Below are 230,686 nucleotides of genomic sequence, written 5' to 3' on the forward strand. Positions count from 1 at the left end.
CTTCGCCCATCAGCAACTGGGGAAAGCCGGAAGATTTTACCAAAGGAGATAATCACTACTGGGGCGTATGGCATGGTATGGAATGGTTTGAAGCATTTAATACACATGTGCCACGGTTTATGAGCGAATATGGTTTCCAGTCCTTCCCGTCTATGGAAACGATCCGCACATTTGCTGAGAAAGAAGACTATGATATCTTTTCCAATGTGATGCAGGCCCACCAGAAAAGTCCGGCTAAAGGAAATACGGCCATCAAAACGTACATGCTGCATTACTATCGTGAGCCGAAAGACTTTCCCTCTTTTGTTTATCTCAGCCAGGTATTACAGGCAGAAGGCATGAAAGTAGCCATAGAAGCCCATCGCAGGGCTATGCCTTATTGCATGGGCACCCTCTACTGGCAGCTGAATGACTGCTGGCCGGGCGCTTCCTGGTCGGGACGGGATTACAACGGCCGCTGGAAAGCGCTGCAGTATTATGTAAAAGACGCATTCAGGCCACGGCTGGTATCCAGCGTTATCGAAAACGGACAGTTGTGTACCTACCTCGTAACAGATGAATACGAAGGTAAAGCCGACCTGTTGATGAAAGCAGTAGATCTGAATGGTAAGGTGATCTGGCAAAAAGAATTAACGGATATCTCTGTAAAGGCAAATACCAGTGAAAAACTACACGCCATCGATACCGCTGCAGTTTTACAGGGAAATAACCCGGCAAGGGTAATATTCTATGCGCAACTGCGAATAGACAGTAAGGATATGGAGCGGAATATCTTTTACTTTGCTCCGGCGAAGGATATGAACCTGGAAGTACCGCACCTGGATGTGGTAACCAGCAAGGTAGCCAAAGATAAAGGCATTGTTTATATCCGCGTGAAAACAGACAAGCTGGCAAGAAATGTTTACCTGTCGCTGGACAAGGCCACTGCAACCGATCATTTTGAAGACAACTACTTCGATCTGTTGCCGGGAGAAACCCGGACCATCCGGTTGCAGACAGGTCAGCTGCCCGAATTGATCCACCAGGCATTGAAAGTAACTACTTTAGTATCGTCTTATAAAAACTAACAATGAAAAAGAAATACCTGATCTTATTGGGATTTGCGTTGCTGGGCTTTAATGGCCTCCATGCACAGAATGAAGAACCACCTTATGTACCTGAAACAGATCAGGCGGTGGTAAAGAAGCTGGACGAATGGCAGGACTGGAAATTTGGGATGATCATGCACTGGGGCCCCTATTCCCAATGGGGCGTGGTGGAATCCTGGAGCATTTGCCCGGAAGATGAAGGCTGGACACAGCGTAAGCCGGCAGGTGTTCCGTATTACGATTACCTGAAAAAGTACGAGGCGCTGGGGAAAACGTTTAACCCCGTTCACTTTAATCCCGAAAAATGGGCGAAAGCCGCAAAGGACGCAGGGATGAAGTACCTGGTGTTTACTACCAAGCACCACGATGGCTTCTGTATGTTTGATACCAAACAAACCGATTACAAGATAACCGCCGCTGATGGCGCTTTCAGCAAGAACCCGCGCGCCAACCTGGCGAAGGAAGTATTCCAGGCTTTCCGTGAGGAAGGTATACATGCCGGGGCTTACTTTTCCAAGCCCGACTGGCACACCGAATACTACTGGTGGAGCTACTTCCCGCCAAAAGACCGTAACCCGAACTATGACCTGAAGAAATATCCGGAAAGATGGAACCAGTTCAAACAATACACCTATAACCAGATTGAAGAGCTGATGACCGGTTACGGTAAACTGGATATCCTCTGGCTGGACGGCGGCTGGGTGCGCCCGTTGAAGCAACAAACAAAAGAATCGCTCTCCTGGAGTCAAACCGCTCCGCAGGATCAGGATATAGATATGGGTAAAATTGCCACGATGGCCCGCAGTCACCAACCCGGACTGATTGTAGTGGATCGCAGTGTGCACGGCCCTTACGAAAACTACCGCACCCCTGAACAGCAGATTCCCGACAAGCCGCTCAGCTATCCCTGGGAAACCTGCATGACGATGGGCAGCTCGTGGTCGTATGTACCGGACGATAAATACAAATCCGTAAATGTGCTGATCCATAACCTGGTGGATATCGTGGCCAAAGGCGGCAACTACCTGCTGAATGTGGCTCCCGGCCCCGATGGCGAGCTGCATAACGATGCCTACACCACCATGAAGCATATCGGTGAATGGATTCATATTAACGGGGACGCTATTTATGGCACCCGTGCGGTAGCCCCTTACAAAGACGGGAAAGTGTGTTTCACCCGTAAAAAAGACGGCAGCGTATATGCGATCTATCTGTTGGATCAGAATGAGAAATTGCCCGCAGTAATTTCATTTAAAGGATTAACGCCGGTTAAAGGCGCCCGTTTACAGGTGTTGGGAACCAATAATAAGCTGGTGTGGAAAACTACAGCCGCCGGAGTGGAAGTGCAGATCCCTGTATCTATCCGTGATAAAGGATTCCAGCATGCAATAGCTATCAAAATGCCGGCTGTTGAAAAACTGTGATTATAGTGTGAATCAATGTGAATTAGTGTTGATAAATAAAAAAAAGAGATGGACGCTTACCCGCGGTCATCTCTTTTTTGTTTTATAGTCGAACTGATCACAAATGGTAGCTATATGAACAGAAACCCAAAAGTCTTGCTAGTTGACGATGATAAGGCATTCGGCGGTATCGTCAAACAGCACCTGGAGCAGGCCGGCTACAGTGTGGAGCATTGTTTCGACGGCGTGGATGCCTGGAACCTTTATTCAAGGTCCAAGTATGACATTTGTCTTATCGACATCGTTCTTCCAAAAATGAATGGATTTGAACTGGCGAAGGAAATCCGGAATGTTACGATGCTGACGCCCATCTTTTTCCTGTCGGCGGAAAAGACGGAGGAAACGGACCGCATCAACGGATTTCAGCTGGGAGGGGATGGCTACCTCGTAAAGCCATTCAGTTTTGAGGAACTGGTAAAAAGAATGAAGGTAATCCTGAAGTGGACCCGCCCCAACAGAACAGAGCTGCTGGTAGGGCACACGGTAGCCAATTACACCTTTCATTACCGGAAACTCAAAATCTTTGAAACCAGCAGCAAACTGGCCAAAGGAAGAATTTCTCCCATTGAGGCAAAAATGCTGCGTTATTTCCTCAGCCGGCCAAATATCATCGTACAAAAAGACGAGGTGCTGCTGCGGGTTTGGGGAAAAGAAGATTTTTACGCAAGTCGCAGTATGGACGTTTTTATTGGCCGTGTGCGCCGGTTACTCAAACTGGTGCCCCGCATAGAGCTGGAAACCGTGTATAACGTAGGCCTCCGGCTGAATGTGCCGGAAGATATCCTGCCGGTGAAGATCACCGTACCTCTCCACTGATTACATTTTCTTTCCCGCCGAATAATCAACCTGCCCACCCTTTCCGGTTTTATAGCCGGCAAAGGGTGGGTGTTTTTTGTCTAAACCTGCTTTTTTCTTTCAGATTATATTAAATCGTAACTTTATTCTAATGGAAACAGTGGTTGTACAAAAATATAATTTAGACGAAGAGCAGGAAAAGAAGGAAATCGTTCGGCATTACCGTGCTTTATTAAGGGCATTGAAGCCCCGTTTGAAAAAAGGCGACAGGGAGCTGGTACGTACTGCTTTTGAAATGGCAGCAGATGCACACAAGGAAATGCGGCGTAAATCCGGGGAGCCTTATATATTGCATCCGCTGGCAGTGGCGCAGATTTGCGTGGAAGAAATCGGTCTTGGCGTACGTTCCGCCATATGTGCCCTGCTCCACGATACCGTGGAGGATACCGAAGTAACACTGGAAGATGTGTCCCGCGAGTTCGGGAATGAGATCGCTCATATCGTAGACGGTCTCACAAAAATATCTACCGTAATAGACTCCAGTACCAGCACCGCACAGGCAGAAAACTTCAAGAAAATATTACTGACGCTGGCAGATGACCCCCGGGTTATCCTTATCAAGCTGGCAGACAGGCTGCACAATATGCGTACGCTCGATAGCATGAGCCGCGAAAAACAGCTGAAAATAGCTTCTGAAACCGTATTCATTTATGCGCCTCTGGCCCACCGCCTCGGATTATACAATATCAAATCCGAAATGGAAGATCTGGCCATGAAATATACGGAGCAGCAAACCTACCGGGAAATAGCCAGGCGTCTCAAAGAAACCAAACGGGAACGCACCCGCTATATCAATGAGTTTATCAAACCTATCAAGGAAGTGCTGCAGGAAGAAGGATTTGAATTCGAGATCTATGGCCGCCCGAAATCAATCCATTCCATCCATAACAAGATCAAAACAAAAGGCGTTGCCTTTGAAGAAGTATATGACCTTTTTGCCATCCGTATCATCCTGGATTCCCCGATAGATAAGGAAAAGGCAGATTGCTGGAAGGTGTATTCCATTATCACCGACTTTTACCATCCCAGCCCGGAAAGGACACGCGACTGGCTCAGTAACCCCAAATCCAACGGGTATGAGGCGTTGCACGTAACCGTAATGGGCCCCAGCGGTAAATGGGTGGAAGTGCAGATCCGCTCCAAACGCATGAACGATTATGCGGAAAAAGGCGTGGCCGCCCACTGGCGCTACAAGGAAGGCAGCAATGCCTCCGCCCAGCAGGAATCTAAATTTGATCAGTGGTTCACCCAGATCCGGGAAATCCTGAACAACCCGGATTCCAATACGCTCGACTTCCTCGCCGATTTTAAGAGTAACCTCTTTACAGAAGAAATTTATGTGTATACTCCTAAAGGGGATCTGAAAATATTGCCGGTAAACTCTACTGCGCTCGACTTTGCGTACTCCATCCACAGTGCGGTGGGGAACAAATGTATCGGCGCTAAAGTGAATTACAAACTGGTGCCCCTGAGCCATAAATTGCGCAGTGGCGACCAGGTAGAGATCATTACCTCCAATAAACAAAAGCCTTCGGAAGACTGGCTGAACTTTGTGCTTACCGCCAAAGCCAAATCCAAGATCAAGGATGCGCTGAAGGAAGAAAAGCGGAAAGTGGCGATGGACGGGAAGGCCGCACTGGAGCGTAAGCTGTCGCACATGAATATTTCTTTCAGTCAGCATAATATCAATGAACTGGTACAGTTCTATAAACAACCGTCCCCATTGGACTTATATTACCAGGTGGCGGTCCGCAACATCGATCTGAAAGAACTGAAACAGTTTTCTGTACTGGGCGATAAACTGGAACCCCCAAAACCGGTAAAGGTACCGGAACACGTACCGGAAGAACATGTAAAACATCAGCTGCCTTCCAAGAAAGATGCAGAACTGATCATTTTCGGAGAAAGCTCCGACAAGATTGCCTATAAACTGGCTAACTGCTGCCGCCCGATCCCGGGAGATGACGTATTTGGCTTTATTACCGCCAGTGAAGGGTTGAAGATACACCGTACCAACTGCCCCAATGCTGCGCAGCTGCTGGCTAACTATGGTCACCGCGTAGTAAAGACCAAGTGGGTGAAGAACCGCGAAATTTCCTTCCTCACAGGCTTACGCATTATCGGGATGGATGATGTGGGCGTGATCCATAAAATTACGAACATTATTTCCGGTGAATTGAAGATTAATATCTCCGCCCTCAGCATTGAGTCAAAAGAAGGCTTATTTGAGGGGTTGATCAAAGTATATGTCCACGACAAGGAAGAACTGGACGAGCTCGTGGATAGGCTTAAAACGCTCGATGGAATACAATCTATCCAGCGCCTCGAAGAATCTTAAAGTAAAAAATACAAACAGCAAATAAAGAAGGGCGGGTAAAAGGGAAGATTTCAGAAGATCTTGATGAAATCTTCCCTTTTACCCGCAATTCCGGTGTGTAATTAGTAATTTGTTTGTAATTCTTAATATTCGCCTTAATTTTGCGACTTCTTTTAAAGCAACAAACCTCCGATATTTAATTAAATCATTATGGTAGACGTTTTGTTAGGCCTGCAATGGGGCGACGAAGGCAAGGGTAAGATTGTGGACTATTTTGCCGGCAGGTACGACGTGATTGCCCGTTTCCAGGGTGGACCAAACGCTGGTCACACCTTGTATGTAAACGGTCAGAAAGTAGTATTGCGCACCATTCCATCCGGTGTATTTCATGATAAGACCATCAACCTGATCGGTAACGGCGTGGTGCTCGATCCTGTAGCTTTCAAAAAAGAAAGTGAAGATATTTCAGCCCTGGGAGTAGATCTGACAAAAAATCTGTTTATTGCTGAAAAAACCCATATCATTGTTCCTACACACCGCGCGCTGGACAAAGCGTCTGAAATAGCGAAAGGAAATGATAAAATTGGCTCTACTTTAAAAGGTATCGGACCTGCCTACATGGATAAAACCGGCAGAAATGGTTTGCGCGTAGGCGATGTTTTATCTCCCGATTTTAAAACACTGTACGAAAAACTGAAGCAGAAACATCTGCAGCTGTTGTGTCAGTATGATATAAATGAATTTTCAGAAGATATTGCCAACTGGGAAGCTGAGTTCTTTGAAGCCATTCCTTTCCTGCAGAAAATGAACGTGGTAAGCGGCGAATATTTCCTGAATGAGAAACTGAAAGCCGGTAAAAAAGTATTGGCTGAAGGCGCCCAGGGAAGTATGCTGGACGTGGATTTTGGTACTTATCCTTTTGTTACTTCTTCCAATACCATCTCTGCCGGCGTATGTACCGGTTTAGGTATTGCCCCGCAGTGGATCAAAGAAGTGATTGGTGTTACCAAAGCCTATTGCACCCGCGTTGGTAGCGGTCCTTTCCCTACCGAACTGCATGATGCCACCGGCGAAAAGCTGCGTTCCGCAGGTCACGAATTTGGTGCGGTAACCGGCCGTCCACGCCGTTGCGGCTGGATTGACCTGGTAGCACTGAACTATACCTGCATGCTGAGCGGCGTTACCCAACTGGTAATGACAAAAAGCGACGTGCTCGACGAATTCGACGAAGTTCTCGCCTGCACCGCCTACGAAATTGACGGAAAACAAACAAAGCAACTGCCCTTCCAGATTAACGGTCTGGACATTAAACCAGTCTGGGAAACATTTAAAGGATGGAGCGATAAAACTTCTACCTGCCAGCAGTTCAACGAGTTACCAACGGAGATGAAAGCATTTGTTACAGCAGTAGACTCGTATCTGGGCGTTCCCGTGAAATACGTTTCCAACGGACCCGGACGCGATCAGATCCTTGAAAAGTAGAACCAAAAAGTAAGGAAAAAAAACAGCAAAAAAAATTTGGCGAATAAAAAAAACTATTAAAACTTTACGGCAAAGAAATAAGGTAACCTATTATGAAATCAAAATCTGATAAAGAGAAAGAGACCAAAAAAACTACTTCTCCTAAGACTGCAAAAGACGCTCCCAAAGCTGCGGCCAAGCCTAAGAAAGAGGTGGATGATGATGAGGAGGAGGAAGATGATGAAGATGTGAAACCTTCCAAATCTGCCCCAAAGAAATCAGATAAGTCTGCATCCAAATCAAAACGTAAAGATGATGATGAGGAGGATGAAGACGATGCAGATGAGGAAGATGATGTGGATGATGCCTGGGAAAAAGGAGAAGATGATGATTATGATCCTGATTTTGAAGAATTTGACATGCCTAAGTCGAAAGGTAAACGCGGCCGTCCCAGCACTGGCAGCAAAAAAGCCGATGATGACGACGACCTGGGTATCGATGATGAATTCAAAGACATGGATCTGTTCAACGATCGTTTTGATGATGACGATGATGATTTTTAAGCACTAAAACACGATTGTTATCAGGATATTCCACACTTTTCCGGTTGATAATCAGAAAATATTTAAGCAACAAATGTTGGATTGGGGAAACCAGTTCAACATTTGTTGTTTTTTAGACAATAATAATTATGATTCTCCCTGGCATCAGTATGAAGCCATACTCGCTGCAGATGCGCTGCATACCCTCGAAGTAAACGCCGGAAACGCTTTCCCCGCCTTACAGCAATTTCATCAAACGCACGCCGGCTGGCTCTTTGGCCACCTCGCCTACGATCTGAAAAATGAAACGGTACCCGGGCTTCAATCACAACACCTCGATGGTATCGGGTTCCCCGATATGCACTTCTTTGTGCCCCGCGTAATCATACAACTGCAAAAAGAACAGGTACATATCGGCGGAGAAGCTTTCAGCAAAGAAGACGCACAGGAGATCCTGACAGCCGTTTTGCACATGCCCGCAGATACAACCCCCGTGGTTATTTCCCCCGTGCAGCCATTGCAAAGCCGCCTGGATCATCAACGCTATATTGCCGCAGTGAAAAGCCTGCAACAGCACATCCTGCAGGGCGACTGCTATGAAGTGAATTTCTGCCGCGAAAACTTCATGGAAAATATCAGCATACATCCACCGGCTTTATTTACCCGGTTGAATGCCCTGTCACCATCGCCTTTTGCCACCTATTACCGCCTGCATCACCGTTACCTCGCCTGCTCCAGCCCGGAACGCTTCATACAAAAGAAAGGTAATACCGTTATCTCCCAGCCGATAAAAGGCACCAGCCGAAAAGATGCAGATCCGGAAACAGACCGGCAACTGCAGCAGGAATTACTGAACAGCGCCAAAGAACGCGCGGAAAATGTAATGGTGGTAGATCTTGTACGTAACGATTTATCCCATACCGCATTGCAGGGTACCGTGGAAGTAACAGAGCTTTTTGGCATCTACTCCTTTGCGCATGTGCATCACATGATCTCTACTGTTTCTGCACAGCTGTCTCCTGAAACACCCTTCACGGAAGTATTGCGTAGTGCCTTCCCGATGGGGTCTATGACAGGCGCGCCAAAAATAAGGGTGATGCAACTCATTGAACAATATGAGCAAACCCGCCGCGGACTTTACTCAGGAGCCGTTGGATATATTACGCCGGGAGGTGATTTCGATTTTAATGTAGTGATCCGCAGTATGCTATACAATGCAGAGAACCGCTATCTCTCTTTTCAGACCGGATCAGCCATCACTTTTTACAGTGATCCCGAAAAAGAATGGGAAGAGTGCCTGCTGAAAGCCGCCGCTATGGAAAAAACCGTTATCGGCTAAACAGCTGCTCCATCGCCTCGTTGATGGTAGGATAAGAATACTGGAAACCGGTTCGTTGTATTTTGTCGGCAGAAGCCTTTACACTTTTCAATACTTCCACACTCATTTCCCCCAATGCCAGTTTCAGGGCAAAAGTAGGTACATAGGTAGTCATAAAGCTGCCGCCTTTCGCCTGCCGGGCCATGCTCAGTATCAGTTCACGGTTAGTAACAGGGTTGGGAGCCACGGCATTGTAGACGCCTTCCAGTTTGTCGTTCACAATGGCATTGAAGTACAGGCGTACAATATCATGAATATGTATCCAGGGAACAAACTGTTCGCCTGATCCGAGCACCGTGGCAAATCCAAACCGCAGCGGTTTGTAGAATTCCTTTAAAGCGCCGCCATCCGGACTTAGCACAATCCCGGTCCGGAAAATCACCAGCTTTTTATCGAGTGTAGTTACTTTGGAAATGCTTTGTTCCCAGGCAAGGGTAGTGGTAGCCAGGTAGTCGGTGCCAGGAGGGTCTGTTTCGGTGAATACATGATCTGTAAACTCGCCGTAGTACCCCGTTGCCGAAGCGCTGATCACCTTCTTTACCTTATTGGGGAAGTTTTTCAGGGCGTTGAAAATTAAATCACTGCTTTTGGTGCGACTATCAATAATCTCCTGTTTACGTGTGGCTGTCCAGCGTTTCCCGCCCACATTGGCGCCCGCCAGGTGCACTATATAGTCCGCCTGTTGAACGGCTTCTTTATCTATGGTTTGCGTTTCCACGTTCCAGTGGGCATATGTTACATCCTTAATGCTGCGTTTATCGGGGCGTCTGCTGAGGATAATCACCTTGTAGCCGCGCTCCAGCAGCAGCCGGGTTAATGCCGTCCCTATGAGTCCTGTTCCACCGGTTATAATAACGGTCTCCATTCAATAATAGCTGCTTTTTTAAAATAATTTATTAAAAATACACAATAAATCGGGCCTTTTGGAATTTATGTAAAAGCAGGGCTTACCGGCTTTAAATTGACAACTTAATTTCTGAATTTTAATGTAAGTTTGAAAATGGCACATACAAATGGGCCATCTGCATTATCACAAAAATATCTGAAATCTATATTACCGCATGCATACGCTATACCGCCTACAATTATTATTGTTGCTGCTTTTCGCCGGCACAGCAGCAATGGCACAGAAAATAACCTATTCTGAACCGGAGAAAGATGATTACAAAAGCACCGAATTTGAAATCATTGGTAAGGTAGCAGGGAATATACTGGTGTATAAAACAGACCGCGGCGACTTTGTAGTGTCTGTATATGATAATGCGATGCAGCTGAAAGAAAGGGTTAAACTGGACTTCCTGCCCCGTAAGGTGATCAGCATGGACTTTGTGGCCTATCCTGATAAGGTGCTGATGATCTACCAGTTTCAACGCAAGGATGCGGTGTACAGCTTCTGTGCCACTATGTCGCCGGAAGCTAAGTTTGCAGACGCGCCTGTCCTGATCGATTCTACCCGCATCGGCATCTACTCTAAAGAGAACAAGGTATATTCTGTTGAAGTATCGGAAGATAAGAACCGCATCATGGTATATAAGATCAACCAGGATAACGAAAACAACAACGTGTTTTATACCTTCCTGTACGACAGTGCCATGAGCCTGGTGAATAACAGCCGCCTGTCCATGCCCATGCAGAAGAAGCAGTTCCTCAGCAACTTTAACCTCACCAATACCGGCGATCTGATCTTTAATAAACTGGAACGCACCTCCAACCGCGACTATGTGGTGAGCGGCAGCATGGTAGTGAAACGTTCGCTGGTAGATAGCTTTGAAACTTCCACAATGGCCTTCAAAGCACAATTGCTGGATGAGGTAAAGATGAAGCTTGATAACAATAAGCAAACGGCCCTGGTCACTGCTTTTTATTATAAACAGAAAAGAGGAAATGTAGAAGGCTTATATCTGTATAAATACGATTACGCCAACCATAAAGCGGTGTACGAGAAATCGCAGGTATTCCCCGACGACCTGAAAGCGAATGCCCGTGGCGAATCAAGCACCAGCGCTGCCTTTAACGATTACTTCATCCGTAAGGTAATTAATACCAGCAACGGTGGGTTCCTGCTCACCGCGGAATCTTTCTCCACTTCTTCCCGCTACCAGCCCTGGAACCGGTGGAACTATATGTATGGCAGCCCTTACGGCGGCATGTACGCCCCTTACTACTATTCTCCTTATTCTTCCATGTACTACAATCCTTACTACTGGAACAATTCACAGGGACTGCGATATCATTATGATAATGTAGCGGTACTGTCGTTCGACGATGAGGGAAATATGCAATGGAATAACTTTGTACATAAGAGCCAGTATGATGATAACGCCGACCTGTACCTGTCTTACCTGATGGTAAATGTGGGCAGCGAATTACGTTTTCTGTATAATGAACTGGACAGAAGGAATTATATGTTAACAGATGTAAGTCTGGCCCCGGGAGGTAAAGTGAACCGCATGCCTACGCTGCGTAACCTGGATAAGGGTTTCACCTGGATGCCCCGGTATGGCAAACAAATCAGTGGCCGCACCGTGGTGATACCATGCATTTACAGGAATTATATTTGCTTTGCTAAAATTGACTTTTAATCACACCTTTGCACTGTGATAAGATTTTTCCGCTCAGGCAATCCGCTAACGGTATTGCTGTTGTTAATATACACGCTGGTTGTTAAGTTTTACTATCTGATTCACCCATCTACCTACATGGCAGACGGATCGGAGGGGCTTTTGTATCACCTGCTGGTGAAATGGATGCATACGTTTACCGGCGGCAGTCCGCTGGTATTTACGTCAATGGCCGTGCTACTGCTGTTTTTGCAATCACTGCTTTTTACCCGTATCATCAATCACCACCGGTTATTTCCGCGGCCTACTTACCTGCCGGCCATGTGTTACCTGCTGTTTACATCCATGCTGCAAAGCTGGAATGTATTTTCGCCGGCCCTTATCGTGAACCTCATTATGCTGTGGGTATTTACCAGCATAACGGAGTTGTATACACGTACTTCCGCCCGTGATGTGGTGTTTAATATCGGGTTTGCCCTGGGGATAAGCGGACTCTTTTACTTTCCCTCTGTTATATTTTGTTCTTTGCTGCTGGCCAGTATGCTCATTATGCGTGCTTTCCGGCTGGCGGAGTGGATCATTGCCCTGCTGGGCCTGATCTGTCCATTATACCTGATGGGTACCTACCTGTTCCTCACCGGTCAGATGACCCTGCTCTGGAAAATCCCTAATATGGGAGCCTCCCTGCCCATGATCACTGATTATAAGGTATGGGGAGCCATGATCGCATGTTTGCTCTTTTTTGTGATCGGATGGCTGCTGTTGCAGCGCCCGCTTAAAAAAATGCTGATACAGGGCCGTAAAATATGGGCGGCATTAATCATATATGTACTGGTAGCCATGATGGTACCGTTCTTTAATATTCACTTTTCAGCAGCCTACTGGGTGCTGGCAGTTTTGCCGATCTCCATGTTTGCCGGTAACGTATTCTGGTCGGTTACCAACGACACTTTTGCCAACATTATCCACTTCATTGCATTGGCATATGTCGTCGTTATGCAATATTTCAGCTGATTTCCCCATTTTAAGGGCCTGATTACCAGTAATTTGTTAAATCAGGACAAACGGCAATGGAAAATTGCGAACGGCGAAGTAATTTTGTCCTTTCCCATTAGTTTTGTCATTCGTGAAAATGGTGGCAAAAACGTAGGGAAAAACGTTTTTTAAAAGCATTATTTACACATAAACACAAAATATTTTCAGATGAAATTTGGCGTTGTCACCTTTCCCGGTTCTAATTGTGATCATGATATGATTGATTCCCTGCGTAATGACCTGGGACAGGAAGTTATAGAACTGTGGCATAAGGATAAAGACCTGAGCGCATTCAGCACAGAAGATTGTATCGTATTACCGGGCGGTTTTTCCTTTGGCGACTACCTGCGTTGCGGCGCTATTGCGAAGTTTAGTCCGATGATGCAGAGTGTGATTGAATTTGCCAATAAAGGCGGCCGTGTCATCGGTGTTTGCAATGGTTTCCAGGTATTATGCGAAGCAGGTTTGCTGCCGGGTGTATTATTACAGAACCAGCACCAGCAGTTCATCTGCAAAAATGTATACCTGAAAAGCGAAAATACCACTGCATCCCTCACCAAAGATGTAGCCGGCAGACCATTAATGATTCCGATCGCACACGGAGAAGGCCGTTACTATGCTGATGAGGCTACCCTGGATGAACTGTTTAAGAACAACCAGGTGTTATTCCGCTACTGCGATGAGTTTGGCAACATTATTGAATCTGCTAACGATAACGGCGCCATCCGTAACATAGCAGGCATCTGTAACAAAGCAAAAAATGTTTTTGGAATGATGCCTCACCCGGAAAGGGCTACCAGCCTTGCCCTGGGTAATACAGACGGGCAGCTGATTTTACAAAGTCTGATCAATAACAACTAGATAGATTAAAATCAACCAACCAATTAAAAAGAAAAGCATGAAAAAATTATTAACAGCACTGGCTTTATTCGCCTTGCCCATTTTGGCAAGTGCACAGATAGAGAATCCGGTAAAATGGAGCTTTACGGCGAAGAAGGTGAATGCCACTACCTACGAAGTACACGCTACTGCCACTATCGATGCCGGATGGCATCTGTACGCACAGGAAGCAGGAGAAGGTCCGGTAGCTACCTCGTTTAAGTTTACTAAAAACCCACTGGCCGCTTCTGTAGGTAAAGTGGAAGAAATAGGTAAACTGCATAAGTCATTCGACAAAAACTTTAACTCAGAACTGAAATTCTACGAAAACTCTGTAGACTTCGTACAAAAAGTAACGGTAAAAGGTAAAGCCGCTACCAAAGTAAAAGGCACTGTAGAGTTTATGGTGTGCGATGACCACCAGTGTTTACCACCGAAAGAAGTGGAATTTGCAGTAAGTGTTGGAGGAAAATAAATTGAATCCGGTAACTGATAACAATACTCGCAAAACGAGTTCCTCAACAGGAACTCGTTTCTTGTTTTCTCAGATTTATATTATTTAAAGCCTATTGACTATATGAAGCATTTGCTTTCATTTCTAATACCTGTCTTTGCCCTGTTTGCACTTAATGCAAACGCGCAGGACGCAAGCCCGAAGCCTGTTAAATGGCAGTTTTCTGCAGAAAAGAAAAGTGACCAGGAATATGTGCTGCATCTGAAGGGCGCTATAGAAAAAGGCTGGCTGCTTTTTTCCACCACAATGGGAAACGATGATCCTAATACCAGGGTAGTACTGGATAGCAGCGTAAAAGCTACTATTACAGGTATTACAGAAAATGGTAAACTGGAAAACCGTAAAGAACCGTTATTCGATAACCTCGAGATCAAATATTTTGAGAACGAAGTGGAACTGGTAGCGGCAGTAAAAGCCACCGGACCCGTTTCCAAACTTTCCGGCACCATTACTTACATGGTACTGAAAGGAGAAGACGCGGTACCGGAAGAAGCTACTTTCGAAGTGCCTGTGGGAGATCCTGCTGCCGCGAAAGCAGGCGGCGCTGATACTACTGGTGCAGCTGCTGTAAAAGGCGGCGTGGCGGACGATGATGCGTCTAACAAATCTTTGTGGTGGATCTTTATCGCCAGCTTTGGTGGTGGATTCATTGCGCTGATCACGCCCTGCGTATTTTCCATGATTCCCATCACAGTAAGCTTCTTCACCAAGCGTAGCCAAACAAGGGCGCAGGGTATCAGGAATGCATTTACCTATTCCCTGTCTATCATCGTTATCTATACGCTGCTGGGCTTCCTGATCACCAAAATATTTGGTGCAAGTGCGCTGAACTCGCTGGCCAGCAATGGTATCGCCAACATGATCTTCTTTGTGATTTTCCTGTTGTTCGGGTTCTCGTTCCTGGGCGCTTTTGAAATCAGCTTACCCAGCTCCTGGGCCAACGTGTCCGACTCTAAAGCGGGCATGGGCAGTATGGCGGGTATTTTCTTCATGGCGCTTACCCTGGCCATCGTGTCTTTCTCCTGCACCGGTCCTATTTTAGGGAACCTGCTGGTACTGGCTGCGAAAGGAGGGAACTCCGGCCCGCTGGTAGGGATGTTCGGTTTCTCGCTGGCACTGGCTATACCATTCTCCTTATTTGCGCTGTTTCCGAGTTTGCTGAATAAGATCGGCAAATCCGGCGGCTGGCTGAATGCGGTGAAGGTTACGCTGGGCTTCCTGGAACTGGCGCTGGCGCTGAAGTTCCTGTCTAATGTAGATATGGCTTATCACTGGAATCTGCTGGACCGGGAAATATTCCTCGCCCTGTGGATTGCCATCTTTGCGTTGCTCACGATGTACCTGATTGGTAAGCTGAAACTGAGCCACGACAGCGATGTGCCTTTCCTCACGGTAACCCGCCTCTGTTTTGCGATTGCGGCGTTTACATTCACGGTGTATATGGTGCCTGGTATGTGGGGCGCCCCGCTGAAAGGAATCAGTGGATTCCTGCCGCATGAAGGCTCCCAGGACTTTAATCTCAATAAATCGCTGGTAAATATACAGGCAGCATTGGAAAGTGGCGAAGGTGGCGGTACAGGCGGCGGCAACAATGCCAATACCGTAAAACCTAAAAAGCTGGTAGATATTCTTCATTCTGAAATCCCCGGTGTGGAACACGTTTTCTTTGATTATGAAGAAGCGCTGGCAGCAGCCAAAGTGGCTAACAAGCCATTGATGATTGACTTTACGGGGCATACGTGCGTAAACTGCCGTAAGTTTGAAAAGTCGGTATTATCCAACCCGGCGGTGATGAAGATCCTGCGCAACGATTTTATCGTAGCCTCTTTATACACCGATGAAAAGACCAGGCTGTCCGATGAGGAAAGGTATGAGTCTAAAACTTCCGGGTTGAATGTAAAGGATGTTGGGTTAAAGAACCAGGATATCCAGATCACCAAGTTTAACCGTAACTCCCAGCCATACTACATTCCGGTAGACCTGGAAGGTAACGCGCTGCTGAACATTGGTTATGGCTATGATCCAAAAGAAAATGTAGACGCCTTCGTAAAGTATCTCGAAGATGCAAAAGCGGAGTTTGCAAAACGTCACGCGAAATAAGTAAAGTGTTATAAAAAAGAAAGGCCGTTTGTATCGTACAAACGGCCTTTCTTTTTTTATCGCTTAAATCAGAATGCGTAGCCGATTAATTCCGCACCGCTGACCTTCTCCTGCTGGCCGGTGGTAAGGTTTTTCACGCTCACCAGGTTTTCCTGCAGTTCAGATTCTCCGAGGATAATTACATAAGGAATCGCCCTTTTATCTGCATACTTCATTTGTTTATCCATCTTGGCCGGTTCATGGAATAATTCCGCGGCAACGCCCTGCTGACGCAATTGCATCATGTAGCTGAAAGCTGCGCGGGAACTGGCTTCTCCGAGGTTCAGGAATAATACTTTGGTAGATTGCTGTGCCGTTTGCGGGAATAGTTTCAGTTCTTCCAGCACGTCATAAATACGGTCAACACCAAAGGAGATCCCTACGCCGGAAATGCCTGGCAGGCCAAAGAGCCCGGTGAGGTCATCATATCTGCCACCACCGCCAATGCTGCCCATTTTCACGGTAGCAGGGGCTTTTACTTCCACGATCATACCGGTGTAGTAGTTAAGTCCGCGTGCAAGCGTCACATCAATGATGGGAGTGGTATTGAAGGTAGCATAGCCCGAGTTGAGCACAAACGACAATTCTTCAATGCCTTTTAACGCCGTGGAAGAAGATTGCAGGAGTGTTTTCAGCTGTGCCAGTTTTTCTTCGCTGCTTCCGTCGATAGCCAGGAACTTTTCGATGGTATCAATATCAGTACCGGTTAAACCACGTTCCTGTAATTCTTTTCTTACGCCGTCTGCACCAATTTTATCAAGTTTATCTATGGAGATTGTAATATCAGTGAGTAATTCGGTTTTGCCGATCACTTCAGCGAGGCCGAATAATATTTTACGGTTATTGATGCGCAATTCATAACCCTGCAGGCCCAGTTTGGTTAGCACGGTATCGTATATCAGCAGTAATTCTACTTCATTAAGTAAGGAATTACTGCCTACCACATCGGCATCGCATTGATAGAACTCGCGGTAGCGGCCTTTCTGCGGTCTGTCTGCGCGCCATACGGGTTGCATCTGGAAGCGTTTAAAGGGAAGTGCCAGTTCATGCTGGTTCATTACCACGTAGCGTGCGAAGGGAATGGTCAGGTCGTAACGCAGTGCTTTTTCGGTAATGGCGGAAACGAGTTCTTTATTGTCTTTAGCCTGATGGGCTTCACCATAGATCTCTCCGTTGTTCAGTACTTTGAACATCAGTTTATCTCCTTCCTCTCCGTACTTCCCGGTGAGGGTGGATAAGTTCTCCATCGCGGGAGTTTCCAGTGGCTGGAAACCGAATACCTCAAAGGTTTCGCGGATGGTCTGGAAAATATAATTACGTTTTCTCACTACCACCGGGCCAAAATCACGGGTGCCTTTAGGAATACCGGGCTTTATCATCTCTAAAAAATATTAAAAGTTTTATGGTTGCTGGTCTGCGATGTTTTCGCATGCCTCGTAGATCATTTTATAAACAGGTGCAAACAGGGCGTCATCAAACCAGGGATCTGGAACGTCCTGCTGATCCGGCAGCAGGAAGGCTACTTTTGCTTTATCCGGGTTGTTACGGGCTTTGCGTAACACATCGGCATAATTATTCCTGTCCATAACATAGATGCGGTCAAAGGTATCAAAATCGGCGGTCTGGAACTGCCTGCCCCGTAATCCGGTGATATCCACACCGTTTTTCCGGGCTTCCTTTATGGAGCGGTGATCCGGTGAGTGGCCTACATGCCAGTTGCCGGTGCCGGCAGAATCAATTTCCCAGTCCAGTCCCCTTGTTGCTGCCAGGTGCCTCATAATCCCTTCTGCAAGGGGGGAGCGGCAAATATTACCCAGGCAAACCATCAATATCTTCATGCAGATGAATATTTGAATATCAGGCCGCAAACCTACAAGATATTATGGAAATGTGCGTGTATTTGCATCTTTTAACAGGAATTAGAAGAAAAAAGCGGGGATTTTTGAGTTATAAAGAAGTATTTGCCGCAAATTATAATAAGCAGTAAATGATCATATTTTAAATCAAAAAATAACAACATGTTGAAAAAATGCCTCAAATTGCGGCTGGACAAGCAAAAGAGTGCGGTTTTAAGTCAGTTTTTTAACATTCCTCTAAAATTCTCTATACCCGATTAAAAAATTATTTTTTGTATAATTGTAATTCGCAACATGGAAACACACGAAGAACAAACAAGCAGACGGCAGGAAAACAGGTATCGGCCAATGGGTGAGCTGATCAGGGGAATATTCTTTATCCTCTTTGGTTTGTTCGCAATTTTTGCGGAAAAACTCGGATTCGGAGAATTCAGAATATCGCCGCAGATGATGAGTATTGTTGGTGCGGTTTTAATAGTCTACGGCCTCTTTAGGGTTTATAACGGAGTGAGAAAACTTTTTTTTAACAGGAACTAAAGAGGTGTGATATGTTTTTCAGTTTAGAAAGAATGAATGCTGTATATTTAACAGCTATTACATTGATGATGGCCGCTTGCGGGCAGAATCCCAATGCGAAAAAATTAGATACAGCTACAGAAGGCACCATCCATATAAGTGTGGATGAGACATATAAGCCGCTGATAGATTCGGAAATAAAGGTTTTTCAATCGCTGTATCCAAAAGCACATATCATCCCTACCTATAAACCGGAGGCTGATTGCTTTAAAGATCTTTTAAATGATAGTGCCCGTTTGGTAATCGTTACCCGCGATTTCAACCAGCAGGAACGCGATTACTTCAAGCAAATCAAAATTACGCCTAACAGCCTTTTACTTGCCTGGGACGCTCTTGCGCTGGTGGTAAATAAAGATAATCCTGATTCTGTACTGAATATGGAACAGGTACGTGGGATCATGGATGGCACCAATAAAGACAGGAAGTGGCAACTGGTGTTTGATAATGCCAACTCAAGCACCGTGCGGTATATCATGGATTCTATCAATAAGGGGAAACCTCTGCCAACAAATACGATGGCTGCGAAAACAAACCCGGAGGTGGTGGACTACGTGACAAAAAACAAAGACGCGATTGGTGTTATAGGTGTTAGCTGGATCTCCGATCCGAACGATTCATTGTCTATGGCTTTTACACGCGAGGTGTCTGTAGTAAGACTAAGAGCAGACAATGGTTCAGAATTTGTTAAGCCATACCAGGCCTATATTGGTATTGGCACCTATCCGTTAAAACGCGGCTTCTTCTATTGCCTGAAAGAACCATATCATGGACTTGGCAGTGGATTTGCAACCTTTCTCGGTAGTTATGAGGGACAGCTCGTTATGAAGCAGTTCCGTTTATTCCCGGCGAGATTGAATGTAGTATTCAGGGAAGCCAACCTTAAGTAGAAGAAAAACACAACTAAAACTAAAAAACCAGATTGCATGAACAAACGGAAAAGTTTAATCGTAGCATTGCTTTGCGCCGCCTCAAGCGGTGTGATGGCCCAATCTGTGGAGGACGGACTTAAAGACCTGTATTATGGTAAGTACCTGTCTGCCAAGCAGAATTTAGAGAAAGTGATCGCAGCAAAGCCTACGGAAGACAAAGCGTATTATTACCTCGGTATAGCCCAACTCGGAATGGATGATGCTGCAGGTGCTGCTGCTACCTTCCAGAAAGGCTTACAGGCAGTGCCCACATCTGCTTTACTACAGGCTGGTATGGGCCGTATTGATCTGATCAATGGTAACGCCGCTGCCGCTAAACAGAAATTTGATGCCGCCAGCGCTGCCACACAAGGCCGCGATGGAGATGTTGCCCGTGCCATTGCCGACGCAAACAGCGAAATCAAAGGTGGCGACCGCGCTTATGCCCTCACCGTAATGGAAAAACTCCTGAACAACGAAGGCCGTAAGAGAAAAGAACAATATACGCCTGTTGCAGCCGACTATATTGAGCTGGGAGATGCTTACCGTTTCCTCGGTGGTGAAAATGGTGGTAAAGCCATCACCACTTATGAAAAAGCATTGGAGCTTGATCCTAACAACGCTGAAGCAGTAATGAAACAGGGTTTGGTAAACTACAACGCCCGACTGAAGGCAGAAGCAGTGGCCGACTACACTAAGGCGACCAATATGGATCCTAACTATGGTCCCGCTTTCTACGAACTGTTCAACTTCTATATCACACCTAAAAAAGATCAGTTATCCTGGGATAACGCCGCTACTTACCTGGAAAAATACATGGCTGTAGCAGATCCGGCAGATAAAACCAAGACCCAGTACCTGTCTGCTTACATCTCTTTCTTCAAGAAAGATTATGATAACGCCATCAGCAAAGGTCAGGCTACTTTAGCAGGCGCTAATGAATTCTACCAGAATAAACTGAACCTGCTTATCGGTGATGCTTACCTGCAGAAAGGTGATTCCCTGAATGCACAAAAAGTAATGGACGAGTATGCCGCGAAAGTTGGCGACGCCAAACTGGACTCTAACGACTACAAACTGTTGAGCACCATTTATATGCGTTTGAAATCCAGCGATTCTGCTACCCAGAGCCAATACAACACCAAAGCACTGGCTTACCTGGAAAAATATGCAGGTTCTATCACTGCTAAAGATCCGGAAACGTATATCCAGATTGCAGATCAGCTGAAAGCAGCCAGAAACTACACTGCTGCTGCAGATTGGTATGCAAAAGCGAACGAATTATCGCTCGCCAATAAAATACAACTGCAGGCGATCGATTACTTCAACGTAGGTATTAACTACTACTACGGTGCAGTAAATGTTAAGCCTTTCGATACTACTTTGCTGGCTAAAGCGGATTCTGCTTTCCAGAAGGTAATTGAGGCAAAACCTGAACTGGGTACCGGTTACTACTGGAGAGGCCAGAGCAATTTTGCTAAAGATCCACAGGCCCAGGCTGGTGTTGCAAAGCCTTTCTATGACAAATACATAGAAATTTCTGAAGTAGATCCTGCTAAAAACAGGGGTACCCTGATCAATGCTTATACTTATGAGCTGTTGTACTACTACTTTAAGGAAGATAAAGCCAATGTAAAAGTATATGCCGATAAACTGTCTGCATTAGATCCGAATAACACAGCTGTTAAACAGATCAACGAAAACATGGCTGCCCGCGAAAAACCAGCCACTAAACCAGCTGCAAAGCAAGGTCAGAACAAGAAATAAGCATTAATTGCGTATAAAACTAAAAACCTCCTGTACCCGCAGGAGGTTTTTTAGTTTCCGGTTGGTGAAAAAAGATAATATTTTAAATCCTAATAGATTTGATATTTGGTCAACTTACAGTATTTTTGCGCATTCGGACACTGTTTTTATCGGGAAGCTTATGTATACAGAAACTGTATTTTTGTCAGCAACGACTACTCCTTTTAGCTATTTCCCTATAGTACTGCAATTAATTGCTGCTTTAGGTTTCGTTGGGATCACGATGTTAGCTACTCACTTTTTAGGTCCTAAACGCAAAACCAGCGATAAGCTTATTAACTTTGAAAGTGGTATCGAGCAAAAGGGCAATGCCCGGCAGCCGGTGGCCATCAAGTACTTTCTGACCGCTATTCTTTTCGTGTTATTTGATGTGGAAGTAATCTTTTTCTATCCTTATGCGGTTAATTTCAGGGAACTGGGCTGGGAAGGCTTTACCGCCGTGCTGATGTTTGTGGGCTTCTTTTTGTGTGGATTTATCTACATCACAAAGAAGGGTGCATTGAAATGGGAAGATTAATTAACTCTTTAAATTAAAACCAATGGCTCGTCCGGTTCAATATAATAACAAGGTGAAGATGGTGGAAATCCCCGAGGGATATTCCGGTGAAGGATTTTATGCCACCTCTTTTGACAAGGTAATAGGCCTGGCGCGTAAAAACTCCATCTGGCCTTTACCATTTGCTACCTCCTGCTGTGGAATCGAATTCATGGCCACAATGGCAGCTACCTACGATATGGCCCGTTTCGGGGCAGAACGTATGGCCTTTACGCCACGCCAGTGCGATTTACTCATGGTAATGGGTACCATTTCCAAAAAAATGGGACCAATTGTACGCCAGGTATACCTGCAAATGGCAGAACCACGCTGGGTAATGGCGGTAGGCGCCTGCGCTTCCAGCGGTGGTATATTTGATACTTACTCTGTATTACAAGGGATCGACCAGGTGATTCCGGTAGATGTATATGTGCCGGGATGCCCTCCAAGACCGGAAGGTATCATCGATGGGTTCATGAAAATACAGGCCCTGGTAGGCCAGGAAAGTCTCCGCCGCCGTAACTCCGACAGGTATAGAGAACTGATGGAGTCTTACGGTATCAAGTAAGGAGAGGGGAATGGTTAATTGTAAATCGTAAATTTCAAATTGTTAATGTCTTTAACAAACGAACGCATACAGCAACGCCTGACGGAGAAGTTTGGAGATGTGCTAACCGGCTTTGAAGAGCCGTTTGGGCTGCTAACCCTCACCGCACAGAAAGATTATAACCTGAAAGTAATGCAATTCCTGTTTGATGATGAGGAATTGCGTTTTCGTTTTTTAACGGATATCACAGCAGTGCATTATCCCGACAGGAAAAACGAAGAACTGGCAGTAGTATATCACCTGCACAACCTGCAGGATAACATCAGGCTCCGTCTGAAAGTATTCACACCCGTAGCCAAACCGGACGTGTTTACAGCTACCCAGCTGTACGCATCCGCCAACTGGATGGAACGTGAAACTTACGACTTCTACGGGATCAACTTTGTAGGACATCCTAACCTGATCCGTGTGCTGAATGTGGACGAAATGACCTATTTCCCTATGAGAAAGGAATTTCCGCTGGAAGACTCCATGCGTATTGATAAAGATGATGAAATGTTTGGAAGGGGAGGAAATCTTTAATACAACGAGGTTATGTTAGATCAGAAACAACATATAAAACTGCCGGAAGGCTCTATTGAAAAAGATACGACCACGCTCAACCTGGGTCCTACTCACCCGGCTACGCACGGCGTATTTCAGAACATTCTGGAAATCGATGGCGAACGCATTGTGAGCGCTGTTTCTACCGTAGGGTATATCCACCGCGCGTTTGAAAAGATCGCAGAACGCCGTCCGTATTACCAGATCACACCACTGACAGACCGTTTGAACTACTGTTCTGCCCCTATTAACAATATGGGCTGGTTACTGACCGTAGAAAAGCTCCTGGGCATTGAAACGCCTAAAAGAGTGGATTACCTGCGCGTTATTATCATGGAGCTGGCACGTATTGCAGATCACCTGATTTGTAGCTCCGTAATGGGAGTAGATACCGGCGCATTAACCGGCTTCGTTTACGTGATGACCTACCGTGAACTGATATACGAAATATATGAAGAGATCTGCGGTTCCCGGTTGACCACCAACATTGGTCGTATCGGCGGCTTTGAAAGAAATTTCACGCCCGCAGCTTTCGCAAAAATAGAACGCTTCCTGAACGAATATCCTGCTGTGCTGAAGGAATTTGAAACCCTGCTTACCCGTAACCGTATCTTCATGGAACGTACACAGGGCGTAGGTGCTATTACAGCAGAGAGAGCGCTCAGCTACGGTTTCACCGGTCCAAACCTGCGTGCAGCAGGCGTGGATTACGACGTACGCGTGGCCAATCCTTACAGCTCTTACCAGGATTTCGACTTCTCCATACCGGTAGGTACTACCGGTGACAGCTACGACCGTTTCCAGGTACGTAATGCCGAAATGTGGGAAAGTCTCAGCATCATCCGCCAGGCGATGGATAAAGTGAAAAGCCTGCCGGCAGATGTATTCCACGCAGATGTACCTGCTTATTACCTGCCTGAAAAACAGGATGTTTATACAAAAATGGAAGCGCTCATCTATCACTTTAAAATTGTGATGGGAGAAGCAGACATGCTTCCCGGTGAAGTGTACAACGCAGTAGAAGGCGCCAATGGCGAACTTGGTTTTTACCTGATCAGCGATGGTGGCCGTAGTCCTTACAGGCTGCACTTCCGTCGTCCATGCTTCATTTACTACCAGGCATATGCCGAACTGGTACAGGGTTCCATGCTGAGCGATGCGATCGTTTGTATGAGTAGCCTGAACCTGATTGCAGGTGAACTGGATGCATAGTAGTGCGCTATTGAATATTTCGAAGATTAAAGCTGAATAAAATAATGGCTGTGGTTCAATTTTCTGAAGAGAAACTGAATAAAGTAAAAGAAATCATTGCACGCTACCCGGAAGGGAAGCAGAAAAGTGCGTTGATACCGGTGTTGCACCTGGCTCAGGAAGCATTTGGTGGATGGCTGAGTGCAGAAACAATGGACTACGTTGCAACTTTACTGCAACTGCAATCAATTGAAGTGTACGAGGTAGCTACTTTCTATAGCATGTTTAACCTGAAACCAGTGGGTACCTATTTATTTGAGGTGTGCCAAACAGGTCCGTGCATGGTAAGTGGTTCTGATCAGATCATTGATTACATTAAAAATAAGCTGGGTATCGGCGTAGGTGAAACTACCGCCGACGGGTTGTTTACCCTTAAAACGGTAGAGTGCCTCGGCGCCTGCGGTTATGCCCCCATGATGCAGTTGGGTAAACATTACCGGGAACACCTTACACCAGCCAAAGTAGATGAAATCATTGCAGAATGCAGATCTAAAGCAAACGCCAACTGATGCATCCAAAAAATAACCTGATTATGCGTTTAAAGGAAATGTATCAGCGCCACAAATTACAGGTAGTGGAAGCAATACTGCTGATGGCGTTACTCACCGCATTGTGGCGGATCGATAACTGGTTTGTTTCCGTTATCTGTGGCGTAAGCGCAGGACTCCTGTTTTACAGGCTGGCAGAACGCATTTCGCAACACGGCATACGTAAGGCATAAAAGATATACACAAATCTGATAATGGCGCCGGGAATACCGGTTACATTACACCATAAGGAAGACAATGGGACGCAAATTACTGTTAGATAAAGCACATATTGAAGGCATCCGGTACTATGACACCTACCGGAGCAATGGCGGTTATGCTGCAGCTGAAAAAGCGCTGAAAACCCTGGGGCCGGACGGCGTACTGGACGAAGTGAAGAAGAGCGGCCTGAGAGGCCGTGGTGGTGCGGGTTTCCCCACCGGCCTGAAATGGAGTTTCATCGCTAAACCGGAAGGCGTTCCGCGCTACCTGGTTTGTAATGCCGATGAGTCGGAGCCAGGTACGTTCAAAGACCGCTACCTCATGGAATTCATCCCCCACCTCCTCATTGAAGGATTACTGATCTCCAGCTTTGCTCTCGGCGCCAACAGTTGCTACATCTACATCCGCGGTGAATACGCCTGGATTCCGGACATCCTGGAACAGGCCATCGCAGAAGCAAAAAACAAAGGCTGGCTGGGTAAAAATATCCAGGGTACCGGTTTCGATCTCGAAATATATGTACAACGCGGTGCAGGCGCCTATATCTGCGGTGAAGAAACTGCCCTGATAGAATCCCTGGAAGGCAAACGCGGTAATCCACGCATCAAACCGCCATTCCCGGCGGTAAAAGGATTATGGCAATCGCCCACCGTAGTAAATAACGTGGAAACACTCGCTGCAGTAGTGCCTATTATCAACATCGGCGGCGACGAATACATTAAATATGGCACCGGCAAATCCACCGGCACCAAACTCATCTCTGCCTGCGGTAATATCAACAAACCCGGCGTTTATGAAATAGAAATGAATATCTCCGTAGAAGAATTCATCTACTCTGATGAATACTGCGGTGGTATCAAAAATAACAAGCGCCTGAAAGCCTGTATCCCCGGCGGTTCATCCGTTCCGGTGTTACCGGCCAACCTGCTGCTGAAAACAGCAAAAGGCGAAACCCGTATGATGACCTATGAAAGCCTGGCTGATGGCGGCTTTGCAACAGGCTCTATGCTGGGTTCCGGCGGATTTATTGTAATGGACGAAGACCAGTGTATTGTGCGCAATACCCTTACCTTCGCACGCTTCTACCACCACGAAAGCTGTGGTCAGTGCAGCCCTTGCCGCGAAGGCACCGGCTGGATGAAGAAAGTACTGCAGAACATCGAGCATGGTAAAGGCAAAATGAGCGACATCGATTTACTGTGGGATATTCAACGTAAAATTGAAGGGAACACGATCTGCCCGCTCGGCGATGCAGCAGCATGGCCGGTAGCAGCAGCGATCCGCCACTTCCGCGATGAATTTGAATGGCATGTGGCAAATCCTGAAGAATCACAGACCCGTAACTTTGGGTTGGCTCATTACGCAGACCCATTGCCGGCGCCAATACCAGCCGCTGTATAACGGGTAGGCATATACTGAAATAAGAAATCAATATATAAATAAACGTTGCTCCCCGCGAGCACAAAAGATATTAAGATGGCGGAGGAAATAAAATTATTTAAGGTTAAAATCGATAACATCTCTGTAGAGGTGGAACCCGGTACAACCATACTGAATGCGGCCCGGAAGATAGGAGGAGAGGTAGTGCCGCCGGCCATGTGTTACTATTCCAAACTGCAGGGCAGCGGTGGTAAATGCCGTACCTGCCTGGTAAAAGTATCAAAAGGTTCCGATGCCGATCCGCGCCCGATGCCTAAACTGGTGGCCAGCTGCCGTACTACTGTAATGGATGGTATGGAAGTAGCCAATATCACTTCCCCGGAAGTACTGGACGCACGTAAAGGAGTAGTGGAATTCCTGTTGCTCAATCACCCGCTGGATTGCCCGGTATGTGATCAGGCCGGGGAATGCCACCTGCAGGATCTGAGTTACGAACACGGCGCCGACAGCACACGCTACGAATTTAAACGCAGAACCTTTGATAAAGTAGATCTCGGTGATCATATCAAACTGCACATGACGCGCTGCATCCTTTGCTACCGCTGCGTGTACACTGCCGATCAGCTCACCGAAAAACGCGAACATGGTATCCTGGGCCGTGGCGATGCTTCTGAAATCAGCACCTACATCTCCCAGTCGCTCGATAATGACTTCATCGGCAACGTCATCGACGTTTGCCCGGTAGGCGCCTTAACCGATCAAACCTTCCGGTTCAAAAACCGTGTATGGTTCCTGAAACCGGTAGATGCACACCGCGATTGCGAAAATCCAAAATGCTGCGGTAAAACCGTACTGTGGATGCGCGGTGATGAAGTATTCCGCGTAACGGCCCGTAAAGATAAATACGGCGAAGTGGAAGCCTTTATCTGCGATACCTGCCGCTTTGATAAAAAAGAAGCAAAAGACTGGATCATTGAAGGTCCGCGCAAAATAGAACGTAACAGCGTTATTTCCCAGGGTCATTACGTGAATACCGTAAAACCTAAAGATCCGCTGGTAGATGTATTGGACGGAAGACAACCCAAACTGTTGTTTGACATCCACTCTGAAAGCAAGGTAAACAGACCGGATATTGATCTGTCGAAGATCAACGGCCCTGCTCACTCTGATGATTTTAAGAAGTAACAATCGTAATTACGTGTAAGTATGACCTTATTAAGCATAGATTGGTTTTTTATAATTGAAAAAGTACTCCTGATATCAGGGGTACTGGTACTTTCATTGGTAGTGGCCATGTATTCTACCTGGGGTGAAAGGAAGGTGGCAGCCTGGATCCAGGACCGTTTAGGGCCAAACCGCGCCGGTTTTATGGGATTGCTGCAACCGCTGGCAGATGGTGGAAAGCTCTTCTTCAAAGAAGAAATTATTCCTACCAATGCCAACCGCTTTCTCTTCGTGCTGGGACCTTCCATCGCCATGTTAGTGGCCTGTATGACCAGCGCCGTTATCCCCTGGGGCGATACCCTGGTAATTGCCGGCCGTCCTGTTTCCCTGCAGATAGCAGATGTAAACATCGGTATACTCTTCATCTTCGGCGTAGTGAGCATGGGTGTTTACGGTATTATGATCGGCGGCTGGGCTTCCAACAACAAATACTCTTTGCTGGCGTCTGTACGTGCCGCTTCGCAGATCATCTCCTACGAACTGCCAATGGGACTGGCACTGATCGCATTGCTGATGCTGACCGGCTCCCTGAGCTTAAAGGATATCGTGGAACAACAGCGTCATGGCTTATGGAATGTGGTGTATCAGCCATTAGGCTTCTTCATCTTCCTGGTATGCGCTTTTGCAGAATGTAACCGCGCTCCCTTCGATTTACCGGAAGCAGAAAATGAACTGAACGGTGGTTATCACCTGGAGTATTCTTCCATGAAACTGGGTTTCTTCCTGTTTGCGGAATATATCAACATGTTTATCAGTTCCGCCCTCATTGCTACCATGTACTTCGGTGGGTATGCCTTCCCTTATATGGATAAGCTGGGACTGGAGCCAAACATGGTCACCATCCTCGGATTTGTGGCCCTGTTCCTCAAAACACTGTTTTTCATTTTCTTCTTTATGTGGGTACGCTGGACCGTTCCGAGATTCCGTTACGATCAGCTGATGCGCCTGGGCTGGAAGATTATGATTCCGCTGGCACTGGTAAATATGCTGATCACCGGAGCACTGGTATTGGCACGTCAACATTAAAAATTATCTGATTAAATACACACACAACGTGTGGATTAAATAAAGCATTCATTATGCAAGCATTAACTAACAGGGCAAAAGCAGTAGACCGCCGGCCGATGACATTCGCCGAGAAGATGTACATCCCTGCTATTGCCAAAGGCATGGGGATCACTTTTAAGCATCTTTTTCAGAAGAAAGCTACAGTTAGTTTTCCTGAAAAAACACGTGATTTCAGCCCCGTATTCCGTGGATTACATGTACTGAACCGGGATGAAGAAGGCCGTGAAAGATGTACTGCCTGCGGATTGTGCGCAGTTGCCTGTCCTGCTGAAGCCATTACAATGGAAGCAGCGGAAAGGAAAGAGGGAGAAGAAAACCTGTACAGGGAAGAAAAATATGCAGCGAAATATGAGATCAACATGCTCCGTTGCATTTTCTGTGGTTTTTGTGAAGAAGCTTGTCCGAAAGATGCGGTGTATATGTCTGAAACTTTTGCTCCTGCAAACTATCAGCGTAAAGGCTTCATCTACGGAAAAGATGATCTGCTGATTCCTCATCCGAAAGAAGGCAAATAATATTATTCACAGCGCACATTTAGCTAAAAATACAATAGTCAAACATAGCAGAGATGGGAATGAGTATACAACAAATAATTTTCATGGTGCTGTCGGTCGTGGCGCTGGTATCAGCGTTGGGCGTGGTATTGAGTAAAAACCCTGTGACGAGCGTGTTGTGCCTGATCGTAACATTCTTTACCATAGCAGGGCACTATATTATGATGAATGCCCAGTTCCTGGCAGTAGTGCATATCATTGTATATGCAGGCGCTATCATGGTATTGTTCCTGTACGTGCTGATGCTCATGAATCTGAATGCTGATCTGGAACCGCAGAAACGCAACTGGCTGAAATATGCCGGGGCTATCAGCGGGGGCGCTTTACTGGTAGTATTGGTAGCAGCATTACGCGATGCCAGCATGCCGGCATTGAGTACCAATGCTACTGATATCGGGTTAATCAAAAACCTCGGTATGGTCCTGTTCAAACAATATGTGGTGCCGTTTGAAGTGAGCAGTATCCTGTTCCTCAGCGCAATGATCGGCGCCGTAGTAATTGGTAAAAAAGAATAGCAATACGGATTGCTCATCGTGATTCGTAATTCCTAACCCGTAATTTATTTTATGCCTGTTCAATATTACATATTCCTGAGTATCGCCTTGTTTTGCATAGGTGTGATGGGTGTACTGATGCGCAGAAATGCGATTATTATTTTTATGTGCATAGAGCTGATGCTGAATGCAGTAAACCTGTTGATGGTGTCATTTTCCAAAATGTGGGCAGATGCAGGCAGGGTAGATGCCGGTTCTGCACAACTCTTTGTATTTTTTATTATGGTGGTAGCGGCTGCGGAAGTAGCAGTAGGACTGGCTATAATTACTATGGTCTACAGAAATACACACTCAGTAGATATTAACATTCTTAACAGGCTGAAAAATTAATAATTCTGCTTTCTTAATTATTAAATTTTTCGACGTCGTAAATAGAATTGATAAATGATTAATCTAGTTTGGCTGGTACCATTTTTACCATTATTGGGTTTCCTGGTGAATGGGTTGGGACGCAGATTTTTATCCAAGTCCCTGGTAGGATTTGTTGGCAGTGGCGCAGTACTGGCGTCCTTTGTGATTAGCTTATTAATATTCCTGGAAGTTAAAGCCCCGGGATTTTCTGCTCAAACAGTACGCCTGTTTGATTTCATATCTGTAGGTTCCCTGCAGATTCCTTTCGCTTTCCAGGTAGATCAGTTGAGTGCTTTGTTCCTGCTGGTGATCACCGGCGTGGGTACCCTGATCCATATCTACTCTACTTCTTACATGCACGGCGAGAGCGATGAGAGCTTCGCAAGATATTTCGCTTATCTCAACCTCTTCGTGTTTTCCATGTTGATACTGGTGCTGGGCGCCAACTACGTGATGATGTTCATTGGCTGGGAAGGTGTTGGTCTTTGTTCTTATCTCCTCATCGGTTTCTGGTTTAAAAATACCAGCTATAACAATGCTGCTAAAAAAGCATTCGTGATGAACCGCATCGGTGACCTCGGTTTCCTGATCGCTATCTTCTTCATGATCCTGCAGTTTGGAACGGTTACTTTCCCGGAAGTATTTGCCAAAGCGGCGCCGCTGGGAATGAACAATAGCGTGATTACCGCTATTGCCATGCTGATGTTTATAGGTGCAATGGGTAAGTCTGCACAGATTCCTTTATACACCTGGTTGCCGGATGCGATGGCAGGTCCTACTCCGGTATCTGCCCTGATCCACGCGGCCACGATGGTTACCGCCGGTATCTATATGATTGCCCGCAGTAACGTGATCTATACACTGGCGCCGCATATCCAAACGGTGATTGCCATCATAGGACTGGCTACTGCCCTGTTTGCAGCTTCCATTGCCTTAAAGCAAAACGATATTAAAAAAGTACTGGCTTATTCAACCGTGAGCCAGTTAGGTTATATGTTCCTCGCCCTGGGCGTAGGCGCTTACGGAGCGGCCGTGTTTCATGTAATGACACACGCCTTCTTCAAAGCCCTCCTGTTCCTCGGTTCCGGTTCCGTAATCCATGCAATGGGTGGCGAACAGGATATCAGGAAGATGGGTGGCCTCAAAAAATTCATGCCTACCACTGCGTGGACATTCCTGGTAGGATGCCTGGCGATTGCGGGTATTCCCGGTTTCTCCGGCTTCTTCTCCAAAGATGAGATCCTGGCGCAGGCATTTGCCAACAACCCGGTATTATATGTACTGGGCCTGGTTGGCGCGCTGATGACCGCCTTCTATATGTTCCGTTTATACTACATCACTTTTACCGGTAAATTCCGTGGCACACACGAACAGGAACACCACCTGCATGAAAGCCCTTCTGCGATCACCATTCCATTGGTTATCCTGGCAGTACTTTCCGTGATTGGTGGTTACGTTGGTTTACCGGAAGTGTTTGGAACGAAGAACATGCTGGCCGAATACCTGGCGCCGGTGTTTGCACCTTCTGCACCTTTCGCAGTGGAACACCACCTGTCGCACAATACAGAATGGCTGCTGATGGGTGTGAGTAGTGTGCTGGTGATTGTATTTATCCTGCTGGCGCGTCAGAAATTTACGAAGTTTGAAGATGCGGGTACAGAAAGTACTGGTTTGACAAAAGTGCTTGAAAACAAATGGTATATAGATGAGCTGTATGATACTATTATCGTAAAACCATTGTATGAATTGTCCCGTTTCTTCCGTGATACGGTGGAAAAGGCGGGTATCGACAAGCTGGTGAACGGTGTAGGCCGTGGTGTACAATGGGGAGGTCAGCAGATCCGCCTGGTACAAAACGGACAGGTAGGTTTCTACATCTTTGCGATGGTCATCGGTATGATCGTATTATTTGTGATCGGATTCTTATTATAAACCAATAGCAGAAGTTACAAGCGCAGATAAATTATGTTGACAGTTTTATTAATATTGATTCCTTTCATAGCGGGCCTTATTGCATTTGGTCTGAAGGGGTCCGGGCCAAAAGTGCTGGGCATGATCTCATCGCTGGCAACGGTGGTGTTAGCAATTGGATCGTGGTGCCGCTTTCGTACTGCTCCAGACAGCCTTAACTTTGTTGCCAACTGGATTCCGCAGCTGGGAAGTCAATTCCGTGTTGGATTAGATGGAATGGGTGTGATGCTTTGCTTACTTACAGCGATTGCTTCCCTGCTTGTTTTCATTACTATTTATAGCCGCAACTACGAAAAGGCAAATGCTTTTTATGGTCTGATGTTATTATCGCAGGCTGGCTTAACCGGTGTATTTACCGCTTTCGACGCCCTGCAGTTTTACATATTCTGGGAACTGGCCCTGATACCTGTTTACTTCCTCTGCTCTTTATGGGGTGGTGAAAAACGGATCGCCGTTACCTTTAAATTCTTTGTGTACACGTTCCTGGGTTCGTTGTTAATGCTGGTAGGTATTATCTATATCTACTTTCAAACACCGGATCATTCCTTCAGCTGGGCTTCCTTTACAAGTGCAGCGCTGAATCCGGATGATCAGAAATGGCTGTTCTGGCTGTTCTTTGTGGCTTTCGCCATTAAGATGCCGGTATTTCCGTTTCACACCTGGCAGCCCGATACTTATGAGCAGTCGCCCACCCCTGTTACCATGATCCTTTCCGGGGTGATGGTGAAAATGGGTTTATTTGGTGTGATCCGCTGGTTGCTGCCGGTAGTACCACAGGGCGCTGCTATGTGGTCTGATGTGGCCATTGTATTGTGCATCATCGGTATTATCTATGCTTCCTGCATTGCGATGGTACAGAATGATCTGAAACGACTGATTGCTTACTCCTCTATTGCCCACATCGGTTTGATGTGCGCTGCTATTTTCGCCAACAACGAACAAAGCCTGCAGGGGGTAATGGTACAGATGTTTAACCACGGTATCAATATCATTGGTTTGTGGATCATCGTGGAAGTAATTCAAAACCGTTTAGGGATCAAAAACCTGGACCAGATGGGTGGTATGGCACAGAAGGCCCCACGCATGGCTATTTTCCTCGTTATTATCAGTTTGGCAAACATCGGTTTACCACTGACCAATGGTTTCATTGGTGAGTTCCTGATGTTCAGCGGATTGTTCCAATATAATCACTGGTTTATGGCATTTGCCGGATTAGGTATCATCCTTTCTGCTGTATATACCCTGGGTATGATTCAGAAGGTGATATTTGGCGAGGGAAATGAATTAACCGAAACTACTACAGATCTGCAGCCGGGTGAAACACTGGCTTTAAGCCTGGTGGTGATCATGATCATCGTGTTGGGCGTTTATCCCAAACCTATGCTGGATCTGGTGAGCGGCACATCTGAAGTGGTAAGTAAATTATTCTGATCTTCAGCCAAAAGCTGAATACCGGAATGGAAAAATTTGTAACGGGGTTTTGTAACGCAAAAATATGAATGCACTAATTTCTACTGCTTTATCGGGCGTTGTACTGATGTTTGTTGGTTTATTTGTACGCAATAAGCAGCATATTAAATTTTTTGCCATCGCGGCCATCCTCATAGCATTTATTGCTAATCTGGCGCAATATCCGTCTGTAGAGCAAGGCGGGTATATCATGTATGGCATGATTGAAGTAACCAAATTTGGTGTGTTATTCAATGCGGTAGCATTGGGCGCCACCTTGTTATATTTCCTGTTATCAGGCAGTGAGTTTGAAAAGGTAGGAGAGCATGTAGCTGATTATTTCGCCCTGATATTCTTTATCCTGGCGGGTATTTCGCTGGCTACTTCTTTCAGCAACCTGCTGATGTTGTTCCTGGCTATTGAAATCATGTCTATTCCGCAGTATATTCTTGCGGGCGCGGATAAGAAAAGCCTGAAAAGTAATGAAGCATCCCTGAAGTATTTCCTGATGGGATCTTTCTCTACCGGTATCCTGCTCATGGGTATTACCCTGATCTATGGCGCCGCCGGCACCTTTGATATCTCGGCGTTAGGGCTTGGCGCGGAAAGCGTGCATCCGTTAGCGTTATGCGGCATCATCCTGATGGTATTTGCCTTGTCTTTTAAAGTATCTGCGGTACCGTTCCACTTCTGGACACCGGACGTATACGATGGTTCCCCCACTGTATTCACTTCTTTTATGTCCACAGTAGTGAAAGCGGGCGGATTTGTGGCTTTCCTGCGGATGTTCCATACCAGCTTTGCCGGTGGCAGCATCAGCGAACACTGGACACTGATCCTTTCTATTATTACAGCAGCTACCCTGATACTTGGTAACTTCAGCGCGGTTTTCCAGCAGAGTGTAAAACGGATGCTGGCCTACTCCAGTATTGCGCAGGCGGGCTTTATGTTGTTTGCCGTAGTGGCGATGAATAACATGGGCACACAGGGAATTATCCTGTACTCCGCTGCTTACAGCATTGCCACCATCGGGGTATTTGCCGTACTGATGAAGCTGAAAGATTATACTTTTGAAGGATTCAACGGCCTGGCCCGCAAGGAGCCTTTGTTGGCCGCTGCGGTAGCCATATTCCTGTTTTCCCTGGCCGGTATTCCCATTACGGCCGGTTTCTTTGCAAAATACTTTGTTTTATCTGCGGCTATCGAACATGGTCATATTTTATGGCTGGTAATCATAGCAGTATTGTGTGCTGCCATCAGCGTATACTATTACTTCCGCGTGATCATTGCCATGTATTTCAAACAGGGCGAACCGGAAGTAGAACCCGTTTCAGGTGGTTTTAAAGCTGCCCTGATCCTGGCTGTTGCGCTGGTACTGGTATTGGGCCTGTTCCCGAACCTCTTGTTATGCTGGATGTAAAAGCTGTTAGCTTATAAAATACAGGGAGAAGACCGAAGCGATTTACATGATCCGCTTCGGTCTTCTCCTTTATACTGATCGCCGTTCATCCCAAATTGAATGGATTAAATAGCTATATTACATTAACTTTATAGGTAACCCGTCATTATGCAATCAAGAGATATTTTTTCCCTGGCATACCGTTCTGTAACCAGCAACAAGTTGCGCACAGGTCTTACTGTGTCTATCATTGCTTTGGGTATTACGGTACTGGTAGGTATTCTTACGGCAATCGACAGTATGAAGAGCAGTATCTACAGCAGCTTCGCAAGTATGGGCGCCAACAGTTTCTCTATCCGTAACCGGGGGATGCAGGTGCATATCGGCGATGATGGAAATAAAGCTTCGAAGGGGAACAAGCATGTAAAGAAGGTAAAAAAATCCAACAGCAATAAAATTATCCGTTACCAGGAAGCAGTGGCTTTCCGCGACCGTTACCATTTCCCGGCTGTTGTGAGCGTATCTTTCCAGGCCACCGGTATTGCCACAGTATACAAAGATGATAAGAAAACGAATCCAAATGTACAGGTGATTGGGGGAGATGAACACTACCTGCAGATTTCCAATTATGAGATTTCACAGGGAAGGGATTTTAACCAGCTGGATGTACAGTCCGGCAGAAATGTGGCTATTCTTGGTATTGATGTGGCGGAGAAACTATTTGGCAAGCAGCTCAAAAGTATAGTGAACAGTACGATCCGGGTGGGAGATATCCGGTACCGGGTAGTGGGGGTGCTGGCATCAAAAGGCAGCAGTAAAATGATGAGCGCCGATAATGTGGTGATTACCACGGTGAATAATACCCGCAGGGTGTTTAACCGGCCCAATGCCAGTTACCAGATAGCTGTAGCCGTGAAAGATATTAAACAGATGGATGCTGCGCAGGGAGAGGCCACAGGGCTGTTTCGTGTTATACGCGGACTGAATATCAATGAAGAAGATAATTTTGAGATCAGCAAGAGCGATAGTATTGCAGAGATGCTTTTTTCCAGTTTGGGTAAAGTAAACCTATTTGCTATTGTTATTGCCTTTATTACGCTTTTTGGTTCTGCCATTGGGCTGATGAATATTATGCTGGTATCTGTAGCGGAACGGACCCGCGAAATAGGCGTTACCAAAGCATTGGGGGCCACCAGTCATGTAGTGCGTACCCAGTTCCTGTATGAATCCATTATTATCAGTGTAATGGGCGGACTGATAGGAGTAATTATGGGAATGCTCCTGGGAAATATTGTTTCTGTATTACTGAAGTCTGCTTTCATTGTACCGTGGATCTGGATCATCATTGGGGTAACTATCTGTGCTGCAGTAGGGCTCGTTTCCGGTTTATATCCTGCCTATAAGGCTTCTAAATTAGATCCTATTATAGCCTTGAGATACGAATAATATTTTATTATCTTGTTGTTTTCCATGTTCATGTAAAACAACAGCTGTATGCCCTTATTAATTGTTATTGCGGCCATCCTTTTGCTGGTAATGCTGGTCACCTGGTGGCGTTTAAATACTTTCCTCTCTTTCCTTATAGTGTCTTTGCTGATGGGACTGGCGTTGCATATGAACGTAACAGACATCACGCAGTCTATTCAAACAGGTATTGGCAAAACGTTAGGGTCCCTGATTGTGATCATTGTTTTCGGCAGCATGCTTGGAAAGCTGGTGGCGGAGAGCGGAGCCGGCCAAAAAATCGCCGGAGGTTTAATGAACCTGTTCGGGCCAAAGTATGTACAATGGTCGTTGATGCTCACTGGCTTTATAGTGGGTATTCCCTTGTTTTATAATATCGGGTTTGTGTTGATGGTACCCCTGATCTTTACGGTGGCGGCGCGTACAAAGTTGCCGGTAGTATATCTCGGTATTCCTATGTTGGCGTCTTTATCTGTAACGCATGGGTACCTGCCGCCGCATCCTTCTCCAACTGCATTGATACAGCAGTTTCATGCCAATATGGGGCTTACGTTGCTATATGGTATTATGGTAGCTATTCCGGCTATTGTGCTGGCGGGGCCGGTATTTTCGCGTTTCCTGAAACACTACACAAATCCTCCGGGAAAAATGTTTGTGGCGCCGCCGATCCCGGAAGAGCAGTTGCCGGGTATGTTTGTGAGTCTCTTTGCAGCGTTGTTACCTGTATTTTTACTGGCGGTGACGGCTTTGGTGAAGCTATGGGTGCCTGAAGATACTTTCCTTTTCAGACTGGCCACCTGGCTGGGAGAGCCGCTGATTGTGATGTTGCTGGCGGTATTAAACGGGATGTATTTATTAGGACTGAAACGAGGGATGCCCGCAAAAAAAGTGATGGTGGTGATGGACGACGCCGTGCGCGATGTCGCTGTTATTATCCTGGTAATAGGAGGCTCCGGTGCGCTTACACAGTTACTGCACGACAGCAAGGTTAGCAGTTACATTGCTGCCACGCTTGAGAATATGCACCTGCATCCGTTAGTGCTGGCGTGGGGTATTGCGGCTATCATCAGGGTGTGTATAGGATCTGCCACTGTAGCCGGACTTACCACCGCAGGAATTGTTGCACCTATGATTGCTGCTTCCGGTGTAAATGCCAACCTGATGGTACTGGCTACCGGCGCAGGCAGCCTGATGTTTTCTCACGTGAATGACGCCGGTTTCTGGATGTTCAAGGAATACTTTAACTTGTCTGTAAAAGACACTATTAAAACCTGGTCGGTAATGGAAACTATTGTATCTGTAACAGGGTTGGTCGGGTGTTTGATCTTAAGTTTGTTTGTATAACGTTAAAGGGTATACGTAATTACAATATTGATTTAAAAAGTATCCGCATGGAATGGTATCAGCTTACAAATGCTGCGCAGATTGATTCTCCGGCGATTGTTATTTATAAAGACAGGATAAAGGATAATATCTCCTTGTTAAAAACAATGATTGATGATATACAACGGTTACGCCCACACGTAAAAACGAGTAAAATCGCTGAAGTAATACAGCTGATTATGGAGGCGGGAATAACTCGTTTTAAATTTGCCACCATTGCGGAAGGTGAGATGCTGGGAATGGTGAATGCGGAAGACGCTTTGATGGCTTATCAGCCTGTTGGCCCGAAGATAGTGCGTTTGCTGGAGCTGGTGCAGAAGTACCCGCACACGGCCTTTTCATGTGTTACAGATAATGCAGATGCCGCACTGGCTATCAGTGCTGTTTTCGCTGCGCACGGGCGCCGGCTGCCGGTATATGTGGATCTTAATGTAGGGATGAACCGCACCGGTATTAAGCCGGGACAAGCGGCACTGGAGTTATACCAATACCTCAACACGCTGCCGGGAGTAGTGCCGGTAGGATTACACGCATACGATGGTCACCTGCATGATACGAATATGGCTATACGAAAAGATCGTTGTGATGCAGCATATGTTCCTGTTGCTGCGCTGGCCGCGGCCATAATCAGCAGCGGTCTTCCTCAGCCGGAAATTGTTGCAGGCGGCACCCCTACTTTCCCGGTGCATGCGGGAAGGGAAGGCGTTACCTGCAGTCCGGGTACTTTCATATTCTGGGATGCGGGATACGCCGCCAATCTGCCGGAGCAGCCGTTTAAATGGGCTGCGCTGGTGATCAGCCGGGTGATTTCTGTTATTGATGAACAGCATATTTGTATTGATCTGGGACATAAATCAGTAGCAGCAGAGAATCCCCAGCCGCGGGTACAATTCCTGAATGCACCGGCGGCGGAACCGGTATCGCAGAGTGAAGAACACCTGGTATTGAAGGTGACGGATGCTGCGGAGTATCCCGTAGGCACGGTATTGTATGGTGTGCCAAAACATATTTGTCCTACGGTGGCGTTGTATGAAAAAGCTTATGTGGCAGAGCGGAATGCAGTGATCGCCAACTGGCGTATTGTAGCGCGCGACCGGCAGATTATCATCTAAAGAAGATAAAAGCAAGAAAGCTATTTAAGTGATTGAAACCATTCACTTAAATAGCTTTCTTGTTTATTGGCAGCTCAGTAATATAATTGCGATAAAACATTGGTATCGTCGAACGACTTAGGCTTTAACCCCAGGAACTCTGTGTATTGTGTGAGTGTCAGCAAAGGTTTCAGCCTGGCATGCAACCCATTTTGCATACTGTTCATTTTGGTAGTATAAGCTTTCAGATTGCTTTGTTGCAGCGGCTGGATATTGACTTTTTGCCGTAAGTAATTAGTCACAATATTGAGCAGCTTAGGTTTTTGCGCTTCAGTCAGGATCAGCGATTTATCCAGTTTGCTGACGATTGAACTGGCCGTTCCTTCTATGTTCATGGTAGGCGCCTGAAATCCCGTATTAACTGGTGAAGGTGCGGCAAAAGTGGTATAGCAACAGGCGAGTGCCATTAATAAACCAGCGGTGAACAGTTTTTTCATGAAGCGTGGATTTGATGTTCTATATCTCACTAAATATACTAAATACTGTTATTGCATTACCATTTTTACGTAGCGTATTTGTGTATTTCCTTCCTCGTCGATTGTAATGTATTCAGATAGAATGGTTTTGTTATTAATCCAATGCACCATGCCGGGACCCCAGTCGTCAAGACTGGCTTCTCCTACTGCTTTTATTTCGTTACCATTTACGGAAAACAGTTGAAATCCATTAGGATCAAAAGCTGCTACCAGGTCCATCGAGGCCGTGATGATATATTTTTTATCCGGTGAAACAGCCGGGGCAGACCAGGTTACCATAGAATCGCCGTTCAGGATATTTACCAGCTCAAAGGCGCTGCCTTCATAATAGGTAACAAAAAATCCTTTTCTTTTAATGGCGGGGTAACTGCCGGCATAGGTATAGCCGATATAATCTTCGCCGTCGTTGTTGTTATTAGCCATGATCCTTTGCTTTCCGTTTTCCAGCCGGATGGTCAGTTTATTACCTTCCCTTTTTACCAGGCTGTCTTTTGCCAGCACATCTGCTTCGCTGGAATCTGTGGGAGCAAGCGGGAATTTATCAAAATCTGCTTTTTCGATAAAGTATACAAAGAAAGTTTTATTACCCAGCAGAACAGTGTCGTCGGGAGTTTTATTAATGGCGGGTGGTGTGGAATCGTTGGCAGCGGTGTTGGTGTTATCTGCTGTTTTGTTCTTGCAGCTCAATATCATTATTGAGCATGCACACAGCAGAAGCCATAACTTATTCATCATCTTTTGTCGCATTTAAGTGTACAAATGTAAGTAATTAGAACTTTGGAAGAGGCTCAGCGGGTGAGTCTTTCTCCATCTGCTTTTGTCAGTGTAAAAAAGAAAAGATACCCGGTAAGGGCGCCGCTTAAAAAGCCAGCCAGGTGTGCTGCGTTATCTACGCCCTGTGAAACCGCGGCGGCAATCACATTTAATGCTATAAATAAGCCGATATAAGCCAGAAACGCTTTTCTTATCTCCGTTGGAAAGAGGGGAGTAGTGAGTAGCGCCAGGAATACACCGTAAATACCAAATATAGCACCGGAAGCGCCTACACCTACTGCGCCTTTATGATACCAGATGCTGACATAGTCGGATATTAATCCTGTGATCACATAGGCAAGGCCATAACGGAAACTACGCAATACCGGTTCAAGGAAAATGCCTCCAATAAATAGTCCCAGCATATTTGTGAAAAGATGACCAATTCCTGCATGGAGGAACATGCTGCTAAACAATCGCCAGTACTGATGTTGCTCTATGGTCAGTGACCAGTAGTTGGCGCCGGCATGCAGCAGGTGGGTTCCATCTCCCCACCATATATTCATTCCTGTTAGTGCGGTGTAAACAAATACGAGTACGTTTATGCCGATCAACACCAGGGTAACCGGCATCGTCTTTAATCGGTCTGTGATTTTCATCTCCTAAAAGTTAATGAAAAATCCCCAATTAAGCGTTATTCGTATTGATATTCAAGTGCAAAATGGTTATCGCTTCCCAGTTTGGTGAATCCCTCGCTGTGTAAATGTACCCATGCGCCCGCCGGATATTGCCTGCCACCGTTGAAGTAGTAGGCATATTGAACAGTGGTAGAGCGCTCGTATTCAAGTGAACGCTGCTGGCAGCGTGTTTTCTCTTTTTCGGTGATCTTGATAAGAAAGGGATTACGTGCATTCAGGTGTAAAAAGGCATCTGACAAATCGCCCTGTGGAGAAAGCGCAACTACCGGCGCTACAGCATGACAGAGCAGCAACTGATTGGCCAGGGGATGCAGGGGATTGATGGAATCCTCACATTCGTACTTTGTAGTTCTTAAAGTAACTAATGTATCTTCTTTTTGGCCTGAGAAGCTATCTATACAAATATCTTTTCTTACAGGATGCGTTGCATCATAATTCCAGCTGATTGCCTGCGTGGAATCGGAATATTTCATGGCAGCGGGTAACCCGTTCTTCCAGCGTACATTGGCAACGCGGAGGAGGCGCTCCTTTGCATCAAAGTATTGTACGGTGGCGATGTTGCCATCCTTATCCCAGGAAGTAACTTTGGCGCGCTCCTTTATTGCTGTGATGTTATTTTCCCGGTTGGATAGCACCATCCCGGTGATCCGGTGGGAATGATCATAGGAGAAAGTACTGATGCTGGTGTCGTTTAATTGCAGGTGATGTACCAGTTCAGCCAGGTTGCCCTGTTGATCATACCGGAAGGTATATTGGGGCATGCTATCGCCCTGGATGCTGATGGCGGTTAGCCTGGGGAGTCCGGGTCTGTGATTCCTCGTACTGCAGGCTGAGGCGGTGATAATGATGATAAAGAAAAGGGTAATATTTTTCATACTCATGGCGGAATATTGGTATGAAAATACTAATAAGATTTGAGTTTTTCGGCGGTGGATTTACTGAGGTTGCGGAAGCAGGAGATGATATGGTCCTTCATAATATTTTTTGAATGGAGAATGATGGAGCAGTGGATATCTATTTCTGATGTAGCGATAGACTCGTTATATTTTTCCAGAAAACTGATCTTTTGTTGCTGGTACCAGTGCTCAAACATCCTCATTCTGGCTGTTCCCCTGCTGTCTGCGCTATCGCAGACAAAGAACAAGATTTTGTCCTGCTTTTCATTAAAGAGATTAAGAATGTGATGGGTAATTGTAAAGCGGATTTTTATGTCGGCACGCGATTTAGAGCGGGGAGCGCTAATCCTGTCAAATCCGAATGTCATTACATCATCGGAAAATTCCGGGTAATCCTGAAAATAGCACATGCCATCCCCAAAATATACATTATAAACAACCTCTTGATCAGTTGTAAATTGATATAACCCGACTTTTAATTCTGTGAGTTTATAAGGGCTGAACAAACTTAATACCTTTAGATTTTAATTCAGATAAATCACGACCGTTCGTAATGTAATCATGAATCAATTTCTTATCCGCTATCATCTTCTTCAGAATAGTGATGACCTTAGGATCAGGTGTTGATATGTGTTTTTCTGGTTTCATTGTGGTTACATTACAAATATAACCAAATCTACCAACAACTCAATTGCCATTCGTTAATGAAACACAAATGCAATCATATTGATGCAAAAAAAATCCCGGGCTGAACCAGCCCGGGACTTTCTTCTTTCCAAACAAGTTGGAATATTACTCAGCTACTACTTCAAATTCCAGTTCGGTTTCGTTGCCTTTACCGAAATCGAGGCGAGCTTTGTAGGTACCCAGTTCTTTAACATCATCCAGGATGTGGATGCGGCGACGGTCAATTTCATAACCTTTCTGTTCTTTAATTGCACGGGCAATCTGAACACCGGTTACGCTACCGAAGATCTTACCGGAAGTACCGGTTTTAGCGCCAATTTTAACAGGAGAAGCTTTCAACACTTCTACTACTTTCGCAATTTCAGCCAGCAGTTTCTCTTCTTTCACTTTCTGCACTTTCAGGCGTTCCTGAAGCTGCTTCATGTTAGAAGGGCTTGCTTCTACCGCAAATTTCTGAGGAATCAGGAAATTCCTGGCGTAACCATTTTTTACGCTAACCAGTTCATTCTTCTGACCCAGGTTATCTACGTCTTGTATTAAGATAATTTGCATAACTTCTTACTTTAAAAGGTCAGTAACATAAGGCAATAAAGCCATTTGACGAGCTTTCTTAATAGCCTGGGCTACTTTACGCTGAAATTTCAGGGAGTTACCCGTAATACGACGTGGCAACATCTTGCCCTGGTCGTTCAAAAATTTCTTCAAAAACTCCGCGTCTTTGTAATCTACGTACTTGATGCCCAACTTCTTGAAACGGCAGTATTTCTTCTGACGTTTCTCGGTTTTTACGGCCGTTAAGTACTTGATTTCTTGTTTCGGTTTAACTGCCATAGTTTTAAGCTTCAGTGGTTTTAGATTCAGCATTTACGCCATGTCTTTTGCGACCGTTGTAAGTAACAGCGTGCTTGTCCAGCGCAGTAATCATGTGACGTAATACATTTTCATCGCGATTCAGCTGGATTTTCAGCTTCTCATTGAGGTCGGATGGCGCATTGTATTCCAGAACAACATACATTCCTGTAGTCTTCTTCCGGATAGGATACGCCAGTGATCTTAATCCCCAGGGATTTTCGTGCGTGATTTCTCCGCCGTTATCTTTAATGATATCAGCGAATTTCTTTTGGGCGGCTTTGTAGTCGTCCTCAGAAAGCACAGGGGTAAAGATCACCATCAATTCGTAGTTCATAATTCCCTGTTTTAAATGGTTTAATTAAAAAATTAGGACCGCAAAGATACTGAACTATTCCTTATTTCCACGCATGAAGGCCCGATTTCCCTAAATATCTTGCCTTTTATAGAGAATAATGCGTAATTGACTGATAACCAAATTTAAAAAGCCGCCCCGGTTACCGGGGCGGCGTCTCGTTTGCATGGTTTTTTCAAAAAAGATCACTGATTAATAAGAATCTTGGTCACCTGCACCAGCTCACCCGATTGTACCCTCAGGAAATATATGCCCGCCGGCAGCTGATCGATAGCTATTGTTCTGTAGTTCCGCCCTTTGATTAAGGCCGTTCTGCCCTGGTAACGAACACGACCCTGTACGTCCATCAGCTCAATATTCGCATCACCACTGCGCGGCCAATCCAGCCAATACTGCAACTGGCGCCCGAATATGCACCACAACAGCTTCCGCCAGAAGTCTTTATCCGTTACTAAAACCATCTTAACCGGACTGTATCTTATACTGCTGTCCAGCCCCACGGTTTTTAACCGGTAGGCGGAAAATCCAGGCCAGGGCTGCTCGTCATAGGAAATATAATCAGATCCCTCAGCCGTACTGCCATGAGCGGCCACGGTATCCACTGCCTCATATGTCCGGAGGTTGCGGGAACGCTCTATCACAAACCTGCTGCTGTTGATTTCATAAGGCGTATGCCAGCTAACCAGCACTTTACCGCCATCAGCCCGGGCATCAAAGTCTTCTACCGGTAGCGGGTTACCTAAAATGTGCAGGTTATACCGGCTCAATACGGGGTAATGATCCGTGGTAGTGGTGCCATAACTGCTTACCAGCCCGGCTACCTGGGTTTGTATCCGTGCAGATGCCGGCAAATAAGCAACACCCACCTCATTAGAACTGATCACATTATCGATCACCGATGAATAACTGACCGTGGAACGCTGACCGGATAAACTTAACGGCAGGGTCAACGGCCGGTAATTGATACTGTCGCGGATGAAGTCAATATATGAAGTGGTGGTATCCGGCAATAACTCTGTTGTAATAGTTTTAGAAAGATCATCATTAAAATCTCCCAGCATAATAATATTGCTGTACGGATATTGGAGGTCCAGTGTGTCTTTCAACTCTTTCAAACCATCTTTGCGCCGGTTCCAGGAAGCAATCTTTTCAGGCTTGGTACCTGTATTGGCCTTTGCATGCAGCAATATGAACCGGATCCGCGCAGAGTCATTTTCCAGTTTTGCGGTAGCCTCCATTTCATAAGGGAACCTGCCGGACGACCAGTTATAATACGCATTGCTGCTGCCTCCCTGTCTTAATATGCCGTAAGTACCGATTTTGCGGATCACTGCCGTTTTGTACACAAAAGCCAGCTTTTGCGCCGATACATAATCAACATCAGTGGTACTATCTGCATAAGAGCCAAAGTCAGATAACACATAGCTATAACCCGGCAACTGGCTTACCACCGCACGGAAACGGGCAGTATCCACCACTTCTGCCAGCGCAAAAATATCTGCATCCAGTTTTTTAAGGATGGTGGTTACATTGGCCTGCTGTAAACTGTCATTGGCAGGGTTTTGAGCCGGGCTGCCAAACCATTCTATATTCCAGTTCACCACTTTTAACGACCGCAGTGAAGTGCCGCTGAGAGCAATAGAACAGCCTGGGAAACCGGGAGAACTGAATGTAAGATTACCGCTGTAAGGCTGATCAGCAGCCGTGGGAGCGAACTTTACAAATATTTCCTGCGGACCCGCAGCCAATGCTGCTGCAGTGAAAGTTACCTGGTTGCTGTAAGTACTGCTATCACCAGATACCTTGAAACCTGCTGGGGCATTGATCTTCAGATCTCCTGTAAAATCATTGGCCCAGAAACCAACACGCTGAGCTTCCGATGTTTGCCCGGATTTTACATAGTCAAAATCAATGGCGGCCGGACTGCTGTTCAATGTTGGCGCCGGCGCCGCGGTGGTATCTGTCAGCCTGAAATCATCAATCGTCCAGCGTGAAGCCTGAACGGCAGGACCGGATGTATACACAAAAGCAATATAAACGCCTGTTTGCTTATAAGCGGCGAGGTTTATACCGGAAGATAAGGTCCATACATCACTGCCGGTTTCAGGAAAACGGCCATTCAGTGTAGTCCAGGTAGCATTGCGTGGATCACCGTTGCCGGTGTAGTTGGTGGAAATACGCAGACTAAGTGCTGGTCCGGCAAATGCAGTACGGCTGCTGAATTGTAACAGCGGGAATTGCAGGCCGGTCAGGTCAAACGAAGGAGATATCAGCCAGTCTTCATTTTCAACAGCCCCGCCGCTGTAGCCATTTATCTGTACACCATTGCTGTTTTGCTGCCCGAAATTGGTACATCCCCACAGCTGCGCGCCGGTTACACTGTATTGTGTAAAGCCTCCGCTTAACTGGTTGCTGCCTATTGGCGTACAGTTGTTGAAGTTATAGTTCAGTTCCTGGCTACCGGTAGTAAAATTCCACTGGGTGGTATCTGCAATACCTGCAAAGTTATTATCTGACAGATCCTTTACTATTCCGCTATCCAGCGTAATGTAATAATGACTGTTTGGTTGCAGGATTTGCTTCAGGGTAAGTACATTGTTATTAATAATGATAGCGTTACCGGTTACAGGAAAACTATCCGTTAACCCACTGTTACTGTTATGCAACCTGATATACCCGTTGCCTGCTTTTATGTTTTCGCTGAAAATAATTTCGGGAGATGTAACAGGCGATACATCCGCCGCTGCGTTAACCGGTGTCAGAATGCTGATTACCGGCGGAGTGGTATCCCTGCCACTTCCGGATGCGGCTATGTTATCAATAGCAAATCCCGGCCTGGAACCAGCACCGCTGATCTGGCGGTTTACCCACCGCAGTTGTACTACCGCCTGGTTATTGCAATCCGGCGGCAGTGTTATCGACATATTCACCAGGTGTTGTGGTAAAGTGATACCTGAACCGGTTTGTTGAATAGTGTCGTTCTGATAAGCAGTTTCACTGATACTGGTAAAGGTACCGGTAATGCCTATACGATATTGTACTATAACTTCATTAATCCTGGTATTGGAGTTACCATTATAAGGATTCCTGATCGTCATGGCATCATAGCTAAAATGTACATTTTGTTGTCCGCTGGTACTGATGGATAGCACCAGTGCATTGTCGGCGCTGCCGCTGTTCAGGAAGCCCAGTTTGCCGGCATAGTTATAAACACCATTGGCAGTGGACGACGCGCTGCCGCCACTTATCAGTGGCTTGTCAGAAGCAGGAGCGACTGTATTAAAACTGCCGGAAGGAGCGCCGCTGAGCAACCATCCCTGCCATCCTGCCGGGTACACCACAGCAGACGACGGCAGTGCATCAAAATTTTGTTCATAAGGCAATGGCTGCGGTACCGGATTTGTTTGTGCGCTTACGCTACCACAAACAAAAGAGACAATAAATAATAAAGTGAGTAGAGGTCTTTCCATAGTATTATTTGAAAAATTGGGGAATCAGATTTCGGTGCAATAAATCTACTGAATAAACCGTTTCGCCGGATTTTTTAATATGATTATTTTGTTAATTTGAAAGGAGTGTAATATGGGTTTATTTTGTCATTCGTTTTAGATACTTCTTCCTCTGCCCTTTTTTCCGGGTTAAATACGATGGTGGATAAGCTTAGGTAGCGTATATTCACAGCCTCAATATTTATATTTTATATTTTTTTAACTTGTGTCTTGTCATCTTGTCAGCCTAAACCCTGCTGGCACACACTTTGAAAAAGTTTACAAAAAAAATCAGATAACCAATGCAAAAAGGTGCAATACGTGTTCAGACAGAGAACATATTTCCAATTATCAAGAAGTTCCTGTATTCAGATCATGAAATTTTTATCCGCGAACTGGTGAGTAATGCCGTGGATGCTACCCAGAAATTGAAAACCCTGTCCAGTGTGGGAGAGTTTAAAGGAGAACTGGGAGATATTGCTATTGATGTGAGAGTTGATAAGGAAAAGAAAACCATCACCATTGCAGATCATGGTATCGGTATGACTGCAGAAGAAGTGGATAAATATATTAACCAGGTAGCCTTTTCTGGTGCAGAAGAATTTCTTAAGAAATATAAAGGACAGGAAAATGGTACCAATATTATTGGTCATTTTGGTCTGGGCTTTTATTCTTCCTTTATGGTAAGCAGCCAGGTGGAAATCTTCTCAAAATCGTGGAAAGAAGAAGCTTCCGCTGTGCGTTGGGAATGTGACGGAAGCCCTGAGTATGAACTGGAAGAAATCAGCAAGGCAGACAGGGGAACCGAAATTGTAATGCACATCAACGAGGAAAGCGAAGAATTCCTGGAAGATGGACGCATCCGCACCATTCTCGAAAAATTCTGTAAATTCCTGCCTGTTCCGGTAACCTTTGAAGGCACACAGATTAACAACACCAATCCCGCCTGGACAAAGAAACCAAGCGAGTTGACTACCGAAGATTACCAGAATTTCTACAAAGAATTATATCCATTTGCAGAACCTCCCTTATTCTGGATTCACCTGAATGTAGATTATCCTTTTAATCTTACCGGTATCCTTTATTTCCCGAAGATCAACAAGAGCTATGAGATGCAGAAAGACAAAATCAATCTGTATTCCAACCAGGTATATGTAACAGATGAAGTGAAAGACATTGTTCCGGAATTCCTGATGTTGCTGCATGGCGTGATCGATAGCCCGGATATTCCGCTGAATGTTAGCCGCAGCTATCTGCAGGGTGATCCTAATGTAAAAAAGATCAATGCTCACATCACCAAAAAAGTAGCGGATAAACTGGACGAAATATTCCGTAACGACCGCGCTTCCTTTGAAGATAAATGGGATTCCATCGGGCTGTTTGTGAAGTACGGCATGATGACCGACGACAAGTTCATGGAAAAAGCCAACAAATTCCTGATAATGGAAGATGTGGAAGGTGGTAAATTTTATACACAGGAAGAATACCGCACAGCTGCCGCTGCCCTGCAAACCAATAAGGAGCAGAAACTGGTGATATTATATGCGACCAACCCGGTGCAGCAGGACAGCTATGTGCAGGCCGCAAAAAATAAAGGCTTCCTGGTGGTAAAGATGGAAACGATGGTGGATGCCGCATTCATCAACAACATGGAAATCAAATGGGATAACGTTTCCTTTACCCGTGTGGATGCAGATATTGCCGATAACCTGATTGATAAAGAGGAAAATACCACAACAGTATTATCTGAAGAACAGGAAGGTACGTTGAAAGAACTCTTTGGCGCCCAGGTAACACAACCTAATATCAAAGTAGAAATGAAAGGGCTCAGCGCAGAAGCGCAACCGGTAATTGTAACCCGTCCGGAGCTGATGCGTCGTATGAAAGACATGGCAGCAATGGGCGGCGGTGGAATGAGCTGGTATGCGAGTATGCCTGATGAAATAAATATGACCATCAACGCCAACCATCCGGTGTACACGCAAATTCTTAAGGAAGGAGATAACGCATTGCAACAGAAGCAGATAAAGAATCTGGCGGACCTGGCGCTGTTGTCCCAGAACCTGTTAACAGGCGCGGATCTTACGGCATTTGTGAACAGAAGTGTGGAGCTGATGGGCGAAAAAAAATAATAACACTACACAATAAATAAAATGACGGTGTTTATTCTTTTAGTCTTTTATTTGCAAAAACCGGAATAGAAGAACTGAAGCGAAAAATATTGTAAAACCTGTCCCCCGGCAATATGCAGGGGGACTTTTAGTTTGTAGTAGTTATATGAAAAAAAGAGCAATTAAAATTTTGTGCCATGTCTTTGTGCTGAGTACCCTCGCATTTTTTTCCTGTTCAAAAACAGAAACAGCTAACCCTGTACAAACGAATCCCCCCGGAGACACCGTGCCGGTAACGCCGCCACCGGGAGATACATTTCCTCCGCAACAAACGGGTATTACCACTCAGAAAATAGATACCAAAGGAGGTAATATCAGCAATTATGTGCTTTATATCCCGGATGGATATAACGAGAAGAAAGACTACAAATGGCCGATTGTGATATTTCTTCATGGAGTAGGTGAAATGGGGAATAATATTGATGTAATAAAGAACGTAGGACTGGTAAAAGTGGCAGCGGGGAAACCATTTGTAATAATAGCGCCGCAATGCCTGAGTGGATGGTGGAATCCGCAGTATCTCGATATACTATATAAAGAAGTGATCAGCAAATATCATGTAGATCCAAAGAGGGTATATCTTACCGGTTTGAGCATGGGTGGTTATGGAACCTGGGACTGGAGTTCTGCACATCCAGAAAAATTTGCTGCCATTGTTCCTATCAGCGGCGGAGGAGATGTAAACCGCATGAAGAATCTGAAAACCATGCCTGTATGGGTTTTTCATTCAGCAGATGATCCTACCGTAAATGTAGAGAATTCACGTGTCCTGGTAAAGGAATTGAGAGCGTTGGGCAATAATGTGCAATATACAGAGTATCCCAACGGTGGCCATGATGCCTGGACAAGGGCTTACGCGAACCAGGATGTATATACCTGGCTGCTGAAGCAACATTTATAATCGTTTTATAAAAACTATTGGACTGCCGCAGTTCTGATATCAATTACTTTCAGCTGGAGGGAGGTTTGGCCGTTCCATTCATTTTCATCCAGGGTAAATACCATATCGAAGGGCTTCTTGTCTGCTATCAGCGGGAATTTCTCCGCCATGTAAAAGCCAATTCCGGACATAGTGGGACCATATCTCCCCTGTTTCACAGAGAATTTAATGTGGTCATCTTTTACAATCTTCGAATAACCGTTGTCAACAAGATTTTTGGCAAGAAAAACTGGTCGCAGGTTGTCCGGTCCAAGGGGTTCAAATTGCCGCAGAATATTATAAAATGCAGCCGTGATTTCCGTGAAATGGATTTCGGTATCTATTACTATTTCCGGTACCAGCTGATCCGGGTGGATGGTGCGTGCTACCACTTCTTCAAAGCGTTCCTGGAATGCCTTTACATTTTCTGTTTTCATTGTCATCCCCGCTGCATAAAAATGACCTCCGTAATTTTCGAGAAGATCCTTACACTGGTGGATGGCTTCATATACATTGAATCCCATTACGGAGCGGGCGGAGCCGGCTACTTTATCATTCGACTGCGTAAGGATGATGGTAGGACGGTAGTAATATTTATCGATTAGCCGGGAAGCAACAATACCAACCACTCCTTTATGCCAGTGGGCCTGGTAAAGTACGGTCGATTTTCTTCGGGCAATATCCACATCATTTTGGAGCAGCACAATGGCTTCCTGGGTAATGGTACTGTCGATTTCTTTTCTGTCGAAATTGTCGGCGTGCAGCACGGCTGCGATGGCAGCGGCTTTTTCCACATCATTTTCGATGAAGAGGTTCACTGCTTTGCGGGCGTCGTCCATCCTGCCAGCAGCGTTTACCCGTGGGGCAATCACAAATACGAGGTTGGCAATGGTTAGTTTTTCCTTTAGCGCGCTGAGCGTGATCAGCGCTTTGATACCCGGCAGCGGATCTTCATTCACTTTTATAAGACCATGAAAGGCCAGTATTCTGTTTTCGCCGGTCATCGGAACGATGTCGGCTGCAATACTGGTAGCCACCAGGTCCAGGAATTTATTGGCTTCCGAATGGGGAAGACCCCGTTTTTGAGCAAAGGCGCAAATTAGTTTGTACCCAATCCCGCAGCCGCTCAGTTCTTTATAAGGATAGGGGCAGTCGTGCTGTTTGGGATTCAGGATCGCCACAGCAGGAGGCAGTATCGCATCCGGCAAATGATGGTCACAGATTATAAAGTCGATACCCCATTCTTTTGCGGTCGTTATATGTTCGATAGACTTGATGCCGCAGTCGAGTGCAATGATCAGGCTAAAATCATTATCCCTGGCATATTCAATGCCCTGCATGGAAATGCCGTAGCCTTCGCGGTAGCGGTGGGGGATGTAAAATTCAATATTAGTGTAAAGTTTTTGCAGAAAAGCGTACACCGTCGCCACCGCGGTAGTGCCGTCTACGTCATAATCTCCGTAGATCAGTATTTTTTCATGCTGAAAAAAAGCCAGTTCAATCCTGGAAATGGCCTTGTCCATGTCCTTCATTTTCCAGGGATCGTGCAGGTCTTCCAGTGTAGGGCGAAAAAATTGCCGGGCAGCCTCATAGTTGGTTACATTGCGTTGTACCAGTAACCGGCATAACAGCGGATGTATGCGTAATGATGACTGTAGTAACTGTTCCTGATTTGGTTGATATGCCTTTACTGTCCAGCGTTTTTGCATTATTATATTTTAAAGGCTTAAGCTTTTCGCTTCTTCCGCATATTACATTATTTTTTATTCTTACTAAAATGTTCTGTCGGTTGTGAATCGCACCAGGGATTCTAACCCGTTCCTGACAGCGTTTTCAGGGAATTTATTCAGGATGGTAAGGGCTTCATCCCGGTATTCAAACATTTTTTGCCGGGTATAGTCAATGCCACCGGATGCTTTTACAAGCCGGATGACTTCTTCTACGCGGTCTTTTTCTGTATTATGGTTTTTAACTATGTTAATAATCTTTCTTCTTATTTCAGTGGAAGCATGTTCCAGGGTATAGATAAGCGGAAGGGTCATTTTTTTCTCGCGGATGTCGATGCCGGTTGGCTTACCGATTTTGGCGGAGCCATAGTCGAAGAGGTCATCTTTAATTTGAAAGGCGATGCCTACTTTCTCGCCGAAAAGGCGCATTTGTTCGGTAGTATGATCGTCGTTGCTGCTGCTCCATGCACCGGCGGCGCAGGCGGAGGCCAGTAATGAAGCGGTTTTGCGGCGGATAATTTCAAAATAAATATCTTCCTTGATATTCAGCTTACGTGTTTTTTCGATCTGCAGCAGTTCTCCTTCACTCATTTCTTTAACAGCTTCTGATAATATCTGTAAAGTTCGGAAATCATTATTGTTAAGGGACAGCAGTAGTCCTTTTGAAAGGAGATAGTCGCCTACCAGTACAGCTATTTTATTTTTCCAGAGGGCATTAATAGAAAACAACCCACGGCGTTCGTTGGCATCATCCACCACATCGTCGTGCACCAGGGTGGCGGTATGCAGCAGTTCTACCAGTGCGGCTGCCCGGTATGTACTTTCCTGGATATTGTCACTGAAAAGTTTTGCGGATAATAAAACAAACATGGGCCTGATCTGCTTTCCCTTGCGCTTCACAATATAATGCATGATCCTGTCCAGTAACGGCACATGACTTTTTACTGAATCTGCGAACTTACTTTCAAAATCCTGTAATTCTTTACCTATCAGGTGTTTAATATCGTCCATGTATTAAATAAAAAAGGATTGCTAAGCTAGCTTTTATAAATCACATTTTAACATTTTGGCCTTTAATTTGTATATGGAGTATAACATTCCTTTAACACGAGTTAAGGAATCCTTTAACACAAGGTATACAGATCTTTAACTTAACTGGAATTAAGGTATATAAATACTTTCATTTAAGCTCTAATTTTGAGGGACTTATCAATGAAAATAATATTGCAAGAAAAATTTGTATATTCATTTATGATATTTACCTTTGCTAGGTAAAAAACGGGTTATTAGTAAATTTTTAACAGTTTTTAATAAAAAAAACAATTATGGCAAGCAAAAAGTACTTATTACTGGCAGGCGCTGTGGGTTTACTATCAGCATCTACTAGTTTTGCACAGGTTCAACCAACCGGCTACGATGCTCTGGATAGCTCCAAAGTGTCTAGCAAGCGTATGGTACAACAAAATAACTTCACGAACCACCAATCAAATTTCCCGGCTAAACCGAGAGATATGTGGGAACTGGGTTTTAGTGGTGGTTTACACCTGATCAGCGGAACCGTTCCTCCTCAACCAGGTTTTGGTGGTGGTGTTTCCCTGAGAAAAGCATTGGGACATACTTTCTCCCTGAGAGCTGAGTACATCGGTTCCATTGATAAGGGTCAGGACTACAAACTGCGCCCTAATTCACCAGCAGGTGGTATCAATCCTTGGGCAAAAACAGCCGCTTTAAATGGTGGTATGATTGTTCCTAACTACAAATCCCAGAACCATCAGTTGTCTTTGGACGTGATTGCTTCTTTGAGCAACATCCTGTTCTACAGAGCAGAACCTAAAGTTAACTGGTATTTACTGGCTGGTTACTCTATTGTAATGGCTGACGTTGACGTTGATGCATTGGATGCTAACGGCAATGGTTATGACTATTCCGGTATTAACTTTGGTGCAAAACGCAGTGATATCAGAAAACAGATCAAAGATCTGAGAGATGATAAATACGAGCAAAATGCTCCTTCTCAGGGTAACAGGGTTTCCATCGGTCGTAACGATGACAACCAGTTACTCCGTCATGCGCTGGATCTCGGTACTGGTGTAGCGTTTAAAGTTTCTAAACGTTTCAACATCGGTATTGAAGAAAAAATCACTATGCCATTTGACGCATACCTGGATGGATATGCAGTTCCTGGTTCCGGTGGTTCTTCCAAAGATTTCTACTCTTACACAAGCGTACGTCTGAACTTCAACCTGGGTAACCCAGCTAAACGTGTACAGCCATTATGGTGGATCAACCCACTGGAATACGCTTACAGCGAGCTGAGCAGCCCACGTCACATGAAGCTTCCAGCTCCGGTTCTGCCTGATGCTGATGGCGATGGCGTAACTGACCAGTTCGATCGCGAACCTAACACCCCAGCAGGTGCACCAGTGGATGTTCACGGTGTTGCTAAAGATACTGATGGTGACGGTGTTCCTGATTACAAAGACAAACAACTGATCACTCCTACTTACTGCCAGCCAGTTGATGCTGATGGTGTTGGTAAATGCCCAGATCCAGAATGCTGCAAAAACCGTCCTGAAGTAACTTGTGCTTCTCTGGTTCTGCCTAGCGTTTCTTTCAAAGGCAGCTCTACCAAAGTTGGTAACGATCAGGAAGCTATCCTGGCTTCTGTTGCAGCTACCCTGAAATCTAACCCTTCCTGCAACGTACTGGTTACCGGTCACGCAGGTGCTAAAGGTAAGAAAGGTGGTGTTGACCTGAGCAGCCGTCGTGTTGATTCAGTAATCGACTACCTGGCTGACAAACAAGGTATCGACCGCGGTCGTTTCATCAAACAAAACACTCCTGGTGAGTCTGGCACTGTTGATTTAGCTCCTGCTAACTAATCAGTATCACTCATTAAGATGATAACTTAAAAAAAGTCCTCTCCCGTTCATTCGGGAGAGGACTTTTTTTTGAAGCAAACACTCCTGTACGAAATATTGTTGAAGTGTCAATTATTACCCCTAATTTTGGAGGCTTTTTTAATAAACTTATTATTACGTGGGAATTAACATCAACAGGGTATCCCTGGCAGGCCTGGTAGTAGCTCTTGGTATTATCTATGGCGATATCGGAACATCTCCACTCTATGTTTTCAAAGCCATCGTAGGAGGAAACCCCATCAGCGACCTACTGGTGATCGGAGGTATTTCCTGTATCATCTGGACACTAACTCTTCAAACTACCGTTAAATACGTTATTCTCACCCTCCGGGCAGATAATAAAGGGGAAGGTGGGATCTTTTCACTCTATGCACTCGTAAGACGCCACGCCAGATGGACTGTAATTTTTGGTATGATCGGCGGCGCCGCCCTGCTTGCAGATGGTATCATCACCCCACCCATCACTGTTACCTCTGCCATCGAAGGTCTCAGGACCCTGGAAGTCTTTAAGGACCTGGGCCAGATGACTATCGTGAAAATAGTACTCACCATTATTACAGGGCTCTTTGTTATGCAACAGTTCGGTACCGTTTCTATCGGCCGGATGTTTGGACCCATCATGGTGCTGTGGTTTTCTATGCTGGGCATCCTCGGTATTTCACATATAGCGGATGATTTGAGCATTTTCAAAGCCTTTAGTCCCCATTATGCCATTGAGCTCTTAACTACTTATCCTAAGGGATTCCTGATCCTGGGAGCTGTATTCCTTTGTACTACAGGTGCGGAAGCCCTGTATTCTGACCTCGGCCACTGCGGTAAAGGCAATATCCGGGTGTCCTGGATCTTTGTTAAATCCTGTCTTATTCTGAACTACCTGGGACAAGGCGCCTGGCTGCTCACACAAAAAGGTCAGATTCTGCCCAAAGATCAGAACCCGTTCTTTACCATTATGCCGGAATGGTTCATCATCTTCGGCGTATTAATTGCCACACTGGCTTCCGTAATTGCCAGCCAGGCACTGATATCCGGTTCCTTTACCCTCATCGCAGAAGCCATGCGGCTCAACCTGTGGCCCAAAATGCGGGTAAATTATCCCACAGAAGAAAGGGGACAGCTCTATATCCCCGGCATCAATACCATGCTGTTTGTGGGTTGCGTTTCCATTGTACTGATCTTCCAGGAATCGTCGAATATGGAAGCGGCCTATGGCTTATCCATCACCATCTGTATGCTCATGACCTCCTGCCTCTTTGCCTTTTACCTTTATACAAAGCGGGTATGGGTAGGCTGGATACTGCTATATCTCATTGTTTATTTTACCATAGAATTCTCGTTCCTCTTCGCCAACGTGATTAAGTTCATGCACGGCGGTTATGTAACAGTTATTGTGGCCGGCGCGCTCTTCCTTGTGATGATTGTATGGTTCAAATCGCGTAAGATCAAGAACCGTTACGTGGAATTTGTGCGACTGGAAGATTATCTGCCTATCATCCAGGAACTGAGCAATGACACCTCCATTCCCAAATACGCCACCCACCTGGTGTATATGAGCAGTGCCGATAATCCGAAAGAAATAGAACATAAGATCATCTATTCAATTCTTAATAAAAAACCCAAACGGGCAGATATATACTGGTTTGTACACGTGGACGTGGTAGATGAACCTTACCTGAGTGAATACTCTGTGCAAACGATCATTCCAAACGAAGTGATACGTGTGGAATTCCGCCTCGGCTTCAAAGTGGAACAACGCATTAACCTTATGTTCAGAATGGTAGTGGAAGATATGGTTCGTAACAAGGAAGTGAATATTACCAGCCGCTATGAATCGCTGAGTAAGAATAACGTGGTAGGCGACTTCCAGTTCATTGTTATGGAGAAATTCCTGTCGCACGACAATGATCTGCCTTTATATGAAAGAATGGTGATGAAGATGTATTTCTTCCTGAAAAAGATCAGTTTATCGGAAGAAAGGGGCTTTGGACTGGATTCCAGCTATGTAACCATCGAGAAATATCCACTGGTGGTAGCACCGGTCACCAACCTGCAGCTGAAGCGGATCGTACATTGATATAAATCTTTAACAAGAAAAGCCGGATCATACACGATCCGGCTTTTCTGTTTTATATAACCGGTCATCCTCTTAAAAAGAAAAATCCACTTTTTTTATAGATATTGAGGTTTCCGGACAACAGTGATGAGTGAACAAATCACGTTATTCCAATAACTGAAAACGCTAAATTTTAGTATGGTGAACAAATTTTTTGGCGTGCTGGTAATGCTGGCACTGCAACAAAACGTATGGGCGCAAATATCTCCTGCCGCCGGCTACAGGGACCTGCCCGATCCCAAACCCGTTAATAAAGCTTCCTGGGCGGCTGTTAATGACACCAGGCTTCACGTTGCATTCGGTACTACAGATACCCGTTATGAAAAAAGAAATGCGCCTGATAACAACGGTTTAATGCCTGCCTGGGAAACGAAAGCCTGGAAAGGTGAAAAGGTTCATACACAACTGGTGATATGGTCTGCCGCTGCACAGCCTGAAGTAAGTATCCAGGCGTCCGCATTACAGGATGGTAAAGGCAACAAAATTGCTGCTTCAGCAGTGACTACCGGTTTTGTGAGATATGTACTCACAGATGGTTTGAATAAAGACGGTGGTGGCTGCGGGTACCGTAATCCGAAAGATTTTGACTCTTCGCTTGTGGCAGATGGTATTGATATCATCAATAAAAGCACCATTGCCGCCGGTACTACTCAACCGGTATGGCTGAGCGTCCAGGTGCCGGCGAATACACCAGCCGGTACCTATAAAGGATCGGTGAGTGTAAAATCCGGTGCAACAACAGTGGAGATGCCTTTTGAAGTAACTGTGCTGAATCATACCCTGCCTGCTCCGAAAGATTGGCAATTTCACCTTGATCTGTGGCAAAGTCCTTATGCAATAGCGCGCGTATACGGCGTGAAACCCTGGAGTAATGCACACTTCGAAGCCATGAAGCCTTATATGAAAATGCTGGCAAATGCAGGTCAGAAAGTGATCACGGCCACTATTATTTATGACCCCTGGAACAGCCAGACACAGGACATCTACGGCACAATGGTAAAGTGGACAAAGAAGAAAAATGGCAGCTGGACATATGACTACAGCATCTTTGATAAATGGGTGCAGTTTATGATGGACCAGGGCATCCGGAAGGAAATCAACTGCTACAGCATGATTCCCTGGAACCTGAAGTTTTATTATTATGATGAAGCAGCTGCAAAAGATACTTTCATTGTTGCCAAGCCGGGCTCTGCAGAATATACAAAACACTGGCAGCCTATGCTGACTGATTTTGTAAAACACCTGAAGGCAAAAGGATGGTTTAATATTACCGCTATCGCTATGGATGAAAGACCAATGGAAGACATGCTGCAAACCCTGAAAGTAATCCGTAGTGCGAGTAGCGACTTCAAATTATCCCTGGCAGGCAGCTATCACGAACCACTGGCCAATGAAATACACGACTACTGTATTGCACTGAGAGAAGCTTTCCCGGCAAACATCATGAAAGCCCGTTTAGAGAAAGGGTTACCGACTACTTTTTACACCTGCTGCACAGAAGGATTCCCGAATACCTTTACTTTTTCGCCGCCGGCAGAATCAGCCTTTATGGGCTGGCATGCTGCGAACAAAGGATATAACGGGTATTTGCGCTGGGCCTTCAACTGCTGGGTAGCTGATCCGTTGCATGATTCACGTTTCCGTACCTGGTCGGCAGGAGATACCTATTTCGTATATCCGGGACCGAGATCTTCTATCCGTTATGAGAGATTGATAGAAGGTATACAGGATTATGAAAAGATAAGAATACTGCGGGAAGCATTTGCAAAAAACGGTAATGCCGCGGGCCTGAGTAAGCTGGACAATTTATTAAAGCCGTTCGAGGAAGAAACGCTGAAAACCACGCCGGCAGCGCAAATACTGAATGCGGCCAAACAAGGATTGAACGAGTTCTGATTGAACAATGGCATCATAAAAAAATCCTCCGGGGAACCGGAGGATTTTTTTTAACACAACTAAAAAACAATCAAATGTGTTCATCAATCGGGCTTTTTCCCATCTAAAAAGGTATTGATCGTATTGATTTCTGTATGATTATTTGGCCCCTGATCACCGCTCACCGTGTAGTTGGAGTAGAAGTGTTCAGCAGAGCCCGCACCATTATCCAGGTTCACATTTCTCCGCAGGTAAGCAGGTACGTTTTCCAGTTCCGCGTTATTGTCCATGTTTTTCACATTGAAACTGATGCTGCGTAATTTGGCTACTCTTTCTGCCTGTTTGCGTTTTTGTTCTTCCAGGTCTTCGTAAGCCTGTTGCATAGGCACTTCCGGAGGAGCAGGAGGTACGTTTGCTGCACTTTCTTCTTCCTCTTTGTATACCATTTTCATTTCGGGAGCAGGGGTACCTGGTTCCACGTAAATATGTGCAGGTCTGTTTAAATATCCTCCGGCCGCATTACCTGTTTGCGGCTGAATGATATTTACACCAGGCTGTTGTGTATGTGCAGGCGGTACCTGCTGAACAGGTTGCGGCACTGGCTGTTGCTGCATTTGCTGCAACTGTTGCTGTTGCGCCTGTTGAATTTGTTGTTGTATCTGCTGCGGGTCAGGTTGTTGTGGCTGTGCAGGTGGTACCTGTTGTATGTTCAGCACATAGTTCTGACGCGCAGGAGCAATAGGCGCCTGTTGTTGTGGTTGTGGCGGTGTGTAAGCCATTACGGGCTCAGGATGACTTACTACAGGTTCCATCAGACGTGGGGCCATCAGGTCTTGTGGCTCCTGGAATAAGGTGCCCTGTGCCTGTTGTCCACTCATCTTTTTTTCATCACCATCTTTACCTAACTGCATTACAATTTTAGGTTCTGCGCGTTCCGGGTTGGAAGGGGTGATTTTCTGCTGTGTAATGGGTTTCTGTTCAAAACCGGTAGCAATGATGGTTACACCCAGTTGCCTGTCCAGTGTTTGATCGTAGCCCACACCGAGGATCACGTCGCAATCCTCACCGGCCTGGCTTTGTACATATGCCTGGATGATATCCATTTCATCGAGGGTATGTTCAAATTCACCTTCAGAAGAAGAGATATTGATGAGGATCCATTTAGCGCCACGTATATCGTTGTCGTTCAGCAGCGGTGAAGTTAATGCATCTTCGATAGCTCTTTGTGCACGGTTTTCGCCTTCAGCCAGTGCAGCGCCGAGGATAGCCACGCCACCGTTACGCATAACGGTACAAACGTCGGCAAAATCCACGTTGATCTGACCGGTAGAATTGATTACATCGGTAATACATTTGGCGGCGGTAGCCAGCACGTTATCTGCTTTTTCGAAGGCAGCTTTGAACTTCAGATCGCCGAATTTCTGACGTAATTTATCATTGGAGATAATCAGCAGGGTATCTACATACTCTTTCAGGCGGCTAACGCCTTCATCAGCCTGCAACATTCTCTTTTTTCCTTCGTAAGAAAAGGGAGTGGTAACAATACCGACGGTCAGGATACCAAGTTCCTTACATATCCGGGCGATGATAGGAGCGCCACCTGTTCCGGTGCCACCACCCATACCGGCAGTAATGAAGGCCATTTTGGTATTTACCTCCAGTATTTTTTTGATTTCTTCAAAGGATTCTTCCGTCGCCTGTTTCCCGATCTCAGGATTTGCACCGGCGCCAAGTCCCTGTGTCAGGTGCGGGCCCAACTGTATTTTATTGGGAACAGGGCTATTGGCAATAGCTTGTGCATCGGTATTGCAAATAATGAAATTTACCCCTTCAATGCGCTGGCTATACATATGATTCACCGCATTACTTCCACCGCCACCGATACCGATGACTTTGATGATAGAAGATTTTTCCTTAGGAAGATCAAAATGTATCATGACTCTATACTTTTATGGGTTAGTACGAATAATTAATAATGAACTATTAAGAATTAAGTGCGTATATGCTTGTATGTTATTACTATGGTTCATTTGTCCTGTCATTATTAATTATCGTTCTTAATTCTTATTATATTAAACGTTTGCTTTTTGCAACAATTGCGCCATTTAACTTTTAAAGTTTTGCATCTTCTTCTTCTGTGAACATATCAATGATTTTTGTTTTCATTTTGTCCAGGAAGTTTTTCAATGAGGCGTTTCTTTCTTTTGCTTTCCGGTCCTGTATTTCCTGACTGCTGGGGGATTCTTCTTCTATCCAGTCTTCGGTTGGAGCCACCGACTGAGCAGCCTGTTCTTTGGCCAGATAGCTGGTATTAATTTTTACATAGTTTTCTTCCAATGCTTTACGATCGTTTTCAAAATCGTTGTAACCTTTCAGGATCAGGCCCACGCAGGTAGCATACATAGGTTTGGTTAATTCATCTATGTGGCCGCTTGCGAGGTGCTCGTTGGGGAATCCTATACGGGCGCTTGCACCGGTGGTGTATTCTGTCAGCTGTATGAGGTGTTTCAGCTGAGATCCGCCACCAGTAAGGATGATGCCGCCATTCAGCATTTTATTATCCATACCGATCTGCTTGAGATGATATACCACAAAATCGAGTATTTCACTCATGCGCGCCTGGATGATGTGTGCCAGGTTCTTCACGGAGATCTCTTTGGGGCTCTGACCTCTTAATCCGGGGATCGTGATATAGGCATTTGTTTTGGCTTCATCCGCCAGGGCATAACCGAACTGTACTTTCATCTGTTCCGCCTGTGTTTTCAATACACCCAGGCCGTTCTTGATGTCGTTGGTAATGTTTTCACCGCCGTACGGAATAACGGCCGTGTGTTTCAATATACCTTCATAAAATACAGCCAGGTCGGTGGTACCACCGCCAATATCCACAATAGCTACACCTGCTTCAAAATCCATATCGCACATTACCGCTGCAGCAGAAGCCAGTGGCTGGAGTACCAGGTCGCGTATTTTGAGACCGGATTTTTCCACGCTGCGGTTAATGTTACGGATGGCGTTTTTGTCGCCGGTAATAATATGGAAGTTTGCACCCACCTTTACCCCGGACATACCGATCGGGTAAGTGATGTTCTGCAGACTGTCCACGATATATTGCTGCGGAATCACATCGATGATCTGATCACTCGCGGGAATAACTGTTTTGTACTGATCGTTGATCAGCTGGTCAATATCTTTCTGGGATATTTCCGCATCAGTGTCATTGCGTACAATATCTCCACGGGTTTGCAAACTTTTTATATGATGACCGGCTATACCAACATATACTTCGTTAATTTCCAGGTTGGGGTTGGACGCATAACAATTTTCGAGTGCTTGCCTGATAGCTTTAATGGTCTGGTCAATGTTCAGCACCATACCGTGCTGTACACCAAACGATGTAGCTTTTCCGAATCCCAGGATTTCCAGTTTCCCGTATTCATTCTTCCGTCCTGCAATGGCAGCAATCTTCGTAGTACCAATGTCGAGTCCTACAATGATGGGAGCTTCCTGATTCATGGCGTTTTTTGTTTTTTTGATGTGTTAACAGATTTATTCCCTGGCTTATACACTGCTTTAGGTTGTTGTTTGGCCGGCGCAGCTGCTTTTCCTTTCTTCACCTTTTCTTTCTGCGGTTTAGCCTTTTCTTTCGCTGCGTGTACCGGTTTAGCCACCGGTTTGGCAGGTTCGGTATGTACCGGCTTTACTATTGCCGGTGCTGCCGTTGTTGAATCTTCGCTGTCCGCTATCGGCGGTTCATCTGCATCGGCCAGTTTCAAACTATCCGTTTTGATCACTGGTTGCAATGGAACAACGCCATCCTTGCGGGTACACACCACTTCGTTTTCAAATGCGATGTTGATGCGTGTATAATTATTCCAGCCTACTTTGTTCAATCCTTCCTTATAAAAAGCCAGCAGTTTGGTGAATTTTTTTTCTATGTCTATACCTTCTCCGAATGCAATCACCTGGTCACCCAGTTTTGGTATGAACTCAAACCTGCGATCGTCCGTGATTATGAGTTGCTCTACCTGTGCCATCCAGAAAGGATCATTACCAATGTAAATACCCATATCCACGATCTGCGCTGCCAACAGGCTGTCGGGTCTCTGCAGCTTTTCTGCATCCGTGGGAAAGCCTGTAAACACGGGTACTCTGGCTGCATAACGACTGGATACCGGTATATGTTCGCCGGCGCTATCCAGGTAAAAACTGTTTCCTGAAAAAGTAAATATCCTCGCCACCGGCTCGCGTTGTATTACTTTGATGTTCAGCTGCTGGCCGTTATCAAAATAGATCTCCGCATTTTTTACCCAGGGATCCTGGTCTACAATGGACTCCAGCTCTGCTATATTGATATCGGCAATACTTTTACCGATCGGGTTCAGATTTTTATCTTTCGTGATCAAAGATTTTATATCCTTTGATTCAATAAAAAAGTTATCATCTTTCCCTTCAAATTTTACCTGTATACTTTTACATTTACCGGCATCCTTATCCTGTATAGCCGCCACCAGCAATACTACAAAGCCTGTAAGCACCATTCCCCAGAGAACGGCGACACCCAGTCGTTTTAATATGGTGGTAGTTTTAGACAAGCTTTTTATTTTTAATGTTGTGTTATTTTGTTTTTAAGAAGATGAGCCACCGGTTCTTTTAACTGGTCGATATCTCCTGCCCCGGCCGTGATTAATAATGGTACATCCTGTTTGCCCAGGTATTCCACTACTTCTTCTTTCGGTAAAATCTTTACGGGTACTGTTATTTTATCTGCAATCATTTCACTGGTAACTCCTGCTATCGGCAGCTCGCGCGCCGGATAGATAGGAAGCAGTATCACCTCGTCTGCCAGGGAAAGGCTTTCTGCAAAGCCATCCGCGAGGTCACGCGTGCGGGTGAATAAGTGCGGCTGGAAAATAACGGTGCATTTTTTCCCGGGAAACAATGCTTTTGCACTGGTGATCAATGCGCGCAATTCTTCCGGATGGTGTGCATAATCATCGATGTATACCTGTTGATCTGTTTTTACCACATATTCAAATCTCCGTTTGATCCCTTTGAAACTGGCAATGGCAGCACGGATTTTACCGGTATCTATTCCCAGCAGATGTGCTACCGTGATAGCAGCAACTGCGTTTTCCACGTTGTGCATACCGCCAATGTGCATCACGATATTATCGATCATCCAGTTCTGCTGCTTTACATCAAACTCGTATCCGCCGTTGATCATGCGGATGTTGGCGGCGTAAGCGTTGGCGGCATCGTTTTGTAAACTGTACAACAACTTGTTTGTTGCATTGAGTTCTTTGTTGCGATGCAGGCCGAACCTGGCAATCAGCGTGCCATTTGGTTTAATATTGTGTGTGTACTGAATAAAAGCATCTTCCATTGCTTCCGGCGTGCCGTAAATATCCAGGTGATCTGCATCCATAGCAGTCAGCACCGCGATATCCGGACTTAATTTCAGGAAAGAGCGGTCATATTCGTCTGCTTCAATTACTGCTACCGTCTTATCGCTGCTCCAGAAATTTTTATTATAATTCACGCTGATGCCTCCCAGAAAAGCGTTACAGCCGTAACCACTGTCAGTGAGCAGGTGAGCGATCATGGTGGAAACGGTGGTTTTACCATGTGTGCCTGCTACGGTGATGGCAAACAGGGAACGTGTAATTTCCTGCAGCACATCACTGCGCTTTACTACTTCATAACCATTGTTGCGCAACCACTGCAACTCTGTATGGGTAGCCGGAATTGCCGGCGTATACACCACCAGGTTAGCGGTTTTGTCGATTAAGTTAATATCGTCTGTATAATGGATTTGCATACCTTCTGCTTCCAGCTGCTTTGTGAGCGCTGTGGAGGTACGGTCATAACCGCCTACCTGCACGCCTTTCTCATTGAAGAAGCGTGCAATGGCGCTCATGCCAATACCACCGATACCGATGAAATAAACCCTTTGTATGTTGTTCAAATCCATATATTCTTCTAAAAATCTCTTCTAAATAATTCCTAAAACCTGGTTGGCAATAGTAACATCCGCATGTGGATTACCCAGTTTGCCGATATTGCTTTCCAGTTGTTCCATCAGCGCTTTGTTCTGCAAAAGGCTGAACAGCACAGTGCCCAGTTGTGATTGTACCTGGCCATCTGTAATGATCAGGCCCGCCTGTTTGTTTACCAGGTTCATGGCGTTAGACGTTTGATGATCTTCTGCCGCGAACGGGTAAGGCACAAATATCACCGGCTTTTTCACAACACACAATTCCGCAATCGCCAGTGCGCCGGCCCTTGATAATACTACATCTGCTGCTTTGTAGGCAAAGTCCATCACGTTGATGAAATCGTATACTTTAATATGCGATCCATACGGTGCTGCAGCAGCTTTCGCTGTTTCATAATAAGGCTTCCCTGTTTGCCAGATCAGCTGTATATCCTTGTCCACTATTTCTTTTAACAGTGGTTGTAATCCTTCATTAATGGATTTAGCTCCCAAACTGCCTCCTACGGCGAAAATGGTTTGCTTTGCCGTACTCAGTCCAAAATGCTGCAAGGCATCTTCCCGTGTTACGGCCGACTGGGAAATGCTGTTCCTCACAGGATTGCCGGTCATTACCAGTTTCTCTGACGGAAAAAATTTTTCCATACCATCGTATGCCACACAGATCTTTTTCGCTTTCCTGCCCAGTATTTTATTCGTTTTTCCCGCAAAGGAATTTTGTTCCTGTATCAGGGTAGGTATACCGTTTTTCTGCGCCCTGTTTAGCATCGGAAAACTCGCATACCCGCCTACACCCACTACCACATCAGGCTGAAAGCTTTGCAGGATGGCCTTTGCACGACGCAGGCTTTTCCATATTTTAAACGGCAGCAGGATATTTTTGAAAATATTACTGCGATTAAAACCGGCTATTTCCAATCCTTCGATCGGATAACCAGCCTGCGGTACTTTCTCCATTTCCATTTTTCCGGTGGCGCCCACAAAAAGGATGTTGATGTCCGGCTCTATTTTTTTCAACGCGTTTGCGATCGCTATCGCCGGGAAGATGTGTCCCCCGGTACCGCCGCCTGCTATGATCACTTTGCGTTGCATGTTCTGTTCCTGATTACAATTATTGTTATAAATACGTATTAAGCGACTGCAGCGTTTTCCGATTGCGCAATAACTCTTTCCAAACGCTTTTTTTCTGCCTGTTTACCTTCCATTTCTTCCACATTCCGCGATACACTTAATATAATACCGATGGCCATACTGGTAAATAACACGGAGGAACCACCCATACTTACCAAAGGAAGCGGCAGCCCTGTAACCGGGAACAGCTGTACGTTTACCGCCATATTGGTTAATGCCTGTATTACCAGTGTTACACTGAGTCCTACTGCCAGGAATGCGCCGAAAGCATAAGGACATCTTTTATAGATCCGGATACTTCTCAGTAATAAAATCATATAAGCTGCCAGTATCAGGAAGGCGCCAAACATGCCATATTCTTCTATGATAGTGGCATAGATATAATCGGAATAGGCGTGTGGCAGGAAGTTACGTTGTGTACTGTTGCCGGGTCCTTTTCCCAGAATACCACCACCTGCAATGGCGATGTTGGCCTGTTGTACCTGGTAAGGCGTTTCTGTATGATCACCGTGAATGAAGTTGTCGATACGTTTTTCCCATGTTTTTGTACGCATCTCCATGCCGGTTAATTTGGCTATTCCGAAGAGCAGCACTACCATTACAGCTCCCACAGCTACCATTGACGCCAGGAACCTGATGGGCACCCTGCCTATAAAGCAAAGGAGCATGCAGCTGGCGCCCAGTAAAAGGGCGGTACTCATATTGGCAGGCATGATCAGTGCGCAGATGATGCCAACCGGTATAATGATGGGCAGAAATCCTTTTTTGAAATCATTGATCAGGTTCTGCCGTCTCGATAACTGCCTGCTTACATACATGAATATGGCGAGTTTAGCCACATCGGATGTTTGAAAGGTGAGGTTAATGATCGGCAGCTTGATCCACCTGCTGGCTTCATTGATATTGGAACCAAAGGCCAGTGTGTACATCAGCAATGGTATGGATACCAGGAATCCTATTTGTGCTACGCGGGAATAAATAGTATAGTTCACGCGGTGCGCAAAATAGATGATCACCAGGCCCATCACCAGTACCGTAAGCTGCTTCAGGAGATAGTACTCCGTGTGGCCGCCTCTTTCGCGGTAGGCAAGTGAGCCGGTAGCGCTATATACAGCAAGCAGGCTTACCAGCGATAGAAAAAGTACTACCGTCCAGATAACCTTATCGCCTTTTGTTCTATAGAGCAATCCCATCATTAACTGCGTTTTGCTTTCATTTGTTTTTTTAGATGTAACCCTTTATTCTGTTAATCAACACCTGTTTACAGTGCTTTTACTTCTTCCTTAAACTTCCTGCCACGGTCTTCATAATTTTTAAAGAGGTCGAAGCTGGCGCATGCGGGCGACAATAAAACGATGTCTCCTTTTGCGGCCTGTTTAAATGCCTCCTGTACTGCGTCGTGCATACTGGTGGTGTTGATCATCACCGGTGTGTCTTTTGATAACGCAGCAAAGATGGGGGTGTTGTCCACGCCCATACAAATAATTGCTTTTACCTTTTCTTTCACGAGATCACGGATGGCATCGTAGTCGTTGCCTTTATCCACGCCGCCCATGATCAGTACAATGGGCTTGTCAAAACTTTCCAGTGCAAACCAAACGGAGTTTACATTGGTGGCTTTGCTATCGTTAATAAAATCCACGCCTCTAACCGTGGTCACGTATTCCATGCGGTGTTCGAGGCTTTCGAACGACGCAAGGCTTTCGCGGATCTTTTCATTTCTTATATCCATGGTCCTGCCTGCAATTGCTGCTGCCATTGAATTATACAGATTGTGTTTTCCCTTTAATGACAGGTCATACATTGACATGATAACCGGTTCTCCGTTGACATCTATGTGCAACTGGTCGTTGGCAATAGAGCCGCCTTCTTTCAGTGGTTTCATGATGGTAAAAGGTATTGATGCTGAATAAATGGGTTGCTGCGCTAAATGTCGCATGATCTCAGGATCATCCATGCAGTAGATGAAGTAGTCTTCAGCTGTCTGGTTCATGGCAATTCTGAATTTGGAGGCTACGTAATTTTCCATGTTATAATCGTAGCGGTCCAGGTGATCAGGCGTAATGTTCAGCAGGATGGCCACATTGGGTTTGAAGTCCTTAATGTCATCCAGCTGGAAGCTGCTGATTTCAATCACATAATACTCCGCCGGTGCGGTTGCCACCTGCCTGGCATAGCTCACTCCAATATTGCCTACCATCGCCACATCCAAACCTGCGTTTTTAAAGATGTGATAGATGAGGGCCGTAGTGGTACTTTTGCCGTTGCTGCCGGTGATGGCAATGATCTTTTTACCTGTCGAGAAACGGTAGGCCAGCTCTATTTCAGAAATCACAGGTATGCCTTTTTCGCGTACCTTTTTCATCAGTTCCGATTTCTCAGGAATACCGGGGCTTTTAACGATTTCGTTTGCATCCAGTATGATATCCCAGGAATGATGCCCTTCTTCAAAAGAGATCTGGTTTACCGCCAGTTCCTGTTTATAATTATCTTTTATTATTCCTCCGTCAGATACAAATACATCATACCCTTGCTGTTTTCCCAGCAAAGCCGCACCTATTCCGCTTTCTCCTGCTCCTAATATGACGAGTTTATATTTCATTTCGTTTAGTCTCCTTAGTTAGTTTTATCTCATTTTCAATGTTGCAATGGCTACTACCACACACATAATAGTTACGATCCAGAAACGTACTGATATTTTACTTTCGTGATAACCAATCTTCTGATAATGGTGATGCAGCGGCGACATTTTCAGAATGCGTCTGCCTTCGCCATACTTCTTTTTAGTGTATTTGAAGTAAGATACCTGTAACATCACCGACAGCAATTCCACCAGGAATACACCGCAGAAGATAGGTATCAGTAATTCTTTCCGCACAATAATCGCCAGTGAAGCAATGATACCACCCAACGCAAGACTACCGGTATCGCCCATGAAAACCTGCGCCGGATAAGCATTGTACCAGAGGAAGCCGATACATCCACCCACAAAGGCAGCAATGAAAATAGACAGTTCCCCGAGATTCGGGATATACATAATGTTCAGGTATTCTGCAAACTGGATGTTACCGGATACATAGGCAAAGATGCCGAGCCCTATCCCAATGATGCCAGAAACGCCCGTTGCCAGCCCATCTAAGCCATCTGTAAGATTAGCGCCATTGGATACGGCCGTAATAATAAAGATGACCACCAGTATATAGAGTACGAACGTATACTTTTCTGCGCCCGGAATCCAGGAGATCAGTTTGGAATAATTGAACTCATGATTTTTTACAAACGGAATAGTGGTGATGGGTGTTTTAACATCCACAAAACGGTGTCCATCACGGGTTACACGCTCCGGGTGATTAGTTACCTGTTTTTCATAAGGCGCCAGTTTTTTTGCCCCCATTACTTCACGGGATACCACCACATCTGTATTGAAATAAAGTGTACAGCCAACAATCAAACCAAGTCCAACCTGTCCCATGATCTTGAAACGTCCTGCCAGTCCTTCTTTATTCTTTTTAAATACTTTGATATAATCATCCACGAAACCGATCAGTCCTAACCATACGGTAGATAACAGGATCAGCCAGATATATACATTAGCCAGCTGTGCAAAGAGTAAAGTGGGAATTACGATGGCAGATAAGATAATCAGTCCACCCATCGTTGGGGTTCCTTTTTTGGTATTTTCTCCCTGAAGGCCCAGTTCACGGATAGTTTCGCCGATTTGTTTTTTCTGGAGAAATTTAATAATCCTTTTACCGAACAGCAAAGAAATAACCAGCGACAGCAGTAATGCCATCGTTACACGGAAAGTGATATACTGAAACATACCACCGCCGATGACGCTGATCTTAAATTCTGTTTTCAGGTAATTTAAAAAATAATATAACATATGTTTTAGTCGTAACCCGCCCTCCGCTGTCCGGGGAGTACAGGCTTTTAAGTCATTGGATTATTAAGTATCTGTCTTCAGTTTTAGTTTATTTCTCCAGGATCTTCATCAGGTCCAGCAGCACTTCTTTATCATCGAAGTGATGTTTAACGCCTTTTATTTCCTGGTATTTTTCATGTCCTTTACCTGCCACCAGGATGATGTCTTCCCGGTTGGCGAGCGACAGCGCCGTTTTAATGGCTTCTTTCCTGTCGGTAATGGAAATAACTTTCTTTTTAAGGTGAACAGGAACGCCTGCTTCCATTTCCCGGATAATTTCCGCCGGATCTTCCGAGCGGGGATTATCAGAGGTAAGGATCACGCGATCGCTGTTTTCTACTGCTACATCTCCCATCACCGGGCGTTTGGTGGTATCCCTGTCGCCGCCGCAGCCTACTACTGTGATCACCTGTTCATTGCCTTTACGCAGGTTTTTGATGGTAGCCAGTACATTTTTCAATGCGTCTGGCGTATGTGCGTAATCAACTATAGCGATGATCTGTTCTTTATCGGAAATGATATAATCAAATCTGCCTTCTGCGCCGGAGGTATCACTGAGTGCCTGTAATGTTTTGGCTTTATCTATACCCAGCAATACTGCTGCGCCGTAAACTGCCAGCAGGTTGTAGGCGTTAAATTCACCGATCAGCCGGAAATGCACTTCTGTATCTCCTACAAGCATCACCAGTCCGGTGAGATTGTTTTCCAGGATCTTTCCTTTGAAATCTGCCAGTGTGCGCAGGCTGTACGTTGCTTTTTTAGCTTTCGTATTCTGCAGCATTACTGTTCCTCTTTTGTCGTCCAGGTTAGTGAGCGCAAAAGCGGAGGAGGGCAGGTTGTCAAAGAATGATTTCTTTACCCGGATATATTCATCAAAAGTTTTGTGATAATCCAGGTGGTCATGGGTGATATTACTGAAGATGCCTCCCGCGAATTTTAGCCCGGCAATACGTTGCTGGTGAATAGCGTGGGAGCTTACTTCCATAAACACATACAGGCAGCCGTCTTCCACCATCTGCGCCAGCAGGGCGTTCAGGTTAATGGGATCGGGCGTGGTATGTGTGGCTGGTATAACGGTATCGCCTATCTGATTTTGTACGGTGGATAATAATCCACAGTGATATCCCAGTTTGGTAAACAACCGGAACAGCAGGGTAGCGATGGTTGTTTTTCCGTTGGTACCGGTAACGCCTATCAGTTGTATTTTATGAGAGGGGTTATCATAGAAGTTGCCTGCCATGATACCGCTGCTGACAGCGCTGTTGCTTACCTGTACATAGCAAACATTTTCTGCCAGTTGTCCGGGTAAGGTTTCACAGATCACTGCTGCGGCGCCCAACGCAATTGCTTTTTCAATGTACACGTGTCCGTCTGTGTGTACGCCTTTCACTGCAATGAAAGCATCTCCGGATCCGATGGACCTGGAATCGGTGGCGAGTGCATGAATGGCAATATCTGTATTACCATGCACCGCCAGGATGCTTACATTATACAATATGTCTTGCAGCGTCTTCATCTAGCTCAGTTCTATTACGATTGTTTGTTCGTTTCCAATTTTAGTTCCGCCGGGGAGTGATTGCATTTTCACTTTACCGGCGCCTTTTATCACTACCCGTAATCCGGCATTTTCGAGCAGGTACAGGGCGTCTTTAAGGCCCATTCCGGTAACATCGGGCACTGCGCCTTTTGTTTGTGCTACCTGCTGGAAGGCAATTTTGCGGTCTGTTACTTTAGCGCTTACCCAGCTGTTGTTAGCGGGGGCGTTGCCAATGGGCAGCTGCAGTTTTCCCAGGATTTGTTTCCATTCACTGCCTTTGCCATTTTTCAGTGACAGCAGGGTATCCAGTTGCATGGTTGCCTGCATGGGTTTTTGTCTTTCTACCGCGATGGCATATAATTTATCTGCCACCTCTCTAAACACAGGACCCGCAACGCCTGCACCGTAAAAGTGCAATGCATGCGGTTTATTTTTTATTACCACCACGCAGGTGTACTGCGGATCATTTGCCGGAAAATAGCCGGCGAATGACGACTGGTAGATTTTATCTGCATACCCGCGGTTGCCGTTGGCTACGAGCGCGGTACCGGTTTTGCCTGCAAAGGTGTAAAACTGGCTGCGCAGCTTTTTAGCGGTACCATCTATCGGCACACCTTCCAGCATGGCCTGTACCTGTTTCAGCGTGCCTTGTGAGCAGATGCTGTCCAGCAATACGGTAGGCTCAAACTGTTTTACTACCTGGCCATATTCCTGTATGGAGTTGACGAGGTAGGGTTTCATCATTTTACCGTTGTTAGCCACTGCATTGTACAGCATGCACGTTTGCAGCGGGCTGATAAGCACTTCATATCCGAATGCCATCCAGGGCAGGGATGTGGCGCTCCATGTTTTGGAAGCGGTGGTTTTAATAACCGGTCTTCCTTCGCCTATGAGGTCTATACCGGAAAACTGGTCGAGCCTTAATCTTTTCAGATGGCCCACGAATTTATTAGGTTGCCGGTTATAGAACTGGTAGGCCAGTTTTGCCATACCCACATTTGAACTAAGTTCAAATGCGTGTTTGATGGTTACGTTTTGCGGGCCGGGGTGAGGTTCAGAATCGAATACGGTTCTGCGGCCTACCTGCCAGCGGCCACCATCCATGTTTACCATAGAGTTCATGGTGGCGTATTTATCTTCCAGCACTGCGATTACGGTGGCCAGTTTAAAGGTGGAACCGGGTTCCCCTACCTGCAGTGCGTAGTTCATATCTTCCCAGTAACCGTTGCCATCGGGTTGTTTGCCGAGGTTGGCGATTGCTTTTATTTTACCTGTTTTCACTTCCATGAGAATGCAGGTGCCATGATCGGCTTCATTCTGCACCATCATGTTCATGAGGGCTGTTTCCACGATATCCTGCATGTTTACATCGATGGTGGTCACTACATCACGTCCGTTTTCGGGTTCAATATCGTAACCGTCTACGGGTACATAGGTACCTCCTGCGATGCGGCGCATCAGTCTTTTACCGGTAACGCCTTTCAGGTATTCGTTGTAGGTTCTTTCGAGACCAACGCTTTGTGAATTTTCGCGTGCCAGTCCGATGGTTCTGTTGGCGAGCAGTTTAAAGGGGTTGATGCGCTTACTTTTGGATTCGGCGATCATGCCGCCTTTGTTTTTGCCGAGGCGAAACATCGGGTAGCTGCGTAATTCCTGGTATTGATTAAAGGGTACGTCTCTTTTAAGTAAAAAGTAACGGTCCTTTGATTTATATCCTTCCTGTAACTGTTGTTTCCAGGCGGCTTTGCTGCGGTCGGTGAACAGTTGGGAGAGACGGTAAGACAGTGAGTCTACGTTTTCCTTGAACACCAGGCCGTTTTTATCCCGGAGGCCGTCCGCTGCAAAGTCTATCCGGATGTCGAAATACGGGATGGAGGTCGACAGCATCCTGCCTTCCTCCGAGTAGATAGTACCTCTTTCTGCGTCCAGTGCCACGTAACCGGTGTGCAGGCTATCGGCCATACCGCGCCAGTAGTTGCCCTGTACGTTCTGGATATAGAATACTTTCACCAGGATGGCGACGCTGAACAGCGCCATGCCGATGAGGCACAGATACACTCTCCACAATATGTCCTTTTTTACATCCACGATGTTGTATTAGCATTTTAGTTTTTAGCCTTTAGCTGTCAGTTATTTACCCGGAGGCAGATAGCTGACGGCTAAAGGCTGATAACTTATAAGAAGATACCTGACACTGGCTGCATTTATAATTGAGATGCTTGCCATTGACTTGATTTACCAGCATCCCCGACCTGAGTTATGGGGCAGGCGGGCAGTGTCAGGCATCAATATTAAATTCATTTTTCTGTTTCCTTTTTCAGCACAATCTTTTGTGGAGGGGAGCTGAGTTGTTTAAGGCCCAGCGGCTCTACAGACTTGCTGACTTCACTCATTTTGCTTCGAAACATGAGCTCACTTTTCACGTTGATGTACTCCCACTTCAGCTCTTTAATTTCTTTGCCTAGTTTGTTAATGCGCCGGATTTTTTTTTCAGCGAGGTGACTGTTGGCGATATAGATTAAAGCCAGGAGGGAAAGGAAACCGATAAAGGGCATGTTTTGCACCAACGCTCTGTAGTTGATGCGCAAACGCCATTCTTTACGTTGCTCCGGGAGAAGGGTATTTTCTTCGGCCGGTTCTTCCTGGATTTTATCTAAGTCGTCTCCCACGCTCTATGTCTTTTTAAAAATTGACAATATAAACCTGAACGCAATTCAAAACGGGTGTGTATAGGATAGGGTAGGATGTGGTGGGCGGTTTACAGCCGCGTCACGCTTGTTTTTCGGCCACCCGCAGTTTTGCACTTCTGGATCTTCCATTAAGTTTCAATTCTGCATCACTGGCGGTAACCGGTTTTTTTGTGATTAATCTGAACAATTTAGGGGGTGTTTCTTTTGCAAACGGATCTTCCGGTGCTTCTTCAAAACTTCCAGTCTTCATAAAATTTTTCACCATCCTGTCTTCCAGCGAGTGGAAGGTGATGACGGCGAGTCTTCCTCCTGGTTTCAGCACATTGGCAGCTTGTTCCAGTAAATCTTTCAAAGCGCCCAGTTCATCGTTAACGGCTATACGCAATGCCTGGAAAACCTGTGCCAGGTATTTTTGCGGATTACCTTTTACGATGGGCTGGATCACGGATTTGAATTCCGTGATGGTGCGCATGGGGTGTGTTTTGCGCTGCTTTACAATTGTTTGGGCGAGGGTTTTCGCGTTGGTTACTTCTCCGTATTCCTGGAAAATCAGTTGTAACCTTGCTTCTCCCCATGTTGCCAGCAATTGGGCGGCAGTAAATTCGGTTCTTGTATCCATCCGCATATCCAGGTCGCCATCAAAGCGGATGCTGAATCCTCTTTCTGCTGTATCGAACTGGTGCGATGAAACGCCCAGATCCGCCAGCAGCCCGTCTACCTGGTCTGCTTTATGTAATTTCAGAAAGCGTTGCAGATGACGGAAGTTTTGTTGTACAAAAGTGACACGTTCGTCTATAATCCTGTTTCGGTAAGCATCTTCATCCTGATCAAATACTATCAGCCGTCCTTTTTCACCCAGTTTCTCCAGTATGGCTCTTGAATGTCCTCCGCCTCCAAACGTAGCGTCTACATAGATCCCATCGGGATTTATCTGTAACAGCTCCGTCGTTTCCTGCAGCAGAACGGGTAAATGATATTGTTGTTCGCCCATATGCTCCCCTCTTTAAATTGATATGTTGTTATCTCCTCCTCCCATTACCTGTTGTGCCAGATCACTGAACGCTCCTGGTGAGAAATTTTCAAAGAACTCCTGGTATTTACCTTTATCCCAGATCTCGATTTTATTGGATGCTGCTGCCAGCACAATATCTTTTTCCAGATTGGCGTACGACAGCAGGTTTTTCGGTACCAGCAGTCTTCCTGCACTGTCTAACTCCAGAATAGTGGCCCCGTTTAAGAAGTACCGCCTGAATTCCCTTACTTTTGGATCAAAGTCATTCAACTTGCTGATACGCTCGAAAATAGGCTGCCATTCGTTCATGGGATACAGGGACAAGCATTTTTCAAACCCTCGGTTAATCACAAACTGTCCTCCGGCCCCGTCTGTTAACTGCTTTTTAAACCCGGCAGGTAACAGAAAGCGTCCTTTTGCGTCCAGCGTCGATTCATATTCACCGAGAAATCCTGTCATACCATGGGGCAAAGTCCTTGAAAATCCTTTTTCAACACAAAATAACACTTTTTCCCACTTTTTAACGAAAAAATACTTTATAAATTTTTTCCACAGATGCAAGCGCCTGCATCATAGCCCTTTTGCCATCATTTATGCACCTTTAAGGTGTATTAAATAATAATACGTGTTGATAACGTGTTAATAACTGTGAATTATATGTTCATATCTTACAGATGCCCACGGGGTGAGACATTCCCGAATGGGATAGCGGGTGGGAAAATGGCATGGAGAAATGCTTATGCGTGATTTTTATTTATAATCTGAGGCTTTTTTTGACGCTTTTTGTCTCTCAAAATCCAATTTTCCACATCCGGGTGGGAAAAATGTCAGCAACCCCAACGGTGGTGGAAAACTCCCCTTTCGGCGATTTAATTCCCTCTTTTGCAAAATTTTAACAGCAATCAAAATCTCTCTGCCTTACATTTACATTTAATTCTTAATTTTGCCACTCTTTTATGCGGAAATTTTTATTGTACATCAGTGTTCTTGCGGTTATCGTATCTACCTCCTGTAACAACCAGTTACGGAGAATAGAAAAAAGCAACAACTTTGAAAAGAAGTTGGATTACGCCAACCAGCTGTTCCAGAAGAAAAAATACAATACGGCAATAACACTCTACACCGACCTGGTTCAGGTGTACAAGGGAACGGAGAAGTTTGAGCCCATGTATTACAATTTCGCATATTGCTCTTACTACGTTAAGGACTACGTTCAGGCAGCATTCCAGTTCAAAAATTACCTGGACCTGTTCCCGAACAGCCCCAGGGCGGTAGAAATAGATTATATGCAGGCATACTGCTACTATAAGCAGTCGCCAAAGGTATCACTGGATCAAACCAATACCATGAAGGCCATTGCCGCTATGCAAACCTTCATTAATAACTACCCTACCGCAGATAAAGTGTCGGAAGCCAATCTCGTAATCGAATTGTGCAGACGCAAGCTGGAAAAGAAAGAATTCTCCAGCGCAGAATTATATTATAACCTGGGCTTCTTCAAAGCCGCCGGTATTGCCTTCAAAAACCTGATGCGCAACTACCCCGACTCTGATAAAAGCGACAGTTACAAAGTAATGGCCATCAGATCTTACTATAATTATGCTAAAAACAGTATCCCGGAGAGACAAAAAGAGCGCTACGCAACGGTTCTCGACGAATACCTGGACTTCGCGGATCACTACCCGAACAGCAAATTAAAGCCAGATGCCGAAAAATTTTATACCTTAGCACAAAACAACATAAAAACACTGGATAATGAGCAAATTAAAGCGAAGTCTAACCAGTAGCCTTAATCCCTGGGTAGAAACCAAAAACACTACCGATATTAAGAACAGAACTGGTAATTTATATGAGTCTATTGCCGTAATAGCCAAACGCGCCAATCAGATCAATATTTCCGTGAAAGAGGAGCTCCATTCCAAACTGGAAGAGTTTGCCAGTCATACTGACAATCTCGAAGAAGTGCACGAGAACAAGGAGCAGATTGAGATTTCCCGTTTTTATGAAAGACTGGCAAATCCGGCCATCCAGGCTACCCAGGAGTTCCTGGACAGCAAAATTTATTTCCGCAAGAACGACGACGATTTGTTTAGCTAATCCGCCACACATTATTTTGTGAGGTGCGTGATTGCGAAAAATAAAAATATTAATTTCATGGCGGCAGAATGATTTCTGCCGCTTTTGTTTTTATATATGGCCGACGCTATCAAAATGCTACAAGGAAAAAAGATCCTGCTCGGAGTGAGCGGCAGCATCGCTGCCTATAAGGCGGCTACCCTCATACGCCTGCTGGTAAAGGAAGGAGCCGAAGTGAAAGTGGTCATGACCACCGCTGCCGCCGGCTTTATTACCCCCCTTACCCTGGCTACCCTCTCTAAAAATGAGGTTCCCCTGAATATCAGTGATCACAACAGCTGGAATAATCACGTGATGCTGGGTCGCTGGGCAGATGTAATGCTCATCGCACCCGCTTCTGCCAATACCCTCGCTAAAATGGCCCTGGGGTTGTGCGACAACCTCCTGCTGGCAGTATACCTCTCCGCCGCCTGCCCGGTACTCTTTGCCCCGGCAATGGATGAAGACATGTGGCATCACCCGGCCACCCGCAGCAATGTGGATAAACTCATCTCCTTTGGTCACCAACAGATCCCGGTGGAATCCGGAGAACTGGCAAGTGGCCTCTACGGAGAAGGCCGCATGGCAGAACCGGAACAGATATTAACCTTCCTGCAACAGCATTTCCGGCAGAAAAACGAAAAAAAGGCACTGAACGGCGCCACTGCCATCGTTACAGCTGGTCCTACCATCGAACATATCGACCCGGTTCGTTACATCAGTAACCACTCCAGTGGCAAAATGGGAATCGCCATTGCGGAAGCACTGGCGGATGCCGGCGCCAATGTACAGCTGGTACTCGGCCCCACCTCCCAGAAAACAACCCATCCCGGTATCACCGTTACTCATGTGCAAACCGCCCAGGAAATGTTTGATGCCGTAACCACCCGCTACCCCGGCGCCGGGATAGTAGTGGCCGCCGCCGCCGTTGCAGACTACCGCCCGGCAAATGTGGCCGGCAAAAAGATCAAAAAAGGAGAAGCACAGCTGCATATCGATCTTGAAAAAACACCCGATATACTCCGCTCATTGGGCGATAACAAAAGTCCACAGCAGCTGCTGGTAGGATTCTCCCTGGAAACAAACAACGAAAAAGAATATGCGCTGAAAAAACTGCGCGAAAAAAACCTGGACCTGATTGTCATGAATTCACTGGCAGATACAGGAGCTGGCTTTAACTTTGATACCAATAAAGTAACCCTGTTTGACAAAAACGGGAATGAACACAGTTTCCCTCTCAAATCCAAACAGGCCGTGGCCCAGGATATTGTTTCCGCTATAATCGAATTGCAACATGCATAATCGTTTCCCGTTGTTCCTGCTGCTCGCAGGCGCCTTCTTACTATGTTGCTCCCCTGTCGTTAAAGCCCAGGAAATAAGGGCCAACGTGTCTGTCGTTGCCCAACAGGTACAGGGGGTGGACAAAAAAATATTTACTACCCTGCAGAATTCTATCCGGGATTTTCTCAATAACCGGCATTGGGCAAACGATGCCTTTACACCAGCTGAACGGATAGAATGTAACTTTTTGCTGAATATCACCGGTACTTCCGGGAACGACAGCTATAAGGCGTCCCTGACCATACAGGCCACCAGGCCGGTATACAACAGCAGTTATGTAACCAGCCTGCTGAATATCCAGGATCCCAACGTAGTGTTCCGGTATGTGGAATTTCAACAGCTGGAATTCAGCGATACCAGGGTGGTGGGAAATGATCCGCTGAACTCTAACTTAACCGCTATCCTGGCCTATTATGTTAATATCATCCTCGGACTTGATTATGACTCCTTTTCCCCAAGAGGCGGAGATGTATATTTTAAGAAAGCACTTAATATTGTAAATAATGCGCCGGATGGAAAGGAGATCTCCGGATGGAAGGCTTTTGAAGGAAACCGTAACCGATACTGGTTACAGGATAATCTTCTCAACGCAAAATTCCTCCGGTTTCATGATGTGATGTACCAGTATCACCGGCAGGGACTGGACCTGATGTATGACGATGTAATAAAAGGCCGTGCAGCCATCCTGAACTGCCTGAACATGCTTTATGCCATCCACCAGGACATCCCCAATTCCATGCTGATGCAAACATTTTTCCTTTCCAAAGGAGAGGAGTTATTGAAAATATTCTCCCGTGCCACGCCACAGGAGAAAAGCCGTGCAGCGGAGCTGCTTTCCCAGATGGATGTGCCCAATGCACAGAAGTATCAACAGATGAAGTAACAGCTATGATGAATATGATGATGAAATACGCCTCCCTGGCTTTGTTAGCGGTATTTTTGATCGCCTGTGCCAACAGTGATCAGGTGCCGCGTAAATATATTTCAAAGGAACGTATGACAGGTATCCTGGTAGATATGTCTATTGCAGATGCCTACAGCAATGAACAACAAATGCAGGTTACTTATACACCCAATTTTGATTCCCTCAGACAGGAAAAAGTAAAGATCTATTACAAACAGATACTGGACCTGCATAAAGTAAGCGTTAAAGAATTTATGGAAAGCTACCGGTATTATGAAAGTCATCCCAACAGGCTGAAGGAAGTTTTTCAAATGGTACAAACAGATATTGCTTCGAGGAAACAGCGGTTGCCCAATCCGATTGATGAAAATGCGCCGCTCCGGTTTCGTATGAAAAGCATTTTCCCTTATGCAGACAGCGTGCTATTGCTGCCGAAGACCGATACAATCCGGCCTTTTATCAAGCGGCAGCCCTAATCTATAAAACACCAAAACATGAACAAAGTAGTAGCAAATGCCGACGAAGCCATACAAGATATCCGGGACGGAGCGGTACTGATGCTGGGAGGGTTTGGTTTGTGTGGAATTCCGGAAAATTGTATTACCGCCCTGGTAAAAAAAGGAGTGAAAGATCTTACCTGTATTTCCAATAATGCAGGCGTAGATGATTTTGGTCTTGGCCTGTTGCTGAAAACCAGGCAGATCAGAAAAATGATGTCTTCCTACGTAGGTGAAAATGCAGAATTTGAAAGACAACTGCTGGCCGGAGAACTGGAGGTAGACCTCATTCCCCAGGGAACACTGGCCACACGTATCCAGATGGCAGGCATGGGGATTCCTGCTTTTTTTACGCCCGCCGGTTATGGAACAGAGATCGCTGAAGGGAAAGAAGTGCGGGTGTTTGATGGCAAGCCTCACCTGATGGAACTGGCGCTGCACGCCGATTACGCTATCGTAAAAGCCTGGAAAGGAGATACGCTGGGAAACCTCGTTTTCCGTAAAACCACCCGGAATTTCAGTACCTCAATGGCCCGGGCAGGACAAATCACCATTGCTGAAGTAGAGGAACTGGTGCAACCCGGAGAACTGGACCCCGACCAGATACATGTGCCGGGTATTTATGTGCGCCGCATCTTCAGGGGCGGCAACTATGAAAAACGGATCGAACGCAGAACGGTAAAGATCTAGTTCATCCAATTCTCCACACTTCAAATCTGATATTTTATGCCTCTCGATAAATATGGTATTGCCAAAAGAATTGCGCAGGAACTGCAGGACGGTATGTATGTAAACCTCGGTATTGGTATTCCTACGCTGGTATCCAATTATATCCCTGCCGGAATTTCTATTATGCTGCAGTCCGAAAACGGGATACTCGGTATGGGACCGTATCCTGCCGCGGATGATGTTGATGCTGATCTGATCAATGCCGGAAAGGAAACCGTTACCCTGCTGCCCGGTGGCAGCTTCTTTGATTCAGCGGAAAGCTTTGGTATGATCCGCGCCGGTAAGGTAGACCTTACTGTACTGGGCGCGATGGAAGTATCCGATACCGGTGATATCGCCAACTGGAAAATTCCCGGGAAAATGGTGAAAGGCATGGGCGGCGCAATGGACCTGGTAGCTTCTGCAAGGAACATCATTGTGGCCATGATGCATACCAATCCCAAAGGAGAAAGTAAATTGCTGCCGGCATGTACATTACCACTTACCGGCGTTAACTGTGTAAAGAAAATTGTTACGGAACTCGCCGTGCTGGACGTAACTCCCGAAGGATTCAAGCTTCTCGAACGTGCGCCTGGTATTACTGTAGAAGAGATCCGCTCTAAAACTGCCGGAAAACTGATCATTGACGGTGATATTCCGGAGATGAAAATTTAACAGGAACATTTAATAACAATGCTGATTACTCGGTGAGCCTGCCAACTACCACCTTGCAACTGGATGGCGACTATCATATCCATCATGCGTTTTACGTAAATGCAAACATACAGCTGCCTTTTTGGAGGATTGCAACGGCATAAATAATACTTAGCCTTTATAGAGATTTAGATATTTTGTTTTTGGAATACATACATCACTGAAACAAAATGTCTAAATCTCTAAACTTAAAAATCCCTAAATAATTGCTACCTTTCAATTTGCTAAAATAGTTCGAGGTGCAAGTTGGATTTCTTTGTTATAACGGTAAATATATTCCTGCGGCCGACCCGATTTTTACGGCAGATAATCGATCTTTCAGATACGGGGATGGCTTTTTTGAAACCCTGAAAGTATACCAGGGACAAGTATTGCTGGCTGACCTGCACTTTGAACGAATGCTTGCCAGTTTACACCTGCTGCACTTTGATATCCCCACGCATTTTACCAAAGCATATTTTGTTAAGCAGATACTGGAACTCTGCAGTAAGAATAACATATCCCAGATGGCCCGTGTACGTCTGGCTATCTTCCGCTCGGATGGCGGTTTGTATGATCCAATCAATAACTTACCGAACTACATTATCCAATGCTGGGAATTAAGCAGAACGGTACTGGAGTTAAATGATAACGGACTGGTAACAGACATCTTCCCGGATGTAAAAAAAAGCTGTGATAAATTATCCGCTATTAAATCAAACAACTGCCTGCCCTATGTGATGGCAGCCATGTATGCCAAGCAGCACCGGCTAAACGAAGCTATTTTACTCAACCCCTATGGAAGAGTGGCCGATAGCACCATTGCCAATGTATTCATTGTGCGGGATAAAGTACTTTATACGCCGCCACTGTCTGAAGGCGGCGTGTGTGGCGTAATGCGCAAGTATTTGCTGAAAACAGAACTACCATTCAAAATAGAAGAAAAACCACTGAATATAGAAGACCTCGAAAATGCGGATGAAATATTTTTAACCAATGCCATCTATGGTATCCGTTGGGTGGGCCTCTTCCGCGACAGCAGCTATGGTAACGCTACTGCTGCTATTTTACACGAGGTATTACATGAAAGCATGCTGTAAAAATCACCTGCTGAAATGGAAGAAACAATCAGTTTATGCTGGTTCCGCCGTGATCTGCGGCTGGACGACCAGGCCGCTTTCTACTATGCTTTACGTGCCGGTAACCCGGTAGTGCCGGTATTTGTTTTTGATACACATATACTCAACGACCTGGAAGATAAACAGGATCGCAGGCTTACCTTTATTCATGAGGCGCTGGAAGAAATGCAGACGCAACTGCAACAGCTGGGTTCCTCAATGGATATTTTTTATGGTACACCGGAAGCCGCTTTCGCGCACTGGACCAGCAAATACAAGGTAGCTGATGTATACGCCAATCATGATTATGAACCCTATGCGAAAAGCAGGGATGCTGCAATAGCAAAGCAACTTAGCAAACGCGGGATTTCCTTTTATAGTTACAAAGACCAGGTGATACTGGAAAAAAATGAAGTACTGAAAGATAACGGTGAACCATATACGATATTTACACCTTACAGCAGGAAATGGTATGATACCCTCACCTTTTTTCATCTAAAACCTTATCCCTGCAAAAAATATTATCGGCATCTCTTTAAACAACCACCTGTAAAAATTCCTTCCTTAAAAGATATGGGGTTTGCAACCGGCGAAGAGCATTTTCCCGCAAAGAACCTGGAAGAAACATTGGTTAAACACTACGATGAAACCCGCGATTTTCCTGCCGTAAATGGTACTTCAAAATCAGGGATCCATCTGCGTTTTGGTACGGTAAGCATTCGCGCACTAATGCAGCAGGCCATGCGGCTCAATGCTACCTTTGCAAAAGAATTGATCTGGCGGGAGTTTTACCAGATGATCCTCTGGCATTTTCCATATGTGGTAGGAAATTCTTTTAAGAAGGAATATGATAAAATAGTTTGGCGTAATAATGAAGAAGAATTTGAAAAATGGTGTAAAGGCCAAACAGGTTACCCGATAGTAGATGCTGGTATGCGGGAGCTGAACGCTACCGGTTTTATGCATAACCGGGTACGTATGATCACTGCCAGTTTTTTAGCCAAACATTTGTTGATCGATTGGCGTTGGGGAGAAGCTTATTTTGCAGCTAAACTATTGGACTATGATCTTGCTGCAAATAATGGCGGCTGGCAATGGGCCGCAGGTTCAGGGTGTGATGCTGCGCCTTATTTCCGGGTATTTAATCCTGCGCTGCAAACGCAGAAGTTTGATAAAGACCTGAAGTATATCCGTAAATGGGTACCGGAGTTTGAAGGATTTGAATATGTGAAACCGATTGTGTCGCATGAGGAAGCGCGTAAACGTGCATTGGAAGTATATGGAAAAGCGTTGAAAAAATAGCATAAAAAGCAGTGAAGATTTGCTTCACTGCTTTTTATGGTTGCAGTATTTAGTGGTTAAACACTTCTTTCAACTTAACATCCAGTGCCTCATCTGTTATTTCATTGTAGCTCCGGCATTCGTAAAAACGGAAGAACGGGAAATCGGCTGCTTTACGGACGGATTTTTTCTGCCGCTTCCATCAGCGCTACCACAGCGGCTTTTCCTTCCTTGCCCAGGTCTAAACTGAAATCATTTACATACAGGTCAATATGTTGGCGCATCACGGATTCATCCATTTCCTGCGCGTGTGATTTCACATAGTCAGATAGCTGGGGGTAAGTGGTGTAGCTGTTCTGCAGGCTTTTATGGATCAGGGAATCGAGTTGTGCGCGGGTAGCTTCCGGTACATCTTTACGGATAAAGATGCCTCCCAGTGGAATAGGATTACCGGTGGTTTGTTCCCAGTATTCGCCCATATCCATCAGTTTTACGAGGCCTTTGAGCTGGTAAGTGAAACGGTTTTCGTGAATGATCACGCCGGCATCCACATCGCCGTTCAGCACTGCGTTTTCAATTTCTGAAAACAGCATCACCTTTTTATTGGCGGCTTCCGGGAAAGCGATGGAGAACAGCAGGTTGGCAGTGGTGTTTTCTCCGGGGATGGCGATGGTCAGATTTTTTATCTCTTCACGGGGAATATCTTTCTTTGCAATGAGCAACGGGCCGCAGCCGCGCCCCAGCGCACTGCCGCTGTTGAGCAGTTCATATTGGTCTTTTACCTTCAGGTATACCGCAAAACTCAGCTTTGTAATGGCCAGTTTGCCTTGCAGTGCCCAGTTGTTCAGTGTTTCCACATCTTCGAGATGGGTATCGAAGGTGAATTCCTTTGTGTCTATTTTGTTGTTTACCAGTGCATCAAAAATGAAAGTATCATTCGGGCAAGGTGAAAAACCTAAAGATAAATGCATAGCTATCAAAATTTTATAGTCTGTCGTTAAATTCCGGCCAGTGTTTCCACGGTTTTTATCAGTTCGTCGTTGAGTGTTTTTACCGCCAGGGGAATCTTCCATTTGCTTTTATCCCTGATTTCCACATAGTTAGAGATACTGCGCAGCTGAAGGAACGGTATTTCTTCCAGCAGGCAGGCATAATGGAAGGCGGCGCCCTCCATGCTTTCTATGTCGGGGTTGTACTTGGCCACCAGCTTCTGGATGGTGGGTTCGCTGCCGCTTACCAGGTTTACGCTTACCCCGGTAGCGGTGGTCAGGGGAGGTACTTCGGGCAGGCCGGCAAAGGTGTTCACCAGGCTGTTGCCGGTGAATGGCGGCTGCGATGGTTGCCAGAGCTGTATATCAAATAAATCTTTAAACTGATCATTATCTTCTGCTCCGAGGTCGGCCAGGTATTCACGTTTGATGAGCACTACCTGTCCCAGTTCCCAGTTGTGGCGGAAACTGCCGCCAATACCGGCCTGTATGGCTATATCCGGCCGGTTTACCACCACGTGCCTTCCGAGGCTGAAAGCGGTGTGCATCATGCCAATACCGGCAATCAGTACGTCTATATTGCAGTTTGCGGCTTTAAGGGCCGGAATGTGCCCGTCCAGGTACTGTAAAAAAGGCTGTATTTCCAGCGTGGTAGCCGCGGTCACCAATATTTTCATCCCGTAAAAATACAGCAAAAATGATTGCTCCCCGTGTAAAACAATTGACAGGAATTAGGATAAATTGGCACTACTCACTTAATAGTGGTATTTTTGCAAAAATTTTTTGCAATAATGATTTATTTAACGCGAGTAGAGAACTTCAATGCAGCGCATAAGTTATCTAACCCGGGCTGGAGCAAAGAAAAGAACGAGGAAGTTTTTGGTAAATGCGCCAACGAAAACTGGCATGGTCATAATTACGAACTGCACGTCACTATAAAAGGTAATCCTGATCCCGAAACGGGTTTTGTATTTAATGCCAAGACTTTAGGAGTAATTATCCGGGATGCGGTGATAGAAAAGATCGATCACCGGAACCTGAATATGGATGTTGATTTCATGAAAGATAAATTCACTTCCGCTGAAAATTTATCTATCGCTATCTGGGATCAGCTGGCCAGGCACCTGCCTGCAGAGGTGCAACTGCACTGTATCAAGTTGTATGAAACTCCACGCATATACGTAGAGTATTATGGTGGCAAGTAATGCCTATATATTACCGACCTTTGAAATTTGTTAAATCATATAAGAATGGCGTATAATAAGAACGAAAGTTACGATGAAAAGATCACGTCCGGTCTTGTAGAAAACTATAAAGAATGCCTGCACCTGCTGGGAGAAGACCCTGAACGGGAAGGACTGGAGAAAACACCTGAACGGGTAGCCAAAGCTATGCAGTTTCTTACACAGGGGTATCAGCAGGACGCACGCGAAATACTGGAAGGAGCGAAATTTACAGAAGCATATAGTGAAATGGTGATTGTAAAGGACATAGAATTATACTCTATGTGTGAACATCATATGCTGCCATTCTTCGGAAAGGCCCACGTAGCTTATATTCCCAACGGATATATCACCGGCCTGAGCAAAATAGCCAGGGTGGTAGACGTATACGCCCGCCGCTTACAGGTACAGGAGCGTTTAACACACCAGATCCTGGATGCCATCCAGGAAACCCTGCAGCCGCAGGGCGTTGCAGTAGTAATTGAAGCACAACACCTGTGTATGATGATGCGCGGCGTACAAAAACAAAACTCCCTTACCACCACTTCCGCTTTCAGCGGCCAGTTCGGGCATGGCACCACCAGGGCCGAATTCCTGAAACTGATTGCCAAGTAAAAAGATTTTATATTACGGATTACGGATTTATGGGTAGATGATAATAGTAACTTATATTTATCAGCTACCTGTAAACCCGTAATTCTTATTTATATTTGAAAAAATATTAATTTATATCCACATGAAGCATGCTTACGTATTTCCCGGACAAGGTTCCCAGTTTCCGGGTATGGGCAAAAATCTGTACGACACCAACGCAAAAGCAAAAGAACTTTTTGAACAGGCAAACGACATCTTAGGCTTCCGTATTTCTGATATCATGTTCAACGGAACAGAGGAAGACCTGAAGCAAACCAACGTTACACAACCTGCTGTATTCCTGCATGCGGTGATTGCCTTCCTCTGCACGGAGCATTCGCAGCCTGAAATGGTAGCAGGACATTCCCTGGGAGAATTTTCTGCCCTTGTAGCCAATGGCGTATTGTCGTTTGAAGCTGCCCTGAAACTGGTGGCTATCCGCGCCAATGCCATGCAGAAAGCCTGTGAGTTGCAACCTTCCACAATGGCCGCTGTACTGGCCCTGGATGATGCCAAAGTAGAAGAAATATGTGCGGCTGTTACCGCCGAAACAGGCGAAATAGTAGTACCTGCCAATTATAACTGCCCGGGTCAGCTGGTAATTTCCGGTACCCTCAAAGGCGTGGAAATTGCCTGTGAAAGAATGAAGGCGGCCGGCGCAAAAAGAGCGCTGATCCTGCCGGTAGGAGGCGCTTTCCACTCTCCTTTAATGGCTTCCGCCAAAGAAGAATTACAGGCAGCCATCAACACCACTACCTTCAATACCCCTTCCTGCCCCGTGTACCAGAACGTGGTAGCCGTAGCAGTAACGGATCCTGTACAGATCAAACAAAACCTGATCGATCAGTTAACAGGCGCTGTCAGATGGACACAGTCCGTTCAGGCAATGGTGGCCGATGGCGGTAAAGAATTCACGGAAGTAGGCCCCGGTAAAGTATTGCAGGGACTGATCCAGAAAATCAACAAAGAAACAGTGGTAAACGGCATCAACTAAAATGCAGCGGATTTTGTCTTTCCTGCTGATTACACTGATTATGCTTTGCACATACACTGCGCATACTTAGCACATACTTAACACATGCCTTTGATGTGGAGTTGATACGGACTTGACGTGGAGGTGATGTGGACTTGATCGGTAACCTATTGTGTATCAATGCGCTATAGGGGGTTCCAGGAGATTCTTTAGCGGGGTTGCATCAGAGAAACAAACTGGATATCAATGCTTTAGGCGTTTTATAAAGATAAACGTAATCAGGCAAAAAAACAAAATTTTGGATCAGGGAAGATAGCAGCGGAATATGCGCTTTTATCTTCCCTGATTTTTTACTTTATAATACAATCTCCATCTCGTATTGCGACAGGTAATGCATCAATCCTGCGTGTTGCAGGAATTGGTCTATCTCCGGAAAATGTTCATCAATATTAATAATGCTCACTGCCGCGCCCATGAACTGATCGGATGCGTATTGCAATAAAGCGCTGCCTACGCCTTTTCTGCGGAACTCCGGGTGTACGGCTATATTCCTGATCCTCCGGGTATCTTTATGTACACTGATAAAACCTGCCGTTTGCCCGTCGACGGTAGCTTCCCACGTAACCGTAAACGGGGCTTCCCGCTGTATGCTGCTCACACTGTTGGACCAGGTGGGGATCATATCCATAAACGTAGCCAGCAGGGGCCAGTTGGGTGTTGTATTTTCTTTTATGGAGATGCCTGCCGGGTTTTTATGCGTTTTTATATTGCCTTTGAAAGAATGAATGGTGCGGGTTTTATGAAACCCTGTATTCGTATATGCTTTGATGGCAGGAAGATTGGTGCTGATTACCTCCAGGATTATTTTACGGATACCCTGCAACTGGTACGCAGGAATAAACTGATCATACATTTTTTGTACCAGGTGCTGGCCGCGGTATTCGGGAATAATACCGGTGCCTCCGTTGTATAATACGGTTGGATGTGCTTTGTTATCTGCTGCATGTAAAATGAAGCCGCCAAGTGCATTACCGGCAAATGCGCCGATAGAGTAATCCCGCAGCAGGTTTTCACCCTGCATTTTTTGTTCCAGTATAGAGGGCGTGAGGTGCAGGGGTACTATATAATCGCTGAAAGCTGCGTTGAAAGTGTCGCAGAGGTCGGGTGTGGATACGTTGTGAAGTGTCCGGAAGTCGTGGATAAAAATCATAGTGGAATGGTATGTCATCAATATTAATGAGGATTGATGACATACCGTTCCGGAATTTTATGAGCGGAAAAATTATGGCAGTTCTATGCTGACGTTGATCCATTCCGGATCAAATTTATCTGTATATTTTTGGTAGAAGCTGATGGCCGGTGTGTTCCATTCCAGCACCTGGAAAACGATGCCACTGAACTGCTTTTCCTTTGCTTCAATAATCAGCTGGTCGAATAACAATTTGCCGATGCCTTTGCCCCGCCATTTCTCTGTAACGATAATATCTTCCAGGTACATCCGGCAACCTTTCCAGGTAGAGTAACGGGTGTAATACAGCGCAAATCCGTGGATCACTTCCTGTCCGTTAATCATAGTGGAGGCTACAAATGCCTTCCACACCGGGTTGGGGCCAAATCCGGCTGCTTCAAAATGTTCCAGGCTCACCGTTACCTCTTCCGGAGCTTTTTCATATGCCGCCAGTTCACGTATCAGTTCCATCAACCGGGTACTGTCTTCTTTTCGTGCAACCCTTAACGTTATATCTTCCATATCTGTATATATTAATCAAATACCCGGCCGGTTGTTTATACACACAGCCTCCGGCCGGAGGCTGCAAATTAATTAAAATTGCGAAGCCCGCCACCGCTAACCATTCCGGTACACAGATGCCTGTGTAGTGGCAACCATAAATACCAGTATGTTAAAATGACAAACAATATTGTAATTTGTAGATTGTTTGGGGTGGAAATAGCATTAATCTCTTCTTACATGAAAAATATGCTTGTGCATTATACTGCTTACAATTGCTGGGCTAACCAGCAGCTGGCAAAGGGGTTACTAAAATTAACGGATGAACAGCTGGACCGGGAGCTGGGAGGAGGCTTTTCCACGTTGCGCGCTACCGTTTATCACCTGTGGTACACGGAAAGTTTGTGGTACCAGCGTTTACAGCTCACGGAAAAAACAACAGATCCTACGGCGGGTTTCAGCGGTAACTTTGCGGCAGCTTGCGCGGCCTGGCTTACACAGTCGGTACAACTGGAGGAATGGGTCCAAAAGGCCAGCCAGGTGAAGCTGAATCACACGGTTGCCTACACGCTTAAAAAGAGTGAACACTATAAAATAGCGGTACAGGATGTGATCATGGAGGTGTGCAACAGTAGTACCTTTTACCGTGGACAGCTGGTATATATGTTAGAGATGTTGGGAGTGAATAAGATACCGGCCACGGAATACAGTCGTTTTAAGCCAAAAAAATAGGTTGGTTTTATTATTTTTGATAGATTTTCCGCCCTTTAAAATTCCTATATGAATGCTGCTTCTTTTTATGCAAAGGCCCCGAAACACCTGGTGGCAGTAGATTGTATCATCTTCGGTTTTGATGAAGGCCGCCTGAAATTATTGATCATGCAACGGAAAGTTGCCCCTATGGCCGGCGAATGGTCGCTGGTAGGCGGTTTTGTGCAGGAAGATGAAAGTACCGATGAAGCGGCAGCCCGCGTGCTGGAGCATACCACCGGGCTGGACGATATTTACATGAACCAGCTGCATTGCTATGGTAATGTAGGTCGTGATACCGGCGCCAGGGTAATATCAGTGGCGTATTATGCCCTGATCCGTATTAAAGATCATGATAAGCCACTGGCCCGCGAACACGGCGCACACTGGCTGGAACTCCACGAAATTCCAGCACTGATCTTCGATCATACAAAGATGATTGAAGACGCATTGGCCGCACTCCGCAACAATGCGCAGTTTCACCCCATCGGCTTTGAACTGCTGCCGGAGAAATTCACCCTCTCACAACTCCGGAGCCTCTACGAAGAGATCTACCAGAAAACCCTCGACAAACGTAATTTCCGCAAAAAGATCCTGTCGCTGGATGTAATGGAAAAACTGGAAGAAAAAGACAAAACTTCTTCCAAGAAAGGCGCGCACCTGTATCGCTTCGATCCTGAGAAATACGAGGCCCTGAAACGCAAGGGATTGGTATTTGAAATCTAGGTGATAAAATGAACAAAATGGATGAAAGCAGGCACTGTAAATAAAATTATTTTACAGGCCGTTGATTCCCATTTATGTCATGTTTACACCGTATGGGCCTTTGCGCCCTGTTTTTTATTTCGCAGACATTATGCGCCCAGCATAATGATCTTATAGCAATTAAGAATGCGTTGCCACGGTTAACGGACAGTGCTGACTATGCAGATGCGTTGAACAGGTTATCATCGCTGTATCTGCCGCGGCAGCTGGACAGCAGCGGTGTATACGCCAGGCACGCCGGTGAGCTGTCGGAGCGTATTCATTACAGCAAAGGACAACGCGACGCATTGCGGGGCATGGGCCGGTATTATGCCCTGAGACCACACGGGTATCTTTCCTTCCTTTTTTATGACAAAGCATTGGCTGCCTGCCGCGCTGCCGGCGATTCTGCAGGCGTTGCGGTATCGCTGATGAATATTGGCACCTTCTACCAGTACCAGCAAAAACATACGGAAGCGCAGAACTATATCAACAGGGCGTTGAAAGTAGCATGGGATGCGCGGCTTGACTCGCTGCGGGCCTGGGTGCTGGTGAGCTATTACCTCATTAATGAATCGGACTCTGCTGCATTGCCTGTTGCACAAAAAGGACTGCAACAGGCTCTCCACCTCACTTACAGGTATCATGATGAACCGGGCATTTTATACACCAGGTTATTTGCCGCGCATGAACAGATGAGGGCCGGCGAAATAAAGAAAGCAGAAGAAACGCTGAAAGGTATAATGGCAGCGGCCGACAGCACGGGGCTTAACTACATTGCCATGTACGCCTGCATGCAGCTGACAGGCTACTGCATCTGGCGAAGAAAGGAAGATTCGTTGCTGTATCAGCGTAAATCGGTGAACTATGCAGTGGCCGGTGGATATACCGGGTTAATGCTGCCCGTGATCACCGGGTTATATAACACGTACCTGCAATCGGGCGATACCCGCAAAGCCTCCGGATACAGCCGTCTCGCACTCGGCGTGATGCAGCAGCAACAGGAAGACATGCAGGCCGGCGAAGCAGATTACCTCTCCTATGCCTTTGGCGATGAATGGCTGGATTCCCTCCAGCAGCAACACCACTCTCAAAAGGAGCAACTGGCCTTTAATAAAGCCACGAATCACTTCTGGTATTATCAGCTGCTGATCATAGCGGCCATCGCCATCCTGCTCATTATCCTTCTCACTTACTTTGTGCGCGCCCACCGCCTTTCCCGGAAAAATGCCGCCAGCATGGCCACCCTGCAGGAAGAGATCCGCATTGGTAACAAAGCCCTCCAGGATAACGACGACTTTAAAAATAAACTGATTTCGATGATTGCGCATGATTTCAGAACGCCCCTGTATAACATCGTTAATATTACCGGGTTTATTGATGAAAAGGCACTCACCGTTACCGATGCTGCCAGCATGATTGTGGAAGTGGAACATACTGCTTCCGATACCCTGGTTATTTTTGAAGAAATATTGAGATGGATCCGTACCCAGCTATCAGGCTTCGTATATCATCCCGGAATATTCCTGCTGGAAGAAATGATCAGCGCCACAGCCGGCAACCTGCAGCATTTGCTTGCCGGTAAAGACATTCGCTTATCGATAGACATCCCGGCAGGAACTACCGTGCTGGCAGATTATGAAATGCTGCAGTTTATCCACCGGAATTTCTTACATAACGCGGTTAAGTTTTCACCGGATTATGGCGTAATAACGATAAAGGCTACACGTAAAAACAACTGGCTTACGGTTTCTTTTACCGATGAAGGTTCCGGCATCGACGACGCCGTACTGCCACATCTCTTTAACTGGAACAGCAGTACCAGTGAACAGGATCGTGCAGGGAAAGGCGCAGGACTGGCGCTCATCATCTGCAAAGACTTTATAGATAAAATGAACGGAAACATAAAGGCGGAAAACAATTACGAGGAAGGCAGCACCTTTTATTACCAGCTGCCGGAATCATCGGAAAAAGCATGACGCGCCGCATCAATTATTCATATTATCAACGCATCTTATCCGCTACGTTGCTGGCGCTCGCCTTGTTATGCGCTGTACAGCGTATTGCTGCCCAAAGTCCGCAGCTGCCGGAACTGCTGCATGAATTGTCCGCTTCTCACGATAGTATCGCATATATCAATACCCTGGGAAAACTAGGTGCACTGTATATGATGATTAACCTCGACAGCAGCTTTACCTATGCTATCAGGGAACATGAAATAGCGGAAAGATGGCAGTATAAAAAGGGCATGGCAGACGCCTTTGATGTAATGAGTTTCTGCTACGCCCTGAGAACAGATTTTAATATTGCCGGCATCTACGGCTACAAAGCGCTGCAGCTGCACAAAGCGGCATCAGACAGCGCCCGCATCGCTAAAACGCTGAGTAACCTGTATCTCTATTACCGCAATATGGGACGACCGGCAGATGCCAATAACTATTTCTATGAAGCCTTTTATATGGCCGCCAGGCTCCCCGCATCGCAGGATTCTATCTACAGTATCCTGCTGGTAAATTATGCGATGCGCTTTTATAAAGACAGCACCCGTAAGGACTCCGTACAATGGGCGTTACTAACTGCCGCGCATATCAGTGAAAAGTATCCGCACAGCCGGTTGCCGCTATACATGGATGCCTACGCAGCAGATACGCTGGTAATACAAGGGCATGGTAAGGAGGCAGAGGCCAGGATCAACGAACTGGCAGCGGCTGCATTGAACAGGGGCCTGCCCTATGTAGCGATGGATATTTATAACCGGCTGGAAGATTTTGGCCGGCTGGGTTATCATACAGATTCTACCCGGTACAGGGAACTGTCTTACCAGCTGGCAAAAAAGGCCGGGTGTATTGAGTTGAACCTGCCCGTACTGGCGGGGTTATACGACTACTACCAGCAGCATCACCAGGTTGCCAAAACAGGTTATTACAGCCGGGAAATAATGCGGCTAGCCGCGCAGCGCCGTTATCAGCAGGGGAAGGACCCTATTAATTATATCGCCTTCTTTTTAAAGGAACAATCCCTGCAACAGTTGTCCCGCAGCAACCAGCAGCAGCAGCTGGAGCTGGAACAGGTGCAGCTCCGGAGAAAACACAGCCAGTTTATAACAGCGGGGCTATTTATCATTGTGATCCTGCTGTTCATCCTGCTTTACAGCCGGTACCGGCAATATATCACCTGGCAGGAGCAGGAACAGGCTATTTCAGACAGTTATGCGAATGTGTCGCTTAAAAATGTGGCGTTGCGGGCAAATGATGAGTTTAAGAATAAGCTGATTACGCTTATTGCCAACGACTTCCGCGCACCGCTGCATCATATTTCGGAGGTGGCGCTGAAGTTGCGGAATCAGGCTGCCAGTCAGGCTGCTATGGCTGCTTTGGTCCGGGAAATTGCCTTAGTATCCGGTAACACGCTCTGTGTGTTTGATAATATTTTAAAGTGGATCCGCATGCAGTTGCCTGGATTTACCTACCAGGGAACGCGCTGCCTGCTGAATGATATATTCCGGCAGGTTTTAAAGCAAACGGCGCCTGACGTGAAGGAGAAAGCATTGGTGGTGGTGAACCTGTTGCCGGAGGGATGTGAGGTAATGGCCGATCCGGAAATGCTTCGTGTAGCGCAGTTGCACCTGACGCGCCTCTCCATACAGTACGCACAGCGGGGCAGCCTGCTGATCCTGTCGGCCTGGAACAACGAAGGCACCGTATACACCCGCATCATTGCCGATGCCGGCCCGGCTACAGATGATATTTTACGGCGCCTGTCGTCTACCTGGCAGCACGACATGAATGCCCTTAGCTACGCTATTACCCGGGATTTTATGGATAAGATGAAAGGTACCATACAGGCAACAACCAGTGACGGGAGATACCTGGTGTTTACCGCGGTGCTGGAAGGGGCTGAAAACACAAACGGATAACAGCTGCGAATGATCCGCTGCTGTTATCCGTTGTAATATCGGGCGTATATTTATTTGCCGTATTTATCCCCGTCGTACGCCCATTTGATGTAGTTGGCGCCCCAGGTGAATCCGCCGCCAAAGGCAGCCATCATTATGTTGTCGCCTTTTTTGAGATACTTTTCGTAGTCCCACAGGCATAAAGGAATAGTACCCGCAGTGGTGTTGCCATAGCGGTGAATATTCATCATTACTTTTTCGTCCGGTACGTTAATGTATTGGGAAGTAGCCGCCATAATACGTTTGTTCGCCTGGTGAGGTACCAGCCATGCAATATCGTTTGCGGTGAGGTTATTGCGTTCCATTACATTCTTCGCTGCTTCCGCCATATTGGAAACGGCATATTTAAACACCATTTTACCTTCCTGGTATACGTAGTGTTCGCGGTTATTTACGGTTTCAATAGTGGCAGGTTTTACGGAGCCGCCGGCTTTCATGTGGAGGTATTCGCGGCCATGACCATCACTTTTCAGGATGCTGTCCATTAACCCGAAGCCTTCCGTATTAGGTTCCAGCAATACGCCACCGGCGCCATCTCCAAAAATGATACAGGTGGTTCTGTCGGTATAATCAATGATAGAACTCATTTTATCGGCCCCGATGATCATCACTTTGGCGTAACGGCCACTTTCAATGAACCTTGCGCCGGTTTCCAGGGCGAATAAAAAGCCGGAGCAGGCAGCGCTGATATCAAAGCCAAAAGCGTTTTTAGCGCCGATTTTGTCGGTTACCACGTTGGCGGTAGCCGGGAAAGTCATGTCCGGGGTTACGGTGGCTACAATCAACAGATCAATTTCTTCCGGAGAAATTCCTCTCTTTTTGCAGATTTCCAGTGCTACAGGAACACATAAATCAGAAGTGCCTTTCCCTTCTCCCTTCAATATCCTTCTCTCCGAAATGCCCGTCCGGGTTAATATCCAGTCGTTCGTTGTATCTACTAATTTTTCTAATTCCTGGTTGGTTAGCACGTAATCGGGAACATACCCACCCACCGCTGTAATAGCGGCCGTTATTTTATTCATATAAACTAAATATGTGTTTAAAACGAGGCGTAAAAATACGATATAAACGTATATTTCCTAAAAAAGTCGCATATGACAAATATTAAGGATTGTCAATCCGTTAAAAGTTAGCATCTTTGCCCCGGTTTTCCCGAACACATTATTAATCAATTTCCGAAAGTTTAATTAATTTACTGAACCTTTACCTCGTATGATTGCTTATCTGAATGGTAAATTAGCATATAAGTCGCCTGCTCTTGTTCATATGGATGTGAATGGAATCGGTTATGAAGTACAGATCAGCCTCAATACATATTCCCGGATACAGAATATGGAAAGCTGCAAACTGTTAACCTTCCTCCAGATTAAGGAAGACGCACACACTTTATATGGTTTTTTTGAAGAAGCAGAAAGAAGCCTTTTTCTCCTGCTGATCAGTGTTTCAGGGGTAGGCGCGAGTACCGCGCGCATGATGTTGTCCTCTTTGCAACCAGAAGATGTACAACGGGCTATCATGATGGAAAACGAAAAAATGCTCGAAAGCGTGAAGGGAATCGGTGCGAAAACAGCCAAAAGAATAATTCTGGAGCTAAAAGATAAGTTGACGAAGCATAAGGATACAGGCATACATTTATCTGCCAGTGCGAACAATACAATCCACGAAGATGCGTTAAATGCTCTGATAACTCTGGGGATAGCCCGGAATATGGCAGAATCATCTATCCAGAAAGTCATGAAAAACGAGCCGCTGTTGCAAAATTTGGAAGAACTGATAAAGAAGGCTCTGAAAACACTATAAGAAATAAATAAAATCCTCTATAAAACCTATTTTTCTTGGCAAGAAAGACATACTATGGTGCTTTTGTGGTGATAGCAATTGTATCCTTTATCATTGTTGACACTGCCGCTAGGGATCGTTCTGGGAATTTGAAATTATCGAGAAGTAGATGGAAACCGGATACCACCATTACTCCTCAAACCAAAATCGATACTACCGGGAAAAAAGATACCTTGAAATACCCCCTTCAAGACAGACGTGGCCCCAAAATTACGGATCAGGGGTCAGGGAATGCTATTGATCTCAAGGACCCTTCCAATATCAACAAATCTGTAGAATATGATCCGGTTACCAAACAATACACCGTTACCGAAAAAATCGGTAACCAGTATTACCGTAACCCTACCTACATGAACTTCGACGAGTTCTATAAACTGCAATCCAAACAAAGTGAACAGGACTACTGGCAGAAAAGAGCCAGCGCACTCGGTAACCTGAACCAACGCGCCAATGGCCCCGTTCTGTATAATGGCAATAACCTGTTCGACCGTATCTTTGGTGGCAGCAAAGTGGATATCCGCCCCCAGGGTAGCCTGGATCTCACTTTCGGATACCAGGGCCAGAATATCAAAAACCCCGTGCTGGTAGAACAAGCCAGGAAGAACGGCGGGTTCAACTTTGATATGGGCATCAACATGAACGTAGTAGGTAAGATCGGGGATAAACTGAAACTCATCACTAACTATAATACCCAGTCGCAGTTCGATTTTGAAAACCAGGTAAAACTGGAGTACACCGGCTACAACGATGAAATTATCAAAAAAATTGAAGCCGGTAACGTAAGCTTTCCCCTGCGCAGTACCCTTATATCCGGTATCCAGTCGCTTTTCGGGGTGAAAACCCAGCTGCAGTTCGGCCGCTTAACCGTTACCAGTGTACTCTCCAATCAGAAGTCGCAGAAACAAAACCTCATGCTCAAAGGCGGTACCCAGGTACAGGACTATAACCTGAGGGCCGACGAATACGAAGATAACCGCCACTTCCTGCTGGCACAGTACTTCCGCAATAATTTCAACAGCGCCATGTCTAACCTGCCGGTGATCAAGTCACTGGTAAATATCACCAGGCTGGAAGTATGGGTAACCAATAAAACCGGCGCCACCACCCAAACCCGCGATATCGTTGGTTTGATGGATCTGGCAGAACAGGAACCCTATAATAAGGATGATATCACGGTACTTACCAGCTCCAAGCTGCCGGACAGGGGGACCAACGACCTCTATTCAAAACTGATCAGCGATCCGGGCAGCCGTAACACCGGAACAGTAGTGAGCCGCCTGCTTAATATCGGCCTGCAGCCGGTATCAGAATTTGAAAAAACATTTGCCCGTAAACTTGATTCCACCGAATACATCTATAACAGGCAACTGGGCTTCATCTCCCTTAATCAACAGTTACAACCGGATGAAGTACTGGCCGTAGCCTATCAGTATACCTACAACGGAAGGGTATACCAGGTGGGTGAGTTTTCACAGGATGTACCCCCGGACCAGAACAACAGCGCCAACCAGCCCGTTCTGTTCCTCAAATTGCTTAAAGCTACTTCGGCCCGTCCCACACTTCCGGTATGGGACCTGATGATGAAAAATATTTACGCCACCGGCGCCTTCCAGGTAAATAAGGAAGACTTCCGCATGGATGTATACTATAAAGATCCCGGCGCTGAAGGCCGTCCACCCAGCGATAAACGATATATCCCCGATGCAAAAGGCGACTACGCCGGCGCACCCATCATTACCATTCTTAGCCTCGACCGCCTCAACAACCAGCTGGATCCACAGCCGGATGGCGTGTTCGATTACGTGGAAGGCTATACGATCAATTCCCTGTCGGGTAAAATCATGTTCCCGGTACTGGAACCATTTGCCGACGGACTGAAAAAAGCCTTCAACGGCGATGCCACCCTGGAAAAACAATATCTCTACAACGTATTATATGACTCCATCAAAGTAGTAGCCCAACAGTTCCCGCAGCTAAACCGGTATGTGATCAGGGGTTCCTATAAATCGGCCAGCAGCTCTGAAATCAACCTCGGCTCCGGTACCACCATCCCTCCCGGATCAGTGGTAGTAACCGCCGGAGGCCAGCAGCTCCGTGAAAATGTGGACTATATCATTGATTATAACCTCGGCCGTCTGAAAATTATCAACGGAGGCGTACTCAACTCCGGCGTACCTATCAACGTGCAGTTTGAAAATAACTCCCTGTTCGGGCAACAGGTCCGGAACTATTTTGGTACCCGCCTGGATTATCTCGTAAATGATAAGTTAAGCATTGGTGGTACAGTGGTGCGTATGAGCGAAAGACCCTATTACCAAAAGGTGAACTATGGGGAAGATCCCATTAAAAATACAATGGTAGGTCTGGATGCAAACTACGCCTCCGAATGGAAAGGGCTTAACCGTTTCCTGGATAAACTACCTAACTATAACAGTACTTCTCCTTCCAGCATCCTGTTCACCGGGGAGGTAGCCCGCTTATTCCCGGGTCACAGTAAACTGGTAAATGAACCCGGCAGCAAAAGCGGTACTGCCTATATCGACGACTTCGAAGGGGTGAAAAGCGGTTACGATCTGAAGTTCCCCGCTACCAGCTGGGCGCTCGCGTCTACGCCAAAAGGCGCAACAGATGCCAACGGCAGGGTGATGTTCCCGGAAGCAGAATTGAATAATATACTGGATTACGGAAAAAACAGGGCAAAACTGTCCTGGTATATCATCGAACCTACCCTCCAGTTACCAAAATCCCCCAACCTGCCGGCAGGTATTTCTGTAGATGATCAGTCGGACCCACGGGTAAGGCTGGTATACCAGAAAGAAGTGTTCAAAAACAGGTCTACCGACTTCGGGCAAAGCCAGTTAAGCACACTCGATCTGGCCTACTATCCGACAGAAAGAGGCCCTTATAACTTTACCAATACCCCCATTGCGATGGACAACAATGGTCACCTGGCACGGCCACAGGGGAAATGGGGCGGTATTATGAGAGCCATTGACAACAGTGATTTCGAAACAGCCAATATAGAATACATCGAATTCTGGATCCAGGACCCCTTTATCAAACAGCCTAACAGCACCGGCGGTTCCCTGTATTTCAACCTCGGTAACGTATCGGAAGATATCCTCAAAGACTCTAAGAAATTCTTTGAAAACGGAATGCCCGACCCCCGCCAGGATCCGAATAAGATTGATTCTTCCAAATGGGGCCGTGTACCTAAGTTCCAGCAGCAGATTACCCAGGCTTTTGATAACGATCCTAATATCCGTAACTACCAGGATGTGGGTTACGACGGCTTGAAATCGCAGGATGAAGGCGCCTTCTTCAAAGGATACATGGATACGCTGCGACAAAATTTTGGCGGCAGCCCGGTATATAACCATGCTGTACAGGACCCGGCCAACGATGATTACAAGCATTACCGCGATCCGGTATATAATGGTCTTACCATCCTGCAGCGGTATAAAAACTACAGTAACCCGGAAGGCAACTCCCCGGTGTCTGACCCTAAATCACAGTTCTCATCCGCCGCTACCAATATTCCTGAATCGGAAGATCTGAACAGGGATAATACTATGAATGAAACAGAGGAATACTTCCAGTATAGGGTAGATCTGAAGCCGAATATGGCGGTAGGTTCCAACTTTATTGTGGATAAGATAGAGGCAGATGTAACATTACCCAATAACCAGAAAACAACGGAAACCTGGTACCAGTTTAAGGTACCGTTGAACCAGTACAACGCTAAAATAGGCAGCATACCGGATTTTAAATCTATTCGATTCATGCGTATGTTCCTCACCAACTTCAACGATTCTATCGTAGTGCGTTTTGGTAAACTGGAACTGGTACGCAACCAATGGCGCCGTTATATGTACGAACTGCGTCCAGGGGATCCTATTCCGCTGGATAATACCACCACCTTTAATTCTTCTGCTGTAAATATTGAAGAAAACTCTTCCCGTACACCAATACCATATGTGTTACCTCCGGGAGTGGTACGTCAAAATACCATCAGCACCAACAATACCACCCTGCAACTGAATGAACAATCATTGTCTGTTCAGCTGTGTAACCTGCAGGATGGCGAAATACGCGCACTGTACAAAACACTGAATATGGATCTGCGCCAGTACAAAAAACTGCAGATGTATATCCACGCGGAAGCCGTAGGCGCCGCCACAGCCCTGAAAGACGGACAGGTACAGGCAGTGATCCGTATTGGCAGCGATTTTGTAAGCAACTATTATGAATACCGTATTCCGTTGAAAGTAACGGATTGGAACGGTCCTAAAACAGCGCTCGACATATGGCCGGAACGTAATAATCTCGACCTGCTGATGTCGCAACTCAGCACCCTGAAACAGCAACGCAACATGTGTGATTCCTGTTCGCCGTTGCTGCCTTACCCGGCTAACCCGGTAGCCGATCAGTACGGAAACTTTATGACGGTAATCGGTAACCCCAGCCTGGGAGATGCCCGTACCATGATGATCGGTATTCAGAATCCAAAAGACGACGGCCAGCCCCGCTGCGCGGAAGTATGGCTGGATGAACTGCGTCTCACCGATTTTGATGAAAAAGGCGGATACGCCGCATTGGCCAGGGTAGATGTACAGCTCTCCGATCTGGGATCGATCTCCATTTCCGGTAACATGCACACCGCCGGCTTCGGAAATATTGATCAGCGTGTAAATGAACGCTTCAGGGATAACTTCCTGCAATACGACGCCGCAGCCAACCTCGATCTGGGTAAACTGCTGCCAAAGAAAGCCGGTATCTCTATCCCTGTGTATGCCGGTTACTCACAGTCGGCCAGCAATCCGGAATATGATCCTTACGACCTGGATATAAAACTGAAAGATAAAATTGCCCTGGCCAGAAGCAGGCGGGAGAAAGATTCCATCCGCCGTGATGCACAGGACTTTACTTCTATCAAAAGTCTCAACTTCACCAACGTCCGGAAACTCAACCTGGGCGGCGGCGGAAAACGACACCTGTGGGATGTGGAAAACTTTGATATCAGCTATTCCTTCTCCCAGATCATGCGGCATAACCCCCTCATCGAAAATGACGTACTCACTAAACATAGAGGAGGCCTGGGATATAATTATGCCGGCCAGCCGCATTACCTGGAGCCGTTTAAGAAACTGATTAAGAGTAAAACACATTGGCTCGACCTGATACGTGATTTCAATATCAACTATGTACCTTCTATCCTGAGCTTCAGGGCAGATATTTCCAGGCAGTTTGGCGTTACCCGCGTACGCAATGTAGGTGGCGACGTGAAATACAAGCTCCCGGAAACCTATAATAAATACTTTACGTTCGACCGGTACTACACTGTTAAATGGGATCTTACCCGTAGTATCAACTTTGAATTCAACGCGGTAAATAACGCACGTATCGATGAACCCAACGGACGTATCAATACCTCGGAGAAGAAAGATACCGTGCGCAGTAACTTCTTCAAAGGTGGGCGTAATACCAACTATATGCACAACGCTAACTTCACGTATACGTTGCCTACGGCGAAGTTCCCTGCACTCAGCTGGACCAACATCGCCTTCGGTTACAGCACGGAATACCGGTGGACAGGCGCTTCCCAGTTGGCATTGTACCTCGGTAACGCGATTGAAAACTCCCAGCAAAAAACACTGACGGCAGAATTCAAATTCACGGAACTCTATAACAAGTCGAAATTCCTCCGGGAGGTAAATGCCAGGAAACCACAGAATAACAACAATCAGAATAATAATAACAACAACAAAAACAACGGCAACCAACAGTCCAATCAGAACCAGACAGCTTCTTCTGATGAAATTTCACCGTGGGTGAAAGGACTGCTGAAACCACTGATGATGCTGAAACGGATCGGGTTTAACTACAACGAAAACGCCGGTACCCGTTTACCAGGTTATATCGACAGTACCAAAATTATTGGTATGAACTGGGCCACTATGGCGCCGGGCCTGAACTTCGTATTTGGTTACCAGCCCGACCGGAAATGGCTCGACAAATTTGCAGAGAAAGGACTCATTACGCCGGATACCATGTTTAATATCCAGGCGCAACAACAGTTTACACAAAGATGGGACTTACAGGCCCAGCTGGAACCGATTAACGATCTGCGTATTGATCTGACCATGACGAAGTCGTTTACCAAAACACATACGGAACTGTTCAAAAATCTAACAGATCCAACAGACTTCCAGCACCTGAGCCCATATGATGCCGGTGGCTTTGAAATTACCTACATCGCTATCAAAACAATGTTCGGTAAAATCAATACCTCGGATGGTATTTCGCAAACCTTCCGCAATTTTGAATCGTACCGTAACGCTATTTCAAAACGACTGGGCGCCGCCAATCCATACAATAAAGATCCGGGCGTACCTGCCACTGATCCTAAAGATCCTACGTATGCCTATGGTTATACACGGTATGCGCAGGACGTGCTGATACCAGCCTTCCTGGCGGCATACACCGGTGCAGATCCGGATAAGGTGTCGTTGCTGAAACAAGGCAACGATAATGTGAAGAGCAATCCTTTCAGCAATTACATTCCGAAACCAAACTGGAGTCTCACCTACAACGGTTTAACCAAGCTGGAACCATTCCGTTCCTTCCTCACCAATTTTACCATCAGGCACGCCTACACCGGTACGCTGAGCATGAACTCCTATAATACTTCCATGTATTTTGAAGATCCACGGCTCACCGGGTTCCCGGCGTTCAGGGATACCATATCCGGAAATTATTACCCTTATTTCCTGGTGCCTAACCTCACGCTTACAGAGTCGTTCTCCCCGTTACTGGGAGTAGATCTTACTTTTGTGAACAGCTTGAATGCGAGGGTGGAATTCAGAAAGAGCCGCTCCCTCAGTTTGAGCCTCATCGATTACCAGCTTACGGAAGTGCGCTCCAGCGAAATTATCATCGGGGCCGGCTACAGGGTGAGAGGTGTTCAAATGCCGTTCTCCTTTAGCCGAAACGGCGGCAAAAAACTGCAAAATGATATGAACTTCCGGCTGGATCTGAGCTTCCGGGATGATAAAACGGCCAATAACCGCCTGGACGCCGATTTGTCTATTCCTACCAGCGGCCAGAAAGTAGTGGGAATTTCCCCTTCTATAGATTACGTGGTGAATAACCGCCTGAACTTACGCTTCTTCTACGACCGGCGACAAACTATACCGGTTATTTCCACCGCTTACCCGATAACCAGTACCAGCGGCGGTATTACCTTCCGGTTTGTATTGTCGCAGTAGGCAATAAAAATATATAATGGATTTATAGTTAGATGAACAACGGCATAAACTGTCCCGTTTATCTAACTATAAATCCGTTTTTTCTTGACAGGGGAATGGTAATTATTTACTAGGTTTGCGGCGTGAAAGGGCTTGGCATCATATGCATATTTCTGGGATTGCTGTTACAAAATTTCAGCAGGAGCGTGGTTTTTATACAGTTTAAAGTAAACCAGTCCTACATTGCCAGCGTTCTCTGTGAAAATAAGAACAAGCCCCAAATGCATTGTAACGGCCGCTGTCATCTCAAAAAAGAACTCGACCGGGATGCTCAACAGGATAAAAATAATAATAACGGGAAAGATAAATATGAAGTGATGTTCATTGAAACATTACAAACCTTTCATACCACTCCGCCCGTTAACCAGTCCGTATTCAACGCTTATTATAAGGCTCCCTGCCCCGATACACTTTTTCCTTCCATCTTCCACCCACCACAGTTAGCGTTAGCCTGATTTTGACATTGATACTACCTGACTAACCCTGTTCGCCACCGGCGAACAGTCAACGATATATACATACATGAAACAATGTTGTTTACTCCTCATTGCATGCATGGCTGTTGGTAACAGTTATGCACAGCAGATACATGGGCGCGTGGCAGATGCACAAACAAAAGAAGCCCTGCCAGGTGTGAACGTAAGACTATTACATGCCGCCGGCGGATGCAATACCAATGCACAGGGGAAATATGAATTAAGCGCTGCTGCGACAGACTCTATAGAAATATCCTACTTGGGATATGTACCCATGCAACTACCTGCAGAAACAGCCGTCAACATGCCGGTAATCTACCTGCGCCAGAGCGCTACCAGTCTGAATGAGATCATTGTATCTTCTTCGCGCGATAAGCAGCAGCGCTCAGAAGCGCCGGTGGCTATCAGCACCATTTCGGCCCAAACATTAAGTGAAACCAAAGCTACCACGCTGGATAAAGTACTGAATAAAGTGAGTGGCGTATACATGGTAGACCTGGGCAACGAACAGCATACGATGGCGATCCGTCAGCCTATCGGGTATAAAAGCCTGTTCCTTTACCTGGAAGATGGTATTCCGATCAGAACCATCGGCGACTTTAATCACAACGCGCTCATTGAAATTAATATGGCCGCATTGAAAACAGTGGAAGTGATCCGTGGCCCGGCGTCGTCCTTGTATGGAAGCGAAGCGGTAGGTGGCGCGGTTAATTTTATCACCGCTTCACCAACGCTGGTGCCTACCGCCAGGCTCCAACTGGAAGGCAGCAATTGGGGATACAAAAGAACCGATTTCAGTGTATCCAATACCGTAAAAAAAATGGGCTTTGCAGTGAATGGCTACTACGCCAATCAAACCAATGGCTATATGGACCACAGCGATTTTCATAAACTGGCGCTCACCGCAAAAGTGGATTACCAGATCAATGAAAAGAACAAATGGACCAATGCCGCTACACTCATCAATTATAAAACAGATCAAACCGGTGGCCTTGATAGCACTCATTTCTTCGCAAAAGATTACCGCAGCTTTCAAACATTTACCTATCGCGAAGTAAAGGCATTACGTGTGCGCAGCACGCTGGAACATGAATGGGATAACAGCAACCATACTACTTTCACCGCCTTCTTCCGTAATAATACCATCGGGCAAAATCCCTTTTATGCGATCAAGGACATAAGAGGTACCTTAAAAGCAAACGGACAAATCAACAGCGACGGCTTTAACAGTTATGGCGTCATTGCGCAACACAAAAAGCAATTCAGCTGGAAACAGGCCGCGCTCATTGCCGGTGTGAGTGCCGATTATAGCCCCGCTACCTACGTGGCCAATTATATTGATATTACAAAAGATGCAGCTGGTTATTATACCGGCTACCGGAATACAGATTCCCTGCTTACGGATTATCGCGTAGGACTGCTCAACAGTGCCGTATATACGCAATTTGAATTTTCGCCGCTGCAGGAAATGAGGGTGGTAGCAGCTTTGCGTTACGATCGTATGGATTATAATTTTGAAAATCATCTCACCCCTTCTGCTTATACCGGCGCACCCAGTGAGCGGAATAATTTTAATGCCCTTACACCTAAGCTGGGCCTCACTTACAATCTCGGTAAAAACCGGGGACTGTATGCAAATTACAGTGTAGGTTTTGCGCCTCCCAATATTTCAGAGTTGTATACAGGCGTGAAAGTGCCGGTGCTGAAATCAGCTACGTATCAGAACTATGAAGCCGGCGGCTGGTTTGCTTTTGCACAGCAAAAAGGTTATGCCGATCTGAGTATTTACCGCATGAATGGCAGCAACGAAATTATCAGTGTAAGAAATGCGGATGGTGTGTATGAAAACCGGAATACCGGCGCCACTACACACAGTGGAGTAGAGTGGAATGTAAAGTACACGCCGCTGCGCAGCCTGTTGATCCGCACCAGCGGTACTTACGCGGAACATATTTTTAAAGCTTATGCAGATGGCAGTAAAGTGTACAACAACAACCAGATGAGCGGTGCGCCCAAATGGATCACGAATACAGAAGTTACCTGGAAACCGGCGTTGTTAAATGGTTTCAGGCTGGGCGCCGAATGGCAGCATATCAGTAAGTATTATATGGATCCTGCCAACACTTCTTTGTATAACGGGTATAACCTGTTTAATGCCAGGGCAGGATATGCTTATAAAGGATTTGAATGCTGGCTGAACTGCATGAATATAGGCGATCAGTTGTATGCCACTACCGCAGAAAAATCTGCCTATGGAAAAACCTACAGGGTAGGCCCGCGTCAGACCTTCAACTTAGGCGTAGCATATACATTTACCGGTAAAAAATAAACAGATGAAGCAAGCAGCAATATGGATAGCAATAATGATGGGAGTTGCCGCGTGCCAGCCGCGTACCTTACAACCAGGTAAGGCAATAGTGGTATCGCATACAGGAAAAGATGCGTCCTGTCCTTTTATTACAAAGGATGCGGTTGGCCGTCCGGTGATCAGCTGGGTGGAAACGGGCAGCAATGCAGATAGCGGCTTGATGTACTACGCGGTATCTAATAATAATGGGTACACGTTTTCTGAAGCGGTGGTTATTCCTGCTTCTGCGGGAGTATACCCGCATGATGAAAATTTACCTAAGTTGCTGTTTAAACCCGGTGGCGCCGTGATAGCGCTCTTTGGTGTGGAAGCCAATGATCCGCGGAATAAGTATGCGGGCAAAGTAATGTATACACAGTCGTTCGATAACGGTAAAACGTGGCAGCCCGCTATGCCGTTGGTAACAGATACCGCAGGGTACGACCAGCGGTATTTTGATATGGCTTTGTTGCCGGGAGGGGAGGCCGCGGCTATCTGGCTGGACAACCGGAAAGATACTAACGCAGAAGGATCTACGCTTTACTTCGCCAGCACTGCGGGGCGTAATGGTTTTCAACAGGCCATTCCTGTGGCCACTACCATTTGCCAGTGCTGCCGCACAAAAATGTATGTTGCGGAAAATGGCAGTATTCACCTGGCCTACCGCGATATCATTAACGACTCTATCCGCGATATGGTACACCAGGTATCTGCAGATGGTGGCCGCACCTTTTCGGCCCCCGTGCGTATCAGCGCAGATAACTGGGTGGTAAATGGCTGTCCGCATACCGGACCAACGCTTACTGCCAACAGCACCGGTTTGCATTTTGCCTGGTTTACAATGGGCGGCGGACAGGGTGCTTTTTATTGCCGCTCTGTTGATAACGGTAATACCTATACGCAAAAGGAGTCGCTGAGTAAGTCGCCTATGGCAAAGCATCCGCAAATGACTACCATAGCAGATCATATCATGATTGTGTGGGATGAACCGGTAAAGTGGAAGGGCGATTTCAACAGCAGGATCGGCTTTCAGTATAAAACAGCAGATGGTAAAACGATGGAGGAAGGTGTTCTTACTGCGGACAGCGCCTATGCTAATTTCCCGGTGATCAGCGGAGTAAAGGACAATAAAGCATTGGTGGCTTATAAAAGAAGGGCAGGTAACCAGCGTGAAGTTGTGGTAAACCTGTTAAGTATGCCGTAAAATAATTTTGGGATTTAGCGGTTTGTTTCCCCGAATCAATAGAAGGAAAATCAAATAACTAAATCCCAAAATTCAAAAACTTGTTTCAGCTGTAACCCAGGGAAAAGCCCTTTTGTCCGGCCCAATCTTTACGCGATGCCCAACGGCCATAATTGCCTTTCCGGGAGTTACCGAAATAGAAGCGCCAGCCTTCTTTCCACCGGGGATAGTACAGACGCAGCAAATACATAGTCATAAATGTAAGCATAGGGATATGGTTTCATGTTTAGGATAGTCTGGTTTGGTAGCATTGGCACAGATTTTCTGCGAAACGGTACAGGAAATATATAAATGTTTCCAAATATAAAGATTATCATCAAGCATTGAAATCACATCTATGTGTTATTTTTTATCTATGTAATAGGCATTGGCCTGTTGTAAAGGCGTCATTACCAGGTCGTTGATACAAACGTGTGGTGGAAGCGACGTGCAGTAGTATACCACGTCTGCTACATCCTGGGCGGTTAAAGGAATAAATCCTTTGTACACTTCTTTCGCTTTATCTTCATCTCCTTTAAATCTCACCATTGAAAATTCTGTTTCAGCGGCGCCGGGGTGAATAGCGGTTACTTTTATCCGGTAAGGCAGCAGATCAATGCGCATACCCTGGGAAATAGCATCTACCGCCGCTTTGGTGGCACAGTACACATTGCCTTTGGCATATACCAGCTTGGCGGCAGTGGAACCAATATTGATAATATGGCCCATCGTGCGGGAGCGCATCCACGGAATAACGGTGCGCGACACATAGAGGAGTCCTTTTACATTGGTGTCTATCATGGCGTCCCAATCATCCGTGCTGCCTTCGTCGATGGTGCTTAAACCGGCAGCAAGGCCCGCATTGTTCACAAGGATATCAATTTTGCGCCAATCTTCCGGAATAGTGCCTAAAACGGCTTTTACTTCTTCCTCTTTTCTGACATCAAAATTCAATGCCAGTACATTGATACCAAATTCCTGCGTTAACTGGGTTTGCAATGCTTCGAGCCTTTCTTTCCGGCGACCGGTAATAATCACATCATAACCTTTGCCGGCGTAAGTAATAGCGCATGCCTGACCAAAACCGGCTGTTGCACCGGTGATAAGAACAATTCCCATGAGTGGTTATTTTTTGTGCAATTTACTAAGGATCAGCGGACCAGCGTCACAGTTCCTTTTTTCAGGATCTCTTTTCCATTGAAATCTGTACCCTGCAGTATCCAGATATAGGTATCTACAGGCGCCGGCATCCCTTTGAAGGTACCGTCCCAGCCAACACGGAAATTTGTAGAAGAGTAAATTTCCGTTCCCCACCGGTTGAAGATCCGGAAGAATGTATAGGTGGTAATGCCCACAGGAATAAACCGGAAGTAATCGTTCAGCCCGTCGCCGTTGGGTGAAAACGCATTGGGAATATACATGTCGGGCCCGGTGTAATATTTTATATGTACCGAGTCGAAGCCAAAACAGCCCTGTTGATTGGATACGCGCAGTGCAAAGGAGATATCCTTGTTATAGGTTAGTACCGGTTTTGCAATGTTGGGGTTATCAAGTCCATCGGCCGGCGACCAGGAATAAAATTCGCCACCGCTGCCCTGCATCACCATTTGTTGCCCCTTCGCCAGGATGGTGTCGTTGCCTGCAAACGGATTTACCTCGTATATCCTGATGTTTTTGCTCACCGTTTTTACGCATTGTTTATCCGTTAGTAACGTCAGCGATATCGTATATACGTCACCTTTAGGAAAAGTATATCTCATAGATCGTTGTGTACCAGGTGTAACCACGCTGTCCAGCAACCCCAGATCCCAGATGTGCCCGGTAATATTTCCATACAGATAGGAAGAGGTATCATTGAACTGAACGGGATCACCTTTGCAGTACCCGGTGGTGGTAAATCCTGCCGTTAATCCGGGATAGTTAAATACTTCTCCCTCGGTGCTATCGGTACAGGCCAGCCCGGGGTTGACCACCATCTTTACTTTGTATACACCGGTGTCCGGATACTGGTGGTAGAACATTGTTTTGGTATCGGTGAGGGTATCGGTACCATCACCAAAGGTCCAGTAATAGGTAGATGTAAAGCCGGCTACGCTGGAATTGGTAACAGGAACGTGTAAAGAAGGGTCTTCTGTACAGTTATTCAGCACCGGTGGAAAAATGGCGGTGATTTTTGTCTGGCAGTTAAATACGGTCAGTAAAATATCCTTGCTGTGGGCGCCCAGGAACTGTTTGGTTACGGGGTCATATTCATTTACGCATACCGTTACTACATACTTTCCCGGCAGGTTGGGTGTACAGGTAATCAATCCTTTGGAAGAAATAGAAATCCCCGGACTACCGCCCATTGGGTTATTGCCTGAATAAGGTGGGATATAGCTTACGGTTGCATTATAGGGCGGCGGCGTGGTGGAGTTGCTTTCATTGGCGCTGGAGCCGTCTGTTAATGCGCTGCAAAGGTTATAGGTCAGGCTGTCGCCGTCTTCATCATAGGCTGCATAATCCAGGCTGAACGGCATGGCATTGCAGATGACAATAGCGGTATCCCGGTCGAAGTACGCGCTGTTATTATTGGGCCTCGATTCTATTCCCGGTATCACGGTATAATAGGTAGATCCTTCGTGTTCAGAATCATAGATGTTACTCAGCTTTTCGCCCCGGCAGCAGCGTTGGGAGGAAACATAATATCCTCCAACAACAGGTGGCAGTTCAATGGTAGCGGTATAAAAAGCCACTTCAAGGTGTTGGGCCTGCGGTGCGAGACAAGGGTTTTTCAGGGTATCTATCAGCGGACGGGTAAAAGCAATGTAGAGGTAAACGGAGGATAAAACTTTGGAACCATTGGAAGTAAACACGTTAGCAGTAACGGGGTTCTCAAATCTGTCAATACAACCTTGACGGTCGCCACAGGTAAAATCTGCGTCGCGGTATAGCTTGAGAGTGATGAGATAACGGTAGCGGGAGTTATCTTCAGTCATTCCTAATGTTCTATAAAAAATTTCGCCACCAATGATATGATATCCAGCCGCAAAAACAGGGAACAAACAGCAGCTCAATATCAGTAAAACTGCTATCTTCATGATGGGGGATACTGCTCTCTGAATTTAACAAAAAAAGAGCATATACGGTTCAATCCGGCCAACTTTATCTTACAAGTGTGACGGTTCCCTTACGTTGAACGGTGTTATTGTTAATATCTTTTCCCTGAACTACCCAAACATAGGTACCCACTGCAGCAATACTGCCGTTAACAGTTCCATCCCATCCCTTGAGATACGCCGTACTGGAGAACATTAACTTACCCCAGCGATCAAACACCCGGAAGAATTCCATCTGCACAATACCCACCGGCAACGGACGGAATACATCATTTAAACCATCCCCGTTGGGTGAGAAGGCGTTAGGTATATAAATATCCGGTCCTTTGATAAAGCGCACAAAAATGTTGTCGGTACCGGAACAACCTTCCTGCGTATAGGCGGTAACGGTATATGTAATATCACGGTTATACGTAGTTACCGGATTATAAATATTGCGGCTGTTTAATCCATCCGGTGGTGTCCAGGTATACCGTACGCCTCCGGTAGCATTCAGCTGGAATGGCGTGTTCAGCATAATAATGGTGTCGTTGCCGGCAAAGGCATTTACTTTAGGTACCACATTTACCAGCGCAGTGGCGGTAACCGGTTTCGGGCATCCCAGTGTATCTGTTACCGTTACTGTAAACAGGGTGGTGTCCGGAGGATGGGCCAATGTAACTGCTGATGTGGATTTATCCACATAATAAGCCGGTGTCCACTTGTAGTAAGCGCCCCCTGTGGCGCGCAGCGTAAGCGGAATACCAAAGCAAACAGTGGTATCAGGAGCCGCAGTAGCCCTGGGTGGATCTACCACTTTGAGTGTAACGGTATCGGCTGAACGACATTTGCCCAGTGCTACCTGGATCTCATAACTTTGTTTGGGGGGAGTGGGCGTTACATACGCATCCGCCTGTAACGATATTACCTGGTTGCGGTCCAGGTCTGTCCAGCGGTAGGTGTATACTCCATCTGTAACTGATGGCAAATGCACCTCATCACTGGTACACACGGTGCTGTCGGAAATCGTTTTCACCCGGATGGTATCTCTTACATCTACCTTTACATCTTTAAAATTGGTACAACCCTGTGTATCCGTAAACGTTACCTTATAAACAGACGACTTCGGCGGAAATACAATAGCATTGGGTGCATTGGGATTCAGGATAAAATAATTATCGGGCGTCCATGAATAAGAACCGGGAAGTGTACTCTCTGCATACATTTGCAGGCTGTCCTTTGCGCAAAGTAGCGTATCGTTGGTAGCTGTGAATGGCGGCTTATCATAAATCACCAGCGGTTGTGTAATGGTTTGCTCGCATCCTTTCACATTGCGGGCATACAGCTTTACATTATAAGTGCCGGGCGTGGTATACGTATAAGGCGGGTGTGCCAGATTGGAAGTATCACCGTTGCCAAAATCCCATTTATAATACACGATGCCACCGGCGTCTGACCGGGTGGAAGCAGAATTGAATTTTGTTTCTTTATTCACGCAGGCGCCTGCGGTGGTAAATGCCGGCTTGAATACCGGGTACGCATATACGATAGCGATGGCGCTGTCGCCGCAATTACTCGCTTTATCTACATACAGTTTTACGGTATAGGTACCTTGCTGTGCATAAGTATGTTGAATTGGATTGGCGGTATTGGTATCAAGTGTAGCACCGTCTCCAAAATCCCAGTGGTATGGCTTTCCGAGGGTGCTGTTATTGGTGAAGGTAATGGTTAAGCTGCTGCAGTCCGCATATTTTTCAGGCATGGCAGCGGTGGCCTGTTTCACGCAGGAGGTAATGTTGATGTGAAAGTCTTTCCGCAACGTTCCGATTTTTTGTCCTTTGCGGAATTCATTTACACACACCGTTACCACATATTTACCTGCTGCCGGCGCCACACCGGAAATAATACCGGTATGCGGATCTATGGTAACGGTAGATCCCAGCGGACTGCTGCCACTGAATGGCGACACATAGCTGGCGAAACTGTACGGTGGTGCGTCCGCTGCGGGCGGAACATCTCCTTCACTGGTTTTACCGCCTTTATAAGCGTCGCAGAACTCATAGCTGAGGGAATCGGCATCCGGGTCTGTAGCAGAAAAATCGTAGGTGAATTTTTTGTCTGCACAAACGAGGGTGGCTTCTTCTTTATTAAAAACGGGGCTTGAATTATTGGTAGCACCGCTGTTACTGCCGGGAATATCGGCGTAGTAGGTGGCGCCCGTGCCCAGGTCGCCGGGACGGCCGCCGGGAATAGGTTCTGCCACTATATTTTCCATATATGGATCACGGCAACAGCTCTGGAAAGCAATGGTATACCCGGCGGTGTTCACCGGAATGGAAATAGTGGTAGTGTAAGTTCCGATCTGGTAACAGATCACCGGCGGGTTAACGATACAGGGATCTATCTTCGCAAGATTTTTTACTTCAAAGTTGGTACGTGAGATCTTGTACTGGCCTATCGCGCGGTAATCACTTCTGTCAAAAGAGGAAAGAAACACAGCGGTGGGCATTTTGGCAATCCGTTCCCCATCGCCGCAAATGCGGTATAATTTCAGTGTGATGGAATATTGAAGGTTATTTCCACTTTGCCCGAGATACTTGTAATATACCTGTCCGCCTATGATATGGCTGGCCTGCGCCACCAGGGCGCACACCATGCATAGCAGGATGACAAGAAGTTTTTTCACAACACGCGTTTTTTAGATTATAGTTGACAAAAGGCTATAAACTGTTCCAGTATCACATTGCTCTCTTCCGCTATTTCCCACATGCCCATGTGGCCCACGTTTTCAAAAATATGTACACTGCTGACCGGGGGTAAAGTTATCTGAGGTAGCACGTTATCCAGCGGCACTGCATTATCATCCTTCCCGATCATAAATAACACCGGCACGCGGAGGGTTTTCAGTATTCCCGTCCGGTCCGGCCTCACTGCCATTGCTTCGTAATACGCTACCAGGGAGGGAAGCTGGCATTCCATGCCCAGTTTTACGTAGGCGTCTATTAATTCGTTGTGTTTACTTTTGGTAGCAGGGCTAAACATATTCGGCAATGTTTGCCGCAAAAATGTTGCTGCTCCGTATTGTTCCATCATTTTGATGGACTTGCGTCTTCCTTCTTTTTTCTCTTCACTGTCAGCTTTCGCGGTAGAATGAAAGAGGCCCAGTCCCTTCAGCAGCGCCGGGTATTTTTCCGCCAGCGCCAGTGCAATGTAGCCACCCATAGAGTGACCGATGATAACTGCTTCACTGATATTTTCTGCTAACAGGATGGCATATACGTACTCCGCCATAGATTCAATGGTAAGTGGAGTAGTAAGCGGCGATAATGCGGTTCCGGGTAAATCAGGGATAATAATCCGGTAATGCTCTTTTAGTCGCGTTGTTTGGTGGTCCCAAAGCGTGGCATTTTCTGAAAAACCGTGTATAAGCACTATCGTTGCACCTTTGCCTTCGTCGAGCCAGGTGATGTTTCCGTTATTGATTGATTTCCGCATGTCTTAAGCCGGGAATAAATCGTGAAATAAAAGCATGTACCACTAACAAGATACAAAATATTAGTGCTGCTTTGGAAACCAGGTCACCATTTTTTACATAGAACGTAATATCTGCCTCCGGTGTTACAGTTGCTTTAAAAACAGCTTCTTTCCAATAGGGCTGGGGCTGATGTACGTTCCCCGCCGGGTCTATCACGGCCGATATACCTGTATTGGCACACCGGGCTATCCATCGCCGGGTTTCAATGGCGCGTATCCTGGCATACTGTAAATGCTGCCGGTGTCCTTCGGTGTTCCCCCACCATCCGTCGTTGGTTATAATGACTAATAAATTAGCGCCGGGTTTAATATGGGTCGCCATATAATTGCTAAACACAGATTCATAACAGATTACAGGAAATATGTTGATGCTGTCCTGCGGGTTTGTAAACATTTCCACACCCGGCATCCTGCCATAACTGCCTGAGATACCGCCAAAATCCAGCGCCACGCTTTGCATAAACGACAAATAGCCTACATAGGGCACCAGTTCGGCGCCGGGCACCAGCTCGTATTTATGGTATACCTGGATGTTGCGGGAAGTATCTATCTGGATGGCGCTGTTATAGGCATCCCAGCGGGTGCCGTCATTCATGGTCCGGGCGGTAGTGGGTATTTCATCGGTAGTGGCGTAGCGTTTCATAGTGGCTGCACCGCTGATGAGCTTTGCCCCCGGGTATTTACGCAGCATCTCACGGACGGCGATAATTTCCGGCTGATAGTTTAGCTCGTGTTCCCACGCTCCCTGTGGAAACAACGCCGTTTCCGGCCATATAATATAACGGGTATTGCTATCCGCTTTTTCTTCAGTAAGATGTAAAAATTTTCCAAGCTGCTCCATCGCCGATCCGGCGCTGAACTTTTCATCATAGGGATCTATGTTCGGCTGCACAATCACGATCTCCGTTTTCCGCGCAGGGTTGTCCACCGGCGCGGATATAAAGGCAGAAATGATCAGCGGTAACCCAATCACCAGGAGTGGCTTCCAGCTTTCTCCCAAAAGAACCTGTTTCCAGGTGAAATCGTATAGGCGGGCCCGTTTCCATACATTGTAAATAACAACGTTGGCCAACAATACCCAGAAAGTACCTCCGCTGGTGCCGGTATACTCATACCACTGGATCCATCCCGGCCGCAGCGCAAAAGCATGACCAAGCACCAGCCACGGCCAGCTGAATTCCCAGGTCTGATGAATGTATTCAAACGTTAACCAATATACGATCAATGCAAAATAGGCCACTGATTCCGGCAATTTCCGCTTCGTATTTTTGAAACCCAGCCAGGGAATACTCATCAGCAGGGCATTGAAGCAATTGGCAAAAACACCGCTCAGCGGAAGGGTGGTATTACCCACCCACCAGGTGGAAGCTACGTTCCAAACGAGGAAAGCCAGGAAAAGAAGACCAAAATATTTCCAGCGGTGCTGCACCTTATCGCTGATATACAATAAGGGCGTAAAGGCGATGAAAATAAGCGGGGTAAGCGGCAGGGTAGGCCAGGCAAGCCAGCAAATCAAACCACTCAGTATACTCAGCAACAGGTAAGGCTTCTTCATTTAAGCATTGCGGATTATGAATTACGAATTACGACGAAGATAAGCGCGGAATTACTGAAAACAAAAACGCCCGGTACTTTCATACCAGGCGCCTGTATCTAAAGTGTTGCTTATCTGCTGTAGTTAGGTGCTTCCTTCGTGATCACCACATCATGGGGGTGGTTTTCTTTTACGGTAGCAGCCGTAATTTTTACAAACTGCGCTCCCTGTAATGCTTTGATATCTTTGGAACCGGTAAGACCCATACCAGCCCGTAAACCGCCTACAAATTGCTGTACTATTTCAGACAACATGCCTTTGTATGGAACACGGCCTACGATACCTTCCGGTACCAGTTTCTTAATGTCATCTTCATCCTGGAAGTAACGGTCTTTACTACCTTCCTGCATGGCTTCAATAGAACCCATACCACGATAAGATTTAAATTTCCGTCCTTCATAAATGATCGTTTCCCCGGGGCTTTCTTCCACTCCTGCAAAAATAGATCCTGCCATGATGGTAGAAGCGCCTGCGGCAAGTGCTTTCACCATGTCGCCGGTATAACGGATACCACCATCTGCAATTACCGGGATACCCAGTTTCTTCAATGCATCAGCAGCTTCCATTACAGCCGACAATTGCGGGAAACCTGCACCTGTAACAATACGGGTAGTACAGATAGAACCTGGTCCTACGCCTACTTTTACTGCATCGGCTCCTGCCTGTGCCAGTGCCAGTGCGCCTTCTGCGGTGGCTACGTTACCGGCAATCACCTGTAATTTGGGGAATGCTTTCTTTAATTTCTTCAGGTTGTTTAATACGGCAATGGAATGACCGTGGGAGCTATCCAGGCAAACTACATCCACACCTACATTGATCAAAGCCTGTGCGCGTTCCAGTAAATCGGCAGTAATACCTAATGCTGCGCCCACCAGTAAACGGCCAAATTCGTCTTTTACTGCATTGGGATAGCTGGTCAGCTGAAGGATGTCACGGTAAGTGATCAGTCCTGCCAGTTTGCCCTGCTTGTTAACAACCGGTAATTTTTCGATTTTATATTGCTGGAGAATTTTTTCTGCCTTTTTCAGGTCAGTGCCTTCGGGAGCAGTGATCAGGTTTTCACTGGTCATCACTTCTTTTACAAGGCGTTTTTTATTTTTCTCAAACCGTAAGTCCCTGTTTGTCAGGATGCCTACCAGCTTGTTGTGGTCGTCAATGATGGGAATACCGCCGATACCGTTTTCTTTCATCAGTCGCAGTGCTTCTCCGATGGTAGCATCCACCTTCAGCGTAACGGGATCCATGATCATTCCGCTTTCGCTGCGTTTCACCCGTCTTACCATTTCGGCTTGCCGTTCGATGCTCATGTTCTTGTGGAGAATACCTATTCCGCCTTCCCTCGCCAGCGCAATAGCCAGCGTTGCTTCTGTAACAGTATCCATCGCTGCAGATACCATTGGTATATTCAGACGTATGTTTTTTGTTAATTGCGTAGAGAGATTTACTTCTTTAGGCAGAACTTCAGAGTAGGCCGGTACCAGGAGCACATCATCAAATGTAAGTCCGTCAGCTACAAATTTGGGTTTAGATTTTCCCGCAGGCATGATGCAACTATTAATCAGTTAAAAAATAATTGCACGCAAATGTACACCTAATTACCCAATAAATAAAATAATCACTCTCCATCAGGCCCGCCTGGTTGTTAATAAATCATTAACAAACCAGCTCGTAAAGCTGGCCGGGTAAGCTTCTGAGCACACTTTGCATTTCCAGGTTGAACACGGCGGTGGCTACCTGGCTCCCCGATAAACGGGTTTGCAGGTACAATTCTTCGAGGTGCCGCTGCGATTTTTCCCGGAAAAGCGACATAATCAGCTGTTCATCCTCGCTTAGTTCCGGGAATAACCCGGGTTGCACCACGGGGGCCTTGCCGGCAGCGGTTTTCTCTTGCCAGCCCATGAGCGCCAGCACATCTTCCGGGCCTGTTAGTAAGGCGGCTTTGTTTTGTTTGATCAGGTAATTACAGCCGGCAGATTGGGGATCATGAAGCCTGCCGGGAATACAAAACACATCCCGGTTGTAGCCATTGGCCAGATCTGCTGTAATCAGCGATCCGCCGCGCATTCCACTTTCTATCACTATAGTGGCGTCGCAGATCCCGGCTACAATCCGGTTCCGCTTGGGGAAGTTTTGCCGGTCAGGCATGGTTTGGCTGGGGAAGTCGGTCAGCAGCCCGCCGTGCTCCAGCATTTGCACCGCCACCTGTTTATGTGCCGGCGGATAGATCCGGTCCAGCCCATGTGCCAGCACGCCAATAGTAGGTATTTGGGCTTTTAAGGCCGTTTTATGGGCGATGATGTCAATACCATAGGCCAAACCACTCACAATAGTGATCCCCGCCTCCGAGAGTCCTTTAACCAATGTTTCGCAAACACTCTTTCCGTATGCGGAAGGATGCCGCGTGCCCACAATATTAATCATCCGCATGGCATTCAGCGAAGCGTTGCCTTTATAATACAACATCGCCGGATTGTCGTAGCAATGAAGCAATCGCTGCGGATACGCCGGGTCTGTACAAAACAGCGGCTGTATCCTGTACTTCTCCATAAAACTGATTTCATTTTCTATCTCCGTAAAATCACGGAAATTACGGATAGCGGCGGCCCTGATGGCGCCTACCGTTTCAATTCTTTCCAGCTCCTGCTTCCGCGCGTTGAAAATATTACCGGCGCTGCCGAAATGCTCCAGCAGTTTTTTTACAATTACATCGCCGATCAGGGGAATACGGGTTAATGCCAGTTGATACATGAGTTCCTGGGGCATAACAAACAATATTTCCGCATAATTTACAATTTTCCCGCGGCACTTTTTCTGCACAGCATGAATTATTTTTGCAGCTACCAACGGATATTTTTATGAAGATGAAATGGATACTGACAGGAGTAATGGTAGCAGGATTGTTTGCCTGTAAAACTACCCGGCCCGTAGCAGAAAAGAATACGGGATCGCAACTGCTTCCCGGTGGACCGGCATGGGCCGCATTATGGCAGCAACAGTCCGGCGAATATAAAGCACTGTGCCTGCAGGCATACCAGCTGGCTGCGCTCCGCCTCGATCAATACCTCGCCGCCAAAGGCAGCAAACCACTGGCTGTAGTTACAGACATCGACGAAACCGTGCTGGATAACAGCCCCTACTCTGTACACCAGGCGCTGGCAGGCAAATCATATGATGATAAAAGCTGGATGGAATGGACTGCCAAAGTAGCCGCAGACACCGTTCCCGGCGCACCTTCCTTTTTTAAGTATGCGGCCTCCAAAGGCGTAAAAGTATTTTATATCACCAACAGGGCGGAAAGCGAAAGAGCCGTTACCCTGCAAAACCTGCAACGCTACCAGTTGCCCGATGCTGATGATCAGCACCTGCTCCTGAAAACTACCACCTCCGGCAAGGAACCCCGCCGGCAACAAGTATTGCAGCAATATGAAATTGTAATGCTGTTTGGTGATAACCTCGGCGACTTCTCATCTACGTTCGACAAAAAACCTTTTGAAGAAAGAAATACAGCAGTACTACAGGCAACCCCCAACTTCGGCAGCCGGTATATTGTATTGCCAAACCCGATGTATGGCGACTGGGAAGGAGCATTGTACAACTTCCAGTATAAATTAACCACTCAACAAAAAGATTCTATACTGCAAAGGAGGTTGCGCAATTACTAGGGATCGCCGAAGGCGATCCCTCCGCTCACAGGCTGATAATCCGGAACACCGTCCGCCTGTTGGCGGCTCTTCCTTCTTCTGTATCATTGGTAGCTACCGGGTCGTTTTCGCCGTAACCCTTTGCCGTAAGGCGGTCCAGCGGGATACCTTTTTCTGTGAGGTAGCTCACTACTGCTTTGGCGCGGTTCTGCGAAAGCAGTTGATTGTCTTTGTCGGTGCCTACATTATCAGTATACCCCGCGATCTCAATTTTTACGGTGGGGTTATCCTTTAGCAGGTTCACCAGCTTGTTGAGTTCCGTTACCGATTCCGGTTTCAGGTTATACTGTTTGCTGTCGAAGAAGATGTTATGCAATACGATGCTGGCATTGGCAGCCAATGGCTGCAATGGAATATTTTTTTCGTAGGGGATGCCCGGGTTGTGTTCTTTCAGCGAAAAATTATCTGAATAAAAGAGATATCCTTTCCTGTTTACGTGCATGGCGTAATCCTTTCCTACCGGCAATGGCGCGAGGTAATCGCCGGTTTCATTGGTTTTAACGGTAGCGATATTATATCCGCCCTGGAGGTCAATGATATCTATGCTGGCGGTTAAACGCTGGTGCGTGAGGGTATCGTACACATAGCCTTTTACGTACAGTGTTTGCAGGGGACGTGCTTCCGGATAAAGTTCAAAGCGGTAAATATCGAGCGTGCCGCGGGTATCGGACCTGTCGGAGGCGAAGTAGGCAGTTTTACCATTTGCTTCTACTACCAGCGAGGCGTCTTCATCAATGGTATTGATCGGGTAACCCAGGTTGGTGGCTGGCCCCCAGCTGCCGTCGGGTTGCCGCCGCGAATAAAAGATGTCGAGGCCGCCATACCCCGGATGCCCGTCGGAAGCAAAGTACAGTGTTTGTCCATCTGCGTGGATGAAGGGAGTGGTTTCCCTGCCGTTGGTATTGATATTGGGCCCCATCCTTTCCGGTAGGCTCCATTGTCCGTTGGGTTGCCGGTTGGTTACAAATATATCTGCACCATGATCTGGTGTTTCACGTGCAAAATAAAGTGTTTGTTTGTCGGCGCTGAGGCAGGGTTGTGACTCCCAGTCGCGTGTGTTAATGGGCGATCCCATATTCTTTGGGGCGGTCCAGCCCGAGGTGGTTTTTTCCGAGTAGTAGAGATCGCAGCTGCCTTTGCCTTCCGGAAATTCGCAGCCTGTGAATACCAGCATGGTACCATCTTGTGAAATGTTTTGTGCGCCTTCATTGAAAGAGGAGTTTACAGGTTCACCCATGTTTTGTGCCGTTGACCAGATGTTGTTGTCCCGGTACGTAATATAAAAGTCTTCATTGCGGCCATTTACGCGCCTGGTGAAGATCAATGTTTTACTGTCAATAGTTAATGAGGGGAAGTATTCCGGATCTTTACTGTTTACCGGATCACCCAGGTTTTCCGGGTGGAATGGCACTGCCTGCCGGTTGTTGTTTACGGCAAATTCATAATTTACTTTCAGCTTCTCTGCATTTGCACTTTTCGATTTTATGGACGCAATGTATTGATTGATTAACTGTAACGCACCTACGAAATTTCCTGTGCCTGCCATCGCTTTTGAATAAGGCACCATTACTGGCCGCAGCCCGCTGCTATCCAGTTGTTTTAGCTTCTCAAATGCGGAGGTGGCCGCGGCATAATCTTTTAGCTCCACATAACACAAACCCATTTGTCCGTATGCATCGGTAAATCCCGGCGCCGTTTTAATGGCATCCTGCAGGAATCCGATAGCTGCTTTTGTCTGGTAAGTTCTTACGGCATCAATGGCGCGGTCAAAACTGGCTTTGGCTTTTTTAGGGGCATTTTCATAGGTAACTGTCTGGGCCTGCAACAGCAGCCCGAAGCCCAGCAGGCAACTCAGTATTAACAGGGAGGTCTTTTTCATAGTATGTATTCGCAATGTAATTAACGAAAATACTACGAAAATAGTACGGGGAGATCGCCTTCGGCGATTTTAAATTGTCTTGGAGCAGGATTACGCTGATTATACTGATTTTTTTGATTTGATCTTTTGGATTCTATGAATGATTTCAAAATGATTAAGGGAGACATTAGCGAATTTATCCGCTTATATCTCCCTTAATCATTTATAGAATCCAAAAGATCAAATCAAAAAAATCAGTATAATCAGCGTAATCCTGCTCCAAGACAATTTAAAATCGCCGAAGGCGATCTAAGGAACATTAATATACTTATGGATCTGCAATGACATGGTCCATTCCGGATGATCTTTGATATACTCCGTAATCAGCGGCGTCATTTCTGCGCTGCGTTCCCATTCAGGCTGCAGGTACAGCTTACAATGCTTGCCGGCTAAGGCTGCATATTTTTCTGCCCAGGCAAAATCCGTTTTATTAAAGATCACCACTTTCAGTTCATGCGCGGCTTTGCAGATTTCCGGCAGGGGCGCCTTGAACTTCTTGGGCGATAAAGTAATCCAGTCCCATTTGCCACTGAGCGGCGAAGAGCCAGACGTCTCAATATGCGTGTGAAAACCCTGTTGGTGCAGGGAGCGGGTAAGTGCATCAAGATTATGAAGCAAAGGCTCACCACCGGTTACCACCGCAATACGGCCGGGATAGGCCGCTGCTTCGGTTACAATATCAGACACGGCTACCTGCGGATGCTTATCTGCATCCCAGCTGTCTTTTACATCACACCACACACAACCCACATCACAGCCACCCAGTCTGATGAAATAGGCAGCCCGCCCCTGATGGTAGCCTTCACCCTGGATCGTGTAAAAGCGCTCCATCAGCGGGAGGGTATCAGTACTAATATTTATTGTTGTTACAGACATGACTTACTTCACAAAGGTCCGGTTTTTTTAGTTCCGGCTATATTTAATTCTATTTTCAAACCTCACGGGTTCGAATCCCTGACTCTCCGCCCATTAATTCATACTTCCTTTCAAACCAATAGTGGCGTGATAGGTGTTTTTGAGTAAAGCGGCAATCGTCATCGGGCCTACGCCACCCGGTACAGGGCTGATGTAGCTGCATTTAGGCGCTACTTCGTCAAACTTCACGTCGCCTTTCAGGCGGAATCCGCTTTTCCTGGTGGCGTCTTCCACACGGTTAATGCCTACATCCACAATTACAGCGCCTTCTTTCACCATATCCGCCGTTACAAAATCCGGTCTGCCAATAGCGGCAATGATGATATCAGCCTGACGGCAAATTTCAGCCAGGTTCTGCGTCTGGGAATGGGTAAGGGTAACGGTGCAGTTGCCGGGATTGGTATTGCGGCTCAGTAAAATACTCATAGGCGTACCTACAATATGACTGCGGCCTATAACTACTGCGTGTTTTCCTTTGGTAGGAATGTTGTAATGCTCCAGCATCAGCATAATACCATAAGGAGTAGCAGGAATGAAAGCAGGTAAACCACTTACCATTTTACCTACGTTCATGGGATGGAAACCATCCACATCTTTACTCGGATCAATGGTGTTGATCACCAGCTCTTCATTGATATGTTTTGGTAAAGGTAATTGTACAAGGATACCATCCACATCCGGATTTTCATTCAGCAGAATGATCTGGTCCAGCAGATGCTTTTCAGAGATCTGCGCATCAAAACGCAGGAGGGTGGAATTGTAACCGCATTCTGCACATGATTTTACTTTGGATGCTACGTAGGTTTCACTTGCCGGATTATTACCTACCAATATGGCTGCCAGGTGAGGGACCTTTTTCCCAGCGGCCTTCAATTCAGCCACCTGGGCGGCTAATTGGGCTTTTATAGCCTCAGAAACGAGTTTACCGTCTAAAATTTGCATGTGCAAAGGTAAGAAAAAGCTGTATGTTATCAGCTATGGGGAATCAGCTTTTTAGAGAAGCGCTGTCAGAAGGAACGGGGGGCGATGAACTAAAATCATCCGAAGATCCAGCAAAACAAGCTCCTGTAAAGGAACTTGCTTTGCTCAGGCATTGCGCCCGTCAGGAACTTACGAGTTGTTCAGTGGAAGTTATAAGGCAAAACTTAAATATAAATCTTCTTGTTGATATATGCAACGGAAGAGTCAGATCACAGTACTTTATGATTTAAATTTTTGGAGCAGCATCCAGTATTTCCGATGCTGATGCCCCTGCATATTTTTCAAAGTTGCGGATGAACTGTCCGGCCAGATCTCTTACCTGCCTGTCATGAGCGGCTTTATCTTCCCAGGTATTGCGTGGGTCCAGGATATGGGACGGAACGCCGGCGCAATTATCAGGGATTGAAAAACCGAATACAGGATGCGGATGGAAAGTTTCCTTGTCAAGGCTGCCATTCAGCGCTGCCGTGATCATAGCGCGGGTATACGACAACTTCATGCGGCTGCCGGCGCCATAAGCGCCGCCGGTCCAGCCGGTGTTGATCAGCCATACATCTACATTGTATTTGCGCATTCTTTCACCCAGCATCTGTGCATACTGCGCCGGGTGCAAAGGGATGAACGGCGCGCCGAAACATGCGCTGAAAGTGGACTTCGGCTCTGTAATGCCTGCTTCGGTACCCGCTACTTTAGCGGTGTAACCTGAAATGAACTGGTACATGGCCTGTCCGGGTGATAACCTGGAAACTGGTGGTAACACACCATAGGCATCGCAGGTAAGAAAGAATATATTCTTTGGAATACCTCCTACAGAAGGTTCCAGGGCATTATCAATATACGGCAGCGGATAAGATACACGGGTGTTTTCGGTGATCCCGCAATCCCCATAGTTCACGGTATTGGTGCCGGGAAAAAAGTTAATATTTTCCAGCAGCGCGCCTTCACGTACGGCACGAAATATCTGCGGTTCTTTTTCTTCAGAAAGATCAATACATTTTGCGTAACAACCGCCCTCAAAATTAAAGACGCCGGTAGCGGTCCATCCGTGTTCATCATCACCGATGAGCTTCCGCGAAGGATCAGCGCTCAATGTGGTTTTGCCGGTGCCGCTCAAACCAAAGAAGATAGCGGTATCGCCGTCATCGCCCACGTTGGCGGAGCAATGCATGCTTAATACATTTTTGTTGTGCGGCAATTCGTAATTCAGGATGGTGAAAATACCTTTCTTGATTTCACCGGTATAGGCGCTGCCACCTATGAGGATAATTTTTCTGGTGAAATTCACTACGGAGAAATTCTGCTGCCGTGTGCCGTCAGTGGCAGGATCTGCCAAACAGCCAGGCGCCTGGATAACGGTCCAGTCGGGATGCATATAATCCAGTTCATCTTCCGAAGGACGTAAAAACATGTTGTAGGCAAACAGGCTTGACCACGGCAGTTCTGTAATTACTTTGATGTTGACCCGGTAATCCTGGTCGGCACAAGCATAGCAATCACGTACCCACACGTCTTTCCCGCTGAAATAACGGGTGATCCTGCTGTATAAACGATCAAAATTTTCTTCAGAAATGGGGAGGTTAAAATCGTTCCAGTTAACAGTGTCCGTTGTGATGTTGTCTTTTACAATGAATTTGTCTTTGGGTGAGCGGCCGGTAAATTCGCCGGTGTTTACAGCTGATGCCCCTGTATCGGCATATACCCCTTGCTTACGGGCGACCGTTTGTTCCGCCAGTTTTTCGGGTGAAAGTTGGTAATAGATGTTCGTTACGTTCTCTATGCCAAGTCCCCGTAAGTCAGCAACAGGATTCCTTACGCTACTCATTTGCATAAAAGCAAGATTGTTTTGGTGTAATAGCAAAACTAGCGATTTTTTGATATTGTCAAATTTTATAGGTGTTATACCATTGAAATTTAGAAATTAAATATCGGTTTAGGGGTTGTTGTTGCGATATCTTCAAAATGTCCACTTTTCATTGCAGGATTATCTAACCATAATTGAGAGAATATACTATTAAATAATTGTAAGGAAGTATTAGTACGATTTTGTCATTTAATGATGCAGATATTGACCGATTTGCCGGTTCTGACCTTTTTCATATTTCTACCTCCCGAATTTTACATAGGTTTGAAGCCTCATTTGAAATTAAGCGATATGAAGAATCTGCCCTTGGATCCGCAGCTGTTCGTGAAGAACCGCCAGCGTTTTGTGGCTAAAATGCAGCCACAGTCTATAGCTATTATTAACTCCAATGACGAACTGCCCACCAATGGCGACGCCTTGTACAAGTTTAAACAGAACTCAGATCTGTATTGGCTCACAGGCATTGATCAGGAGGATACGATGGTAGTGTTGTATCCCGGTAACCCGGATCCGAAGTACCGCGAAGTATTGGTACTGGTGCGACCTAACGAGTTAAAGGAAAAGTGGGATGGCCACAGGTTGCGCAAAGACGAGGCATACGCCGTGTCTGGTATGAGCACCGTAGTATGGCTCGATAGCCTGGATGCGCTTTTACAACAGTGGATCAACGAAGCCGCCAACATCTACCTGAATTCCAACGAAAATAACCGCAAAGCAAACCTCGTACCGGTAAAAGATTACCGCTATGTACAGGAAATGAAAGTACGTTACCCGTTGCATAACTATCTGCGTGCCGCTGTTATCTTTAAAGAATTGCGCGCAGTAAAAACGCCGGAAGAAATCAAGGTGATGCAGGAAGCAATGGATATCACCGAAAAAACTTTCCGCCGCTTACTGAAGTTCATTAAACCCGGCGTATGGGAACATGAAATCCATGCGGAAATTTTACACGAATTCCTGCGTAACCGTTCTGCCGGTGAAGCTTATGGCTCTATCATCGCTTCCGGCGACCGCGCACGCACCCTGCACTATATCTCTAATAACCAGGAATGTAAAGACGGAGAAGTGATCCTGATGGACTTTGGTGCAGAATACGGCGGATATAACGCCGATCTTACCCGTTCCGTACCGGTAAATGGTAAGTTTTCGCCCCGCCAGCGCCAGGTATACGATGCCTGCCTGCACCTGCATAACTACGCCAAATCCATTCTCCGCCCGGGTATCACCATTGCCAAATACCACGAAATGGTAGGAGAGGAAGCCACTAAACAATTTATAAAAATCGGGCTGCTCACAGAAGAACAGGTGAAAAATCAGGACCCCGAAACACCGGCCTACCGCAAATACCTGTATCACGGCATTTCCCATCACCTCGGTGTAGATGTGCACGATCTCGGTCCTTCTTTCCATCAACCGATCCCGGTGGGCGCTGTAATGACCATCGAACCAGGCATTTATATTGAAGAAGAACAACTGGGTATTCGTATCGAAAACAATATCTGGCTCACCGCCGATGGTAATGTGGACCTGATGAAGAATATTCCTGTCACGGCAGATGAAATTGAAGCCCTGATGGCCAAATAATCAGGATGATTTTTTATGATTATCCTGGTTAGCAAAGATTAAAAGATAGATGATATAATATAATTATCAATATTCTATCTTCGCTCATCAGGATAATCACAAAATCATCATAATCACAGTTAATGAAACAAATACCGAATATTCTTACCCTATGTAACCTCTTCTGCGGTGCACTGGCCATTATCTGCATACTGCATGCGCCTGAATACCGCGCGGAAATTAACGGCGCCGACTATACGATTATCAGCCCGGAACCTGTATACTGGGCATCCGCACTGGTAGTGATTGCAGGTATTTTCGATTTTTTTGATGGTATGATAGCCCGCCTCCTCAAAGTATCAGGCCCTATGGGTAAGGAACTCGATTCACTGGCTGATGTGGTGACTTTTGGCGTGGTACCCGGCATGATGTTGTACCGCCTCCTGCGCAGCGCCTATTTTCAGCAACCAGATGTTTTTGATGTATCCATTATTAACCTGGCGCCGGCCTTACTGGTGCCCTGTTTTGCGGCTTACCGCCTCGCTAAGTTCAATATAGATACCCGCCAGTCTGAAAATTTTATTGGCGTACCCACGCCCGCAGTAGCCCTGCTGGTGGCCTCTTTCCCCCTCATCCTTTTATTTAATCCCTTCAACCTGGCACACTGGTTCCAGAATATCTGGGTATTATATATCACCATTGCCCTGCTCTGCTACCTGATGGTGGCCGAAATACCAATGATCAGCCTGAAGTTCAAAAGTAAAAGCCTGGCACAAAACTGGCCCCGCTTCTTATTGATCGGCCTCACCCTGGTAAGCATACCCCTCCTGAAGTTCGCTACCGTTCCTTTTATATTTATTTGTTACGTAATATTATCGGTAGTGGCGCCGCCGAAAATACAAGCGGTTTAACATTCTGGATTTTTTGATGTAGGTTTGCGGCAAAATTTCTAGCACAATGACTTTTACTGCACATATCAATGTGATGCCACTGAAAGAATTATTAGATCCGCAAGGTAAAGCGGTAATGAGTGGTCTCAAGAACCTCGGCCTGGGCCAGGTACAAGATGTACGTATTGGTAAACACATTACTCTGCAAATTGAAGCCGCCAGCCAGGAAGAAGCAAGGCAGATCGCTGAAAATGCCTGCCAGAAACTGCTGGCAAACCAGGTAATGGAATCTTTTGAAGTACAAATACAATAATTAATTGCGAATTGCGGATAACGGAGCTGTGGGGAGATGACTGGTAAAGTCTCCGGACTGCATCTCCCCACACATTCGTAATTCGTAATTCGTAATTAAATTATGAAATTATATCTCGTTCCATCTCCCATTGGCAACCTCGCCGATATTACCTACCGGGCCGTAAAAGTACTCGAAGAAGCAGATCTGATCCTCGCGGAAGATACCCGTACTTCCAGCGTATTACTGCGGCATTACCAGATCAATAAACCCGTTACTCCCTACCATCAGCACAACGAGCATAAAATAGTGCAACACCTCCTGCAACAGCTGCAGGGCGGTAAAACAATGGCTATGCTCACAGATGCCGGTACCCCCGGTGTGTCTGATCCCGGGTTTTTACTGGTAAGGGAATGCGCCCGCGCCGGCGTACCGGTAGAATGCCTTCCCGGCGCCACCGCCTTTGTACCCGCACTGGTAAACAGCGGCATCCCCATGACCCGCTTCGCCTTTGAAGGATTCTTCCCCCTCAAGAAAGGCCGCCATACCCTCTTTACAAAACTGGCCACCGAAGAACGGACCATCGTTTTTTATGAGTCGCCCATGAGACTGCTCAGAACCCTCTCCGACCTGATCCAGTATTTCGGACCAGACCGCCCGTGCTGCGTATGCCGCGAACTCACCAAAATGTTCGAGGAAAATAAACGCGGCACACTGCAGGAAGTACACGATTACTTCGCTGAAAAAGGCGTAAAAGGAGAAATTGTAGTAGTGGTGCAGGGCGTTGAATAATTATTTTTACCTTCCGGTTGGTTGCTGACATACGTTTTGTATAACAAATCATTTAGCCATGCCCGTTACTGATATCGCCGCACTGCGACTGCAACATCAGCAGTTGCTGAAAACAGCCTTCAAAAAACCACAGGACATGGTGGCCTTCTTTGGCGCTATGCAGGCACAGGAACATGCCAACAGCAAATGGGGCATTGGCGTACGGCTCCCCGGCTGTGCAGACGCGGACATAGAAAAAGCCATCAGCAACAAATCCATTATCCGCACCACCGCCTTCCGCGGCACCCTGCACCTCATAGCCCCCGCCGATGTACGCTGGATACTGCAACTCATCGCTCCCACTATAAAGGCCCGCATGGGCAGCATGATGCGCAAACTGGAAATGGACAATGCCCTCCTGCAGAAAACCAATCAATATATCACCAAAGCATTACAGGGAAGAAACCACCTCACCCGCAAAGAACTCACCACCCTGTTACAGGAAAAAGGAATCAATACAGACGACCACCGCATGAATCACATCATCTATCACGCAGCGATGGATGGAATTATCTGTAACGGCCCCCTCAGCGGAAAACAATTTACCTACACACTCCTGGATGAATGGCTGCCCGGCACAGCCACACTCAATAAACAGGCATCGCTGGTTACCCTGGCTAAACGCTACTTCATTAGCCACGGCCCGGCTACCTTACCCGATTTTGCCCAATGGGCCGGCCTCTCACTTACAGATGCCCGGGCCGGACTGGAAGGAGCGCAATCCGCCTTAAAACCACTGGACGTAAACGGTACGGCCTATTGGATGGCTCCCGGAAAAAAACAAACCACACCCGATACCTCCCTGCTGTTACCAGCCTTCGATGAATATTTCATCGGGTATAAAGACCGCAGCACACTGATAGATATGCAGTTTGCCAAAAAAGTAATGACCATCAACGGTATCTTCAACCCTATCATGGTACAAAACGGGCAAATCATAGGCACGTGGAAACGCACCTTTAAAAAAGACAGCGTAACCATCGTCACCGATCCGTTTAAACCATTCAAAAAGGCCGGTCTGAAAGCGTTTGAACCAGCCGCACAACAGTACGCGGACTTTCTCGGCCTCACCCTCCACAGTTTCTCCTGATTTACTTCCGGCCACATTGCACTCATCAAATATCAGGGACAAAATCGCCAAATGATCCTTATTTTAGCTGTTTTAAACCAAATGAAACGGAATGAAGTACCGGGTTACAACAGGCAGCTGTATTGCCATCGCTTTGCTGGCGGGCAGCTGGTTACAACTAAGCGCTCAATCTGACCGCTGGCAGCAGAGAGTAAAGTATACGATGGATGTGAAGGTGGATGCGCCGGCCAATCAGTTCAAAGGACAACAACACCTTGAATATTACAATAACTCCCCCGATACATTAAAGAAAGTTTTTTATCACCTCTACTGGAACGCCTTTCAGCCCGGCAGCATGATGGATGTACGCAGCCGCGAACTGGGGAAAATTGTAATCGGAAGAGATAAAAAAGGGAACGAACGCCGCGACTGGGACAACCGCGTACGCGACCGCATCTCCCAACTGAAACCGGATGAAATAGGCTACCAGAAAATCATCTCCCTGAAACGCGACGGAAAACCACAGGACTTCAAAGTAGTGGAAACCATCCTGGAAGTGCCGCTGGATAAGCCTGTCCTGCCACACTCCAAAGCTGTTTTTGATATGGAATTTGCCTCACAGGTGCCGGTACAGATCCGTCGCAGTGGCCGCAATAATGCCGAAGGAGTGGACTTCTCTATGTCACAATGGTACCCTAAAATGTGTGAATACGATTATGAAGGATGGCACGCCACTCCTTATATCGCCCGCGAATTTTACGGCGTATGGGGCGACTATGATGTAAAGATCACCATCGATAAAAAATACGTGATCGGCGGTACGGGCTACCTGCAAAACCCCGATCAGATTGGTCACGGATATGAAAAACCCGGCGCTAAAGTAACGCCTCCCACCGGTAACACACTCACCTGGCATTTCATTGCACCTAATGTACATGATTTCATGTGGGCCGCCGATCCGGATTACAAACACATCACGCAGAAAGTGGATGGGTTTACGGCTCACTTCTTTTATATCGACAACGAATACACGCACAACACCTGGCCCCAGCTGGCGAAAATGATTCCAGCCGCCTATGCCTATATCAAAGCGCATTACGGCGCTTATCCGTATGAGCAATATTCTTTCATACAAGGCGGCGATGGCGGTATGGAATATCCAATGGGCACCCTCATTATGGGCAACGGTAAAATGGATGGTTTATACGGAGTAGCCATGCACGAATGGATGCACAGCTGGTACCAGGGAATGCTGGCCACCAACGAAAGCCTGTACCCGTGGATGGATGAAGGCTTCACCACCTTTGCGGAAAACAATGTGATCTTTAACACCATCGATTCACTGAAAGACCGCGATGCGCAGGAAGATGCATATGCAGGTTATTTTGCGCTGGCAAGAAGTCCTTTTGAAGAACCCGCTACCACGCATGCCGATCACTTTAACACCAACTACGGTTATAGTCTTACTGCCTACTCCAAAGGTGCTGTATTCCTGGAACAGCTGGGTTATGTAATTGGCGCGCAAAACCGCGATAACGGCCTGTTACGCTACTATAACGAATGGCGTTTCAAACATCCGAACGTAAATGATTTTGTACGGGTAATGGAAAAAGAAAGTGGTATTGAACTGGATTGGTACAAGCAATATTTTATCAACGCCGTAAAACATATCGACTACGGTATCGACAGCGTTTTTGCAAAAGGCAATAAAACAGTAGTGCGCTTACGCAGGGTAGGATATATGCCGATGCCCATTGACTTTATGGTAACGGATAAGAACGGTAATAAAGTGCTGCACTATATTCCGTTGTCCATCATGTACGGCGAAAAACCTAATGAGTATCCAAATGTAAAACGTATAGTCGATCCCGTTTGGTACTGGACCAATCCCGTTTATGAAGTAGAACTGGATACCCCGCTTGCAGATATTAAAGAGCTGGAAATAGATCCCAGTCAGCGTATGGCAGATGTGGACAGAAGTAATAACAAAGCCGTGTCTTAATATACACCAGAAATAAAGCTTGTACCGGGATGTTGTTTATAAAACAGCATCCCGGTATTTTTTTACAGCGATTGCAACACCGTTGCGGCGCGCTGTTCTCCTTCTTCCATCATTTCTTTCATTACCTGTGGTATAAATTCCAGTCCTCCCATAGCTACATCCAGTGCCTTTCTGGGGCGGATGATGTGTAGCTTTACCGCGCTTTTTCCCTGGAAAGGATTAGCGGCGGGAAGATCAAAGCACTGATCTATATCCGCAGCAGGGATGCCTTTTTTTTTCAGGTTATCTTTTACGGCAGCAAGATAGTGTAGCGACTGGTTGATGAGCTGTGTGATTTCCAGGTCGGTGGCGGCTATTTCATTGGTGGTGTTATCCACTTGCTTTTCGAGGATATCGATCAGGTTTTTGAATAAGATATCATCTTCGCCGGGAGTTTCCGGGGTGAGCAGGATGACATAGATCCCGGTGGCGCCTTTTTCTATGGCCAGTTTAATGGGGTGATAGTGAGCGCCGCCGGCATTGGTGAATTGCTGCACATGATCAGGGAGGGATGCTACTTCCACCGGTGGCATAAACACCGGCATACTGCAGGATGCCTGCATGGCTTCACGGAACGTGTAATTGTCGAGAAGGGATATTACATCATAATCCTTCTTCACCATATCGGCGCCTGACGGAGAAAAATAAGTGATGCGGTTTGTTTGCAGGCAGCGTGCCGCAACAAATACTTCTTTATTCAGCTTTTGCAGTGCGCTGAAGCGGGCATCGGTAAAGATGTTGGTAATTTTATGGGTAAGGGCGGTAGCGTTGTAAAGGGAGTTGTTTTGGGGGAAGCGTTGCAGCATGGTATTGGTGCTCACCAGGTCGGCGGTGGTGTTACTGGTGAACAATTTTTCCAGCAACGATATTTCTCCCAAAGCCGCGAGGGGAGCAATTAATGAGCTGATGCCAGTGCCGCAGAAAAAGTCGAATTCAATAGCTGGTTGTTGAGAATAAAGATGCTTTAAAGCGCCAACAGCAAAAGCCGCCCTGGAGCCGCCGCCACTGATGACTAACGCAGTTGTAGCCATGAGGATTTTTTAGGTAGCAACAATTTAACTAAAAAATCAAAATATCAGCTGCTGTAATTGGTTCTGCCAGGTATGGCCCTGTAGTTCCTGGTCCTTCAGTTTGTTCAGGTGGTGTTCATTGTGATGTGCAATGTAATACAACATTTCACGGATGGTGATCTTTCCGAGCAGGGGGTGCGGCAGGCGGTACTTGTCCAGGTCACTTTCCGACCAGCCGGCCAGTTTGTTGATTAATTTATTTTTCTGGAGAAGAAAACCTTGTAGTAACGCGGGTCGCTGCGCAGGATAGATCACCCCGGGCTGATAGGCCCTGGTAGCTTTTGCGCCGGCATCCAGGATCCGCTCATAGTCAGCCACCAGCTGGTTGTACGACCGCGATGGTATGGTGCTGGCGCCGAAATAGCGCAGTGTTACTTTGGGAAATCCCAGGGCGCCGCTTACTGGTCTGATGGATTTGGTGAGATGATCCAGCTGCTGGCCAGCCGACCACTTACCGTAGGGGGAAGCGGTAAATCGTATATCCGGCAACGTATTCACAAAATCCACGAAGTTGTCGAAACTGGTATTTAATAGAGATTTGATCTCGTGCTGGTTCAGGTACATAGGAAACAAAATTTAGAGGGTTTCAAATACACTATACCTGGCTTTGTAAACAATATACCCGGGCCGCTGCATTCTCTTTGAAGTTACGCCAGATTTGCGAGCCGGCCAATAGCTTATTACATATAAAACGAATTTATGTATAATAAAATCGCCACATGGCCCGGGAATATTGATCCGCTACTGAAAAATCTTAAATTATTCCAGCACAGCGCATTCAAAACCTTGTTTTTGAACGAATTCTACAATAATATTCTCTTCCACCTGTAAGTCGGCAATGCGTAATACTTTATCGCAGTCGTCCAGGTCTACATGGCATGACCCAACGGGGAAGCTGGAAGCAATGGCCTGGATCATCTGCTGGCGCTCTTCCAGGCTGCCTATATTGGTTTTGAATATTCCTATCATCGCACAAATGTTTTTTAGTGTGATTCTTTTTCTTCGTTTTTAGGTTCTTCCGGATCACGGTACCAGTCGTCGCGTTTCCACGCGCCAAAACCGGTTCTGCAACGGTTGCGCAGGTGTTCTCTCATTTTCTCCTGTTCTTCCGGCGTCATATTCGCCATTTTGTCTTTCAGGCGGGCTTTCCATTCCCGGCCGCGGTTAAATTTATCGTGATGGTTATGCCATCCAAAAAGTAGTTTACCCAGTAACATCAGGCCCAGCGCCTGCCAGAAATTGATGACCGGTCCGTGGAACAGTTCAGGGATCAGGCAGTTCCATAATAGCATGGTAGCAAATCCTACTGCTGTAATAAACAGTGCTCCCATGATTATAAACTTGAGTACCTGTGGCCCCCTTCTTCTGCCAAAATTGTTTCTCATATCTTAATAATTAAATCAGTCGTTAAGTAATTCGTTGTACAGTTCTGCCAGGCGTTCCCGCAGGAACAGTACTGCATAACGTTTGCGTGATAAAAGGGTATTTACCCCAATGCCGGTTTCTTCACTCATTTCCTTAAAGGATTTCCCCTCCAGTTCGTGCTGCAGAAATACCTGCCGCTGATCGGCCGGTAATTCATCAATGGCCTCCATAATGGCTTCCGACATAATCTTTTTCGCCATCGGGGTGTCTGCCTCCATGTTTTTGTCGGAAAGTAGTTCGGGGAGAAATAACACTTCTTCACCTTCTATCTCGCGCGTGAAATCGGAAAAAGGAGTTTCTTTCTTCTTACGGAACCAATCGGTAATCTTGTTCCGGGTTACGGCAAAAAGCCATCCGGTGATAGAATCTACCTGGCTTCCCAGGCGCAGGTATTCGGTAAACTGATAGAAAACATCCTGTAAAATATCCTCTGCATCGGACGCATTATTTACCCGTTGCCGGATAAAATGCAGCAATCGCTTGCGTTCCTGCTTCACGGTTGCCTGTATGCGTTCGTTTTGCTCTATGGCCATAATGCTATTTGTAAGGACCAGCTGTTTCATCTTAATAAGGATGACGAAGCAGCGAACCGGATATTTTATAAGGACGAAAAAAAATCTTCTTAAATTACGTACAAGGAAATCTGTTGTTTATGCACGATCACGCCCACGCCCATACTCCTGCACTCAATAACGCCCAGGTTAACAGGGCCTTTATATGGGGTATTTCCCTCAACCTGGCCTTTGTGGCGGCAGAGTTTATCGCGGGTTTCCTCACCCATTCCCTGGCTCTCATGGCCGATGCCGGGCATAATCTCAGCGATGTGGCCAGCCTGGCCCTCTCGCTGCTGGGGTTCCGCCTGGTCAAAATCACTTCCAACCCCGGTTATACCTATGGCTACCGCAAAAGTACAATTCTTATCTCCCTGTTTAACGCTATGCTGCTGCTCATTGTGGTAGGCGTGATCGGGTATGAGGCCATCCGCCGCTTCAGCCAGCCCTACGAAGTACCCGGAACACTCATTGCCGTAGTAGCAGGCATCGGTATCTTTATTAACGCATTTACCGCCTGGCTGTTTTTCAAGGACAAAGAAAAGGACCTGAATATAAAAGGAGCCTACCTCCACCTGGCCGCCGACGCCCTGGTGTCGATGGCAACCGTAGTTGCCGGTATCATGATCATTTACACAAAATGGTACTGGCTGGATCCCCTGCTGAGTATAATCGTAATGGTGGTGATTGTGCTGGGTACCTGGGGGCTGCTGCGCAACAGCCTGCGCCTGTCGATGGATGGTGTGCCAAAGGATATCGACTTACAGGAAATCAGGAAAAAGGCCCTGGCCGTGAAAGGGGTAAAAGATATTTATCATATTCATGTGTGGGCGCTCAGCACTACCGAAAACGCCTTAACGGCTCAGGTTACCATAGATCCGCAGCTGGATGCTGCCGGCACAGAAGCTTTGAAGAAAGAACTGCGCCATGAACTGGAACACCTGGGCATCCGCCACACCACACTGGAAACCGGGTTTAGCTCTTAGCTAATACCACAAACTTCTCCTTAAAACTTTCTTCCGGGAAAATATCATACACCTTTACCAGGCGTGGCTTTAAGCCGCTGTCGGAAATTTCCTGGGCCAGATCCCCGCCTTTCAGGCAAATCAGCCCCTTCTCAAACTGCTTGCCCGGCGCCGTGGATTTCTTTAACACATGCTTGCTCCAGCGCCAAAGGTCGCCCAAAGGAGCCACCGCACGGGAAACTACGATATCAAACTTCCTGTTCTTAATGTCTTCCACGCGGCTATGCGCAGCGGTAACGTTTTTTAGCTGCAGCGCTTCCGCTACGCCCTCCACTACCTTGATCTTTTTACCAATGGAATCTACCAGGTGAAATTGTACTTCCGGGAAAAAGATAGCCAGGGGAATACCCGGAAATCCACCGCCGGTACCCAGGTCCAGGATTTGGGTGCCTGGCTGGAAATCCGCTATAGCGGCTATACTGAGAGAATGTAATACGTGTTTTTCATATAAGGCATCTATATCTTTACGGGATATCACATTGATCTTTTCGTTCCATTCCTGGTATAATCCCTGCAGCGCCTCAAACTGCGACAGCTGTTCCGGTGTAAAGTCGCTGAAATACTTTAAAATAACTTCCATGCGGCAAAAGTAAAGCAAAAGCAAATAAGCAGAAAGCTATTTGCCTGCTGCTTATTACCATTTATTTTTTGCCTTGAAAAGCAAGGCGGGTGTAAAGATGATATAATATAATACCATGAAGATGTCCATCAGCCAGCTGAACTTAAACAGGTCGCTTTCATCCAGCCTGCGCATGGCAGCATAAGTAATAATGGACTGTATCAGCACTTTGCCGCCAAAAATTCCCAGCACATACCACAGGATGGGAGGCGGGAAAAATAAAGCGAAAATAAAGGCGGGGTAAAAAAGGAAATGCGTGAGTGAAAATAATCCCAGCACAAACTTATGACCGAAACGGTAATGCTTGCCGGTAGACATATGCCGGGTTTTTTGCTGGAACCAGCTTTTCCAGCTCAGCTTTGGCTCGGAGTAGGTGAAAGCCTGCTTGTCGATCACCACCCCCACATTTTTGCGGTTGGCAGCTGTGTTCACAAACAAATCATCGTCCCCGGAGGCAAGATGCTGGTGGCTTGTAAAACCCTTATGTTTAAAGAATAGTTCCCTTTTATAGGCCAGGTTGCGGCCCACACCCATATACGGCATGCCGCTCATGGCAAAGGAAAGGTGCTGAAGCGCGCTGAAAAAAGTTTCGTACCGGATGATCTTATTCAGGAATCCCGGTTTTTTATGATAAGCGCCGTATCCCAGTACTATTTCTTTTTGATCTGTAAAACCCTGGCTCATCAGGGAAAGCCAGTAGGTGCTGCCTGGTTTGCAATCAGCATCTGTAAGCAATACCTTTTCAAACTGGGCGCCTTTCAAACCTATGGAAAGCGGGTATTTTTTGCCGGGAATGAACTTGGCCGCCTGCTTGATCTCTATATGCCGGTAATGTGGATAACCCGGCTCAATGGAGCGCAGGTAGTATTTGGTGTCGTCTTCAGAGTTATCATTTACCACAATTACCTCGTACTCCGGTTTCATGTGCTGGTGATAACGCTGCTGCAATACGCCCGGCAGGTTTTTCTGCAGGTTCAGCTCTTCATCCTTGGCACAGATGATTACCGAAAAAGGCCCGTCCGGTGCATGGTCCAGGTCAAATTTACGTCTGTAAAAAGCTACCCGGGAAAACACAAAAAGAAAATAAATGATCTGTATCCCGGCGATGGCAGCAAAAGAGTATAAGGCAATTTCACCCAGATGGTCTAGCATAATGCCCGCAAAAATATAATATTTTTATTATCTGTAAAAGAATTAATTATGAACATGGGAGGGATCCCCTCCGCCGGCAAAATCCATCAGCTTCCCCTCCGCGCTGATCTTCACTTCATTTCAATATCTTTGCGGCCTGAAATATCGACGAGTGAATTTTGAACTGATAACTACAGATAGCGGCAGCAATGCCAGGGCCGGGAAAATCACCACGGCTCACGGGGAAATAGAAACGCCCATTTTTATGCCGGTAGGCACTGTTGGCAGCGTAAAAGCGGTTACACAGGAACAGCTGCGTGCAGATGTACAGGCGCAGATCATTCTTGGCAATACCTATCACCTCTATTTAAGACCCGGACTGGAAGTACTGTCGCTCGCCGGTGGCCTGCATAAATTTAATGGGTGGGACCGCCCCATCCTCACCGATAGCGGCGGATACCAGGTATTTTCCCTGGCAGCCAACCGCAAGATCAAAGAAGAAGGCGTAGTTTTTCAGTCGCACATCGATGGCTCCCGCCACCTCTTCACACCCGAAAATGTAATGGATATCCAGCGCACCATCGGGGCCGATATTATTATGGCCTTTGATGAATGTCCGCCCTATCCGTCGGAATACCGCTATGCCCGCAAGTCGATGGAACTCACGCACCGCTGGCTCGACCGCTGCATCACGCGCCTCAACGATACCCTGCCTGCCTACGGTCACGAACAAACCCTGTTCCCGATTGTACAGGGCAGCACCTATAAGGATCTCCGCAAAGCCTCTGCTGAATACATTGCCTCCCGCAATTGCGCCGGTAATGCCATCGGTGGCCTCAGTGTTGGAGAACCGGAAAATGAAATGTACGAAATGTGCGGACTGGTATGTGAATCACTGCCCACCAACAAACCCCGTTACCTGATGGGTGTAGGTACCCCGTGGAACATCCTGGAGAACATCGGCCTCGGTATCGATATGTTCGACTGTGTAATGCCTACCCGCAACGGCCGTAACGGCATGTTATTCACCTGGAACGGCGTTATCAACATCAGGAACAAAAAATGGGCAACCGACTTCAGTCCCGTTGATGCCAACAGCCCCTGCTTTGCTACCAGCACCTATTCAAAGGCTTACCTGCGACACCTGTTTGTAGCCGGGGAAATTTTAGGCATGACATTAGCCAGTATCCACAACCTGGCCTTTTACCTGGAACTCGTGAAGGAAGCCCGTAAACAAATACTGGCCGGCACTTTCGCCACCTGGAAAACCGGGATGATCAATCAGTTGAAAACACGCCTGTAAAAAGTCCGGACTATAAAATAAACTAATATCTTTGGGGTCATGACTAAAATTGACTGGTACATTTTACGCAAGCTCATAGGTACTTTCATTTACTCCCTGATGATATTCCTATTGATTTCTGTAGTGATCGACACTACGGAAAAGGTGGATGACTTCATGAAGCATCACCTGTCGCTGCATGAAATCATCGTGGATTATTACTTCGGCTTTATCCCGCATATCCTGGCGTTACTGTTCCCGCTGTTTATATTCCTGTCGGTTATATTTTTTACTTCCAAGATGGCCTACCGCTCGGAGATCATCGCTATACTGGCTGCCGGCGTGAGCTTTCGCCGCTTTCTGCGTCCTTACTGGATGGGCGCTTTTCTCTTTGGCGGGGTGCTCTGGCTCGCCAATTACTGGGTAGTTCCCAACGCAAACCGCATCCGTACCAGCTTTGAAAATAAATACCTCCATAGCCACGACGACGAGAAATCACAATACGACCGCACCACCCGTATCGATAGCTTCACTTACGTAACCTTTGGTACCTACGATCCCAACTATAAAAGCGGAAGCAATTTTGTACTGTCTGTTGTGAATAAACAATCCATGACCTTCAAACTTAAAGCCGACCGTATCAGCTGGGATTCCACCACCAAAAAGTGGAAACTGGATTACGTATCCATGCGCACCATGAACGGCTTAAAGGAAACCTGGACCAGCAAACAGGATACCCTGCTCAAAATACCCCTGGTTCCCAAAGACCTGGTAGACGAAAAGAATATCCAGGAAGCCATGACCACACCCGATCTCAGGCGATACATCCAGCGGGAAAGCATCCGCGGGGCGGAAGGACTTAATACCTATTGGGTAGAATATTACAGGAGAACTTCAGCCGCCTTCGCCGTAGTGATCCTCACCCTGATTGGTGGTATTATTGCCGCCAGGAAGGTAAGGGGAGGAAGTGGATTGCACCTGGCAGTGGGTATCGTGATCAGCGCCAGCTACATTATATTCCTGCAATTCGCCACCGTATTTTCCGTAAAGGCCGACCTGAATCCCTTGCTGGCCGTGTGGATTCCCAATATTCTATTCGGCGCACTGGCATTTTACCTGTATCGCCAGGCCCCTAAATGATGCGGAGATTTTAGCGGAGGTTGTCTTTCTCAGGATTACACTGATTTTACGGATTCACTTTTTGTGATTTGGGGAGATTTTAGCGGAGGTTGTCTTTCCCAGGATTACGCTGATTTTACTGATTGGCTTTTTTGGGATTTTAGAAGACCAGCACGCCGGCTAGATTTTAATTCCTGTATTGGTATTTTCTCCTGGAAAATTGGTTTATTTTCGTTTTTTGTATGATTTTCGGAAAATTCAGTGAAATTTAAAGGCTGTTACCATCGCTATTCCTTATAATTTAAAAAGGTGGGCGGCAGTTTAACTGCAATGATTTATTGAATGCTGTTCGCTCGCTTTCACCGGTATATTAGCAGATTGTTTCACCTATGGGGTAGTAAATGCGTGCAACGCCCCGTTTTTTTTCGCCTGTAAGGCCCTGTGGTAAACGATCCTGGCATCAAGTCCACGTCCCCTCCACGTCCCCTCCGGGTTATCTCCATGTATTAAGCATGTAATAAGCATATGCTAAGCGTATGCAAAGCAGAAATGAAGCATCCCCCAGTCAATCTTTAAACAATCTTTATTCAATCTCTGTCATCTCCACCACCAATCTCCCAAAATCTTTCAAAATCCTTTCAAAATCACAAAAAGTGAATCCGTAAAATCAGCGTAATCCTGGGAAAGACAGCCTCCGCTAAAATCTCCACCAATCCCAAAAAGTCAATCAGTAAAATCAGTGTAATCCTGAGAAAGACAAAATCCGCTCGCAATTCTTCTTTCAATATTTTCAATTCATTCTGAAAATTTTACATTTCTTTAACGTCTATATACGTGTGTTATATATTATATTCGTAAGTATCTTATAAGTATGATGTTAATGAAGCTTACTACGGCTATATCGCCTTGCTTTTTCATTTGCAGATCGTTGTTAATTTGGCATTAAATACCACTAAAGGGTGGTAACTTCGTTAACAAATCATTACTTTTGACTATTGATCGATTTTGTTTTCATTAATAACAATAGCAGTAAAATGGGGTATATAAAAGAGAAATTCAAGGTTAAAGCAGATGAACTTAACATTGAAGTAAAAGACCTGGTAAAGAATCACGGCACCAAGAAAATTGAGGATGTAACACTGGCACAGGTTTATCAGGGTATGCGCGGTATTACCGGCCTGGTAACGGAAACTTCCCTGCTGGATGCCAATGAAGGAATTCGTTTTCGCGGATATTCCATCCCGGAATTAAGAGAACACCTGCCAAAAGCACCAGGTGGCGCAGAACCTTTACCCGAAGGTTTATTTTACCTGATGCTGATAGGAGAATTGCCTACAGAAGCAGATGTACAATACCTGTCCAGCATGTGGGGCCGTCGCTCTCATGTACCCAACCACGTTTTTGATGCTATTGAAGCACTCCCGATCACTGCTCACCCTATGACCATGTTCAACGTGGGTATTATGGCGCTGCAGACAGAATCCTCTTTTGCACAGGCTTACTCAGAAGGAATAAATAAAAAAGATTACTGGAGCTATACCTATGAGGACACAATGAACCTCATTGCCCGTCTGCCACGTATTGCAGCATATGTTTACCGCCGTAAATATAAAGGTGGTCAGCATATTCAGCCAAACGGCATGCTCGACTGGGCAGGTAACTTTGCACATATGCTCGGTTACTCCGATGAAGGCTTCAAGGAACTGATGCGTCTTTACATGGTAATCCACGCCGACCACGAAGGTGGTAACGTGAGCGCACACACGACACACCTCGTAGGTTCTGCACTGAGCGATGCGTACCTGTCGTTCGCCGCCGGTATGAACGGTTTGGCAGGTCCTTTACACGGCCTTGCTAACCAGGAAGTGATCAAATGGATCCTCCAGATGCGCGAAGAACTGGGTGGTGGCGTTCCTACCAAAGAACAAATTGAATCATACGTACGCAAAACCTTAGCCGATGGCAAAGTAGTACCGGGTTACGGTCACGCTGTTTTACGTAAAACAGATCCGCGCTTTACCGCACAAATGGAGTTCGCCAAAAAGCACCTGCCAAACGATGAACTCGTGAAAATTGTATGGCAAGTGTATGAAACCGTGCCGCCAATCCTGCAGGACCTGGGCAAAGTAAAGAACCCGTGGCCTAACGTAGATGCACACTCCGGCGCATTGCTGGTACACTACGGCCTGGTGGAATATGAATTCTATACCGTGTTGTTTGGCGTATCCCGCGCATTAGGCGTACTGGCTTCCCTCTGCTGGGACAGAGCGCTCGGACTTTCCCTGGAAAGACCGAAATCTGTTACCACCGAGTGGATGAAACAGTTTGTGGAAGGAAAAGTAGATGCAATAGCCGAATAGTTTTATAATTGTTTTTTTAGTAAAAGAGGCAAGTGGTGAATTTTTACCATTTGCCTTTTTTATTTTTGTTGTTCACAAAAAATAAAATAGCCATTTCTACTTTTACCGCCATATTATCAAACCCGATAGAATACCTGAAAGGAGTAGGCCCGCAGAAAGGAGAACTGCTGCGGAAGGAAATCAAAGTATATACCTTCGGCGACCTCCTGCAATATTTTCCTTTCCGTTATGTAGATCGTACCAGGATTGATAAAATTGCCTCCCTCAGCGGGTATGAAGATTTTGTGCAGATCCGCGGAAAAATCATCAACATGGTAGTGATGGGAGAAAACAGGTCGAAAAGATTGGTGGCTACCTTTAAAGACGAAACCGGCGCCATCGACCTGGTTTGGTTTCAGGGCTGGCAATGGATGCAGAAATCACTGAAGGAAAATGTGGCCTACCTCGTATTTGGCAGGATCTCTGTATTCAATGGCGTTACCCAACTGGCACACCCGGAGCTGGATCTGCTCACAGAAGAAATCGCCACCGGCAAACAATTCCTGGAACCGGTTTATTATACCACAGAAAAACTTAAAGCCCGCGGACTAACGGCAAAGGCTATAGGAAAACTCACTAAAAACCTGCTGGAACAATTATCTCCCCTGGAAATCAGGGAAAATATCCCGGTGGAAGTATTACAGCAATACCGGCTCATGCCCCGCGCTATGGCCTACTTCAGGATCCATATGCCTGCCAGCGAAGACGATGCACGGCTGGCACAGCGACGGCTGAAATTTGAAGAACTGTTTATTGCACAAATCCGTATATGCAGGCTAAAGCTCAAAAGACACAAGCAATCGCACGGCTTTGTGTTTGGCGCAGTAGGAGAATCTTTTAATGAATTTTACAACAATCATCTTCCTTTTTCTTTAACAGGCGCACAGAAAAGGGTATTGAAAGAAATAAGGACAGATACCGTTCACGGACGGCAGATGAACCGCCTCCTGCAGGGAGATGTGGGCAGCGGTAAAACAATGGTAGCCCTGCTGACGATGCTGCTGGCTAAAGACAATGGCTTCCAGGCATGCCTCATGGCGCCCACGGAAATCCTGTCGCAGCAGCACTTCAAAGGCATCTCCGAATTGCTGGAACGGATGGATGTAAAGGCAGCACTGCTTACCGGCAGCATCAAAGGCAAGGCGCGTAAGCAAATACTGGCCGGCGCACTCGATGGCAGCATCGATATCCTCGTTGGCACCCACGCCCTGCTGGAAAAAGAAGTGGAATTTAAAAACCTGGGAATGGCCATCGTGGATGAACAGCACCGTTTTGGTGTGGCGCAACGGGCACGCCTATGGGAAAAAAATACCATCCCCCCGCATATTCTTGTTATGACGGCAACGCCTATACCAAGAACACTGGCCATGACTATTTACGGCGATCTCGATGTATCCGTTATTGATGAAATGCCCCCCGGACGTAAACCCATTACCACCGTACACCGTACTGAGTATCAGCGTCCGCAGGTAATGGATTTTATAAAGGAAGAAGTGAAGAAAGGAAGACAGGCGTACATCGTATACCCGTTAATCGAAGATTCGGAGAAGCTGGACTATGAGAACCTGATGAAAGGATATGAAGAAGTAAAAGCTTTCTTCCCGGAACCGCAGTATTATATCAGTATGGTACATGGCCGCCAGCCTGCCGAACAGCGGCAAACCAATATGCACCGCTTTGTAACCGGTGATACCCATATTATGGTAGCCACCACGGTGATTGAAGTAGGAGTGAATGTACCCAATGCCTCCGTAATGGTAATAGAAAGCACCGAACGTTTCGGACTGTCGCAGCTTCACCAGCTGCGGGGAAGGGTAGGCCGCGGCGCGGAACAATCCTTCTGCGTGCTCATGACGGGCAATAAGCTGAGCCAGGATTCCCGCGAACGGATCAACGTAATGGTACAAACCAACGATGGATTTATTATTTCAGAGAAAGATATGGAGCTGAGAGGCCCCGGAGATATTGAAGGCACCCGCCAGAGCGGGGTGCTCGACTTCAAACTGGCAGATATTGTTGCGGACAAACCCATCCTCGACGCTGCCCGCGCCAGCGCAGAAAAGATCCTGGAAGAAGACACCGATCTGCTTCTGCCTGAGAATCAGGCACTAAAAGAATTTTTGGCTGCCCAGAGAAGTAAATCTGTCTGGAGTAAAATTTCCTGATGGTTTTTACGTTTATTAACTGATGGATGAATTAAAAAAGTATAAAAGCTACTGAAGCTGAGATTTACCTTGTTTCCCATTTAGCCTGTCATTCCTCAGTTCAGAAGTTTTGTGCTTGTCCCGACCGTAACAATTTGAGTGGCTTCTGCGTTTAATAGTATTATATTAGTTTTTAAGAATAAAATAAATCTGATCCCGTTGAAATTTACCTTCCCGACCGGCCTTATTGGATGGATGATTTGCTTTTTGTTCACCGGACGATCCGCCCAGGCGCAGCAGCAACGTGCCAACTTCACCCCCCTGAATTTTATTGAGAACAAAGGCCAGTGGGACAAGGATGTTATCTACAAAACAGAACTGGATGGCGCTGCTATCTTCCTCAAAAAAACAGGATTCACTTTCCTGATGATGAACCAGCAGGATCTCTGGAGCCTGAACGAGTACGTGCACGGGCACTCCCACCGGAGCGATACCGTATACGTTCCGAAAAGCAATTTTAAACCGGCGCCCTCCCAGCCAGGAAATGGCCAACCCCCTCCGCGGCCCGGCAAAATTCCTGATGTGCGCGGACACGCCTATAACGTTACTTTCCTGAACGCCAATCCCGACGTACAAATAGTACCCGAAAAAGAACAGGACGCCAAAAGCAGCTACTTCATCGGAAACGACCGCACCAAATGGGCAACCGGGGTAGGTTCCTTTCAGGGCGTTAACTATAACTCCCTTTATTCCGGCATCGATGCGCACGTTTACTCCGAAGGTTCCCAGCTGAAATACGACCTGATTGTGCATCCCGGCGCTAACCCGGATAATATCCGGATGGTATATGAAGGCGCTACCGGCATGGAATTGAAAAAAGGCCAGTTACTGGTGCACACCTCTGTAGGCGATGTGATTGAACAACTGCCCTTTGCTTACCAGTATATCAATAATCAACGTGTAACCGTAAAGGTATCTTACCGGTTAAATGGCAATAAACTGGGCTTCAAAATATCGGGTGAATATAACACGGCCTACCCGCTGGTGATAGATCCGATCTATGTTTTTTCAACCGTATCCGGCTCCCGCACGGATAACTGGGGATTTACCGCTACCTACGATGATGCCGGTAATTTATACGGCGGCGGTATTGTGTTTAATCCGGGCTACCCCATAACAACCGGGGCAGTACAAAGCGTTTATGGCGGTGGACAGTTTGATATCGGCATTTCCAAATTCAACACCAACGGAACCCGGCTGGTATACGCCACCTACATGGGCGGCAGCGGCCTGGAACAACCTCATAGCCTATTTGTAGATCAGCAAGGCAACCTCGTGATCTCCGGCAGAACTACTTCCAGCGACTATCCCAATACCAACGTAAAAGGAACCCGCGGAGGATGGGATATCGCCATTACTAAAATAAACGCCACCGGTACCGCTATCATTGGCTCACTGATCATTGCCGGCGGCGAAGATGATGGCGTAAATATGCGGGCCGACCGCCAGCTCGGCGACTGGGTACTGCTGCGCAACTATGGCGACGACGCCCGCAGCGAAGTGGTAGTGGATAATGCAGGCTATATTTATGTGGCCAGCTGCACCCGTTCCACCGATTTTCCCGTAACAGCCGGCGTATTCCAGGGAACCAACAAAGGCTCGCAGGATGGCGTGATCATGAAAATAAACCCGCTCTGCCAGGACCTGGTATGGGCCAGCTACCTCGGAGGCAGTAAGGAAGATGCGGCCTATGTAATTGCATTAAACGGTTTGAATTCCCTGTATGTGGCCGGAGGCACCGCCAGCGACGACTTCCCCGTTACCGCCGGTACCATATACCCCCAATACCGCGGCGGCGTATGCGATGGGTTTATTGCTCATATTTCCAACGACGGAAGAAACATCATCCAAAGTACTTTCCTCGGTTCTAATACTCCCGCAGCCGACCAGGTATACGGCATCCAACTGGATAAAAATGGATTTGTATACGTAATGGGCACCACAGAAGGAGCATGGCCCATCATACAAGTAAGCGCCAATGGATACAATGAAAACGGACTGCAGTTTATCTCGAAGCTCCAGGCAAACCTGTCCGCATTTGTGTATTCCACTACTTTTGGTAAAAGAAGAACACTGGTTTCCTCACCCAATATTTCACCCACCGCGTTCCTGGTAGACCGCTGCGAAAACGTATATGTGTCCGGATGGGGAGGAGGTATCAACACCTCCCTGCATTATCCCAATTCAGGAACTTCCGGTTTAACTACCTCCTCAGATGCGCTGCAACGCAGCACAGACGGGATGGATTTTTATTTCTACGTACTACAGCGCGATGCCGTAAGATTTAGTCCCACCCAGGGTCCATTGTATGCAAGCTATTTTGGCGGCTCCGGTTTGTATGAACACGTAGATGGTGGTACCAGCCGCTTCGACCGCAATGGTATTATCTACCAGGGTATTTGCGCCTGGTGTAATGTGAGCAACACCGGTTTCAAACCACGGTACCCGACCACGCCGGGCGCCTACTCCAGTACACCGCCGGCTTCCTGTAACTTCGGGGCACTGAAAATTGCCTTCAACCTCGATGGTGTGAAAGCAGGCGCAAAAACGCTCGACCGGCGCACCAACTACTGCGTACCGGATACCATCACCTTTGTGGATACCACCCGCTTACCGGGTAAATCCTATCAGTGGTTTTTCCCGGATGATGGCGCCACGCTAAACTTCGGACCTGAAGGAGATACGGTGACACACATCTTTACAAGGGTTGGCACCTTCCGCGTAAGGATGGTGAAATACGATCCGCAAAGCTGTAATGGATCAGATACAGCTTATGTAACCGTGAAGCTGGGCAACAATGAAGCGATACTCCATTTTGAAGCCCGGCGCCAGGATCCATGCGATAGCCTGAAGTACATGTTTACCAACGAATCCACACCGGCAGCCGATTTCAGGGACAGCTCATTTATCCTGGACTATGGCGATGGCACGCCTCCGTTCTATACCGGTATAGACACCTTCCCGCTATTCCATTATTATCAGAATGCAGGAATCTATAATGCCACCCTCACACTGGTAGATACCAATTTCTGTAATGCGCCACAAACAATTACCTATACCCTGCGTGTAGCCGAAAACGTTATAGCTAAATTTACGGATCCGGGAACTGTTTGTGTTGGTACAGAAATACAAATGGAAAATACTACCGAAGGTGGTGAAACATTTACCTGGACCTTTGAAGATGATGGTTCTGTTTCACATGATCCTTACCCGGTACATAAATTTAATACAGCAGGCCGTTGGAAAATAACCCTCGTGGTAGACGATCCTAACACCTGCAACAAAAGGGATTCCATCACGCAGGAAATAACTGTGGCAGCGCCGCCTGTAGCAGACTTTGACTTTTCACCCACCAAAGCAATTGAAAACACACCGATACAGTTCCTGAATGGTTCTTCAGCGAACGTTATACATTATCTCTGGAATTTCGGCGATGGCGATACTTCATCCCTGCCAAACCCCAGTCACCAATACCTGAGAACAGGTACCTATAATGTGTGTCTTACTGTTACTAACGCAGAAGGCTGTACGGATACAAAATGTGAGGAAGTAAGCGCCATTGTGGTACCGCTGTTTGACGTGCCCAATGCCTTTGCACCGGGTGGTAAGAACAATGTATTTTATGTGAAGGCTTTTGGAGCGACCAAATTCAATCTTAAAATATTTAACCGTTGGGGACAATTGGTTTTTGAAAGTTCGGATCCTCAAATCGGATGGGATGGCCGGTTTAAAGGAAATATTCAGCCGATGGACGCGTATGCCTATATCGTAAACCTGGAGTTTACGGATGGCACAAAAGGCAGCAGATCAGGAAGTGTAACCTTGTTAAGATGATGAGCCATGAATCAGATCGTTAAAATATCAACATGTCTGGCAATTTTATTAATTGTTTCAATGAGCGGTGCGTACGCACAGGACCTCCATTTTTCACAATTCTTTAATTCGCCGTTGACAACTAACCCAGCCAATACCGGGTTCATCCCGGACGGCAATTACCGTATTGGCATTAATTACCGCGATCAGTGGACCAGCGTTCCCATACCTTACCGGACGATGTCGGCATATGGCGACTTTCAATTATTCCGCGATCAGCTGGAATATGGCTGGGTGGGCATAGGGGGCGTATTGCTCCGCGATGTGGCCGGCGCCGGCAACCTCACCTCTACCAAAGGATACGCTTCTATTGCTTACCACCAGCTCCTGGGGTTCAGCAGCTTATTATCTGCGGGGTTTAATGTAGGTTCCGCCGGTAAACGGGTGGATATCACCAAGCTCACGTTCGCCGATCAGTGGAACGGCAAGTTCTTTGATTCGCAGATCCCCACCGGGGAACCCATCACCCAAAGCAGCGTCAATTATTTCGACCTGCAGGCAGGACTGAATTATGCTTATTTCCCTACCGATAATATTTATGTAAACGCGGGCTTCTCGGTGCAACATATCAACACACCCAGGGAAACCTTCTTTGATGGTAACAACACGGTTCCCCGTCGCTATATCGGGTTCCTGAATGCGAGTTTGAAGATGAGCGATAAAGTGATCCTGAATCCTGCGGCGTATTATGCCACACAGGCCGGCGCCAGGGAACTGATGCTGGGCGCCAATGCTGCCTATAATCTTTCCGGCGACGGCGTACAGCAACTGTATGGCGGCGTTTATTACCGCGCCAATGATGCGGCTGTTTTCCTGGTTGGCTACCAGATCAACGCCATAAAACTCATGTTTAACTACGATATTACCACCTCCAGCCTCTCTGCCGCCAATAACCGGCGGGGCGCCTATGAAATAGGCATTGTTTATACAGGGCTTTACAGCAACCGTACTTTTAACAATGCGAGGAGATCTACGATCTGCCCATCTTTTTAATCTGCCGGAGATTACCACCTAACCGGCATTATGATTATTTTTGTTCCATGACAACGTTTAATTTTAATAAAGTGACTGCCGCTCATGTAGCGGCATTACGCGAAATAGCCGGAGCGCAATATGTATTGGCCGACGAAGAAAGTATGAGCCGTTATGCACAGGATGAAACCGAGGATCTGCATTATCTCCCGGAAGTGGTGGTAAAGCCGGATACCACCGAACAGGTAAGCCGTATCATGAAATTGTGCAATGAAGCGTTGTTGCCCGTAACCCCCCGTGGTGGCGGTACCGGGCTCAGTGGAGGAGCGCTCGCCCAGTTTGGCGGCGTACTCATTTCAATGGAACGGTTTAACCGGATCACGCTTATAGATGAAAGGAACCTGCAGGTAATCACCGAACCCGGTGTGATCACAGAAGAATTACAGAACGCCGTAAAAGAGAAAGGGCTGTTTTATCCACCCGATCCAAGCAGTCGCGGTACCTGCTTTATTGGCGGCAATATTGCCGAAAACTCCGGCGGCCCCAAAGCCGTGAAATACGGCGTGGTAAAGGATTATGTACTAAACCTGGAAATGGTGCTGCCCAGCGGCGAAGTAATCTGGACAGGCGCCAATGTACTGAAAAATGCTACCGGCTATAATCTTACCCAGCTGGTAGTAGGCAGCGAAGGCACCCTGGGCATCGTTACCAAAATTGTATTACGCTTAATTCCGTTACCCAAAACAGACCTGTTGATGCTGGTTCCTTTCCGCTCTGCTGAAAGCGCCTGCGAAGCGGTAAGCGCTATTTTCCGTGCAGGTTACACGCCTTCTGCTATGGAATTTATGGAGCGCGATGCCATCGACTGGGTAACCAAATATGTACAAAGCAGCGCCGTTAAAATAGAAGACGACATACAGGCACACCTGCTCGTAGAAGTGGACGGGAACCACCCGGAAGTGCTGATGCAGGAAATGGAAGGGATTGCCGGTGTGGTAGAAGGTTTTGATATCGGGGAGATATTGTTTGCAGAAGATTCCCAGCAGAAGGACGAGCTCTGGAAACTGCGCCGCCGGGTGGCAGAAGCCGTAAAAGCAAATTCTGTATACAAAGAAGAAGATACGGTAGTGCCCCGCGCGGAACTGCCGGTGTTGCTGAAAGGCGTAAAAGAAATAGGAAACAGGTATGGATTTCATTCGGTATGTTATGGTCATGCCGGCGATGGTAACCTGCATGTGAATATTATCCGTGGCGCCCTTACGGAAGAACAATGGAACGGCACCCTCACGGAAGGTATACGGGAAATTTTTCAACTGGTGAAAACATTGGGTGGTACCATCTCCGGTGAGCATGGTATTGGCCTGGTACAGAAAAACTATATGGATATCATTTTTGATCAGACCTCCATGCAACTCATGAAGCAAATAAAACAGATCTTTGATCCGAAGAATATATTAAACCGGGGTAAAATTTTCGATTGTTAAACCTTTCTGCCGGTAAATAGTTAAACTTAATAAATCTGATCATGAAACGTTTACTCATATGTTTTTTCTTTCTGGCCGGAGTGCAGCTGGCACACGCTCAGTATTATAAAACAGACACTGCAACCCGTAAAGGTTTTGATCCTTCCCGGTTGGTATTGGGAGGCTCCCTGGGAATGGTGTTTGGCGATTATACCAATGTGGATATCTCCCCGCTGGTAGGTTACCGCTTTTCTGATTACATAGCTGCGGGTGTGAATATCAATGCACAATACGGCCAGTATAAACTGTGGGATTATGATCGTGTTGCCCAGCGGGATAAGTACACTATTTTTGGTGGTGGTATCTGGGGCCGTGTATATCCGCTCCAAATGGTATTTATACATATCCAGCCGGAGTATAATTTTGTTACACAGAATTCTACCTATTACCCGGTAAACGGGGAGAAGCAATCCTACAAAACCAACTATGGCGTTCCCAGCTTACTTGTGGGCGCCGGTTACACCCAGAGCGTTGGTGGCAGGGTAGGTATAGGCATCTCTATTTTGTATGATGTGATCCAGGACAACCGTTCGCCCTATAACAACAGCCTGATATACAGGGTGGGCGCAGGACTTGGCTTCTAGTGGATAATCGCCTTCGGCGATGCGGATTTTGTCTTTCCCAGGATTACATTGATTATACTGATTTAGGGATTTGATCATTTATGATTTTAAAGGATTAGGGGAGATATAAGCGAATATACCCGCTTATATCTCCCCTAATCCTTTAAAATCATAACAAAATCAAATCAGCGTAATCAGTATAATCAGTGTAATCCTGCTCCAGGATAATTTCCATCGCCGAAGGCGATCAGCGTATTAACCGCATGTTAAATGTTTATAAAGGCTAAACTTATTTTTAGTAAGTCATTATCTTTACCGCATATTAATACCGGGAAAAAGATGGGAATACAATTAGTTGTTTTTGATATTGCAGGTACTACCCTGCATGATGAATCCAATGTAGCAAAGGTGTTACAGCAAACGATAGAGCCGGCGGGAGTTACCGTAACGCTGGAACAGGTAAATGAAGTAATGGGATACGCCAAACCGTATGCCATCCGTTACCTGTTACAGCAGCAACAGGATAGCCGCTACAGTGAAGAAGCCTTTATCCTTGAACTACACGGCCGTTTTGTGGCGGATATGAAAGCGCATTATGCAACACATCCTGCGGTACGGGAAAAGGACGGCGTATCTGGAGTATTTGCCGCGCTAAAGGCAAAAGGCATTAAAGTGGCGCTGGATACGGGTTTCGACAGGGACATTACCAACGTGATCCTGGAAAGGGTGGGCTGGCAGCAAAAAGGACTTATTGATGCCGTAGCCACCAGCGATGAAGTACCTTTTGGCCGTCCCTATCCTTATATGATTTACCGGATCATGGAAGAACTGGAAATCCGCAGTATACAATCGGTCGCCAAAACCGGCGATACCATTTCCGACCTGGAAGAAGGTACGAATGCAGGCTGCCGTTATGTAATAGGCGTTACCACCGGCGCCTATAGCCGCGAAGAACTGGAGAAAGGCCCGCATACCCACCTGGTAGCATCCCTGGATGAACTACTGTCTATCTTTTAATCATACTTTACATTTTATATCATGCAACAACAACAGGCAGATGTAGCGGTAATAGGCGCAGGAATAGTGGGGTTGGCCATGTCTTACCACCTGGCATCAACAGGAAAAAAAGTAGTATTATTTGAACGTAACAGCAAAGCTATCAGCGCTTCGATCCGCAATTTCGGGCTGGTATGGCCCATCGGGCAAACTGCGGGGAAAATGCACGACCGCGCTATGCGCAGCCGCCGTACCTGGAAAGACCTGGCCGCAGCCACCGGTTTGCAGTGCCAGGAAACAGGATCGCTGCACCTCGCATATGAAAATGATGAACTGGCGGTATTGGAAGAATTTGTACAGGCCGCGCCGGGCAATGGTTACAGCTGTGAGCTGATTGCCCCTTCGCAAATAGGAAAATATACCACCGCTATTAAAACAAACGGATTGAAAGGCGCATTATGGAGCGCCTCTGAAATGACCGTAAACCCGCGTCAGGCCAGCGCCGCCATTGCAAAGTACCTGGAAGAACATCTCAACGTAACAGTTCGTTTTGGCGCCGCGGTAAATGGCATCAGCATGCCGTATATAGAAACAAAAGATGAACGCTGGAAAGTAGACGAAGTGTTTGTATGCAGTGGCGCGGATTTTGAAACGCTTTACCCCGCTGAATTTGCGGCGGCTCCCCTGAAAAAATGTAAACTACAGATGATGCGTACCATCCCGCAACCGGGCAACTGGCAGCTGGGACCCGCCCTGTGCGCAGGTTTAACGCTGGGACACTACGCGGCCTTTGAAAGTTGTAAAGCCCTGGAACCATTGAAGCAACGTTTCGCACAGGAAATGCCGGATTATGTGAAATGGGGTATCCACCTGCTCATTTCTCAAAATGGCGCAGGTGAACTCACCATTGGCGACTCACACGAATATGGTCCGGACTTCGAACCATTTGATAAAGCATTTATCAATGATCTCATCCTGCAGTATATGCATACCTTTTTGCAGGCGCCGGAGTATACCATCCAGGAACAATGGCATGGCATTTATCCAAAACTCACCAATGGTAAAACAGACCTGGTGTTCTCTCCTGAAAAAAATGTAACAATTGTAAACGGTCTTGGCGGAGCCGGCATGACATTGTCTTTCGGACTCGCAGAAGAAGTAGTGACGGGCATGCATACCTTTGCGTAACCTTGATAAATTTAAATTAGGTTATTGCTTAAATAATTAATAAATTAATGAAGATTAAGCGTTATGAGAACATCTGTTGATTAAACGATAGTACTATCTTAATAAATTTCAACATTATTTATTTTTTTGATTGCCAGCATTAGCAACGTTTCTGCAGCGATGTTTATTTAACATCGCTGCACGTTCATAACGTGTTAAATGTAAAGCAGGTTTCTATATAGTTACCTGCTTTTTTATGTGTATGACTGTTACTGTAAGCCAATTATTATATAAATTACATCATTCCACGTGCCTGCACGGGGAGGTGTTTTATAGGATAATAAAAAAAGCAGTCGCATGAACAGTAGTATAAAGAATCTTAAAGAAAGAGACTGGACGGAAACAAGAGCGCATTCCAGCTGGCAGATATTCAAGATTATGGCGGAGTTTGTTGAGGGATTTGAGAAGCTGGCTAAAATAGGACCCTGCATTTCCATATTCGGATCGGCCCGTACCAAACCGGGTAACCGTTATTACGATCTTACCCAGGAAATAGCCACCCGGCTGGCAGACGAAGGCTTTGGCATTATCACCGGTGGCGGACCGGGTGTAATGGAAGCAGCCAACAGGGGAGCCCAGGCTGCTCATGGCAAATCAGTAGGGGCTAATATCAGCCTGCCGCATGAACAGCATCCAAATAGTTTTATTGATTCGGAGAATAATCTTCATTTCGACTATTTCTTTGTCCGCAAAGTAATGTTTACCAAGTACTCACAAGGCTTCATTATGATGCCTGGAGGATTTGGTACGATGGATGAATTCTTTGAAGTACTCACCCTCATACAAACCAAAAAAATGGAGGAAACCCCTATGGTATTGGTAGGTAGAGAGTACTGGAGTGGCCTCCTGCAATGGATCCGCACTGTGATGATGGAAAAGGAAAGCAATATTAACCCGGAAGACCTCGACCTGCTGCAGTTATTTGACACCGCAGATGAAGTAGTGGAATATTTCCGTGTTTTCTATACGACCAATAAATTAAGACCGAATTTCTGATAAAGTCTGCCTTCAGGCCGGAAAAGCGGATATACATGAACGTACGCCCGGATAGAATAAAACCCGGCCAAATAACGTTTATGGATATATCCGCTTTTTCTGTTGGAAGCAACAGGCTGTCAGTTAGCCGCTTTTCCTTAGCTTTGCAGAAATTTTAATATATGGAGCTCATGCCGGCAGCAGTGGAGGCCTATTCAGAAAAATATACCAGTCAGGAGAGTGAATTGATGTACCAGCTGAACAGGGAAACACATCTGAAAGTAGAGCTGCCGCATATGTTGAGCGGGCAGGTACAAGGACAGTTCCTCAGTATGGTAAGCCATATGATCCGGCCCCGCCGCATCCTGGAACTGGGTACTTACACCGGGTACTCAGCAATTTGCCTGGCTGCGGGCCTCGCCCCCGATGGCATATTACACACGGTAGATATCAACGAAGAACTGGAAACCCTTTGTCATCACTATTTCTCGGCAAGCGGGAATGCAGATAAAATTAAAATGCATATCGGTAAAGCGGCCGATGTTATTGAACAACTGGATGAAGTATTTGACCTGGTGTTTATTGACGCGGACAAATCCGGATATGAACAGTATTACGACCTGGTTTGGGATAAACTGCGTCCCGGCGGATTTATCCTGGCAGATAACGTGCTGTATCACGGCCAGGTGCTGCTGCCTGAAAATGAACAGGGACGCCAGGCAAAGGCCATGATCAGTTTTTGTGAAAAAGTGTTGGCAGATGATCGTGCAGAACAGGTATTACTCACCATCCGGGATGGTGTACTGATGATCAGGAAGAAATAAAACGCCCATTAAATCCGAACATACATGCAAGTAAGAAAATTCTTATTGGTAGTCAGTTTTCTTATTGGCTTCGTTACCGTACTGCACGCACAGAACATCACAACGCAGCAGTACATTGCCACCTATAAAAACTTAGCCATTGAGGAAATGCGCCGCTCAGGTGTGCCTGCCGCCATCAAACTGGCACAGGGGATTATAGAAACACAGTCCGGCAACGGTACCTTGTGTTTACAATCAAACAACCACTTCGGTATTAAATGCAAAAATACCTGGACCGGCAAAACCATCAAATACGATGACGATGCCGCGCAGGAGTGTTTCCGCGTATATGAAACCGCCCGTGATTCCTACCGCGATCACTCCGATTTCCTGCACGCCAATCCACGCTACGCTTTCCTCTTCCAGTTTGATGGCGATGATTATAAATCATGGGCTTTTGGTCTTAAACAGGCCGGATATGCCACCAATAAAACTTACCCGCAACAGCTGATCAAAGTAATTGAAGATTATAACCTCCAGCAATATACCATGATTGCTATGGGAAAAGATCCTTCCGCCGGCGATGCTGCTACTGATGGAACGATGTATGCTGAAGTAACTGAAAAGAGAAGCAAAACATCTTCGGGAAGAAAAAACCAGGGTACCACCACCAAACAAACGGCCAACAGCTATCCCAAAGGCATCTTTGAAATCAATGGCCGCAAAGCAGTGTATGTGAAAGCAGGCAGCTCCCTGATCCAGGTAGCCGACCAGCGTAACATGCGTCTCCGTAAACTGGTGCGCTACAACGACCTGGAAAATGATAATCCGCCCGCGAAGGATATGATCATCTTCTTACAAAAGAAAAGTAAAAGGGGAAATAAAGAATATCACAGCGTTGTTAACGGAGAAACCATGCACGACGTAGCCCAGGCAGAAGGGCTACAGTTAAGATGGTTGCGCCGCCGTAATAAAATGAATGAAGGGGAAGAACCTGCTGCCGGTCAGCGGTTAACACTCGACGGTTTTGCTTCAGCGGCGCCACGGCTGGCTAAAAACACCCGGGTGCTGAAAGAAGAAGACCAGGAGCCTCCGGAAGATTTTTCTCCCCGTAAAGCACTGGATGGCATTAAAGAAGAAGTAGCCAAAAACACCGCAGGCGGTGCTGCTGTACCGGAAACAAAACCAGCCCCACAACAGGGTGGCGTGCCGGTTGCCATGATAGAAGATCTGAAAAAGGCCGGCCAGGTAACCACCACCGGAAATACAGGTACACCAAAGGCATCCCTGCCACAACCGGCTCCGCGGCCGGCTACACCCGCGCCCGTACAGAAGTCCGGTACGCAATACCACGATGTACAGCCAAAGGAAACGCTGTATGGCATTGCTAAAATGTACAACCGGTCGGTTACGCAGCTGCAGGAATGGAATAACCTGCAGGGTTTTGATATTAAAATCGGCCAGCGCTTGCTGGTAAATAAATAAGCAGCGATCTTTTTTTGCTGATGATTGTTAAATAAGGAAATGCAGAAGTATTATGTCAGTGATTAAAGTGCATGACAAAGAGTTCCAGCCCTATATTGATGAAGTGGTGTTGCAGCAGCGGGTAAAGGAAATGGCGGAACAGATTAACAAAGATCTGAAGGGAGAACGCCCTTTGTTTATCGCTATTCTTAACGGCTCATTTATGTTTGCCGCAGATGTGTTTAAATACCTCACTATTGAGGCGGAGATCTCTTTTATTAAACTGGCCTCCTATAAAGGCACCAAATCCACCGGTAATGTGGTCCAGGCCATTGGCCTGGACGAAGATCTCTTTGGCCGCACCGTAGTGATCCTGGAAGATATTGTGGACACGGGCCGCACCATGAGCCAGTTCCTGCCTCAACTGGAGCATCAGCAACCCAAAAAATTACTGGTAGCCGCCCTGCTCACAAAGCCGGATGCGATGATACATCCTATCAAAATAGATTACCTGGGCTTTTCCGTTCCGGATAAGTTCCTGCTGGGATACGGGCTTGATTACGATGGCCTGGGCCGGAATCTGCCAGCCATCTATCAACTGGTGGAATCCGGGCAGTAATTATTTTTTCCGGGCAAGCGCCCGGAAAAAATCTTAACTTAATACATGCTTAAGTACCTTTTACTCTTTCTTTTCTGGGGTGGAGGGCTGCAGGCGCAAACAATCTGGGTATCGGGAGCGGTAGAAGACAGTTTATCCCACCGCCCCGTTGCAGGAGTACAGGTGAAGGTGATGGATGACACAGTCCATGTGGTCACAAACGCTTTCGGTCTTTTTAAAATTTCAATCCCCACGGCATCTGCCACGTTATTGCTCACACAAAGCGGTTATCAATCCAAACAGGTAACGGTGCGCAAATACGACAGGCTGTTAATAACCTTATCGCCTCTACGTAAAGATGCCGACCCGGTGGCTCTTGCAAAAGCCCGGTCAAAACTGCTGCATAGCAGCAATCCCAATTACGGTAATACCGGTATGGGAATACATTCCTTTTACAACGAAACTTACGGAGCTACCTACGAAAATAAATTTGTCCGTACCTCCAATCATCCCGTGTCCACCTTTGCCCTGGATGTGGACAGAGCCGCCTATAGTAATATCCGCCGCTTCCTCCGGCTGAAAGAAACGGTACCGGTAGATGCTGTGCGCATCGAAGAAATGATCAACTATTTCCATTACGATTACCCGTTACCGTTAGCTGGTCAAACGATGGCCATGTATAGTAATTATACCACCTGCCCCTGGGAAACCAGCCACCAGTTATTACAAATCGCCATCAGGGCGCGCGCATTGGAAACAGATAGTTTTCCCGCCAGCAACCTCGTTTTCCTGCTGGATGTTTCCGGCTCTATGGGCGTAGCCAATAAGTTGCCTTTATTACAGGCAGCTTTCCGCATCCTGGTGAATAATCTGCGCCCGGTAGATAAAGTAGCGATTGTAGCCTATGCCGGTGAACCCGGCGTCCTTTTACCGGCTACGCCCGGCGATCAGAAAGAAAAGATCCTCAATGCAATAGATAATCTCAGCGCCGGCGGCGCCACTGCGGGGGAAGCCGCTATAAAAATGGCCTACCGGATTGCATCGGAGCAATATATTCCTGATGGCAATAACCGTGTGATACTGGCTACCGACGGGGATTTTAATGTGGGCCTCAGCAGCGATAGTGAAATGGAAGAGCTGATCGTTCAGCAGAAAGAAAGTGGGGTATTGCTTACCTGCCTGGGTTTTGGGATGAAGAATTATAAGGATTCCAAACTGCAATCCCTGTCCAGTAAAGGGAATGGTAATTTTGCGTATATAGATGACCTGGAAGAAGCCAATAAGATATTTGCCCGCGAATTCGGCAGTACCTTGTTTACTATTGCCCGCGATGTGCAGTCGGAAGTATGGTTTAACCCGGCGTTCGTAAAGTCGTATAGGCTTATTGGTTATGAGAACAAAATACTGCCTGCCGACAGTTCGGAGAAGGGGGAATTTGGCGGGGGAATTATCGGCAGCGGGCATTGTTCCGTGGCGTTGTATGAAATTATTCCTGCACCGGGCGCCGCTACCGGCGATACGGTGCTGGCGCGGGTAAAAATATCCTGGCGTGATCCGCAGGATACGGCTATGCAATATTTACCCAATGTTATTTCTGCGGAACTGAAAAATTTTGATAAAGCATCTGATGATTGCCGCTTTGCTGCGGGGGTAGCCTTATTCGGTATGCTATTGCGCAAGTCTTCCTACTGCGGTAAAGGCAATATTGACATGGTGAGCGATATTGCCCGTCGGGCGTTGGGCGCCGACAAAGGCAACTATCGCCTGGAGTTTTTGAAGATGGTAAAAATGGTGCGTAAAGGAAAGCGTTGATCCCTTATTTTATTAACCGGTAGCACTTCCTGATCATCTTCTGCTGAAAATCAAAAGGTAAAGTCTGATTGGTAATATCCTTAATGCCGGAGGCATTGATCTTATCGGCTTCCAGTACAAACCGGCGGTAGTTGTTACTGAAGTAAACAACACCATCCTTTTTAGTAGCCAGTAATACTTTATTGAGCATATCCGCATGATCGCGCTGTACATCGAGGAAATCCTTCATCCGCTTGCTGTTGGAGAAAGTGGGCGGATCTATGATCACGAGGTCGTAGGTGTTGAGTTTAAGGGTGTCGAGGTATTGGAGTACATCTGCATGTACAAAAGTATGTTTCGGGTTATCGAACCCGTTCAGCTTCATATTTTCTTCCGCCCAGGCCAGGTAGGTTTTGGACAGATCCACAGAAGTTACTTCTGCTGCGCCACCTGCGGCAGCATATACGGAGAAGGAGCCGGTATAACAGAACAGGTTCAGTACTTTCTTGTCTTTTACTTCCTCCCTTATCATGCTGCGTGTAATGCGATGGTCGAGGAATAAGCCGGTATCGAGATAATCGGAGAGGTTCACTTTAAATTGCAGACCTGCTTCGTAAGCCGTCATGATATGGCTTTCCAGGCTCAGTTTTTCGTATTGGCTTTTCCTGTTTTCTTTACGTTGCCGTTGTTTAACCCATATTTTATTAGGGGCTACTTCCAGTACTTTGCTGATCAGTTCCAGGCAGGTGTCGAGCCACTCTTCGTGTGTATCTTCTTCCATGCCGTGTTTGCGGTGGTATTCTGCGATGTAAACATGATCTTCATACATTTCTATACTGAATGGAAATTCAGGAATATCATCATCATACACCCGGTAGCAGGTGATGTTTTGTCGTCTGGCCAGTTTGGATGTATGCCGGAAAACTTTCGTCAGCCGGTTTTCGAACATCTGCAGTTTTTGTTCCATCGCGTAATATTTAGAGCGGGTGTTGTCTTTCCCAGGATTACACTGATTTTACTGATTTAACTTTTGGGATTTTATTTTGATTTAATGATTAAGGGAGATAAGAGCGAATACATCCGCTTATATCTCCCTTAATCCTTTATAAAATCAAAAAAGTAAAATCAAGCTAATCAGTAAAATCAGTGTAATCCTGGGAAAGACAACATCCGCGTCAGCTAAAAATATCCCTTACCTTTTCGAAGAATCCTTTATCAGATTTTTCGGGGCTTGGTTTAAAGTTATCGGACGATTGTAGTTTATCGAGCATTTCTTTCTCTTCAGCGGTTACATGCTGTGGTGTCCATACATTCACATGAATAAGCTGATCGCCTTTTTCATAAGAATTTACGGAAGGGAACCCTTTGCCTTTCAGGCGGAATATTTTACCGCTCTGTGTGCCGGGAGGGATTTTAATTTTGGCTTTTCCGTCGATGGTAGGCACTTCCAGGGAGGTGCCATACACTGCATCTGGGAAGGAGATGTGCAGATCGAACGCCACATTGAGTCCGTCGCGTTGCAGTTCCGGATGTGGTTCTTCTTCGATGAGGATGAGCAGATCGCCGGGGGCGCCGCCTCTTTCACCGGCATTACCTTTACCGCTCATGCTCAGTTGCATGCCTTCCTGAACGCCTGCCGGGATGTCGATGCTTACCATTTCCTCACCGTACATACGGCCTTCACCTTTACAGTGACCGCATTTGCTGGTAATGATCTGGCCTTCACCATGACAGGTAGGGCAGGTGGTAACCGTTTGCATTTGTCCGAGGAAAGTTTGGGTAACTTTTCTTACCTGGCCGGAACCGCCACAGGTATTACAGGACTGGAATGCGTTTTTATCTTTTGCGCCCAGGCCACCGCAATGCTGGCAGGGTACATATTTTTTTACTTTAATTTTCTTGTTGGCGCCTTTGGCGATTTCTTCATAGGTAAGACGGATCTTAACCCGGAGGTTAGAACCGCGTGTGCCGCGTCCACGGCGGTTTCCACCGCCACCACGGGCGCCGCCGCCAAAGAAGCTGCCGAAAATATCATCGTTACCAAAAATGTCACCGAAGTTGGAGAAGATGTCGTCCATGTTCATTCCACCACCGCCATATCCACCACCACGGTTGCCATTCATGCCGGCATGGCCAAAACGGTCGTATTGCGCCCTTTTATCAGGGTCGCTTAATACTTCATAAGCTTCAGCTGCTTCTTTGAATTTTTCTTCTGCCTCTTTGTTATTTGGGTTGCGGTCAGGGTGAAACTGCATAGCCACTTTACGATAGGCTTTCTTTATTTCATCCTGGGAAGCAGATTTGGCAACAACCAGTATTTCGTAATAATCTCTCTTGGTAGACATTATAATAATCACTTAATGCTGGTGCAGGCACCAGCTTTTGTTCGGTAAAAAATATTGCTTTACGTCAGCTTTTAGCATAGGCATCCTTAGAGATTATGCCACATCGTCATTTTATTTACCCACAATTACCTTAGCATGACGGATTAATTTGTCATTCAGGGAATAACCAGGTTGCAGCACATCTACTACTTTACCAACCAGCTCCGGCGCAGGAGCAGGTATTTCGGTAATAGCCTCCTGCAGATCCGGATCAAATGGGGTATGGATACTCTCCATTGGCTTCAGTCCCTTTGCTTGCAGGGTGCTTCTCAGTTTATTGAAAACCAGCATTACGCCATCTTTAACGGCAGCAACATCGGTAGTATTTTCCAATTGCTTTTCAGCCCTGTCGGTATCATCCAGCACATCCAGCAAAGATATGATAACTTCCTTACCGGCTGTTTGCATCAGTTCTATACGTTCTTTGGCAGTGCGTTTACGGTAATTGTCAAATTCTGCCTGTAACCGGAGATATTTATCACGGATTTCACTTACTTCTTTTTCTTTCTTCTCCAGCTCTGTTACTTCATCTGGCTCATTATTCGTATTTGAACTATTGCTTATATTTTCTTCTGGCATGCTTTCGTTTTCGCTACCAGTGTTAGCCTGACCGTTTGTCTGCATGTCTTTTTCGTTTTCTGTCATAATAAGTAATAATTGTCTGCGCTGGTACCCAGTCAATTTCTTTGCCAACAGCGGTTTTGCCGACAAAAAGGCAGAATTGAAGTGAAAATCGGGAGGCTAACCGCTAAATAGCTACCTTTGCCCCTCGAAATACAATAAATGACTAAAGTTTTTTTAAAGAAACAGATACAGAACAGGGTATTACAAGGGCATCCCTGGATTTTTGGTAATGAAGTAGCCGAAATAAAAGGAGATGTAAATGCCGGTGATATTGTAGATGTATATACACATAAAGGTTTTTTCCTGGGGCGTGGTTATATCAATCCTCAATCCCAGATTCTCGTAAGACTGCTTACCCGCGATAAGAACGAAGAAATAAGCCCGGAATTTTTTTACCGCCGTCTCCTGAAATGCTGGGAGTATCGTCAGAAACTGGGCTATGTGGAAAACTGCCGCCTTGTATACGGGGAAGCAGATGATCTGCCTGCCCTGGTCATCGATAAATTCAACGATTACTTCGTTATTCAAACGCTCGCATTGGGCATGGAGAAATGGAAAGATGCCATTGTAGATGCCATCAACCGCATTTTTTCACCCAAAGGAATCTACGAAAGAAATGATGTACCTGTAAGGGAACTGGAAGGCATGACTCAACAGAAAGGCTTTCTCAGCGAGCCTTTCGACACCAACCTGATCATCAATGAAAACGGTTTGCGGTTTCATGTGGATATCGTGAACGGCCAGAAAACGGGCTACTTCCTGGATCAGCAGGATAATCGCCGCGAAATTAAACATATCGTAAAAGGCGCCGACGTAATGGAAGCCTTCTGCTATACCGGTACTTTCTCCTGTCACGCTGGTTTTTATGGCGCCAAAAGCGTACTGGGACTTGATATCTCCGAAACAGCGGTAGCTACCGCCCGCAGAAATGCGGAACTGAACAACCTGCAGGATATCTGCCGGTTCCAGGCTGTGAATGCGTTTGACCAGCTGAAGCAATGGACCAAGGAAGAGAAGAAGTTCGATGTGGTAATACTGGATCCGCCGGCCTTTACCAAAAGCCGTGAAAATATCTCGAAAGCCGTAACGGGGTATAAGGAAATTAACCTCCGCGGAATGAAACTGCTGAAGCCCGGGGGCTTCCTGGTAACTGCATCCTGCACCAACCTGGTATCGCCGGACCTGTTCCTGCAAACCATTGATGCAGCAGCAAAAGATGCGAAGAAAAGACTGCGCCAGGTAACTTTCCAGACACAGGCCCAGGATCATCCTATCCTGAGAAATATTGAGAATACCACTTATCTGAAATTCCTGATTGTGGAAGTTTCCTGATGAGAAAAGATATAAAAAAGAAAAAGTCGCGACGCAAATCGTGACTTTTCTTTTTTTATTTTGATGCCAGATATATCTATATCTATTTCACTACATTGAATTTCCCTGATTCCACCAGATTGCCCCGCTGATCTCTTAACTGGAAAATATACAGACCGTTATAATAATTATCCAGGCTCACCGTTGTCTTGGAGCTGATGCCTTTCAACTGATCTATTTTTTTTCCGAGGAAATTATATACAATAAGATCGTATAGGCGATCGTTATTATGTTGTTGAACTTCAAATGTTATGACGGTAGTAGCGGGATTGGGATATAGCTTCACAATTTTGCTACCCCCCTCCGTGGTTGGTTGGGATTTATCGCTTTGAGCCTTACCTATGCTGGTAAAAAGGCTGAAAACCATTATGAGAATTAGGGTAGAGGTTTTCCACATAGTATTATAAAAATAAAGTTTTTTTCAAATATTTCCTAATTTTTGTTTGACAAATTCAGCTCATTCGGGCGCCCACGTTCCTACATAAAAATAACAAACCACAAGGCATTTTGTTAGCATTTCTGCATATTTTATGTAATTTTTAACGCTTGGTGGTTTATTTTCATAATTAATTGATTTATAATAATTTAAAATCTGGGACAGTTTACGCTTTCCAGTGTCGAGTTCCGGCTGTTGAGAAATCCCTTGAAAACCAAAGAAATTTCAAAGCCGCCAAATGTCTGGCTGGCGGTTCTCAGTTTAGAAATATTGGTGTCATAACTCATTCCGATCTCGTATTTATCCATGTCAATTTTGACAGTAGGGATAATGGCATCATTCCATCTCAGGAAGAGGCCGCCATAAATAGCCCGGGTTGATTCCAGCCCCTGGTCCATCAATCCATAACCAATTAATGCACCGCCGATAAATTCAGTATAAGTGCCCTGGTGCAACTGGTTGTAATGTGCAATCACTTTTACCCGTTCATCTACCGGTATCGTAATACCCGCGTTGAACGTAAGTTTCGGTTGCAACTCAATATTCTGATCGTTATAGAAAGATATTTTAGCCCGGTTAAAATGGAAGTAGCCAGCCCCGATAAAGTAATTCACATCTTCCCCGATCACGCTGTTGTAACTCAGGCCCACGCCGGCATCCAGGTAACTGTAGCCTTTCAGCGCCAGCTTGCCTTCCTCCCCGGTAGCGGAAGCAGGATCAAAACGGCCGCTGGTGTACTGGTTGTTGAAGGTCATATTGGTAGGATCAAACTGCCGCTGTACAAAACCGCCCATGAACCCCACGGAGAGGAAACTGCTCTTATCCTCATTGAGGGATTTATGATAGTTGATAGCCGGGAAGATCTGCGTGGACTGTAGTTTGGAAGTACCTGCGCGGTCGTAGGTTACCTGCAACCCCGTAGTCACATAGTCGTTGCTGCGGCCAACCGGGAACTTTATTTCACCACTCACGGTACCGGTCTGGTAGGGAATGGTAACACTGTTCCACTGGTTGCGATATACTGCCTGCACGCGCACATCGCCATTGAAAATGCCTATCAGCGCAGGGTTGCGGAGGATAGGCGTTTCATAGAACTGCGACAGATGTATATCCTGGGCATACAACGGTGTTGCGCAGGGGATGCAGACTATCGCCAGTAATACGCGGTATATGATTTTCATGTTAGCCAGGTTAAAAATATTTATCTGAGTAATGTTACGTTGCCTTTCATCTGGAAAAATTCATTGGTATCACAGTATGCTTCAATAAAGTAGATATATACATCTGACGGTTGCGGCTTGCCGTTAAAAGAGCCGTTCCATCCGGTGCTGATATCATCGATGTTGATTCTTTCGCGGTGATGCACTTCCTGTCCCCAGCGGTTGAAAATCCGGAAAGATTTTATCAGGCTGATGCCCTTTCCGCGTGGATAGAAGATATCATTTTGCCCGTCGCCATTGGGACTGAAAGTATTTGGAATAAACACCACATCGGTATTGCAAACGAGGTCCACGTTCATGATATCGCTTTTCGTACAGCCGAACTGGTTAGTACCGGTAATGCTATAGGTAATGGGTTTGCGAACGGTAGCCGTTACATAAGGAGAACTGGTGTTATCGAGATAATCATCCGGGCTCCATTTCCATTTCACGATATCCGGGCTTCCGCTGGCCATCAGCCGCACAATATCTCCCACCATTACGGTTTGGTCTTTGCCAGCATTTACCTGTGGTACCGGTTTTACGGATACCTTCACGGAAAGCGGTGCGCTCATGGGGCAAATGGCGTCGTTGGCGCCGGTTACCTGGTAAGTGATGTCTTCTATTGGTGTAGTAACCGGGTTGGCGATAGTGTTGTTGGTTAAGCCGGTAACAGGCGTCCAGTTATAGATGGTAGCGCCTGTGGCTTTCAGTTGTACCGAAGTGCCGTAGCAGGCAATGGTATCACTACTTACAGTAAGATTTACTTTGGGCACCACTACTACATCTGTGGAATCATATACCGTACATCCGTACACGTTAGATGCCTGTACGTGGTAACGGGTACTTGCAAGTGGCGATGCTACCGGATCTGTACAGAAAACACAACTGAGCTGGTTAGTGGTGAGCCATTGTACCGTGCCGTCTGATAGGGCGTTGAGGCTAACGCTGTTACCCTCACAGATCTTTGGTTGCTGCGCAGATGCTTTCACCACCGGCGTAGGATGAATGTTGATGGTTTTACTGATGGAGTCCCTGCAGTTGCGGGCGTCTGTTACCACCAGTTTTACCGCCTGGCCGCCGGAAGCGCTGTATTTAGTGGCTGGCGGCGTTTGAGCGGTGGAGCTCAGCCCATTGCCCAGATCCCAGTACCAGTTGGCAATGGGGATACTGGGAGAAGTGATGGTGTTATTGATAAAGTTCACTGCCTGGCCTGCGCAGGTAACCGGACCAGTGGTAAAGCCGGCCTGTGGTGCGAGGATATCAATATCATCCGGTTTATACACAATATCATCGCAGTAAGCAGGATCTTTATAGCGAATGGTGAGCTGGTTATCGAACGTGCCGGTGGTGGCCCATGTTTTTATATAGGTTTGATCGGTAGTGGTAAAGGTGGTACCATCGCCGAATTGCCAGGTATAGCTGGAAACCAGGCCCAATGGCACATTCAGTACGCCGTAGGTAGCTTTGCTTCCGCGGCAGATGGAGTTGACGCCGGCGGTAAAGTCGGCCCGGAAATAATAGATCGTCTGGAAGCTGCTATGGTTACAGTTATTGCCTATTTCCCCGATAGTAAGACGAACGGTATAATTACCGGGTATTGTATAATTATGCACAGCATCCATTGTGTTTACCAGCGGCGAATTATCTCCAAAATCCCACTGATAGGTGGAGTTGGCGCTGGTGCCAATAGAGTTGTTAGTAAAGATGAATTTACTTTTATCGTTGCAATCGCGTACTACGCTGAATTGCGACACCGGACCGGTTACATCCACGGTAACCGGAGAGGCTGCTGTGAAGCAGCCATTACTGCCCGCTTTCATTTGTACGGTAAGGGTACCGTTGGCATTGAAGGAATGCCGGATATCGTTGCTGCTGCCTGATTCTGTTTTTCCATCTCCGAAATCCCAGCTGTAAGTATCTGCAAAGCTGGCGTTAGCGAGCAGTCTTACCGGGTCGCCTACGCAGGTACTGGTGGGAGATACCGTGAAGCTTACATTGGAAGGGGGATTGCCGGTGTGCACAAATTTATCGAAAGCGGTGGTTGCCACGCACTGGCCCTGTGTAGTAACGGTAACGCCTACGTTATAAGTACCGGTTTGCGTGTATACGTGATTTACATTACCGTTGGTAGTGGACTGGGTGTTACCATCCCCGAAATTCCAGGCCCAGGACACAACGGGATCGTTAATATCGTTGGCAGAAGTAGCTGTAAATGCGGCGGTATAAGGCACGCAGCCGGATAATGGCGTGGCCATTGTAATCTGAGGCAGGGAAATATCGATATAGGCATCTTTCTTTAAGGTGGCCGTACAGCCGTTGCTGTTAGTAACGGTGAGGGTTACATCATATTTGCCCGCGCGGGTATATTGATGTGGTATATAAGCATTGCTGGTGGTAACCGGCGCGGTGTCGTCGCCAAAATCCCACGTACGACTGGCCGCGCCTGTGGTGGCATCTGTGAAATTAGCGGTGAATACTTTGCAGCTTTTTGTTACATCTGCCGAAAAAACAATCTGCGGGGTAGCACCTACTACCAGATCCCGCCAATAGGTACTGGTGGTTGTTCCACCGCTTACTTTATATACTGCTTCCAGGGTAATTTTTATGGGGCCGCCACTGGTGTAGGTTACCTGTGGATGTTCCTCATGTGAGGTTCTGCCATCCCCGAAATCCCAGTTATAGGTAAGGGGAGTGCCGGTGCTGGTATTTCTCAATGTAAGTGTTACCGGTGTACACAGGTTACCCGGCGAAGCGGTATAGGTAAAGTCCGCCTTCTGTGCCAGTAAGCAGTTTGCCTGCAAAAGGGATATGAGGAGCAGTAATGTCCAAAAACACTTTGCCTGTAGGTATTTCATAGGGTACACAGGTTTTCCATTGACTGAATGTCTACACAAATTAATAAAAATTACATATATAAACTTTTTGATTTTCGGAATTTTTAATAACGGAAAGATGGAAATACAGCAGAGTGGCTGCAAATCAACAACATCCGTATCAAAAATTCGTTCCTACCTGATAAGGGTAATATTTCCTTTCAGCAGGTTCACGGCGCCTTTATCACACACCACTTCCACATAGTATACAAATACATCCGGGTTCAGGACGGCGCCTTTGTAACGACCATCCCATCCCGATGATGGATCATTGGTATTCGCACCGGTACGCTCAAATACCAGTTGCCCCCAGCGGTTGAAGATTCTGAATATGCGGATGGACTGCATGCCGCGGCCCCGCACATAGAAAACATCATTCTGGCCATCGCCATTGGGAGAAAAGGTATTGGGAATGAACACATTGCCTTCATCGCACACCAGCTTGATCGCTACCTCATCGGTGCTCACACAGCCAAACTGGTTGGTTACCTTTACATGATAAGTAATATCGTCCGTTGGGGTAGCCGTAGGCGTTAGACAGTTATAACAGCTCAAACCTGTTACCGGTGTCCATTCAGTTTTAATGATATCCCCGCTGCCGGTAACGGGTAACGGAATAACAGAGCCGGTGGCAATCACCATATCAGGCCCGGCATTTACTACCGGTACCGCACGTACGTAAACCCTGGCTAATGCAGTATCTGTGAAGCAGGTACTGTTATTATAACCCACTACCTGGTAGGTGATATTGCCATCCGGGCTGGCAACGGGGTCGGCAACATCCGCGCGGTTCAATCCCCTGGAGGGAATCCACTGATAGCGTAAAGCCCCGCCCGCATTCATTTTTACGCTTTCGCCCGCACATATTTCTGCATCCTGTGCGTAGATTCTGAACGGCTGGGTAACGGTAACGGCTACTTCGCCGGTATTCGTGCAACCGTATTCGTTAGTAGCGGTAACGCGGTATACAGTATCGATATCCGGCGTTGCCTGTGGCGATACGCTTGCCGCATCGGAGATGTTGTAATCAGTCCAGTTTACCGCTACGTTGGCGGTGGTATTTGCCTGCAGCTGTAGTACCGCACCACGGCAGATAGTGGCGGTAGTGGGAGAAGGATTTAATACCGGTGAAGGATGTACGATCATCTGCGCCGTAGTTTCCGACGGACAGGAACCATCGCCATTAGTGATCGTTAATACTACGGGTATGGTACCAGTGCTGTTTAAAAGTATTTCCGGCGGAACTGGTATATCGTATGTTTGCCCTGTACCTACCTGCCATAGCCATTTGGCGCCGGGTATATTTTTGCTGTCGCTGCCGGATAGCTGTATTTTGCCGGACACGCAAAGCGGTGAAATAGGAGCAATTACAGCCACGGGTTGCAGCGGAATTACTACCGGCAGGATCTTCTCATCTATACAGCCATAGGCGCTGGTTACTACCAGTTTAACATTGGTTGTTCCGGGCTGAGGATAATTAAACAAGCCATTCACGGTAGTGGCGCTGTTAGCGGGATTGCCCGGTACGCCGAAGTCCCAGGCATTGGTAAAGTCAAGCGCCAATGAATCTTTCGTTAACGTTTTACTTTTATTGGTAAATGTTACTTCACCGCCGCCACATACCTGGAAGTCATTGGTGATGAAATCAGCGATCGTTTGATCCACGATGATCTTATCGTTTCCTGCTGCTTTTACCACGCAACCCTGATTATCCAGTAAGGATACGCGCGGGTAATAAATGCCTGCCTTGACATAGGTGTGCGCCGGAGATATGGGGGTGGTAGAAGTAAGTACTGTACCGTCGTCGAAATCCCACATATAGCTGTCGGTTTTAACAGAGGTGGCGCTGATGCTGATTGCTAATGGCGCACAACCCTGGGTTGGCGTGGTTTTCATGGCGCCGTCCGGTCCTTTGATGGTAATAGGAAGTGTAGCGGTGCTGGAGCAACCTCCTTCTGAGTATACCGTCAACACTACATCGTAAGTCCGTGCCCGTGCATAGATGTGTACATCCGGGTCATTTTTGGAGGACGTACCGTTATCACCAAAATTCCAGCTGGAGTTTACAAAATCGGTAGAAGTATTAGTGAATAATACTTTCACCGGCGGACACAGATCCAGGTTATCCGGAATAGTGAAAGCCGCTTTGGGATCAGGCACCCTGATTATATTTGTTTTGGTGATTTCATCTGTACAACCTGCCGGGGTAGTTACTTTGAGTGTTACGTTATATTGGCCCGGTGCGCTGTAAACCTTTACAGGCCTGTTTCCTGTGCCGGTGGTGTTATCCCCGAAATCCCATGCATAACTTTGGATGGCGCCCTCCGACTGATCCACAAATGTAAACGACTTATCCAGGCAGGCAATATTGGATGGTACCATAAAGTCGGCCTTCACCCGGTCGAAGCGGATTACCTTCTGTACTTTCACTACGCAGCTGAACTGATCGGTTACGGTTAATCCAACCGTGTAATCGTTCGCGTTAGTATAGGTATGTTTTATATCAACGGGCGGCGTAGTGTAATTCTCTTTACTGCTCTGATCCCCGAAATCCCATTCCCAGTTGAGTATGCTGTTGCCGCTGTTTACGGTGGATTTATCTGTGAAGCTGAAAATCTCATCTTTACATCTCTTACCGGTATAATCAAAATCAGGTGTGGCGCCGTTTACATCAATGGTAATTGGCGGCGCTTCACGGGTACAGCTGTTTTTATCTGTAATGGTGAGCTTAATGGTAAAGGTGCCTGTTTTGTTGTAGGTATGTGTGATGCCATTGGCAGGATTAAAATTGTAGGCCGGTATATTTTGTAGGGCGCTGCCATCTCCCCAATCCCAGCTGTATTCATTGATATTATCATTATTCAGCGGCCCTAACGAAATATGGATGCTTTCACCTCTGCAGATCCTGGGCTTATCGGGAGTAATGATTGGTTTTTCATCGATGATGTTCACCGATTGTGTAGTGGTAGAAGTACAGATACCATTGTCGATGGTAAGCCGAACCTGTTTCAGACCTGTTGTCTGGTAATGGAAATCCGGGTTTTGATCGGTGGAAGTGGCGCCGTTTTCACCAAACTCCCACAGCCAGGTTTTTACTGCGGTGGGAATAGGTCCGAAGGTAGAGTTGTCGGTGAATTTCCGGTGATAGGGATCTACGCAATCCGGTGCGGTTTCAAACCGTGCGATGGGTGGAATGATCTGTATATAATCCCGTTTTATTAACTGTTCAATACAACCATTATTGTTTACTACGAGGATAACATCATGACTGCCTATTTCATTGAACGTATGATTAGGATTTTCTTCTGTGCTGGTACTGTTATCCTGCACAAATGTCCAGATCCAGGAAGTGCCGCGGGGAACAGACAGGTTGGTGAACTGTACCGGGTCTTTGGCGCATGATTTCAGGGGAGTGGCAACAAAATCCACGACTGGTCTTGTTCCTGCCATAATAATAGTGGTGCCGCTGGCAGTACATCCACTTGCTGTAGTTACGGTAATGGTAACGGTGAAAGTTCCCTGTGTGGTGAAAATATGATTGGGCCTTGCATTGGTAGAAGTGCTGCCATCTCCGAAGTTCCATTGATAGCTGACAATGGGATCGGTAACATCCAGTTCTACGTAGAAGTCGACCGGTAAAGGGATACAGCCTTCCGTTGCGCTGCGGTAAATACTCAGATTGGGTTTGGAGATATTGATATAACCGGGGTTGGTAACTGTTTTGCTGCAGCCCGAAGCATTGGTGGCAATAAGGCTCACCGTAAAGGATCCTTCGCGGGTATAAGTGTGCGAAGGGTTTTCCAGTGTAGAGGTAGTGCCATCTCCAAAGGTCCAGTTCCACGCGGTGGCATTGGCAGACTGTGCGCTGAACTGCGTGGTAAAGGGCGTGTTACAGGCGCCGAGTGGCGTAGCTACCGGGTTAATTTGCGGAGAAGGATTTATGTGAATGGTTTGCTGGATCTCTTCCATGCAGCTACCCAGGGTGGCCTGCATTTTCACGACATAATCGCCTGGTGTAGTGAATTGTTTCACTGCGTTTGCCGTTGTTTGTGTGGCGCCATCGGGGAAAGCCCAGGTTACCTGGTCGGGAACGGGTTGTGTGGTATTGGTAAAGTTAACCGGTTGCTCTGCACAGGGAGCGGAAAAAGTAAACGCTGGTTTTACTTTTTCAATGACGATATATTCCGTTTTGGTAAGCGGCGTGGAACATCCGCCGGAAGTAGCAGCGGTAAGTTTCACGGTAAAGCGGCCTTCCCTGGTATAGGTATGTTGGTTGGCGGTGCCGGTGGAGCCATCGCCGTAATCCCAGGTATAGGTAACCGGATCGGGCGAGTTATTAACAGTATTATTAAAGAAGTTTACGGTGAATGGGGTGGTACAGCTTTGTGTTTTATCGGCCGAAAAAGCGGGTGTGGGCGCGCTTTGTATTTTCACTGGTTCCGGTCCTTTGAAAGCCGTACAACCGTAGCTGTTAGTTACGGCGTTCAGTACATTATAAGTGCCTGCCTGTGTGTAGGTGTGCGTAACATTTGCACCGGTGGCGCCGCCGCCGTCGCCGAAGTCCCAGGTAATATCCGCGATGCTGCCATCTCCCGGTGCAGACTGGTCCCTGAATGTAGCCATAAAGGGTGCGCATCCGGTAGTGTTGGGGATGGTGAAGTTGACGACAGGTTTATTATATACCTGGATGTCGAGTTGTTTGACGATGGTATTAGCGCCGTAGGTAGCCGTTAGTTTAACGTGATAAATGCCGGGATCCTGGAATGTTTTCGAGGGGGCGAGGTCATTGGTAACATTGGCGCCCAGCCCGAAATCCCATTCTATTTGTTGGTAGCCCGCATCCAGTGTAGCGGTGAAATTCACCAGGAAAGGAGGACAGCCTGCTTTTTTATCCGCATCTATGGTAACTGACTGCGCGCGGGCGCTAATGGCCAGGGCCATCACCGGCAGCAGACAAAGCAAAATACGTCTTATGACAATCCGCAAATAATTGTATAGGCTTTTCATGGCATAGGTTGGCGTTAAGGCCGTTTCACAGGTATATTCAAAGCATAAAAATAGCAATAATGTTTGGAAAAGCGATGCATTTATGTATGTGGCTGAATGGCCGTAACTTAGCATAAAAAGGAATGCCGGATATGGACAGTCAGTATTGGAATAACCGCTATCTTAAAGGAGATACGGGCTGGGATATGGGAGCGGTGTCTCCTCCCCTGAAAGAGTATATCGATCAGCTGGTAGACAGGGATATTCGTATACTCATTCCCGGTGGAGGCAACAGTTACGAAGCCGCTTACCTGGCAGGTCAGGCTTTTAGTGATGTAACGGTGCTGGATATTGCACCGGTATTGGTAGAACAGCTGCAAAAAACGTTTGCCCGTACCCGTGTGAAAGTGCTGGAAGAAGATTTTTTTGCGCATAAAGGCAGCTACGACCTGGTATTGGAACAAACATTTTTCTGCGCGCTGCCGCCTTTTCTCCGGATGGATTACGTGGAGCATATGTATTCGCTGATCAAGCCCGGCGGGCATCTGGCAGGGGTGCTGTTTAACCGTCATTTTACGCAGGACGGGCCGCCCTTTGGTGGCACAGAAGCGGAATACACCAGGTTGTTTTCTCCTTTATTTGATATTAAAACGTTACAGCCCTGTTATAATTCTCATCCAGCCAGACAAGGTACTGAGTTGTTTATTAATTTTATGCCGAAAATAAAAAAGATATGGGACGAGTTTTCTTAGCCATCATGTTGATGCTCACAGGCATTACTGCAATGGCACAACAACACGCGGTAGATGCTGTTGAATTTGATAAGGACATCCAACAGCCTGATGTACAGGTATTTGATGTGCGTACTGCCGGGGAATTCAGTACGGGGCATTTGCCACATGCCCTGCAGGCAGATTATACAAAGAAAGAAGAGTTCAAAGACCGGGTGCAATACCTCGACAAGAAAAAGACCGTTTATATTTATTGCCTGAGTGGTGGCCGCAGCGCTGCCGCTGCCAAATGGATGAGAGAAAACGGTTTTGCGAACGTAGTGGAGCTGGAAGGAGGCATCAATGCCTGGAAGCGGGCCGGCAAGCAATTGGAAGGTGTTACTGAGAAGAAGCCCCAGCTCAGTATAGCTGATTATAACAAAGCTATACAGACAAAAGGATATGTGCTTACCGATGTAGGAGCCGCGTGGTGTCCTCCCTGTAAACAGATGGAGCCGGTGCTGGAAAAATTCTTCCAGAAACATCCGCAGGTAAAAAAGGTAGCGGTGGATGGTGGTAACGACCAGGATGTGATGAAATCCGTTGATGCAACCAGGCTGCCTACTGTTATTTTTTATAAAGATGGTAAAGAAATAGCGCGCAGGCAGGGTGTGATGGAACTGGCGGAGCTGGAGAAGCTGGCGGGGTTATAGTGAAGGTATACGACAAATTATAGAAAAGCCCGGAACTATCACTCATAGACAGTTCCGGGCTTTTTATTTCAGAAGCCATATATCCCGCCATATTTCCCTTTCGCATACGTGAGGAACTCCCCAAACACCAGCTGTTTCCCTGTTACTTTCTCACATAATTCATTCGATGTATAAAACCTTCCAAACGGATGAACGTTGGTGCGCAACCATTCCAGTAACGGCTGATAATCGCCGCCGGCAATATGTGCGTCTAAACCAGGTACCTGTTTTTGTGCAGCAGCAAAGAATTGTGCAGCATAAAAACTACCGAGTGAATAAGTAGGGAAGTAGCCGAAACTGCCGTGCGACCAATGTATGTCCTGTAATACGCCGTGAACGTCATCGGGTACTGTTACGTGCAGGTATTGACGGTAGTATTCGTTCCAGGTATGTTTCAGATCTTTTACATCGATGCTGCCATCGATCAGTCCTTTTTCAATTTCATACCGGATCATGATATGGAAATGATAGGTCAGTTCATCTGCTTCTGTGCGGATGAGCGATGGTTGTACTTTATTGATGGCTTTATAGAATGCATCCAGCGATACATTTCCGAGGTTTTCGGGGAAGAGTTGCTGAAGACGGGGATAATGATATTGCCAGAAGAGGAGGCTGCGGCCCACGTTGTTTTCCCAGAGGCGGGACTGGGATTCATGTATGCCCAAACTGGTGGCTTCACCGCAGGGAAGACCGTATTGTTCGGTGGGCAGTCCTTGTTCATAAAGGGCGTGGCCGCCTTCATGGATACAGCTCCAGGTCATGTTCCCAAAATCATTTTCATCGATACGGGTGGTTACCCTCACATCAAGCGGGTTGAAGCTGGTGGTGAAGGGATGTTCTGAAACATCCTGCCGGCCTGCTTTCAGATCGTATCCCATATTTTCCAGCAGGGTGAGGCCAAATTTCCACTGTGCGTCACGGTTATAGTGCAGGTGCAGGAAATCCTTATTAATAGGGGGGTGCTGTTCTATTTGGGTGAGCAGCGGTGAAAGGGCGGTTTTCACTTCGTTAAAAATGGTATCCAGCATACCGGTGTGGGCGCCTTTTTCATATTCGTTGAGGAGGGCATTGTAGGGATGTCCGTCATAGCCCAGGATATCCGTTTCCTGTTTTTTCAGTTCAATCATCCGGGCCAGCGCAGGGGCAAAAATGGAATAGTCGTTGGCTTTGCGGGCTTTGATCCAGGCGTGATAGCTTTCGTTGGTCACTCTCGACATCTCGGCCACAAAGGCTGCCGGGTACTTTTTATTCTTTTCAAAGTCTTCTGTAGAAAGGATGATATTTTTTTGTTCTACCGGATCCAGCGTGGTATTGCCTTTCAGGGCCTGGAGAATCGTTTCCAGTTCCGGGGCGGTGAATAGTTCGTGGGCAATAGAGCTGAGGGTGGTGATTTGCTGACCACGGAATCCGGCGCCTTTTTCCGGAAGATAGGTTTCCTGGTCCCAGCCGAGTACCGCCAGGGCATTTCTTACATCTGCAATTTTTTGCATTTTTATTTTGTAGTCCGCATACTGTTCTGCTGTAGATTTGCTTCCGGGCATAAAAGATAATTTTTTTGCAAATTTAGCTGATGCCGCGAATGAACCATTAATTTTTGCAGATATGAAGATAAAAGAGATCATACAGGCCATCGAACAGTTTGCGCCTTTGCAGTACCAGGAGAGCTACGACAATGCCGGGCTTATTTTTGGGCGGGCGGATGTGGAGCTGACCAATGCCCTGCTTACGCTGGATGCTACAGAAGCTGTTATTGACGAGGCCATTGCAACCGGATGTAACCTGGTGATTGCCCATCACCCGATAATTTTCGGGGGATTGAAGAAGATTAATGGGAGTAACTATGTAGAGCGGGTGGCTATTAAGGCCATTAAACATGATATTGCGGTATATGCGGCGCATACCAACCTGGATAATGTGCGGAACGGGGTGTGCGCGCAGATGGCGGCAAAGCTGGGGCTGGAACAAACCCGGGTATTGCAGCCTAAGCGGGGATTATTAAAAAAGTTATTCACATTTGTGCCTTCGGCAGATGTGGAAACAGTAAGAGCTGCTTTGTTTGAAGCGGGCGCCGGCTATATTGGCAATTACAGTGAATGTAGTTTTAACGGCGCTGGTGAGGGTACGTTCAAGGGAGCGGAAGGCACTGACCCTTATGTAGGTACGCCCGGAAAACGACATTTTGAGGCTGAAATAAAGTTGGAAGTAATTTTTCCGGTATATTTGGAAGGAAAAATTTTACAGGCGCTGTTGGGCAGTCACCCTTATGAAGAGGTGGCTTATGACGTGGTAAGCCTGGAAAATGCTTATGAGCAGGTGGGTTCGGGATTGATTGGTACTTTGCCGGAGGCGATGGAAGAGCTGGAATTTTTGCAGTTCGTAAAGGAGCAGTTCCGGACTGGTTGTGTGAAATATACCCCTTTGAGGGGGCGTTCCGTAAAAAAAGTGGCGTTATGTGGGGGAGCAGGCAGTTTCCTGTTAAAACAGGCGATAGCGGCCGGGGCAGATGCCTACATTTCGTCGGATTTCAAGTATCATGAATTTTTTGACGCTGACAATCAATTAATTATAGCAGATATCGGACATTTTGAGAGTGAGCAGTTCACAGTGGAATTATTTTATCATATATTGACCGAAAAATTCCGTAATTTTGCGCCTCTTAAATCTACGATTAAAACAAACCCGGTAAATTATTTATAATACATGGCAACCGTAAAAGAATACTCCGTTGAAGAAAAATTAGCGTCTGTACTCAGATTGCAAAAGATCGATTCCAAGCTGGATGGGATCCAGGTGTTGAAAGGGGAGTTGCCGATGGAGGTAAAAGACCTGGAAGACGAGATCGAAGGCCTGAACACACGTCAGTCTCACATTGAGAATGAAATGAAAGGTATACAAGACTTTGTTGCCAGCAAGAAAAACGCCATCAAAGAAGCGGAAGCGCTGATCAAGAAGTACGAGAAGCAGCAGGATAATGTGAAGAATAACCGTGAGTTCGAAGCCATCACCAAAGAAATGGAGATGCAGGCGCTGGAAATCAAGCTGGCTGAAAAGCATATCAAGGACGCTAACGAAGAGATCAAGGAAAAAAGCCGCGTACTGGAAGTAGCCAAGAAAGCGGTAGCAGATAAAGAAGCGAACCTGAAGCACAAGAAAGGCGAACTGGAAAAGATCATCGGCGAAACAGATAAAGAAGAGAAAGCATTCCGCAAAGAAAGTGAAGATGCTAAAACCAAGGTAGACCCCCGTTTACTGCAGGCTTACGAGAAAATCCGTAAGAACTACCGCAACGGTTTGGCTGTGGTAACAGTAGAGCGTGATTCCTGCGGTGGTTGCTTCAATGCAATTCCTCCTCAGCGTCAGGCAGAGATCCGTCAGCACAAAAAGATCATCGTTTGTGAGCACTGCGGACGTATCCTGGTGGATAACGACCTCGAAGCAACTGTGACTATCTAATATAGTCTATCAGCAATAAACATTTAAAGGACATCTTCGGATGTCCTTTTTTTATTAGCGTATGTGTATAAAAAAATATACTAATTTATTTAGTTTTGTTTTACTAATTATATTAGCTTTGTGTACATTGCCGTTGCGCAGGTACCTTGCGTAGTAGTTCTTTTATTTTGTGGCAGGGATTTAGCTAAACAATACAACTTTTAAAAAATGTGAAGTGTTATTTGGGATTTGGAAGATGTTATGAGAGATTTGGCCTTTAATTTTGGAATTTTTCCCCGTATGCGTATTATTTTTTCTTTGTTGTTATTGTTGAGCGTAGAATTTAACGTGAGCGCCAGGCAGAAAGTATTTGATTTTAACACCCGCTGTGAGCAGGCATATGATGCCATCATGCAGTTGAGGTTAAACACCGGCAGGGCTTTGCTGGAAGCAGAGAAAAAAGAGCACCCGGATAACCTGGCGCCTTATTTCCTGGATAACTATGCGGATTTTTTCCCGCTCTTCTTTAATGAAGATCCTGCGGAGTATTCAAAGAAAAGGAGCCTGCGGTCTTTCCGGCTGAATAAAATGGCGGAAGGCTCTCCGGACTCTCCTTATTACCTGTATACGCAGGCAGCTATCAAATTCCAGTGGGCCCTGATCAAAATAAAGTTTAATGAGAAATGGGACGCTACCTGGGAAATCCGGAAAGCATATATGATGCTGAAAGAGAACCAGCAACGGTTTCCGGGCTTTGTTCCCAATAACCTGCTGCTGGGCGCCATGCAAACGGTATTCGGCACTATTCCCGAAGGTTATAAGTGGATCACCAATATCCTCGGCCTTAAAGGCAGTATGAAAGAGGGGATGGCCAATGTGAACAAGTTCATTGAGAGCAATGCGCCGGAAGCAAAAATGTTCCGGGAAGAATCTTACTACTATTATTGCTACCTGATGTTGTTTATTGTGAATAAACCGGAAGAAACGTGGGAATTCTTACAAAGAAAACAATTGGATACTAAAAATAACTACCTGTTTGCTTTAATGGTGGCAAACCTTTCATTGAACAACCAGCGGGCGGCTACCGGCATAAAAGTACTGCAGGAGCGGAATGATACAGCGGAGTATGCAGACATGCAGTATTACAATTATGTAATGGGATTACTGAAGCTAACGAGGCTGGATTCGGATGCACACATTTACCTGGAACGGTTTATCAGTAGTTTTAAGGGCAAGTTTTATGTGAAGGAGTGTTTGCAGCGACTCAGCTGGTATTACTACCTGGAAGGGAACCAGGCCACAGCAGATAAATACCGGACCATGATCCTGACGAAAGGCGGAGTGGAAACAGACGCGGACAAACAGGCACTGAAAGAAGCCAAAACCGGCAAATGGCCCAACCCGTTCCTGTTGAGAGTACGCCTACTGAGCGATGGCGGATATTTTAACAAAGCGCTGGCATTGCTGCTCACAAAAAAAGCAGCCGAATTCCCGGCGATGGAAGATAAACTGGAATATGCCTATCGTTTGGGTCGCATTTATGATGAAAGCGGACAAGACGATCAGGCCATTGCCATGTACGAAGTAACCGTGAAAGTGGGCAGCAACAGGCCGGAATATTATGCGGCACGGGCTTCCCTTCAAATGGGTTACATTTATGAAAAGAGAAACGAAAAAGCCAAAGCCGTAGAATGTTATCAGCGTTGTCTGAACATGAAAGGCCATGATTATAAGAATTCCCTTGACCAGCGCGCCAAAGCAGGCATGCAGCGGGTAAACGGAACCTGAGCTTTCAACATCATAAAGGAATTTCCTTACTTATGTTACAGCGATTAACCATCAAGAACTACGCAATTATCGATCACCTGGAAGTAGACTTCTCAGGGAACCTGAACGTGATCACCGGAGAAACCGGCGCAGGTAAATCCATCCTCCTCGGAGCCCTTTCCCTGATACTCGGAGAAAGAGCAGACCCGGGAGTATTGTTCGATAAAACAGGCAAATGCATCATAGAAGGGCTCTTTAAAGTAAAGAAATCACAGATAGCCACTTTCTTCCAGGAACACGAACTGGACCTGGAAGATCAGCTGATTATAAGAAGAGAAGTGAGTGCCACCGGTAAATCAAGGGCGTTTGTAAATGATACCCCGGTGAACATCTCCCAGCTGGCGGAACTCAGCGGCTACCTGGTAGACCTCCATCAACAGTTTGACACACTGGCGCTCGGTAACGCCGATTTCCAGCGGGAAGTGATTGATGCCCTGGTCAACAAACCTGCCGAACTGCAACAGTACCACCTGGGATTTGTTCAGTACACACAGGTACAGAAGAAATACAAACAACTGCTGGATAACCGCGACAACGCCAACAAGGAACTGGACTATAACCGCTTCCTGCTCGATGAATTGGCAGAAGCAGGTTTCAACCCCAACGAAATAGAAGACCTGGATGCGGAACTGCAAACATTAAGTCATGCAGAAGAAATAAAGAACACCCTGAACCGGGTTTATTTTCAACTGAAGGAAGACGAACAACCTATCCTCCAACAGCTGAAACAGCTGCAGTCGTTGCTGCAAGCTTTATCTGCCTTTCATAAAGATGTGCCCGCAGTATCTGAACGCCTGTTATCCACTTACCTTGAGCTACAGGATATTGCCGGGGAAGTGGAAAGCATCAACGACCATGTACAATATGATGCGCAACGGATAGAGCTGGTAAATGAAAGAATGGCGCTGGGATACCGTTTGTTCAAGAAACATGGCGTACAAACCACTGCCGAACTGCTGGCCATAAAAGAAGTGCTGACCCAAAAGGTAGAGGATGTGCTGAACCTTGATGAACAGCTGGCATCGCTGGAGCTGGAGCAAACCCGGCTGAAAGAAAGCCTGCAGAAAGCGGCGGCTGTCATCACCGGGCATCGCCAGGAACAGGCCGGTCCTTTTGAAAAACACGTGAATACTTTGCTGGCACAGGTGGGCATGCCTAATGCACGCCTGAAAGTAGACATCATCCCCGGAGAACTCAATTCATACGGGCAGGATACCATCGAATTCCTGTTTGACGCCAATAAGAGCAACCAGTTTGCACCGGTGGGGAAAGTGGCATCCGGGGGGGAATTGAGCCGTATTATGTTATGTATCAAATCGCTGGTGGCACAGTCAGTAGCGCTGCCCACCCTGATCTTTGATGAAATTGATACTGGTATTTCCGGAGAAGCTGCCCGCCAGGTGGGTGTTATTCTGAAAGATCTTGCCAAATCGCACCAGATCATCTGTATTACCCATCAGCCGCAGATAGCCGGGAAAGCAGATGCGCACTATTTCGTATATAAAGATGCCAAAGCGGATAAAGTTACTACCAGCGTACGTTTGCTGTCGCCAGACGAGCGGGTGAATAAAATTGCCCAGATGTTGAGCGGAGAACGGCCTACTGCTGCGGCGCTGGAGAATGCCCGCGAAATGCTGGCTGTACATTAATAACTGCTCTCTCATTATAGCTGTTAACCTTTAGCAGGCTGCATTTAGTTAACGGCTAACCGTCTAAATGCGGGTCGCTGATAGCTAACAGCTTTTTTTTTCAACTATAACGACTATTTTTGCCGAAATTAATTTTTGACCAAATGGCTCATAACTTATTAAAAGGGAAGAAAGGTATCATCTTTGGCGCACTGGACGACAAATCTATTGCCTGGAGAACTGCACTGCGTTGCGTGGAAGAAGGCGCTGAAATTGTGCTTACCAATGCCCCTATTGCCCTGCGTATGGGTGAGATCAACAAACTGGCGGAAACCTGTAAAGCACCGGTTATTCCGGCTGATGTTACCAATATGGATGATCTGGCCAACCTGTTCAACAAATCTATGGAGCACTTTGGTGGTAAGATCGACTTCGTTCTCCACTCCGTAGCAATGGGGATGAACATCCGGAAAGGCAGAAGCTATACCGACCTGGATTACGATTTTAATCACAAAACATTTGATATCTCTGCGATGTCTCTGCATCGTGTTCTGCAAACCGCTTACAAGCTGGATGCGTTGAACGAATGGGCCTCTGTTATTGCATTGTCTTATATCGCGTCTCAGCGTGTATTCCCCGATTACGGTGAAATGGCTGATGCCAAAGCCCTGCTGGAATCAATTGCACGCAGCTTCGGTTACCACTACGGTACCCACAAAAAGGTACGTGTAAACACCATCTCCCAGTCGCCTGTTAAAACCACTGCCGGTGGCGGTGTGAAAGGTTTCGATGGCTTTATGTCTTATGCAGAGAAAATGAGCCCGCTGGGTAATGCCACTTCAGACGAGTGCGCTAACTACGCCGTAGCCATGTTCTCCGACCTCACCAAAATGGTGACCATGCAGAACCTGTTCCACGACGGAGGTTTCTCCTTCACTGGTGTTTCCAAACCGGTGATCGACCAGATGGAAAAATAAATCAGTCATTTATTGAGCCTGGCGATGCGGCAGAAATGAGATGATCATCTCTGCAACATCGCCGGATCTCTGAATACCAAAATAAAAGCCGCTTCCTTATCAGGAGCGGCTTAGTAATTATTTGTCGTCATAGTTGAACGGGAGTACGGTCAGCAATACTGGCTAATATTCATCCTCATTAAAGAAGAAGTCATCCTGCGACGGATAATCAGACCAAATATCTTCAATCCCCTCATAAATTTCCCCCTCATCCTCCAGCTCCTGAAGGTTCTCGATTACTTCGATCGGTGCACCGGAACGAATGGCGTAGTCGATAAGTTCGTCTTTAGTAGCTGGCCATGGAGCGTCCTCCAGGTATGAAGCTAATTCTAATGTCCAGTACATCTTATTAAAATTTTTACTTTTTAATTTTTCGCAAAAGTATTATTTAATTTGAAATAAACAACTTTTACTATTTTATCGGTTAATTACTTTTCTTTGGGTTATGCTAACCGCTCGCAATGTTACCAAAAATTATTCCAATTTACCCATATTAAAAGGGGTAGACATTACTGTCAGTAAGGGAGAGATTGTAACCATCGTAGGTTCTTCCGGGGCCGGCAAGAGTACCTTGCTGCACATCCTCGGAACCCTCGATACGCCCACTACCGGCGAAGTATGGCTCAATGATGTCAATCTGACCGGTTTAAAGGGAAACACCCTGGCCGACTTCAGGAACCGTCATATTGGCTTTATTTTCCAGTTCCATCACCTGCTGCCGGAATTCACCGCCCTCGAAAATGTTTGTATTCCCGGCTATATTGCCAGCACCCGAAAAAGCCAGGTAAAAGAAAAAGCCGTTTTCCTGCTGGATACGCTTGGGCTGAAAGACCGGCTGGAGCATAAACCCAATGCCCTCTCCGGCGGAGAGCAACAAAGAGTAGCCGTGGCACGCGCCCTCATCAACGATCCGGATGTGGTAATGGCCGACGAGCCAACCGGTAACCTCGATTCCCGCAATGCCCGGGAACTGCACCACCTTTTCATGGAGCTGCGCGATAAGCTGAAGCAAACCTTTATCATTGTTACGCACAATGAAGAGCTGGCGCCTATGAGCGACCGCCAGCTGGTAATGAAAGACGGGAAAATTATTTAGCCATAAATACGGATGCCTGCCTTAAAAGTATTGCAGTGCGCATTTACAATATCACGGATGTGGGTGGAATAGCCTCCGCCCATTGCCACCGCGCAGGGGATGTGATGTTTTTTCAGCGAATGGAAAATCATTTCATCCCGCTCCAGGCAGCCCTGTTGCGTTACTTTCAGCTTCCCGAACTTATCCGTTTCCAGGATATCCACTCCCGAAAGATAAAAAACAAGGTCCGGTTTTACCCGGTTAATCAGCACCGGCAGGGCTTCTTCCAGTAACTGCAGGTAAGTGCTGTTATCCATGCCATCGGCCAGGGGAATATCCCAGTCAGATGTTTCTTTATGAAAAGGGTAATTGTGTGCGCCATGCATACTAAACGTATATACATGCGGGTTACCATTAAACAGCGCCGCGGTGCCATTGCCCTGGTGTACGTCGAGATCTATCACCAGCGCCTGTTTGATACGTTGCCGGTGCAGCAGGTAATTGGCGGCTACCGCAAAATCGTTGAGCAGGCAGAAACCTTCTCCATGATCGGCGAAAGCGTGGTGAGTGCCGCCGGCCACATTAAAACCAATACCCTGATCGAGCGCATGCAACGAAATGTCTATGGTGCCCTGCGTAATTACTATTTCCCGTAAGGTAAGCGCAGGAGATTGGGGGAAGCCAATTTTCCGCTGTTCGCGGGGCTCCAGTGTCTGATCCCTCAGCTTATGCCAGTACTCAGGAGTATGTGTTAAAAGAATGGTTTCTTCCGCAGCCGGTGCAGGGGCAAATAATTGCGCGGAGGTAATAACGCCTTCCCGCAGCAGCTGGGCCGGTATCAGTTCGTACTTGAGCATCGGGAAGCGATGATCAGCGGGCAAAGGATGGGCATATATATCGTGACTGGCAATTTTCATTGTGCGCGTATAATCGATTTTCCGGCTATTACAAACACGGGATCCCTTTCTTCAGGGTCGAGGCTGGCCGAACCGGTAAAGTGGCCGAAAGCTGGTAAAATGCCGCAATACCGGCCAAAATAGAAACAGGGTAAACGCAACCGTTGCCTGCCGGCTCCATGCATCACGAAAGCCGGGTGCAGGTGCCCGGAAAAAGTGTAAGCGAAGCCATTGTTATCTTCACAAGGCTCATGGATAAAATGAATGTTACGCAAAGTAAGCGCAGGGTGTACATTGATCTGCAGTTCCTCATACACGGCATCGGCCATAATATCGTGATTGCCTTTCACCAGGTCAAAAGAGATCCGGGAAAACTGCTGCCGCCACAACCTGAAATAATGTACTTCATTGTTCTCCCGGCTATGGAACATATCTCCCACTATGATGATCCTCTCCGGCAGGTAATGCGTGATCAGCTGCTGCAGCCGGAAGAGGTCTTCCTGTACAATACCCGCCGGCACGGCAATTCCAGCCTTGCGAAAATGAGCCGCTTTCCCCAGATGCAGATCTGAAAGGATCAGCGCTTTCTCTTCTTCCCAGAAAATTGCCCGTTGGGGCGACAAATGCCAATGCTGTTCCTGAAAGTGAAATATTTCCGCGACCACTGAATCAACTGTTTTTACTGAGGTGCAAATTAGAGATTTCTTAACCGTTCACCGTGATCAATTTTTTGATCCGGTCTTCCAGTTTTTCGCTGGTCATGGTATCACGCAAACTATCCACTTTAATCGGGAAGCAGAAGGGCGTGAGCTTTTGCGGTGTGGTGATTACGATCCTGCTCACTGCGATACGCTCCAGCGTTTCCCTCAAACGAGCTTCTTCCATCTGGTAAAAAAAGGCTTCGTTGAAAGCCTGCTTCAGCAGCAGGTTTTGCGGGTCGTAGTCTTTGAATACATTAAACAACAGGGAAGCCGAGGATTGCAGGTGACGGTTAGCCTTGTGTTTACCGGGATAGCCCTGGAATATCAAACCGGCTATCACCGCAATGTCGCGGAATTTTCGCCGGGCCATTTCGGTGGAGTTAACACTGGTTTGCAGTTCCACGAGCAGGTTTTCGGTAGAAAAAAGCTGTTTGGCGTTTTCGGTTGTCAGCGGAATAGGCTGGTCAGATAACAACTCGAAGCCATAATCATTCATGGCGATAGAAAAAGTAATAGGCTGAATACGGCTGATCCGGTAGGCCAGCAGCGCTGCCATTACTTCGTGTACCAGCCGTCCTTCAAAAGGATATACGAAAAGATGGTAACCGTCTTTGGTGGCTATCTGTTCAATCAGCAGCTCATTGGCCTTTGGAATATGCGACAGTTCCTCCTGCAGGTTGAACAGCGGTTGTAAGGCAATCAGCTCCGGATCTTTTGTGTTCCGCGACAGGGCTTCATTGAATTTTTCCCGCAGCATGCGTCCGAGGTTGGACGAGAGGGGAATACGACCGCCCTGGTAGCTGGGCACAATTGATCTTTTGGAATTTGATTTGCGGACCAGCACCGTCATGTCCTTGATAAGGATAAATTCCAGGTTGCGGCCTGCCAGTGTAAAGGAGTCGCCGGGCGACAAACGGGAAATAAATCCTTCTTCGATTACGCCGATATAGCCGCCACTCATGAACTTTACTTTGAGCATGGCGTCACTTACGATAGTGCCTATATGTAAACGGTGACGCATGGCCATCATCCGGCTGCGGCAAATGTAGAAATTGTCTTCCCGTTCTACTTTTTTGAATTCATCATAGCTGCCCAGCGCTTCGCCGCCGGTAGTGAGGAAGGAGAGGAGCCACTGCCAGTCATCTTCCGTAATATGCTGATAACAAAAGGTATGACGTACTTCTTCCCATATTTCATTGGCATGAAAGCCGTCGGATACTGCCAGCGTCATCAGGTATTGCAATAATACATCGTAAGCAAGTAGCACTGGCATCCGGCTTTCTATAAGATCCTGTTCCATAGCGGCTTTCAGTGCGGCCGCCTCTACCAGTTCCAGGGCATGGGTAGGCAGGAAGAAAATTTTGCTGATGGCTCCGGGTTGATGCCCGCTACGGCCGGCCCTTTGCAGGAAACGGGCCACTCCTTTCGGACTGCCCACTTGTATAACGCTGTCTACCGGCCGGAAATCCACGCCAAGATCCAGGCTGGCAGTACATACCACCGCCTTCAGGATACCGTTGTGCAGCGCTTCTTCCACCCATATACGCAGTTCCATATCTATAGAGCCGTGATGCAAGGCCAGCGCGCCAGCCAGCATGGGATCTTCGCGGAGAAGTGCCTGGTACCATAACTCCGACTGCGAGCGGGTATTTGTAAATATCAGTGTGGTTTGGCTGTCGTTGATAATGGGTAATGCCTGCGGCAGCATCCTGATACCGAGATGTCCTGCCCACGGATAATTTTCTATTTCATGGGGGATCACACTTTTCAGGGCGATATTCTTTTTCAGTTTGGCGCGAATAATAAGGCCATCGCTATGATAGGGACCCAGCAACACTTCCAGCGCTTCATCGAGATTGCCGATGGTGGCGGAAATGCCCCATACTTTCAGCCGGTCTTTGCATAGTCCCCTCAGCCGGCTGAGACCCAGTTCCACCATCACGCCGCGTTTACTGCCTATCAGCTCATGCCATTCATCCACCACCACGGTGTGCAGGTGTTTAAAAACGGTGGGATATTCTTTTTGCGCCAGCAGCAGGTGCAGGCTTTCCGGTGTAATGATGAGAACTTCCGGCATCTGCTTTTTCTGTGCTGCACGCGTAGCTACAGGTGTGTCGCCACTGCGGATGCCTACCTGCCAGGGAACATTGAGTTCCTGCAGCGCGCTTTCCATCGCCCTGCCCAGGTCTTTGGCCAGCGCGCGCAATGGCGTTATCCACAATAGCTGTAAACCGTTTTTTGTTTTATGGGAATAATCTTTCGGGTGGGCATCTATCCAGGCGATAACGGCCCCCAGGAACAGGGAAAAGGTTTTTCCGAAACCTGTAGGCGCATTCACGATCCCCGATTTGCCCTGCAGGTAAGCTTTCCAGGCATCCTCCTGGAATTTGAAGGGCTTCAGTTCTTTTTCGCCCAACCAGTTATTAATCACTTTCCATCCACCCGAACGTTGTTGCATAAGAATGAAATTAGGATAAAATGATAAATCGTGAAACGCTTATTTTTGCATCATGCTCGCAAAATTTTTCCGGCTCTCCGAACATCACACTACTGTTAAGAAAGAAGTACTGGCAGGGTTAACTACCTTTTCCACGATGGCATATATCCTGGCTGTTAATCCCAGTATCCTGTCGCGCACAGGAATGGATTTTAATGCGCTGATCACCGCCACCGCCCTGGCGGCAGCCATTGGCACACTGGTAATGGCATTATATGCAAGGCTGCCTATCGGCGTGGCGCCGGGAATGGGACTGAATGCCTTTTTCGCCTATACCATTGTTTCCTCTATGGGCTACAGCTGGCAGTTTGCGCTTACCGCCGTTTTCCTGGAAGGAATTATTTTTATTTTTTTGTCGATGTTCAGGATCCGTGAGGAGATCATTAACAGCATACCGGAAAACCTGAAGCATGCTATTTCGGTGGGTATCGGTTTATTGATTGCATTGATAGGCATGGCCAATGCAGGCATTATTGAAACGGGTATGCATCATGTGGGAGATGGAAAACTGGATGGTGTGATCCTGAAAATGGGCGATGTTACCAGCATCGGGCCCCTGATTGCATTGATAGGACTGGTCGTCAGCGCAGTGCTGATGTACCGGAATGTAAATGCGGCATTGCTGATCGGTATCCTGGCTGCTACAGTAGTGGGTATTCCGTTGGGCATTACGCATTTGCCGGCCAACGGCCAACTGGTAAGCCTGCCACCTTCGCTGGCGCCGGTTGCGTTTAAGCTGCAATTCGATAAAATATTCACCCTGGATATGGTGATGATCCTGTTTACGTTGCTGATGGTAAACCTGTTTGATACGGTGGGTACGCTGATTGGTCTTTGTAATAAAGCAGGACTGCTGGATGAGAAAGGCCGCTTACCCCGCGCCAAACAGGCTTTGATGGCCGATGCCGTAGGCACTACTGCTGCAGGTTTATTAGGTGCCAGCGTAGTAACGGCGTATGTGGAAAGTGCCAGTGGGATTGCTGCTGGTGGCAAAACCGGTTTAACTGCGTTTACGGTAGCCATCATGTTCCTGCTCTCCCTGTTTTTTGCACCGGTTTTCGCTATGATTCCGCAGGCCGCCACAGCGCCAGCTTTGATCATTGTCGGTATGCTGATGATGGGAGCTGTTACCAAAATAAATTTCAATGATGTAACAGAAGCAATTCCTGCATTTTTAGCTATTGTGATGATGCCATACAGCTATAGCATAGCAGAAGGGATTGTGTTTGGTATGTTGTCTTACGTATTACTGAAAGTATTAACCGGGCAATATAAAAGCATCAGCCCGGTCATGTATGTACTGGCAGTGTTGTTTATCATCACTTTTCTTTTGAAGTAATTATTCCTTTAAAGTAACGGTGTCGTCTCCTACGTAGAGGGTATGCATCATGCCGCATTTAAGGGCATAGTTATTTTTCTGATGCCCTACGGGAAAATTAAAACACACCGGGAAATTAAAATCCTTCACCTTTTCCAGTACCATATCGTATACGGTTCTGCCAAATTCTTCACCGGGATCATCGGGCTTAATCCGGTTAAACCCGCCGATGATAAGACCTGCGAGATTGTCGAGTTTATGTGAGCGCTGGAGGGTGCCCAACATACGGTCAAGGCTATACGGATATTCACCTACTTCTTCCAGGAACAGGATCTTTCCATTGGTATTAATTTCGGAATTGGTGGCCGACATGCTTTGAATAATAGACAGGTTGCCGCCCGTGAGTACACCTCTTGCTTTTCCTTTACGGTTGCGGGTATCCGGCAAAGCGCTGTATTGCATCTTTTTGCCTGTAAGCGCCTGGTAGATAGACATGATGGTATCCTGGATAACAGGTTCCGCTTTTCCGAAATCGTCCGGGAAGCTGTTACACATTTTTGAATGCAGGGAAGCTATACCAAAGTGGCGGCCAATGTGGCAATGCAGTACGGTGGCATCGCTGAACCCAATCACCCATTTGGGTTTCCGCTGAAAGCGGGAAAAGTCGAGTTTATCAACAATCCGTGCAGTACCATAACCACCCCGGCCACACATGATGGCCCTGATATTATCATCGTTCAGCATGGCCTGCAAATCTGCAAGCCTTTCTGCATCGGTGCCGCCGAAACTATAGTCGCGGTCACCCACGGTTTTGCCTATACGAATATTAAAACCCCAGCTTTCCATAATCCGGATAGCCGGTTGGATCTCATCCCTGCTGATATATCCGGCAGGGCAGGTAATACCAATGATATCACCGGGTTTCAGATAAGGAGGAACAAGTGGTTCCTTCTTTTCTAATGGTGTGGCTAATCCAATGCCGGCGAGTGTTTGCAGCGCCGGTAGCCCGGCGCCGGTGGTAATAAGAGCAGACAAAAAGTGTTTGCGGTTCATACGCTTAAAATAAGCATATTTCAGCAAATAATCAGGTGGTGATCATTTCACGGATAGACCAGTGAGCAATGTACTGCCCCTCTTTCAGCTGTATGATATCAATAATACGCAGGGTGGCTTTTTTACCGGTAGGCGCCTGTCCCATAAAGGGCGCGGAGAAGGTGCCTGTAAATGCTTTATGGGTTACTACTTTATCATCTTCCGCTATCATATCAAAAATTTCCAGCTGAAGATCCGGCATCGCAGGATGTAATAACTGTAAGATAAAATCGCGGGTAGCATGGCGGTTGTTGTTGCCGGCAGGTGCTGTATGGTTAATAAAGTCCGGCGCCACTATTTCTTCAAAAGCCTGCAGGTTGCCGTTTACCAGGAATTCTTCATTAAAGCGTTTTACCACTGCCTTATTTTTTTCAGATAATGTTTGCATATTTTTCTTTTTACAGATGCAAAATTATCCAGGAATACTTAGGGGCAGTAACGGAAAAAGCTCAGATGATCGCCTTTTTGGCTCTCACATGATTGGGCGTAATGCCATACGTTTGTTTGAAGATCCGGATAAAGTGGGAGATGCTCTCAAAGCCGCACGCAATGGCTATTTCAGCCACCTGCTGCGTAGTGGTTTCCAACAGGGTGTGTGCATAGGACAGTCGCTGCTCATTGATCCACCGGCGGGGTGACGATTGGTACTGCTGCTGAAAATCGCGCTTGAAGGAAGCCAGGCTTCGCCCGGATAGCCTTGCCATTTCCGCGAGTGTAATGGGCTGAAACAGGTGTTGCTTTACAATAAAGGCAATATCCTGCGGCTGTGCATATACAATCTGTTGCATAAAGGCAAGTACAGCAGCATGTTGCGGCGTAGCCAGCAATAACAGGAATGCCTCGTATAATTTTACGGATAACAGTGCCGCCAAAGTAGAAGGCGTTTGCGCAAAGTAAGCGGTGTAATGTTCCCGGAAGGCCTCCAGCAACGGGGTGATGGGTAATGTGAAATAGTTGGTGGCGGCAGCTTTTACAGGCGTAACATAATTGTATTTGTGCAGGAACCTGCGTAGTTGTTCATCTGAAAAATATAACAGCAAACTTTGAAATTCTACTCCGTCATTCACGTAGTCGGACATCACATGAAATCCACGTTTCATCAGCAGTATAGAGCCTGCTTCCACCTTTACGGTATGCTGGTCGAAATGCAGTAATTTATGTCCCGTCAATACAAATACTATCACGTTTTCTGTCAGGAATATGGTGCGTTTATCTGCCTTAATCCTTTGCTTTAACATGGCGAAGTGGGTGTTGCCTGCTTTGAGGATCTGTTGCCCGTTTTGGTCTTTGGGAAATTTGAGTAACATGGGGTGAAGGTACGGCATTTCCTTTTTGTGAGTGTGGGATACTGACGGAAGTCACTATTAAAAATGCCGGCCGGCTTCTTTTTGTTTTTAACCTTCTCCCCATAAAAAAAGTTACTATACTGGCAGCATTTTTGAACTCATCTCCTAAACAAAAACTATGCGTCTCCTCATAATTTTCTTATCGCTCCTATCCGCTACTTCCACGGCCTTCGCTCAGAAAAGCGCCTGGCTTATCACCCCTGGAAAGTCTATCGGGCAAATAAAACTTGAAGCCCCGGCCCAGAGCCTGGCGGTATTAGGAAAGCCGGACGGCGGCGATGCCGCTATGATGAAAGCCTGGCGGATCTGGTACAGCCGCAGGAAAGATAACAGCATCGATTCATCGCATATGCTGGCAGTATTCACTGCTATGCGCACACAGGATACGCAATATGTAAAACAGATCCGCGTAAATTCACCAAAGTTCAGAACCAATAAAGGCGTAGGACCAGGAAGCACCATTGCTGTCATCAAAAAAGCATATCCCGGTATTGAAAAAGCACAGGCTTATGAATCCGCTAATAAAGCCAGGAAGATTGTAGTATATGAAGACAAGAAACAGGGAATTGCTTTTGAAACGGCTAACTCACGTAGCAGGAAACCGGTATGCTCTATGGTCGTCGTTTTTGATCAGGGGGAATCTGCTGCAGGCTATCTCGACTTTCACGCAGGGTTTGATCTTATGAGCCCCGTGGCGCCATAGTTTTCCGCCTGTCCTCCTTTTTTTTCTTCCTCATTTCACGGTCCAGTTCGTGGTAATATTCCCTGGGGTGTTCATAATGACGCCTCTCCCGGTGCTGATGAATACGGATACCGATATTATACAGCAACGACATGCTAAAGATGCCTTTGACATCAGGATTATTGTTACTGAAATTAAACATGTAAGAAGATTGAAGGCTCCAGGAAGAATTACCCATCGGGAAATTGATCCTGCCATCCAGCACCAGGCCATGTGCATGCACTTCTGTGGTATCTATACCAGGATCGGGATCTACCTCGCGCCGGCCATTATGTGCAGCATAACCTGCTCCAATGGAGTAACCCATATATTTATAGCTGTGCGGAGTGGCAGCATTGCCGAAAGTATAATTAACCGTAACGGGCACATTTACCATCCATCCTGGCCGTATAGGTCTGGGTCCTCCGTATCCCTTGTCAGTACTATAGTCATAATAAGAAGGCCCCATTGCAAAGCAGGCGCCAATTGATAAACTCTCTTTCTCTGAGAATTCATAAAAATTAAATCTTGGCTCAAAACTAAAAGCGAATGCACCGTAGTGATGGCCGCCAAGACCACCTATTCCAACAGCGGATTGAAAAGATCTTTTTTGGGCGGTAACAGTAATAGTTACAAACATTAACAGGGACAGGTAGAGGTATTTCATAGATTTAAAACGGACCAGTTAGATAACAGGTTACAGTAAGTGGCGATTTTTCTATGTCATTTTATCTTGTACCCCTGATCCGCACACCAATGTTATAATCGATACCAATACCGGCAATGCCAGGAATGTCGGGGTTATATCGATTGTTATTAAAGAGATAAGAAAAGCGGATACCCAATGAATGATTGCTGACGGGTAGTCTTATTCCTGCACCCAGCGCTATTCCGGATACATGCACCTGGTTGGTGGTTACTTCTTCATCATCTACAAATTCTACGCTACGTGTGGAATTATGAAATCCATAACCTGCGCCCATGAAAAAGCCCCATTTTGTGAAAGCCTGTTTGGTGGCGGCATTGCCGTAGTTCCAGGTTAACAGGAATGGTACATTTGCCATGAAGATGCTGGTGGAGTTACCACCGGTATTGCTGTTGTAATTATCGCCGATAGAAGTACCAACACCAATGTGTGCGCCTGCCGACAGTATAGATCTGTTGGAGAAACAGATCATATTCAAACGGGGAGAATATACGATGCCGCCACCGAGAAAGTTATTGCAGGAAAACAAGCCACCGCCTATTGCGTGGGAAAATAACCGTGATTGGGCCTGAGCCGCAACAGATATTAAAAAGCATCCTGCACACAGTAACGCGTATCGTCGGAACATAGGTATTGAAAATAATTGGCGTTAAAACACTACCTGGTGCGTAGCTTTAATCACTGAAATTACAAATATACTTTGTGTATGACTCAGATTATCTAACTCACCCAGTTTGTTCACATAAAATTCACGGTACTCATCCATGTCCTTTACCTGCACTTTGATCATGAAGTCGAACTCACCGGAAATATTCAGACACTCCGTTACTTCCGTGAAACCGAGTATTTCCTGGATGAATTTCTTCCCACACTTTTTATTATGTTCTTTCAGGGTGATGTAACATAAAACAGTGAGACTCTTATTAATCTTCCTGGGATCTACAATCGCTGCATATTGTTTGATAACGCCTGCCTGCTCCATTTTCCGGATGCGTTCGTACACGGGAGTAGTGCTGAGATTCAGTTGACGTGCAATATCCCGGATGGTCATTTTTGCGTCCTGCTGTAGTAACTTCAGGATGCCCAGGTCTTTCTCATCCAGGTTCAATTGTATATCATCCGTATTATTTTCTTTTTTGCTTGCCATGAGGATAGGTGTTTGGAACAAATATCTAATTTATTGTTAGATAATAGTCTTTTGTTCCAAATTTTTAAGAATTAAATTGCTTTTGAGATGTTTTAATAGGTTTGTGCCGTGAGAAAGGAACGAATCATATTAACAGTAGCCTGCATGGCTATCTTCTTTGAAGCACTGGATGTATCTGTGCTCAACATGGCGATTCCGCAGATGGAATCATTTTTTCATTTTGGTGCAGCCGCTATTCAATGGGTACAAACCGTGTATGTTTTATTTTACGCCGGACTGGTATTGCTCGGCGGCCGGCTGGCAGATACCATAGGAAGAAAGAAAGTATTTGTAACAGGCGCCTGCTGTTTTGTGTTAGCGTCACTGGCTGCCGGGTTTTCCATGAACTTCACCTGGTTGCTGGTATGCAGGGCTCTGCAAGGCGCTGGTGTGGCGTTGGCTATTCCGGCTGCAATGGCTATTATCACCAATACATTTAAAGAACCGGTAGCAAGAAACCGCGCCTTCGGAATTTTCGGCGCTACTGCGGGTATCGGGTTTGCCACAGGTCTTGCTATAGGCGGGTTAATCAGCAATTATCTCGGCTGGCAATGGGTATTTTTTATTAATGTGCCGGTAATAGGACTGGCAGTGATCCTGGCAATCGTATACATTCCGGCAGATGAAAAAGCCGTGGTGAAACCTGCGCATAACCTGCTCAGCGCATTATTGATTACCGGGCTGATGATGCTGGCCGCGTGGCTGATCCATGATCTGGGTAATATCGCTCACCACTACACGAAATATGGCCTGTGGTTATTGTTGTTCCTTGCAGCCGGTATATTTTTTATACGCCGTGAACGCGTGCATCCGTCACCGTTAGTAGATTTCAAACTGTTCCGGTTACATGGGGTGATCACCGGGAACATAGGAGCAGTAATGCTTGGCAGTATCTTTCTGAGTTATATTTTTATGCTCACCATATACCTGCAGCAGGATCTGCATTTCGCGTCTTCACAGGCAGGCTTGTTATTATTTCCCTTTAGTATTTTATCAGGTGTTGTTTCAAAATTTATATTGCCACACTTGTTTGGTAAACTGGGTGTGGTAAAAACAGGCATGCTGGGAAATGCTTTTATGGGATGTGGTATACTCTTTTTTATCGCCAGCTACTTTACAGATTATACATTGTTGTTTATTTTTTGCGCAGTAGCTTGTATCAATTCATTTGGTATGGCTATTACTTTTCCGTGCGTAACTATCCTGGCGGTGCAGTCGGTGCCGGAGCCACAGCAGGGGCTTGCTTCGGGTATCAATGGTACGGCCAATGCGCTAGGTGGCGGGCTGGGCCTGTCTTTGACAGGATTGATCATGCAATTGGCTGCAACAAAAGGCTGGAGCAGTTATGGCACCGGACTAACAATGCTGGCAATTATTGCGGTGGCAGCTATCATACAACTGCTGGTGTTTTACCGCCGTAGTCAATTAGCCATTGGTGTTGTGACCGTTCACCCGCAATAGTTCTTTCAGGTCTTCGAGCGTATTGATTTCTGCTATAGGGGGTACGTAAAAAAAATCGTGCCACGACAACCGTCGCGGCACGAAGCAAGTGGCGTTGCAGGGGCAACTATTTATTCATTTTAATATCTACGCTGTCGCCCTTCTGGATGATGTAGATATTTTTATTTTCAAAGTAGGAAGGTGTTTCTTCTCCTTCTTTCAGGTATACCGGGAGAAAGTTATAATTGGTGATCACTTTGGGGGATGTACTCACCATGTTGTTGAAATAAACGCCGTTGGTATACAGCAGTTTTACAAAGTAGTAGGTCAGGTCAAAGCCTTTGAAAGCCATGTCAGACGGGCGTGCTTTGTATACTCTGCGGAAATAATCGGAGATATACCGGCTGTAGTAATCTGTTTTGTCGTTATAGTAGGGAGATGAATAATATACCTGTAAGCCTTTAAACTCGGGTTCTTTCAGCTTAATCACATCCCAGGTAGGCATACCAAAGATCTGCAGGGGATAGGTAGCTGCAGAAATGCTCAGCTTACGCAGCAGGCTTTTGGCGCCGGTTTCATCCAGGGCAGTTACGATGATCGCGTTGGTACGGTCTGTCAGCAGGTATTTGGACATTTCTTCCGGCGTGGTGGCGTCATTCCATACTACTTCCCGTATCCTCGACTTTTTAGTACTCTCCATTTTATCGTAGGATGCCTTGAAATCTGCTGCCAGTCTTGTTTCAAAGGCAGTGTTCCTGCGGAACAGCACAATATTTTTAGTAGCAAATGCGTCCTGTATATAATTCTGGAGCGCGTCGCAGTGTGTTTTCAGTGTACTGTTGGAGATGTATAAAAACGGGTTGTTGTTGATGCCGCCGTCATTGGGGAAAGTACCGGAAACAAAATTGATCTCTTTGTTTCTGGCAAAATCGCTCAGTTCTTTCAGCTCCGGGTTGCTCACAGCACCCAGGATCAGGTCAGTTTCATCGAGCGCTTTGTTACGGATCAGGGAAGATACGCTTTGCCTGGATTTGCTGTCATATATGGTTACTTTCAGGTTATACCCCTGTTGTTGCAGCGTATCCAGCGCCAGTTGTGCGCCTTCATAAAATTCGAGACCAGGCAATACATACCGTGGCATGGTACGGCCGGGAATTTCACTACTGTTGGCAAAAACGGAATCGAGGTATAATGGTGCGAAGAAAGCAATGTTATAGGAAGTTTTTTTAACTTCTTTCCCGAATGCAGGCACATTAAAAGGCGCTTTAGCAGCTTCTTTCTTATTATCCTCCGGTTTTTTAGCCGGTGAAGGTTTACTCAGAGATGGTGGTGGGCCGTCTACCTTACTGGCACTTTTCCTGGTAGATGAGCAGGAGCTGATCAAAACCAATAAAGCCAATCCGGATAACAGGTGCTTAATTGAAACTAAGTGGTTCATAATTGGCGCTAATTTACAAAAATCATTCCGGGGAATGTGAAATAAAGCATTACGGAGTTATGGATAGAAGAAATTATCTGTCTATCCACAACTCCGTAACTATAGCTCAGTATTTTATTCTTTCCTTTTTTTATTCCCACTCAATGGTAGCGGGCGGCTTGGAGCTGATATCGTATACTACGCGGTTGATGCCTTTTACCTTGTTAATGATGTCGTTAGACATTTTAGCAAGGAATTCATAAGGCAGATGCGCCCAATCGGCGGTCATGCCGTCTACAGAAGTTACTGCACGTAAAGCTACTGTGAATTCGTAGGTACGTTCGTCGCCCATTACGCCAACGCTTTGAACCGGGAGCAGGATGGTGCCCGCCTGCCATACCTTGTCGTATAAGCCGGCTTCTTTCAGTCCTTCTACATATACATTATCTGCTTCCTGCAGCATGTGCACCTTTTCAGGGGTAATAGCGCCGAGGATACGGATAGCCAAACCAGGACCCGGGAAAGGATGACGGCCCAGGAATATTTCACTGATGCCGATTTCACGGCCCACGCGGCGTACCTCATCTTTAAAGAGGAAGCGCAATGGCTCTACCAGCTGCATATTCATCTTTTCCGGCAACCCGCCTACATTGTGGTGCGACTTGATAGTAACCGAAGGGCCGTTTACAGAAACGGATTCAATGACATCAGGGTAAATGGTACCCTGACCCAGGAAAGAGATATCGGTGAGATGAGTGGCTTCCTGCTGGAAAACATCGATGAACAGGCCGCCGATGATCTTGCGTTTTTGTTCCGGATCGGAAACGCCTGCCAGTTTTCCGTAAAAAAGATCTTTTGCATTGATTCCTTTTACATTCAGACCCATGTGTTTATAAGATTCCAGTACGGTTTCAAATTCGTCTTTTCTCAGCAAACCGTTATCCACAAAGATGCAGAAGAGGTTTTTACCGATGGCCTTATGGATCAGCTCTGCTGCAACGGTAGAATCCACACCGCCGCTGAGGGCCATTACTACTCTTTTATCGCCTACCTGCGCCTTGATCCTTTCCACGGTCTCATGCACAAAAGCGGCCGGCGTCCAGTCCTGGCTGCAATTACAGATATGCAGCAGGAAGTTGCGGAGGATCAGTTTACCTTCCAGGGAGTGTGTTACTTCCGGGTGGAACTGCAAACCAAACATCGGGTTGGCGGCCAGCGTGGTATTTTTGAAAGCCGCTACCGGAATATTTTCTGTAGTGGCAATAATTTCAAACGCTTCAGGAATACGTTTAATGCTATCTGCATGGCTCATCCATACCTGGCTTTTTGCAGAGATATCATATAATAACTTTTCCTCTTTGTCGTTGTGCTCCATAAAGGCGCGTCCATATTCACGGAGGTTGCTTTTAGCCACTTCGCCGCCAAAAACCCTGGCCATCATTTGGGCGCCGTAGCAGATACCGAGTACGGGTACTTTTGCAGCAATCGCGGCAATATCAATGATAGGCGCGTTCTCGTCATTCACCGAAAAAGGACTGCCTGATAATATAACACCTTTAATAGTTTCGTCCCAGGCAATAGGCTGAAGGCAAGGTTTAATTTCGCAATAAACATTCAGTTCACGGATGCTGCGTGCAATCAGCTGTGTATACTGGGAACCGAAATCGAGGATAAGTATCTTTTCTGTCATGGTGGTGCAAAGATAAAGTCCTTCTACGAATTTCGGATTTGGAAATTCGAAATTCAGAAATCTGGCGTATCTTTCTGTTATAATTTAAACCCATGATATCAACAAAATCGCTCCTATGTCAGGCCATAGTGGCCTCTTCTGCTACTGTGCTGCTTTATTCCTGTGATGTAATCGGACAAAATCGTGTAAAAGGCAATGGTCATGTTATTAAGGAAGAACGGCAGGTAGTTCCTTTTCACAGGATCAAAGTAGAAGGAAGTATGAATGTATACCTCACACAGGGCGCTGCCAAAGCGGCTGTTATTGAGGCGGAAGATAATATCGCCCCATTGGTGGAGCTGGTAGAAGAAGACGGCCGCCTTATTGTAAGACTGAAGCGTGGCGTTTCCATCAGCACCCATAAAGATCTGAACGTATTCCTCACCACCCCGGAGGTGAATGAAGCTAGTCTGGCCGGCTCCGGCGACCTGAAACTGGATGGTAAATTTACTTCCCGCTCTGATGTGAAATTCAACCTGTCGGGCTCCGGTAACCTCACAGGCGAAATCAATGCACCGGCAGTAAAGGCTTCCATTGCCGGCTCCGGCGATATGTCGCTCAAAGGAGAAACAAAGGATGTAAACTTATCTATCGCCGGCAGCGGTAATTTCGAAGCAGACGAGCTCCTGTCTGAAAATGTAAGTGTAAATATTGCCGGCAGCGGCGATGCAGATGTGTATGCCAGTGTAAAGCTGGATGCAAAAATTGCCGGTTCAGGAAACGTAAATTATAAAGGTACCCCCCAGATATCCTCTTCTGTAGCAGGTTCTGGCAGTATTAATAAGAAATAAGCTTTAATATTTACAAATCTTTAACGTTTTCAATATCATATTTGGCGGTGTTAAAGAGTTTATAGAGATGTTTTGAAGAAAACAATATCAAGTCCTTGAGTCCAGGTACAGCATTCGCTATAATTAACCCGCTGATGCTGTACCTGGCTGGGGCACAAGACATTACCCCTTTAACAAATACCCCCATCCCGTCAACATTTCGCGTCAAATTATCATTAAATCACATGAATCATTGCCGTTTTTTTGTATGTTTACGGCTTGAATTGTAGATTTTACTATTTAAACTGTTTGATTTACGTTTTGAATTGTTGAACTCCTATTCCTTTTATGAACGAAAGACCGAAGATCCTGGTGGTATATTATACACAGACAGGGCAATTGAAAAGGATTATTGATCATGTGCTGGCTCCGCTGGAAGGCAAAGCCGATATTACTTTTGAGCAACTGGTGCCTGTAACGCCTTTTCCTTTCCCGTGGGGGAAACAGCAGTTTTATGATACGATGCCGGAAACCGTTCAGTCCACCCCCCGTGGTATTGAGCCGTTGAAAGTGGACGTGAATGCACATTTCGACCTGGTTATACTGGCTTATCAGCCCTGGTTCCTTTCTCCTTCACAGCCAACCGCCGCTTTCCTGCAAAGTGAAGCCGCCAGACAGCTGCTGAAAGGCAAAAAGGTAGTTACTCTGCTGGGTAGCCGTAATATGTGGCTGAATGCACAGGAGAAGGTGAAAAATTATCTGCATCAGGCCGGCAGCACCCTTGTGGGCAATATTGTACTGGTAGATAAATCACCCAATCTCATTTCCCTGATTACCATTCTTCGCTGGGCGTTTAAAGGGAAAAAGGAAGCCACGCGCTTTTTGCCGCAGGCAGGGGTACAGGAAAACGAGATCATTACCTCCAGCCGGTTTGCCACCCCAATAGCAGCCGCATTACAAAAAAATCAATGGGACACGTTACATTCGCAACTACTGTCACTGGACGCAGTGGAACTGCTTCCCAACCTGGTAGTACTGGAAAATAAAGGGATCAGGGCCTTCCGCTTCTGGGCAAGGTTCATCAGCGCCAAAGGCGGTCCGGGCGCTCCTTCCCGTCAGGGACGCGTATCCATGTACCGGGGATTACTGCTGGTAGGTATTTTTGTTTTAACGCCGATATCCCTGATTACTTCCCTTATACAGTTAAATCTGAAAAAGGCTAAGCTGCGCCGCGAAGTAGATTATTATAAGGGTATTTCCCTGAGATAATAGGTATCAAGTCCACATTAAAGGCGTACTTAAAGCGTGTATAAAGCGACTTTTACGCAGTGGCGTGATACTTGTAATTCCAATTAGAATTCTATATTTACGTCTGTATACAACGTATATTAAATTAAAATATGTTTTTCACTGTGAGCTGGCTGGCAAGGCAGGGCAGCTCTGACCAGGTTTTACATGTAGCCTTAAAAGACGAATAAATTCAAATGAAGGAAGTTTATATTACCAGGCTGTCTAAATTTTTACCTAACAAGCCTGTAGAAAATGAGGAAATGGAGAGCATTCTCGGCATGGTAGATGGAAAGGCTTCCCGTGCACGTTTGAAGATACTTGGTAACAACAAAATCAAAACCCGTTACTACTCTTTGGACAAGGAAGGGAAATCCACCCATTCCAATGCAGAGATGACCGCAACAGCAGTATCACAATTATTTGATGAGCAGTTTCCTATCAGCAAATTACAGTTACTGGCCTGCGGTACCACTTCTCCTGATCAGTTGTTGCCCAATCATGCTGCTATGGTGCATGGTATCCTGAAATGTCAGCCGGTAGAGCTAATTGCAGCCACAGGAGCCTGTGCGGCAGGAATGCAGGCATTTAAATATGCCTGGATGTCCATCCGTTGCGGTAATACTTCCAACGCCGTAAGCACCGGTTCTGAAAAATTCTCCGCCTGGATGCTGGCACAGAAATTCCAGCCGGAAGCAGAAAACCTGAAAAGCCTCGACGAAAATCCCATCATCGCCTTTGAAAAGGATTTTCTCCGCTGGATGCTATCAGACGGCGCCAGTGCAGCCCTTTTCCAGGATAAACCCAATGAAGAAGGCTTATCCCTGCGGGTTGACTGGGTAGAAATACTTTCCTACGCCAATGAGCTGGAAACATGCATGTATGCCGGCGCTATCAAACAACCGGATGGCAGTACCACCGGATGGATTGATATGACCCCTGAAGAATGGGCGCAGCATAGCGTATTCTCCTTTAAACAAGATACCCGTTTACTCGGTAAAAATATTGTTCCTTCCGGAGCACAAATGTGGAAAGAGCTGGTAGAGCGCCACAATATTAATCTCGATGAAATAGACTTCTTCCTACCTCACCTGTCGTCTGAATTTTTCAGGTTAAAGATAGATGAGGAAATTACCCGGTTAGGCGTTCCTATTCCTTTGGAAAAATGGTTCACCAACCTGGCCAATGTAGGTAACGTAGGTACCGCATCGCCATACCTGATGCTGGAAGAATTGATGAACAGCGGCCGCTTTAAGAAAGGACAGAAAGTAGTAATGATGGTTCCGGAAAGCGCACGTTTTTCATATGCTTATGCGCATATTACCGTAGTATAAGCAATCACTTCTAAAACTGCCATCATGAAAAAAGAGGAAGTACCGCAGGATAGTGATAACCTGCATGAAGGTACATTCAAGCAGATTATGTATGCGGTGGATAATTCCGGCAATTATGTACAGGTGCAAAGTGCAGGCTGGGAGCCGGAAAACATTGCACTGGACCAGGCCTGGGAAGAAGTAAACGAAAAAGTAAAAGCGGCACGCGCCCGGGTAGAAGCAGGCGAAATAAGTCCTGTTGCCTATTACATGGAAAAGAACCTGATGGATCTGCCACTATTGGCCAGTTACGTCGGTAAATTCCAGTGGCAGGTAAAAAGACACATGAAACCCGGCGTATTCAAAAAGCTCAGTCCTAAATTGCTGCAGCGTTATGCAGATGCCTTCAAAGTGAGCTTAACAGATCTGCTGCAGATCAGATAAAGCATACAGATATAACGGATTTGTGGGTAAATGATATCCGATGATCTTCCCGCAAATCCGTTATTCATAATGCTGCTACAAAAAATATTATGACTAATTCTTTTTTCCAACACAACCAGACCGCCCATTGTGAAAGTGGAGTAATATCAAACCTGCTGGGACATTATGGCTTACAGATCAGTGAACCAATGGCGTTTGGTATTGGCGCCGGCATCTTTTTCGGCCATCTGCCTTTTTTAAAGGTGAACGGCGTGCCCGGTACTACGTACAGGATATGGCCCGGCGCTATTTTCCAGCGGGTATGCAAGCGGCTGGGCGTACGGATGGAATCCGAAAAATTTTCTACCCCGGAAAAAGGAATGCAGGCGCTGGACAAAGTAATTGAAGCCGGTATTCCCGTTGGATTACAATCCAGTGTTTATTACCTGCCCTATTTTCCCGCTTCCTACCGGTTTCATTTTAACGCACATAACCTGGTTGTTTATGGCAAACAGGATGGACAATACCTGGTAAGCGATCCGGTAATGGATACCGTCACCACCATTGACCCGGAAAGCCTGGCGCAAGCCCGCTTTGCCAAAGGATTTCCGGCCCCTAAAGGAAAAATGTATTACCCGGTACACGTACCGCCTTCTGCCTCGTTTGAAAAACCGGTCAAAGCCGGTATTGAACAGGCATGCCACTTTATGCTGAAAGTTCCCATCCCTATGTTCGGCGTAAAGGGAATCCGCTTTCTTTCAAAAAAAGTAGCCAACTACGCCGAAAATCCAGGCGACCGGAAAGCTACGCTGTATCTCGGAAATATTATCCGTATGCAGGAAGAGATCGGCACCGGTGGTGCAGGTTTCCGTTTCCTGTATGCCGCTTTTTTACAGGAAGCAGCAGTGTTGCTGAAGAAAGATGAACTGAGCAGGCTTGCAGGCGAACTGACTAAAACCGGTGACTTATGGCGTAATTTTGCCTTTGCCGCCGGCCGTGTGTGCAAAAGCAGATCGGCAGATAACGTTTCCTATAAAGAGCTAAGCCAGATGCTACTGGAGTGTGCGGCATCGGAAGATGCATTCTTCCGTAAGCTGGCACAGGTGAAGTGGTAATTAAATATCCAATTGAATTATGTCCGGCATATCTGTAAAAGATCTATATAAAACCTACAAGGGTAGTGCAGAACCCACACTGAAGGGACTTACGTTTCAGTTCGGGAAGGGAAAGATTGCCGGTTTACTGGGTCCCAACGGAGCTGGTAAAACCACCACGATTTCAATATTATGCGGTATTGTGCGGGGCGACAGCGGAGAAGTAATCATACACGACTTGAAGCAGCAGGCCGCCCGCCGGGAGGAAATAAAACATATTATCGGGATCGTACCACAGCAGATAGCATTGTATCCACAACTATCTGCCGTAGAAAATCTCACCTATTTCGGTAACCTCTATGGTTTTAAAGGAAAGCCGCTGCAACAGAAAATTATGCATTACCTCGAGCTGTTTGGCCTGGAGAAAAGCGCGCACAAAGAAATCCATAAATATTCCGGCGGTATGAAGCGACGGGCCAACATTATTGCAGCCATCCTGCACAACCCCAAACTGCTGGTGCTGGATGAGCCTACTGCTGGTGTGGATGTTCAGTCGCGCAGTATGATATTACAGTTCCTGCGCGATTACAACAGCCAGGGAACCAGTATCCTGTATACTTCCCATCTGCTGGAAGAGGCACAGTCGTTATGTGAAGAAGTAGTGATCATGGATGCAGGAAAAATGATCGTACAGGGTAACCCGCAAACCCTCATCCATCAGCATCCGGATTGTAATAACCTGGAAGACGTATTCCTGCATTTTACCGGAAATGCACTCCGGGATTAATTTTTTAAAGCTAAAAGCTAAGGGCCAAAAGCGATGTTAAGACTACTGGCAACAATCAGGAAAGAGTGGCAATTGCTGTTACGTGATAAAACAGGGATCATCCTCCTGTTTATAATGCCTGTGGTGTTGATTACTGTAATGGCACTGATCCAGGACGCCCCCTTTAAGGATTACCAGGATATCCGGTTTGATATTTTAACGGTAGATAATGATCATGGCCGTTTGGGCAGGTCTGTAAAAGAAGGGCTGGCTTCCGGCGGACAATTCAATATTATCGATTCTCTTGATGGTCAGCCGGTAACGGCAGAACGGGCCAAACAATTGGTGAACGAAGGCAAATACAAGATCAGTATTATCATACCCGCAGGCGCTACAGCCGCTATTGTGAGCAATGCTAACCGTATTGTAAATGATATCACTCACCGGATGGGAATGTCTGTATCTCTGCCTGTGAAAAAAGTGCCTGATTCATTAAACGTAACAATCTATTTTGACCCCGCGGCGAAGAAAGCATTTAAAGGCGCTATTCACCAGTCGGTAGATAACTTCCTAACACAGGTGGAAACAGATATGCTGTTAAGCCGTATTAAACAGCAGCTGAGGAGTAAAGACAGCACCATTGCTGCCACAGATACGCTGGCTATTCGTTTGCAGGCAGTGGGGTTGAAGGAGCAAAGCACAGGTACTGCCAAACAACTGGATGTAATTTCCAATTCTGTTCAGCACAACGTGCCGGCCTGGAGTATTTTTGCGATGTTCTTTATTGTGATACCCATTGCCGGCAACATGATCCGGGAAAGGGAAGATGGCAGCCTGCTGCGGATGAAGCTGATACCCGGATCATACCTGGCTATCCTGGCCGGTAAGATGCTGTTTTTCGTAGGGGTTTGCGTATTACAGTTTTACCTGATGATGCTGGTCGGCATTTATGTGTTGCCGCTGCTGGATCTGCCGCAGCTGGTAATGGGACAGCATCCGGGAGCCACCCTGCTGGTAGCCGGTGGAATAGGGCTGGCCGCAACGGCTTATGGTATCCTGATTGGCACGGTATTTAAAACGCCTAACCAGGCTTTGAATTTCGGAGCTATCTCCATCGTGATATTGTCGGCCATTGGCGGCATATGGATCCCGCTGGAGGTAATGCCTGCCAGGATGCAGCTGCTGGGGCATTTGTCGCCTTTAAGCTGGGGACTAGATGCTATTAACGATATTTACCTGCGCAATGGAGATGTCGGATTCGTGTGGAAAAATGTGTTGAGATTAATACTCACCGGACTGGCTATGCTGGCCATAGCCGGATGGGTGGAAAAAAGAAGAATGAACTGATAAATGTTTTCAAAACAATAGTAAAACTGTATTTTTACTCCCCACAAGGGCATTCGCCTGTTGTGAACAACAGGCGATAAACCTACAACATTATGGAAGAATTAAAAAAGAAACTGAAAGAACAAATCATTGAGGCGCTCAACCTTCAGGATACCAAACCGGAAGACATTGATGACAATGCACCATTATTTGGAGAAGGTTTGGGTCTCGATAGTATCGATTCGCTTGAACTGATGGTGTTACTGGAAAGACAGTATCACATCAAAGTAGAGGACCCGCGCGAAGGTCGTAAAATCCTGCAGTCTGTTCAGTCTATGGCAGAGTTTATCCAGGCAAAACAACCGGCATAAGTAAACTGGCTACATGGCGGAAAGAGTGTTTATAACAGGGATAGGAATGATCACCGCCATTGGTGATGATGTAGCCGGAAACTTGCACCATCTGCGCTTACAGCAAAGTGGACTGGGTTACAGCAGCTACATTGATACCATCTATAAAAATGTATTGCCTGTTGCAGAAGTAAAACACGCGAGCGAGTCCTTGTTTGCACTGGCCGGTATACCCGAAAAGGAAGGATATACACGTACTGCTTTACTCGGACTGGCAGCCATACGGGAAGCTTTGCAGGATGCAGGTATTACGGATGTACAATCGGCTCCCACCGGCTTTATCAATGCCAGTACAGTAGGAGGGATGTGTGATACCGAGAAGTTATATTTTGATATTATTAATCCTGAGAAAACCGGCTCCTTTTTACAATATATAGATACACTGGATTGCGCGGATTGTACACAGCGTATAGCCGATACCGTAGGATTCAGTGAACATATTGCTACGATCAGCACCGCCTGTTCATCTTCCGCCAATGCACTGATGTTTGGTGCACGTATGATTAAGCAGGGTATGCTGCCACGGATGGTATGCGGCGGCACCGAAGCGCTTACCCGTTTTACATTGAATGGATTCAATTCCCTCAAAAATGTGGATAAGCAGTTTTGCCGGCCTTTTGATCAGCAACGCACCGGTTTGAACCTGGGCGAAGGCGCAGCTTACCTGGTACTGGAAAGTGAATCTTTCGCCACAGCCAACAACAGCCGCATACTGGCGGAGCTAAGCGGATACTGTAATACCAATGAAGCCTTCCACCCAACGTCTCCTTCACCGGATGGCGACGGCGCCTACGAAGCCATGAAAATGGCGCTGGCCATGAGCGGACATTCACTGGAAGAAGTATCTTACATCAATGTGCATGGCACCGCCACGCTGAATAACGATGTTTCCGAAGGAAAGGCACTGGAACGTTTATTCGGGGATAAAGTTCCCCTGTTCAGTTCCACCAAACCTTTTACCGGGCATACACTGGCAGCAGCAGGCGCTATAGAAGCCATCTATTCTATACTGGCTATTCAACACGGGATAATATTTCCCAATCTCAATTTCTCAGAAAGGATGGAGGAATTGAATATCAGTCCGGTTACCACCCTGATGGAGGAGTACCCGGTAAATCATGTTATTTCAAACTCATTCGGCTTTGGAGGCAACAATGCTTCCCTGGTGATCAGCAAATATGAAGGGTAAGTGTTACATACAAGCAATGGCGGCCATCTCCCCGCAGCCAACTTTTGAAGGGGATATTTTTTCGGCGCAGCTGGTACATACAGATAGTAATCTGCTTGCCTGTATAGAACCCGATTATAAGCCATTCATCCCCGGCAACAGCCTGCGTCGTATGACAAGGGTGCTTAAAATGGGATTGACCGCTGCACTTAAATGCAGCCAGGAAAGTGGCATCACCATACCAGGACCCATTGTTACCGGCACCGGCAAAGGCAGTTTACAGGACACGGAGAAATTTATCAAAGAGATTGCCGAATACAAGGAAACAGCTCTGAACCCAACTCCTTTTATTCAATCTACCTACAATTCTGTGAATGGATTAATTGCATTGCAACAAAAGTGCACAGCGTATAATAACACTTTTGTACACCGCGGTTTTTCCTTTGAAAATGCTTTGCTGGATAGCATGATGCTGTTGCAGGAGGGTGCCACGCATACGCTTACCGGCGCATTTGAAGAAATTACAAAAGAGCATTTTTATATCAAGAGCCGGATCGGTTTCTGGAAGGACCAGCCTACCGACAACCGGGAATTATACCGTCATCTTTCACCTGGCAGCATTGCCGGAGAAGGCGCCACTTTCTTCACACTAACGGGCATGCCTACACCGCAGAGTTATGCAGCCATTTCGGATTTCAGGATGCTGTACAAACCAACCGGGGAGAAATTGTCCGCGGCACTGAAATCCTTTACCACTCCTCCTGACCTGATCATTACCGGCCGTAACGGCGATAGTAATTACGAACATTTTTACCAGGAGCTGGATCAATGTTTTCCAGGTATACCACAGTTGCCGTTCAAGCATCTTTGTGGTGAATATGATACGGCCGGGGCGTTTGGGTTATGGTTAGCCGCGCAGATTATCAAAGCGCAGCAAATACCCACAGCCTGGTTTCCCGGTACGGAACATTTGTCTGCGCCTGTTCGCTCTATTCTCTTCTACAATCATTTTTACGGGGAACAGCATGCGATGCTGAAACTGGAAAGGGTTTAACCTTCACATCTTCTTAATTTACTAGAATTGTCTGCATAGCCTCAGATTAGTTGCAGACAATTTTAGCACAGGAAGTAATGTGAGTTGTTCATTATCATTTTTATAGCATTTTGCCCAATGCTTCTGCATCGGGCAAAAATTCTTTCATGTTTTCAGGTATGCTATGCGCGTGATAATGTGTATAGGTGCCAACACTCATCGCTTTATCGATAGATTTGATAGCATAATCAACCACCATATTGTCTTTCTGTTTACATAGTACGATGCCGATACTTGGATTTTCGTGCGGAAGCTTTATTTTATCATCCAGCACATTCAGATAAAAGTTCAGCTGACCGGCGTATTCGGATTTAAACTTTTTACGTTTAAGCTCAATGGCTACAAGGCATTGCAGGTGCCTGTTATAGAAGAGCAGATCCACAAAAAATTCATTGTTGTTTACTTCCAGTTTATACTGATTACCAATAAAGGAATATCCTTTACCCATACTCATAATAAACTTCCTGATGTTGTTCACTATTTCATTTTCAAGGATACCTTCATCATCTTCTTCATTAATATTAACAAAGTCGATGAGGTATTCATCTTTAAATACTTCCAGTGCTTTGGATTTGATATTTTCCGGAAGGGTTTTATTGAAGTTGTGGGGCATATTACCCTGGTGTTTGAAAAGATTGGCGTTGATTTGATGTTCCAATTCTCTTACTGACCAGAATTGTTCTGCGGCTTGGGAGATATAAAAAAGCTGCACTTCGGGCTTACTGCATCTGTTTATTATAAGGATATGATGTGTAAAGCTTATACTGTAGAAGGATTTTTCCAATTGTGCAGTCACTGGCTGCACAATTGGAGAAATCTTGTATGTCTCGTAAAACTGCCTCATGTTATTAAGGTTCCTTGTGGAAAATCCTTTTAAACCAGGTAGGGCCTGTTGCAGATCTATAGAGAGTTGCCCGATTACTTTTGCTCCCCAATTCTCCGCACTTATTTTCTCCGAAAGCATCTGTCCGATTTTGAAATAGAGTTTTAGTTGCTCCTGATTTGCAAGTCTTGCAGCAATGTATCTGCTTCGAACAATGTTTTGTTTTAAATCCTGTACAAATTCCTTGTAAGACATGTTTTTAGTTTTTTGTTTAAAGAATAGGTATTATATACATAGTAAATGAAGCCATGATTTTCGTGTGTTGAATACACATAAACAAATGCTTTGGATGAAGAGAAAAATTCATGTTGATATGGTTTTATAACCGAAGGATTATGCCCACTTCATTTCTCTGAGGTATGTTAACAAACGATTAAATGCGAACGAATTTAAAGCATGCATCAATAAAATCCCGTTCATTTTATTCAGGGGTGAACTGATCCGTTCATTATCATGAACAGCATGCATAAAAAAAGCGGAGACATAAGACCCGCTTACATCTCCGCTTCCATAGCTGATAATATCTTATTGCACTCTATACACCGGGTAACGCATGTATTCCGGTTCTGCATAAGGTGAATTTTTAAACACAAAATTCAGCTGCGCACTGGCATTGTTGGCGAACGCGGTATCAGCGGCTTTCTTCTTATTTAATAATTCCTGTAACTCCGGGTGTTGTTTTAAATATTCAGCGCCGGTATCTTCAAAAACATAAGGAGAATATCCTTCTTTTTGTCCGAGGATGGCATCAAAAAAGTTCCAGGCAAAAAAGGAATCGCCACCGGTGGGTTCCAGTGTTTCCATCAGGAAACGGTTGGCGTTCTGGTTCATGGGAATATAGTAATCACCTTTGCGGAACCTGATTGAATCTTTGCTGCAGGTTACTTTGATGTTGGTGTGCAGGTAATGTTTTTCAAATGGTTTGGTGTAGCTCTGGAAGTCGGCAATATGATATACTTCTACGAGGATAGTCGTATCGTGTTGTAGCGGCTGCATTTTTACCTGGTTATTTTTCAGCAGATTGATTACTGCCCACCAACCTTGCGGAATAATATATGCCTGCGGTTTTTCCACAAAGTTCTCTTCGGTAGCATAGTTATAGAATTTCACCTGTCTGGTATAGGGTTGGGTGCGGTCGTAGTACAACCTCGGCAGACCGGAAATTGCGCTGGGCTTGTGTCCGGAAGCAAAGCCACGGAACGTGATCAGGCTGTATTTGTTCATATCAAATTGCCACGCGAGGGGAAACGTTTTTTGTGTAAGAGCGGTTTGCTTTGCCTGTTCGCGCAGGTGTTTAATTTCTTCGCTGTGCGTGGCGGTAAATTCGATGAAGCACTCCATCAGGGCGTAAGTTGCTTTTACGCGCAATGGGTAGGGTTTCAGCATATGTGTTTCGGGTACAAAACCGAAGGTATGGAAAAGGGTTGTATAACCGGTGGAGTAGCGGGGTAGGTCGGCAAATTCCACCCATCCGCTGTCGGGTGTTTCGCCAAAGTGATTTACGTAGGGAACCAGGTCGTAGCCTTTATTTTTCATGAGGGCGTATAATCCGGGTTCAAATGTTTTGCTCATGAATTCGCCCATTGGTCCGCCCAGTTTATTGTGCTGGGTAGTGAGGAGGGTCATGATATGCTGATAATCGGCGCCATTGCTCACATGGTTATCCACAAATACGTCCGGATCGGTGAGGTGATAGATCTGTTGGAAGGCGAGGGCATTTTTTGAATCGGCTTTGATGAAGTCGCGGTTAAGATCCAGGTTCTGGGCGTTGCCGCGGGAGCCAAAGGCATCGGGTCCGTTCTGATCTACCCGGTACCAGGGGGAGCGGTTGAGCATTCCGCCGATATTATATACGGGGATTACAGCGAGTATGATATTTTCCGGGAGATGGATTTTCCCCTGTGCGAGGTCGCGGAGGAGCAACATACTGGCGTCTATACCATCGGGTTCACCGGGATGGATGCCGTTATTGATGAGGATAATCCGTTTATTTTGTTTGTGGAGGCTTTTAAAGTCGAAATTCCGGCTGGGGGAGTAGGTCACCAGGTGCAGGGGAAATCCGGCATCGGTGGCGCCAATGGTTTGTATATGGATCTGCGGGAAACGTTTGGCGAGCTGTTCGTAAAACCGGATCACTTCGGTGTAAGTGGCGGTTTCGCGGCCATTGGTTTTTTCGTATCGCGTGGTGAGGTGCTGCGCGGAAGAGAGCAGGGGAAACAGGGCGGTCAGAAGCAGGAGTATCTTTTTCATCATCTTGGTAAAATGGAAAAACAAAAAGCCCTTCCTTTTCGAGGAAGAGCTATAAATATTGTTACTGAAGCAATTAAGCCAGAGCTAATACTCTCTTAGCCAGCTTGCTTTTCAGATTTGCAGCTTTGTTCTTGTGAATAACGTTACGTTTAGCCAGCTTATCAAGCATAGAAGCTACCTCAGTTAAATCTTTCTCCGCTGTTGCTTTATCGGTAACTGCTTTCAGGTCGCGGATGGCGTTACGGGTAGTTTTACCATAGTAACGGTTACGCTCATTACGCTTTCTGCTTTGACGTACGTCTTTCTTTGTTGCTTTATGGTTTGCCATTTTTCAAATTTCAAGTTTCGGACGGCAAAGGTAACTATTTTACCTTTACAAAACAAACTAAATGTAGTTTTTCCGGTGAACTACAAATATAAGCACCTTTTATCACAGATAATCACTTGATTTTTTCTCATTTTTTCCAACCAGCGTATCGAAAAACGAGCGATATTTGCAATCCCATATATTAATATATTGGGATCAACAGAAAAGTATTTGAACTGAAGATCAGCAAAACTCGTTGTAAATGAAGGACTTCTCATTCGTCACCAACTCACATCCTGCTTACATTGAATCGTTATACCAGGATTTCCGCAAAGATCCCAACTCTGTAGACCCGGATTGGGTTAAATTTTTCGAAGGATTTGATTTTGCAGTATCCAATGTGAACGGCAAGGCGCCAATATCAGCGCCGGTAGCAGGAGGCAGCACTTCGTTGCCGGTGAGCGACGACCAGCTGGCGAAAGAACTGGGTGTGTACCGCCTGATCCAGGCGTATCGCAAAAAGGGCCATTTAATTGCTAAAACCAACCCCATCCGTGAAAGAAAAGACCGCAAGGCCAACCTGGATCTTGCCAGTTTTGGACTAGGGGACGCTGATCTTAAAACCGAATTTTACGCAGGAACCACCATTGGCGTGGGTAAAGCCTCCCTGGAGAAGATTGTTGCCTATCTGCAGCAGATCTACGCCGGTTCCGTAGGACTTCAATACACCTACATCAACGACCGTGATAAAGCGAAGTGGATGGAGAAAGAATTTGAGTCTATTATGTTGCAGCCATTGTCGCTGGAGCAGCGTAAACGCATCCTGCAGAAGCTGAACCAGGGTGTTATTTTTGAAAAGTTTCTTCACACAAAATATATCGGACAGAAGCGTTTTGGCCTGGAAGGCGGAGAATCCACCATTCCGGCGCTGGATGCAATCATTAACGTAGCCGCGGAATATGGCGTACAGGAATCTGTGATAGGAATGGCTCACCGTGGCCGTTTAAACGTACTGGCCAATATCCTCGGTAAAACCTACGAACAGATCTTCAATGAATTTGAAGGACTTGCCGTACCGGATATGACAATGGGCAGCGGCGATGTGAAATATCACCTCGGTTTCCGTTCCCAGGTAACCACCCCCGGTGGCAAACCCGTTAACCTGCAACTGATGCCCAACCCTTCCCACCTGGAAGTGGTAGATCCGATCGTGGTCGGATTTGCGCGCAGTAAAGCAGATGTGATCTACAACAGCGATTACGACAAAATACTGCCCATCCTCATTCATGGCGACGCCGCCGTTGCAGGTCAGGGGATTGTATATGAAGTGGAACAGATGAGCAAACTGAAAGGATACTACGTAGGTGGTTCCATTCACTTTGTGATCAATAACCAGATCGGCTTTACCACCGATTTTGATGATGCCCGCTCCTCAGATTACTGTACCAGCGTAGCATCTATTGTACAGGCCCCGGTATTCCATGTAAACGGCGATGACGCAGAAGCAGTGGTGAAAGTATCCCAGCTGGCCGCCCGCTACCGCCAGGAATTCAACGAAGATGTGTTTATCGACATGGTTTGCTACCGCAAACATGGTCACAATGAAGGCGACGAGCCCAAGTTTACACAGCCGAGCCTCTACGCCCTGATTGAAAAACACGCTAATCCGCGGGAAGTATATACCCAGTTCCTCCTAAACAACGGCGAGTCTGAAGCACAGGCGCTGGCCAAAGAAATGGAAAAAGGCTTCTGGGACGATTTACAGGCACGCCTGGATGAAGTAAAACAACATCCGCTGCCTTATGTAAGCCAGAAACCGGAGCAATGGTGGCAGGCCCTGCGCAAAGCCACCTCGCAGGATTTTGATGCTTCCCCGGTAACCGCTATCAAGGAAGACGACTTTAAACGCTTGTTCGACGGCCTCATGAAATGGCCCGAAAACTTCGTGCCCCTGCGTAAAGTGAGCAAACTGCTGCAGGACAAAATAAAACTGTACCAGGATGAAGGCAAAGTGGATTGGGCCACCGGTGAACTACTGGCCTATGCCAGCCTCCTGATCGAAGGAAAAGATGTAAGAATGAGTGGAGAAGATGTAAAACGTGGTACCTTCTCTCACCGACATGCGGTACTGTTTGATGAAAATACCAATGAAACGTATAGCCGTCTCAGTCATCTCCAGGAAAATCAGGGTAAATTCAGAATTTATAACTCTTTATTGAGCGAATATGGTGTATTGGGCTTTGAATATGGCTATGCTATGGCTAATCCCAATAACCTGGTATTGTGGGAAGCCCAGTATGGCGACTTTGTAAACGGTGCACAAACAGTGATTGATCAGTACATCAGCAGCGCAGAACAAAAATGGACTACGCAAAATGGCCTGGTAATGCTGCTGCCTCATGGTTATGAGGGTGGTGGACCGGATCACTCCAACGCCCGCCCGGAACGCTTCTTACAACAATGCGCAGAAGAAAATATGGTGATCACCAATATCACAACTGCCGCCAACTTTTTCCATGCGTTACGCCGTCAGTTAACCTGGCAGTTCCGCAAACCACTCATCAACTTCTCTCCAAAAGCCAATCTGCGTCATACAGGCGCGTACTCTGCTATGCAGGAATTTACGCAGGGTGGCTTTAAGGAAGTACTGGATGATCCGTTTATCGACGACGCCGCTGTGGTGAAGAAGGTATTACTGTGCTCCGGTAAAATGTATTTTGATCTGAGCGACAAACAGGCTAAAGATGATCGCAAAGATGTAGCGATTGTTCGCCTGGAACAACTGTATCCGCTGCCGGTTAAACAACTGGAAGCCATCGCACAGAAATATAAAGGGGCTACCTTCTTCTGGGTACAGGAAGAACCACTGAACATGGGCGCTGCAGCATTCCTGCAAATGAACCTGAAACAGATCAACTATGGTGTTATCAGCCGCAACCCGAGCGCTTCCACAGCAACCGGTTATGCGAAAGTACATGCCCGTGAACAGCAACAGATCATTGACACGGCTTTTAACATCTAAAGAAATTCAAAGTATAAACAGAATAACGAGGTTTTACGTTAAGCTAAAGGCAAACCGCTAAACGCAAAACCTGGTATCACCATCAACTGATTAAATATGGTTATCGAAATCAAAGTCCCTACGGTAGGAGAATCTATTAGCGAGGTAACAATTGCAAAGTGGTTGAAGAAAGACGGAGATTATGTTCAGCAGGACGAGGTATTGTGTGAAATGGAATCTGAGAAAGCAACCTTCGAACTGAATGCAGAAAAGGCGGGCGTTCTCAAAATTGCTCCCGCAGCTCAGGAAGGAGCTACTTTGAAGATTGGTGATGTGGCCTGTTCCATTGATACAGACGCCGCTGCACCAGCAACCGGCGCCGCACCGGCACCTGAACCTGCTGCCCCTGTAGCCGCCGCTCCATCGCCTGCTCCGGCAGAAGCCGCACCGGCTGCACCAGCTGTAAACAAAGGGACGATTGAAATGAAAGTGCCTACAGTAGGAGAATCTATCAGTGAAGTAACACTGGTAAAATGGCTGAAGAATAATGGTGACTATGTAGAGCGTGATGAAGTGGTATGTGAACTGGAATCAGAGAAAGCTACCTTTGAACTGAATGCAGAAGAAGCCGGCGTACTGATTACCGTAGCAAAAGAAGGCGATACTTTAAAAATAGGCGATGTTGCCTGTAAAATTGACACCAGTGTTGGCAGACCGGCAGGCAAAGCCGCTCCCGCCGCACAACCGGCTAAAGCCGCCCCACAGCCACAACAGGCCCCTGTTACCAGCATTCCGAATGATGTGAAAGCATCCCCGGTAGCTGCCGCAGTGATCGCCGACAAACATGTGGACCCCTCCAGCATCAAAGGCTCCGGCGCTCATGGCAAGATCATGAAAGACGATGTATATGCTGCCCTGCAGAATCCGGGCGTAGCCATCGGTCAGGAAATGTTTACCCGTGCCGAACGCCGCGAAAAAATGAGCAACCTTCGTAAAACCGTTTCCCGCCGCCTGGTGGAAGCGAAAAATACAACGGCCATGCTCACTACCTTCAACGAGGTAGATATGACAGAAATTATGGCCCTGCGTGCCAAGTACAAAGAAGTATTTAAAAAACAGCATGAGGTAAACCTCGGCTTTATGAGCTTCTTTACCAAAGCATGCTGCTTCGCTTTACAGGAATTCCCTTCCGTGAATGCTTATATCGACGGAGAAGAACTGGTATACCACGACTACTGCGATATCTCTATCGCGGTATCTGCTCCGAAAGGACTGGTAGTACCGGTGATCCGCAATGCAGAAAGCCTGGATATGGCAGGTATTGAAAAAGCAGTAGTAGAACTGGCCACCAAAGCCCGCGACAACAAACTGACCATGCCTGAAATGACCGGCGGTACTTTCACCATCACCAACGGTGGCGTATTTGGTTCCCTGATGAGCACACCTATCATCAACATCCCGCAGTCCGCTATCCTGGGTATGCACAAAATCCAGGACCGCCCGATGGCTATCAATGGCCAGGTGGTGATCCGCCCGATGATGTACCTGGCGCTGAGCTACGACCACCGTATCATTGATGGCCGCGAATCAGTAAGCTTCCTCGTAAGAGTTAAAGAAATGCTGGAAAATCCTGAACAACTGCTGTTCGGTAAAGATCCGCTGAAAGCACTGCTGAAACTTTAGTTTCAGCTGATAAGATAAAATGAAATCCGGTCTGTTATCAGGCCGGATTTTTTTGTTATCTCCCGCAGCGTCAATATTAGCCCTTATCTTCGCGTATGACCCGTTGGGAAAATTACTTAGCATCCGCAGAAAAAATTATCGGCGCCTACCAGGGCAGCCTGCCATTACACCATTTCCTGAAATCTTTTTTTAAGGAACATCCCTACATGGGGGGCCGCGACCGGCGCTGGATTTCACAGCTGGTATATCATTACTTCCGCCTCGGGAACTGGGGTAAAAGCCTTTCCGTGAGCGAGCGGATCATTACCGGCGCCTTCCTTTGTGAAACCACACCGAATGATTTCCTGGCAGCTATCCGTCCTGCATGGAACGAGCAGATAGCATTGCCGCGTGCCGATAAGGCTGCGCTGCTGCCTGTTCCTTTAACGCCCGACGCGCTTTTCCCGTTTCTGCCGGAGCTGTCGGCCGGTATAGATGCTAACGCATACGCCTATACTGTTTTAAAACAGCCGCGGTTATTTATCCGGGTACGCAATAATAAGCTCGATAAAGTGTTACAATTGCTGGATAAGGCAGCTATTACCTATGAGCTGTTTGCTAATAATACTACCATAGCATTGCCCAACGGCACCAAAATAGAAGTGGTAGTGCCGGAGAAAAGCTGGTATGAGGTGCAGGACGCTTCCAGTCAGCAGACGGGTGAATTATTCCATCCGCAGCAACACCAGCGCTGGTGGGATTGCTGCGCCGCCAGCGGCGGTAAATCCATCCTGCTCAAAGATCAGCAGCCCGGTATACAATTACTGGTATCTGATGTAAGAAGATCTATCCTGGAAAATCTGCAGCAGCGTTTTGCAACGGCAGGAGTGAAGCATTTTGAAGCAAGGGTGGCCGATCTTACGGCAGAGAATTTCCCTGCGTCTATGGGGAATCAGCAGTTTGATGGCATCATCCTGGATGCACCCTGCAGCGGTTCCGGTACCTGGGGCCGTACGCCGGAAAGTATCTCCTTCTTTAAAAAAGACGAGATCGGAAAGTACCAGCAGTTGCAGCAAAAGATAGCCCATAATGTGGCGCCATTTGTAAAAAAAGGTGGCTCGCTGATCTATATTACCTGTTCCGTATTTAAGCAGGAGAATGAAGAAGTGGTGAAGTATATAGAAGAGATCAGTGATCTGCGGAAACAGGAAGGGGGCGTGATTGCGGGATATGACAAGGGAGCGGATACGATGTATGCGGTAAGATTATCTTAGTTTTTTGAAGATAAAAAAGGGTGGGAAGATTTGTCTTCCCACCCTTTTCTGTTTATCTGTCTTATGAAATTAATTCTTACAAAACCGGCATCGTCCGCTGGATAATTCCCCCGCCAACTACATCGTCGCCTTCATAAAAAACAGCCGACTGACCCGGAGCAATACCTTTCACACTTTCGTAGAAGCTTACTTTTACCTGCCCGTTTTCATTGTACAGGTTACTCAGCGCGCCTTTATCTTTATAACGGATCTTGGTAACAGCTTCCATGCCTTCCGGAATGGTATCGTATTTACCCATGTTGATACCGCTCACGAACATCTCACTTCTTTGTAATTCGTCTTCATTGCCTAAAACCACGGTGTTGGTTTCCGGGATGATCTCGGTTACAAAAACAGGGCGTCCGAGGGCAATATCAAGCCCTTTACGCTGTCCGACAGTATAGAAGGGGTAACCCTTGTGATGGCCAACGATAGTGCCGTCTGCCAGCACAAAATTGCCTCCGTTTACTCTTTCTTCCAGACCCTCTACTTTTCTTTTCAGAAAACCGCGGTAGTCATTATCCGGCACAAAGCATATTTCATAGCTTTCTGCTTTTTTTGCCAGTTCGGGATAGCCGAAATCAAAGGCCATCTGGCGTATTTGTGTTTTACGGTATTTGCCTAAAGGAAGAATGGTGCGGGCCAGTACATCCTGCTGGATGCCCCACAGCACATAGCTCTGGTCTTTGGTTTCATCCAGGCCTTTGCTGATCACATAACGGCCGTTGTCGTGCTGACGGATCTGGCCATAGTGACCGGTGGCAATAAACTCACAATCCATTGCGTCGGCACGTTTCATCAGTGCGCGCCATTTTATATGGGTATTGCACAGCACACACGGGTTAGGAGTACGTCCTGCAATATATTCCTCGACAAAATTATTCACTACAAAATCACCAAATTCATCGCGGATGTCCAGCACAAAGTGCGGAAATCCGTGATGCACCGCTGCCGCGCGGGCGTCGTTAAAAGAATCCAGGTTACAGCAGCCGGTTTCCTTTTTACTGGAACCAGCAGACGCATAATCCCAGGTTTTCATGGTGATACCCACCACGTCGTACCCCTGTTCATGCAGCATCAGTGCTGTAACAGTGCTGTCGATACCACCACTCATGGCTACCAGCACTTTACCATGCTTGCTCATTTATAAAAGTTTAGAGCAACAAAATTACTTAAATTTAAGCCAACGGCCATCTGTGCTTTATTGATCCTGACAATAGCCGGATTGATTCTGATTATATCGTTGATATAATTTTAACGTGTTTTAGCGATTATTTCCCGAAACATTATAAATTGTTAATTGGGAATTATATATTTATTAGTTTTAGCCACCTTATAGCATAAATCAGTTGTGATGCTACCTATATTAAATAAAGAACTTATATTAAAAGATGAGGATTCCGGCGTTCATGAAAAAACATTCACCTTCCCGGAAAAGATCCTTCAATTTGGTACTGGCGTGCTTTTACGCGGTTTAGTAGACTACCTCGTAGATAAAGCCAACCGCCAGGGAATTTTTGAAGGAAGGATTGTGGTGGTGAAATCGACCGATGGCGATACCATTGATTTTTCCAGTCAGGACGGCCTGTTCACCACCCATATCAAAGGTGTTTCCCAGGGAGAACTGGTAGATCAGGTGCTGATCAATTCCGCTATTAGCCGGGTTTTGCAATCGAATGCAGAGTGGCGGGAAATATTAGCTGCTGTTCATCAGCCCGCTTTGCAAACTATTATTTCCAACACCACGGAAGTAGGGATCCAGTATGTTCCGGAAAAAATAGCCGGCGGCCTACCTGCCTCGTTCCCCGGCAAATTGCTGGCGGTGCTATGGGAACGGTTTACCTGTTTTAAAGGCAGCGCCAACACGGGCTTTGTGATTGTGCCTACAGAACTGGTGGTAGATAACGGTCGCCTGTTAAAAGACATTGTATTGCAACTGGCCGCTTATAATGAACTGCCATCGGCTTTTATTACATGGATACAGCAGGATAACCAATTCTGTAATTCCCTGGTAGACAGGATCGTTCCCGGCAAACCCCGCAACCTGGCTGAAATTGAGCAAAAAGCAGGATACACAGATAAATTATGGATAGAAGTAGAACCCTACCTCTTATGGGCTATAGAGGGTAATGAACATACCCGTTCAGTATTATCTTTTTATAAGGCAGATGAAAGAATGCTGATTGAGCCCAGCATCACACCATTCCGTGAACAGAAGCTCCGGTTACTGAATGGCAGTCATACAGCAGCAGTGCCATTGGCTTTCCTGTCGGGGCTCAACACGGTATACGAATGCATGCAGGACGACTATATGAGTCATTTCTTCAAAGAAGTAGTACTCCGCGAAATACTGCCTACCATTGAAGATACCTGTCCTACCGCTACTGCATTTGCGCCGGAAGTACTCGACCGTTTTGCCAATCCGTTTATTGCGCATAAGCTCATCAGCATCACTTTCCAGGAAAGTTCCAAGATGAATGCCCGCAATGTGCGCACACTGGTACGCTACTACGAAAAGTATAAAACACTCCCACCTCACCTGTGCCTGGGCTTCGCCGCCATGTTGCTGTTCCTGCAGCCGGAGCGGGAAGAAGCCGGTAAATATTATGGCAACAGGAACGGGGAAGAATACGTTATTACAGATGACAATGCCCCGGTTTTTGCAGCCTGGTGGCGCGACCACACCAATATAATCGATATGGTAACCGGGATCTGCAGCGACAAACGTTTGTGGGAAACAGACCTGACGGCCATTCCCGGTTTTGCAGAACAGGTAACCGGCATCTTAAAAATGCTGAAAAGCAATGGTGTGAAAGCATTTATTCAATCGCAGCTGCTCAAAAATTAATCATGTTATGAAGGAATTTCTGTCTGAAGATTTTTTATTAAAAACGGAAACGGCTAAACGATTATACTTTGATTATGCCGCGGCTATGCCGGTGATCGATTATCATAACCACCTGCCCCCGGATGAAATAGCAGGGAATAAAACATTTGACAACCTGTACGCCATCTGGCTGAAAGGAGATCATTATAAATGGCGCGCTATGCGTGCCAACGGCGTGCCGGAGGAGTTTATTACAGGCCCCGCCGACGACTATACGAAATTCCGTCACTGGGCAGCTACTGCGCCATACACCATGCGCAATCCTTTGTATCACTGGTCGCACATGGAATTAAAAAATCCTTTCGGTATAACCGACCTGCTGAATGAAAAAACAGCGGAGAAGATATACCACGATTGTAACGCACAATTGCCCCGGTTATCCACACAAACACTCCTGCAGCATTATAAAGTGGACACGCTGTGCACAACGGACGATCCGGTAGATTCGCTGGAACATCACCGTGCTATTGCCAATAAGCCATTTGGTACGCGGGTGCTGCCTACCTTCCGCCCCGACAGGGCTATGGCGGTGGATAACCTGGAGGTGTTCAACCGTTTTATTAATGAGCTGGCAGCAGTTACCAATAAAGAGATCGCCAGGTTTGAAGATCTCATTGAAGCATTACATAGCCGGCATACCTATTTTCATGAAGCCGGCGGCCGCCTGAGTGATCATGGCATCAGCACCTTTTATTTTTCACCGGCTACCGGAAGGGAACTGGATACTATTTTTTATAATACCCGCAACCACCGCGCCGCCACGCCATACGAGAATGCGCAGTTTAAAACGGCCATCCTGCTGGCTGTATGCGAATGGAACCATGAAAGGGAGTGGACACAACAGTTCCATGTGGGCGCTATCCGTAACAACAATTCCCGCTTACTGCAACGGGTAGGGGCGGATGCCGGCGTGGATTCAATCGGCGACTGGCGCGTTGCGGAAGCCATGAGCGCATTTTTTGATGCACTGGATAAGAAAGATAAGTTGACAAAGACAGTAGTATATAACCTGAATCCTGCCTACAATGAAGTTTTTGCTACTATGGCAGGTAACTTCCAGGATGGCGCCATTCCCGGCAAAATCCAGTATGGTTCCGGATGGTGGTTCCTGGATCAGAAAGATGGCATGGAAAAGCAAATGAACGTATTGAGTAACATGGGCTTGCTGAGCCGGTTTGTAGGCATGTTAACGGATTCCAGAAGTTTTCTGTCTTATTCCCGGCATGAATATTTTCGCCGTATTTTGTGTAACCTGATCGGCAACGACGTGGAACAGGGCGAGCTGCCCAATGATGTTGCCTGGTTGGGGAAAATGGTACAGGATATTTGTTACTATAACGCAAAAGCATATTTTGGATTCTAATGAAGCCGGTAAAAGTTATCACATTCGGAGAAATATTATTACGCCTGTCGCCGCAGCTGGCGCAAAATACGGCCGCCGTTTATGTAGGTGGGGCCGAAGCCAACGTAGCCGCGGCATTGGCCAACTGGGGCACAGAAGTGGCCTATATCAGCAAGGTACCTGACAACGGGTTGTCGAAAGACGTGCTGGAGCAACTGAGTAACCGCGGTATCCATACCGACAGGGTGTTGTGGGGTGGTGCGCGCATTGGTATATATTATCTCGCACAGGGCAGCGACCTTAAACATGCAGAGGTCGTGTACGACAGGGCGTGGTCGTCTTTCAGCGAAATAGTGCCGGGCACTGTTGACTGGGATGCATTACTCGGTGATGCGGAATGGTTTCACTGGAGCGCTATTACACCTGCATTAAATCCTGATGCAGCGGAGGTTTGCAAGGAAGTATTGCAGGCCGCCACCCGGAAAGGCATGACTATTTCCACGGATCTTAACTATCGCAGCAAACTATGGCAGTATGGTAAAAAGCCGGTAGATGTAATGCCGGAGCTGGTGCAGTACTGTGATGTAATCATGGGCAATATCTGGGCCGCCAATAATATGCTGGATACCGCCCTGGATACCGCTGCACTGGAAGCCAATACCAAGGATATTTTCCTGCAACAGGCAGAAAAGGTAGCAGCAGAAATCACGGCTACGTATAAACGCTGCAAGCGGGTGGCTTTTACTTTCCGTTTCAGCCATGCTACCACGCATAATCTGTACTACGCTTTTTATTATAACGAAGGGCAGATGAGCATTTCCCGTGAATATGAAACCAATGATGTGGTGGATCGCGTAGGTAGCGGAGACTGCTTTATGGCCGGGTTGATATATACACAGCTACAGGGACTGGATGATCAGCAGATCATTTCCTTTGCCGCAGCTGCCGCGTATTCCAAATTTTTTGTGAAAGGAGATTTTAATACTACTTCTGAGAAAGAAATAATAAAACTGATATAGCATATGGCACCAAGTCCTGAAACAATTATAGCGGCATTTGAGCAAAGCGGGATTATTCCGGTTTTTTATCATGATGATGAAAATGTTTGCCTGGAAGTACTGCAAGCCTGTTATGATGGCGGCTTAAGGGTATTTGAATTTACCAGCAGGGGAGAAAATGCGCGTAAGAACTTCGCTGCCCTGAGCGACAGGAAACTGGCTGCCATGCCGGATTTATACCTGGGTATCGGAACTATTAAGAATGCATCGGATGCAGCAGTGTATGCCGGTATGGGCGCCGACTTTATCGTATGCCCGGTAACTGATCCGGAAACGGCCGCTTATTGCAGTGCTGAAAGCATTACCTGGATTCCCGGCTGTATGACGCCTACAGAAATTTCTGTTGCAGAAAAGAGTGGCGCCAGGCTGGTGAAGCTGTTCCCGGGTAACGTACTGGGGCCGGGTTATGTAAATTCCATTAAGCCGCTGTTCCCGCAACTGAAATTTATGCCCACCGGCGGTGTAGAACCTACTCAGGTTAGTATGGATGCCTGGTTTGACGCCGGCGTGGTATGCGTGGGAATGGGGTCTAACCTGCTGTCCAGGTCCCTGATTGAAAGTAAGGACTGGGGTGCGCTGAAAGATAAAATAGTGCAAACGTTTGCATTTCTCAGGGCGAAGAAGTAACTTATGCACATTATAAATTCCAAATAAACCGTAATGAATTCCACAACTTTAGGTAAGTATCGCTGGCGGGTATGCGCACTTTTATTTGTTGCTACAACCATCAATTATATAGACAGGCAGATATTAGGATTGCTTAAAACTGATTTATCAGCTGAGTTTAACTGGTCAGAAACAGCTTACAGCAACCTGGTGATGGCGTTTTCCGCTTCCTACGCGATTGGCTTGCTTTTCTTTGGCGCATTGGTAGATAAGATCGGTTCCAAACTGGGATACGCGGTTTCTATTGTGGTATGGAGCCTGTCGGCTATGGCGCACGGACTGGTGCGTTCCACGCTGGGTTTCGGTGTGGTAAGGTCTATACTTGGCGTAAGCGAAGCGGGCAACTTTCCTGCGGCCATTAAAGCTACTGCAGAATGGTTTCCAAAGAAAGAGCGGGCGTTGGCTACAGGCATCTTTAACTCAGGTTCCAATATTGCGGCTGTAGTAGGGCCGGCAATGGTATACTGGCTGGCCAGCAATCATGGTTGGAGAAATGCCTTTGTATGGACAGGCGCCATCGGTTTTATCTGGTTGATATTCTGGTGGATCTATTATGAAGTGCCTGCCCGTCACAAGAAATTATCCAAAGCAGAATTTGATCATATCCACTCCGATCAGGAAGTAGAAGAAGTGAAACCCAAACCCATTAAATGGAGTAAGCTCCTGGGTGTAAGGCAAACATGGGCTTTCATATTTGGTAAATTACTGACTGATCCTGTGTGGTGGTTTTTCCTGTTCTGGTTACCGGGTTACCTGGAATCCATCTTCCACGTAAATATGAAAGAAACGCTGGGGCTGCCGGTTATCATCATATATTCCATTACCAGCTTTGGCAGCATCGGTGGCGGATGGTTATCTTCCCACCTGATCAAATCCGGCTGGCCGGTTTTCAAAGCGCGTAAAGTATCTATGCTGATCTTTGCGTTTTGTGTATTACCTATTATGCTCATACAGTATTCCAATAATGTATGGTTCGCTATTGCATTGATCAGTTTGGCCACGGCAGCTCACCAGGCATGGTCTGCCACTATATTCACCACAGCTTCTGATATGTTCCCGAAACGGGCCGTAAGCTCTGTGGTAGGTATTGGCGGTATGGCCGGATCTATTGGTGGTACGCTGTTCCCGATGCTGATTGGTACTATGCTGGATCATTATAAGTTAATCGGCAACATCGGTATTGGCTATAATATTCTGTTCACTATCTGTGCCCTGGCTTACCTGGTGGCGTGGACAGTGATGCACTTCTTTGCGCCTAAAATGGAGCAGGTAAATTTGAATTAGTGCGAATTTTGTCTTTCTCAGCATAATCAGCGTAATCCTGAGAAAGACAAAATCCGCTACAAGGAAACACCCCGTTTCCACGGAATAAAATCATCCTGGTTGAGTTGCTCTGCCTTTGTATACACCTCGCCACTGGCGGTTTGGATCACATATTCCAGGATTTCTTCACCCATACCGGCAATACTCTGTTCGCCGCTGATGATGGTACCGGTATTGACATCGATAATATCCTTCATGCGGGTAGCCAGTTTGGTATTGGTAGCCAGTTTCACTACCGGTGCAATCGGGTTGCCGGTAGGCGTACCAAGCCCTGTGGTAAACAGCACCACGTTGGCGCCGGAACCCACTTCTGCTGAAGTGGATTCAACATCATTGCCGGGTGTGCAAAGCAGGTTCAGTCCGGGTTTGGTTACATACTCTGTATAATCCAGTACATCCGTAACCGGTGAGGTTCCTCCCTTTTTCGCCGCCCCGGCAGATTTGATGGCATCGGTAACAAGGCCATCTTTGATATTTCCCGGAGATGGATTCATGTAAAAACCGGAACCCACCGACTGGGCCTGGTTTTCATATGCGCGCATAATGCGGATGAATTTATCGGAGGTTTCTTCTGTCTGACAGCGGTTAATCAGTTCCTGTTCCACTCCGCACAGTTCCGGGAATTCGGAGAGAATGGAAGTACCACCCAGCGCCACCAGCAGGTCGGAAGTATGACCTACAGCCGGGTTAGCTGAAATACCGGAAAATCCGTCGGAGCCGCCGCATTCCAGCCCGATTACCAGCTTGGAGAGCGGGCTCGGCTGTCGGGTCAGTTTATTGGCTTCTACCAGCGCGAGGAAAGTATCTTTAATGGCGGCAGACAGCATCGCAAATTCGGAAGCGCTTTTCTGCTGCTCGTATACCAACACTGGTTTGTTAAAGGCCGGGTTAAGTTTTTTCAGTGATTCCTGGAGGATAGATACCTGCGCGTGCTGGCATCCCAGGCTAAGAATAGTGGCTCCGGCAACATTGGAGTGATGGATATAACCGGCCAGCAGGGCGCATAGAGCGTCTGAATCCTGGCGGGTACCCCCGCAGCCTCCTTCGTGCGTGAGAAATTTGATACCATCAATATTCGGGAAAACTACATTACGTTTATTCGTTTCCGTTAGTGCGCCTGCCTCATAGTTTTTAATGGCTTCCAGGTCGCCGCTTTTATAAAGGGAAACCAGGTCCGTTACCTGTTCGTTATATACTTCGGCAGGAGAAAAACCAAGTCCCTTTTCGAAGGCGGTTTTAATCACACTTACATTCCTGTTTTCACAAAAAACCAATGGAATCACCAGCCAGTAGTTACGGGTACCTACCTGGCCATCAGCCCGCTGGTAGCCCATAAAGGTGCGGGTTTTCCATTTACTCACATCGGGCGCCTGCCATTCCAGGGCGCTGTCTTTTTCATGGAATGCGTTGGCATCATGAATCACATTTTCTGTGGTAATAGTTTCGCCCTTCCTGATACTTTTGCTGGCTTTGCCTACCAGTACGCCATACATCGTGATGGGATCGCCCTCCCGGATGTCATTTATCAGGAATTTATGTTTAGCAGAAATATTTTGTTGCAGTTGAATGTTATGTCCGTTAAATGAGATATCGGTTCCTACCGGTATATCCTGTAAGGCTACCAGCACATTATCATCAGGATGAATTTGTAAATAAGCGTTCATAAGAGCTAAAGTAGTAAATAACTGCTCCGGCTGGTGATAGTAAAATGTTAATCCATGATAAGATTTTGACTATTTGACTATACCGCTGGAACACCTTATGGGAGCAGGTCAGGAATGAATTATAAATTGTTAATCGGCTATCAGTGCCATTTAACCACCCGGATGTATAAATGTCCTGATCCGGTAATATTGATGCAAACGTTTGTAATTCACCTATATTTTGATATTTTTGATTTATCAGCGCAGGTTTCCGTCGAGGAAGCCAACAAATTCCATCGGAGAAACTGAGGAGATCATTTTGAAGATGCCGGTAATCTGAATTGCTGACCTGAAGCGGTGTGATCCCGGCTGAAAAGACAGCGCCCCGCCCATGCACTCCGGCGTGAACAATTGAATAACAGGTATGGCAACAAATACAAACGTTTACATCATAGCGTGTGTTTGGAAAATATACCATCCCTTTAGCCTATTATTTAATCCTGTTTTTATCTTATTAAAAATAAATGTCAAATGCACGTTAAAAAACTGATCTGCGCGGTGCTGCTTTTTTCAGGTATTAGTATAGCCGGCAACGTTAGTGCCCAGGATGCCGGTAAAGCCAGAAATTATTTATACGAAGAATACCGGCAGAAAGGGGGTGCTGCTGCTTTTAAGGATATTATTCTGTGGAGGGAGCAACGATACAGATCTGTTATGGAGAAGATTACGGCCCTGCCGGCCGTCAGCAAGGAGATATTACTGAAGGAAGCTGATAAGGGATTGTCGTTCGACTGGCCTTCATTACCTGCTACTTTATATCTTCAGTACCGTGATAATGGTAACCGCGTAAATTTTGAAAATGCGCAGTTTCAACGCCGTAAAGTATTGTCGGCGTTAGTGGCGGGAGAACTGGTGGAGGGAAAAGGAAAATATATACCGCAGATCGTAAACGGTTTATGGCTGATCCTGGAAGAAAGCACCTGGGTGTTGCCCGCACATATCGGCGCACAGAAAGCCGGCAGTGGTTTGCCTGATCCCGCGGAACCGGTGGTGGATCTGTTTGCCGGTGAAACTGCTGCTACACTCAGCTGGGCGCAGTTCCTGCTGCACGATCAGCTGGATAAATTTTCCCCTGTCGTAAATAAACGGATCACCTATGAACTGCAACACCGCATTGTGGAACCTTACCTGAAACGAACCGATTTCTGGTGGATGGGATGGGCTGGCCGCACCGTGAATAACTGGAACATCTGGATCAATACCAATGTTTTACAAACGGCCTTGTTAGGTATAAATGAAACGGATATACGAAATAAGGTGATAGAGAAGGCGATCCGCAGCGCGGATAATTTCGTGAACGGATATCCTGATGATGGCGGCTGCGATGAAGGTCCCACTTACTGGGGGCATGCGGGTGGTAAACTCATCGAATTTATTGATCTGTTGAACAGCGCTTCTGCACATCGGCTAAGCTGGAGTAACAATGAACTGATTCACCGGATCGGCGCCTATATTTATAAAATGCACGTAGACAGCAGCCGGTTTGTGAATTTTGCAGACGCTTCTGCCAGCACCATTCCACCTGCGCATACCGTGTATTTATACGGAACCGCCTTTCATGATCCGTTGCTGATTAACTTTGCCGCTTACCTCTCACGGCTGGAGAACCCCGACAGTAACAGGATTAAAACGCCCTCCCTGGCTTTCTTTGTGTATAACGTGGAATATCGCAGTGCTTTGTTATCAGCCAAAGCAGCAGCCCCTTATACCGCAGAAAACTGGCTCCCTGATTTGCAGGTATTGTCTCTCCGTTCTGAAGCTGGCGTATCCAAAGGCTTATTCCTCGCCGCACAGGGCGGGCATAATGCAGAAAGCCATAATCATAACGACGTTGGAAATTTTGTGCTGTATATGGATGGAAAGCCGGCCATTATCGACGTTGGCGTGGGCACCTACACAAAGCAAACATTTAGTGCCGACCGGTATAAGTTATGGTTCATGCAATCGCAATGGCATAACTGCCCCACTATCAATGGCGTTCAACAGCATGATGGCCGGCGGTTTCAGGCTACAGCTGTGCAGTACAGCCATAATAAGTTGAGTATGGATATTGCCGCTGCTTACCCGGAAGCTGCAATGGTGCAATCGTGGAAACGTACATTTACATTCAACCCTGCCAAAACCTCCCTGCAATTATCAGAGGCATACCAGTTAAAAGAATGGAAGGAGCCCTTCCTGCTGCACTTTATGACCTGCCTGCCTGCCGACACCGGCACACCCGGAAGAATTGTGCTAAAAGGCGGAACAGCAAACCTGTTACTAACCTACAATCCTTCCTTATTTGAAGTAGCAACGGAACAGCAGGAGATAAAAGACAGCCGTTTATCACCGGTATGGGGCGACCACGTAACTCGCATCAGTCTGAGGGCCCGGAGCCAGGCACTAACCGGTAAACATTCGGTGGCATTTGTGATGCGCCGAAAATAGGGGTGAGTATAACCATCCTGAAAGACATTTTTTGAATAAATGCTTGATTTTTGCAAACGTTTGCATTACTTTAGAGCTTTCACCAGCTGAATAAGCACCAGCAGTTACCAGATCAATAAATAAAAACATTCAAACATCATATGAGCACCACGTTCGAATCAAGATATGCCAGCAGTCCGGCTGAAGTGAAACAAATGGATACTGCACAACTCAGGCAGGCATTTTTAATGGAGAAAATTTTTGACGCCGATCACATCGCCTGGACACATACACATTACGACCGGTACCTGACCGGTGGAGCAATGCCCGTGAAAGGGCCGGTGGCACTGGAAACGATTGACCTGCTGAAAGCAGCCTGTTTCCTGGAGAGAAGGGAACTGGGGATGATCAACGTTGGTGGTGATGGCATAGTGGAAGTGGACGGGGAGAAATTTGAACTGGCGTATAAAGAAGCGTTATACATCGGCAAAGGAAAACAACAGGTGATCTTCTCCAGTAAAAACGCACAAACACCCGCTAAATTCTACCTGAATTCCACCCCTGCGCATCATAGCTACCCCACCCGCAAAGTGTCTAAAAAAGAAGCAGAAGTGGTAACACTGGGCGCGCTTGAAACTTCCAATCACCGCACTATCAATAAACTGCTGGTGAACAGTGTACTGGAAACCTGTCAGTTGCAGATGGGCATGACAGAGCTGCAACCTGGCAGCGTATGGAACACAATGCCGGCGCATACGCACGACAGAAGAATGGAGGTATATTTCTATTTTGAAGTGCCGGAAGGCCAGTCCGTATGCCACTTTATGGGACAGCCGCAGGAAAGCCGCCATATCTGGATGCAGAATGAACAGGCGGTTATTTCACCGCCCTGGTCTATTCACTCCGGCGCTGGCACCAGTAAT

At 46.6% G+C, this 230,686-nt stretch carries 190 protein-coding genes and 1 pseudogene (2 of these 191 cut by a window edge); 114 read left to right on the plus strand and 77 right to left on the minus strand.

Going from position 1 to position 230,686, the window contains the following annotated elements; all coding sequences use genetic code 11:
- The 7 genes from ACMXI2_RS00985 to ACMXI2_RS01015 form a co-directional block, all read left to right on the plus strand.
- Window positions 1-1,067, plus strand: partial view of a beta-mannosidase gene (locus tag ACMXI2_RS00985; protein WP_483779879.1) — the end only. Its footprint begins 1,495 nt before the window's first position; 1,067 of the gene's 2,562 nt are visible here — the last part of the coding sequence; its start codon lies beyond the left edge, outside the window; its stop codon occupies window positions 1,065-1,067.
- Window positions 1,068-1,069: 2 nt separating this feature from the next.
- Window positions 1,070-2,512 carry an alpha-L-fucosidase gene (locus ACMXI2_RS00990; RefSeq protein WP_483779880.1) on the plus strand — a complete coding sequence of 481 codons (1,443 nt, stop codon included), beginning with the start codon at window positions 1,070-1,072 and terminating at the stop codon, window positions 2,510-2,512.
- A gap of 114 nt (window positions 2,513-2,626) precedes the next feature.
- The gene (locus tag ACMXI2_RS00995; protein ID WP_483779881.1) at window positions 2,627-3,367 is read left to right on the plus strand and encodes a response regulator transcription factor; all 741 of its coding nucleotides are present in this window, start codon (window positions 2,627-2,629) and stop codon (window positions 3,365-3,367) included.
- Window positions 3,368-3,497: 130 nt separating this feature from the next.
- Window positions 3,498-5,744: a RelA/SpoT family protein gene (locus ACMXI2_RS01000; RefSeq protein ID WP_483779882.1), complete on the plus strand. Its 2,247-nt coding sequence runs from the start codon at window positions 3,498-3,500 to the stop codon at window positions 5,742-5,744.
- A gap of 189 nt (window positions 5,745-5,933) precedes the next feature.
- Window positions 5,934-7,205, plus strand: a complete 1,272-nt coding sequence (locus tag ACMXI2_RS01005) for an adenylosuccinate synthase (RefSeq protein ID WP_483779883.1) — start codon at window positions 5,934-5,936, stop codon at window positions 7,203-7,205.
- A gap of 92 nt (window positions 7,206-7,297) precedes the next feature.
- A complete protein-coding gene (locus tag ACMXI2_RS01010; RefSeq protein WP_483779884.1) occupies window positions 7,298-7,747 on the plus strand; it encodes a hypothetical protein in 450 nt (149 codons plus the stop codon).
- 73 nt (window positions 7,748-7,820) lie between these two features.
- Window positions 7,821-9,065 carry an anthranilate synthase component I family protein gene (locus tag ACMXI2_RS01015; protein ID WP_483779885.1) on the plus strand — a complete coding sequence of 415 codons (1,245 nt, stop codon included), beginning with the start codon at window positions 7,821-7,823 and terminating at the stop codon, window positions 9,063-9,065.
- On the opposite strand, the gene ACMXI2_RS01020 is transcribed toward ACMXI2_RS01015, so the two are convergent.
- Complete coding sequence (locus ACMXI2_RS01020) at window positions 9,055-9,969, minus strand: TIGR01777 family oxidoreductase (RefSeq protein ID WP_483779886.1); 915 nt, start codon at window positions 9,967-9,969, stop codon at window positions 9,055-9,057. The two genes, ACMXI2_RS01015 and ACMXI2_RS01020, sit on opposite strands and share 11 nt — an antisense overlap.
- A gap of 196 nt (window positions 9,970-10,165) precedes the next feature.
- On the opposite strand from ACMXI2_RS01020, the gene ACMXI2_RS01025 reads away from it, so the two are divergent.
- From ACMXI2_RS01025 to ACMXI2_RS01045, 5 genes are all read left to right on the plus strand, one after another.
- Window positions 10,166-11,686 (plus strand): hypothetical protein, encoded by a 1,521-nt coding sequence (locus tag ACMXI2_RS01025; RefSeq protein WP_483779887.1) that lies wholly within the window; start codon window positions 10,166-10,168, stop codon window positions 11,684-11,686.
- A gap of 15 nt (window positions 11,687-11,701) precedes the next feature.
- Window positions 11,702-12,679 carry a hypothetical protein gene (locus ACMXI2_RS01030; RefSeq protein ID WP_483779888.1) on the plus strand — a complete coding sequence of 326 codons (978 nt, stop codon included), beginning with the start codon at window positions 11,702-11,704 and terminating at the stop codon, window positions 12,677-12,679.
- Window positions 12,680-12,868: 189 nt separating this feature from the next.
- Window positions 12,869-13,561, plus strand: a complete 693-nt coding sequence (purQ, locus tag ACMXI2_RS01035; protein ID WP_483779889.1) for a phosphoribosylformylglycinamidine synthase subunit PurQ — start codon at window positions 12,869-12,871, stop codon at window positions 13,559-13,561.
- Between the two features lie 37 nt (window positions 13,562-13,598).
- Window positions 13,599-14,054: a protein-disulfide reductase DsbD domain-containing protein gene (locus ACMXI2_RS01040; RefSeq protein WP_483779890.1), complete on the plus strand. Its 456-nt coding sequence runs from the start codon at window positions 13,599-13,601 to the stop codon at window positions 14,052-14,054.
- A gap of 102 nt (window positions 14,055-14,156) precedes the next feature.
- A complete protein-coding gene (locus ACMXI2_RS01045) occupies window positions 14,157-16,193 on the plus strand; it encodes a protein-disulfide reductase DsbD family protein (RefSeq protein WP_483779891.1) in 2,037 nt (678 codons plus the stop codon).
- Between the two features lie 68 nt (window positions 16,194-16,261).
- On the opposite strand, the gene hisS is transcribed toward ACMXI2_RS01045, so the two are convergent.
- Both hisS and ACMXI2_RS01055 read right to left on the minus strand, forming a co-directional pair.
- Window positions 16,262-17,611 (minus strand): histidine--tRNA ligase, encoded by a 1,350-nt coding sequence (hisS, locus tag ACMXI2_RS01050; protein WP_483779892.1) that lies wholly within the window; start codon window positions 17,609-17,611, stop codon window positions 16,262-16,264.
- 21 nt (window positions 17,612-17,632) lie between these two features.
- Window positions 17,633-18,070 (minus strand): low molecular weight protein-tyrosine-phosphatase, encoded by a 438-nt coding sequence (locus tag ACMXI2_RS01055; RefSeq protein WP_483779893.1) that lies wholly within the window; start codon window positions 18,068-18,070, stop codon window positions 17,633-17,635.
- A gap of 312 nt (window positions 18,071-18,382) precedes the next feature.
- On the opposite strand from ACMXI2_RS01055, the gene ACMXI2_RS01060 reads away from it, so the two are divergent.
- The 21 genes from ACMXI2_RS01060 (at window position 18,383) to ACMXI2_RS01160 (ending at window position 38,972) form a co-directional block, all read left to right on the plus strand.
- Complete coding sequence (locus ACMXI2_RS01060; RefSeq protein ID WP_370909270.1) at window positions 18,383-18,625, plus strand: hypothetical protein; 243 nt, start codon at window positions 18,383-18,385, stop codon at window positions 18,623-18,625.
- 11 nt (window positions 18,626-18,636) lie between these two features.
- Window positions 18,637-19,551 carry a substrate-binding domain-containing protein gene (locus ACMXI2_RS01065; protein WP_079469433.1) on the plus strand — a complete coding sequence of 305 codons (915 nt, stop codon included), beginning with the start codon at window positions 18,637-18,639 and terminating at the stop codon, window positions 19,549-19,551.
- 36 nt (window positions 19,552-19,587) lie between these two features.
- A complete protein-coding gene (locus ACMXI2_RS01070; RefSeq protein WP_483779894.1) occupies window positions 19,588-21,339 on the plus strand; it encodes a tetratricopeptide repeat protein in 1,752 nt (583 codons plus the stop codon).
- Between the two features lie 64 nt (window positions 21,340-21,403).
- A complete protein-coding gene (locus tag ACMXI2_RS01075) occupies window positions 21,404-21,895 on the plus strand; it encodes an NADH-quinone oxidoreductase subunit A (protein WP_483779895.1) in 492 nt (163 codons plus the stop codon).
- Window positions 21,896-21,917: 22 nt separating this feature from the next.
- Window positions 21,918-22,481 (plus strand): NADH-quinone oxidoreductase subunit B, encoded by a 564-nt coding sequence (locus ACMXI2_RS01080; RefSeq protein WP_079469431.1) that lies wholly within the window; start codon window positions 21,918-21,920, stop codon window positions 22,479-22,481.
- Between the two features lie 45 nt (window positions 22,482-22,526).
- On the plus strand, window positions 22,527-23,042 hold the full coding sequence (locus tag ACMXI2_RS01085; protein WP_079469430.1) for an NADH-quinone oxidoreductase subunit C: 516 nt from the start codon (window positions 22,527-22,529) through the stop codon (window positions 23,040-23,042).
- A gap of 12 nt (window positions 23,043-23,054) precedes the next feature.
- Entirely contained in the window at window positions 23,055-24,275 is a 1,221-nt protein-coding gene (locus ACMXI2_RS01090) for an NADH-quinone oxidoreductase subunit D (protein ID WP_079469429.1), read from the plus strand.
- Between the two features lie 44 nt (window positions 24,276-24,319).
- Window positions 24,320-24,823: an NADH-quinone oxidoreductase subunit NuoE family protein gene (locus ACMXI2_RS01095; protein WP_079469428.1), complete on the plus strand. Its 504-nt coding sequence runs from the start codon at window positions 24,320-24,322 to the stop codon at window positions 24,821-24,823.
- 23 nt (window positions 24,824-24,846) lie between these two features.
- On the plus strand, window positions 24,847-25,035 hold the full coding sequence (locus ACMXI2_RS01100; protein WP_483779896.1) for a hypothetical protein: 189 nt from the start codon (window positions 24,847-24,849) through the stop codon (window positions 25,033-25,035).
- Between the two features lie 64 nt (window positions 25,036-25,099).
- Window positions 25,100-26,464 carry an NADH-quinone oxidoreductase subunit NuoF gene (gene nuoF, locus ACMXI2_RS01105; RefSeq protein ID WP_483779897.1) on the plus strand — a complete coding sequence of 455 codons (1,365 nt, stop codon included), beginning with the start codon at window positions 25,100-25,102 and terminating at the stop codon, window positions 26,462-26,464.
- Between the two features lie 75 nt (window positions 26,465-26,539).
- Window positions 26,540-27,628, plus strand: coding sequence for an NADH-quinone oxidoreductase subunit G (locus ACMXI2_RS01110; protein ID WP_079469425.1), 1,089 nt, complete (start codon window positions 26,540-26,542; stop codon window positions 27,626-27,628).
- 21 nt (window positions 27,629-27,649) lie between these two features.
- A complete protein-coding gene (nuoH, locus tag ACMXI2_RS01115; protein WP_483779898.1) occupies window positions 27,650-28,693 on the plus strand; it encodes an NADH-quinone oxidoreductase subunit NuoH in 1,044 nt (347 codons plus the stop codon).
- Window positions 28,694-28,746: 53 nt separating this feature from the next.
- Complete coding sequence (nuoI, locus tag ACMXI2_RS01120; RefSeq protein ID WP_483779899.1) at window positions 28,747-29,250, plus strand: NADH-quinone oxidoreductase subunit NuoI; 504 nt, start codon at window positions 28,747-28,749, stop codon at window positions 29,248-29,250.
- Window positions 29,251-29,309: 59 nt separating this feature from the next.
- Window positions 29,310-29,804 carry an NADH-quinone oxidoreductase subunit J family protein gene (locus ACMXI2_RS01125; RefSeq protein ID WP_483779901.1) on the plus strand — a complete coding sequence of 165 codons (495 nt, stop codon included), beginning with the start codon at window positions 29,310-29,312 and terminating at the stop codon, window positions 29,802-29,804.
- A gap of 51 nt (window positions 29,805-29,855) precedes the next feature.
- Window positions 29,856-30,173: an NADH-quinone oxidoreductase subunit NuoK gene (gene nuoK / locus ACMXI2_RS01130; RefSeq protein WP_079469422.1), complete on the plus strand. Its 318-nt coding sequence runs from the start codon at window positions 29,856-29,858 to the stop codon at window positions 30,171-30,173.
- 54 nt (window positions 30,174-30,227) lie between these two features.
- A complete protein-coding gene (gene nuoL, locus ACMXI2_RS01135; protein WP_483779902.1) occupies window positions 30,228-32,126 on the plus strand; it encodes an NADH-quinone oxidoreductase subunit L in 1,899 nt (632 codons plus the stop codon).
- Window positions 32,127-32,159: 33 nt separating this feature from the next.
- Window positions 32,160-33,596: a complex I subunit 4 family protein gene (locus ACMXI2_RS01140; RefSeq protein WP_483779903.1), complete on the plus strand. Its 1,437-nt coding sequence runs from the start codon at window positions 32,160-32,162 to the stop codon at window positions 33,594-33,596.
- Between the two features lie 64 nt (window positions 33,597-33,660).
- On the plus strand, window positions 33,661-35,034 hold the full coding sequence (locus ACMXI2_RS01145) for an NADH-quinone oxidoreductase subunit N (protein ID WP_483779904.1): 1,374 nt from the start codon (window positions 33,661-33,663) through the stop codon (window positions 35,032-35,034).
- A 147-nt stretch (window positions 35,035-35,181) separates the two neighbouring features.
- A complete protein-coding gene (locus ACMXI2_RS01150; RefSeq protein WP_483779905.1) occupies window positions 35,182-36,459 on the plus strand; it encodes an ABC transporter permease in 1,278 nt (425 codons plus the stop codon).
- A gap of 48 nt (window positions 36,460-36,507) precedes the next feature.
- Window positions 36,508-37,821, plus strand: a complete 1,314-nt coding sequence (locus tag ACMXI2_RS01155) for a gluconate:H+ symporter (protein ID WP_483779906.1) — start codon at window positions 36,508-36,510, stop codon at window positions 37,819-37,821.
- A 47-nt stretch (window positions 37,822-37,868) separates the two neighbouring features.
- Window positions 37,869-38,972, plus strand: coding sequence for a D-TA family PLP-dependent enzyme (locus ACMXI2_RS01160; protein WP_483779907.1), 1,104 nt, complete (start codon window positions 37,869-37,871; stop codon window positions 38,970-38,972).
- 74 nt (window positions 38,973-39,046) lie between these two features.
- On the opposite strand, the gene ACMXI2_RS01165 is transcribed toward ACMXI2_RS01160, so the two are convergent.
- The 9 genes from ACMXI2_RS01165 to ACMXI2_RS01205 form a co-directional block, all read right to left on the minus strand.
- On the minus strand, window positions 39,047-39,448 hold the full coding sequence (locus ACMXI2_RS01165) for a hypothetical protein (RefSeq protein ID WP_483779908.1): 402 nt from the start codon (window positions 39,446-39,448) through the stop codon (window positions 39,047-39,049).
- A gap of 48 nt (window positions 39,449-39,496) precedes the next feature.
- Window positions 39,497-40,180, minus strand: coding sequence for a hypothetical protein (locus ACMXI2_RS01170; RefSeq protein WP_483779909.1), 684 nt, complete (start codon window positions 40,178-40,180; stop codon window positions 39,497-39,499).
- A 95-nt stretch (window positions 40,181-40,275) separates the two neighbouring features.
- The gene (locus ACMXI2_RS01175; protein ID WP_483779910.1) at window positions 40,276-40,899 is read right to left on the minus strand and encodes a rhomboid family intramembrane serine protease; all 624 of its coding nucleotides are present in this window, start codon (window positions 40,897-40,899) and stop codon (window positions 40,276-40,278) included.
- Between the two features lie 35 nt (window positions 40,900-40,934).
- Window positions 40,935-41,813 (minus strand): hypothetical protein, encoded by an 879-nt coding sequence (locus tag ACMXI2_RS01180; RefSeq protein ID WP_483779911.1) that lies wholly within the window; start codon window positions 41,811-41,813, stop codon window positions 40,935-40,937.
- Window positions 41,814-41,842: 29 nt separating this feature from the next.
- On the minus strand, window positions 41,843-42,244 hold the full coding sequence (locus ACMXI2_RS01185) for a DUF6169 family protein (RefSeq protein ID WP_483779912.1): 402 nt from the start codon (window positions 42,242-42,244) through the stop codon (window positions 41,843-41,845).
- A 382-nt stretch (window positions 42,245-42,626) separates the two neighbouring features.
- The gene (gene rplI / locus ACMXI2_RS01190) at window positions 42,627-43,073 is read right to left on the minus strand and encodes a 50S ribosomal protein L9 (protein WP_079469410.1); all 447 of its coding nucleotides are present in this window, start codon (window positions 43,071-43,073) and stop codon (window positions 42,627-42,629) included.
- 6 nt (window positions 43,074-43,079) lie between these two features.
- Window positions 43,080-43,352, minus strand: coding sequence for a 30S ribosomal protein S18 (rpsR, locus tag ACMXI2_RS01195; RefSeq protein WP_079470050.1), 273 nt, complete (start codon window positions 43,350-43,352; stop codon window positions 43,080-43,082).
- A gap of 4 nt (window positions 43,353-43,356) precedes the next feature.
- A complete protein-coding gene (gene rpsF, locus ACMXI2_RS01200; protein ID WP_227024404.1) occupies window positions 43,357-43,707 on the minus strand; it encodes a 30S ribosomal protein S6 in 351 nt (116 codons plus the stop codon).
- 203 nt (window positions 43,708-43,910) lie between these two features.
- Window positions 43,911-47,195, minus strand: coding sequence for an Ig-like domain-containing protein (locus ACMXI2_RS01205; RefSeq protein WP_483779913.1), 3,285 nt, complete (start codon window positions 47,193-47,195; stop codon window positions 43,911-43,913).
- 320 nt (window positions 47,196-47,515) lie between these two features.
- Between ACMXI2_RS01205 and htpG the strand changes: the two genes are divergently transcribed.
- Both htpG and ACMXI2_RS01215 read left to right on the plus strand, forming a co-directional pair.
- The gene (gene htpG, locus ACMXI2_RS01210) at window positions 47,516-49,345 is read left to right on the plus strand and encodes a molecular chaperone HtpG (RefSeq protein ID WP_483779914.1); all 1,830 of its coding nucleotides are present in this window, start codon (window positions 47,516-47,518) and stop codon (window positions 49,343-49,345) included.
- Window positions 49,346-49,490: 145 nt separating this feature from the next.
- Window positions 49,491-50,285 carry a carboxylesterase family protein gene (locus ACMXI2_RS01215; RefSeq protein WP_483779915.1) on the plus strand — a complete coding sequence of 265 codons (795 nt, stop codon included), beginning with the start codon at window positions 49,491-49,493 and terminating at the stop codon, window positions 50,283-50,285.
- Between the two features lie 14 nt (window positions 50,286-50,299).
- On the opposite strand, the gene recJ is transcribed toward ACMXI2_RS01215, so the two are convergent.
- Window positions 50,300-52,012: a single-stranded-DNA-specific exonuclease RecJ gene (gene recJ, locus ACMXI2_RS01220; protein ID WP_483779916.1), complete on the minus strand. Its 1,713-nt coding sequence runs from the start codon at window positions 52,010-52,012 to the stop codon at window positions 50,300-50,302.
- A gap of 63 nt (window positions 52,013-52,075) precedes the next feature.
- Entirely contained in the window at window positions 52,076-53,041 is a 966-nt protein-coding gene (locus ACMXI2_RS01225) for a polyprenyl synthetase family protein (protein ID WP_483779917.1), read from the minus strand.
- Window positions 53,042-53,355: 314 nt separating this feature from the next.
- On the opposite strand from ACMXI2_RS01225, the gene ACMXI2_RS01230 reads away from it, so the two are divergent.
- From ACMXI2_RS01230 to ACMXI2_RS01240, 3 genes are all read left to right on the plus strand, one after another.
- Window positions 53,356-54,912 (plus strand): OmpA family protein, encoded by a 1,557-nt coding sequence (locus ACMXI2_RS01230; RefSeq protein ID WP_483779918.1) that lies wholly within the window; start codon window positions 53,356-53,358, stop codon window positions 54,910-54,912.
- A gap of 157 nt (window positions 54,913-55,069) precedes the next feature.
- Window positions 55,070-57,022 carry a KUP/HAK/KT family potassium transporter gene (locus ACMXI2_RS01235; RefSeq protein ID WP_483779919.1) on the plus strand — a complete coding sequence of 651 codons (1,953 nt, stop codon included), beginning with the start codon at window positions 55,070-55,072 and terminating at the stop codon, window positions 57,020-57,022.
- A 177-nt stretch (window positions 57,023-57,199) separates the two neighbouring features.
- On the plus strand, window positions 57,200-58,957 hold the full coding sequence (locus tag ACMXI2_RS01240) for a DUF4091 domain-containing protein (RefSeq protein ID WP_483779920.1): 1,758 nt from the start codon (window positions 57,200-57,202) through the stop codon (window positions 58,955-58,957).
- Window positions 58,958-59,040: 83 nt separating this feature from the next.
- Here ACMXI2_RS01240 and ftsZ read toward each other — a convergent pair whose 3' ends face one another.
- From ftsZ to mraZ, 13 genes are all read right to left on the minus strand, one after another.
- Complete coding sequence (gene ftsZ / locus ACMXI2_RS01245) at window positions 59,041-60,873, minus strand: cell division protein FtsZ (protein WP_483779921.1); 1,833 nt, start codon at window positions 60,871-60,873, stop codon at window positions 59,041-59,043.
- 175 nt (window positions 60,874-61,048) lie between these two features.
- Window positions 61,049-62,452: a cell division protein FtsA gene (ftsA, locus tag ACMXI2_RS01250; protein ID WP_483779922.1), complete on the minus strand. Its 1,404-nt coding sequence runs from the start codon at window positions 62,450-62,452 to the stop codon at window positions 61,049-61,051.
- Complete coding sequence (locus ACMXI2_RS01255) at window positions 62,449-63,531, minus strand: cell division protein FtsQ/DivIB (protein WP_483779923.1); 1,083 nt, start codon at window positions 63,529-63,531, stop codon at window positions 62,449-62,451. Before ACMXI2_RS01255 ends, ftsA begins: the two co-directional genes overlap by 4 nt.
- A gap of 11 nt (window positions 63,532-63,542) precedes the next feature.
- Window positions 63,543-64,910: a UDP-N-acetylmuramate--L-alanine ligase gene (gene murC, locus ACMXI2_RS01260; RefSeq protein ID WP_483779924.1), complete on the minus strand. Its 1,368-nt coding sequence runs from the start codon at window positions 64,908-64,910 to the stop codon at window positions 63,543-63,545.
- Window positions 64,911-64,931: 21 nt separating this feature from the next.
- The gene (gene murG, locus ACMXI2_RS01265; protein WP_483779925.1) at window positions 64,932-66,023 is read right to left on the minus strand and encodes an undecaprenyldiphospho-muramoylpentapeptide beta-N-acetylglucosaminyltransferase; all 1,092 of its coding nucleotides are present in this window, start codon (window positions 66,021-66,023) and stop codon (window positions 64,932-64,934) included.
- A 38-nt stretch (window positions 66,024-66,061) separates the two neighbouring features.
- Window positions 66,062-67,258, minus strand: coding sequence for an FtsW/RodA/SpoVE family cell cycle protein (locus tag ACMXI2_RS01270; protein ID WP_483779926.1), 1,197 nt, complete (start codon window positions 67,256-67,258; stop codon window positions 66,062-66,064).
- A gap of 65 nt (window positions 67,259-67,323) precedes the next feature.
- Window positions 67,324-68,664, minus strand: a complete 1,341-nt coding sequence (gene murD, locus ACMXI2_RS01275) for a UDP-N-acetylmuramoyl-L-alanine--D-glutamate ligase (RefSeq protein ID WP_483779927.1) — start codon at window positions 68,662-68,664, stop codon at window positions 67,324-67,326.
- Between the two features lie 24 nt (window positions 68,665-68,688).
- On the minus strand, window positions 68,689-69,948 hold the full coding sequence (mraY, locus tag ACMXI2_RS01280; protein ID WP_483779928.1) for a phospho-N-acetylmuramoyl-pentapeptide-transferase: 1,260 nt from the start codon (window positions 69,946-69,948) through the stop codon (window positions 68,689-68,691).
- A gap of 88 nt (window positions 69,949-70,036) precedes the next feature.
- Entirely contained in the window at window positions 70,037-71,503 is a 1,467-nt protein-coding gene (locus tag ACMXI2_RS01285) for a UDP-N-acetylmuramoyl-L-alanyl-D-glutamate--2,6-diaminopimelate ligase (RefSeq protein WP_483779929.1), read from the minus strand.
- Complete coding sequence (locus ACMXI2_RS01290; RefSeq protein WP_483782424.1) at window positions 71,504-73,582, minus strand: penicillin-binding protein; 2,079 nt, start codon at window positions 73,580-73,582, stop codon at window positions 71,504-71,506.
- A 239-nt stretch (window positions 73,583-73,821) separates the two neighbouring features.
- Complete coding sequence (locus ACMXI2_RS01295; RefSeq protein WP_483779930.1) at window positions 73,822-74,193, minus strand: FtsL-like putative cell division protein; 372 nt, start codon at window positions 74,191-74,193, stop codon at window positions 73,822-73,824.
- Between the two features lie 100 nt (window positions 74,194-74,293).
- The gene (rsmH, locus tag ACMXI2_RS01300) at window positions 74,294-75,205 is read right to left on the minus strand and encodes a 16S rRNA (cytosine(1402)-N(4))-methyltransferase RsmH (RefSeq protein ID WP_483779931.1); all 912 of its coding nucleotides are present in this window, start codon (window positions 75,203-75,205) and stop codon (window positions 74,294-74,296) included.
- A 12-nt stretch (window positions 75,206-75,217) separates the two neighbouring features.
- On the minus strand, window positions 75,218-75,685 hold the full coding sequence (mraZ, locus tag ACMXI2_RS01305) for a division/cell wall cluster transcriptional repressor MraZ (protein ID WP_079469390.1): 468 nt from the start codon (window positions 75,683-75,685) through the stop codon (window positions 75,218-75,220).
- Between the two features lie 497 nt (window positions 75,686-76,182).
- On the opposite strand from mraZ, the gene ACMXI2_RS01310 reads away from it, so the two are divergent.
- From ACMXI2_RS01310 to ACMXI2_RS01350, 9 genes are all read left to right on the plus strand, one after another.
- Window positions 76,183-77,013: an outer membrane protein assembly factor BamD gene (locus tag ACMXI2_RS01310; RefSeq protein WP_483779932.1), complete on the plus strand. Its 831-nt coding sequence runs from the start codon at window positions 76,183-76,185 to the stop codon at window positions 77,011-77,013.
- Window positions 76,982-77,323: a DNA-directed RNA polymerase subunit omega gene (locus tag ACMXI2_RS01315; RefSeq protein ID WP_079469388.1), complete on the plus strand. Its 342-nt coding sequence runs from the start codon at window positions 76,982-76,984 to the stop codon at window positions 77,321-77,323. The genes ACMXI2_RS01310 and ACMXI2_RS01315 overlap by 32 nt, the downstream gene beginning before the upstream one ends.
- A 96-nt stretch (window positions 77,324-77,419) precedes the next feature.
- Window positions 77,420-78,643, plus strand: coding sequence for a bifunctional phosphopantothenoylcysteine decarboxylase/phosphopantothenate--cysteine ligase CoaBC (gene coaBC, locus ACMXI2_RS01320; RefSeq protein ID WP_483779933.1), 1,224 nt, complete (start codon window positions 77,420-77,422; stop codon window positions 78,641-78,643).
- Window positions 78,636-79,565: a type IX secretion system protein PorD gene (gene porD / locus ACMXI2_RS01325; protein WP_483779934.1), complete on the plus strand. Its 930-nt coding sequence runs from the start codon at window positions 78,636-78,638 to the stop codon at window positions 79,563-79,565. Before coaBC ends, porD begins: the two co-directional genes overlap by 8 nt.
- Before the next feature lie 5 nt (window positions 79,566-79,570).
- On the plus strand, window positions 79,571-80,062 hold the full coding sequence (locus ACMXI2_RS01330) for a DUF4296 domain-containing protein (RefSeq protein WP_483779935.1): 492 nt from the start codon (window positions 79,571-79,573) through the stop codon (window positions 80,060-80,062).
- Window positions 80,063-80,080: 18 nt separating this feature from the next.
- A complete protein-coding gene (locus tag ACMXI2_RS01335) occupies window positions 80,081-80,773 on the plus strand; it encodes a CoA transferase subunit A (RefSeq protein ID WP_483779936.1) in 693 nt (230 codons plus the stop codon).
- 36 nt (window positions 80,774-80,809) lie between these two features.
- Window positions 80,810-81,466: a 3-oxoacid CoA-transferase subunit B gene (locus ACMXI2_RS01340; protein WP_483779937.1), complete on the plus strand. Its 657-nt coding sequence runs from the start codon at window positions 80,810-80,812 to the stop codon at window positions 81,464-81,466.
- Window positions 81,467-81,744: 278 nt separating this feature from the next.
- Window positions 81,745-82,584, plus strand: a complete 840-nt coding sequence (locus tag ACMXI2_RS01345; RefSeq protein WP_483779938.1) for an aminotransferase class IV — start codon at window positions 81,745-81,747, stop codon at window positions 82,582-82,584.
- A gap of 15 nt (window positions 82,585-82,599) precedes the next feature.
- Window positions 82,600-83,904, plus strand: a complete 1,305-nt coding sequence (locus ACMXI2_RS01350) for a cryptochrome/photolyase family protein (protein WP_483779939.1) — start codon at window positions 82,600-82,602, stop codon at window positions 83,902-83,904.
- A gap of 152 nt (window positions 83,905-84,056) precedes the next feature.
- Here ACMXI2_RS01350 and ACMXI2_RS01355 read toward each other — a convergent pair whose 3' ends face one another.
- The gene (locus ACMXI2_RS01355; RefSeq protein ID WP_483779940.1) at window positions 84,057-84,854 is read right to left on the minus strand and encodes a 1,4-dihydroxy-6-naphtoate synthase; all 798 of its coding nucleotides are present in this window, start codon (window positions 84,852-84,854) and stop codon (window positions 84,057-84,059) included.
- Window positions 84,855-84,880: 26 nt separating this feature from the next.
- On the minus strand, window positions 84,881-85,549 hold the full coding sequence (mqnB, locus tag ACMXI2_RS01360) for a futalosine hydrolase (protein WP_483779941.1): 669 nt from the start codon (window positions 85,547-85,549) through the stop codon (window positions 84,881-84,883).
- A 114-nt stretch (window positions 85,550-85,663) separates the two neighbouring features.
- On the opposite strand from mqnB, the gene ACMXI2_RS01365 reads away from it, so the two are divergent.
- From ACMXI2_RS01365 to fabD, 3 genes are all read left to right on the plus strand, one after another.
- The gene (locus tag ACMXI2_RS01365) at window positions 85,664-86,077 is read left to right on the plus strand and encodes a 6-pyruvoyl trahydropterin synthase family protein (protein ID WP_483779942.1); all 414 of its coding nucleotides are present in this window, start codon (window positions 85,664-85,666) and stop codon (window positions 86,075-86,077) included.
- 45 nt (window positions 86,078-86,122) lie between these two features.
- Window positions 86,123-86,710: a GTP cyclohydrolase I FolE gene (gene folE / locus ACMXI2_RS01370; protein ID WP_483779943.1), complete on the plus strand. Its 588-nt coding sequence runs from the start codon at window positions 86,123-86,125 to the stop codon at window positions 86,708-86,710.
- Window positions 86,711-86,831: 121 nt separating this feature from the next.
- Complete coding sequence (fabD, locus tag ACMXI2_RS01375) at window positions 86,832-87,722, plus strand: ACP S-malonyltransferase (protein ID WP_483779944.1); 891 nt, start codon at window positions 86,832-86,834, stop codon at window positions 87,720-87,722.
- Window positions 87,723-88,056: 334 nt separating this feature from the next.
- Here fabD and ACMXI2_RS01380 read toward each other — a convergent pair whose 3' ends face one another.
- Window positions 88,057-88,911, minus strand: a complete 855-nt coding sequence (locus ACMXI2_RS01380; RefSeq protein ID WP_483779945.1) for a GNAT family N-acetyltransferase — start codon at window positions 88,909-88,911, stop codon at window positions 88,057-88,059.
- A 72-nt stretch (window positions 88,912-88,983) separates the two neighbouring features.
- A complete protein-coding gene (locus tag ACMXI2_RS01385; protein ID WP_483779946.1) occupies window positions 88,984-89,451 on the minus strand; it encodes an N-acetyltransferase family protein in 468 nt (155 codons plus the stop codon).
- Between the two features lie 219 nt (window positions 89,452-89,670).
- On the opposite strand from ACMXI2_RS01385, the gene ACMXI2_RS01390 reads away from it, so the two are divergent.
- The 4 genes from ACMXI2_RS01390 to ACMXI2_RS01405 all read left to right on the plus strand — a co-directional run bounded on the left by ACMXI2_RS01390 (window position 89,671) and on the right by ACMXI2_RS01405 (window position 94,840).
- The gene (locus tag ACMXI2_RS01390; protein ID WP_483779947.1) at window positions 89,671-90,162 is read left to right on the plus strand and encodes a DinB family protein; all 492 of its coding nucleotides are present in this window, start codon (window positions 89,671-89,673) and stop codon (window positions 90,160-90,162) included.
- Window positions 90,163-90,210: 48 nt separating this feature from the next.
- Window positions 90,211-90,906 (plus strand): NUDIX hydrolase, encoded by a 696-nt coding sequence (locus tag ACMXI2_RS01395; protein ID WP_483779948.1) that lies wholly within the window; start codon window positions 90,211-90,213, stop codon window positions 90,904-90,906.
- 74 nt (window positions 90,907-90,980) lie between these two features.
- The gene (locus ACMXI2_RS01400; protein ID WP_483779949.1) at window positions 90,981-92,903 is read left to right on the plus strand and encodes a sensor histidine kinase; all 1,923 of its coding nucleotides are present in this window, start codon (window positions 90,981-90,983) and stop codon (window positions 92,901-92,903) included.
- Window positions 92,900-94,840 (plus strand): sensor histidine kinase, encoded by a 1,941-nt coding sequence (locus ACMXI2_RS01405; RefSeq protein ID WP_483779950.1) that lies wholly within the window; start codon window positions 92,900-92,902, stop codon window positions 94,838-94,840. The genes ACMXI2_RS01400 and ACMXI2_RS01405 overlap by 4 nt, the downstream gene beginning before the upstream one ends.
- Before the next feature lie 50 nt (window positions 94,841-94,890).
- On the opposite strand, the gene ACMXI2_RS01410 is transcribed toward ACMXI2_RS01405, so the two are convergent.
- On the minus strand, window positions 94,891-95,901 hold the full coding sequence (locus ACMXI2_RS01410; RefSeq protein ID WP_483779951.1) for a beta-ketoacyl-ACP synthase III: 1,011 nt from the start codon (window positions 95,899-95,901) through the stop codon (window positions 94,891-94,893).
- 190 nt (window positions 95,902-96,091) lie between these two features.
- Here ACMXI2_RS01410 and ruvA point away from each other — a divergent pair, with 190 nt between their 5' ends.
- The 5 genes from ruvA to ACMXI2_RS01435 all read left to right on the plus strand — a co-directional run bounded on the left by ruvA (window position 96,092) and on the right by ACMXI2_RS01435 (window position 108,052).
- A complete protein-coding gene (gene ruvA, locus ACMXI2_RS01415) occupies window positions 96,092-96,679 on the plus strand; it encodes a Holliday junction branch migration protein RuvA (protein WP_483779952.1) in 588 nt (195 codons plus the stop codon).
- Between the two features lie 35 nt (window positions 96,680-96,714).
- Window positions 96,715-103,986, plus strand: coding sequence for a T9SS outer membrane translocon Sov/SprA (gene sov / locus ACMXI2_RS01420; protein WP_483779953.1), 7,272 nt, complete (start codon window positions 96,715-96,717; stop codon window positions 103,984-103,986).
- A 185-nt stretch (window positions 103,987-104,171) separates the two neighbouring features.
- Window positions 104,172-104,480 (plus strand): hypothetical protein, encoded by a 309-nt coding sequence (locus ACMXI2_RS01425; protein WP_483779954.1) that lies wholly within the window; start codon window positions 104,172-104,174, stop codon window positions 104,478-104,480.
- Window positions 104,481-104,547: 67 nt separating this feature from the next.
- A complete protein-coding gene (locus tag ACMXI2_RS01430; RefSeq protein WP_483779955.1) occupies window positions 104,548-106,830 on the plus strand; it encodes a TonB-dependent receptor domain-containing protein in 2,283 nt (760 codons plus the stop codon).
- A 4-nt stretch (window positions 106,831-106,834) separates the two neighbouring features.
- Window positions 106,835-108,052 carry a hypothetical protein gene (locus ACMXI2_RS01435; protein ID WP_483779956.1) on the plus strand — a complete coding sequence of 406 codons (1,218 nt, stop codon included), beginning with the start codon at window positions 106,835-106,837 and terminating at the stop codon, window positions 108,050-108,052.
- A gap of 85 nt (window positions 108,053-108,137) precedes the next feature.
- Here the strand turns inward: ACMXI2_RS01435 and ACMXI2_RS01440 are convergent, their stop codons facing one another.
- From ACMXI2_RS01440 to dprA, 8 genes are all read right to left on the minus strand, one after another.
- Window positions 108,138-108,299 carry a hypothetical protein gene (locus tag ACMXI2_RS01440; protein ID WP_159454266.1) on the minus strand — a complete coding sequence of 54 codons (162 nt, stop codon included), beginning with the start codon at window positions 108,297-108,299 and terminating at the stop codon, window positions 108,138-108,140.
- 134 nt (window positions 108,300-108,433) lie between these two features.
- Window positions 108,434-109,189 carry an SDR family NAD(P)-dependent oxidoreductase gene (locus ACMXI2_RS01445; RefSeq protein ID WP_079469360.1) on the minus strand — a complete coding sequence of 252 codons (756 nt, stop codon included), beginning with the start codon at window positions 109,187-109,189 and terminating at the stop codon, window positions 108,434-108,436.
- Window positions 109,190-109,221: 32 nt separating this feature from the next.
- A complete protein-coding gene (locus tag ACMXI2_RS01450; RefSeq protein WP_483779957.1) occupies window positions 109,222-111,048 on the minus strand; it encodes a T9SS type B sorting domain-containing protein in 1,827 nt (608 codons plus the stop codon).
- Between the two features lie 166 nt (window positions 111,049-111,214).
- Complete coding sequence (locus ACMXI2_RS01455) at window positions 111,215-113,833, minus strand: PKD domain-containing protein (protein ID WP_483779958.1); 2,619 nt, start codon at window positions 113,831-113,833, stop codon at window positions 111,215-111,217.
- Between the two features lie 17 nt (window positions 113,834-113,850).
- Window positions 113,851-114,642, minus strand: coding sequence for an alpha/beta fold hydrolase (locus ACMXI2_RS01460; protein ID WP_483779959.1), 792 nt, complete (start codon window positions 114,640-114,642; stop codon window positions 113,851-113,853).
- Window positions 114,623-116,236 (minus strand): apolipoprotein N-acyltransferase, encoded by a 1,614-nt coding sequence (gene lnt, locus ACMXI2_RS01465; protein WP_483779960.1) that lies wholly within the window; start codon window positions 116,234-116,236, stop codon window positions 114,623-114,625. Before lnt ends, ACMXI2_RS01460 begins: the two co-directional genes overlap by 20 nt.
- A gap of 110 nt (window positions 116,237-116,346) precedes the next feature.
- Window positions 116,347-117,819, minus strand: a complete 1,473-nt coding sequence (guaB, locus tag ACMXI2_RS01470) for an IMP dehydrogenase (protein ID WP_483779961.1) — start codon at window positions 117,817-117,819, stop codon at window positions 116,347-116,349.
- Between the two features lie 109 nt (window positions 117,820-117,928).
- Window positions 117,929-119,038 (minus strand): DNA-processing protein DprA, encoded by a 1,110-nt coding sequence (gene dprA / locus ACMXI2_RS01475; RefSeq protein ID WP_483779962.1) that lies wholly within the window; start codon window positions 119,036-119,038, stop codon window positions 117,929-117,931.
- Window positions 119,039-119,136: 98 nt separating this feature from the next.
- On the opposite strand from dprA, the gene ACMXI2_RS01480 reads away from it, so the two are divergent.
- Window positions 119,137-119,937 (plus strand): 5'-nucleotidase, lipoprotein e(P4) family, encoded by an 801-nt coding sequence (locus ACMXI2_RS01480; protein ID WP_483779963.1) that lies wholly within the window; start codon window positions 119,137-119,139, stop codon window positions 119,935-119,937.
- Between the two features lie 25 nt (window positions 119,938-119,962).
- On the opposite strand, the gene ACMXI2_RS01485 is transcribed toward ACMXI2_RS01480, so the two are convergent.
- The 4 genes from ACMXI2_RS01485 to pckA all read right to left on the minus strand — a co-directional run bounded on the left by ACMXI2_RS01485 (window position 119,963) and on the right by pckA (window position 125,618).
- Entirely contained in the window at window positions 119,963-121,855 is a 1,893-nt protein-coding gene (locus tag ACMXI2_RS01485; RefSeq protein ID WP_483779964.1) for an OmpA family protein, read from the minus strand.
- Between the two features lie 288 nt (window positions 121,856-122,143).
- Entirely contained in the window at window positions 122,144-122,770 is a 627-nt protein-coding gene (locus ACMXI2_RS01490; RefSeq protein ID WP_483779965.1) for a 7-carboxy-7-deazaguanine synthase QueE, read from the minus strand.
- Between the two features lie 93 nt (window positions 122,771-122,863).
- On the minus strand, window positions 122,864-123,751 hold the full coding sequence (folD, locus tag ACMXI2_RS01495; RefSeq protein WP_483779966.1) for a bifunctional methylenetetrahydrofolate dehydrogenase/methenyltetrahydrofolate cyclohydrolase FolD: 888 nt from the start codon (window positions 123,749-123,751) through the stop codon (window positions 122,864-122,866).
- Between the two features lie 265 nt (window positions 123,752-124,016).
- Window positions 124,017-125,618, minus strand: a complete 1,602-nt coding sequence (gene pckA, locus ACMXI2_RS01500; RefSeq protein WP_483779967.1) for a phosphoenolpyruvate carboxykinase (ATP) — start codon at window positions 125,616-125,618, stop codon at window positions 124,017-124,019.
- A gap of 324 nt (window positions 125,619-125,942) precedes the next feature.
- Between pckA and ACMXI2_RS01505 the strand changes: the two genes are divergently transcribed.
- The 6 genes from ACMXI2_RS01505 to ACMXI2_RS01530 all read left to right on the plus strand — a co-directional run bounded on the left by ACMXI2_RS01505 (window position 125,943) and on the right by ACMXI2_RS01530 (window position 132,298).
- Entirely contained in the window at window positions 125,943-127,235 is a 1,293-nt protein-coding gene (locus tag ACMXI2_RS01505) for an aminopeptidase P N-terminal domain-containing protein (protein ID WP_483779968.1), read from the plus strand.
- 122 nt (window positions 127,236-127,357) lie between these two features.
- The gene (locus ACMXI2_RS01510) at window positions 127,358-128,125 is read left to right on the plus strand and encodes a CDP-alcohol phosphatidyltransferase family protein (RefSeq protein WP_483779969.1); all 768 of its coding nucleotides are present in this window, start codon (window positions 127,358-127,360) and stop codon (window positions 128,123-128,125) included.
- A gap of 46 nt (window positions 128,126-128,171) precedes the next feature.
- A complete protein-coding gene (purS, locus tag ACMXI2_RS01515; protein ID WP_142683702.1) occupies window positions 128,172-128,417 on the plus strand; it encodes a phosphoribosylformylglycinamidine synthase subunit PurS in 246 nt (81 codons plus the stop codon).
- A gap of 102 nt (window positions 128,418-128,519) precedes the next feature.
- The gene (rsmI, locus tag ACMXI2_RS01520) at window positions 128,520-129,188 is read left to right on the plus strand and encodes a 16S rRNA (cytidine(1402)-2'-O)-methyltransferase (protein ID WP_370909354.1); all 669 of its coding nucleotides are present in this window, start codon (window positions 128,520-128,522) and stop codon (window positions 129,186-129,188) included.
- 58 nt (window positions 129,189-129,246) lie between these two features.
- Window positions 129,247-130,317: a winged helix DNA-binding domain-containing protein gene (locus ACMXI2_RS01525; protein ID WP_483779970.1), complete on the plus strand. Its 1,071-nt coding sequence runs from the start codon at window positions 129,247-129,249 to the stop codon at window positions 130,315-130,317.
- A 91-nt stretch (window positions 130,318-130,408) separates the two neighbouring features.
- Window positions 130,409-132,298 carry a M1 family metallopeptidase gene (locus ACMXI2_RS01530; RefSeq protein WP_483779971.1) on the plus strand — a complete coding sequence of 630 codons (1,890 nt, stop codon included), beginning with the start codon at window positions 130,409-130,411 and terminating at the stop codon, window positions 132,296-132,298.
- Between the two features lie 62 nt (window positions 132,299-132,360).
- Here ACMXI2_RS01530 and ACMXI2_RS01535 read toward each other — a convergent pair whose 3' ends face one another.
- The 5 genes from ACMXI2_RS01535 to ACMXI2_RS01555 all read right to left on the minus strand — a co-directional run bounded on the left by ACMXI2_RS01535 (window position 132,361) and on the right by ACMXI2_RS01555 (window position 135,365).
- Window positions 132,361-133,368, minus strand: coding sequence for a patatin-like phospholipase family protein (locus tag ACMXI2_RS01535; RefSeq protein WP_483779972.1), 1,008 nt, complete (start codon window positions 133,366-133,368; stop codon window positions 132,361-132,363).
- 36 nt (window positions 133,369-133,404) lie between these two features.
- A complete protein-coding gene (locus tag ACMXI2_RS01540; RefSeq protein WP_483779973.1) occupies window positions 133,405-133,971 on the minus strand; it encodes a DinB family protein in 567 nt (188 codons plus the stop codon).
- 195 nt (window positions 133,972-134,166) lie between these two features.
- The gene (locus tag ACMXI2_RS01545; RefSeq protein WP_483779974.1) at window positions 134,167-134,376 is read right to left on the minus strand and encodes a hypothetical protein; all 210 of its coding nucleotides are present in this window, start codon (window positions 134,374-134,376) and stop codon (window positions 134,167-134,169) included.
- Window positions 134,377-134,390: 14 nt separating this feature from the next.
- Window positions 134,391-134,792: a hypothetical protein gene (locus ACMXI2_RS01550; protein WP_483779975.1), complete on the minus strand. Its 402-nt coding sequence runs from the start codon at window positions 134,790-134,792 to the stop codon at window positions 134,391-134,393.
- A 15-nt stretch (window positions 134,793-134,807) separates the two neighbouring features.
- On the minus strand, window positions 134,808-135,365 hold the full coding sequence (locus ACMXI2_RS01555) for an RNA polymerase sigma factor (RefSeq protein WP_483779976.1): 558 nt from the start codon (window positions 135,363-135,365) through the stop codon (window positions 134,808-134,810).
- A gap of 119 nt (window positions 135,366-135,484) precedes the next feature.
- Here ACMXI2_RS01555 and ACMXI2_RS01560 point away from each other — a divergent pair, with 119 nt between their 5' ends.
- Complete coding sequence (locus tag ACMXI2_RS01560; protein WP_483779977.1) at window positions 135,485-136,369, plus strand: cation diffusion facilitator family transporter; 885 nt, start codon at window positions 135,485-135,487, stop codon at window positions 136,367-136,369.
- Here the strand turns inward: ACMXI2_RS01560 and rsmG are convergent.
- On the minus strand, window positions 136,359-136,988 hold the full coding sequence (gene rsmG / locus ACMXI2_RS01565) for a 16S rRNA (guanine(527)-N(7))-methyltransferase RsmG (protein WP_483779978.1): 630 nt from the start codon (window positions 136,986-136,988) through the stop codon (window positions 136,359-136,361). The two genes, ACMXI2_RS01560 and rsmG, sit on opposite strands and share 11 nt — an antisense overlap.
- 54 nt (window positions 136,989-137,042) lie before the next feature.
- The gene (locus tag ACMXI2_RS01570) at window positions 137,043-138,179 is read right to left on the minus strand and encodes a glycosyltransferase (RefSeq protein WP_336387413.1); all 1,137 of its coding nucleotides are present in this window, start codon (window positions 138,177-138,179) and stop codon (window positions 137,043-137,045) included.
- Between the two features lie 151 nt (window positions 138,180-138,330).
- Between ACMXI2_RS01570 and tgt the strand changes: the two genes are divergently transcribed.
- The 15 genes from tgt to ACMXI2_RS01645 all read left to right on the plus strand — a co-directional run bounded on the left by tgt (window position 138,331) and on the right by ACMXI2_RS01645 (window position 159,968).
- Window positions 138,331-139,461, plus strand: coding sequence for a tRNA guanosine(34) transglycosylase Tgt (gene tgt, locus ACMXI2_RS01575; protein WP_483779979.1), 1,131 nt, complete (start codon window positions 138,331-138,333; stop codon window positions 139,459-139,461).
- A gap of 39 nt (window positions 139,462-139,500) precedes the next feature.
- Complete coding sequence (locus ACMXI2_RS01580) at window positions 139,501-140,580, plus strand: LptF/LptG family permease (RefSeq protein ID WP_483779980.1); 1,080 nt, start codon at window positions 139,501-139,503, stop codon at window positions 140,578-140,580.
- Window positions 140,581-141,593: 1,013 nt separating this feature from the next.
- Window positions 141,594-142,919: a citrate (Si)-synthase, eukaryotic gene (locus ACMXI2_RS01585; RefSeq protein ID WP_079469336.1), complete on the plus strand. Its 1,326-nt coding sequence runs from the start codon at window positions 141,594-141,596 to the stop codon at window positions 142,917-142,919.
- A 50-nt stretch (window positions 142,920-142,969) separates the two neighbouring features.
- Window positions 142,970-145,123: an ATP-dependent DNA helicase RecG gene (recG, locus tag ACMXI2_RS01590; protein ID WP_483779981.1), complete on the plus strand. Its 2,154-nt coding sequence runs from the start codon at window positions 142,970-142,972 to the stop codon at window positions 145,121-145,123.
- A 198-nt stretch (window positions 145,124-145,321) separates the two neighbouring features.
- A complete protein-coding gene (locus ACMXI2_RS01595; RefSeq protein WP_483779982.1) occupies window positions 145,322-148,996 on the plus strand; it encodes a DUF7948 domain-containing protein in 3,675 nt (1,224 codons plus the stop codon).
- Window positions 148,997-149,002: 6 nt separating this feature from the next.
- A complete protein-coding gene (locus ACMXI2_RS01600) occupies window positions 149,003-150,028 on the plus strand; it encodes a PorP/SprF family type IX secretion system membrane protein (RefSeq protein ID WP_483779983.1) in 1,026 nt (341 codons plus the stop codon).
- Between the two features lie 47 nt (window positions 150,029-150,075).
- Entirely contained in the window at window positions 150,076-151,491 is a 1,416-nt protein-coding gene (locus ACMXI2_RS01605) for an FAD-binding oxidoreductase (RefSeq protein ID WP_483779984.1), read from the plus strand.
- 41 nt (window positions 151,492-151,532) lie between these two features.
- Window positions 151,533-152,114: a hypothetical protein gene (locus ACMXI2_RS01610; protein ID WP_483779985.1), complete on the plus strand. Its 582-nt coding sequence runs from the start codon at window positions 151,533-151,535 to the stop codon at window positions 152,112-152,114.
- Window positions 152,115-152,432: 318 nt separating this feature from the next.
- Window positions 152,433-153,110, plus strand: a complete 678-nt coding sequence (locus ACMXI2_RS01615; RefSeq protein ID WP_483779986.1) for a phosphonatase-like hydrolase — start codon at window positions 152,433-152,435, stop codon at window positions 153,108-153,110.
- A gap of 21 nt (window positions 153,111-153,131) precedes the next feature.
- Window positions 153,132-154,277: a TIGR03364 family FAD-dependent oxidoreductase gene (locus ACMXI2_RS01620; RefSeq protein ID WP_483779987.1), complete on the plus strand. Its 1,146-nt coding sequence runs from the start codon at window positions 153,132-153,134 to the stop codon at window positions 154,275-154,277.
- Window positions 154,278-154,613: 336 nt separating this feature from the next.
- Window positions 154,614-155,312 (plus strand): LOG family protein, encoded by a 699-nt coding sequence (locus tag ACMXI2_RS01625; protein ID WP_483779988.1) that lies wholly within the window; start codon window positions 154,614-154,616, stop codon window positions 155,310-155,312.
- Between the two features lie 161 nt (window positions 155,313-155,473).
- Window positions 155,474-156,115: an O-methyltransferase gene (locus tag ACMXI2_RS01630; protein ID WP_483779989.1), complete on the plus strand. Its 642-nt coding sequence runs from the start codon at window positions 155,474-155,476 to the stop codon at window positions 156,113-156,115.
- A 24-nt stretch (window positions 156,116-156,139) separates the two neighbouring features.
- The gene (locus ACMXI2_RS01635; protein WP_483779990.1) at window positions 156,140-157,579 is read left to right on the plus strand and encodes a glucosaminidase domain-containing protein; all 1,440 of its coding nucleotides are present in this window, start codon (window positions 156,140-156,142) and stop codon (window positions 157,577-157,579) included.
- A 52-nt stretch (window positions 157,580-157,631) separates the two neighbouring features.
- Window positions 157,632-158,177, plus strand: coding sequence for a hypoxanthine phosphoribosyltransferase (hpt, locus tag ACMXI2_RS01640; RefSeq protein ID WP_483779991.1), 546 nt, complete (start codon window positions 157,632-157,634; stop codon window positions 158,175-158,177).
- A gap of 45 nt (window positions 158,178-158,222) precedes the next feature.
- Window positions 158,223-159,968, plus strand: a complete 1,746-nt coding sequence (locus ACMXI2_RS01645; RefSeq protein WP_483779992.1) for a YfbK domain-containing protein — start codon at window positions 158,223-158,225, stop codon at window positions 159,966-159,968.
- A gap of 4 nt (window positions 159,969-159,972) precedes the next feature.
- On the opposite strand, the gene ACMXI2_RS01650 is transcribed toward ACMXI2_RS01645, so the two are convergent.
- The 3 genes from ACMXI2_RS01650 to ACMXI2_RS01660 form a co-directional block, all read right to left on the minus strand.
- Window positions 159,973-160,914: a class I SAM-dependent methyltransferase gene (locus ACMXI2_RS01650; RefSeq protein ID WP_483779993.1), complete on the minus strand. Its 942-nt coding sequence runs from the start codon at window positions 160,912-160,914 to the stop codon at window positions 159,973-159,975.
- Between the two features lie 208 nt (window positions 160,915-161,122).
- The gene (gene dnaJ, locus ACMXI2_RS01655; RefSeq protein WP_483779994.1) at window positions 161,123-162,292 is read right to left on the minus strand and encodes a molecular chaperone DnaJ; all 1,170 of its coding nucleotides are present in this window, start codon (window positions 162,290-162,292) and stop codon (window positions 161,123-161,125) included.
- 111 nt (window positions 162,293-162,403) lie between these two features.
- Window positions 162,404-162,976, minus strand: coding sequence for a nucleotide exchange factor GrpE (locus ACMXI2_RS01660; RefSeq protein WP_483779995.1), 573 nt, complete (start codon window positions 162,974-162,976; stop codon window positions 162,404-162,406).
- Window positions 162,977-163,114: 138 nt separating this feature from the next.
- On the opposite strand from ACMXI2_RS01660, the gene ACMXI2_RS01665 reads away from it, so the two are divergent.
- Window positions 163,115-164,287, plus strand: a complete 1,173-nt coding sequence (locus tag ACMXI2_RS01665; RefSeq protein ID WP_483779996.1) for a class I SAM-dependent rRNA methyltransferase — start codon at window positions 163,115-163,117, stop codon at window positions 164,285-164,287.
- Window positions 164,288-164,369: 82 nt separating this feature from the next.
- Here ACMXI2_RS01665 and ACMXI2_RS01670 read toward each other — a convergent pair whose 3' ends face one another.
- The 4 genes from ACMXI2_RS01670 to ACMXI2_RS01685 all read right to left on the minus strand — a co-directional run bounded on the left by ACMXI2_RS01670 (window position 164,370) and on the right by ACMXI2_RS01685 (window position 173,844).
- Window positions 164,370-164,612 (minus strand): T9SS type A sorting domain-containing protein, encoded by a 243-nt coding sequence (locus ACMXI2_RS01670; protein WP_159454263.1) that lies wholly within the window; start codon window positions 164,610-164,612, stop codon window positions 164,370-164,372.
- Window positions 164,613-164,911: 299 nt separating this feature from the next.
- On the minus strand, window positions 164,912-165,943 hold the full coding sequence (locus ACMXI2_RS01675; protein WP_483779997.1) for a PorP/SprF family type IX secretion system membrane protein: 1,032 nt from the start codon (window positions 165,941-165,943) through the stop codon (window positions 164,912-164,914).
- A gap of 20 nt (window positions 165,944-165,963) precedes the next feature.
- On the minus strand, window positions 165,964-168,819 hold the full coding sequence (locus ACMXI2_RS01680) for a PKD domain-containing protein (RefSeq protein WP_483779998.1): 2,856 nt from the start codon (window positions 168,817-168,819) through the stop codon (window positions 165,964-165,966).
- 153 nt (window positions 168,820-168,972) lie between these two features.
- Window positions 168,973-173,844 (minus strand): PKD domain-containing protein, encoded by a 4,872-nt coding sequence (locus ACMXI2_RS01685; RefSeq protein WP_483779999.1) that lies wholly within the window; start codon window positions 173,842-173,844, stop codon window positions 168,973-168,975.
- A 131-nt stretch (window positions 173,845-173,975) separates the two neighbouring features.
- Here ACMXI2_RS01685 and ACMXI2_RS01690 point away from each other — a divergent pair, with 131 nt between their 5' ends.
- Both ACMXI2_RS01690 and ACMXI2_RS01695 read left to right on the plus strand, forming a co-directional pair.
- Window positions 173,976-174,575 (plus strand): methyltransferase domain-containing protein, encoded by a 600-nt coding sequence (locus tag ACMXI2_RS01690; protein WP_483780000.1) that lies wholly within the window; start codon window positions 173,976-173,978, stop codon window positions 174,573-174,575.
- Entirely contained in the window at window positions 174,557-175,246 is a 690-nt protein-coding gene (locus tag ACMXI2_RS01695; protein ID WP_483780001.1) for a rhodanese-like domain-containing protein, read from the plus strand. The genes ACMXI2_RS01690 and ACMXI2_RS01695 overlap by 19 nt, the downstream gene beginning before the upstream one ends.
- Window positions 175,247-175,314: 68 nt before the next feature.
- Here ACMXI2_RS01695 and ACMXI2_RS01700 read toward each other — a convergent pair whose 3' ends face one another.
- Window positions 175,315-176,826: a carboxypeptidase M32 gene (locus ACMXI2_RS01700; protein ID WP_483780002.1), complete on the minus strand. Its 1,512-nt coding sequence runs from the start codon at window positions 176,824-176,826 to the stop codon at window positions 175,315-175,317.
- A gap of 61 nt (window positions 176,827-176,887) precedes the next feature.
- Between ACMXI2_RS01700 and ACMXI2_RS01705 the strand changes: the two genes are divergently transcribed.
- The 5 genes from ACMXI2_RS01705 to ACMXI2_RS01725 all read left to right on the plus strand — a co-directional run bounded on the left by ACMXI2_RS01705 (window position 176,888) and on the right by ACMXI2_RS01725 (window position 183,149).
- Window positions 176,888-177,982: a Nif3-like dinuclear metal center hexameric protein gene (locus tag ACMXI2_RS01705; protein ID WP_483780003.1), complete on the plus strand. Its 1,095-nt coding sequence runs from the start codon at window positions 176,888-176,890 to the stop codon at window positions 177,980-177,982.
- A gap of 3 nt (window positions 177,983-177,985) precedes the next feature.
- Window positions 177,986-178,738 (plus strand): zinc ribbon domain-containing protein, encoded by a 753-nt coding sequence (locus tag ACMXI2_RS01710; RefSeq protein WP_079469314.1) that lies wholly within the window; start codon window positions 177,986-177,988, stop codon window positions 178,736-178,738.
- A 279-nt stretch (window positions 178,739-179,017) separates the two neighbouring features.
- Window positions 179,018-180,505, plus strand: a complete 1,488-nt coding sequence (locus ACMXI2_RS01715) for a tetratricopeptide repeat protein (protein WP_483780004.1) — start codon at window positions 179,018-179,020, stop codon at window positions 180,503-180,505.
- A gap of 32 nt (window positions 180,506-180,537) precedes the next feature.
- Window positions 180,538-182,193 (plus strand): DNA repair protein RecN, encoded by a 1,656-nt coding sequence (gene recN / locus ACMXI2_RS01720; protein WP_483780005.1) that lies wholly within the window; start codon window positions 180,538-180,540, stop codon window positions 182,191-182,193.
- A 143-nt stretch (window positions 182,194-182,336) separates the two neighbouring features.
- Window positions 182,337-183,149, plus strand: a complete 813-nt coding sequence (locus ACMXI2_RS01725; protein ID WP_483780006.1) for an enoyl-ACP reductase FabI — start codon at window positions 182,337-182,339, stop codon at window positions 183,147-183,149.
- Window positions 183,150-183,311: 162 nt separating this feature from the next.
- On the opposite strand, the gene ACMXI2_RS01730 is transcribed toward ACMXI2_RS01725, so the two are convergent.
- Window positions 183,312-183,533 (minus strand): DUF2795 domain-containing protein, encoded by a 222-nt coding sequence (locus tag ACMXI2_RS01730; RefSeq protein WP_012794455.1) that lies wholly within the window; start codon window positions 183,531-183,533, stop codon window positions 183,312-183,314.
- Window positions 183,534-183,633: 100 nt separating this feature from the next.
- Here ACMXI2_RS01730 and ACMXI2_RS01735 point away from each other — a divergent pair, with 100 nt between their 5' ends.
- Entirely contained in the window at window positions 183,634-184,284 is a 651-nt protein-coding gene (locus tag ACMXI2_RS01735) for an ABC transporter ATP-binding protein (RefSeq protein ID WP_483780007.1), read from the plus strand.
- Here ACMXI2_RS01735 and ACMXI2_RS01740 read toward each other — a convergent pair.
- The 3 genes from ACMXI2_RS01740 to ACMXI2_RS01750 are packed head-to-tail and all read right to left on the minus strand — an operon-like array spanning window position 184,281 to window position 188,318.
- Complete coding sequence (locus ACMXI2_RS01740) at window positions 184,281-185,180, minus strand: histone deacetylase family protein (protein WP_483780008.1); 900 nt, start codon at window positions 185,178-185,180, stop codon at window positions 184,281-184,283. The two genes, ACMXI2_RS01735 and ACMXI2_RS01740, sit on opposite strands and share 4 nt — an antisense overlap.
- Window positions 185,177-185,824, minus strand: coding sequence for a ligase-associated DNA damage response endonuclease PdeM (gene pdeM, locus ACMXI2_RS01745; protein WP_483780009.1), 648 nt, complete (start codon window positions 185,822-185,824; stop codon window positions 185,177-185,179). The genes ACMXI2_RS01740 and pdeM overlap by 4 nt, the downstream gene beginning before the upstream one ends.
- Window positions 185,825-185,864: 40 nt before the next feature.
- Window positions 185,865-188,318 carry a ligase-associated DNA damage response DEXH box helicase gene (locus tag ACMXI2_RS01750; protein WP_483780010.1) on the minus strand — a complete coding sequence of 818 codons (2,454 nt, stop codon included), beginning with the start codon at window positions 188,316-188,318 and terminating at the stop codon, window positions 185,865-185,867.
- 52 nt (window positions 188,319-188,370) lie between these two features.
- On the opposite strand from ACMXI2_RS01750, the gene ACMXI2_RS01755 reads away from it, so the two are divergent.
- The gene (locus tag ACMXI2_RS01755) at window positions 188,371-189,696 is read left to right on the plus strand and encodes an NCS2 family permease (protein ID WP_483780011.1); all 1,326 of its coding nucleotides are present in this window, start codon (window positions 188,371-188,373) and stop codon (window positions 189,694-189,696) included.
- Here the strand turns inward: ACMXI2_RS01755 and ACMXI2_RS01760 are convergent, their stop codons facing one another.
- The 3 genes from ACMXI2_RS01760 to ACMXI2_RS01770 form a co-directional block, all read right to left on the minus strand.
- The gene (locus tag ACMXI2_RS01760) at window positions 189,697-190,728 is read right to left on the minus strand and encodes a S66 peptidase family protein (RefSeq protein WP_483780012.1); all 1,032 of its coding nucleotides are present in this window, start codon (window positions 190,726-190,728) and stop codon (window positions 189,697-189,699) included. It abuts the gene before it with no gap.
- A 31-nt stretch (window positions 190,729-190,759) separates the two neighbouring features.
- Entirely contained in the window at window positions 190,760-191,155 is a 396-nt protein-coding gene (locus tag ACMXI2_RS01765; protein WP_483780013.1) for an ester cyclase, read from the minus strand.
- Between the two features lie 61 nt (window positions 191,156-191,216).
- Window positions 191,217-192,074, minus strand: coding sequence for a helix-turn-helix domain-containing protein (locus ACMXI2_RS01770; protein WP_483780014.1), 858 nt, complete (start codon window positions 192,072-192,074; stop codon window positions 191,217-191,219).
- Between the two features lie 157 nt (window positions 192,075-192,231).
- On the opposite strand from ACMXI2_RS01770, the gene ACMXI2_RS01775 reads away from it, so the two are divergent.
- Window positions 192,232-192,816, plus strand: coding sequence for a hypothetical protein (locus ACMXI2_RS01775; RefSeq protein WP_483780015.1), 585 nt, complete (start codon window positions 192,232-192,234; stop codon window positions 192,814-192,816).
- On the opposite strand, the gene ACMXI2_RS01780 is transcribed toward ACMXI2_RS01775, so the two are convergent.
- The 3 genes from ACMXI2_RS01780 to ACMXI2_RS01790 all read right to left on the minus strand — a co-directional run bounded on the left by ACMXI2_RS01780 (window position 192,794) and on the right by ACMXI2_RS01790 (window position 194,687).
- Window positions 192,794-193,501 (minus strand): hypothetical protein, encoded by a 708-nt coding sequence (locus tag ACMXI2_RS01780; protein ID WP_483780016.1) that lies wholly within the window; start codon window positions 193,499-193,501, stop codon window positions 192,794-192,796. The genes ACMXI2_RS01775 and ACMXI2_RS01780 overlap by 23 nt on opposite strands.
- A gap of 61 nt (window positions 193,502-193,562) precedes the next feature.
- The gene (locus ACMXI2_RS01785) at window positions 193,563-194,168 is read right to left on the minus strand and encodes a hypothetical protein (RefSeq protein ID WP_483780017.1); all 606 of its coding nucleotides are present in this window, start codon (window positions 194,166-194,168) and stop codon (window positions 193,563-193,565) included.
- Window positions 194,169-194,189: 21 nt separating this feature from the next.
- A complete protein-coding gene (locus tag ACMXI2_RS01790) occupies window positions 194,190-194,687 on the minus strand; it encodes an Lrp/AsnC family transcriptional regulator (protein ID WP_079469299.1) in 498 nt (165 codons plus the stop codon).
- Window positions 194,688-194,795: 108 nt separating this feature from the next.
- Here ACMXI2_RS01790 and ACMXI2_RS01795 point away from each other — a divergent pair, with 108 nt between their 5' ends.
- Window positions 194,796-196,187, plus strand: a complete 1,392-nt coding sequence (locus ACMXI2_RS01795) for an MFS transporter (RefSeq protein ID WP_483780018.1) — start codon at window positions 194,796-194,798, stop codon at window positions 196,185-196,187.
- 106 nt (window positions 196,188-196,293) lie between these two features.
- Here ACMXI2_RS01795 and ACMXI2_RS01800 read toward each other — a convergent pair whose 3' ends face one another.
- Entirely contained in the window at window positions 196,294-197,604 is a 1,311-nt protein-coding gene (locus ACMXI2_RS01800) for an ABC transporter substrate-binding protein (protein ID WP_483780019.1), read from the minus strand.
- 130 nt (window positions 197,605-197,734) lie between these two features.
- Window positions 197,735-199,273 carry a glutamine-hydrolyzing GMP synthase gene (gene guaA, locus ACMXI2_RS01805; protein ID WP_483780020.1) on the minus strand — a complete coding sequence of 513 codons (1,539 nt, stop codon included), beginning with the start codon at window positions 199,271-199,273 and terminating at the stop codon, window positions 197,735-197,737.
- A gap of 92 nt (window positions 199,274-199,365) precedes the next feature.
- Here guaA and ACMXI2_RS01810 point away from each other — a divergent pair, with 92 nt between their 5' ends.
- From ACMXI2_RS01810 to ACMXI2_RS01855, 10 genes are all read left to right on the plus strand, one after another.
- Window positions 199,366-200,103: a head GIN domain-containing protein gene (locus ACMXI2_RS01810; protein ID WP_483780021.1), complete on the plus strand. Its 738-nt coding sequence runs from the start codon at window positions 199,366-199,368 to the stop codon at window positions 200,101-200,103.
- Window positions 200,104-200,430: 327 nt separating this feature from the next.
- Window positions 200,431-201,351, plus strand: a complete 921-nt coding sequence (locus ACMXI2_RS01815; RefSeq protein ID WP_483780022.1) for a hypothetical protein — start codon at window positions 200,431-200,433, stop codon at window positions 201,349-201,351.
- Window positions 201,352-201,566: 215 nt separating this feature from the next.
- On the plus strand, window positions 201,567-202,703 hold the full coding sequence (darB, locus tag ACMXI2_RS01820; protein ID WP_079469291.1) for a dialkylresorcinol biosynthesis protein DarB: 1,137 nt from the start codon (window positions 201,567-201,569) through the stop codon (window positions 202,701-202,703).
- 24 nt (window positions 202,704-202,727) lie between these two features.
- Complete coding sequence (gene DarG, locus ACMXI2_RS01825) at window positions 202,728-203,126, plus strand: flexirubin biosynthesis protein DarG (RefSeq protein ID WP_483780023.1); 399 nt, start codon at window positions 202,728-202,730, stop codon at window positions 203,124-203,126.
- 89 nt (window positions 203,127-203,215) lie between these two features.
- On the plus strand, window positions 203,216-204,220 hold the full coding sequence (gene darH / locus ACMXI2_RS01830; protein ID WP_483780024.1) for a BtrH-related acyltransferase DarH: 1,005 nt from the start codon (window positions 203,216-203,218) through the stop codon (window positions 204,218-204,220).
- 19 nt (window positions 204,221-204,239) lie between these two features.
- Window positions 204,240-204,986 (plus strand): ABC transporter ATP-binding protein, encoded by a 747-nt coding sequence (locus ACMXI2_RS01835; protein ID WP_483780025.1) that lies wholly within the window; start codon window positions 204,240-204,242, stop codon window positions 204,984-204,986.
- Window positions 204,987-205,019: 33 nt separating this feature from the next.
- The gene (locus tag ACMXI2_RS01840; protein WP_483780026.1) at window positions 205,020-206,312 is read left to right on the plus strand and encodes an ABC transporter permease; all 1,293 of its coding nucleotides are present in this window, start codon (window positions 205,020-205,022) and stop codon (window positions 206,310-206,312) included.
- Window positions 206,313-206,404: 92 nt separating this feature from the next.
- Window positions 206,405-206,662, plus strand: a complete 258-nt coding sequence (locus ACMXI2_RS01845) for a phosphopantetheine-binding protein (RefSeq protein ID WP_079469287.1) — start codon at window positions 206,405-206,407, stop codon at window positions 206,660-206,662.
- Window positions 206,663-206,675: 13 nt separating this feature from the next.
- Entirely contained in the window at window positions 206,676-207,890 is a 1,215-nt protein-coding gene (locus ACMXI2_RS01850) for a beta-ketoacyl-[acyl-carrier-protein] synthase family protein (RefSeq protein ID WP_483780027.1), read from the plus strand.
- A gap of 16 nt (window positions 207,891-207,906) precedes the next feature.
- Window positions 207,907-208,923, plus strand: coding sequence for a beta-ketoacyl synthase chain length factor (locus ACMXI2_RS01855; RefSeq protein ID WP_483780028.1), 1,017 nt, complete (start codon window positions 207,907-207,909; stop codon window positions 208,921-208,923).
- A 100-nt stretch (window positions 208,924-209,023) separates the two neighbouring features.
- Here ACMXI2_RS01855 and ACMXI2_RS01860 read toward each other — a convergent pair whose 3' ends face one another.
- The 4 genes and pseudogenes from ACMXI2_RS01860 to rpsT all read right to left on the minus strand — a co-directional run bounded on the left by ACMXI2_RS01860 (window position 209,024) and on the right by rpsT (window position 212,423).
- Complete coding sequence (locus tag ACMXI2_RS01860; RefSeq protein ID WP_483782425.1) at window positions 209,024-209,575, minus strand: PDDEXK nuclease domain-containing protein; 552 nt, start codon at window positions 209,573-209,575, stop codon at window positions 209,024-209,026.
- Window positions 209,576-209,599: 24 nt separating this feature from the next.
- Window positions 209,600-210,040, minus strand: a pseudogene (locus ACMXI2_RS01865) (DUF1016 N-terminal domain-containing protein); the annotation flags it as partial.
- Between the two features lie 330 nt (window positions 210,041-210,370).
- Window positions 210,371-212,095, minus strand: a complete 1,725-nt coding sequence (locus tag ACMXI2_RS01870) for a M14 family metallopeptidase (RefSeq protein WP_483780029.1) — start codon at window positions 212,093-212,095, stop codon at window positions 210,371-210,373.
- Between the two features lie 73 nt (window positions 212,096-212,168).
- Window positions 212,169-212,423 (minus strand): 30S ribosomal protein S20, encoded by a 255-nt coding sequence (gene rpsT / locus ACMXI2_RS01875; protein ID WP_079469282.1) that lies wholly within the window; start codon window positions 212,421-212,423, stop codon window positions 212,169-212,171.
- A 241-nt stretch (window positions 212,424-212,664) separates the two neighbouring features.
- On the opposite strand from rpsT, the gene ACMXI2_RS01880 reads away from it, so the two are divergent.
- The 3 genes from ACMXI2_RS01880 to ACMXI2_RS01890 all read left to right on the plus strand — a co-directional run bounded on the left by ACMXI2_RS01880 (window position 212,665) and on the right by ACMXI2_RS01890 (window position 218,339).
- Window positions 212,665-215,424, plus strand: coding sequence for a 2-oxoglutarate dehydrogenase E1 component (locus ACMXI2_RS01880; RefSeq protein WP_483780030.1), 2,760 nt, complete (start codon window positions 212,665-212,667; stop codon window positions 215,422-215,424).
- 96 nt (window positions 215,425-215,520) lie between these two features.
- Window positions 215,521-217,086 carry a 2-oxoglutarate dehydrogenase complex dihydrolipoyllysine-residue succinyltransferase gene (odhB, locus tag ACMXI2_RS01885; protein ID WP_483780031.1) on the plus strand — a complete coding sequence of 522 codons (1,566 nt, stop codon included), beginning with the start codon at window positions 215,521-215,523 and terminating at the stop codon, window positions 217,084-217,086.
- Window positions 217,087-217,181: 95 nt separating this feature from the next.
- A complete protein-coding gene (locus tag ACMXI2_RS01890; RefSeq protein ID WP_483780032.1) occupies window positions 217,182-218,339 on the plus strand; it encodes an RsmB/NOP family class I SAM-dependent RNA methyltransferase in 1,158 nt (385 codons plus the stop codon).
- Window positions 218,340-218,415: 76 nt separating this feature from the next.
- Here ACMXI2_RS01890 and mnmA read toward each other — a convergent pair whose 3' ends face one another.
- Complete coding sequence (mnmA, locus tag ACMXI2_RS01895) at window positions 218,416-219,522, minus strand: tRNA 2-thiouridine(34) synthase MnmA (protein WP_111576660.1); 1,107 nt, start codon at window positions 219,520-219,522, stop codon at window positions 218,416-218,418.
- 210 nt (window positions 219,523-219,732) lie between these two features.
- Here mnmA and ACMXI2_RS01900 point away from each other — a divergent pair, with 210 nt between their 5' ends.
- The 5 genes from ACMXI2_RS01900 to ACMXI2_RS01920 are packed head-to-tail and all read left to right on the plus strand — an operon-like array spanning window position 219,733 to window position 225,615.
- On the plus strand, window positions 219,733-221,226 hold the full coding sequence (locus ACMXI2_RS01900) for a tagaturonate reductase (RefSeq protein WP_483780033.1): 1,494 nt from the start codon (window positions 219,733-219,735) through the stop codon (window positions 221,224-221,226).
- A 7-nt stretch (window positions 221,227-221,233) separates the two neighbouring features.
- On the plus strand, window positions 221,234-222,628 hold the full coding sequence (uxaC, locus tag ACMXI2_RS01905) for a glucuronate isomerase (RefSeq protein ID WP_483780034.1): 1,395 nt from the start codon (window positions 221,234-221,236) through the stop codon (window positions 222,626-222,628).
- Window positions 222,628-223,626, plus strand: a complete 999-nt coding sequence (locus ACMXI2_RS01910; RefSeq protein ID WP_483780035.1) for a PfkB family carbohydrate kinase — start codon at window positions 222,628-222,630, stop codon at window positions 223,624-223,626. Before uxaC ends, ACMXI2_RS01910 begins: the two co-directional genes overlap by 1 nt.
- Before the next feature lie 3 nt (window positions 223,627-223,629).
- On the plus strand, window positions 223,630-224,292 hold the full coding sequence (locus ACMXI2_RS01915; protein WP_483780036.1) for a beta/alpha barrel domain-containing protein: 663 nt from the start codon (window positions 223,630-223,632) through the stop codon (window positions 224,290-224,292).
- Window positions 224,293-224,325: 33 nt separating this feature from the next.
- Window positions 224,326-225,615 carry an MFS transporter gene (locus tag ACMXI2_RS01920; RefSeq protein WP_483780037.1) on the plus strand — a complete coding sequence of 430 codons (1,290 nt, stop codon included), beginning with the start codon at window positions 224,326-224,328 and terminating at the stop codon, window positions 225,613-225,615.
- A gap of 56 nt (window positions 225,616-225,671) precedes the next feature.
- On the opposite strand, the gene ACMXI2_RS01925 is transcribed toward ACMXI2_RS01920, so the two are convergent.
- On the minus strand, window positions 225,672-227,318 hold the full coding sequence (locus ACMXI2_RS01925) for a UxaA family hydrolase (protein WP_483780038.1): 1,647 nt from the start codon (window positions 227,316-227,318) through the stop codon (window positions 225,672-225,674).
- 510 nt (window positions 227,319-227,828) lie between these two features.
- Here ACMXI2_RS01925 and ACMXI2_RS01930 point away from each other — a divergent pair.
- Together ACMXI2_RS01930 and kduI are read left to right on the plus strand one after the other, a co-directional pair.
- Window positions 227,829-229,784: a heparinase II/III domain-containing protein gene (locus ACMXI2_RS01930; RefSeq protein ID WP_483780039.1), complete on the plus strand. Its 1,956-nt coding sequence runs from the start codon at window positions 227,829-227,831 to the stop codon at window positions 229,782-229,784.
- A 140-nt stretch (window positions 229,785-229,924) separates the two neighbouring features.
- On the plus strand, window positions 229,925-230,686 hold the 5' portion of the coding sequence (gene kduI, locus ACMXI2_RS01935) for a 5-dehydro-4-deoxy-D-glucuronate isomerase (RefSeq protein WP_483780040.1). Its footprint extends 81 nt past the window's final position; 762 of the gene's 843 nt are visible here — the first part of the coding sequence; it begins with the start codon at window positions 229,925-229,927; its stop codon lies off the right edge, out of view.

Source organism: Chitinophaga sp. G7 BAM 1005 (assembly GCF_057126945.1).

Excerpts from the sequence above, each read along its gene's own strand:
- ACMXI2_RS01430 (WP_483779955.1), top strand. The coding sequence starts at position 104,548 with ATGAAACAATGTTGTTTACTCCTCATTGCATGCATGGCTGTTGGTAAC.
- ACMXI2_RS01680 (WP_483779998.1), bottom strand. The coding sequence starts at position 168,819 with ATGAAATACCTACAGGCAAAGTGTTTTTGGACATTACTGCTCCTCATA.
- ACMXI2_RS01270 (WP_483779926.1), bottom strand. The coding sequence starts at position 67,258 with ATGATGGGATTGCTCTATAGAACAAAAGGCGATAAGGTTATCTGGACG.
- odhB (WP_483780031.1), top strand. The coding sequence starts at position 215,521 with ATGGTTATCGAAATCAAAGTCCCTACGGTAGGAGAATCTATTAGCGAG.
- ACMXI2_RS01485 (WP_483779964.1), bottom strand. The coding sequence starts at position 121,855 with ATGAAAAAGACCTCCCTGTTAATACTGAGTTGCCTGCTGGGCTTCGGG.
- ACMXI2_RS01765 (WP_483780013.1), bottom strand. The coding sequence starts at position 191,155 with ATGCAAACATTATCTGAAAAAAATAAGGCAGTGGTAAAACGCTTTAAT.
- ACMXI2_RS01215 (WP_483779915.1), top strand. The coding sequence starts at position 49,491 with ATGAAAAAAAGAGCAATTAAAATTTTGTGCCATGTCTTTGTGCTGAGT.
- dnaJ (WP_483779994.1), bottom strand. The coding sequence starts at position 162,292 with ATGTCTACCAAGAGAGATTATTACGAAATACTGGTTGTTGCCAAATCT.
- ACMXI2_RS01040 (WP_483779890.1), top strand. The coding sequence starts at position 13,599 with ATGAAAAAATTATTAACAGCACTGGCTTTATTCGCCTTGCCCATTTTG.
- ACMXI2_RS01010 (WP_483779884.1), top strand. The coding sequence starts at position 7,298 with ATGAAATCAAAATCTGATAAAGAGAAAGAGACCAAAAAAACTACTTCT.
- ACMXI2_RS01675 (WP_483779997.1), bottom strand. The coding sequence starts at position 165,943 with ATGAAAATCATATACCGCGTATTACTGGCGATAGTCTGCATCCCCTGC.
- ACMXI2_RS01840 (WP_483780026.1), top strand. The coding sequence starts at position 205,020 with ATGTTAAGACTACTGGCAACAATCAGGAAAGAGTGGCAATTGCTGTTA.
- purQ (WP_483779889.1), top strand. The coding sequence starts at position 12,869 with ATGAAATTTGGCGTTGTCACCTTTCCCGGTTCTAATTGTGATCATGAT.
- ACMXI2_RS01880 (WP_483780030.1), top strand. The coding sequence starts at position 212,665 with ATGAAGGACTTCTCATTCGTCACCAACTCACATCCTGCTTACATTGAA.
- ACMXI2_RS01710 (WP_079469314.1), top strand. The coding sequence starts at position 177,986 with ATGGCAACCGTAAAAGAATACTCCGTTGAAGAAAAATTAGCGTCTGTA.
- ACMXI2_RS01205 (WP_483779913.1), bottom strand. The coding sequence starts at position 47,195 with ATGGAAAGACCTCTACTCACTTTATTATTTATTGTCTCTTTTGTTTGT.
- ACMXI2_RS01790 (WP_079469299.1), bottom strand. The coding sequence starts at position 194,687 with ATGGCAAGCAAAAAAGAAAATAATACGGATGATATACAATTGAACCTG.
- ACMXI2_RS01335 (WP_483779936.1), top strand. The coding sequence starts at position 80,081 with ATGAACAAAGTAGTAGCAAATGCCGACGAAGCCATACAAGATATCCGG.
- mraZ (WP_079469390.1), bottom strand. The coding sequence starts at position 75,685 with ATGACAGGATTTCTCGGTGAATATGAATCGACGCTGGACGCAAAAGGA.
- ACMXI2_RS01410 (WP_483779951.1), bottom strand. The coding sequence starts at position 95,901 with ATGAATAAAATAACGGCCGCTATTACAGCGGTGGGTGGGTATGTTCCC.
- htpG (WP_483779914.1), top strand. The coding sequence starts at position 47,516 with ATGCAAAAAGGTGCAATACGTGTTCAGACAGAGAACATATTTCCAATT.
- ACMXI2_RS01855 (WP_483780028.1), top strand. The coding sequence starts at position 207,907 with ATGGCGGCCATCTCCCCGCAGCCAACTTTTGAAGGGGATATTTTTTCG.
- ACMXI2_RS01725 (WP_483780006.1), top strand. The coding sequence starts at position 182,337 with ATGGCTCATAACTTATTAAAAGGGAAGAAAGGTATCATCTTTGGCGCA.
- ACMXI2_RS01775 (WP_483780015.1), top strand. The coding sequence starts at position 192,232 with ATGCGTCTCCTCATAATTTTCTTATCGCTCCTATCCGCTACTTCCACG.
- ACMXI2_RS01285 (WP_483779929.1), bottom strand. The coding sequence starts at position 71,503 with ATGAAGACGCTGCAAGACATATTGTATAATGTAAGCATCCTGGCGGTG.
- ACMXI2_RS01815 (WP_483780022.1), top strand. The coding sequence starts at position 200,431 with ATGAACGAAAGACCGAAGATCCTGGTGGTATATTATACACAGACAGGG.
- folD (WP_483779966.1), bottom strand. The coding sequence starts at position 123,751 with ATGCAAATTTTAGACGGTAAACTCGTTTCTGAGGCTATAAAAGCCCAA.
- rsmH (WP_483779931.1), bottom strand. The coding sequence starts at position 75,205 with ATGGGCGAACAACAATATCATTTACCCGTTCTGCTGCAGGAAACGACG.
- ACMXI2_RS01780 (WP_483780016.1), bottom strand. The coding sequence starts at position 193,501 with ATGAAATACCTCTACCTGTCCCTGTTAATGTTTGTAACTATTACTGTT.
- ACMXI2_RS01045 (WP_483779891.1), top strand. The coding sequence starts at position 14,157 with ATGAAGCATTTGCTTTCATTTCTAATACCTGTCTTTGCCCTGTTTGCA.
- ACMXI2_RS01015 (WP_483779885.1), top strand. The coding sequence starts at position 7,821 with ATGTTGGATTGGGGAAACCAGTTCAACATTTGTTGTTTTTTAGACAAT.
- ACMXI2_RS01145 (WP_483779904.1), top strand. The coding sequence starts at position 33,661 with ATGAATGCACTAATTTCTACTGCTTTATCGGGCGTTGTACTGATGTTT.
- recJ (WP_483779916.1), bottom strand. The coding sequence starts at position 52,012 with ATGCAAAAACGCTGGACAGTAAAGGCATATCAACCAAATCAGGAACAG.
- ACMXI2_RS01310 (WP_483779932.1), top strand. The coding sequence starts at position 76,183 with ATGCGGAAATTTTTATTGTACATCAGTGTTCTTGCGGTTATCGTATCT.
- ACMXI2_RS01055 (WP_483779893.1), bottom strand. The coding sequence starts at position 18,070 with ATGAAGATATTGATGGTTTGCCTGGGTAATATTTGCCGCTCCCCCCTT.
- ACMXI2_RS01645 (WP_483779992.1), top strand. The coding sequence starts at position 158,223 with ATGCTTAAGTACCTTTTACTCTTTCTTTTCTGGGGTGGAGGGCTGCAG.
- ACMXI2_RS01385 (WP_483779946.1), bottom strand. The coding sequence starts at position 89,451 with ATGGAAGATATAACGTTAAGGGTTGCACGAAAAGAAGACAGTACCCGG.
- ACMXI2_RS01630 (WP_483779989.1), top strand. The coding sequence starts at position 155,474 with ATGGAGCTCATGCCGGCAGCAGTGGAGGCCTATTCAGAAAAATATACC.
- hpt (WP_483779991.1), top strand. The coding sequence starts at position 157,632 with ATGTCAGTGATTAAAGTGCATGACAAAGAGTTCCAGCCCTATATTGAT.
- nuoL (WP_483779902.1), top strand. The coding sequence starts at position 30,228 with ATGATTAATCTAGTTTGGCTGGTACCATTTTTACCATTATTGGGTTTC.
- ACMXI2_RS01605 (WP_483779984.1), top strand. The coding sequence starts at position 150,076 with ATGACAACGTTTAATTTTAATAAAGTGACTGCCGCTCATGTAGCGGCA.
- ACMXI2_RS01110 (WP_079469425.1), top strand. The coding sequence starts at position 26,540 with ATGGCGGAGGAAATAAAATTATTTAAGGTTAAAATCGATAACATCTCT.
- mnmA (WP_111576660.1), bottom strand. The coding sequence starts at position 219,522 with ATGAGCAAGCATGGTAAAGTGCTGGTAGCCATGAGTGGTGGTATCGAC.
- ACMXI2_RS01060 (WP_370909270.1), top strand. The coding sequence starts at position 18,383 with ATGGAAACACACGAAGAACAAACAAGCAGACGGCAGGAAAACAGGTAT.
- ACMXI2_RS01140 (WP_483779903.1), top strand. The coding sequence starts at position 32,160 with ATGTTGACAGTTTTATTAATATTGATTCCTTTCATAGCGGGCCTTATT.
- ftsA (WP_483779922.1), bottom strand. The coding sequence starts at position 62,452 with ATGAATCAGGAAGCTCCCATCATTGTAGGACTCGACATTGGTACTACG.
- ACMXI2_RS01070 (WP_483779894.1), top strand. The coding sequence starts at position 19,588 with ATGAACAAACGGAAAAGTTTAATCGTAGCATTGCTTTGCGCCGCCTCA.
- ACMXI2_RS01390 (WP_483779947.1), top strand. The coding sequence starts at position 89,671 with ATGAAAAATATGCTTGTGCATTATACTGCTTACAATTGCTGGGCTAAC.
- ACMXI2_RS01850 (WP_483780027.1), top strand. The coding sequence starts at position 206,676 with ATGGCGGAAAGAGTGTTTATAACAGGGATAGGAATGATCACCGCCATT.
- ACMXI2_RS01545 (WP_483779974.1), bottom strand. The coding sequence starts at position 134,376 with ATGATAGGAATATTCAAAACCAATATAGGCAGCCTGGAAGAGCGCCAG.
- nuoI (WP_483779899.1), top strand. The coding sequence starts at position 28,747 with ATGCAAGCATTAACTAACAGGGCAAAAGCAGTAGACCGCCGGCCGATG.
- ACMXI2_RS01785 (WP_483780017.1), bottom strand. The coding sequence starts at position 194,168 with ATGTTCCGACGATACGCGTTACTGTGTGCAGGATGCTTTTTAATATCT.
- ACMXI2_RS01165 (WP_483779908.1), bottom strand. The coding sequence starts at position 39,448 with ATGAAAAAACTGTTCACCGCTGGTTTATTAATGGCACTCGCCTGTTGC.
- ACMXI2_RS00995 (WP_483779881.1), top strand. The coding sequence starts at position 2,627 with ATGAACAGAAACCCAAAAGTCTTGCTAGTTGACGATGATAAGGCATTC.
- folE (WP_483779943.1), top strand. The coding sequence starts at position 86,123 with ATGGCGTATAATAAGAACGAAAGTTACGATGAAAAGATCACGTCCGGT.
- ACMXI2_RS01355 (WP_483779940.1), bottom strand. The coding sequence starts at position 84,854 with ATGCATTTATCTTTAGGTTTTTCACCTTGCCCGAATGATACTTTCATT.
- mqnB (WP_483779941.1), bottom strand. The coding sequence starts at position 85,549 with ATGAAAATATTGGTGACCGCGGCTACCACGCTGGAAATACAGCCTTTT.
- ACMXI2_RS01800 (WP_483780019.1), bottom strand. The coding sequence starts at position 197,604 with ATGAACCACTTAGTTTCAATTAAGCACCTGTTATCCGGATTGGCTTTA.
- guaA (WP_483780020.1), bottom strand. The coding sequence starts at position 199,273 with ATGACAGAAAAGATACTTATCCTCGATTTCGGTTCCCAGTATACACAG.
- ACMXI2_RS01580 (WP_483779980.1), top strand. The coding sequence starts at position 139,501 with ATGACTAAAATTGACTGGTACATTTTACGCAAGCTCATAGGTACTTTC.
- ACMXI2_RS01890 (WP_483780032.1), top strand. The coding sequence starts at position 217,182 with ATGACCCGTTGGGAAAATTACTTAGCATCCGCAGAAAAAATTATCGGC.
- ACMXI2_RS01225 (WP_483779917.1), bottom strand. The coding sequence starts at position 53,041 with ATGGACGATATTAAACACCTGATAGGTAAAGAATTACAGGATTTTGAA.
- ACMXI2_RS01810 (WP_483780021.1), top strand. The coding sequence starts at position 199,366 with ATGATATCAACAAAATCGCTCCTATGTCAGGCCATAGTGGCCTCTTCT.
- ACMXI2_RS01525 (WP_483779970.1), top strand. The coding sequence starts at position 129,247 with ATGCCCGTTACTGATATCGCCGCACTGCGACTGCAACATCAGCAGTTG.
- ACMXI2_RS01405 (WP_483779950.1), top strand. The coding sequence starts at position 92,900 with ATGACGCGCCGCATCAATTATTCATATTATCAACGCATCTTATCCGCT.
- ACMXI2_RS01125 (WP_483779901.1), top strand. The coding sequence starts at position 29,310 with ATGAGTATACAACAAATAATTTTCATGGTGCTGTCGGTCGTGGCGCTG.
- ACMXI2_RS01650 (WP_483779993.1), bottom strand. The coding sequence starts at position 160,914 with ATGGAACAAAAACTGCAGATGTTCGAAAACCGGCTGACGAAAGTTTTC.
- guaB (WP_483779961.1), bottom strand. The coding sequence starts at position 117,819 with ATGCCTGCGGGAAAATCTAAACCCAAATTTGTAGCTGACGGACTTACA.
- DarG (WP_483780023.1), top strand. The coding sequence starts at position 202,728 with ATGAAAAAAGAGGAAGTACCGCAGGATAGTGATAACCTGCATGAAGGT.
- ACMXI2_RS01170 (WP_483779909.1), bottom strand. The coding sequence starts at position 40,180 with ATGATATTGAGCTGCAAGAACAAAACAGCAGATAACACCAACACCGCT.
- ACMXI2_RS01550 (WP_483779975.1), bottom strand. The coding sequence starts at position 134,792 with ATGAGAAACAATTTTGGCAGAAGAAGGGGGCCACAGGTACTCAAGTTT.
- ACMXI2_RS01025 (WP_483779887.1), top strand. The coding sequence starts at position 10,166 with ATGCATACGCTATACCGCCTACAATTATTATTGTTGCTGCTTTTCGCC.
- ACMXI2_RS01000 (WP_483779882.1), top strand. The coding sequence starts at position 3,498 with ATGGAAACAGTGGTTGTACAAAAATATAATTTAGACGAAGAGCAGGAA.
- darH (WP_483780024.1), top strand. The coding sequence starts at position 203,216 with ATGACTAATTCTTTTTTCCAACACAACCAGACCGCCCATTGTGAAAGT.
- ACMXI2_RS01005 (WP_483779883.1), top strand. The coding sequence starts at position 5,934 with ATGGTAGACGTTTTGTTAGGCCTGCAATGGGGCGACGAAGGCAAGGGT.
- murG (WP_483779925.1), bottom strand. The coding sequence starts at position 66,023 with ATGCAACGCAAAGTGATCATAGCAGGCGGCGGTACCGGGGGACACATC.
- ACMXI2_RS01555 (WP_483779976.1), bottom strand. The coding sequence starts at position 135,365 with ATGGCCATAGAGCAAAACGAACGCATACAGGCAACCGTGAAGCAGGAA.
- ACMXI2_RS01155 (WP_483779906.1), top strand. The coding sequence starts at position 36,508 with ATGCCCTTATTAATTGTTATTGCGGCCATCCTTTTGCTGGTAATGCTG.
- ACMXI2_RS01230 (WP_483779918.1), top strand. The coding sequence starts at position 53,356 with ATGGCAAGCAAAAAGTACTTATTACTGGCAGGCGCTGTGGGTTTACTA.
- ACMXI2_RS01505 (WP_483779968.1), top strand. The coding sequence starts at position 125,943 with ATGAAGAATCTGCCCTTGGATCCGCAGCTGTTCGTGAAGAACCGCCAG.
- hisS (WP_483779892.1), bottom strand. The coding sequence starts at position 17,611 with ATGATAAAGCCCGGTATTCCTAAAGGCACCCGTGATTTTGGCCCGGTG.
- ACMXI2_RS01330 (WP_483779935.1), top strand. The coding sequence starts at position 79,571 with ATGATGAATATGATGATGAAATACGCCTCCCTGGCTTTGTTAGCGGTA.
- ACMXI2_RS01685 (WP_483779999.1), bottom strand. The coding sequence starts at position 173,844 with ATGAAAAGCCTATACAATTATTTGCGGATTGTCATAAGACGTATTTTG.
- ACMXI2_RS01460 (WP_483779959.1), bottom strand. The coding sequence starts at position 114,642 with ATGCGGAAATCAATCAATAACGGAAACATCACCTGGCTCGACGAAGGC.
- recN (WP_483780005.1), top strand. The coding sequence starts at position 180,538 with ATGTTACAGCGATTAACCATCAAGAACTACGCAATTATCGATCACCTG.
- ACMXI2_RS01695 (WP_483780001.1), top strand. The coding sequence starts at position 174,557 with ATGGGACGAGTTTTCTTAGCCATCATGTTGATGCTCACAGGCATTACT.
- ACMXI2_RS01900 (WP_483780033.1), top strand. The coding sequence starts at position 219,733 with ATGCTACCTATATTAAATAAAGAACTTATATTAAAAGATGAGGATTCC.
- ACMXI2_RS01635 (WP_483779990.1), top strand. The coding sequence starts at position 156,140 with ATGCAAGTAAGAAAATTCTTATTGGTAGTCAGTTTTCTTATTGGCTTC.
- ACMXI2_RS01175 (WP_483779910.1), bottom strand. The coding sequence starts at position 40,899 with ATGAAAATCACAGACCGATTAAAGACGATGCCGGTTACCCTGGTGTTG.
- ACMXI2_RS01150 (WP_483779905.1), top strand. The coding sequence starts at position 35,182 with ATGCAATCAAGAGATATTTTTTCCCTGGCATACCGTTCTGTAACCAGC.
- nuoF (WP_483779897.1), top strand. The coding sequence starts at position 25,100 with ATGGGACGCAAATTACTGTTAGATAAAGCACATATTGAAGGCATCCGG.
- darB (WP_079469291.1), top strand. The coding sequence starts at position 201,567 with ATGAAGGAAGTTTATATTACCAGGCTGTCTAAATTTTTACCTAACAAG.
- ACMXI2_RS01705 (WP_483780003.1), top strand. The coding sequence starts at position 176,888 with ATGAAGATAAAAGAGATCATACAGGCCATCGAACAGTTTGCGCCTTTG.
- lnt (WP_483779960.1), bottom strand. The coding sequence starts at position 116,236 with ATGAAGAAGCCTTACCTGTTGCTGAGTATACTGAGTGGTTTGATTTGC.
- ACMXI2_RS01185 (WP_483779912.1), bottom strand. The coding sequence starts at position 42,244 with ATGTGCTATTTTCAGGATTACCCGGAATTTTCCGATGATGTAATGACA.
- ACMXI2_RS01750 (WP_483780010.1), bottom strand. The coding sequence starts at position 188,318 with ATGCAACAACGTTCGGGTGGATGGAAAGTGATTAATAACTGGTTGGGC.
- nuoH (WP_483779898.1), top strand. The coding sequence starts at position 27,650 with ATGACCTTATTAAGCATAGATTGGTTTTTTATAATTGAAAAAGTACTC.
- ACMXI2_RS01095 (WP_079469428.1), top strand. The coding sequence starts at position 24,320 with ATGGCTGTGGTTCAATTTTCTGAAGAGAAACTGAATAAAGTAAAAGAA.
- ACMXI2_RS01350 (WP_483779939.1), top strand. The coding sequence starts at position 82,600 with ATGGAAGAAACAATCAGTTTATGCTGGTTCCGCCGTGATCTGCGGCTG.
- ACMXI2_RS01570 (WP_336387413.1), bottom strand. The coding sequence starts at position 138,179 with ATGCTAGACCATCTGGGTGAAATTGCCTTATACTCTTTTGCTGCCATC.
- ruvA (WP_483779952.1), top strand. The coding sequence starts at position 96,092 with ATGATTGCTTATCTGAATGGTAAATTAGCATATAAGTCGCCTGCTCTT.
- rpsR (WP_079470050.1), bottom strand. The coding sequence starts at position 43,352 with ATGGCAGTTAAACCGAAACAAGAAATCAAGTACTTAACGGCCGTAAAA.
- ACMXI2_RS01400 (WP_483779949.1), top strand. The coding sequence starts at position 90,981 with ATGTCATGTTTACACCGTATGGGCCTTTGCGCCCTGTTTTTTATTTCG.
- mraY (WP_483779928.1), bottom strand. The coding sequence starts at position 69,948 with ATGTTATATTATTTTTTAAATTACCTGAAAACAGAATTTAAGATCAGC.
- ACMXI2_RS01860 (WP_483782425.1), bottom strand. The coding sequence starts at position 209,575 with ATGCCCCACAACTTCAATAAAACCCTTCCGGAAAATATCAAATCCAAA.
- ACMXI2_RS01510 (WP_483779969.1), top strand. The coding sequence starts at position 127,358 with ATGAAACAAATACCGAATATTCTTACCCTATGTAACCTCTTCTGCGGT.
- ACMXI2_RS01535 (WP_483779972.1), bottom strand. The coding sequence starts at position 133,368 with ATGGCTACAACTGCGTTAGTCATCAGTGGCGGCGGCTCCAGGGCGGCT.
- murD (WP_483779927.1), bottom strand. The coding sequence starts at position 68,664 with ATGAAATATAAACTCGTCATATTAGGAGCAGGAGAAAGCGGAATAGGT.
- ACMXI2_RS01665 (WP_483779996.1), top strand. The coding sequence starts at position 163,115 with ATGACTAAAGTTTTTTTAAAGAAACAGATACAGAACAGGGTATTACAA.
- ACMXI2_RS01445 (WP_079469360.1), bottom strand. The coding sequence starts at position 109,189 with ATGGGAATTGTTCTTATCACCGGTGCAACAGCCGGTTTTGGTCAGGCA.
- ACMXI2_RS01915 (WP_483780036.1), top strand. The coding sequence starts at position 223,630 with ATGGCACCAAGTCCTGAAACAATTATAGCGGCATTTGAGCAAAGCGGG.
- dprA (WP_483779962.1), bottom strand. The coding sequence starts at position 119,038 with ATGCCCCAGGAACTCATGTATCAACTGGCATTAACCCGTATTCCCCTG.
- rsmG (WP_483779978.1), bottom strand. The coding sequence starts at position 136,988 with ATGGAAGTTATTTTAAAGTATTTCAGCGACTTTACACCGGAACAGCTG.
- nuoK (WP_079469422.1), top strand. The coding sequence starts at position 29,856 with ATGCCTGTTCAATATTACATATTCCTGAGTATCGCCTTGTTTTGCATA.
- ACMXI2_RS01020 (WP_483779886.1), bottom strand. The coding sequence starts at position 9,969 with ATGGAGACCGTTATTATAACCGGTGGAACAGGACTCATAGGGACGGCA.
- ACMXI2_RS01930 (WP_483780039.1), top strand. The coding sequence starts at position 227,829 with ATGCACGTTAAAAAACTGATCTGCGCGGTGCTGCTTTTTTCAGGTATT.
- ACMXI2_RS01160 (WP_483779907.1), top strand. The coding sequence starts at position 37,869 with ATGGAATGGTATCAGCTTACAAATGCTGCGCAGATTGATTCTCCGGCG.
- ACMXI2_RS01490 (WP_483779965.1), bottom strand. The coding sequence starts at position 122,770 with ATGTCTGTAACAACAATAAATATTAGTACTGATACCCTCCCGCTGATG.
- ACMXI2_RS00990 (WP_483779880.1), top strand. The coding sequence starts at position 1,070 with ATGAAAAAGAAATACCTGATCTTATTGGGATTTGCGTTGCTGGGCTTT.
- ACMXI2_RS01660 (WP_483779995.1), bottom strand. The coding sequence starts at position 162,976 with ATGACAGAAAACGAAAAAGACATGCAGACAAACGGTCAGGCTAACACT.
- pckA (WP_483779967.1), bottom strand. The coding sequence starts at position 125,618 with ATGCAAATGAGTAGCGTAAGGAATCCTGTTGCTGACTTACGGGGACTT.
- rpsT (WP_079469282.1), bottom strand. The coding sequence starts at position 212,423 with ATGGCAAACCATAAAGCAACAAAGAAAGACGTACGTCAAAGCAGAAAG.
- rpsF (WP_227024404.1), bottom strand. The coding sequence starts at position 43,707 with ATGAACTACGAATTGATGGTGATCTTTACCCCTGTGCTTTCTGAGGAC.
- purS (WP_142683702.1), top strand. The coding sequence starts at position 128,172 with ATGACTTTTACTGCACATATCAATGTGATGCCACTGAAAGAATTATTA.
- ACMXI2_RS01180 (WP_483779911.1), bottom strand. The coding sequence starts at position 41,813 with ATGAAAAATATTACCCTTTTCTTTATCATCATTATCACCGCCTCAGCC.
- ACMXI2_RS01395 (WP_483779948.1), top strand. The coding sequence starts at position 90,211 with ATGAATGCTGCTTCTTTTTATGCAAAGGCCCCGAAACACCTGGTGGCA.
- ACMXI2_RS01770 (WP_483780014.1), bottom strand. The coding sequence starts at position 192,074 with ATGTTACTCAAATTTCCCAAAGACCAAAACGGGCAACAGATCCTCAAA.
- ACMXI2_RS01610 (WP_483779985.1), top strand. The coding sequence starts at position 151,533 with ATGAAACGTTTACTCATATGTTTTTTCTTTCTGGCCGGAGTGCAGCTG.
- ACMXI2_RS01615 (WP_483779986.1), top strand. The coding sequence starts at position 152,433 with ATGGGAATACAATTAGTTGTTTTTGATATTGCAGGTACTACCCTGCAT.
- ACMXI2_RS01715 (WP_483780004.1), top strand. The coding sequence starts at position 179,018 with ATGCGTATTATTTTTTCTTTGTTGTTATTGTTGAGCGTAGAATTTAAC.
- ACMXI2_RS01480 (WP_483779963.1), top strand. The coding sequence starts at position 119,137 with ATGAAATGGATACTGACAGGAGTAATGGTAGCAGGATTGTTTGCCTGT.
- ACMXI2_RS01435 (WP_483779956.1), top strand. The coding sequence starts at position 106,835 with ATGAAGCAAGCAGCAATATGGATAGCAATAATGATGGGAGTTGCCGCG.
- ACMXI2_RS01080 (WP_079469431.1), top strand. The coding sequence starts at position 21,918 with ATGGCTCGTCCGGTTCAATATAATAACAAGGTGAAGATGGTGGAAATC.
- ACMXI2_RS01620 (WP_483779987.1), top strand. The coding sequence starts at position 153,132 with ATGCAACAACAACAGGCAGATGTAGCGGTAATAGGCGCAGGAATAGTG.
- coaBC (WP_483779933.1), top strand. The coding sequence starts at position 77,420 with ATGGCCGACGCTATCAAAATGCTACAAGGAAAAAAGATCCTGCTCGGA.
- ACMXI2_RS01340 (WP_483779937.1), top strand. The coding sequence starts at position 80,810 with ATGCCTCTCGATAAATATGGTATTGCCAAAAGAATTGCGCAGGAACTG.
- ftsZ (WP_483779921.1), bottom strand. The coding sequence starts at position 60,873 with ATGATACATTTTGATCTTCCTAAGGAAAAATCTTCTATCATCAAAGTC.
- ACMXI2_RS01100 (WP_483779896.1), top strand. The coding sequence starts at position 24,847 with ATGCGTTTAAAGGAAATGTATCAGCGCCACAAATTACAGGTAGTGGAA.
- fabD (WP_483779944.1), top strand. The coding sequence starts at position 86,832 with ATGAAGCATGCTTACGTATTTCCCGGACAAGGTTCCCAGTTTCCGGGT.
- ACMXI2_RS01625 (WP_483779988.1), top strand. The coding sequence starts at position 154,614 with ATGAACAGTAGTATAAAGAATCTTAAAGAAAGAGACTGGACGGAAACA.
- ACMXI2_RS01315 (WP_079469388.1), top strand. The coding sequence starts at position 76,982 with ATGAGCAAATTAAAGCGAAGTCTAACCAGTAGCCTTAATCCCTGGGTA.
- ACMXI2_RS01690 (WP_483780000.1), top strand. The coding sequence starts at position 173,976 with ATGGACAGTCAGTATTGGAATAACCGCTATCTTAAAGGAGATACGGGC.
- rsmI (WP_370909354.1), top strand. The coding sequence starts at position 128,520 with ATGAAATTATATCTCGTTCCATCTCCCATTGGCAACCTCGCCGATATT.
- uxaC (WP_483780034.1), top strand. The coding sequence starts at position 221,234 with ATGAAGGAATTTCTGTCTGAAGATTTTTTATTAAAAACGGAAACGGCT.
- ACMXI2_RS01910 (WP_483780035.1), top strand. The coding sequence starts at position 222,628 with ATGAAGCCGGTAAAAGTTATCACATTCGGAGAAATATTATTACGCCTG.
- porD (WP_483779934.1), top strand. The coding sequence starts at position 78,636 with ATGCATAATCGTTTCCCGTTGTTCCTGCTGCTCGCAGGCGCCTTCTTA.
- ACMXI2_RS01560 (WP_483779977.1), top strand. The coding sequence starts at position 135,485 with ATGCACGATCACGCCCACGCCCATACTCCTGCACTCAATAACGCCCAG.
- ACMXI2_RS01090 (WP_079469429.1), top strand. The coding sequence starts at position 23,055 with ATGTTAGATCAGAAACAACATATAAAACTGCCGGAAGGCTCTATTGAA.
- ACMXI2_RS01240 (WP_483779920.1), top strand. The coding sequence starts at position 57,200 with ATGGTGAACAAATTTTTTGGCGTGCTGGTAATGCTGGCACTGCAACAA.
- ACMXI2_RS01440 (WP_159454266.1), bottom strand. The coding sequence starts at position 108,299 with ATGCTTACATTTATGACTATGTATTTGCTGCGTCTGTACTATCCCCGG.
- ACMXI2_RS01380 (WP_483779945.1), bottom strand. The coding sequence starts at position 88,911 with ATGATTTTTATCCACGACTTCCGGACACTTCACAACGTATCCACACCC.
- murC (WP_483779924.1), bottom strand. The coding sequence starts at position 64,910 with ATGGATTTGAACAACATACAAAGGGTTTATTTCATCGGTATCGGTGGT.
- ACMXI2_RS01735 (WP_483780007.1), top strand. The coding sequence starts at position 183,634 with ATGCTAACCGCTCGCAATGTTACCAAAAATTATTCCAATTTACCCATA.
- ACMXI2_RS01530 (WP_483779971.1), top strand. The coding sequence starts at position 130,409 with ATGAAGTACCGGGTTACAACAGGCAGCTGTATTGCCATCGCTTTGCTG.
- ACMXI2_RS01845 (WP_079469287.1), top strand. The coding sequence starts at position 206,405 with ATGGAAGAATTAAAAAAGAAACTGAAAGAACAAATCATTGAGGCGCTC.
- ACMXI2_RS01600 (WP_483779983.1), top strand. The coding sequence starts at position 149,003 with ATGAATCAGATCGTTAAAATATCAACATGTCTGGCAATTTTATTAATT.
- ACMXI2_RS01085 (WP_079469430.1), top strand. The coding sequence starts at position 22,527 with ATGTCTTTAACAAACGAACGCATACAGCAACGCCTGACGGAGAAGTTT.
- ACMXI2_RS01730 (WP_012794455.1), bottom strand. The coding sequence starts at position 183,533 with ATGTACTGGACATTAGAATTAGCTTCATACCTGGAGGACGCTCCATGG.
- rplI (WP_079469410.1), bottom strand. The coding sequence starts at position 43,073 with ATGCAAATTATCTTAATACAAGACGTAGATAACCTGGGTCAGAAGAAT.
- ACMXI2_RS01920 (WP_483780037.1), top strand. The coding sequence starts at position 224,326 with ATGAATTCCACAACTTTAGGTAAGTATCGCTGGCGGGTATGCGCACTT.
- ACMXI2_RS01740 (WP_483780008.1), bottom strand. The coding sequence starts at position 185,180 with ATGAAAATTGCCAGTCACGATATATATGCCCATCCTTTGCCCGCTGAT.
- ACMXI2_RS01450 (WP_483779957.1), bottom strand. The coding sequence starts at position 111,048 with ATGACTGAAGATAACTCCCGCTACCGTTATCTCATCACTCTCAAGCTA.
- ACMXI2_RS01585 (WP_079469336.1), top strand. The coding sequence starts at position 141,594 with ATGGGGTATATAAAAGAGAAATTCAAGGTTAAAGCAGATGAACTTAAC.
- ACMXI2_RS01065 (WP_079469433.1), top strand. The coding sequence starts at position 18,637 with ATGTTTTTCAGTTTAGAAAGAATGAATGCTGTATATTTAACAGCTATT.
- ACMXI2_RS01760 (WP_483780012.1), bottom strand. The coding sequence starts at position 190,728 with ATGAACCGCAAACACTTTTTGTCTGCTCTTATTACCACCGGCGCCGGG.
- ACMXI2_RS01755 (WP_483780011.1), top strand. The coding sequence starts at position 188,371 with ATGCTCGCAAAATTTTTCCGGCTCTCCGAACATCACACTACTGTTAAG.
- ACMXI2_RS01835 (WP_483780025.1), top strand. The coding sequence starts at position 204,240 with ATGTCCGGCATATCTGTAAAAGATCTATATAAAACCTACAAGGGTAGT.
- ACMXI2_RS01700 (WP_483780002.1), bottom strand. The coding sequence starts at position 176,826 with ATGCCCGGAAGCAAATCTACAGCAGAACAGTATGCGGACTACAAAATA.
- ACMXI2_RS01870 (WP_483780029.1), bottom strand. The coding sequence starts at position 212,095 with ATGAAAAAGATACTCCTGCTTCTGACCGCCCTGTTTCCCCTGCTCTCT.
- ACMXI2_RS01925 (WP_483780038.1), bottom strand. The coding sequence starts at position 227,318 with ATGAACGCTTATTTACAAATTCATCCTGATGATAATGTGCTGGTAGCC.
- ACMXI2_RS01540 (WP_483779973.1), bottom strand. The coding sequence starts at position 133,971 with ATGTACCTGAACCAGCACGAGATCAAATCTCTATTAAATACCAGTTTC.
- ACMXI2_RS01365 (WP_483779942.1), top strand. The coding sequence starts at position 85,664 with ATGATTTATTTAACGCGAGTAGAGAACTTCAATGCAGCGCATAAGTTA.